Annotated in this window: 202 protein-coding genes, 1 tRNA gene and 1 pseudogene (2 of these 204 only partly in view); 79 read left to right on the forward strand and 125 right to left on the reverse strand. The window is 71.4% G+C overall.

What is annotated here, in order from left to right; translation table 11 throughout:
- The 4 genes from CLT68_RS00610 to CLT68_RS00625 form a co-directional block, all read right to left on the reverse strand.
- Positions 1-176: the 5' end (the start) of a sigma-70 family RNA polymerase sigma factor gene (locus CLT68_RS00610; RefSeq protein ID WP_088949840.1), read on the reverse strand. It extends 814 nt beyond the left edge of the window; the window shows 176 of its 990 coding nt (coding positions 1-176); the start codon lies at positions 174-176; its stop codon lies off the left edge, out of view.
- A 380-nt stretch (positions 177-556) separates the two neighbouring features.
- Entirely contained in the window at positions 557-1513 is a 957-nt protein-coding gene (murQ, locus tag CLT68_RS00615; protein ID WP_099848087.1) for an N-acetylmuramic acid 6-phosphate etherase, read from the reverse strand.
- Complete coding sequence (locus CLT68_RS00620; RefSeq protein WP_088949842.1) at positions 1510-2424, reverse strand: MurR/RpiR family transcriptional regulator; 915 nt, start codon at positions 2422-2424, stop codon at positions 1510-1512. Before CLT68_RS00620 ends, murQ begins: the two co-directional genes overlap by 4 nt.
- Positions 2425-2497: 73 nt before the next feature.
- Positions 2498-3514 carry an NAD-dependent epimerase/dehydratase family protein gene (locus CLT68_RS00625; RefSeq protein WP_099848088.1) on the reverse strand — a complete coding sequence of 339 codons (1017 nt, stop codon included), beginning with the start codon at positions 3512-3514 and terminating at the stop codon, positions 2498-2500.
- 113 nt (positions 3515-3627) lie between these two features.
- Between CLT68_RS00625 and CLT68_RS00630 the strand changes: the two genes are divergently transcribed.
- Complete coding sequence (locus CLT68_RS00630; protein WP_099848090.1) at positions 3628-4317, forward strand: SDR family NAD(P)-dependent oxidoreductase; 690 nt, start codon at positions 3628-3630, stop codon at positions 4315-4317.
- On the opposite strand, the gene CLT68_RS00635 is transcribed toward CLT68_RS00630, so the two are convergent.
- Positions 4302-4973: a dTMP kinase gene (locus CLT68_RS00635; RefSeq protein ID WP_099848091.1), complete on the reverse strand. Its 672-nt coding sequence runs from the start codon at positions 4971-4973 to the stop codon at positions 4302-4304. The genes CLT68_RS00630 and CLT68_RS00635 overlap by 16 nt on opposite strands.
- Before the next feature lie 181 nt (positions 4974-5154).
- Between CLT68_RS00635 and CLT68_RS00640 the strand changes: the two genes are divergently transcribed.
- The 5 genes from CLT68_RS00640 (at position 5155) to CLT68_RS00655 (ending at position 7620) form a co-directional block, all read left to right on the forward strand.
- Complete coding sequence (locus CLT68_RS00640) at positions 5155-5739, forward strand: nucleotidyltransferase (RefSeq protein ID WP_088949846.1); 585 nt, start codon at positions 5155-5157, stop codon at positions 5737-5739.
- Positions 5736-6011: a BON domain-containing protein gene (locus CLT68_RS00645; protein ID WP_088949847.1), complete on the forward strand. Its 276-nt coding sequence runs from the start codon at positions 5736-5738 to the stop codon at positions 6009-6011. Before CLT68_RS00640 ends, CLT68_RS00645 begins: the two co-directional genes overlap by 4 nt.
- A 10-nt stretch (positions 6012-6021) precedes the next feature.
- Positions 6022-6798 (forward strand): metallophosphoesterase family protein, encoded by a 777-nt coding sequence (locus tag CLT68_RS00650; protein WP_099848093.1) that lies wholly within the window; start codon positions 6022-6024, stop codon positions 6796-6798.
- On the forward strand, positions 6789-6932 hold the full coding sequence (locus CLT68_RS33025) for a GPGG-motif small membrane protein (RefSeq protein WP_007464364.1): 144 nt from the start codon (positions 6789-6791) through the stop codon (positions 6930-6932). The genes CLT68_RS00650 and CLT68_RS33025 overlap by 10 nt, the downstream gene beginning before the upstream one ends.
- Positions 6933-7125: 193 nt before the next feature.
- Complete coding sequence (locus CLT68_RS00655; RefSeq protein WP_099848095.1) at positions 7126-7620, forward strand: TspO/MBR family protein; 495 nt, start codon at positions 7126-7128, stop codon at positions 7618-7620.
- A 52-nt stretch (positions 7621-7672) separates the two neighbouring features.
- On the opposite strand, the gene CLT68_RS00660 is transcribed toward CLT68_RS00655, so the two are convergent.
- Positions 7673-8446 carry a M23 family metallopeptidase gene (locus CLT68_RS00660; RefSeq protein WP_088949850.1) on the reverse strand — a complete coding sequence of 258 codons (774 nt, stop codon included), beginning with the start codon at positions 8444-8446 and terminating at the stop codon, positions 7673-7675.
- A 250-nt stretch (positions 8447-8696) separates the two neighbouring features.
- Here CLT68_RS00660 and CLT68_RS00665 point away from each other — a divergent pair, with 250 nt between their 5' ends.
- From CLT68_RS00665 to CLT68_RS00685, 5 genes are all read left to right on the forward strand, one after another.
- Positions 8697-10043, forward strand: a complete 1347-nt coding sequence (locus tag CLT68_RS00665) for an ABC transporter substrate-binding protein (RefSeq protein WP_099848097.1) — start codon at positions 8697-8699, stop codon at positions 10041-10043.
- Positions 10044-10113: 70 nt separating this feature from the next.
- On the forward strand, positions 10114-11160 hold the full coding sequence (locus CLT68_RS00670; RefSeq protein WP_099848099.1) for a carbohydrate ABC transporter permease: 1047 nt from the start codon (positions 10114-10116) through the stop codon (positions 11158-11160).
- Position 11161: 1 nt separating this feature from the next.
- Positions 11162-12130: a carbohydrate ABC transporter permease gene (locus CLT68_RS00675; protein ID WP_099848100.1), complete on the forward strand. Its 969-nt coding sequence runs from the start codon at positions 11162-11164 to the stop codon at positions 12128-12130.
- A gap of 68 nt (positions 12131-12198) precedes the next feature.
- Positions 12199-13245 carry a LacI family DNA-binding transcriptional regulator gene (locus CLT68_RS00680; protein ID WP_099848102.1) on the forward strand — a complete coding sequence of 349 codons (1047 nt, stop codon included), beginning with the start codon at positions 12199-12201 and terminating at the stop codon, positions 13243-13245.
- A 97-nt stretch (positions 13246-13342) separates the two neighbouring features.
- Positions 13343-15013, forward strand: a complete 1671-nt coding sequence (locus CLT68_RS00685; protein ID WP_099848104.1) for a glycoside hydrolase family 13 protein — start codon at positions 13343-13345, stop codon at positions 15011-15013.
- A gap of 141 nt (positions 15014-15154) precedes the next feature.
- Here the strand turns inward: CLT68_RS00685 and CLT68_RS00690 are convergent, their stop codons facing one another.
- The 3 genes from CLT68_RS00690 to xylA all read right to left on the reverse strand — a co-directional run bounded on the left by CLT68_RS00690 (position 15155) and on the right by xylA (position 19327).
- A complete protein-coding gene (locus CLT68_RS00690; RefSeq protein WP_247671503.1) occupies positions 15155-16609 on the reverse strand; it encodes an MFS transporter in 1455 nt (484 codons plus the stop codon).
- A gap of 93 nt (positions 16610-16702) precedes the next feature.
- On the reverse strand, positions 16703-18130 hold the full coding sequence (xylB, locus tag CLT68_RS00695; RefSeq protein ID WP_099848106.1) for a xylulokinase: 1428 nt from the start codon (positions 18128-18130) through the stop codon (positions 16703-16705).
- 9 nt (positions 18131-18139) lie between these two features.
- The gene (gene xylA, locus CLT68_RS00700; protein WP_099848108.1) at positions 18140-19327 is read right to left on the reverse strand and encodes a xylose isomerase; all 1188 of its coding nucleotides are present in this window, start codon (positions 19325-19327) and stop codon (positions 18140-18142) included.
- An 80-nt stretch (positions 19328-19407) separates the two neighbouring features.
- Here xylA and CLT68_RS00705 point away from each other — a divergent pair, with 80 nt between their 5' ends.
- Both CLT68_RS00705 and CLT68_RS00710 read left to right on the forward strand, forming a co-directional pair.
- Positions 19408-20646: an ROK family transcriptional regulator gene (locus tag CLT68_RS00705; RefSeq protein WP_199176958.1), complete on the forward strand. Its 1239-nt coding sequence runs from the start codon at positions 19408-19410 to the stop codon at positions 20644-20646.
- Between the two features lie 124 nt (positions 20647-20770).
- Entirely contained in the window at positions 20771-22381 is a 1611-nt protein-coding gene (locus CLT68_RS00710) for a PP2C family protein-serine/threonine phosphatase (protein ID WP_199176959.1), read from the forward strand.
- Between the two features lie 60 nt (positions 22382-22441).
- Here CLT68_RS00710 and CLT68_RS00715 read toward each other — a convergent pair whose 3' ends face one another.
- Positions 22442-23089, reverse strand: a complete 648-nt coding sequence (locus CLT68_RS00715) for a MarR family winged helix-turn-helix transcriptional regulator (protein WP_486482043.1) — start codon at positions 23087-23089, stop codon at positions 22442-22444.
- 66 nt (positions 23090-23155) lie between these two features.
- Between CLT68_RS00715 and CLT68_RS00720 the strand changes: the two genes are divergently transcribed.
- Positions 23156-24286: a PP2C family protein-serine/threonine phosphatase gene (locus CLT68_RS00720; RefSeq protein WP_099848114.1), complete on the forward strand. Its 1131-nt coding sequence runs from the start codon at positions 23156-23158 to the stop codon at positions 24284-24286.
- A gap of 9 nt (positions 24287-24295) precedes the next feature.
- On the opposite strand, the gene CLT68_RS00725 is transcribed toward CLT68_RS00720, so the two are convergent.
- The 8 genes from CLT68_RS00725 to CLT68_RS00760 form a co-directional block, all read right to left on the reverse strand.
- Positions 24296-25777: a sugar transferase gene (locus CLT68_RS00725; protein ID WP_088951978.1), complete on the reverse strand. Its 1482-nt coding sequence runs from the start codon at positions 25775-25777 to the stop codon at positions 24296-24298.
- Positions 25778-25989: 212 nt separating this feature from the next.
- Positions 25990-27750 (reverse strand): substrate-binding and VWA domain-containing protein, encoded by a 1761-nt coding sequence (locus CLT68_RS00730; RefSeq protein ID WP_099856667.1) that lies wholly within the window; start codon positions 27748-27750, stop codon positions 25990-25992.
- A gap of 158 nt (positions 27751-27908) precedes the next feature.
- A complete protein-coding gene (locus tag CLT68_RS00735) occupies positions 27909-28946 on the reverse strand; it encodes a lactonase family protein (protein ID WP_099848116.1) in 1038 nt (345 codons plus the stop codon).
- Between the two features lie 87 nt (positions 28947-29033).
- Positions 29034-29636, reverse strand: coding sequence for a GTP-binding protein (locus CLT68_RS00740; RefSeq protein WP_099848118.1), 603 nt, complete (start codon positions 29634-29636; stop codon positions 29034-29036).
- The gene (locus CLT68_RS00745; protein WP_099848119.1) at positions 29617-30006 is read right to left on the reverse strand and encodes a DUF742 domain-containing protein; all 390 of its coding nucleotides are present in this window, start codon (positions 30004-30006) and stop codon (positions 29617-29619) included. The genes CLT68_RS00740 and CLT68_RS00745 overlap by 20 nt, the downstream gene beginning before the upstream one ends.
- Positions 29996-30418, reverse strand: coding sequence for a roadblock/LC7 domain-containing protein (locus tag CLT68_RS00750; protein WP_088949864.1), 423 nt, complete (start codon positions 30416-30418; stop codon positions 29996-29998). The genes CLT68_RS00745 and CLT68_RS00750 overlap by 11 nt, the downstream gene beginning before the upstream one ends.
- Positions 30419-30430: 12 nt before the next feature.
- Positions 30431-32851 (reverse strand): nitrate- and nitrite sensing domain-containing protein, encoded by a 2421-nt coding sequence (locus tag CLT68_RS00755; RefSeq protein WP_099848121.1) that lies wholly within the window; start codon positions 32849-32851, stop codon positions 30431-30433.
- A gap of 288 nt (positions 32852-33139) precedes the next feature.
- On the reverse strand, positions 33140-34627 hold the full coding sequence (locus CLT68_RS00760; protein WP_099848123.1) for a catalase: 1488 nt from the start codon (positions 34625-34627) through the stop codon (positions 33140-33142).
- A gap of 138 nt (positions 34628-34765) precedes the next feature.
- On the opposite strand from CLT68_RS00760, the gene CLT68_RS00765 reads away from it, so the two are divergent.
- From CLT68_RS00765 to CLT68_RS00785, 5 genes are all read left to right on the forward strand, one after another.
- The gene (locus tag CLT68_RS00765; protein ID WP_099848125.1) at positions 34766-35359 is read left to right on the forward strand and encodes a hypothetical protein; all 594 of its coding nucleotides are present in this window, start codon (positions 34766-34768) and stop codon (positions 35357-35359) included.
- An 11-nt stretch (positions 35360-35370) separates the two neighbouring features.
- Positions 35371-36381: a hypothetical protein gene (locus CLT68_RS00770; protein ID WP_099848127.1), complete on the forward strand. Its 1011-nt coding sequence runs from the start codon at positions 35371-35373 to the stop codon at positions 36379-36381.
- 185 nt (positions 36382-36566) lie between these two features.
- Positions 36567-38225, forward strand: a complete 1659-nt coding sequence (locus CLT68_RS00775) for a sodium:solute symporter family protein (protein ID WP_088949869.1) — start codon at positions 36567-36569, stop codon at positions 38223-38225.
- 15 nt (positions 38226-38240) lie between these two features.
- The gene (locus CLT68_RS00780) at positions 38241-38561 is read left to right on the forward strand and encodes a hypothetical protein (RefSeq protein WP_099848129.1); all 321 of its coding nucleotides are present in this window, start codon (positions 38241-38243) and stop codon (positions 38559-38561) included.
- Between the two features lie 112 nt (positions 38562-38673).
- A complete protein-coding gene (locus CLT68_RS00785; protein ID WP_099848131.1) occupies positions 38674-39060 on the forward strand; it encodes a hypothetical protein in 387 nt (128 codons plus the stop codon).
- 116 nt (positions 39061-39176) lie between these two features.
- Here the strand turns inward: CLT68_RS00785 and CLT68_RS00790 are convergent, their stop codons facing one another.
- Positions 39177-40952 (reverse strand): glycoside hydrolase family 6 protein, encoded by a 1776-nt coding sequence (locus CLT68_RS00790; RefSeq protein WP_099848133.1) that lies wholly within the window; start codon positions 40950-40952, stop codon positions 39177-39179.
- A gap of 617 nt (positions 40953-41569) precedes the next feature.
- Here CLT68_RS00790 and CLT68_RS00795 point away from each other — a divergent pair.
- Together CLT68_RS00795 and CLT68_RS00800 are read left to right on the forward strand one after the other, a co-directional pair.
- Positions 41570-42967, forward strand: a complete 1398-nt coding sequence (locus tag CLT68_RS00795) for a hypothetical protein (protein ID WP_099856668.1) — start codon at positions 41570-41572, stop codon at positions 42965-42967.
- 1 nt (position 42968) lies between these two features.
- The gene (locus tag CLT68_RS00800; protein ID WP_099848135.1) at positions 42969-43667 is read left to right on the forward strand and encodes a class F sortase; all 699 of its coding nucleotides are present in this window, start codon (positions 42969-42971) and stop codon (positions 43665-43667) included.
- 74 nt (positions 43668-43741) lie between these two features.
- On the opposite strand, the gene CLT68_RS00805 is transcribed toward CLT68_RS00800, so the two are convergent.
- Positions 43742-48823 carry an NAD-glutamate dehydrogenase gene (locus CLT68_RS00805; RefSeq protein ID WP_099848137.1) on the reverse strand — a complete coding sequence of 1694 codons (5082 nt, stop codon included), beginning with the start codon at positions 48821-48823 and terminating at the stop codon, positions 43742-43744.
- A 288-nt stretch (positions 48824-49111) separates the two neighbouring features.
- Here CLT68_RS00805 and CLT68_RS00810 point away from each other — a divergent pair, with 288 nt between their 5' ends.
- Complete coding sequence (locus CLT68_RS00810) at positions 49112-51076, forward strand: penicillin-binding transpeptidase domain-containing protein (RefSeq protein WP_099848139.1); 1965 nt, start codon at positions 49112-49114, stop codon at positions 51074-51076.
- 731 nt (positions 51077-51807) lie between these two features.
- Here CLT68_RS00810 and CLT68_RS33605 read toward each other — a convergent pair.
- From CLT68_RS33605 to CLT68_RS00845, 7 genes and pseudogenes are all read right to left on the reverse strand, one after another.
- Positions 51808-52812: pseudogene (locus CLT68_RS33605) on the reverse strand (arginase family protein); the annotation flags it as partial.
- 69 nt (positions 52813-52881) lie between these two features.
- Positions 52882-53805 carry a tetratricopeptide repeat protein gene (locus CLT68_RS00820; protein ID WP_099848143.1) on the reverse strand — a complete coding sequence of 308 codons (924 nt, stop codon included), beginning with the start codon at positions 53803-53805 and terminating at the stop codon, positions 52882-52884.
- A 154-nt stretch (positions 53806-53959) separates the two neighbouring features.
- The gene (gene icmA / locus CLT68_RS00825; RefSeq protein ID WP_088949878.1) at positions 53960-55648 is read right to left on the reverse strand and encodes a coenzyme B12-dependent isobutyryl-CoA mutase large subunit; all 1689 of its coding nucleotides are present in this window, start codon (positions 55646-55648) and stop codon (positions 53960-53962) included.
- Positions 55649-55938: 290 nt separating this feature from the next.
- Positions 55939-56196 carry a hypothetical protein gene (locus tag CLT68_RS00830; protein WP_099848145.1) on the reverse strand — a complete coding sequence of 86 codons (258 nt, stop codon included), beginning with the start codon at positions 56194-56196 and terminating at the stop codon, positions 55939-55941.
- Positions 56197-56274: 78 nt separating this feature from the next.
- Positions 56275-56685: an Asp23/Gls24 family envelope stress response protein gene (locus CLT68_RS00835; RefSeq protein WP_099848147.1), complete on the reverse strand. Its 411-nt coding sequence runs from the start codon at positions 56683-56685 to the stop codon at positions 56275-56277.
- Positions 56686-56801: 116 nt separating this feature from the next.
- Complete coding sequence (gene meaB, locus CLT68_RS00840; protein WP_088949883.1) at positions 56802-57806, reverse strand: methylmalonyl Co-A mutase-associated GTPase MeaB; 1005 nt, start codon at positions 57804-57806, stop codon at positions 56802-56804.
- A gap of 55 nt (positions 57807-57861) precedes the next feature.
- Complete coding sequence (locus CLT68_RS00845) at positions 57862-59061, reverse strand: acetyl-CoA C-acetyltransferase (RefSeq protein ID WP_099848148.1); 1200 nt, start codon at positions 59059-59061, stop codon at positions 57862-57864.
- A gap of 83 nt (positions 59062-59144) precedes the next feature.
- Between CLT68_RS00845 and mce the strand changes: the two genes are divergently transcribed.
- From mce to CLT68_RS00865, 4 genes are all read left to right on the forward strand, one after another.
- A complete protein-coding gene (gene mce, locus CLT68_RS00850) occupies positions 59145-59621 on the forward strand; it encodes a methylmalonyl-CoA epimerase (RefSeq protein ID WP_099848150.1) in 477 nt (158 codons plus the stop codon).
- A 385-nt stretch (positions 59622-60006) separates the two neighbouring features.
- Entirely contained in the window at positions 60007-61362 is a 1356-nt protein-coding gene (ccrA, locus tag CLT68_RS00855; protein WP_088951981.1) for a crotonyl-CoA carboxylase/reductase, read from the forward strand.
- Between the two features lie 373 nt (positions 61363-61735).
- Complete coding sequence (locus tag CLT68_RS00860) at positions 61736-62998, forward strand: DivIVA domain-containing protein (protein ID WP_088949886.1); 1263 nt, start codon at positions 61736-61738, stop codon at positions 62996-62998.
- A 179-nt stretch (positions 62999-63177) separates the two neighbouring features.
- A complete protein-coding gene (locus tag CLT68_RS00865; RefSeq protein WP_099848152.1) occupies positions 63178-65340 on the forward strand; it encodes a hypothetical protein in 2163 nt (720 codons plus the stop codon).
- Positions 65341-65426: 86 nt separating this feature from the next.
- Here CLT68_RS00865 and CLT68_RS00870 read toward each other — a convergent pair whose 3' ends face one another.
- Entirely contained in the window at positions 65427-66401 is a 975-nt protein-coding gene (locus tag CLT68_RS00870) for a hypothetical protein (RefSeq protein WP_099848154.1), read from the reverse strand.
- A gap of 287 nt (positions 66402-66688) precedes the next feature.
- Between CLT68_RS00870 and CLT68_RS00875 the strand changes: the two genes are divergently transcribed.
- Positions 66689-67879, forward strand: a complete 1191-nt coding sequence (locus CLT68_RS00875; RefSeq protein ID WP_486482044.1) for an AI-2E family transporter — start codon at positions 66689-66691, stop codon at positions 67877-67879.
- A 4-nt stretch (positions 67880-67883) separates the two neighbouring features.
- Here the strand turns inward: CLT68_RS00875 and CLT68_RS00880 are convergent, their stop codons facing one another.
- From CLT68_RS00880 to CLT68_RS00910, 7 genes are all read right to left on the reverse strand, one after another.
- Positions 67884-68681 carry an alpha/beta hydrolase gene (locus CLT68_RS00880; RefSeq protein WP_099848156.1) on the reverse strand — a complete coding sequence of 266 codons (798 nt, stop codon included), beginning with the start codon at positions 68679-68681 and terminating at the stop codon, positions 67884-67886.
- Between the two features lie 134 nt (positions 68682-68815).
- Positions 68816-69139, reverse strand: a complete 324-nt coding sequence (locus CLT68_RS00885) for a hypothetical protein (protein WP_307847214.1) — start codon at positions 69137-69139, stop codon at positions 68816-68818.
- 64 nt (positions 69140-69203) lie between these two features.
- The gene (locus CLT68_RS00890; protein ID WP_099848158.1) at positions 69204-70271 is read right to left on the reverse strand and encodes a hypothetical protein; all 1068 of its coding nucleotides are present in this window, start codon (positions 70269-70271) and stop codon (positions 69204-69206) included.
- A complete protein-coding gene (locus CLT68_RS00895; protein ID WP_099848160.1) occupies positions 70268-70762 on the reverse strand; it encodes a SigE family RNA polymerase sigma factor in 495 nt (164 codons plus the stop codon). The genes CLT68_RS00890 and CLT68_RS00895 overlap by 4 nt, the downstream gene beginning before the upstream one ends.
- A gap of 40 nt (positions 70763-70802) precedes the next feature.
- Entirely contained in the window at positions 70803-72593 is a 1791-nt protein-coding gene (locus CLT68_RS00900) for a 3-hydroxybutyryl-CoA dehydrogenase (RefSeq protein ID WP_099848162.1), read from the reverse strand.
- Positions 72594-72752: 159 nt separating this feature from the next.
- Positions 72753-73823: an alpha/beta fold hydrolase gene (locus CLT68_RS00905; RefSeq protein WP_486482045.1), complete on the reverse strand. Its 1071-nt coding sequence runs from the start codon at positions 73821-73823 to the stop codon at positions 72753-72755.
- A gap of 116 nt (positions 73824-73939) precedes the next feature.
- Complete coding sequence (locus CLT68_RS00910; protein ID WP_088949895.1) at positions 73940-74356, reverse strand: FHA domain-containing protein; 417 nt, start codon at positions 74354-74356, stop codon at positions 73940-73942.
- Between the two features lie 256 nt (positions 74357-74612).
- Between CLT68_RS00910 and CLT68_RS00915 the strand changes: the two genes are divergently transcribed.
- Together CLT68_RS00915 and CLT68_RS00920 are read left to right on the forward strand one after the other, a co-directional pair.
- Positions 74613-76109 (forward strand): aldehyde dehydrogenase family protein, encoded by a 1497-nt coding sequence (locus tag CLT68_RS00915; RefSeq protein WP_099848165.1) that lies wholly within the window; start codon positions 74613-74615, stop codon positions 76107-76109.
- Positions 76110-76188: 79 nt separating this feature from the next.
- Positions 76189-76848 carry a class I SAM-dependent methyltransferase gene (locus tag CLT68_RS00920; protein ID WP_099848167.1) on the forward strand — a complete coding sequence of 220 codons (660 nt, stop codon included), beginning with the start codon at positions 76189-76191 and terminating at the stop codon, positions 76846-76848.
- A gap of 30 nt (positions 76849-76878) precedes the next feature.
- Here CLT68_RS00920 and nucS read toward each other — a convergent pair whose 3' ends face one another.
- Positions 76879-77538, reverse strand: a complete 660-nt coding sequence (nucS, locus tag CLT68_RS00925) for an endonuclease NucS (protein WP_088951983.1) — start codon at positions 77536-77538, stop codon at positions 76879-76881.
- Positions 77539-77609: 71 nt separating this feature from the next.
- On the opposite strand from nucS, the gene CLT68_RS00930 reads away from it, so the two are divergent.
- Positions 77610-78227, forward strand: a complete 618-nt coding sequence (locus CLT68_RS00930) for a DUF4126 domain-containing protein (RefSeq protein ID WP_099848169.1) — start codon at positions 77610-77612, stop codon at positions 78225-78227.
- A 15-nt stretch (positions 78228-78242) separates the two neighbouring features.
- On the opposite strand, the gene CLT68_RS00935 is transcribed toward CLT68_RS00930, so the two are convergent.
- Positions 78243-80249, reverse strand: a complete 2007-nt coding sequence (locus CLT68_RS00935) for a protein meaA (protein ID WP_099848171.1) — start codon at positions 80247-80249, stop codon at positions 78243-78245.
- Between the two features lie 151 nt (positions 80250-80400).
- On the opposite strand from CLT68_RS00935, the gene CLT68_RS00940 reads away from it, so the two are divergent.
- Both CLT68_RS00940 and CLT68_RS00945 read left to right on the forward strand, forming a co-directional pair.
- A complete protein-coding gene (locus CLT68_RS00940) occupies positions 80401-81252 on the forward strand; it encodes an ABC transporter ATP-binding protein (protein ID WP_099848173.1) in 852 nt (283 codons plus the stop codon).
- On the forward strand, positions 81249-82094 hold the full coding sequence (locus tag CLT68_RS00945) for an ABC transporter permease (RefSeq protein ID WP_099848174.1): 846 nt from the start codon (positions 81249-81251) through the stop codon (positions 82092-82094). Before CLT68_RS00940 ends, CLT68_RS00945 begins: the two co-directional genes overlap by 4 nt.
- Before the next feature lie 51 nt (positions 82095-82145).
- Here the strand turns inward: CLT68_RS00945 and CLT68_RS00950 are convergent, their stop codons facing one another.
- Together CLT68_RS00950 and murA are read right to left on the reverse strand one after the other, a co-directional pair.
- Positions 82146-82994, reverse strand: a complete 849-nt coding sequence (locus tag CLT68_RS00950) for a 3-hydroxyacyl-CoA dehydrogenase family protein (RefSeq protein WP_099848176.1) — start codon at positions 82992-82994, stop codon at positions 82146-82148.
- Positions 82995-83139: 145 nt separating this feature from the next.
- Positions 83140-84582 carry a UDP-N-acetylglucosamine 1-carboxyvinyltransferase gene (murA, locus tag CLT68_RS00955; RefSeq protein WP_099848178.1) on the reverse strand — a complete coding sequence of 481 codons (1443 nt, stop codon included), beginning with the start codon at positions 84580-84582 and terminating at the stop codon, positions 83140-83142.
- On the opposite strand from murA, the gene CLT68_RS00960 reads away from it, so the two are divergent.
- Positions 84581-85153, forward strand: a complete 573-nt coding sequence (locus tag CLT68_RS00960) for a cob(I)yrinic acid a,c-diamide adenosyltransferase (protein WP_088949907.1) — start codon at positions 84581-84583, stop codon at positions 85151-85153. The two genes, murA and CLT68_RS00960, sit on opposite strands and share 2 nt — an antisense overlap.
- A gap of 355 nt (positions 85154-85508) precedes the next feature.
- On the opposite strand, the gene CLT68_RS00965 is transcribed toward CLT68_RS00960, so the two are convergent.
- From CLT68_RS00965 to CLT68_RS01025, 13 genes are all read right to left on the reverse strand, one after another.
- Complete coding sequence (locus tag CLT68_RS00965) at positions 85509-85964, reverse strand: DUF2550 domain-containing protein (protein WP_088949908.1); 456 nt, start codon at positions 85962-85964, stop codon at positions 85509-85511.
- A gap of 12 nt (positions 85965-85976) precedes the next feature.
- A complete protein-coding gene (locus CLT68_RS00970) occupies positions 85977-86258 on the reverse strand; it encodes a F0F1 ATP synthase subunit epsilon (RefSeq protein WP_099848180.1) in 282 nt (93 codons plus the stop codon).
- A gap of 88 nt (positions 86259-86346) precedes the next feature.
- Complete coding sequence (locus CLT68_RS00975; RefSeq protein ID WP_099848182.1) at positions 86347-87483, reverse strand: LCP family glycopolymer transferase; 1137 nt, start codon at positions 87481-87483, stop codon at positions 86347-86349.
- A 228-nt stretch (positions 87484-87711) separates the two neighbouring features.
- Positions 87712-89148 (reverse strand): F0F1 ATP synthase subunit beta, encoded by a 1437-nt coding sequence (gene atpD, locus CLT68_RS00980; protein WP_099848184.1) that lies wholly within the window; start codon positions 89146-89148, stop codon positions 87712-87714.
- On the reverse strand, positions 89148-90077 hold the full coding sequence (locus tag CLT68_RS00985; protein WP_099848186.1) for a F0F1 ATP synthase subunit gamma: 930 nt from the start codon (positions 90075-90077) through the stop codon (positions 89148-89150). Before CLT68_RS00985 ends, atpD begins: the two co-directional genes overlap by 1 nt.
- A 4-nt stretch (positions 90078-90081) precedes the next feature.
- Entirely contained in the window at positions 90082-91734 is a 1653-nt protein-coding gene (gene atpA / locus CLT68_RS00990) for a F0F1 ATP synthase subunit alpha (RefSeq protein ID WP_099848188.1), read from the reverse strand.
- Positions 91735-91824: 90 nt separating this feature from the next.
- A complete protein-coding gene (locus CLT68_RS00995) occupies positions 91825-92646 on the reverse strand; it encodes a F0F1 ATP synthase subunit delta (RefSeq protein ID WP_099848190.1) in 822 nt (273 codons plus the stop codon).
- Positions 92646-93176: a F0F1 ATP synthase subunit B gene (locus CLT68_RS01000; RefSeq protein ID WP_099848191.1), complete on the reverse strand. Its 531-nt coding sequence runs from the start codon at positions 93174-93176 to the stop codon at positions 92646-92648. Before CLT68_RS01000 ends, CLT68_RS00995 begins: the two co-directional genes overlap by 1 nt.
- A gap of 31 nt (positions 93177-93207) precedes the next feature.
- Positions 93208-93435, reverse strand: coding sequence for an ATP synthase F0 subunit C (atpE, locus tag CLT68_RS01005; RefSeq protein WP_099848193.1), 228 nt, complete (start codon positions 93433-93435; stop codon positions 93208-93210).
- A gap of 92 nt (positions 93436-93527) precedes the next feature.
- Positions 93528-94349 (reverse strand): F0F1 ATP synthase subunit A, encoded by an 822-nt coding sequence (gene atpB, locus CLT68_RS01010; protein WP_099848195.1) that lies wholly within the window; start codon positions 94347-94349, stop codon positions 93528-93530.
- The gene (locus CLT68_RS01015; RefSeq protein ID WP_099848197.1) at positions 94350-94571 is read right to left on the reverse strand and encodes a hypothetical protein; all 222 of its coding nucleotides are present in this window, start codon (positions 94569-94571) and stop codon (positions 94350-94352) included. It abuts the gene before it with no gap.
- A 192-nt stretch (positions 94572-94763) separates the two neighbouring features.
- Positions 94764-95210: a hypothetical protein gene (locus tag CLT68_RS01020; RefSeq protein WP_099848199.1), complete on the reverse strand. Its 447-nt coding sequence runs from the start codon at positions 95208-95210 to the stop codon at positions 94764-94766.
- Positions 95207-96493, reverse strand: coding sequence for a serine hydroxymethyltransferase (locus CLT68_RS01025; RefSeq protein ID WP_199176960.1), 1287 nt, complete (start codon positions 96491-96493; stop codon positions 95207-95209). Before CLT68_RS01025 ends, CLT68_RS01020 begins: the two co-directional genes overlap by 4 nt.
- A gap of 35 nt (positions 96494-96528) precedes the next feature.
- On the opposite strand from CLT68_RS01025, the gene CLT68_RS01030 reads away from it, so the two are divergent.
- The gene (locus CLT68_RS01030; protein WP_088949920.1) at positions 96529-97992 is read left to right on the forward strand and encodes an SDR family oxidoreductase; all 1464 of its coding nucleotides are present in this window, start codon (positions 96529-96531) and stop codon (positions 97990-97992) included.
- A 12-nt stretch (positions 97993-98004) separates the two neighbouring features.
- Here CLT68_RS01030 and CLT68_RS01035 read toward each other — a convergent pair whose 3' ends face one another.
- From CLT68_RS01035 to prmC, 4 genes are all read right to left on the reverse strand, one after another.
- On the reverse strand, positions 98005-100119 hold the full coding sequence (locus tag CLT68_RS01035) for a transglycosylase domain-containing protein (protein ID WP_099848203.1): 2115 nt from the start codon (positions 100117-100119) through the stop codon (positions 98005-98007).
- 107 nt (positions 100120-100226) lie between these two features.
- Positions 100227-100838, reverse strand: coding sequence for an arsenate reductase/protein-tyrosine-phosphatase family protein (locus CLT68_RS01040; protein WP_099848205.1), 612 nt, complete (start codon positions 100836-100838; stop codon positions 100227-100229).
- Positions 100839-101486 (reverse strand): L-threonylcarbamoyladenylate synthase, encoded by a 648-nt coding sequence (locus CLT68_RS01045; RefSeq protein WP_088949923.1) that lies wholly within the window; start codon positions 101484-101486, stop codon positions 100839-100841.
- Positions 101486-102433: a peptide chain release factor N(5)-glutamine methyltransferase gene (prmC, locus tag CLT68_RS01050; RefSeq protein ID WP_099848207.1), complete on the reverse strand. Its 948-nt coding sequence runs from the start codon at positions 102431-102433 to the stop codon at positions 101486-101488. Before prmC ends, CLT68_RS01045 begins: the two co-directional genes overlap by 1 nt.
- A gap of 71 nt (positions 102434-102504) precedes the next feature.
- Here prmC and CLT68_RS01055 point away from each other — a divergent pair, with 71 nt between their 5' ends.
- On the forward strand, positions 102505-104052 hold the full coding sequence (locus CLT68_RS01055; protein ID WP_099848209.1) for a GGDEF domain-containing protein: 1548 nt from the start codon (positions 102505-102507) through the stop codon (positions 104050-104052).
- A gap of 117 nt (positions 104053-104169) precedes the next feature.
- On the opposite strand, the gene prfA is transcribed toward CLT68_RS01055, so the two are convergent.
- Together prfA and rpmE are read right to left on the reverse strand one after the other, a co-directional pair.
- Entirely contained in the window at positions 104170-105258 is a 1089-nt protein-coding gene (prfA, locus tag CLT68_RS01060) for a peptide chain release factor 1 (RefSeq protein ID WP_099848211.1), read from the reverse strand.
- Positions 105259-105384: 126 nt separating this feature from the next.
- On the reverse strand, positions 105385-105609 hold the full coding sequence (gene rpmE / locus CLT68_RS01065; RefSeq protein WP_030333150.1) for a 50S ribosomal protein L31: 225 nt from the start codon (positions 105607-105609) through the stop codon (positions 105385-105387).
- Between the two features lie 276 nt (positions 105610-105885).
- Here rpmE and CLT68_RS01070 point away from each other — a divergent pair, with 276 nt between their 5' ends.
- Complete coding sequence (locus tag CLT68_RS01070) at positions 105886-106782, forward strand: phosphatase domain-containing protein (protein WP_099848213.1); 897 nt, start codon at positions 105886-105888, stop codon at positions 106780-106782.
- 43 nt (positions 106783-106825) lie between these two features.
- Here the strand turns inward: CLT68_RS01070 and CLT68_RS01075 are convergent, their stop codons facing one another.
- From CLT68_RS01075 to argS, 9 genes are all read right to left on the reverse strand, one after another.
- Positions 106826-110329 (reverse strand): phosphodiester glycosidase family protein, encoded by a 3504-nt coding sequence (locus tag CLT68_RS01075; protein ID WP_099848215.1) that lies wholly within the window; start codon positions 110327-110329, stop codon positions 106826-106828.
- 142 nt (positions 110330-110471) lie between these two features.
- Positions 110472-112649, reverse strand: a complete 2178-nt coding sequence (gene rho / locus CLT68_RS01080) for a transcription termination factor Rho (RefSeq protein WP_099848217.1) — start codon at positions 112647-112649, stop codon at positions 110472-110474.
- A 295-nt stretch (positions 112650-112944) separates the two neighbouring features.
- Positions 112945-113889: a homoserine kinase gene (thrB, locus tag CLT68_RS01085; protein ID WP_099848219.1), complete on the reverse strand. Its 945-nt coding sequence runs from the start codon at positions 113887-113889 to the stop codon at positions 112945-112947.
- Positions 113890-114118: 229 nt separating this feature from the next.
- The gene (locus tag CLT68_RS01090; protein ID WP_099848221.1) at positions 114119-115351 is read right to left on the reverse strand and encodes an MFS transporter; all 1233 of its coding nucleotides are present in this window, start codon (positions 115349-115351) and stop codon (positions 114119-114121) included.
- Positions 115352-115529: 178 nt separating this feature from the next.
- Positions 115530-118805: an efflux RND transporter permease subunit gene (locus CLT68_RS01095; protein ID WP_099848223.1), complete on the reverse strand. Its 3276-nt coding sequence runs from the start codon at positions 118803-118805 to the stop codon at positions 115530-115532.
- A gap of 143 nt (positions 118806-118948) precedes the next feature.
- On the reverse strand, positions 118949-119998 hold the full coding sequence (gene thrC / locus CLT68_RS01100) for a threonine synthase (RefSeq protein WP_099848224.1): 1050 nt from the start codon (positions 119996-119998) through the stop codon (positions 118949-118951).
- A gap of 138 nt (positions 119999-120136) precedes the next feature.
- Positions 120137-121447 (reverse strand): homoserine dehydrogenase, encoded by a 1311-nt coding sequence (locus CLT68_RS01105; RefSeq protein WP_172862230.1) that lies wholly within the window; start codon positions 121445-121447, stop codon positions 120137-120139.
- Between the two features lie 8 nt (positions 121448-121455).
- On the reverse strand, positions 121456-122841 hold the full coding sequence (gene lysA, locus CLT68_RS01110; RefSeq protein ID WP_099848226.1) for a diaminopimelate decarboxylase: 1386 nt from the start codon (positions 122839-122841) through the stop codon (positions 121456-121458).
- A 1-nt stretch (position 122842) separates the two neighbouring features.
- Entirely contained in the window at positions 122843-124510 is a 1668-nt protein-coding gene (gene argS, locus CLT68_RS01115; protein ID WP_099848228.1) for an arginine--tRNA ligase, read from the reverse strand.
- Positions 124511-124607: 97 nt separating this feature from the next.
- Here argS and CLT68_RS01120 point away from each other — a divergent pair, with 97 nt between their 5' ends.
- From CLT68_RS01120 to CLT68_RS01135, 4 genes are all read left to right on the forward strand, one after another.
- Positions 124608-125417: a thioredoxin-like domain-containing protein gene (locus CLT68_RS01120; RefSeq protein ID WP_099848230.1), complete on the forward strand. Its 810-nt coding sequence runs from the start codon at positions 124608-124610 to the stop codon at positions 125415-125417.
- Positions 125418-125425: 8 nt separating this feature from the next.
- Positions 125426-126094 (forward strand): DUF305 domain-containing protein, encoded by a 669-nt coding sequence (locus CLT68_RS01125; protein ID WP_099848232.1) that lies wholly within the window; start codon positions 125426-125428, stop codon positions 126092-126094.
- A 384-nt stretch (positions 126095-126478) separates the two neighbouring features.
- Positions 126479-127174, forward strand: coding sequence for a winged helix-turn-helix domain-containing protein (locus tag CLT68_RS01130; RefSeq protein WP_088949940.1), 696 nt, complete (start codon positions 126479-126481; stop codon positions 127172-127174).
- A 92-nt stretch (positions 127175-127266) separates the two neighbouring features.
- Positions 127267-127341: transfer RNA gene (locus CLT68_RS01135), tRNA-Arg, on the forward strand.
- Positions 127342-127438: 97 nt separating this feature from the next.
- Here CLT68_RS01135 and CLT68_RS01140 read toward each other — a convergent pair.
- Positions 127439-128410, reverse strand: coding sequence for a WYL domain-containing transcriptional regulator (locus CLT68_RS01140; protein ID WP_099848234.1), 972 nt, complete (start codon positions 128408-128410; stop codon positions 127439-127441).
- 107 nt (positions 128411-128517) lie between these two features.
- On the opposite strand from CLT68_RS01140, the gene CLT68_RS01145 reads away from it, so the two are divergent.
- A complete protein-coding gene (locus CLT68_RS01145; protein WP_099848236.1) occupies positions 128518-128943 on the forward strand; it encodes a VOC family protein in 426 nt (141 codons plus the stop codon).
- 57 nt (positions 128944-129000) lie between these two features.
- Here CLT68_RS01145 and CLT68_RS01150 read toward each other — a convergent pair whose 3' ends face one another.
- On the reverse strand, positions 129001-131136 hold the full coding sequence (locus CLT68_RS01150) for an ABC transporter permease (protein WP_099848238.1): 2136 nt from the start codon (positions 131134-131136) through the stop codon (positions 129001-129003).
- A gap of 124 nt (positions 131137-131260) precedes the next feature.
- On the opposite strand from CLT68_RS01150, the gene CLT68_RS01155 reads away from it, so the two are divergent.
- Complete coding sequence (locus CLT68_RS01155; RefSeq protein ID WP_099848240.1) at positions 131261-131887, forward strand: TetR/AcrR family transcriptional regulator; 627 nt, start codon at positions 131261-131263, stop codon at positions 131885-131887.
- 8 nt (positions 131888-131895) lie between these two features.
- Here CLT68_RS01155 and CLT68_RS01160 read toward each other — a convergent pair whose 3' ends face one another.
- The 5 genes from CLT68_RS01160 to CLT68_RS01180 all read right to left on the reverse strand — a co-directional run bounded on the left by CLT68_RS01160 (position 131896) and on the right by CLT68_RS01180 (position 137718).
- A complete protein-coding gene (locus tag CLT68_RS01160; RefSeq protein ID WP_099848242.1) occupies positions 131896-134277 on the reverse strand; it encodes an ATP-binding cassette domain-containing protein in 2382 nt (793 codons plus the stop codon).
- A gap of 28 nt (positions 134278-134305) precedes the next feature.
- Positions 134306-134716 (reverse strand): VOC family protein, encoded by a 411-nt coding sequence (locus CLT68_RS01165; RefSeq protein ID WP_088951985.1) that lies wholly within the window; start codon positions 134714-134716, stop codon positions 134306-134308.
- A 5-nt stretch (positions 134717-134721) separates the two neighbouring features.
- Positions 134722-135171 (reverse strand): helix-turn-helix transcriptional regulator, encoded by a 450-nt coding sequence (locus CLT68_RS01170; RefSeq protein ID WP_099848244.1) that lies wholly within the window; start codon positions 135169-135171, stop codon positions 134722-134724.
- Positions 135172-135242: 71 nt separating this feature from the next.
- Positions 135243-136202 (reverse strand): DNA polymerase domain-containing protein, encoded by a 960-nt coding sequence (locus CLT68_RS01175; protein WP_088949946.1) that lies wholly within the window; start codon positions 136200-136202, stop codon positions 135243-135245.
- A gap of 31 nt (positions 136203-136233) precedes the next feature.
- Positions 136234-137718 carry an MFS transporter gene (locus CLT68_RS01180; protein ID WP_199176962.1) on the reverse strand — a complete coding sequence of 495 codons (1485 nt, stop codon included), beginning with the start codon at positions 137716-137718 and terminating at the stop codon, positions 136234-136236.
- 123 nt (positions 137719-137841) lie between these two features.
- Between CLT68_RS01180 and CLT68_RS01185 the strand changes: the two genes are divergently transcribed.
- The 3 genes from CLT68_RS01185 to CLT68_RS01195 all read left to right on the forward strand — a co-directional run bounded on the left by CLT68_RS01185 (position 137842) and on the right by CLT68_RS01195 (position 141117).
- Positions 137842-138228, forward strand: a complete 387-nt coding sequence (locus CLT68_RS01185) for a winged helix-turn-helix transcriptional regulator (protein ID WP_099856671.1) — start codon at positions 137842-137844, stop codon at positions 138226-138228.
- A 100-nt stretch (positions 138229-138328) separates the two neighbouring features.
- On the forward strand, positions 138329-138916 hold the full coding sequence (locus CLT68_RS01190; protein WP_099848248.1) for a TetR/AcrR family transcriptional regulator: 588 nt from the start codon (positions 138329-138331) through the stop codon (positions 138914-138916).
- Complete coding sequence (locus CLT68_RS01195; RefSeq protein WP_099848250.1) at positions 138916-141117, forward strand: MMPL family transporter; 2202 nt, start codon at positions 138916-138918, stop codon at positions 141115-141117. Before CLT68_RS01190 ends, CLT68_RS01195 begins: the two co-directional genes overlap by 1 nt.
- 98 nt (positions 141118-141215) lie before the next feature.
- Here CLT68_RS01195 and CLT68_RS01200 read toward each other — a convergent pair whose 3' ends face one another.
- Positions 141216-142472: an erythromycin esterase family protein gene (locus CLT68_RS01200; protein WP_099848252.1), complete on the reverse strand. Its 1257-nt coding sequence runs from the start codon at positions 142470-142472 to the stop codon at positions 141216-141218.
- A gap of 128 nt (positions 142473-142600) precedes the next feature.
- On the opposite strand from CLT68_RS01200, the gene CLT68_RS01205 reads away from it, so the two are divergent.
- Positions 142601-142792: a DUF2795 domain-containing protein gene (locus tag CLT68_RS01205; protein WP_088949951.1), complete on the forward strand. Its 192-nt coding sequence runs from the start codon at positions 142601-142603 to the stop codon at positions 142790-142792.
- A gap of 28 nt (positions 142793-142820) precedes the next feature.
- Here CLT68_RS01205 and CLT68_RS01210 read toward each other — a convergent pair whose 3' ends face one another.
- Positions 142821-143723, reverse strand: coding sequence for a Gfo/Idh/MocA family protein (locus CLT68_RS01210; RefSeq protein WP_172862099.1), 903 nt, complete (start codon positions 143721-143723; stop codon positions 142821-142823).
- 721 nt (positions 143724-144444) lie between these two features.
- Here CLT68_RS01210 and CLT68_RS01215 point away from each other — a divergent pair.
- Positions 144445-144837 carry a hypothetical protein gene (locus CLT68_RS01215; RefSeq protein ID WP_099848254.1) on the forward strand — a complete coding sequence of 131 codons (393 nt, stop codon included), beginning with the start codon at positions 144445-144447 and terminating at the stop codon, positions 144835-144837.
- The gene (locus CLT68_RS01220) at positions 144830-145246 is read left to right on the forward strand and encodes a hypothetical protein (RefSeq protein ID WP_099848256.1); all 417 of its coding nucleotides are present in this window, start codon (positions 144830-144832) and stop codon (positions 145244-145246) included. Before CLT68_RS01215 ends, CLT68_RS01220 begins: the two co-directional genes overlap by 8 nt.
- Positions 145247-145300: 54 nt before the next feature.
- Here CLT68_RS01220 and fabG read toward each other — a convergent pair whose 3' ends face one another.
- A complete protein-coding gene (gene fabG / locus CLT68_RS01225) occupies positions 145301-146059 on the reverse strand; it encodes a 3-oxoacyl-ACP reductase FabG (RefSeq protein ID WP_099848258.1) in 759 nt (252 codons plus the stop codon).
- 43 nt (positions 146060-146102) lie between these two features.
- Positions 146103-147755 (reverse strand): alpha-amylase family protein, encoded by a 1653-nt coding sequence (locus tag CLT68_RS01230; RefSeq protein ID WP_099848261.1) that lies wholly within the window; start codon positions 147753-147755, stop codon positions 146103-146105.
- A gap of 80 nt (positions 147756-147835) precedes the next feature.
- Here CLT68_RS01230 and CLT68_RS01235 point away from each other — a divergent pair, with 80 nt between their 5' ends.
- Both CLT68_RS01235 and CLT68_RS01240 read left to right on the forward strand, forming a co-directional pair.
- Positions 147836-148450 (forward strand): DUF1349 domain-containing protein, encoded by a 615-nt coding sequence (locus CLT68_RS01235; RefSeq protein ID WP_099848263.1) that lies wholly within the window; start codon positions 147836-147838, stop codon positions 148448-148450.
- 69 nt (positions 148451-148519) lie between these two features.
- Positions 148520-149191: a DedA family protein gene (locus tag CLT68_RS01240; RefSeq protein WP_099848265.1), complete on the forward strand. Its 672-nt coding sequence runs from the start codon at positions 148520-148522 to the stop codon at positions 149189-149191.
- 51 nt (positions 149192-149242) lie between these two features.
- Here CLT68_RS01240 and CLT68_RS01245 read toward each other — a convergent pair whose 3' ends face one another.
- The 3 genes from CLT68_RS01245 to CLT68_RS01255 all read right to left on the reverse strand — a co-directional run bounded on the left by CLT68_RS01245 (position 149243) and on the right by CLT68_RS01255 (position 151848).
- The gene (locus CLT68_RS01245; RefSeq protein ID WP_099848267.1) at positions 149243-150628 is read right to left on the reverse strand and encodes a cellulose binding domain-containing protein; all 1386 of its coding nucleotides are present in this window, start codon (positions 150626-150628) and stop codon (positions 149243-149245) included.
- Positions 150629-150693: 65 nt separating this feature from the next.
- On the reverse strand, positions 150694-151452 hold the full coding sequence (locus CLT68_RS01250) for a YidC/Oxa1 family membrane protein insertase (protein ID WP_099848269.1): 759 nt from the start codon (positions 151450-151452) through the stop codon (positions 150694-150696).
- A 102-nt stretch (positions 151453-151554) separates the two neighbouring features.
- A complete protein-coding gene (locus CLT68_RS01255; RefSeq protein WP_231927131.1) occupies positions 151555-151848 on the reverse strand; it encodes a DUF6412 domain-containing protein in 294 nt (97 codons plus the stop codon).
- A gap of 172 nt (positions 151849-152020) precedes the next feature.
- Here CLT68_RS01255 and CLT68_RS01260 point away from each other — a divergent pair, with 172 nt between their 5' ends.
- The 3 genes from CLT68_RS01260 to CLT68_RS01270 are packed head-to-tail and all read left to right on the forward strand — an operon-like array spanning position 152021 to position 155608.
- The gene (locus tag CLT68_RS01260; protein WP_199176963.1) at positions 152021-153157 is read left to right on the forward strand and encodes a glutamate--cysteine ligase; all 1137 of its coding nucleotides are present in this window, start codon (positions 152021-152023) and stop codon (positions 153155-153157) included.
- Positions 153158-153181: 24 nt separating this feature from the next.
- The gene (locus CLT68_RS01265; RefSeq protein WP_099848273.1) at positions 153182-154561 is read left to right on the forward strand and encodes an FAD-dependent oxidoreductase; all 1380 of its coding nucleotides are present in this window, start codon (positions 153182-153184) and stop codon (positions 154559-154561) included.
- Between the two features lie 27 nt (positions 154562-154588).
- Positions 154589-155608, forward strand: coding sequence for a LacI family DNA-binding transcriptional regulator (locus CLT68_RS01270; RefSeq protein WP_486482046.1), 1020 nt, complete (start codon positions 154589-154591; stop codon positions 155606-155608).
- Between the two features lie 111 nt (positions 155609-155719).
- On the opposite strand, the gene CLT68_RS01275 is transcribed toward CLT68_RS01270, so the two are convergent.
- From CLT68_RS01275 to CLT68_RS01290, 4 genes are all read right to left on the reverse strand, one after another.
- Positions 155720-156673: a carbohydrate kinase family protein gene (locus CLT68_RS01275; protein ID WP_099848276.1), complete on the reverse strand. Its 954-nt coding sequence runs from the start codon at positions 156671-156673 to the stop codon at positions 155720-155722.
- On the reverse strand, positions 156670-157935 hold the full coding sequence (locus CLT68_RS01280; RefSeq protein ID WP_099848278.1) for an AGE family epimerase/isomerase: 1266 nt from the start codon (positions 157933-157935) through the stop codon (positions 156670-156672). Before CLT68_RS01280 ends, CLT68_RS01275 begins: the two co-directional genes overlap by 4 nt.
- A gap of 235 nt (positions 157936-158170) precedes the next feature.
- Entirely contained in the window at positions 158171-158596 is a 426-nt protein-coding gene (locus CLT68_RS01285; protein WP_099848280.1) for a nucleoside deaminase, read from the reverse strand.
- Positions 158593-159444 carry a TIGR03619 family F420-dependent LLM class oxidoreductase gene (locus tag CLT68_RS01290; protein ID WP_099848282.1) on the reverse strand — a complete coding sequence of 284 codons (852 nt, stop codon included), beginning with the start codon at positions 159442-159444 and terminating at the stop codon, positions 158593-158595. Before CLT68_RS01290 ends, CLT68_RS01285 begins: the two co-directional genes overlap by 4 nt.
- Before the next feature lie 76 nt (positions 159445-159520).
- Between CLT68_RS01290 and CLT68_RS01295 the strand changes: the two genes are divergently transcribed.
- Positions 159521-160387: an aminoglycoside phosphotransferase family protein gene (locus CLT68_RS01295; protein WP_099848284.1), complete on the forward strand. Its 867-nt coding sequence runs from the start codon at positions 159521-159523 to the stop codon at positions 160385-160387.
- 61 nt (positions 160388-160448) lie between these two features.
- Here CLT68_RS01295 and CLT68_RS01300 read toward each other — a convergent pair whose 3' ends face one another.
- On the reverse strand, positions 160449-161258 hold the full coding sequence (locus CLT68_RS01300; protein WP_099856673.1) for a DNA-formamidopyrimidine glycosylase family protein: 810 nt from the start codon (positions 161256-161258) through the stop codon (positions 160449-160451).
- Positions 161259-161492: 234 nt separating this feature from the next.
- Here CLT68_RS01300 and CLT68_RS01305 point away from each other — a divergent pair, with 234 nt between their 5' ends.
- The 3 genes from CLT68_RS01305 to rocD all read left to right on the forward strand — a co-directional run bounded on the left by CLT68_RS01305 (position 161493) and on the right by rocD (position 164712).
- Positions 161493-162365, forward strand: a complete 873-nt coding sequence (locus tag CLT68_RS01305) for a thrombospondin (RefSeq protein WP_486482047.1) — start codon at positions 161493-161495, stop codon at positions 162363-162365.
- Positions 162366-162682: 317 nt separating this feature from the next.
- Positions 162683-163498 carry a dimethylargininase gene (ddaH, locus tag CLT68_RS01310; RefSeq protein WP_199177195.1) on the forward strand — a complete coding sequence of 272 codons (816 nt, stop codon included), beginning with the start codon at positions 162683-162685 and terminating at the stop codon, positions 163496-163498.
- Entirely contained in the window at positions 163498-164712 is a 1215-nt protein-coding gene (gene rocD, locus CLT68_RS01315; protein ID WP_199177196.1) for an ornithine--oxo-acid transaminase, read from the forward strand. Before ddaH ends, rocD begins: the two co-directional genes overlap by 1 nt.
- A gap of 157 nt (positions 164713-164869) precedes the next feature.
- On the opposite strand, the gene CLT68_RS01320 is transcribed toward rocD, so the two are convergent.
- The 7 genes from CLT68_RS01320 to CLT68_RS01350 form a co-directional block, all read right to left on the reverse strand.
- Positions 164870-166024 (reverse strand): FHA domain-containing protein, encoded by a 1155-nt coding sequence (locus CLT68_RS01320; RefSeq protein ID WP_099848290.1) that lies wholly within the window; start codon positions 166022-166024, stop codon positions 164870-164872.
- Entirely contained in the window at positions 166021-166314 is a 294-nt protein-coding gene (locus tag CLT68_RS01325) for a 4a-hydroxytetrahydrobiopterin dehydratase (protein ID WP_099848292.1), read from the reverse strand. The genes CLT68_RS01320 and CLT68_RS01325 overlap by 4 nt, the downstream gene beginning before the upstream one ends.
- A 191-nt stretch (positions 166315-166505) precedes the next feature.
- Entirely contained in the window at positions 166506-167558 is a 1053-nt protein-coding gene (locus CLT68_RS01330) for an acyl-CoA desaturase (RefSeq protein WP_099848294.1), read from the reverse strand.
- Positions 167559-167695: 137 nt separating this feature from the next.
- Positions 167696-171106, reverse strand: coding sequence for an SCO7613 C-terminal domain-containing membrane protein (locus CLT68_RS01335; protein WP_099848296.1), 3411 nt, complete (start codon positions 171104-171106; stop codon positions 167696-167698).
- A gap of 48 nt (positions 171107-171154) precedes the next feature.
- Entirely contained in the window at positions 171155-171475 is a 321-nt protein-coding gene (gene cutA / locus CLT68_RS01340; RefSeq protein ID WP_088949975.1) for a divalent-cation tolerance protein CutA, read from the reverse strand.
- 83 nt (positions 171476-171558) lie between these two features.
- The gene (locus CLT68_RS01345) at positions 171559-172563 is read right to left on the reverse strand and encodes a 1-acyl-sn-glycerol-3-phosphate acyltransferase (RefSeq protein ID WP_099848298.1); all 1005 of its coding nucleotides are present in this window, start codon (positions 172561-172563) and stop codon (positions 171559-171561) included.
- On the reverse strand, positions 172563-173396 hold the full coding sequence (locus CLT68_RS01350) for a patatin-like phospholipase family protein (protein ID WP_088949977.1): 834 nt from the start codon (positions 173394-173396) through the stop codon (positions 172563-172565). Before CLT68_RS01350 ends, CLT68_RS01345 begins: the two co-directional genes overlap by 1 nt.
- A gap of 166 nt (positions 173397-173562) precedes the next feature.
- Here CLT68_RS01350 and CLT68_RS01355 point away from each other — a divergent pair, with 166 nt between their 5' ends.
- Complete coding sequence (locus CLT68_RS01355; protein WP_486482048.1) at positions 173563-174987, forward strand: serine/threonine-protein kinase; 1425 nt, start codon at positions 173563-173565, stop codon at positions 174985-174987.
- A gap of 27 nt (positions 174988-175014) precedes the next feature.
- Here the strand turns inward: CLT68_RS01355 and CLT68_RS01360 are convergent, their stop codons facing one another.
- The 9 genes from CLT68_RS01360 to CLT68_RS01400 form a co-directional block, all read right to left on the reverse strand.
- Entirely contained in the window at positions 175015-176124 is a 1110-nt protein-coding gene (locus CLT68_RS01360; RefSeq protein WP_486482049.1) for a glycosyltransferase family 4 protein, read from the reverse strand.
- A gap of 100 nt (positions 176125-176224) precedes the next feature.
- Positions 176225-176896, reverse strand: a complete 672-nt coding sequence (locus CLT68_RS01365) for a BON domain-containing protein (RefSeq protein ID WP_099856678.1) — start codon at positions 176894-176896, stop codon at positions 176225-176227.
- Between the two features lie 180 nt (positions 176897-177076).
- Positions 177077-178648: a trypsin-like peptidase domain-containing protein gene (locus tag CLT68_RS01370; RefSeq protein WP_099848302.1), complete on the reverse strand. Its 1572-nt coding sequence runs from the start codon at positions 178646-178648 to the stop codon at positions 177077-177079.
- Positions 178649-178710: 62 nt separating this feature from the next.
- Complete coding sequence (locus CLT68_RS01375) at positions 178711-180267, reverse strand: sensor histidine kinase (protein ID WP_099848304.1); 1557 nt, start codon at positions 180265-180267, stop codon at positions 178711-178713.
- Positions 180264-180965 (reverse strand): response regulator transcription factor, encoded by a 702-nt coding sequence (locus CLT68_RS01380; RefSeq protein ID WP_030336721.1) that lies wholly within the window; start codon positions 180963-180965, stop codon positions 180264-180266. Before CLT68_RS01380 ends, CLT68_RS01375 begins: the two co-directional genes overlap by 4 nt.
- Positions 180966-181051: 86 nt before the next feature.
- Positions 181052-181663: a PadR family transcriptional regulator gene (locus CLT68_RS01385; RefSeq protein WP_099848306.1), complete on the reverse strand. Its 612-nt coding sequence runs from the start codon at positions 181661-181663 to the stop codon at positions 181052-181054.
- Complete coding sequence (locus CLT68_RS01390; protein WP_099848308.1) at positions 181660-182484, reverse strand: DUF4097 family beta strand repeat-containing protein; 825 nt, start codon at positions 182482-182484, stop codon at positions 181660-181662. The genes CLT68_RS01385 and CLT68_RS01390 overlap by 4 nt, the downstream gene beginning before the upstream one ends.
- 138 nt (positions 182485-182622) lie before the next feature.
- Positions 182623-183564, reverse strand: coding sequence for a lysophospholipid acyltransferase family protein (locus tag CLT68_RS01395; RefSeq protein WP_099848310.1), 942 nt, complete (start codon positions 183562-183564; stop codon positions 182623-182625).
- Positions 183561-184355 carry a GNAT family N-acyltransferase gene (locus CLT68_RS01400; protein ID WP_099856679.1) on the reverse strand — a complete coding sequence of 265 codons (795 nt, stop codon included), beginning with the start codon at positions 184353-184355 and terminating at the stop codon, positions 183561-183563. The genes CLT68_RS01395 and CLT68_RS01400 overlap by 4 nt, the downstream gene beginning before the upstream one ends.
- Positions 184356-184513: 158 nt before the next feature.
- Here CLT68_RS01400 and CLT68_RS01405 point away from each other — a divergent pair, with 158 nt between their 5' ends.
- From CLT68_RS01405 to CLT68_RS01425, 5 genes are all read left to right on the forward strand, one after another.
- Positions 184514-185161, forward strand: coding sequence for a hypothetical protein (locus CLT68_RS01405; RefSeq protein WP_099848312.1), 648 nt, complete (start codon positions 184514-184516; stop codon positions 185159-185161).
- 141 nt (positions 185162-185302) lie between these two features.
- Positions 185303-186238 (forward strand): ATP-binding cassette domain-containing protein, encoded by a 936-nt coding sequence (locus CLT68_RS01410; protein ID WP_099848314.1) that lies wholly within the window; start codon positions 185303-185305, stop codon positions 186236-186238.
- On the forward strand, positions 186235-187047 hold the full coding sequence (locus CLT68_RS01415; RefSeq protein WP_099848316.1) for an ABC transporter permease: 813 nt from the start codon (positions 186235-186237) through the stop codon (positions 187045-187047). Before CLT68_RS01410 ends, CLT68_RS01415 begins: the two co-directional genes overlap by 4 nt.
- A 288-nt stretch (positions 187048-187335) precedes the next feature.
- Positions 187336-191094: a multifunctional oxoglutarate decarboxylase/oxoglutarate dehydrogenase thiamine pyrophosphate-binding subunit/dihydrolipoyllysine-residue succinyltransferase subunit gene (locus CLT68_RS01420; protein ID WP_099848318.1), complete on the forward strand. Its 3759-nt coding sequence runs from the start codon at positions 187336-187338 to the stop codon at positions 191092-191094.
- 114 nt (positions 191095-191208) lie between these two features.
- Entirely contained in the window at positions 191209-191388 is a 180-nt protein-coding gene (locus tag CLT68_RS01425) for a DUF6104 family protein (protein WP_099848320.1), read from the forward strand.
- A gap of 87 nt (positions 191389-191475) precedes the next feature.
- On the opposite strand, the gene CLT68_RS01430 is transcribed toward CLT68_RS01425, so the two are convergent.
- The 3 genes from CLT68_RS01430 to CLT68_RS01440 all read right to left on the reverse strand — a co-directional run bounded on the left by CLT68_RS01430 (position 191476) and on the right by CLT68_RS01440 (position 195542).
- Positions 191476-193638: a bifunctional polysaccharide deacetylase/glycosyltransferase family 2 protein gene (locus CLT68_RS01430; RefSeq protein WP_099848322.1), complete on the reverse strand. Its 2163-nt coding sequence runs from the start codon at positions 193636-193638 to the stop codon at positions 191476-191478.
- Complete coding sequence (locus tag CLT68_RS01435; RefSeq protein ID WP_143743119.1) at positions 193631-194296, reverse strand: hypothetical protein; 666 nt, start codon at positions 194294-194296, stop codon at positions 193631-193633. Before CLT68_RS01435 ends, CLT68_RS01430 begins: the two co-directional genes overlap by 8 nt.
- A gap of 127 nt (positions 194297-194423) precedes the next feature.
- Positions 194424-195542: an FAD-dependent oxidoreductase gene (locus CLT68_RS01440; protein ID WP_099848326.1), complete on the reverse strand. Its 1119-nt coding sequence runs from the start codon at positions 195540-195542 to the stop codon at positions 194424-194426.
- A 101-nt stretch (positions 195543-195643) separates the two neighbouring features.
- On the opposite strand from CLT68_RS01440, the gene CLT68_RS01445 reads away from it, so the two are divergent.
- The 3 genes from CLT68_RS01445 to CLT68_RS01455 all read left to right on the forward strand — a co-directional run bounded on the left by CLT68_RS01445 (position 195644) and on the right by CLT68_RS01455 (position 199594).
- Positions 195644-196336 carry a TetR/AcrR family transcriptional regulator gene (locus CLT68_RS01445; RefSeq protein ID WP_099848328.1) on the forward strand — a complete coding sequence of 231 codons (693 nt, stop codon included), beginning with the start codon at positions 195644-195646 and terminating at the stop codon, positions 196334-196336.
- Between the two features lie 76 nt (positions 196337-196412).
- Entirely contained in the window at positions 196413-198482 is a 2070-nt protein-coding gene (gene pta, locus CLT68_RS01450) for a phosphate acetyltransferase (protein ID WP_099848330.1), read from the forward strand.
- Positions 198479-199594, forward strand: coding sequence for an acetate/propionate family kinase (locus CLT68_RS01455; RefSeq protein ID WP_099848331.1), 1116 nt, complete (start codon positions 198479-198481; stop codon positions 199592-199594). Before pta ends, CLT68_RS01455 begins: the two co-directional genes overlap by 4 nt.
- 21 nt (positions 199595-199615) lie before the next feature.
- Here the strand turns inward: CLT68_RS01455 and CLT68_RS01460 are convergent, their stop codons facing one another.
- Positions 199616-200233, reverse strand: coding sequence for a hypothetical protein (locus tag CLT68_RS01460; protein ID WP_099848333.1), 618 nt, complete (start codon positions 200231-200233; stop codon positions 199616-199618).
- A gap of 2 nt (positions 200234-200235) precedes the next feature.
- Positions 200236-200409 (reverse strand): hypothetical protein, encoded by a 174-nt coding sequence (locus tag CLT68_RS33030; RefSeq protein WP_172862102.1) that lies wholly within the window; start codon positions 200407-200409, stop codon positions 200236-200238.
- 157 nt (positions 200410-200566) lie between these two features.
- Between CLT68_RS33030 and CLT68_RS01465 the strand changes: the two genes are divergently transcribed.
- Positions 200567-201460 (forward strand): alpha/beta hydrolase, encoded by an 894-nt coding sequence (locus tag CLT68_RS01465; protein ID WP_099848336.1) that lies wholly within the window; start codon positions 200567-200569, stop codon positions 201458-201460.
- A 12-nt stretch (positions 201461-201472) separates the two neighbouring features.
- Here the strand turns inward: CLT68_RS01465 and CLT68_RS01470 are convergent, their stop codons facing one another.
- Positions 201473-201865, reverse strand: coding sequence for a MerR family transcriptional regulator (locus tag CLT68_RS01470; RefSeq protein WP_099848338.1), 393 nt, complete (start codon positions 201863-201865; stop codon positions 201473-201475).
- 91 nt (positions 201866-201956) lie between these two features.
- Between CLT68_RS01470 and CLT68_RS01475 the strand changes: the two genes are divergently transcribed.
- Positions 201957-203006: an aldo/keto reductase gene (locus CLT68_RS01475; protein ID WP_099848340.1), complete on the forward strand. Its 1050-nt coding sequence runs from the start codon at positions 201957-201959 to the stop codon at positions 203004-203006.
- 97 nt (positions 203007-203103) lie between these two features.
- On the forward strand, positions 203104-204072 hold the full coding sequence (locus tag CLT68_RS01480) for an alpha/beta hydrolase (protein WP_099848342.1): 969 nt from the start codon (positions 203104-203106) through the stop codon (positions 204070-204072).
- A gap of 110 nt (positions 204073-204182) precedes the next feature.
- Here CLT68_RS01480 and CLT68_RS01485 read toward each other — a convergent pair whose 3' ends face one another.
- The 3 genes from CLT68_RS01485 to CLT68_RS01495 form a co-directional block, all read right to left on the reverse strand.
- Positions 204183-205145 carry a zinc-binding dehydrogenase gene (locus CLT68_RS01485; protein WP_099848344.1) on the reverse strand — a complete coding sequence of 321 codons (963 nt, stop codon included), beginning with the start codon at positions 205143-205145 and terminating at the stop codon, positions 204183-204185.
- A gap of 231 nt (positions 205146-205376) precedes the next feature.
- Positions 205377-206555: an NAD(P)-dependent malic enzyme gene (locus tag CLT68_RS01490; RefSeq protein WP_099848346.1), complete on the reverse strand. Its 1179-nt coding sequence runs from the start codon at positions 206553-206555 to the stop codon at positions 205377-205379.
- Positions 206556-206698: 143 nt separating this feature from the next.
- Positions 206699-207049 (reverse strand): S24/S26 family peptidase, encoded by a 351-nt coding sequence (locus CLT68_RS01495; protein WP_088950006.1) that lies wholly within the window; start codon positions 207047-207049, stop codon positions 206699-206701.
- A gap of 84 nt (positions 207050-207133) precedes the next feature.
- Between CLT68_RS01495 and sodN the strand changes: the two genes are divergently transcribed.
- Genes sodN through CLT68_RS01510 form a run of 3 tightly spaced genes read left to right on the forward strand, consistent with a single transcriptional unit; the run spans position 207134 to position 208550 of the window.
- On the forward strand, positions 207134-207538 hold the full coding sequence (sodN, locus tag CLT68_RS01500; RefSeq protein WP_099848348.1) for a superoxide dismutase, Ni: 405 nt from the start codon (positions 207134-207136) through the stop codon (positions 207536-207538).
- Positions 207535-208110, forward strand: a complete 576-nt coding sequence (locus CLT68_RS01505; protein ID WP_099848350.1) for a GNAT family N-acetyltransferase — start codon at positions 207535-207537, stop codon at positions 208108-208110. The genes sodN and CLT68_RS01505 overlap by 4 nt, the downstream gene beginning before the upstream one ends.
- Before the next feature lie 32 nt (positions 208111-208142).
- Positions 208143-208550, forward strand: coding sequence for an ATP-binding protein (locus CLT68_RS01510; RefSeq protein WP_099848352.1), 408 nt, complete (start codon positions 208143-208145; stop codon positions 208548-208550).
- A gap of 48 nt (positions 208551-208598) precedes the next feature.
- Here CLT68_RS01510 and CLT68_RS01515 read toward each other — a convergent pair whose 3' ends face one another.
- The gene (locus CLT68_RS01515) at positions 208599-208988 is read right to left on the reverse strand and encodes a hypothetical protein (RefSeq protein ID WP_088950010.1); all 390 of its coding nucleotides are present in this window, start codon (positions 208986-208988) and stop codon (positions 208599-208601) included.
- A 43-nt stretch (positions 208989-209031) separates the two neighbouring features.
- Between CLT68_RS01515 and CLT68_RS01520 the strand changes: the two genes are divergently transcribed.
- Together CLT68_RS01520 and CLT68_RS01525 are read left to right on the forward strand one after the other, a co-directional pair.
- Positions 209032-209982 carry a diacylglycerol/lipid kinase family protein gene (locus CLT68_RS01520; protein ID WP_088950011.1) on the forward strand — a complete coding sequence of 317 codons (951 nt, stop codon included), beginning with the start codon at positions 209032-209034 and terminating at the stop codon, positions 209980-209982.
- Positions 209983-210430: 448 nt separating this feature from the next.
- Positions 210431-210688: a WhiB family transcriptional regulator gene (locus CLT68_RS01525; protein WP_088950012.1), complete on the forward strand. Its 258-nt coding sequence runs from the start codon at positions 210431-210433 to the stop codon at positions 210686-210688.
- 85 nt (positions 210689-210773) lie between these two features.
- On the opposite strand, the gene CLT68_RS01530 is transcribed toward CLT68_RS01525, so the two are convergent.
- The 5 genes from CLT68_RS01530 to CLT68_RS01545 all read right to left on the reverse strand — a co-directional run bounded on the left by CLT68_RS01530 (position 210774) and on the right by CLT68_RS01545 (position 215400).
- On the reverse strand, positions 210774-211586 hold the full coding sequence (locus tag CLT68_RS01530; RefSeq protein WP_486482050.1) for a sirohydrochlorin chelatase: 813 nt from the start codon (positions 211584-211586) through the stop codon (positions 210774-210776).
- Positions 211568-212329, reverse strand: a complete 762-nt coding sequence (locus CLT68_RS01535) for a phosphoadenylyl-sulfate reductase (RefSeq protein WP_088950013.1) — start codon at positions 212327-212329, stop codon at positions 211568-211570. The genes CLT68_RS01530 and CLT68_RS01535 overlap by 19 nt, the downstream gene beginning before the upstream one ends.
- Positions 212326-212487 (reverse strand): hypothetical protein, encoded by a 162-nt coding sequence (locus tag CLT68_RS33035; protein WP_172862104.1) that lies wholly within the window; start codon positions 212485-212487, stop codon positions 212326-212328. The genes CLT68_RS01535 and CLT68_RS33035 overlap by 4 nt, the downstream gene beginning before the upstream one ends.
- Entirely contained in the window at positions 212484-214196 is a 1713-nt protein-coding gene (locus CLT68_RS01540) for a nitrite/sulfite reductase (protein ID WP_099848354.1), read from the reverse strand. Before CLT68_RS01540 ends, CLT68_RS33035 begins: the two co-directional genes overlap by 4 nt.
- A 292-nt stretch (positions 214197-214488) precedes the next feature.
- Positions 214489-215400 (reverse strand): helix-turn-helix domain-containing protein, encoded by a 912-nt coding sequence (locus tag CLT68_RS01545; RefSeq protein ID WP_099848356.1) that lies wholly within the window; start codon positions 215398-215400, stop codon positions 214489-214491.
- Positions 215401-215463: 63 nt separating this feature from the next.
- Here CLT68_RS01545 and CLT68_RS01550 point away from each other — a divergent pair, with 63 nt between their 5' ends.
- Together CLT68_RS01550 and CLT68_RS01555 are read left to right on the forward strand one after the other, a co-directional pair.
- A complete protein-coding gene (locus tag CLT68_RS01550) occupies positions 215464-216489 on the forward strand; it encodes an aldo/keto reductase family protein (protein WP_099848358.1) in 1026 nt (341 codons plus the stop codon).
- 37 nt (positions 216490-216526) lie between these two features.
- Complete coding sequence (locus CLT68_RS01555) at positions 216527-218035, forward strand: glycosyltransferase family 39 protein (RefSeq protein WP_486482051.1); 1509 nt, start codon at positions 216527-216529, stop codon at positions 218033-218035.
- A gap of 145 nt (positions 218036-218180) precedes the next feature.
- Here CLT68_RS01555 and CLT68_RS01560 read toward each other — a convergent pair whose 3' ends face one another.
- Positions 218181-219773, reverse strand: a complete 1593-nt coding sequence (locus tag CLT68_RS01560; RefSeq protein ID WP_099848360.1) for a PAS domain-containing sensor histidine kinase — start codon at positions 219771-219773, stop codon at positions 218181-218183.
- A gap of 25 nt (positions 219774-219798) precedes the next feature.
- The gene (locus CLT68_RS01565) at positions 219799-220830 is read right to left on the reverse strand and encodes an SIS domain-containing protein (RefSeq protein WP_088950016.1); all 1032 of its coding nucleotides are present in this window, start codon (positions 220828-220830) and stop codon (positions 219799-219801) included.
- 189 nt (positions 220831-221019) lie between these two features.
- On the opposite strand from CLT68_RS01565, the gene CLT68_RS01570 reads away from it, so the two are divergent.
- The gene (locus CLT68_RS01570) at positions 221020-222858 is read left to right on the forward strand and encodes a tetratricopeptide repeat protein (protein ID WP_099848362.1); all 1839 of its coding nucleotides are present in this window, start codon (positions 221020-221022) and stop codon (positions 222856-222858) included.
- Between the two features lie 76 nt (positions 222859-222934).
- Here CLT68_RS01570 and CLT68_RS01575 read toward each other — a convergent pair whose 3' ends face one another.
- Positions 222935-224524, reverse strand: coding sequence for an MDR family MFS transporter (locus CLT68_RS01575; protein WP_099848364.1), 1590 nt, complete (start codon positions 224522-224524; stop codon positions 222935-222937).
- Positions 224525-224635: 111 nt separating this feature from the next.
- On the opposite strand from CLT68_RS01575, the gene CLT68_RS01580 reads away from it, so the two are divergent.
- Complete coding sequence (locus CLT68_RS01580) at positions 224636-225259, forward strand: TetR/AcrR family transcriptional regulator (protein ID WP_088950019.1); 624 nt, start codon at positions 224636-224638, stop codon at positions 225257-225259.
- Between the two features lie 12 nt (positions 225260-225271).
- Here CLT68_RS01580 and CLT68_RS01585 read toward each other — a convergent pair whose 3' ends face one another.
- On the reverse strand, positions 225272-225781 hold the full coding sequence (locus CLT68_RS01585) for a GNAT family N-acetyltransferase (protein ID WP_088950020.1): 510 nt from the start codon (positions 225779-225781) through the stop codon (positions 225272-225274).
- On the reverse strand, positions 225778-225993 hold the full coding sequence (locus CLT68_RS01590; protein WP_088950021.1) for a biotin/lipoyl-binding carrier protein: 216 nt from the start codon (positions 225991-225993) through the stop codon (positions 225778-225780). The genes CLT68_RS01585 and CLT68_RS01590 overlap by 4 nt, the downstream gene beginning before the upstream one ends.
- 227 nt (positions 225994-226220) lie before the next feature.
- Between CLT68_RS01590 and CLT68_RS33610 the strand changes: the two genes are divergently transcribed.
- On the forward strand, positions 226221-226295 hold the full coding sequence (locus CLT68_RS33610) for a 50S ribosomal protein bL37 (RefSeq protein WP_369814844.1): 75 nt from the start codon (positions 226221-226223) through the stop codon (positions 226293-226295).
- A 121-nt stretch (positions 226296-226416) separates the two neighbouring features.
- Here CLT68_RS33610 and rsrA read toward each other — a convergent pair whose 3' ends face one another.
- From rsrA to CLT68_RS01605, 3 genes are all read right to left on the reverse strand, one after another.
- The gene (gene rsrA / locus CLT68_RS01595; RefSeq protein WP_088950022.1) at positions 226417-226704 is read right to left on the reverse strand and encodes a mycothiol system anti-sigma-R factor; all 288 of its coding nucleotides are present in this window, start codon (positions 226702-226704) and stop codon (positions 226417-226419) included.
- Position 226705: 1 nt separating this feature from the next.
- Positions 226706-227530 carry a sigma-70 family RNA polymerase sigma factor gene (locus tag CLT68_RS01600; RefSeq protein WP_099848366.1) on the reverse strand — a complete coding sequence of 275 codons (825 nt, stop codon included), beginning with the start codon at positions 227528-227530 and terminating at the stop codon, positions 226706-226708.
- A 226-nt stretch (positions 227531-227756) separates the two neighbouring features.
- Positions 227757-227995 carry the end of an alpha/beta hydrolase family protein gene (locus CLT68_RS01605; RefSeq protein ID WP_099848368.1) on the reverse strand. 379 nt of this gene lie beyond the right edge of the window, so 239 of the gene's 618 nt are visible here — the last part of the coding sequence; its start codon lies beyond the right edge, outside the window; it ends in the stop codon at positions 227757-227759.

Here is a 227995-nt window from a genome sequence, read left to right on the forward strand (position 1 = left end):
GCCTTGGAGAGATCGACCTCCTTGGCGGCGTCCAGCAGTGGCGTCCGGGAGATCTCGTGCAGGTAGACGCCGACCAGGTCGCGCTCCTCGGCAACCTCGTCGGTTCGCATGCCGATGTTCTTGTCCACGTTGCCCACGGTCCCCTCGCTCGCGCCGGTTGCCCGGTTCCTTGCCATTCCCCACGTCCGTCAGCCCCTGGTAACTTCTGCTGTGCCCATCGGTGCTGACACCTACACAACAGATGAGACGTGTCGGGGATTCCGTCTCGTGAGTCGAAAGTGTCACGAATGCCTGAGTAGTAGCTGAGAGCACGGTCCATGTTTGCTGTCAGGACCCCGTCTGGCGGCTCTACGCTGGGCGCCACGCGCGGGTCACCGACCATGGCAACACCGCCGGCCCGGGGGCACAGCGACCCGGGTCACCACTCTGCTGCGATCCTGGTCACTGGCTGATACGCACCGGCGGACCGGTCGGTTCATCCATCGGGAGTGTTATTACCCCCCGGCCTGATGAACAATCCGAAGCCCGGTTCGCTTCCCGGTGGGCCGGGCGGGGGTCAGGAGGCGAGCAGGGCGAGGGCGCCGCGGACCTGGTCGGCGGAGCGGGCCAGTGCGGCCCGGGCGGCGTCCACCTCGGCGCCGGACACCAAGGCGACGAGCGCCGTCTTCAGGTCACCGTCGGCGGCGGAGAGGGCCTGCTGGGAGACCTGCTCGGAGCAGCCGGTGGCCTCGACCAGAATCGAGATCATTCGTCCGCGGAGCTTCGCGTTGGTGGCGACCATATCGATCATGAGGTTCGAGTAGACCCGGCCCAGACGCACCATGACGGCGGTCGAGAACGTGTTGAGCACCAACTTCTGTGCGGTGCCCGCCTTCATCCGGGTCGACCCGGTCACCACCTCGGGTCCGGTGTCCACCCCGATGAACACGTCGACCGAGCGAGCGGCCTCCGCCTCCGGATTGGCGCAGAGCAGCACCGTCGAAGCACCCTTGGCCCGGGCCGAGGCGAGCGCCCCGAGGACGTACGGGGTGCGTCCGCTGGCCGCCAGACCGACCACCAGGTCACCGGCGCGCACACAACCGGCCGCCTCGACCGCGCCGCCCCGCTCGTCGTCCTCGGCGTCCTCCACGGCCCGCCACATGGCGTCCGGGCCACCGGCGAGGTGGGAGCAGAACCAGTGCCGGGGCGAGTTGAAGGTGGGCGCCAGCTCGGCCGCGTCGAGCACTCCCAGGCGGCCGGACGTGCCGGCGCCGAAGTAGTGCACCCGGTGACCGCCGCGCAGGGCCGCAACCGCCAGGTCGACGGTGGTGGCGATCTCGTCGAGCACCGCTGCGACCGCGGCCGGCACCCGCCGGTCCGCCTCGTTGATCACGGTGAGGACGTCCCGGGTCGACATCAGGTCGAGGTCGACGCTGAGCGGGTTGCGCCGCTCGGTGGGCGCACCCACCCGGACCGTCGGGCGGGCGGGCGGTGCTGGCACGTCCTCGTCCGGCTCCACCGCACCTGCCGTCATGCCCGCCTCCGGTTGGCACCCACCCGGTGCGACTGGACCGCCTCGGCGGTCGCCTCCAGTGCCTTGCGTGCCCGGGCCCGGTTGCGGGCGGCCACCCCCACGAAGAGGCAGTCGACGACGGTGAGCTGGGCCAGCCGGCTGGCCGTCGCGCCGGAGCGGTAGGTGGTTTCGCGTGCCGCCGTGGTCAACACGAAGTCCGCGACGTCGGTGATCGGCGAACGCGGGAAGTTGGTCAGTGCCACCGTGACGGCACCCCGGGTGCGGGCCTGCTCCAGCACCTCGATCACATCGGAGGTGGTGCCGGTGTGCGAGATGCCGATCGCCACGTCGCCCCGACCGAGGAGGGCGGCCGAGGTCAACGCGGTGTGCACGTCCGGGAAGTAGAAGGCGATCCGGCCGATGCGGTGCAGCTTCTGCTGGAAGTCGGAGGCGACGAAGCCGCTGGCGCCGGCGCCGTAGATGTCGATCCGACCGGCGCCACTGATCGCCTCGACCACCTGCTCACAGACGGCGGGGTCGAGCTGCTCGGCGGTCTCCTCGACCGCTCGGGCGTCGTTGAACGCGATGGTGGCGATGATCTGGGCGAGGTCGGCGCCGGGCGGGATGTCACCACCGACCACCCGGGCGTCCGGCGGCTCGATCCGGCGAGCGGCCTCGGCGGCGAGGCGGATGCGCAGTTGCGGGTAACCGTCCATGCCCACCGAACGGCAGAACCGGATGACGGTCGCCTCGGATGTCTCCGCTGCGGTGGCGAGGTCGGTGATGGTCCGCCGGGCCGCAGCGGCCGGATCGGACACGACCAGTCGGGCAACCCGCTGCTCGGCGGGCGACAGCGACGGCAACAGCCCGCTGATGTGGACGATCAGCCCACCGGGCTCCTGACTCGCAGAAATCTTCGGACTCTTCGCCACGGGTGAAACTTACTTTCACCAAGCGTGAGCGTCAACTATGACTGTCCGGTAGGGAAAGTGTCGGCAGCCGGGATCACCGGTCCCGCACAGCCTGCCACTCCCGCAGGACCGCCGCCTCATCCGCCGGGTCGAGACCACCCTGCCGTACGGCGGCCGGCTGCGCTGCCATCCAGGACGCGGTCGCCCGAACGGTGTCGGACAACGGACGGACCGCCAGCCCGGCGTCCAGAGCCGGTCGGGCGTCGCGGTCCATCAGGCCGCCGGACTCCGGCAGTCGCACCCACAGCGGCAGCGCCCGCTCCCCCGACCACTCGCGAACGTCGTGGGACGACAGGAACTCCTGATCCACCCAGGTCAGGACGGGCTCCGGTGCGTCCAGCCCGGCCGCCACCCCGGCCAGCAGGTCCGCCCGTGTCATCGCCGGCCCGATGCCGTCGTACGTGCCGCTGAGTCGGGTGCCGGCGGCATGCAGCAACCAACCCGCCAGATCGGCGACGTCCACGAACTGCACCCGGTCGGTCGGCCGTCCGGGCGCGAGAACCTCTCCGCCGGCCGACAGGCGCCGCACCCAGTACGGAAAGCGGTCGCTCGGGTCCTCGGCACCGACGATCAGGCCCGCTCGGCAGATGAACGAGCGGTCCACGCCCACCCGCTCCCGGACCGCCTGCTCGATGCTCACCTTGCACTCGCCGTACCAACGGTGGTCCGGGCCGACCGGACCGTCCACGTCCGCCGGGGCGGCCGGCAGCACCGGTGCGTCCGCGGCGGTCTGGCCCGGGGTGGTGTTGTCCGCGTACACCGAGATCGTCGACACGAAGGACCAGTGGCCCACGTGGCCGGCAAGTGCGGAGAGCGCGTGCCGCGCGTGACTGACCTGGCGGGTCACGTCGACCACGGCGTCGAAGCCGTCGTCGGCGAGCGGCACCAGGGCGTCCGGGTCGTCGCGGTCGACCGGCACGAACCGGGCCCCGGCCGGCACGACGCCGGAGACGCCCCGGGCCGCGCAGGTCACGTCGTGGCCCTGGTCGAGTGCGAGCTGCGCCACCGCCCGACCGAGGAACCGGGTGCCACCGAGAATGAGGATCCGCATCCGCCGATCCTGCGCTGCCGGTAGGCGGTTCGGCCAGCCACTCTGCTCTGGGCAGAGCGTCGGCTGTGGAGCACCGGCAGGCGCCGGCCGGACGGGACGCTAGCGTGAGGCGCATGGCGGAGCGCAGCGTGTTGGTGACCGGAGGGGCTGGCGGGCTCGGCGGGGCGGCCGTCGCCGCGTTCGTCGAGGCGGGCTGGCGGGTGATCGTACCGGAGCGGGAAGCCCGGCCCGGGTCGGAGCCGGCAGCGGGGGTGCTCCGGCTGGTCGCGGACCTCAGCGATCCGGCTGGCGCGACGCGGGCGGTCGAGGCCGCCGCCGGCGACCCGGCGGCGCCCCTGCGGGCCGTGGTCAACCTCGTCGGCGGGTACGCCAGCGAAGGCCTGGTGCACGAGACCCCGATCGAGGTCTTCGAGCGGATGCTCACCGTCAACCTGCGGCCCACCTATTTGGTCACCCAGGCCGCGTTGCCGCATCTGGTGGCGGCCGGTGGTGGCGCGGTGGTGTGCGTCTCGGCCCGCGCGGCGGTCGCCCCGTTCGCCGGCGCGGCCGGTTACGTGACGGCCAAGGCCGGGGTGCTTGCCTTCGCCAACGCGGTCGCGGTGGAATACCGGCCCCGCAACGTCCGCTGCAACACCGTGCTGCCCAGCGTCATCGACACCCCGGCCAACCGGGCCGCCCAGCCCGACGCCGACCACTCCCGTTGGGTCGCGCCGGACGAGATCGCATTGGTGATCCGTTTCCTCGCGTCGGAGGAGTCGGCGCCGACCAGCGGTGCCACCGTTCCGGTCTACGGGCGGGCCTGAGTCACCAGCGGGGGCACCTCACCGGGTGCCGCCCTGGAGGACGCTGGCAGCCAGGTCTCCAGGTGCGCCTGGATCTGCTCGGTGACCTCCTCGGCCGGGCGGCCCGCGTCCACCAGCACGAAACTCGGGTATTCGGGCAGGGCCCGGTAGGCGGTGTCCGCCGCGGTCAGCCAGCCCATCGTCTCGTGATCGGTGCCGCGTTCCTCGATGCGCCGGTACGCCTCGGCCGGGTCCACGGCCAGCAGGAAGGTCACCTGCGGCGTCGGAAAGAGCCGGTAGCCGGCCCGTGCGAGCCGTTCCCAGCGTTGCCCGCCGTGGGCCCGGATGCTCGCGTACTGGCAGGCCGAGTAACGGTCCATCACCGCCGTCCGGCCGGTGAGCAGACAGCTGATCAGGGCTACGGCGATGGCGAGCCAACGGAGCACGGACTCCACCGCCAGCACGCCGTCGCGCCCGACCAGCCGCTGGGCGTCGGGCCGCCCGAGCCGGTTGGCGAGCCGGCCGAGCCAACGACGGCCGCTGGCGTTGCGGCGGTATTTCGCGGGGCGGCCGGCCGCGTTCAGCGCGTCGGCCAGTCGGTGAGCCTGAGTGGTCTTGCCCGAGCCGTCGATGCCGATGAGGGCGACAGTGCGCAACCGGGCCCTGCGTCGTCGCATCCCCGATGATCTGGCCACCCTCGACAGGTTATCCGACCCACGCACCCGACCCGTGAGGTATGTGATGGTTTATCCCTGTTGACACCCGACCGGGACACCCGCAGGTGTGGCCGACCGGAATGCCGGGTACCGGAGTCCGTATCCAACCGCCGGTCCACCAACACGACGACGGGAGAGCCAGATGGCTGAGCGCGGAGACGAGAGTCTGGTGCACACCCTCAAGAAGGTCGCCGCCGTGCTCAAGCAGTCCGAGATCCCGTTCGCCCTGGGCGGCAGCTTCGCCGTCTACGCCCACGGGGGCCACTCCAGCGAGCACGACGTCGACTTCCTGATCCGGGAGGTCGACGTGGAGAAGGCACTGGAGGCCCTGGTCGCCGCCGGGTTCGTCGCCGAACGCCCCCCGGAGGACTGGCTGGTCAAGGTCTTCGACGACGGCCGGATGGTGGATCTGATCCACCGGCCGATCGAGACACCGGTGACGGAGGAGACGTTCGCCGACACGGTCATCCGGCCGGTGGACGCGATCCAGATGCCGGTCCTGTCCGCCTCCCAGCTGATGGTGCACAAACTGCTCAGCTTCTCCCAGCACTACTGCGACTTCGCCCGCGGCCTGCCGCTGGCCCGCTCCCTGCGGGAGCAGATCGACTGGGAGCGGGTACGCAAGGAGACGGAGCACTCGCCGTACGCCGAGGCGTTCCTGGTGCTGCTGGACCGGCTGGAGGTGGTGCCGGCCGCCGGCACCCCGACCGGAGAGGGGACATCGTGACCCACCAACGCGACATTGGCGCCGGGCCACCGGACGAGTACGTCGAGGCGGAGATCCAACGGCTCCTCGCCGAGGACCCCGCCGTCGCCGAACAGGGGATCACCGTGGTGCGGCGGGAACGCGCCATCGTGCTCTACGGCGAGGTGGAGAGCCCACACCGGCGCGAGGAGATCCTGCGCCGGGTGTCCGAGCGCTTCCCGGACGTCCCGATCACCAGCGACATCGGGGTGATCCGCGTCGAGGCGCCCACGGAGATCGAGCAACTGCCCTGAGGGAGGTTCCATGGTGATCCGGATCGCCGCCGTGGGCGACGTACATCTGGACGAGGACGTGGTCGGTCGGTTCCGTCCCGCGTTGGAGGAGTTGCCGGAGTGCGCCGACGTGCTGCTGCTGGCCGGGGACCTGACCCGGCACGGCACCGAGGCCGAGGCGCGCTGCGTGGCGGAGGAGTTCGGTGGGTTGGCCGTGCCGGTGGTGACCGTGCTGGGCAACCACGACCACCAGTGTGACCAGGTGCCGCAGGTGGTGAAGGTCCTTGAGGACGCAGGCATCACCGTGCTGGAAGGCAACGGCGTCGTGCTGGACTGCGCGGGCGGTCGGCTCGGCATCGCCGGCGTCAAGGGCTTCGGCGGCGGGTTCGCCGGGCGGTGCGCCAGCGACTTCGGCGAGCCGGAGATGAAGGCGTTCGTCCGGACCACCAATGAGAGCGCCGAGCGCCTCGGCACGGCGCTCCGTTCGCTGGACTGCGACATGCTGGTCGCGCTCACCCACTACTCCCCGGTGCCGGACACGCTGGCCGGTGAACCGCTGGAGATCTACCCGTTCCTCGGCTCGTACCAGTTGGGGCAGGCGATCGACTCGGCACCCACGGCGCTGGCCCTGCACGGGCACGCGCACGCCGGCACCGAGCGCGGCACGACCCCCGGCGGCGTACGCGTCCGCAACGTCGCGCACCCGGTGATCAAGCAGGCGTACAGCGTCTTCCACGTCGGCGATCAACTCGACACCGACCAGGTTTCCCCGATCGGCCAGTCGGGTAGTCAGAGGTCATGGAGCTGATTCTCTGGATTCTCGCAGTCGTACTCGTGGTCGCCGGCATCCTCGCGCTGTTCCGCCGGCAGATCCTGTGGGGCATCGTCCTCATCGTTGTCGGGCTGTTGGTCGGCCCGGGTGGTGTCAGCATCTTCAATTAGCGTGCGTACCTCCTAAAAAAACCGGGACCCGCCGGGGTCGCCGCGACCGGAGCTCCGTCCTCCCGACAGGAGCACCGGCCGGGGCGATCCCGACGCTTTCTTGTGGGCGCTCCCACCCCCTGATGACGGTGCCGGATGTCTTGCGCGCCCTACCGCCGGTTTGACCTGACGCTGGATGGAAATTATCTCGACCATGGAGACATCTCAGGACGCGCCGAGGACCTCCGGCCGGCGGCGGTGGTGGGCTCTCGTGGGCTTCGCGGCGGCCGTCTTCGTCGCGGCCGCGATCGGCGGTCTGGGGGTGCAGGGCACCACCGGCGAGTACGCGAGCCTCCAGCAGCCCAGCTGGGCACCGCCCTCATGGCTGTTCGGCCCGGTCTGGTCGCTGCTCTACGCACTGATCGCGGTGGCCGGCTGGCTGGTGTGGCAGCGGGTCGGCTTCGGCCCCGCCCTCTGGGCGTGGACCGCCCAACTGGTGCTCAACGCCATCTGGACCCCGCTGTTCTTCGGCGCGGGGCAGTATGGGCTGGCGTTCGCCGAGATCGTGGTGATGTGGCTGGCGATCGGGCTCACCGTGGTGCTGTTCGCCAGGGTGTCGCGGGTGGCGACGGCGCTGCTGCTGCCCTACTGGGCCTGGGTCACCTTCGCCGCCGCCCTGAACCTGTCGATCTGGCAGCTGAACTCCTGACCTGACCGGCCCCCGACGGCGGCGCCCGCCGGGGACCGTGGCCGTCCCGGGGTCAGCAGCGGGGCACGCCGGGGATGTATCCGTCGGACCCGGTGTACACGTACGCGTCGGCGATGAACCGACCGCTGCCGATCCGGTCCCAGATCGAGCTGGTGCCGTACGTGCCGGTGACCGTGGTGCCGCTGGTCTGGCAGGCGATGGTCACCCGCGTGCCGTCGGCGACAGTGCCCACCGAGGCGTACCCGGTGCCGGGGCCGGAGCGGACGGTCAGCGGGGTGCCGCTGGTGTCGACAGTGCCGTTGCCGCCGCCCGAGGAGCACCCGTTGTTGCTGGTGTAGGTCTTGGTGCCCCAGTACAGGGCGAGGGTGCCGTTGAAGCGCACCTTGATGTCGGCACCGTCGAGGCGCTGCTCGTAGTGCAGGTGCGGGCCGGTCGACCCGCCGGTGGTGCCGACCCAGCCGAGCACCTTGCCGTAGCCGACCGTCTGCCCGACGGAGACGTTGAAGCCGTTGAGGTGGGCGTAGTAGGTGCTGTAACCGCCCCCGTGGTTGATCCGGACGTATTTGCCGTAGCTGGTGCCACCGAGGTCGGTCACGCGGTCGACGGTGCCGGGCGCGCTCGCCACCACCGGGTCGCCCTGATCGTCGGTGCGGTTGAAGTCGACGGCGTTCGCCGGGCTGTGACCCGATCGGGTCTGCCCGGACCAGGACTGGCCGCACGGGAACGGCACCTTGAAGGTCGGCGCGGCCAGCGCCGGGCTGGCCGGTGCCAGGACTCCTCCGACGAGCACACCCGCCACCAGCAGGCTGATCCACCGCTTTCGCATACAGCTCCTCCTATGTCGAAAACCTTCGATGAGGTGGCCCTAGCCTGACAGATATCGTCAATCTTCGAAAGAGTCGGAGATTCGCCCCGGGAGCGCGCCCACGAGGCAGCCCGCAGGTTTCCGGATTGTTACTCGCTCGTGTCTGACAGGGGGTGGACCGGACCGGATGCAAGCGCTTACATGTGTGCACGCCCAATCGGACCGGCGACGGGTCACCAGCACGACCGCGCCGGCTAGGAAGGAGGACGGCATGGCGGTCTTTACCAGACCACGCCAGGCCTTCGTGATCGCCGGCGTACTCGGGCTGGCGCTCAGCGCCACCGCCTGCGGTACCGGCGACGACAAGAAGAGCAGCAACGCGGGCTCCGCGGAGTGCGCCGCATACGACAAGTACGAGGGCCACGACGGCAAGAAGGTCTCGATCTACGCGTCCATCCGTGACGCCGAGGCGGACCTGCTCGAGCGCTCCTGGTCGGACTTCACCAAGTGCACCGGCATCGAGATCGACTACGAGGGCAGCGGCGAGTTCGAGGCGCAGCTCCCGGTCCGGGTCGACGGCGGCAACGCCCCCGACATCGCCTTCGTGCCGCAGCCCGGCCTCGTGAAGCGTTTCGCGGACGCCGGCAAGCTGAAGTCCCTGAGCGCCGACACCAAGGCCCTCGCCGAGCAGAACATGCCGGCCGACTGGCTGAAGTACGGCACCGTCAACGGGACGCTCTACGGTGTGCCACTCGGCGCCAACGTGAAGTCCTTCGTCTGGTACTCGCCGAAGACGTTCAAGGAGAAGGGCTGGGAGGTTCCGACCACCTGGGACCAGCTCATCGCCCTGAGCGACAAGATCGCCGCCAGTGGCATGAAGCCGTGGTGCGCGGGCGTCGAGTCCGGTGACGCCACCGGCTGGCCGGCCACCGACTGGATCGAAGACGTGATCCTGCGGACCCAGGGCCCCGAGGTCTACGACCAGTGGACCACCCACGGGATCCCGTTCAACGACCCGAAGATCGTCGACGCGGTCGACCGCGCCGGCGCCATCCTCAAGAACGACAAGTACATGAACGGCGGCTTCGGCGGCGTCAAGAGCATCACCACCACCTCCTTCCAGGAGGCGGGCGTGCCGGTCACCAACGGCAAGTGCGCGATGCACCGGCAGGCGTCGTTCTACGCCAACCAGTTCCCCGAGGGCACCAAGGTGGCTCAGGACGGCGACGCGTTCGCCTTCTACTTCCCGGCCATCGACCCGGCCAAGGGCAAGCCGGTGCTGGGCGCGGGCGAGTTCGTCGTCGGCTACGCCGACCGTCCCGAGGTCCAGGCGGTGCAGACCTACCTGGCTTCGGCCGAGTACGTCAACAGCCGCGCGAAGCTCGGCAACTGGGTCACGCCGAACAACAAGCTGGACATCGCCAACGTGGCCAGCCCGATCGACAAGCTCTCCGTCCAGATCCTCCAGGACAAGAGCGGCACCTTCCGCTTCGACGGTTCCGACCTGATGCCGGCAGCCGTCGGCGCGGGAACGTTCTGGAAGGGCATGGTCGAGTGGCTGAACGGCAAGGCGACCGCCCCGGTGCTCCAGGGCATCGAGAGCAGCTGGCCTAAGTGATCCCGGCGGTGGCCCGGCCCGTGACCGCGGGCCGGGCCACCGACTGCGGTGGACCCGAGAGGGAGGGTTGATGGAGTTCGACTTCGCCGATCAGCAGCCGAAGCTCCTCATGCTGATGTACGGGCTGGTCGCCTTCGTCGTGGTGGTGGGCGGTCTGCTCCTGCTGCTCGACATGGTGCCGGCCTGGTTCGCCCGGCGACGGGAGACACAACTCGTCGCCGCCTCGGCGAGTGGAGCTCCACTCCCCCGCCGAACCAAGCCGCGGGAAGGGCTCTTCGCGCTCTTCTTCCTGCTGCCGACGCTGCTGCTGCTCACCATCGGCCTGGTCGTGCCGGCCATCCGCACCACGGTGCTCTCCCTGATGAACAGGGACAGCACCGAGTGGGTGGGGTTGGACAACTTCGGCTGGATGTTCTCCGACGACGCGATCGTCCGGGTCCTGATCAACACCCTGATCTGGGTGCTCCTGGTCCCGCTGGTGGCGACCGGGTTCGGCCTGATCTACGCCGTACTCGTGGACAAGGCCCGCTTCGAGGCGGTGGCCAAGTCGCTGATCTTCCTGCCGATGGCCATCTCCTTCGTCGGCGCCAGCATCATCTGGAAGTTCGTCTACGCCTACCGGGGTGAGGGTGACCAGATCGGTCTGCTCAACCAGATCGTGGTCAGTCTGGGCGGTGAGCCCAAGCAGTGGCTGCTCGAATCGCCACTGAACACGCTGCTGCTCATCGTCATCATGATCTGGATCCAGGCCGGTTTCGCCATGGTGGTGCTCTCCGCCGCGATCAAGGCGATCCCCGGCGACATCGTCGAAGCCGCCCGGCTCGACGGGGTCAGCCCGTGGCAGATGTTCTGGCAGATCACCATGCCGAGCATCCGACCGGCGCTGATCGTCGTGATGGTGACCCTCACCATCGCCACGCTCAAGGTCTTCGACATCGTCCGGACCTCGACGAACGGCAACTACGACACCAGCGTGATCGCCAACGAGATGTACAACCAGGCGTTCCGGTACAGCGAGAACGGGCGGGGTTCCGCGCTCGCGGTCTTCCTCTTCATCCTGGTCATCCCGGTCGTGATCTACCAGATCCGTAACCTCCGTCAACAGCGGGAGGGCTGAGATGACGACCGCAACGCCAACTGTCGCCGTTGGCACCCAGAAGACCGACGGCACCCCGACCACCACTGCCGGACGGGTCCGCAAGCGGCTGAACAGCCGCACCGCCACCCTCGTCTCGGTCATCATCGCGGTGGCCTGGACCATTCCGACCTTCGGCCTGCTCGTCTCCTCACTCCGACCGGAAGACGAGATCAAGACCACCGGCTGGTGGACGGCCTTCACCAACCCGCAGTTCACGTTCGAGAACTACCAGCAGGTCCTGTTCGGGCGGTCGTCGTCCTCCGGGCAGCTCGCCGGGTCCTTCATCAACTCCCTGGCGATCACCATCCCGTCGGTGCTCTTCCCGCTCGCCTTCGCCTGCCTGGCCGCGTACGCGCTGGCCTGGATCAACTTCCGCGGCCGGGACTGGGTCTACATCGCGATCTTCGCGTTGCAGATCGTGCCGCTGCAGATGGCCCTGGTGCCGCTGCTGAGGTTCTTCTCCACCGGGGTCAGCCTCGGCGGCGTCACCCTGATGCCGGCCTGGGACCTGGTCGACGAGCAGAAGTTCGCCCAGGTGTGGTTCGCGCACACCTGCTTCGCGCTTCCGTTCGCCGTCTTCCTGCTGCACAACTTCATCTCGCAACTGCCGGGTGACCTGATGGAGGCGGCCCGCGTCGACGGGGCCACCCACCCGAAGATCTTCCGCACCATCGTGCTGCCGCTGATCACCCCGGCACTCGCGGCGTTCGGCATCTTCCAGTTCCTCTGGGTCTGGAACGACCTGCTGGTCGCGCTGATCTTCGCCGGCGGCAGCAACGAGACAGCCCCGCTCACCGTCCGGCTCGCCGAGATGGCCGGCACCCGGGGCAACGAGTGGCAGCGCCTCACCGCCGGCGCGTTCGTCTCCATCGTCGTACCGCTCATTGTTTTCCTGTCCCTGCAGCGCTTCTTCGTGCGAGGTCTGCTCGCTGGCAGCGTCAAGGGCTGACCCGCTTGCCCGCCGCCGCCTGGCCCCTCGGGCGGCGGCGGGCGCTCCGGGCACCGAGCGGGGGAACCGTGACGAGGATTGATGATGTGGCCCGGCTGGCCGGAGTGTCCACGGCCACCGTCTCGCGGGCCCTGCGCGGGTTGCCGACGGTCTCGGCCGCCACCCGACGCCGGGTGCTCGCCGCCGCCGAGCAGCTCGACTACGAGGTCTCACCGAGCGCGTCCCGGCTGGCAGGGGGCCGGACCGGCACGGTCGCGGTGGTGGTCCCCCGAATCACCCGCTGGTTCTTCAGCACCATCGTCGAGGCGGTCGAGGAATACCTCCACCAGTCCGGCTACGACCTGCTGCTCTACAACCTGGGCGGCCGTGAGCAGGTCCGCCAGCGGGTCCTGCGTACGGCCAACCTGCACAAGCGGGTCGACGCCATCATGCTGGTCGCCACGCCACTGCGGCCGGCCGATATGACCGCGCTGGCCGCCCTGGAACTCCCCGGGGTGACCATCAGCTCGGGAAGCAGGGTGCCCAACTGGCCCTGCGTCCGCATCGACGACGTGGCCGCCGCCCGGGCCGCCACCCGGCACCTCCTCGACCTCGGGCACCACCGGATCGCGCACATCTCCGGTGACCCGGACGACGAGTTGGCCTTCACCACCCACCTCGACCGCCGCCGGGGCTACCAGGCGGCACTGCGCGCCGCCGGTCTGCGGCTCGACCCGACCCTGGACGTCGAATCCACGTTCACCATCGACGGCGGCACCCGGGCCACCGAGGAGCTGCTGGCCCGCGGCGAGCCGCCGACCGCGATCGTCGCCGCCTGCGACGAGATGGCGATGGGCGCGATGACCGCGCTGCGCGACGCCGGACTGCGGGTGCCGCAGGACGTCAGCGTCATCGGCATCGACGACCACGACCTGGCCGGCGTGCTCGGGCTCAGCACCATCGCCCAACCCGCCGCCGAGCAGGGCAGACTGGCCGCACGGATGTTGCTCGACCCGCTCGAAGCCCGACCTCCGGGCCCCCTCGTGGGTCACCAGGGCACCGACGGCGCCACGCCGGTGATCCTGCCCACTCGGCTGGTGGTCCGGGACTCGACCGCACCACCCCGGGCACACTGAAGAACTTCAACCGTCGCCGCCGGCCGGCGGCTGGCGGCGACGCGGCCGGCAGGAGCACCGCCGGCAGTCCACCCACAGTTCGACACGGGAGAAGACCCTGAACACCGATCCGACGCAGCAGACCCCCTCCGGTCACCCGGTCACCGGCTGGTGGACCGAGGCGACCATCTACCAGATCTATCCCCGCTCGTTCGCCGACTCGGACGGGGACGGCATCGGTGACCTACCCGGCATCACCGCCCGCCTCGACCACCTCGTCGAGCTGGGCGTGGACGCGGTGTGGCTCTCCCCGTTCTACCCGTCGCCGCAGGCCGACGCCGGCTACGACGTGGCCGACTACCGCGACATCGACCCGCTGTTCGGCACCCTCGCCGACGCGGACAAGCTGATCGCCGAGGCCCGGTCCCGCAGCCTGCGGGTGATCGTGGACCTGGTGCCGAACCACACCTCGTCCGCGCACCGCTGGTTCCAGGCCGCCCTGCCCGCCGCGCCCGGCAGCCCGGAGCGGGCCCGGTACATCTTCCGGGACGGCCTCGGCCCGACCGGTGACCAGCCGCCGAACGACTGGCAGAGCGTCTTCGGCGGCCCGGCCTGGACCCGGACGGTCGACCCGGACGGCAAACCCGGCCAGTGGTACCTGCACCTGTTCGACACCGGCCAGCCGGACCTCAACTGGGACAACCCGGAGGTCCACGCGGAGTTCCTGGACGTCCTGCGGTTCTGGCTGGACCGCGGGGTGGACGGCTTCCGGGTCGACGTGGCGCACGGCCTGATCAAGCAGGCCGACCTGGCCGACTGGCAGGAGCCGCAGGAGATTCTCTCCGGCAACGAGATCGACAAGCCGCGCCCGCCGATGTGGGACCAGGACGGCGTGCACGAGATCTACCGGCAGTGGCGGCAGGTCCTGGACAGCTACCCGGGCGAGCGGGTGCTCGTCGCCGAGGCGTGGGTGGAGCCGGCCGAGCGGCTGGCCCGCTACGTCCGCCCGGACGAGATGCACCAGGCGTTCAACTTCGAGTACCTGCTGGCCGCGTGGACCGCACCGGCCCAGTACGCGGTGATCACCCGCTCGTTGGAGGCGACCGACTCGGTCGGCGCGCCGACCACCTGGGTGCTGTCCAACCACGACGTGGTGCGGCATGCCTCCCGGCTCGGCCTGCCGGTGGGCGGCGGCCGGCCCAACGGCATCGGCATCGGCGACCCGCAGCCGGACGCGGCCCTCGGCCTGCGCCGGGCCCGCGCAGCCACCCTGCTGATGCTCGCCCTGCCTGGCTCGGCGTACCTCTACCAGGGCGAGGAGCTGGGGCTGCCCGAGCACACCACGCTGCCCGACGAGGCCCGGCAGGACCCGACCTGGGAGCGCAGCGGGCACACCCAGCGTGGCCGGGACGGCTGCCGGGTGCCGATTCCGTGGGAGGCCGACGCCCCGTCGTACGGTTTCGGGCCCACCGACGCGAGCTGGCTGCCGCAGCCCGCGCTCTGGGCGGAGTACGCGCTGGACCGCCAGCGCGACGTGCCCGGCTCCACGTACGAGCTGTACCGCGCGGCGCTGCGGCTGCGCCGCGAGCACGGGCTGGGTCGCGGCACCCTGGAGTGGGTGTCCTCGGGCGACGAGACGCTGACCTTCCGCAACGGTGAGCTGACCGTGCTGACCAACTTCGGTGCGGCCCCCGTGCCGCTGCCGACCGGTGCCGAGGTGCTCGCCACCAGCGCACCCCTGAACGACGACAACGCGGTCCCGACCGACGTGACGGTCTGGCTGCGCTGACCCTGACCCAGTCCGTGAGGGGCCAACATCAGGGATGTTGGCCCCTCACGCTCGCCCGAGGCAGCACTTTCGGAGATGTTGCGCGGATCAGGACGGGCGTGCGGGCGGGGCGGGCGGTGGGGTGGGGGCGGCGCACGCGGCTCAGAGGCGGTCGGCGCGGGTGTGCAGCAGGTCGTGCACGTTGTCGATGTCCTCGGGTGAGGTCCGCGAGGCGAGCCAGTACATGACACCGGTGGGGATGAAGAAGAGCTGGAACGCGGCCAGCCCGACGGCGAAGTTCAACGGCGGCGGGAAAGCCGCTCGCAGCCCCTGGAACGCCACCCCGACCAGCCCGTTGCCGGCCGCGCGACCAACCCCGTTGACCAGGTTGCCCAGGCTGTAGACCGTGCCCCGGTGCTCGGGTGGGTTGACGTCGGCGATCAGCGCGAACCAGTTCGGCGAGTTGGCCGAGGTCAGCGCGAGCGCGACGATCGCGGTGAGCAGGCTCAGCCCCACCGACGGCTCGGTGAAGACGCTGGCCAGCACCGCGCCGACGACCGCGCCGCCACTCGCGCCGTCCGGCACGTCGATGGTCACCGGGACGAAGAACAACACCAGGTAGAACGGCAGCGCCGCGAGGATGCCGACCGCGGCGACCAGGGCCCGCCCTCTCGGCGTACGCCGCTGCGCCGCGTCGCCGATCAGGCCGCCCACGATGGAGAGCACCCCGCCGAGCTGGAACAGTGTGGCGAAGACGCTGCCCACGACCACAGCTGTCGACGTCGAATATCCCTGGGCCTCGGCCCGTTCGGCGAAGAGCACCGGCAGCCAGACCAGCGAGCCGAAGGCGGCCTGCGCGGTCAGGCCCTGCAGGATCAGCCACCGGTTGGTCCGTCGGGCCAGGATGCGCGGTAGGTCGGCGCGGCTGATCCGATAGTCGTACTCGGCGCCGGCGTCCAGCCTGCCGGCCAGTTCCGGCTCGCTCTGGCCACGGCGGACGTCGTACGTGAACAGGTACGCGAGGGTGGCGGCCAGGCCGACGCCGGTCAGGAGCAGGAACGGTCGCCGCCAGTCAGCCGCCCCGAGCAGCCCGCCGAGGAGCGTGCCGGCCAGGGTGCCGATCCCCTGGGAGAGCCCCCAGAAGCTCATCACCAACCCGCGCCGGGTCGGTGAGATCAAGTCGGTGACCACCGAGAAGCCGACCGAGCCGACCGCGCCGAGGCCGACCGCAGCGACCAGTTGTGCGGCGAGGAACGTGAGGTAGCCGCCGGCGAGCGCGCTGCCGCCGGTGCCCGCCGCCCAGAGCAGCGTGCCCACCATGAGCAGCGGCTTGCGGTTGGTCCGGTCGCCGACGTACGCCCAGCCGACCGCCGCCACGGCGCTGACCAGGAAGCTGACCGCGGTGACCAGACCGAGCAGCCGCCCCGACACGCCGAACGCGTCGGAGATCGGGCCGTACAGCGGCGGCACCAGCCCGATCGCCACGTTGTCCAGGGAGGCGAGCAGCACGAACACCACGACGCTGTACAACCGGTGGGCCGGGCCCCCGCCCCGGCCAGGCGGGCGGGGGCCGGACTGCGCCCGCCCCTGGCCGGGCCCGCCACTGGTCACCGTCATGACCGGCAGCCAACCAGACTCCGTCGAGGAGGCCGTCACGCGGGTGGGCGCCGGTCACCGTCGACCGGCACCCACCCGCGTCGATCCCGACGGTCAGCGCCGGTCGAGAACCAGTCCGCGAGCCGCGGCGTACTGCTCACGCACGGCGGGGACGGGCTCGGCGGCGTACTCCTCGGTGCCCTCGACCGCCCAGACCGGCGGCGTGGGACCGCCCAGGGCGACCCAGGCGGCCTGCCGGGCGGCGCCGTCGGCGACGTACTCCCCGGCTGGCGGGACGACGACCGGGCAGCCGAAGACCTGCGGCGCGATCCGGCGGACCGCGGCCGACCTGGCTCCGCCGCCGACCAGGATGACCCGGCGGGCGGTGGCACCCTGCGCGGTCAGCGCGTCCAGGCCGTCGGCGAGGGCGCAGAGCATGCCCTCCACGGCGGCCCGGGCCAGGTGCGCGGGGGTCGACGTGCGCAGGGTCAGGCCGTGCACAGCGCCGGTGGCGAGCGGACGGTTCGGCGTCCGCTCACCCTCCAGGTAGGGCACCATGACCAGCCCGTCCGCGCCGGCTGGCGCGGAGAGCGCCAGCTCGGCCAGCTCGTCCAGGCTGACCCCGAGCATCGCGGCGGCGGCGTCCAGCACCCGGGCCGCGTTGAGCGTGGCGACCAGCGGCAGGAAGCGACCGGACGCGTCGGCGAAGCCCGCCACCGCACCGCTCTCGTCGGCGGCCGGCACGTCGGCGACGCTGAACACGGTGCCGGAGGTGCCGATCGAGACGATCACGTCACCGGGCCCGGCGCCGACGCCGAGCGCGGCGGCGGCGTTGTCCCCGGTGCCCGCGCCGAGCAGCGCGCCGCCCGGCCCACCCAGCACGTCGGACAGCTTTCCCGCCGACTCCGCCGGACCGAGCACCTCGGGCAGCACCAACCGCCGGCCGAAGCCCCGCTCCAGCAGGTCCAGTCGGTATTGCCCGGTGGCCGGCGACCAGTAGCTGGTGCCGCTGGCGTCACCCCGGTCGGTACGCAGCGCGTCCAGCCCCGGTGCGCCGGCCAGCCGCCAGGTCAGCCAGTCGTGCGGCAGGCAGACGGCCGCCACCTGGGCTGCCCGCTCCGGCTCGTGTGTGGCCAGCCAGCGCAGCTTGGTGAGGGTGAAGCTGGCCACCGGCACGCTTCCGGTGGCCTCGGCCCAGAACCGACGCCCGGCCGCGCCGCCGCCGGCCTCCTCGACGAGGTCGGCGGCGGCGTCGGCGGATCGGGTGTCGTTCCACAGCAGCGCCGGGCGGACCACCCGGCCGTCCTCGTCCAGGCACACCATGCCGTGCTGCTGGCCGGCGACCGAGATCGCGGCCACGTCGGCCAGCCCACCGGCCTGGTCGGCGGCACTACGCAGTGCCTGCCACCAGGCTTCCGGGTCGACCTCGGTGCCATCCGGGTGCGGCGCCCGGCCCTGCCGGAGCAGGGCACCGGTCTCCGCGTCCCGGATGACCACCTTGCAGGACTGGGTGGACGAGTCGACGCCTGCGACCAACGGCATGGCGGGGCCTCAGCGGGCGCCGAGCAGGTGCTCGACGGCGAGCTGGTTGAGCCGGACGAAGGCGAAGCCCCGGGCGGCCACCGCGTCGACGTCGACATCCTCGAACGCGGACCGGTCGGCCAGGAACTCGTCGTAGCTCTCGCCCGCGCCGAGCGTCGGCGTGTTCAGCTCGCCGACCTTGCTGGCGGCAAGTGCCTCGACGACCTCGGGGTCGGCGCGGAACGCCGCTGCCCGCTCCTTGAGCAGCAGGTAGGTGCTCATGTTGGCGGCGGCCGAGGCCCAGACACCGTCCATGTCCTCGGTGCGGGAGGGCTTGTAGTCGAAGTGCCGGGGGCCGTCGTAGGTAGGCCCGCCGTTCGGGCCGCCGTTCTCCAGGAGATCCACCAGGGCGAACGCGTTCATCAGGTCACCGTGGCCGAAGACCAGGTCCTGGTCGTACTTGATGCCACGCTGGCCGTTGAGGTCCAGGTGGAACAGCTTGCCCTGCCAGAGCGCCTGGGCGATGCCGTGGGCGTAGTTGAGCCCGGCCATCTGCTCGTGACCGACCTCCGGGTTGAGGCCGACCATCTCCGGGTGCGCCAGCTGGGAGATGAAACCGAGCGCGTGCCCGATGGTCGGCAGCAGGATGTCGCCGCGCGGCTCGTTGGGCTTGGGTTCCAGGGCGAACCGCAGGTTGTAGCCCTTGTCGATGACGTACTGGGTGAGCAGGTCCACCGCCTCGCGGTAGCGGTCCAGCGCGGCGCGGACGTCCTTGGCGACGTCGTATTCGGAGCCCTCGCGGCCACCCCACATGACGAAGGTGCTCGCGCCCAGCTCGGCGGCCAGGTCGACGTTGCGCAGCACCTTGCGCAGCGCGTACCGGCGGACGTCGCGGTCGTTGCTGGTGAAACCGCCGTCCTTGAAGATCGGGTGGGTGAAGAGGTTGGTGGTGACCATGGGCACCACGAGGCCGGTCTCGTCGAGAGCCTTGCGGAACCGGGCGATGTGCTGGTCACGGGTGGCGGCGTCGGAGCCGAACGGGATCAGGTCGTCGTCGTGGAAGGTGATGCCGTACGCGCCCAGCTCGGCGAGCCGGTGCACTGCCTCGACCGCGTCGAGCTCGGGGCGCGTCGCGTCACCGAACGGGTCGCGGGCCTGCCATCCGACGGTCCAGAGCCCGAAGGAGAACTTGTCGGCGGGAGTGGGACGGGGTGCCATGAGCGACCTCCGGGTGGTGGTGTTGTCCGCTATTTGTTCAGCCATTGAATTATTTGCTCACCCTATGGCACTGTCAAGGGGTGAGCCTCACCCACGCCCCGGCCGGCGCAGTCCGTCAGGGCAGTCTGCGCGAGCTCAACCTCGCCCTGGTGCTCGGCCGCATCGCCGCAGCCCACCGTCCTCCGTCCCGGGCCGACCTGGCAACCGCGACCGGCCTGACCAGGGCCACCGTCTCCGCGGTGGTCGAGGACCTGCTCGCCGGCCACCTGGTCAGCGAATCCGACCCGGCGCCCCGCTCCGGCGCCGGCCGTCCGGCACGCGGGCTGGTCCTGGCCGACCAGGGGCCGGCCGGGCTCGGCCTGGAGGTCAACGTCGACTACCTCGCGGTGTGCGTGGTGGACCTCGCCGGCCAGGTCCGCCATCGCATCGTGCACCGGGCCGACCTGCGCCCGGTGGCCCCCGCCGACGCGCTGGCCCAGCTGGTCGAGATGGCCGTGGCGGCCCGCGACGACGCCACCGAGCGGGGCCTCACCCTGGTCGGGGCCGCGCTCGCGGTGCCCGGCCTGGTGGACGACGCCGGGATGGTCCGGCTCGCGCCCAACCTCGGCTGGCGCGACGTGCCCGTCCCCGCACTGCTCGCCGAGCATCCGCCGCTGGTCGAGCAGGTGCCCGGCGTGCCCGCCCTGGTCGTGGACAACGAGGCCAACCTCGCCGCGCTCGGTGAGCTGCACTCCCGGCCACCCGGCCCGTCCAGCTTCCTGCACATCTCCGGAGAGGTGGGCATCGGCGCCGGCATCGTGCTGGACGGGGCGCTGTTCCGCGGCGTGCGCGGTTGGAGCGGTGAGATCGGGCACCTTCCGGTCCACCCCGAGGGCCGTCCGTGCCGCTGCGGCGGGCAGGGCTGCCTGGAGCAGTACGCCGGCCAGGAGGCGATCGTGACCGCTGCCGGGCTGGCCCGGGCGGAGCTTCCGGCGGACACCGCGACGGCGCGGCTGGCCGAGCTGGCCGAGGCCGGCAACGCCGACGCGCTCCGGGCGCTGCACGACGCCGGAACGGCGCTCGGCGTCGCGGTGGCCGGCGTCGTGAACCTGCTCGACCTGGACACCGTGGTGCTCGGCGGCGGGTACGCGGCGCTCGCGCCCTGGCTGTGCCCTCCCGTGCTCGCCGAGATCGCCAGCCGGGTGCTGACCGCCGCCTGGTCGCCGGTCACGGTCCGGCCCTCGACGCTCGGCGCGGAGGCCGCCGCGGTGGGTGCCGCCGGCTCGGTGGTCCGCCGGATCGTCGCCCAGCCCGCCGGGTGGCTGGCCCGCTCCGGCTGATCGACACTGCGCGCTGGGCGTCTGTCGGTGCGGATCGGTATCCTTGCCCCTCAGCAACGATGCCGTGTGAGGAGTCGAGAAGCAGCATGCGCACGAGTCGTCAGACGCGAGCCGGCGTGCGGCGGTGACCACGACCCGGCAACCCAGCGGCACTCCGCTGCCAGCCGACCCGCCGTTGGCCCGCGAGCTGCTCGACGGTCTCGCCGAGGCAGTCCTCACGACGGACGAGACCGGCCGGGTCACCCTGCTCAACGCCATGGCGGCGGAGCTGCTCCCGGAGATCACCGTCGGCACCGAGCTGTCCCGCTGCCCGGTGGCGGCCCTGGCCCGGGCGGTCGCCAGCAATGCCGACCGCTTCGACGCCGACCACCGCGGCCGACGACTGCGCGGTGCCCGGCGACAGCTCGCCGGCTCCCGCTTCGCGTGGTACGTGCGCGACGCCACCGAGGAGCACGCCCGCGCCGACGCTCTGCTCGCCGAACGCTCCCGCACCGCGTTCCTCGCCCAGGCCGGCAGCCGGCTCGGGCTGTCCCTGCACCGGGACCAGGTGCTCCTGGCAACCACCACCCTCGCGGTGCCCTACCTGGCCGACGTCGCCGTGGCCCTGCCCCGACCGGCCGCGCCGGCCGAGCCGCACGCCCGCTGGATCCGGTACGCCGACGGCGAGCCCGCCCCGGTCAGCGGGCTGGCCCCGGCGACGCTGACCGACACCGTGCCCGGGCTCGCCGAGGCGCTGACCGGCGACCTCACCGAGCCGAGCCGTTGGCGCGACACCGAGCTCGCCGACCTGGCCGCCATGCTGCCGCCCGGGTTCGGCCACCCCGGCATGGTGCTGGTCAGCCCGATGCTCGGCGCCGAAGGGTCGGTCGGCGCTCTGCTGCTCGTCCGACGGGCCGGGCGGGCCGACTTCGACCCGCGCGACATCGAGCTTGCCCGGGAGTTTGCCGCCCGGGCGGGTGCCGCGCTGGCCACGGCCGACCTCCATGGCGAGCAGGCCCATCTGGCCCGGGTCCTGCAGGCCAGCCTGCTTCCGCCCGAGCTGCCCTCAGTGCCCGGCGTGACCCTGGCCGGCGGCTACCGGGCCGCCGGAGACAGCCTGCGCATCGGAGGCGACTTCTACGAGGTGTTCCCGCACGCGCGCGGCGCCCTGTTCGCGCTCGGCGACGTGTGCGGCAGGGGCGTGGGCGCAGCCGTGCTGACCGGCCGGGTCCGCCAGTCGTTGCAGACGCTGCGGTTTGTCGAGCAGCGCCCACTGGAGCTGATCGACCTGCTCAACCGTGCGTTGTTCGATGCGCCGGACGCGGCGCGGCGCAGCCAGCTCACCACTCTGCTGCTCGGTTCCCTCCAGCGCGGGCCCGACGGGGTGGACATCCGGATCGCCGGCGGGGGCCACCCGGCACCGCTGCTGGTCACCACCGACGGCACTGTCACCCCGGTCCCGGTCGGTGGCATGCCGGTCGGGGCTCTGACGGCCCCACGGTTCGCCGAGACCCGGGTGCACCTCGACCCGGGCGACCTGCTGCTGGCGTACACCGATGGGGTGACCGAGGCGCGCGGGCCCCGCGACGGGGTGATGTTCGGTGAGGCCCGGCTGCGTGCGGCGGTCGCGGCGGCGGCCGGGCAGCCGCCGGCGGCGCTGATCGACCGGGTGCTCGGGGCGGTCGACGACTGGTTGGACGGGCAGGCCCACGACGACGTCGCGATGCTGGCCGTCTGTGCGTCGGTGCCGGCGTGAGTGGGTCCGGCCGGAATGTGCGCGACCCGCTCACGGCCGCACCAGCCCGGAGCGGCGCGATCAGGCGGTTCGCGCCACCGGTGGGCCGCCGGCCGGCCAGTCCCGAATGGAGTCGACCGAGCGTTCCTGGTCACCCGACGGGCCTGCCCAGGCCCCACGGGTCTGCAGGCCCGGATCAGTGGGCAGAGACCGGCCACCGGGCCGGTCCGGGCCTGGCCAACCCTCCTGCTCCGCCGGCTCGCCCAGTGCCGACGTGGCGTGCGCCTGCTGGCGGCGACCGACCTCGTCGAATTCCCGCATCCCGCGCAGCAGCGCGTCGCGACCCTCCGGGCTCATCCCCGCCAGCACGGCCCCGAGCTGCTCCTGACGATCCGCCCGCAGCTCGGCGAGGAGCCGGCGGGCCTCCGGGGTGAGGTGCAGCGAGATCTCCCGCCGGTCGAAGCGGCCCGGCTCGCGCTCCAGCATGCCGGCGGCGACCAGCCGGTCGCAGAGGCGACTGGCGGAGCTGAGCAACATGTCGAGCTGGGTGGCGAGCCGACGCAGGTTGATCCCGTCGGACTGTTCCACCACCATCACGGCCCGTAGCTGGGCGCCGGAGACACGACTGGCGGTCCCCTCCCGGGCAGATTCCCAGATGCCCAGCAGGCTTGCGGCCACCGCGTCCAGCGCGGCAGCCATACTCGTCTCGGGGTCCGTCGGACCGCTCACATCGGCCATGGTGGGCCGAGAATACTCCGAACCCGCTGGTGGTCGAGCTTTAGCAAGGGAGCGACGATGAGCGAACCGGTCAGTCAGGCACGGCGCGCCCTGAACCAGACACCGGCCGACCGGCTCGTCATCGGCGTCGGCGACGTGCTCGGCCGGTCGTACGGGATCACCGACCTCGAGCTGTACCAGGTCGACTACCGGCTCGCGGAGCTCCTGCCGCTCGGCGACGGTGAGCCGATCGACAGCCCCGGGCACCCCGCCTGGCGGGCCTTCGACCACCAGTCACCGATACTCACCGACGGCAACGGGTGGTTCCCGGTCACCATGCGTGGCGAGCGCCGGGGGGTGCTGTGCCTGTCGCCCGTCCCGGACGACCCGGACGTCCTCGCCGCGCTCGCCGAGATCGCCACGGCCCTCGCCCACGAGGTGGCGGCGGTATCCTCCGGCACCGACGTCTACCGGGCGGCGCGGCGTAGCCAGCGCCTCACCCTGGCCGCCGAGATGCAGTGGGACCTGCTTCCCGGCCGCAGCCGGATCCGACCCTCGTTCAGCCTGGCCGGGCAGTTGGAGCCGGCGTACACGGTGCGCGGCGACAGCTTCGACTGGTCCGACGACGGAGAGCGGCTCTGGCTGGCCACCATCAACGGCACCGGTGAGGGCGTCGCCGCCTCCCTACTCACCTCGTTGGCCACCCACGCGCTGCGCAACGCGCGCAGGGCCGGGCTGAGCCTGGGCGACCAGGCCGCCCTCGCCGACCAGGCCATCTACGACCTGCACCGGGGCGAGCAGCACCTCTCCGCGTTGCTGATGGAGCTGGACCTTCGCTCCGGGACGATGGCCGTCGTCGACGCAGGCTCACCGCGACTGGTCCTGCTGCGCGGCGGGGACGTCACCGAGCAGCCCCTGGAGGCGCAGTTCCCGCTCGGCATGTTCGAGGCAACCGACTACCACGAGCAGAAGTTCCCGCTGGAGCGCGACGACCGGCTCTTCGTCGTCAGCGACGGAGTGCTGGAGGCCACCGGGCAGCACATGCGCTACGGCGAGACGGCACTGGACCGGTTCCTGCGCCGGACGGGGCCGATGGCGCCACTGGACGCCGTCCGGTCGCTGATCGGTGACCTGCGCGCGTTCGTGGCCGGTGACCTGGTCGACGACGCGGTGGTCGTCTGCCTGGACTGGTACGGCCCGCAACCGTGACCGGCGCGGTCAGTACGCCCCGCGGCCGTTCAGCACCGCTCCGAAGGTCTTCCAGAGGATGGTGAGGTCGGCGGCGAGGGACCAGTTCTCCACGTAGTAGAGATCGAGCCGAATGCCGTCCTCCCAGCTCAGATCCGAGCGACCGCTGACCTGCCAGAGGCCGGTCATGCCCGGCTTGACCAGCAGCCGCCGGGCCACGTCGCCGTCGTAGCGGGCCACCTCCGAGGGCAGCGGCGGGCGGGGCCCGACCATGCTCATCTGACCCAACAGCACGTTGACGAGCTGCGGCAGCTCGTCCAGGGACCACTTGCGCAGCAACCGGCCCACCCGGGTGACCCGGGGATCGTGGCGCATCTTGAACATCAGACCGTCGGTCTCGTTGCGGGCGGTCAGCTCGGCGAGCATGGCGTCGGCGTTGACCACCATGGTGCGGAACTTGAACACGCCGAACTCCTGCCCGCCCCGGCCGACGCGGACCTGCCGGAACAGCACCGGACCCCGACTGTCCACCTTGATGGCCAGGGCGATGAACGCGATCAGCGGCAGCAGCAGCGCCAACGCCAGCGACGAGACGGACCGGTCGACGAGACCCTTCACCAGCTTGCGTGCCCCGCGGAACTCGGGGGCCTCGACGTGGATCAGCGGCAGGCCGGCGACCGGGCGGGTGTGGATCCGCGGGCCGGCGACGTCGGTCAGCGCGGGCGCCACGACCAGGTCGACGCCGGTCCCCTCCAGCTGCCAGCCGAGGCGACGCAGTCGGGTCGCGGTCAGCTCGCCCGACGCGGTCACCGCGACGGTGTCCGCGCCGATCGCGGTGGCCGCCTCCGGGATGCCCCGGAAGGACCCCACCACCGGCACGTCGCCCAACCTCTGCGCCACCGGTGCGAGCAACGCGTCCGGAATGCACGCCCCGACCACCTGGTAACCGGCGTACGGCTCGCGGCGCAACGTGTGCACCAACTCCAACACGTGGGCGGTGTCGCCGACCACCAGCACCTTGCGGGACCACCCGGCGCCCAGCGAGCGGGCCCGGTGCAGGCGCTTACGGGCGGCGAACCGCGCCACCTCCAGCCCGACGGTGCCCACGGCGAAGGAGATTCCGAGGAAACCCCGGGACACGCCGAAATCGGCGATGTAGCCGACGATGGCGATCGCACCGGCCAGGCGCAGGCTGGCGGAGCTGACCCGCCGGTACTCGTCCGCCCCGTAGCCGATCACCCGGTCGTCGTAGCAGCCGAGAAACTTGAGCGAGATCAGCCAGGCCAGCACCAGCCCGGGGGCGACCAACACGTACGGGACATCCGAGCCGGTCGGCTCGTCGTCACCGAAACGGGTGACGTAGCCGACGAGCAGCGCGATGATGAGGATGGTGGTGTCCAGCACCACCAGAACCCGGACGTAGGACCGTTCGTCGGCGCGCGCCACCAGTCCAGCAGGACGGCCTTTCGGCCCCGCCGACGTGGCGGGGGTCAACAGTGTCGCCGCGGTCACCGGCCCTCCCACTCTGTTCAGGATGGCCCCGGCCGACGGGTCGGTCCGGAGGCGGACCGACTATGCCGGAACAGTCGACATCCTGCCTTGACAACTATGACGGCCGATTGCTTCGGACGTATTGCCGTCACTTTTCTTCAACACGGTGGCCAAAAAGGGCCTGCCACACCGGATCGACGGTACGGCAGGCCCTCTGGCGTCTGAGCGCCGGCTCAGCGCGGCGCCGGCGGACGCCGGGCGATCGCGCTGAGGAAGATGCTGCCGATCTCGCTCGGGTCCTTGGTGACGAAGACGTCGCCGCCGGTCACCTTCGTGATCGACTCCAGCTCGGCCTTGCTGACGCCCTCGCCGATGCCGATCATGATGACCTGGACCGGCCGCTCCGGGTCGGCGATTTCCTTGAGCTTGGCGAGCAGCTGCTGCTGGTTGAGGCCGTTGTCGTCCTCGTTCTTGCCATCGGTGAACAGCACGATCGAGTTGACCCGGCCGGGCTGCCAGTCCTCCTGCACGGCCTGGTACGCGGCCAGCATCGTGTCGTAGAGGCCGGTGTCGCCGCTGGAGGGCTTGATGGTGGCGAGCGCCCCCTCCAGCTGGGCCCGCTGACCGGAGAGCGGTCCGATCGGGATCAGCTGTCGGTAGTCCCGGTTGCCGACCAGCTTCGTGGAGAAGGTCCACAGGCCGATCGACCAGGAGTCGTCGAAGAGGCCGAGGCCGCGGCGTGCCGCGTCCACGGTGACCTCCTCCCGGCTCCGGTTGCTGGCGGAGGGCACCGGCTCCTTCATCGAGCCGGAGACGTCGATGACGGCCAGCATCCGACCGGACTGGGTGGCGATCGACCAGCTGGAGACGACCCGCTGGATCGCAGCCGGGTCGAGGCCACCCGCGGCGGTGCCACCGTTGGCCGGTGCGGTCGGCGCGCCGCCGGACGGGCTGGGGGCACCCTGCGGCGCCTTGAAGCCCTCACCCCAGTTGCCGTCCGGCGCGCGCAGCGACTGCGCGGCGAGCCGGTTGCGGAAGGTGGGGCTGGTGAGCAGCTCGAACAGCACCCGGGCCGCCGACGCCTTGCTCGGCTCGATGCCGGGCAGCACCGCGTACGGGTAGTCCAGCGGCATCGGCGCCGGCTCCATGTAGAGCGCGGCGAGCGGCACCGGTGGCTTCTTGCTGTTGTAGGCGATCACGTCTTCTTCGGACAGGGCCGCCGCGCCGAGACCGCTGGCGATGGAGGTCGCGTCGTTGGCAGTCGGGAAGCGGGCCAGCAGGTCGTTGCGGAGCGAGGAGCGCCCGGTGGCCAGTGCGCGGAGCGCGCCGACGGTGTTGCGCTGGGCGTCGGCTCCGCCAGCGCCGTTGGCTGCCGCCGTGAGCGACATCAGGCCGGACAGGCCCGCCGCGTCGCGGGTCGGCTCGACGATCCCGGTCCGCAGCGGCGCGCTCGTGTTGTTGACCTGCTTGAGCAGGTCGGTCCAGTTGAACTTCTTGTCCGGCCAGCCCAGCCGGGTCGCGATCGGCTCGGGCATCGCCACGACGATGGGGCTGCGCGCGATGGACGCGCCGTTGGTCGGAGCGAACGCCGTCGCGTCCTTCTTCAAGCGCAGCAACCAGGTCGAGGAGTCGGGCACCCAGACATCAGGGCTGACGGCGGTGCCGCTGGCCTGCCCCACACCGGCCAGGACCGCACCGTGCTTCGCCGCCACCACCGCGGCCACGTCCACCGGGTCGGAGGCGGAGACGTCCACCCGGATGCAGGTGGGGCCCACCGCGGCGCCGTCCTTGACCCACTGCGACGCGGCGGCGTCCACAGCGGGGGCCAGCTCGGAGGCGACCGCCACAGCGAGCCGGATCTCGCCCGAGCAGTTGGGCTGGATCAACTCCCGATAGCCGAACCACACACCGGTCGTGACGACGAGCACCGTCGCCGTCGCGGCGGCGGCTGCTAGGTGGAGTTTCGAACGCATGCGATGGCGGCCTGCTGACACGGTGACCATCTTGCGTACAAGGTGCCCTCTCTGCCACATCCGTTCGGACTAAAGTTACGCAGGAGAAACAGTTGACCTCCATTTAGCGACACAGAGTGACGCACCGGCCCCAGGGCGTTGCCTAATCAGCGCCGCCTTCGCGTTTCGACGGCGCAGATTCAGGGGAGCACGCACGTCGGGCTCGGCACCAGCACCGGTTCCCCGACCGCCTCCGGCACACCGGTTTCGATGTCTCGCCGCAAAACGCGCACCATGTCTGCCCGCTCGTCGGCGACGTAGACGTGCTCGCCGATCAGCGCGAAGTGCCGGGGCCACTCGCCACCGGTGTCCACTTCAGCCACCAGCTCGGGCAGATCCCCGGCCAGGGTGAAGACCGCCAGGGTCCCCGCCCCCCGGTTGGCGACATAGAGGAAGCGACCGTCCGGGGCCACCGCGACCTCCGACGGCTGGACATGACCGGACCGCTCGCTGGCCTCGACCCGACCGCGCTGGTGCATCGCGCCGTCGTCGGTGAGCTCGTATGCGGTGACCGAGGCGTCCAGCTCACCGACGAGGTAGCAACGTCGTCCGTCCGGGTGTCGGGCCAGGTGCCGGGGCCCGGTGCCGGGTGCCGTTCGGATGCGCGGTCCACGGGGCACCAGGCGCCCGCTCGCGTCGTCCAGGTCGTAGCGGTAGACCGAGTCGGTGCCGAGGTCCACAGCGAGGAGAGGCGCCCGGCCGGCGCCCGGCGAGACCATGTGGGCGTGCGCGCCGTCCTGGCGCTCCGGGTCGGGGCCGTGCCCCTCGTGCACCACCAGGTCGGTGCGCTCGCCGGGCACGCCCTGCGCGTCGAGGGGGAAGACCGCGACGCTGCCGCTGCCGTAGTTGGCCGCCACCAGGTGACCGCTGTCGGGCAGCACCGCCAGGTGACAGGGCTCCGCACCGCCGGTCGACCGGCTGCCGAGCGGGTCCAGTCTGCCCTCCGACCCGACCCGCCAGGCGCTGACCTCGCCGTCCGTCAGCTCGTTGACCGCGTAGAGCACCGGGCGGGTGGGATGCCGCGCCAGGAAGGAGGGGGACGCAGTCACCGCAACCGTGCCGAGCGGGGTCAGCGCCCCCGTCGTCGGGTCGCGGTGTGCCGCGACGATGCCGCTGCCCCGCCCACCGCTCTGCGCGGTGTAACCCCCGATGTGGACGATCTCACCCTGACCACTCACGTCCGACTCCTCCGCTGGCGTCCCCCGCTGATCCAATCAGAGGCTGCCCGCGTTGCCCGGCCCTTAACCGGCTTTCCGGCCCGGATCTCAGGCCGTGGGCACCGGCTCCCCACGCTGCCGGGCCACATGCTCGACCAGAGAGATCAACACCATCTTTCCGGACTGCCGGTCCCGGGCGTCGCAGAGCACCATCGGCACGTCCGGGTCCAGGTCGAGCGCCCGGCGTACGGTCTCCAGGTTGAACCGGCGCGAGTCGTCGAAGCAGTTCACGCCCACCACGAACGGGATGCCCCGCTGCTCGAAGTAGTCGATGGACGGGAAGCAGTCCGCCAGTCGACGGGTGTCGGCGAGCACCACCGCGCCGAGCGCACCGAAGGCCAGCTCGTCCCAGAGGAACCAGAACCGATCCTGACCGGGGGTGCCGAACAGGTAGACCTGAAGGTCCTCGTTGATGGTGATCCGGCCGAAGTCCATCGCCACAGTGGTCGTCGACTTGCCCTCCACCCCGGAGATGTCGTCGGTGCCGATCCCGGCGCCGGTCAGCACCTCCTCGGTCTGCAACGGGCGGACCTCGCTCAGGGCGCTCACCAATGTCGTCTTGCCAGCGCCGAAGCCTCCCGCGATGAGGATCTTCAGTGCCAGCGGGATCGTGGTGCTGGTGCCCACATGGTCATAGCGCACGGAGTCCACTGACCACCGCCTTGAGGATGTCGTCGTCGGGAAGGATGCCGGCGGCCGGCGGCTCGTGCACCGCGACCAGGCCTTCAGTCAGGAGATCACCGAGCAGGACCCGGACCACACCGACCGCGAGGTCCAGCTCGGCTGCCAACTCGGCCACCGACACCGGTTGGCGGGACAACGCGATCAGCCGTCGGTGCTCCGGGAGCAGGTGCGGACAGCTCGCCGCGTCGACGTCCGAGCCGGCCAGCACGAACGCGACCAGGTTGAAACCGTCGACGGCGGAGCGTACCCGCCCTCGGGTGAGGGTGTACGGCCGCACCACCGGGCCGGCGTCGCTGTCCAGCCACTCGTGCTGCGGTCCGGGCGGCTCAGTCCGCATCACCGGGTCCCACCGACGATCGGGCCGGCGCGGCGAGGCTCTCCCCCACCCGGATGACCAGCATCGCCATCTCGTACGCGACCAGCCCGATATCCGCGTCGGCGTCACTCACCACCGCCAGGCAGGCTCCCTGCCCGGCGGCGGTGACGAAGAGGTACGCCGCCTCCATCTCCACCACGGTCTGGCGGACCGGGCCGCCGTCCACGTGTCGGCTGGCGCCTCGGGCCAGGCTGGAGAAGCCGGCGGCGAGGGCACAGAGGTGCTCTGCGTCGGAGCGCTCCAACTCGGCCGAGCAGCCGAGCAGCAGACCGTCGGCGGACAGCACCACCGCCTCCCGGGCGGCCGGGACCCGTTGCACCAGCTCGTCGAGCAACCAGTCGAGGCCGGCGCTCTGCTTCGTCGAATGCCGCACTAGGCGTCCCTCTCAGTCGCGGTTGGGGAGTTCGGCGGTCGTCGCCGGGTCGGTGGGGTCAGCCGTGGCCGCCGGGCCGTTCGGCGCCGCCGGGGTGATCACGGTGGCGCGTCCGCGTGCCGTGCCGGCCTGGAGGGCGGCCATCACTCGGCGGACCTCCTCCGGGGATCGGGGCGAGGGGGTGTCGCTGACGGTCGACCGGGGCTGGGCGACGGGAGTCTGGCGTCGCACCCGGCGGGGCAGGCCATCCAGCCCGTCGTCGGTCGTCGCGGGGGTGGATTCCGGCCCCGCGTCGCCGGTCCCGTTCGGCGCGGACGGGTCCGAGGCCGACGCGCCGATGGCAGGCGCCAGGCCGCCTGCGGCAGCACCCCCGCCGGAGGCGGCCGGCGTCGCGACGGCGGCCGGAGCGGGCGGGGACTTGGCTGCGGGCGTGGACGTGGACGGGCGGGTGCGTGCGCGGGGCACGCTGCCCCGGCGTACCGGGCGCGCCAGCCGTCGGCCCGCGTCGGCCGAGGCGGCACCCAGGGTGGCCGGGTCGGGGCCGGCCGGAGGCTCGGCGGTGACGAGGTCGGTGGGGATCAGCACCACAGCGGTCATTCCACCCTTGCCGGAGGGCCGCAACCGCACCCGTACGTGGTGGCGGGCCGCCAGCCGGGCCACCACGAACAGGCCGAGTCGCGCGCTCTGCGCCGGATCGAACTCGGGCGAGCTGGCCAGTCGGGTGTTGGCGGTTTCCAGCGCCGCTTCGGACATGCCCAGCCCCTGGTCGGTGATCTCCAGGGCGTACCCGTTGGCCACCTGCTCCCCGACGACGGTGACCCGGGTGTCCGGCGGGGAGAAGGCGGTGGCGTTCTCGACCAGCTCGGCGAGCAGGTGGATGACGTCGCCGACGGCCCGGCCCAGCACTCCGGCCGGCTGCACGGCGGTGATGTCCACCCGGTCGTACGCCTCGACCTCGGAGATCGCGCCGCGGATCAGGTCGACCATCGCGACGGGGTTTCGCCACCCGCGGCCGGGCGCGGAGCCCGCGAGGATGACCAGGTCCTCGGCGTGCCGGCGGAGTCGGGTCGCCAGGTGGTCGACCTGGAACAGCTCGGCCAACTCGTCCGGGTCCTCCGCGCGCCGCTCCATCCGGTCGAGCAGGTGCAGCTGACGGTGCACCAGGCTCTGGCTCCGTCGGGCGATGTTGAGGAAGACCTCGTTGAGCCCGCGACGCAGGGTGACCTCGTCCACCGCGGCCTGGACGGCGGTGCGCTGCACCTCGGTGAAGGCGCGCCCGACCTCGCCGATCTCGTCGTTGCCGTATTCCAGGGGTGGCGCCTCCCGGGCGACGTCGACCTGCTCACCTCGGCGCAGTCGGGCCACCACGTCCGGCAGCCGGTGCTCGGCCAGCTCCAGCGCGGCGGTGCGGACGCCGCTGAGCCGTCGGACCAGGGTGCGGCCGACCCGCACCGCCACCAGCACCGAGATCACCACGGCGGCGAGTCCGAGCACCCCGGCGGCGGCCAGCCGGACCAGGATCCGGACCGCCATCGGCACCGAACGGTCGGTGAGACCGTCGGCCTCGGCCAGTTCGAAGTCACGCAGCTGCTGCTGCACGGCGTCGTGGCTGGCCTGCCAGGACGCCGCGTCCACCGGCGGCCGGCCGGGCCGGTTGGCCGCGACCAACGCGTCCTGCATGGCGCGCAGACTGGTGAACGCCGGGCTCTCGGTCAGTCGCTGGTACGCGACGCGCCCGGCCTCGGGCAGGTCGGCCACGGCGCTCTCGGTGAGCCACCGCTGGTTGCCGATGGACTGCACGAGCTGGGCGTGTTCCCCGTCGGCGAAGCGGCCGACGGTCAGTACGCCGGCCAGCATGGCGTCGGTCTGGCCGAGCAGCTCCCGGGATCGGCCCAGCGCGGTGAGCGCCAGCGCCTGCCGGTTGATGTCGGGATCGGTCAGTGTGGCCATCGCGGAGAACGCCTGGAAGGCCGCGGTGACCATGCCGCTGTAGAGGCCGATCGCGCCGGGACGGTCCATCATCCGGTCGTCGATGAAGTCCCGGCCGGTCGGCAGCGCCGCCAGAGCGGTGACCAGCCGGTCGACGCGGTCCTCCAGCAGGTCGTCGGCGGCGTCGCGCAGCGCCTCTCCGTCGACCCGGCGGCGCAGCTCGGCGACCGCGCGATCGGTGCGCTGACGCTGCTCGGCCAGGGCCGGCAGATCGGCGCTGCCGGCGAGCTGCACCACCGAGAGGCGGCGTTCCCGCTGCAATTCGGTGACCACCGCCTCGCCGGGGCGGCCCAGGTCGTACAGCAGGGTGCGGGCGGAGAGCAGATTGAGGGCGGGCCCGAAGGTCAACGTGGTCGCGAAGATCCACAACGCCAGGAGCGCGCTCACCGGCGCGACGACCAGGGCGGTCAGCTTCGAGCGGATCGGCCAGTCGCGGGTTCTCATCAGACCTCGCCCGTACAGGGGTGGCAGGAGGGGTGCCGGCACCGCCGGGCAACGCGTCGGCCGGTTGCGTGCCCGGCGTCGACGTCGGGCACCAGCGCGGGCGCCTTGGGCAGGATACGTAATCAGGGGCGGTTGCACTACCGCCCGTCGCCTCGGGATCGACGCTCCGAGACGCGCGGCGTCGAGATCGACGATCCGAGACGCGCCGGGCCGGAGGCTGTGCCCTGCGGGCAGACGGCGAACGCCCCGCTGGCGGACCGGCGAGGCGTTCGTCGTGCTGGGGGCGGGTCAGGCGTTGTCGGCGATGCCGAGGCCCTCGGCGACCCGCCGGCCGTAGGCGTCGTCGCACTGGCTGAAGTGCCAGACCATCTTCTCCTGGATCTGCTTGTCGCACTGACCCAGCAGGTTGATCATGTTTTTCACCAGGTCGTCGCGCTCCCACTGCGGCATGGTGCGGAAGCGCTCACCGGCCTGGGCGTAGTTGTTCTGCCGCTCGATCGGCGCCCGCATGACCCGGCCCGAGACGAACGGCTGGTATTCCCGGTACGACTCGTCAGCCTGCTGCAGACCGGCCACCGAGGACGGCTCGAAGTTGATGTGGGGGTTGCCGCCCCGGCTGTCCACCCCGTACGCCATCTGACCACCGTCCTGATTGGTGTTCACCTGGACGTCCTCGCGGGGGGCGTTGATCGGCAACTGGAGGTAGTTCGGGCCGACCCGGTAACGCTGGGTGTCCGAGTAGGAGAAGGTGCGCCCGACCAGCATCTTGTCGTCGGAGAAGTCGAGGCCGTCGACCAGCACGCCGGTGCCGAACGCGATCTGCTCGTTCTCGTTGTGGAAGTTGCCGACGTTGCGGTTGAGGGTCAGCAGGCCGACCGGAAGCAGCGGGAACACGTCCTCGGGCCAGGTCTTGGTGTCGTCCAGCGGGTCGAAGTCCAGCTCCGGGTGCTCGTCGTCGCTCATGAGCTGGACGTTCAGCTCCCACTGCGGGTATTCGCCGCGCTCGATCGCCTCGTAGAGGTCCTTGGAGGCGTGGCCCAGCTCGCGCGCCTGGATGGCGGCGGCCTGCTCCTCGGTCAGCGACTCGATGCCCTGCCGCGACTTCCAGTGGTACTTGACCAGCACGCCCTCGCCCGCGGCGTTGACCATGCGGTACGTGTTCACGCCGAAGCCGTCCTGCGTCCGGTAGTTGGCCGGGATGCCGCGCGGGCTGAACAGCCAGGTCAGCATGTGCATCGACTCGGGAGTGTTGGACATGAAGTCGAAGATCCGGTTCGGCTCCTGCCGGAAGGTCACCGGGTCCGGCTTCAGCGAGTGGATGACGTCGGGGAACTTGATCGCGTCCCGGATGAAGAAGACCGGCAGGTTGTTGCCGACGAGGTCCCAGTTGCCGTCCTCGGTGCGGAACTTGACGGCGAAGCCACGCGGGTCGCGGGTGGCCTCGGAGGAGTCCCGCCCGCCGATGACGGTGGAGAAGCGGAGGCTGACCGGGGTCTTCGTGCCCCGGGTCTGGAACAGCTTGGCCCGGGTGTAGGTCGCGGCCGGCTCGTCGCCGATCGTCCCGTACGCCTCGAACTCGCCGTGCGCGACGAAACCGCGCGCGTGCACCACCCGCTCGGGGATCCGCTCCCGGTCGAAGTGGCTGATCTTCTCCAGGAAGTGGTAGTTCTCCAGCGTCGCGGGCCCCCGGGAGCCAACCGTCCGCTGCTGCTGGTTGTTGTGCACGGGGTGACCCTGCCGGGTGGTGAGGATCGGCTTGCTGGTCTGTGGGTGCATCACCCCACCCAACCGCCTTTTCTGGAATGAGTCAAGTTTCAGCGGAACGGTGAGCTGCGTCTCTCGTCAGGAAAGTGTCCCGAATCGGGATTGGCGATCAGTGTGCGGAGGGAATACCAGGAGACGAAGGAGGAGCCCATGTCGCCCACTCAGGTAATCGTCATCGTGCTCGTCGTGCTGGTGCTCGTCGCGGCGGCCGCCGTGGCCGTGCGGCAGCTCGGCCGCCGTCGCGCGCTGCGCAGCAAGTTCGGGCCGGAGTACGACCGGGTGGTGGCGGAGCAGGACAGCCGGTCCGCCGCGGAGCGCGAACTGCGCGATCGGGAACGCCGGCACGCCGAGCTCTCGCTCACCCCGCTCAGCCCGGAGTCCCGGGCCCGCTACAGCGCCGCCTGGGAGGAACTCCAGGTCCGCTTCATCGACTCACCCGGCGAGACCGTCGGCGACGCGGACGAACTGGTCACCCGGCTCATCGAGGAGCAGGGCTACCCGACCGGCGACTTCTCCGACCAGATCGCCCACCTGTCCGTCGAGCACGCCCGCACGCTGAGCAACTACCGGGACGCGCACGACATCCACCTGCGCAACACCCGAGGCGAGGCCAGCACTGAGGAGCTCCGGCAGGCGGTCGTCCACTACCGGGCACTCTTCGCCGACCTGCTCGGCGAGGAACCGCTCGGGCAGCACACGCCCGACCAGCCCCACCACCCGGACCACGACGCCACGAGCCGCTGAGGAGGCCACCGATGCGCCAGGATGAGCAACAGGTGAGCAACGACCATCCGGAGGCCGTCCGGTCCGCACCCGTGCCGGTCCCCCCGGCCGGCGACCGGACCAACCGCTCCGACGCCCCGGAGGACGCCCTCGACGAGCGGGACACCTTCGACGAGCAGACCACCGACCCGGACCGGACGAACGGCACCGAACGGGATGCCGCATACGACCCGGTCGACGACGAGCGGGCCGACGACGTCGACCTGCGCCAGCGGCGGGACGACCGGTCCACCGACGAGGGCGGTTTCCACGAGCCGGGGCCGCTGCCGACGACGTTCGGCGCCACCACGGTGGCCGACGCGGTGGCCGCCTCCGCGCTGGCCAGCCCGCGCCCGCAGGACCAGCCCGACCCCCGCGCCGAGCGGACTGCCCAGCCGGGCGACGGCGCCGAGGACGGTGAGCGTGAGGGCCTGCGCGCCGACCCCACCGCCGAGCTGCACCGCCGCGACAATGATGTCGACGACGCGGACCTCGACGACCGCGCCGACACTGACACCTCCGCGCGGACCTTCGTAGCGCCGGGGAGCACGGACGGCGCCCCCGAGCGGCGCGACGACCTGACCGGCGACCCGGACGTCACGGCCGGCTACGGCAGCGCCACACCGGAGATGGTCGACCCGGACGCGGACGGCGAACCGGTCACCACCGACGGCACCAGCACCCCGCTGGAGTCCGCCGGGACGTCGCAGCCCGCCGGGTCGACGGTCGCGGCGGGGGCGGCCACGCTCCTGGACACGGACACCGCGCAGGGCTTCCGGGACCGCTGGCGGGACGTGCAGTTGCGCTTCGTCGACGATCCGCAGGCCGCAGCCGGCGAGGCGCAGTCGCTGGTGGAGGAGGCCATCCAGGCCCTCTCCTCGGCACTGGCCGCGCAGAAGACCACGCTGGGCGGGTGGCAGGACGCCGGCTCCGCCGACACCGAGCAACTGCGGATGGCGGTACGCAACTACCGGGACTTCCTGGACCGCGTACTGGGTCGCTGAGTCTCACGACCGACAAGGGGCGCTCCGGCCGGATGGCCGGGGCGCCCCTTGCCGTCGGCAGCCTGTCGGACCGCCCGAACGGAGCCGAACACACCGGATCCCTCCAGGGGGATTGAAACCGCCCGTCCGGGGTAATACGGCGCGCGCGTACAGCCAGCGCGGACGTCGGCACGAGGGGTGACGGGATGGACGGCGACGGTCTTCGGCTCAACATGAACGGCCTGGACTACCTGATTCTGGCGCTGTACTTCGTCACCGTCCTCGGGGTCGGCTTCGCCGCTCGCCGCGCGATCCGGACCAGCGTCGACTTCTTCCTCTCCGGCCGCTCCCTGCCGGCCTGGGTGACCGGTCTCGCCTTCGTCTCGGCGAACCTGGGCGCGTTGGAGATCATCGGAATGGCCGCGAACGGGGCCCAGTACGGTGTGATGACGGTCCACTACTACTGGATCGGCGCCGTCCCGGCCATGGTCTTCCTGGGCATCGTGATGATGCCCTTCTACTACGGTTCCAAGGTCCGCAGCGTGCCGGAATACCTGCGGTTGCGGTTCAACCGCCCCACCCACCTGCTCAACGCCCTCAGCTTCGCCGTCGCCCAGGTGCTGATCGCCGGCGTCAACCTCTACGCGCTGGCCCTCGTCATGCAGGCGCTGCTCGGCTGGCCGCTGTGGACGGCGATCGTGGTCGGCGCGGCGATCGTGCTGGCGTACATCACCATCGGTGGCCTGTCCGGGGCGATCTACAACGAGGTGCTCCAGTTCTTCGTCATCCTGGCCGGTCTCATCCCGGTCACCGTGATCGGCCTGGTCAAGGTCGGCGGGTGGAACGGTCTGATGGACGCGGTCGGCGACACCAAACTCGGCGAGGCGGGCCTGCACGCGTGGCAGGACACCGGCAGCACCGCCAACCCGCTGGGCGCGCACTGGATCGGCATCGTCTTCGGCCTGGGCTTCGTCCTGTCGTTCGGCTACTGGACGACGAACTTCGCCGAGGTGCAGCGGGCGCTCTCGGCCAAGAACATGAGCGCCGCCCGGCGTACGCCGATCATCGCCGCGTACCCGAAGCTGTTCATCCCCCTGGTCACGATCATCCCCGGTCTGGTGGCCCTGGTGACGGTGAAGGGGCTCGGCGCGGAGAGCGGCGACCTCCAGTACAACAACGCCATCCCGCTGCTGATGCGCGACCTGCTCCCCAACGGCGTGCTCGGGGTCGCGGTCACCGGCCTCCTCGCCTCGTTCATGGCTGGCATGGCGGCCAACGTAAGCGGCTTCAACACCGTCTTCACCTACGACATCTGGCAGGCGTACATCCGCCGTGACCGGTCGGACGAGTACTACCTGCGAATCGGCCGGTGGGCGACGGTCGGCGCCGTGGTGATCGGGATCGGCACCGCGTTCATCGCGGCCGGGTTCAGCAACATCATGAACTACATCCAGGCGCTCTTCTCCGTCTTCAACGCGCCGCTGTTCGCCACCTTCATCATCGGCATGTTCTGGAAGCGGATGACCGCGCTGGCCGGCTTCTGGTCGCTGTTGCTGGGCACCCTGGTGTCACTGAGCCTCTACCTGCTCTACAAGGGCGGAGTGATCGATTTCAACTCCGACCTGGAGGAGAGCTTCTGGGGTGCCGGCCTCGCCTTCGTCACGGCGGTGGTGGTCGCCGCGATCATCACCCCGCTCACCGCGCCCAAGCGGGACGAGGAACTGCGCGGGCTGGTCTACGGGATGGGCGGCATCGACCTGAAGGGCGACGTGCTCGCCGGCGACGCCGTCTGGTACCGCTCCCCCGTGCTCCTCGGCGTGATCGCGGTCGCGCTGGCCGCCCTCTTCTACATCCCGGTCTTCTAGGAAAGGGGTCGGCAGATGGACAACCACAGCCAGCCGGCACAGGACCCGCTGATCGACGAGTCGGAGGCGGAGCAACGGCGGTCCGCCGCGGCCCGGCTGTTCGACATCCGCCGGGTGATCGGTGGCCTCTTCGTGGCGTACGGGATCATCGTGACGCTGATCGGCATCTTCGACAGCCGGGCCGAGATCGACAAGGCCGAGGGTGTGCGGATCAACCTGTGGGCCGGGCTGTCGATGCTCGTCTTCGGCCTGCTCATGCTGCTCTGGCAGTGGCTGCGTCCCGCGGACCCGCCGGCCCCGAACGAGCAGCCCCCGGGAGCTGATCGCACGGCCTGACCGCACGGCATGAGCGCGGCCCGGCCTGACCGCCGGGCCGCGCGGCATGAGCGCGGCACGAAGGGGTACGCGAGGGAATCCAGGCACCGTGTCGGACCCAGGAGGCAGCACCATGACCGATCGCGATCGCCAACCGCCGCTGGAGGACAGCCCGCAGGTGGCCTCGGCGGTGGATGATGACATCACCGTCTCGCAGTTTCGGACCGGAGGTGGGCCCGACCGGGACACTCCGGGCTTCGCCGAGCCCCGCAGCCGACCCGACGACCTCGCTCCGGACACCGACGAGCTGATCGGCGACCCGTACGCCGCCGGCACCGGGGCGACCGGGACGGGCACCGGTGCTGGCGGGGACAACATCCGCACCGGGAGCGAACAGCCCTGGGAGCCGGAGGACCTGGTGATGGCCCGCGGGCAGGACCTCACGCCGGAAAACCTGGAGAAGGCCCGCCGTGACCTGGCCGAGCAGGGCCGGGCGGCGATCGAGCGCACCGTGCCCTGATCGGGCAAGGGGGGTCCCCGGCCCGACCAGAACGGTCGGACCGGGGACCCGGGGGGAACCTGCCGCCGGCAGTGCCTCACCAACTGCCGGCGGCCGGTGGGTGTGAAGCGTTCCGGTCAGAGAGCCGGGTACGCGTTGCGCATGAGCTCCTGGAACTGGGCGGAGAACCACGCACCGGAGATCGGCGCGTCCGGCAGAGCCCCGGACGGGTTGTTGCCGTTGCGGGCGTTACCGCCGTACGTCGGGTCGCACATCCGGTCGAAGCCCTTGCCCTCGTTGTTCGGGATCTCCTTGCTGGAGCCGTCCGACTCACCCGGCGGCTTCACCCAGACGTAGGCGTCGATGCCCGGCTCCGGGTTGGCCCGGGGCCGCTCGCCGAGGCCGGCGCCGGCCTGGTTGCACCAGTTGCCGAGGTGGAGCCGGCGGTCGATGCGGCCACCGTTGACGTACGTGTCGACGCTGGTCGTGGCGCCCGGCCCGGTGGGCCGCGCGGAGCCGCCCCAGCCGTTGCGGGATGTGTCGATCAGCATGCCGATGCCGGAGTTGAAGCCGACCGAGACGAGCTTGTCGCGGAACGCCTGGGCGAAGGACAGCTCGTCGACGTAGTAGTTCCAGTCGACCCACTTGGACTGCCGCACCGTCTGGCCGTTCACGTTGTCGGTGACCTTGAAGTACGGCTCGCGCAGCGCCGAGTAGTTCGCCGTGTTGACGATGAACCCGTGCACGTTGTTGACCGTGCTGCCGGAGGCGACCGCGGCGGTCTTCAGGATGTCGGCGGTCGGGCCGAAGTTGGTGTCCCAACCCAGCCAGCCGTGGTGGCCGGCGTCGATGTAGTTGTAGACGTTGCCGATCGAGCCCAGCTTGGCGAGGGCGTAGCCGACACCGTTGACGTACGCGCCGTTGGCCTTGACCGTGTCGCACATGACAGTGCCGCCGGCCTGCCCGGACGTGTTGGTGATCAGGTTCGGCAGCGAGTCGATCTCGATGACGTTGATGATCCGCAGGCTGCTGTACTTCGCCTCGCCCTGGATCGCGGCGATCGGGTCGATGTACTGGGCCTTGTACTTGGGCAGCTCGTCCGGGCCCAGCTCACCATTGGAGGCGAGCGCGGAGCAGTCCCGGCCGGGCAGGTTGTAGATCACGAACTGGATGTAGCCGGCGCCCTGACGTAGCGCCTCGTCCAGGTGCTCACGCACGCCGAAGGCACCGTTGGAGCTGCTGTCCGGCGTGCCGTTGATCGCGGCGATCCGGTCCAGCCAGACGGCGGTGGGGTTGTTGGAGACCCGGCTTCCGCCGGCCTCGGCGTCCGCCTTGGCCTTCCACTCCGGGTTCACGTAACCGCGCGCCCCGGCGTAGGGGTTGTCGACCTTGGTGCCGGGCGGAGGCGTGGTGGGCGGCGGGTCGGTGGGCGGAGGCGTGGTCGGCGGAGGCGTGGTCGGCGGGGGCGTGGTCGGCGGGGTGGTGCCACCGTTGCAGACCACGCCGTTCAGGGTGAACGAGGTCGGCTTCGGGTTGCTGCCGCTCCACGCGCCGTTGAAGCCGATGCTCGTCGACGCGCCGGTGGCGAGGGTGCCGTTGTAGGACAGGCTCCTGGCGGTGACCTGGCTGCCGGACTGGGTGAACTCGGCCGACCAACCCTGCTGCACGCGCTGGCCGGAGTTGGGGAAGGTCCAGCCCAGCGTCCAGCCGTTGAGCGGGTCACCGACGTTCTTGATGGTGACGCTGGCGGTGAAGCCGCCGGGCCACTCGTTGCTCGTGTAGGCGATGTCGCACTGAGTCGCGGCCTGCGCCGCGGTGACCGGAATCGTCACCAACCCGCCGGCGACCAGGACACCCGCGCCGGCGAGCGCCATGGTCCGGCGTGGGCCGGACAGCCTTCTCCACACATTCATGCCACTGATCTCCTTGGGCGAGACCGGGCCCGCGTACGGCCCGGCGAGACGGCCCGGCGGGCGTCCTGCACGGACGGCCTCCGGCGCCAACGGGAATCTTTGGGGGGCGCCCGACCCGGACGGGCGATGGTGGTGGTGGTGCGCGGCCGATGCGTCGGCCGGTCGATCGGCGGCGGGACGTCGCCCGGCGAACCGGTGCCCTCGACTCCCAGCCTGCGCGGTGTGGCTCACCTCACCGCGTTGGACGATTCTCGCATGGGAGCGCTTCCATGGCAATGGCTCGATGCGTTTGCGCGCGCCGACCGTCCCTCGATCCGTTTCGGACGATACCCCTGAGTGCGCTCGGGCAGCACGTTGCGGGGCGGACCCGCCGCGACCGGGATGACCGGCGCGGGCGAGGCACGGGCAGGCCGGAACGCCGTGCGCCGCACGGAAGGGCGTCTCGCGCCTGAGACGACACTCGGCGCGGCGAAAGCCGCGTAGCACCCCTTAACCTCTTACTTGGATCAAAGGTCAAAACGCGAATCTTTCACTTCATAAGTCATGAAACCGTCTAACGTCGGTCTTAGCTCGGTTGTCGCCGGGCACAGGACAACAGGGATGGAGTGACGCAGGTCATGGCTAAGAAGATGCTCGGGAAGGTCGTTGCGGGCGCCGCGCTCGGCGGTGCATCGCTCCTGGTGTTCGCGCCGGGGATCGCGTTCGCGGACGGCCACGACGACGCCAAGGACCGCGACGGCAAGGTCTACGCCAAGCCGCACGTCGTCAAGGCTGGCGAAGAGGTCAAGCTCCTCGAGATCTGCCCGGATCGGCAGGAGCACGCGTACGTGTGGTCCAAGGTCACCGGCAAGGTCAAGCTCAAGCCGGCCCACGAAGACCGGGGCGAGGACCGCGAGTGGCGCGAGGAGGAGAACTCCTCGGACCACGACAAGGGCAAGGACGAGCACGGCAAGGACGACAAGGGCAAGGACCACGAGGGCAAGGACGAAAACGGCAAGGACGAGCACGGCAAGGACGACAAGGGCAAGGACGACAAGGGCAAGGACCACGAGGGCAAGGACGAGCACGGCAAGGGCGAAGAGGGCAAGGGCGAAGACGGCAAGGACAAGCCGCAGCCGCCCGCCGACGGCGCCCAGCCCGGTGGCCAGGGTGGCGGCGCTGCCGCCGACGCCTACGGCGACGAGGGCAGCAAGGACTGGAAGGGCGAGGAGCACGGCCAGGACGCGGACGACAGCCGCGACAAGAAGGACTGGGACTCCAAGGACGAAGGCAAGAAGGACTGGGAGTCCAAGGACGAGCACGGCTCGGACGAGTACGGCTCGGACAAGGGCTGGGAGTCCAAGGACGAGCACGGCTCCGGCGAATACGGCTCGGACAAGGGCTGGGAGTCCAAGGACGAGCACGGCTCCGGCGAATACGGCTCGGACAAGGGCTGGGAGTCCAAGGACGAGCACGGCTCCGACGAGTACGGCTCGGACAAGGGCTGGGAGTCCAAGGACGAGCACGGCTCCGACGAGTACGGCTCGGACAAGGGCTGGGAGTCCAAGGACGAGCACGGCTCCGACGAGTACGGCTCGGACAAGGGCTGGGAGTCCAAGGACGAGCACGGCTCCGACGAGTACGGCTCGGACAAGGGCTGGGAGTCCAAGGACGAGCACGGCTCCGACGAGTACGGCTCGGACAAGGGCTGGGAGTCCAAGGACGAGCACGGCGGTTACGGCTCGGAAGAGGGCCGTTCCGACGAGCGCGACTGGGACAAGGAGCGCGAGTTCGTCTACTACGGCGAGGCCAAGGTCGACAAGGACGCGAAGCCAGGTCGCTACGAGCTCAAGGGCTCGTGCGGCGAGGGTGAGCTCGTCGTGCTGCCGCACGGCGGTGTCGACGGTGGTGACGGTGGCGCCAGCACCGGCACCGACCGTGGCCTGGCCACCGGCGGGGCGGGCCTGCTCGGCGCTGCCGCGCTGGGCGGGATCGTGCTGATGCGTCGCCGGCGGACCGATGGTTCGCTCGTCTGACGTGACGACGACACGGGCCGGCGGCCGTCACGGGAGACCGTGGCGTGCCGCCGGCGCGGCCGTCGTCGTCACCATGGCCATGATCGGCGCCGGGATGATCGGCGCCAGTCTGAAGGACACACCCGCTCCCCGACCGCCGCAGCCGTTGGCTCAGGCCGGTCCCGAGGTCACCGGGTCGGCGAGCACCGCCGACGACGCCCCGCCGGTCGACGGGCAGCCGGTCGGAGACGCGCCGGCGGGACTGGCCCGTTCGGCGCCGACCAGCATCGAGATCCCCCGGATCGGTGTCGACGCGACGATCATGTCGTTGGGCACCAACCCGGACGGCACCGTCCAGGTCCCTCCGCTCGACCAGGCCGACAAGGCCGGTTGGTACGAGCCGGGTGCGAGTCCCGGCGAGACGGGCAACGCGGTCATCGTCGGGCATGTGGACTCGGCGGTGCTCGGTCCGGCCGTCTTCTTCGACCTCGGCGCGCTCACCCCCGGTGACACCGTCACCGTGCGCCGGGCCGACGGGGTGCCGGCCACCTTCACCGTCGACTCGGTGAAGTCATACCCGAAGACAGCCTTCCCCACCGAGTTGGTGTACGGGCCCAGCGACCGGCCTGGCCTGCGGGTGGTCACCTGCGGCGGTCAGTTCGACGCGGTCGCCAAGAGCTACCCGGACAACATCGTCGTCTTCGCCAGCCTGGTGGCCTGAGCGGGGACGAAACGAAACGCGGTCCGGCCGGTCGGGGTCACCCGATCGGCCGGACCGCGTCCGGTGTGCCTGACTCAGGCGGCTGCGGAGGTCCGCACCAGGGTGCGGATCTGGCGCAGCAGCACCGAGAGGGCGGCGAGGTCCGCCCGCGACTCGTCGAACTCCCCCATCGCCCGTCGAGCGCGGTGGATCGAGGTGGCGTTCGACTGCTCCCACTGCTGCACCCGCTCGTGCGGCGGCAGGTCGCCCGGGGTGGACTCCAGCACCTCAGCGGTGAGCGCGGCCAGCGCGGCGTACAGGTCGTAACGCAGCGCCATCCGCGCCAGCGTCTGCCAGCGGTCCTCCCGCGGCAGCAGGGAGATCTTCGACAGCAGCGAGTCCACCCGGAACAGGTCGGACAGCACGAAGTAGACCGAGGCCACCTCGCCGACGTCCCGTCCGCTGACGTTCGCGGTCTCCACCACGTCCATCAGACCGAAGCTGTACATCAGTCGGGTCGCCCGCTCGGCCAGCTCGCGGGGCAGCCCACGCTCGGTCATCGAGTCCATGTGCGAGGCGATGCCCTGCCGCTCGTCGCCGTAGAACAGGTCCTCCAGACCCGGGAGCAGTCGGGTCACCCCGTCCCGCAGCCGGGCGATCTCGGCCGGCACGTCGATCGGCGAGCGGCGGTTGGAGACCAGCCACCGCACCGCCCGGTCGAGCAGCCGGCGGGTGTCCAGGTAGACGCTGGTCTGCAACTCGGGTGCGACCTTGTTGTCCAGCGCCTCCACCGCGTCCCACAGGTCCCGCAGGCCGAACACCTCGCTGACCACCACGTACGCACGGATCACGTCCGCCGCGCTGGCCGCGGTCTCCTCGACCACCCGGAAGATGAACGAGATGCCACCCCGGTTGATCGCCTCGTTGACGAGCACTGTGGTGACGATGTCCCGGCGCAGCCGGTGCCGGCCCATCCGGTCGGCGAACCGTTCGCGCATCGGCGTCGGGAAGTAGTTGACCAGGACCTCGGTCGTCCACTCCTCGTCGGCCAGCCCTTCGGTGAGGATCTCCCGCTCCAGGACGATCTTCACGTACGCGAGCAGCACCGCGAACTCCGGCGCGGTCAGACCCGATTCGCTGCGGACCGCCAGTTCCTCGTCCGGAGGAAGCGCCTCCAGCGCCCGGTCCAACCCGCCCGACCGCTCCAACTCGTTGATCATCCGGCGGTGCACCGGCAGCAGCGAGGCGGCCTGGGCCTGGGCGTTGTTGATCGCCCGCGCCTGGTCGTAGTTGTCCCTCAGCACCAGCTCGGCGACCTCGTCGGTCATCCCGGCCAGCAGCTCGTCCCGCTCGGCCGTGGTCAACTCGCCGTCGGCCACCGCGGTGTTCAGCAGGATCTTGATGTTCACCTCGTGGTCGGAGGTGTCCACCCCGGCCGCGTTGTCGATGAAGTCCGTGTAGATCCGGCCACCGGTCAACGCGTACTCGATCCGGCCGAGCTGGGTCCAGCCCAGGTTGCCGCCCTCGCCCGCCACCCGGCAGCGCAGGCTGCGCCCGTCCACCCGGATCGCGTCGTTGGACTTGTCGCCCACCTCGGCGTTGGTCTGGGTGGACGCCTTGACGTAGGTGCCGATGCCGCCGTTCCAGAAGAGATCCACCGGGGCGGTCACGATCGCCTTCATCAACTCCTGCGGCGACAGCTGCGTGACGTCGTCGTCCAGGCCGATCGCCGCCCGGACCTGCGGCGTGATCGGGATGGACTTGGCGGTACGCGGGAAGATGCCGCCGCCTGCCGAGATCAGCTCCGGGTTGTAGTCCTCCCACGACGAGCGGGGCAGATCGAACAGCCGCCGCCGCTCCGCGTACGAGGTGGCCGCGTCCGGGTCCGGGTCGAGGAAGATGTGCCGGTGGTCGAAGGCGGCCACCAGGCGGATGTGCTCGGAGAGCAGCATCCCGTTGCCGAACACGTCGCCGGACATGTCGCCGACGCCGACCACCGTGAAGTCCTGGGTCTGGGTGTCCAGGCCCAGCTCCCGGAAGTGCCGCTTGACCGACTCCCAGGCGCCCCGGGCGGTGATGCCCATCTTCTTGTGGTCGTAGCCCGCCGAACCACCGGAGGCGAACGCGTCGCCCATCCAGAAGTTGTGGGTCCTGGAGATCTCGTTGGCGACGTCGGAGAACGTCGCCGTGCCCTTGTCGGCGGCCACCACCAGGTACGGGTCGTCCCCGTCGTGCCGGACCACGTCCACGGGAGGCACGATCTGCCCACTGACGATGTTGTCGGTGACGTCCAGCATCGCGCCGACGAACTCCTGGTAGCAGGCGACCGCCTCGTCCCGGTCACCCGGCTTCTGCTTCAGCACGAAGCCGCCCTTGGCACCCACCGGCACGATCACGGTGTTCTTCACCATCTGCGCCTTGACCAGGCCGAGCACCTCGGTCCGGAAGTCCTCCCGACGGTCGGACCAGCGCAACCCGCCCCGGGCCACCGGCCCGAACCGCAGGTGCACACCCTCGAAGCGGGGCGAGTAGACGAAGATCTCGAACTTCGGTCGCGGCGCCGGCAGGTCCGGAATGGCCTGCGGGTCGAGCTTGAACGCCACGTACGCCTTCGGCCGCCCGTCGGCGCGCTTCTGGTAGAAGCTGGTCCGCAGGGTCGCCTCGATCAACGTCAGGTACGAGCGCAGGATCCGATCCTGGTCGAGGCTGGCCACGTCGTCCAGCGCCTCCCGGATCATCTCCACCAGCTCACCGCTGCGCTGCTGCCGCTGCTCGGTCGTCTGCTCGCCCGGCGCGAACCGGGTCTCGAACAGATCCACCAGCAACGCGGCGATCTTCGGGTACGCGATGAAGGTCTGCTCCATGTAGTCCTGCGAGAAGACCGTGCCGGCCTGCCGCAGGTACTTCGCGTACGCCCGCAGCACCACCACCTGCCGCCAGGTCAGCCCGCCGCGCAGCACCAGCTCGTTGAACCGGTCCACCTCGGCCTCGCCGCGCCACGCCGCCGCGAAGGCGTTCTCCACGTGTGGGCGCACCTCGGACAGCTCGTGGTGCCCCTCGGGCAGCAGGAGGCCGAAGTCGTACAGGTAGACCCGACCGTCGATCCGGTCCACCTCGTACGGGTGCTCGTCGACCACCCGTACGCCGAGTGAGTGCAGCACCGGCAGCACGGCGGAGAGCATCATCGGTTCGCCGTACCGGTAGACCTTGAACCGGACGTCCATGGCCTCGGCGAGGTCCGCACCGGGCACCCGGGTGCCCGGCCGGGGCGCGAGCTGCTTGCGGAACAGGTGCATCTCCAGCTGGCCGGGCTCCTCCAGCAGCTCCAGCTTCGCCAGGTCCTTCATCGCCTCGTACGGCGTGTGCCCGTCCTTGTAGCCCTCCGGGAACGCGTCGGCGTACCGGGTGAACAGGTGCTTGGCCTGCTCGTCGCCGAGCTTGCGCTCCAGCACCAGCCGGTAGTCGTCGTCCCAGAGCCGGGTCGCGTCGGCCAGCTCCTCGGCCAGCAGGTCGGCGTCGATGTCGCCGGGCGGCCGGGTCGGGTCGGTGCGGACGATGAAGTGCACCCGGGCCAGCATCGACTCGGTGACCCGGGTGGTGTAGTCCACCCCGACACCGTTCAGCTCGCGCAGCAGGATGTCCTGCATGCGAAGGCGGTTCTGCGTGGTGAACCGGTCCCGGGGCAGGTAGATCAGGCAGGAGATGAACCGCCCGTACGCGTCCCGGCGCAGGAAGACCCGCAGCTGCCGGCGGCCCGCCATCCGCAGCACACCGACCACCGCGTGGTACAGGTCGTCGGTCTTGATCTGGAACAGCTCGTCGCGCGGGTACGTCTCCAGGATCTGGATCAGATCCTTGCCGGAGTGGCTGCGCTGGCTCAGGCCGGAGCGGTCCAGCACCTCGGCGACCTTGCGGCGTACGACCGGCAGCTCGCGGACGCTGGTCCGGTACGCGGCCGTGGAGAACAGGCCCAGGAACCGCCGCTCGCCGATCACCTCGCCGTCCGAGTTGAAGATCTTGAAGCCGATGTAGTCGAGGTAGGCCGAGCGGTGCACGGTGGCCCGCGAGTTGGCCTTGGTGATGATGAGCAGGCGCTTCTCCAGCACCTTCTCGTGCGCCTCGGGCGTCATCGACGACAACGACCGCGGGTCCGGCGAGTCCGAGCGCAGGATGCCCAGCCCGGTGCCGAGCACCGCCTCCAACGCCTTGCCGTCCACCGCGTCGGTGGCGTCACCCCCGGGGGCGTCCACCAGGCGGTACTCCCGGTAACCGAGGAACGTGAAGTGGTCGTGGGCGAGCCACCGCAGCAGCTCCACCGAGTCCGTGATGTCCTTCTCCGGCACGGGTGGGCGATTGTCCGAGGTACGCGCCGAGGCCAGTTCGTCGGCGAGCGCGAGGGCCCGCTGACGCATCTTCGGCCAGTCCTCGACCGCCTCCCGCACATCGGTGAGCACCCGCTGCAACTCGCGACGCAGCCGGTCCCGCTCCGCCGCGTCCCGGACCGGGTCGATCTCGATCCGCATCCAGCTCTCGATGATGTCGCCGGAGATCGCGTCATCCGGCTCCACGTCCGCGGAGACCTCGGTGAGCCGCCCCAGCGGCTCACGCCGGACCACCACGAGCGGGTGCACCAGCAGGTGCACGTCGAGGTGGTACGAATTGAGCAGCGCGGTGACCGAGTCGACCAGGAACGGCATGTCGTCAGTGACGATCTCGACGACGGTGTGGTGCTGGTCCGCGTACGGTTCGTGGATCCGCAGCTTCAACTCGCCGGGGACCCGCTGCTGGGCGAGGTCCCGGTGTGCCCGGGCCGCGTCGAGCATCTCCTCTGCCGTGAAGCCGACCAGTTCCTCGTCCGGGGCGAACCGCCAGAAACGGCCGACAAGTGTCGCCGCGTCGTGGTCGTCCCCGGCGAGCGCGACAGCCTGGGCCACCAGGCGCTCCGCGTTGGGAACTGGTTCGTCGAGCTCGGCGTCCTCCACGTCGTCGGCCAACGCCTCGGTCGGCAGGCCCAGATCGTAGATGGTGTCGATGCTCGACCCGGTCAGCCCGGTGACTCCCGTGTCGAGCCGGCCGTAGCCGTCCCCGTCGGTCGCCGAATCGAAGCTGTCATCGTCCCGGCCGGAGTCATCCTGCCGGAGGTCGGGTTCCGGTTTGATCGCCGGACGCCGGTCCATCGGTGCCACTCCCCTCGACCCACCGCGTTGTGGGTCACTCTGCCGCCCAGCCTAGGCCCTGCCGTTCTTCGCCTTCGTCGGCGGACCACTGGCCAGACGTCCGGATCGGGACTTTGTCCTTTCACCCGTTGCGGGTCCGAGGTTGGCCGGCTGCGGGATACCCCGCCACGCGATGTTCATCACACGGGCGCGGCCCTCTTTACCCGCGCTCGCGCGCCCACGGGACGTTGGGGACGGCGTCGGCGTACTACCGTGCGAGGGCAGTCTGAGATCGGAAGGACCAGCTCCATGCCCTTGTCGTACCCCCGGCCCCACCGGCCGAACCACGCCCGCCGCCTGACCGCCGCCCTCACCACGGCGCTGCTCACGGCCGGTGTTCTCGCCGGCTGCTCGGGTGACGACGGGCCGCAGAGCACCGTCGACGCCTTCCTCGGCGGTTGGCGCAGCGGTGATCTCCAGGCGGTCGGCCTGATCGACCCGACCGGCAACAAGCTGCCGTCGACCGAGGTGACTCGCGAGATCAAGGAGCTCTCCGGTGAGCTGGCGGCCACCCCGCCCACCCTGAAGCGGCGAGGCGAGCCGAAGGTCACGAAGGACATCGCGACCGCGACGGTCCAGGTGGAGTGGAACCTGCCCGGTCAGACCCGTTGGACGTACGACCGGGAGCTACGCCTCGCCCACGGCGATGACGACCAGTGGCAGGTGATCTGGGAGCCCAGGGTGGTGCACGAGCAGCTCACCAAGGGTGACCGGTTGGCGCTGCGCCGCGACGCCGGTGCCCGGGCCGCGGTGTTGGACGCCGCCGGGCAACCGCTCGTGACCCCGCGTCCGGTGGTCCGGGTGGGCGTGCAGCCCGACGGGGTTACCGACATCAAGAAGCTGGTCAAGGACCTCGACGGGGCGTTCAAGGCGATCCGCCCGGCGCTGGTGCCCGCCGTCGACCTGGCCGACCTGCCCGAGCGGGTCGCCAAGGCCGAGCCGGGCGCCTTCGTCGAGGTGGTGTCGCTGCGCGAGGAGGCGTACCTCCAGATCAAGCCCCGGATCTACGACCTGGACGGCACCAAGTTCATCTCCGCCAAGGTCGACCTGGCGCCGACCAGGGAGTTCGCCCGGGCGGTGCTCGGCACTGTCGACCCGGCGCAGGCGGACGACCTCACCGCACACCCGGACCGGTACGTCGCCGGTGACCTGGTCGGGCACGGCGGGTTGCAGGGCCGCTACGACGAACGGCTGCGCGGCGCGCCCGGGCTGACCGTGGTGGTCGAGCGGCCGGCCGAGGGCGGCAAACTGGAGTCCACCGGCACTGAGTTGTTCCGTCGGGAGCCGCAGCCCGGCCAGACGCTGAAGACCACGCTGGATGTCGCCGCCCAGAACGCGGCCGACGGGGCGCTGCGCGCCGAGTCCCGCCGCTCCGCCCTGGTGGCTCTCCGGATCAGCGATGGCGCGGTGCTCGCCGCGGCGAACGGCCCCGGGCCGGCCGGGGAAAACCTGGCCTTCACCGCCCAGGTGCCGCCGGGCTCGACGTTCAAGGTGGTCAGCACGCTGGGCCTGCTGGACCGGGGCGCGGTCACTCTGGACGGGCCGGTGGCCTGCCCGAAGACCTTCACCGTCGATGGTCGGTCCTTCAAGAACTCCGACAACTTCGAGCTGGGCTCGGTGCCGTTCCGCACCGACTTCGCCAAGTCCTGCAACACGGCGTTCGCCTCGCTGGCCCCGAAGCTCGGCGGTGACGGGCTGGCCGCTGCCGGCCGCGCGTTGGGCCTGGAGGGTCAATGGGACCTCGGCACCGACGCCTTCACCGGCAAGGTGTCGACGGGCGGCAGCCTGGCCGAGCAGGCCGCGGCATCGTTCGGGCAGGGCACCACGCTGGTCAGCCCGCTGGCCATGGCCGGCGCCACCGCCGCCGTCGCCCGAGGCCGGTTCGAGCAGCCGAAGCTCCTGCTCGACCCGGCCCCGGCCAAGCCAGCCGCTGCGGGTGAGCAGCTCAAGCCGGAATCGGTCGCGGCCCTGCGTTCGATGATGCGCGAGGTGGTCACCAGCGGCACCGGCAGCGCGCTCAAGGATGTGCCGGGCGAGGTGTACGGCAAGACCGGCACCGCCGAGTACGACGACAACCCGGCCCACACCCACGCCTGGTTCGTCGGTTGGCGGGGTGACGTGGCGTTCGCCGTGTTCGTGGAGAAGGGCGGGGCCAGCACGGCCTCGGCCGTCCCGATCGCCGAGCGCTTCCTCCGCGCCCTCCCACAGTCCTGACACCCGCGCGACGAGCGCACCCGCAGCGAGCGGCCCCCGCACCACGAAGGCGTTGATCGACTCGGTTTCACGGAAACTGCGGTGTCCGAGCCACCTGGATACCGCGACTTCCGTGAAACCGAGTCGATCACGGCCCGGAGGGGCCGCCAGACGGGTCAGGCCGTGTCAGCTTTGTGGTGGTCCGAGGGGCCCTGGGCCGGTGCGGAAGGTCGCCGCAGCAGGCCTGGGCCGGCCGACGCGGGCGGACCGACCGGCTCCGGTTCGACCAACTCCGGTTCGACCAACTCCCGCTCGACCAACTCCCGCTCGACCGGCTCCCGCTCGAACGTGGCGGCGATGTCCGCTGCGACGCTCGACTGCTCGGAGCGGGCCTGACCGTTGGTGACTGCTGGTTCCGCCTCGGCCACGATGTCGTGCGGCGTTGCGCCCCCGAAGAAGCGGCCGTCGGAAGAACCAACGCCGGCAGACCCGAAGGCCGAGGATGCGTCGCCGGCAGACCCGACATCGGAGGGTCCGGCCTCCGCGAGCGACCTGGCGTCGACGGACGGGTCCCACGGGGGAACGTCGGCGAACGACTCCTCGCCATGAATCGCGCTCGGCAGCGCATCGAGCCGCTCGGCAGCAACGAGCTCGTCGAACCGCTCGCCCCGCTCCAGCCCATCAGGCCGCGCACCACGAACGAGCCCACCGAGCTGGTCGGCACGATCCATCCCGTCGAGCCGCTGGGAGCGGTCGGGTCGTTCGGTGGTGCCCGCGGTCCGGCCGTTGCCGCGCCGGGGGCCGGGGGTCGGCCGGGCCGAGAGCAGTCGGGGCGGCACCGCTTCCGGTGCGCTGACCGGAGCCAGGCCGGCGACCACGGTGTTGACGATCTCGGCAGCGTACGAGCCGTCCGGGTCGTAGTCGGGGTCGAAGACGGTCAGCTCCACGCCGAGGCAGTGCGGGGTGTCGACCAGGCCGGCGAGCAGGATCTCCAGCTCGGCGAAGGCGATGCCACCCGGGTCGGGAGCGTCCACGGCGGGCATCACCGCGGGGTCGAGCACGTCCACGTCGATGTGCACCCAGTAGCCCGCGCAGTCGGCGAGCTGCTCGTGCGCCCACTGGGCCGTGCGGGCGGCGCCTTCGGCGCGCAGCGCGGGGACCGGCCGGGTGGTGATGCCGGCGGCCTGGAGGTCGAGCCGGTACTCGTCCTGCGCACGGATGCCGAGCACCACCACGTCGATGTCGCGGAAGTATGGCCGGCGGCCCTCCAGGGCGGCCAGGTCGGCCTGCCCACGCCCGGTGACGAGGGCAAGGTCCTCACCGGCGGCCGCGCCGACGTAGGAGGCGTTGCCGGGGTGCCGGAAGTCGGAGTGCCCGTCGACGAAGACCAGCCCGATCCGCCCGCCGACGGCCTCACCGAGGCGGTGCATGGCCAGCGCCGAGCCGAGCAGCACCGAGCAGTCGCCGCCCAGCACCACCGGGAACTCCCCCCGGTCGATGATCGAGCCGATCCGTTCGGCGAGCGCCAGCGAGTAGTCGGCGATCTCCCGGGCGTGGCACACGCCGTCGCCGGGCCGCCAGTCGCCCGGGTCGTACCGGGGTGGGGTGATGCAGCCGGCGTCGCGGGCGCGCAGCCGGGCCAGCAGGTCGTGGTCGCGCAGCGCGCCGGGCGCCTTGCCGCAACCGGGGACCGACGTGGACGTCGGTGGCCGCAGGCCAAGGTTTGTCGGCGCGTCGAGGACGGCGATCCGGCGCATCGTGAGCTCCCGTCCTCGGTGGTCGGGCGGGCCGGCCGGAACGCCGGCCCGCGCTGGCGTGCTACGAACTCAGAACAGGGCGCTGGCCAGAGCCCGGCGTGCCGAGGCGACCGCCGGGTCGTCCGGGCCGGCGATGGAGAAGAGCGAGACCAGGTGCTGGCGGACGGTCTCGCGGTCCTCCCCGGCGGTGCGCCGGACCAGACCAACGAGCCGGGCGTACGCCTGCTCGGCCAGGCCGCTGAGCACCTCGATGTCGGCGGCCAGCAGCTGGGCGGCCACGTCGTCGGGGGCGCTCTCGGCGGCGGCCATGGCGGTGGTGGGGTCTGCGCCGGCCACCCGGCGGGCCACCCCGACCTGGGCCAGCCCTGCGGTGGCCGCAGCGTCCGCGGGCGCGTCGGCCAGGATCTTCTTGTACGCCTGCTCGGCGGCGTCCAGATCCCCGCTCATCAGCGCGTCGTCCGCCTCGTCGAGGCGGGGGTCCTCCGGCTCGGTCACGGCCACGCCGCCGGCCTTGAGGACGGCCTGGAGCCACTGCCGAAGCTGCGCCTCGGGCACGACCCCGGAGAAGGCGTCGACGGGCTGCCCGCCGACGACCGCGTAGACCATGGGAATGCCCTGGACCCGGAACATCTGGGCGATTCGCGGGTTTTCCTGCACGTCGACCCGTGCCAGCACCCAGGTGCCGTCGCCCTCGGCGTTCAGCCGTTCCAGCACCGGGGCGAACTCGTCGCTCTCCGGGAAGCCGGCGGCGCCGAAGAACACGACGACGGGCATGGCCATCGACCGTTCGAGCACGTCGGACTGGATTGTCGCCTCGGTGACGTCCACGATGGCGGTGTTACCGCCTGCGGTGGGCGCGCCCGGGGCGCCGTTGGACGGGCCGCCCTGCGGGGGCGTGCCGGGGCGGGGACTTGCTGGTGCGGGGCCACGCAGCGTGCTGAGGTCGACCGCGCCGCGGGTGAAGATCGACGAGGTGATCCGTGGGTCGCTCATGGTTACCTAGTCTCGCACGTGAGCCCCCGATCTCAGCTCACCCGCAACCCCGACGTTGCAACTCTCACGCCCCACCCCCACCCCCGGCGATCGGCCATTTCTGCCGCCCGGAAGCGGGCAGCGGATGCGTGATCGACGGGGGTGGTGGTATGGGTCAGAAGCGGGCGGGTTCGCGGTAGGTGCCCCATTCGGCGCGGAGCGCGTCGCAGATCTCCCCCAGGGTCGCTTCGGCGCGGACCGCGTCGAGCATGGCGGGGATCATGTTCTCGTCGGTGCGGCTGGCGTCGACCATCCGGGCCACCGCCGCACGGACCGCCGACTCGTCCCGGGCGCCCTTGCGCTCGGCGAGCACCCGGCGCTGCTCCAGCTCCACCTCGTGCGAGATGCGCAGGATCTCCAGCTCCTTGGCGACCGTGCCGGTGTGGCAGTTGACCCCGACGATCTTCTTGTCGCCCTTTTCGAGGGCCTGCTGGTAGACGAAGGCCGACTCGGCGATGTGACCGGTGAACCAGCCGTCCTCGATGCCGCGCAGGATGCCCGAGGTCATCGGGCCGATCTGGTGCGGCCCGTCCCCGCCGAGCTGCCGGATCCGGGCGAAGATCTCCTCCGCCTCGGCCTCGATCTTGTCGGTCAGTGCCTCGACGTACCAGGAGCCGCCGAGCGGGTCGGCCACGTTGACCACACCGGTCTCCTCCATCAGCACCTGCTGCGTACGCAGGGCGATCTCGGCGGACTCGTCGGTGGGCAGCGCCAGGGTCTCGTCCAGCGCGTTGGTGTGCAACGAGTTGGTGCCGCCGAGCACCGCCGCGAGGGCCTCGACGGCGGTGCGTACGACGTTGTTGACCGGCTGCTGCGCGGTCAGCGACACACCGGCGGTCTGCGTGTGGAATCGCAGCCAGAGGGCCTTCTCGCTGGTCGCGCCGTAGACGTCGCGCAGCCAGCGGGCCCAGATCCGGCGGGCGGCCCGGAACTTGGCGATCTCCTCGAAGAAGTCGAGGTGCGAGTCGAAGAAGAAGCTCAGCCCGGGCGCGAAGACGTTCACGTCCAGCCCGCGCGAGAGACCCAGCTCCACGTAGCCGAAACCGTCGGCCAGGGTGTACGCCAGCTCCTGCGCGGCGGTCGAGCCGGCCTCACGGATGTGGTAACCGGAGACCGACAGCGGCTTGTAGCGCGGGATCTCGGCGGCGCAGTATTCCATCAGGTCGCCGATCAGGCGCAGGTGCGGCTCCGGGTCGAAGAGCCACTCCTTCTGCGCGATGTACTCCTTGAAGATGTCGGTCTGCAGTGTGCCGTCCAGCTTGGACAGGTCGGCGCCCTGCCGCTCGGCGGCGACCAGGTACATGCAGAACACCGGCACGGCCGGGCCGGAGATGGTCATCGAGGTGGTGACGTCGGCCAGGTCGATGCCGTCGAAGAGCGCCTGCATGTCGGTGGCGGTGTCGATGGCGACGCCGCAGTGGCCGACCTCGCCGAGCGCCTGTGGGTCGTCCGAGTCGCGGCCCATCAGCGTCGGCATGTCGAACGCGACCGAGAGGCCTCCCCCGCCGGCGCCGAGGATCATCTTGTAACGCTCGTTGGTCTGCTGGGCGTTGCCGAAGCCGGCGAACTGCCGGATCGTCCAGGTCCGTCCGCGGTATCCGGTCGGATACAGACCCCGGGTGTACGGATATTCGCCCGGCCAGCCGATCCGTTCGAAGCCGGGATAGGTGGCGCCCTCCGGCGGCCCGTAGACCGGTTCCACCGGCATGCCGGAAAGCGTGGTGAAGTCGGCGTCCCGCTTGCGCGCGGCGTCGTAGCGGGCCTGCCAGCGCGCGCGTCCGGCGTCGATCTCGTCGGCGTCCATGAGCAGGGCTCCTCCTCGGTTCCTCGACAGCACGTCGAGTGTAAGGCCCTCACCTGAACGATCGCTAAGTCACGTCGTACCGACGGGTAACGTGCGCTGGGCCGACTCCGGAGCGGCGGCAGGCCGAGTGCGTGGATCGCCGGCGTCCAACTCTCGCCCGGTTTCGGTGCGGCGGTGGCCGTTGCCACCGCCGCACCGGCACGAGGGACCCCGGTGGCACGACGGACGTCCGTCATTCCCCGACGACGGGCACCTGCTGCCCACCGCCACCCGAGGTCACGAGACTGATCTCAGTAACGGGTCTTCACGAGGAACTGGTAACCAACCACCTTGGTGCCGCTGTTGTTGTACATCGGCCAGCACTGCTGGGGCGACGTCCACGACGAGACGTACGTCGGGCGGGCCGCCTTGCACGCCGACATCGTCGGGTACATCGGGCTGTTGTAGTCCGCGAGAGCGGGCGACGCGGTGCCCAGCACGATGCCGCCGGCCAGGGCGGCAGCAGCAATGAGGGTACGGCGGCGCGGACGACGCAGAATCTTCGGCATCTTTACTCCAATTCCGGTGGACCCTCTACTGAGGATCTTGACGTCAGGAGCTTAGGGCACCACCGGAGCGCGCTCAGGTCAGACCGTCGGAGCCGAGGGTGCGCCCATCGCCACGTCGTCGACCCGGATGTTGACCTCGTCGACCCGCAGCCCGTACGCCTCGACCGCCTCGGTGACCCGGGCCCGCACCTGGCTGGTGATCTCCGGAACTGGCTGCCCGGCCTGGATCACGAGCACCAGGTTGACCACGGCGGCATCTCCGGTCACGTGGGCCGAGCAGCCCCGCCGGGCGTCACCCACCTGGTCCAGCCCGACCCGGTCGAGGACGGAGTTGAAGAACCGGGCGACGTCCCCACCCAGCTCGGCCACACCGGGCACCGCTCGGGCCGCCGCGACGGCGATCTTCTCGACCACCTCGTCGGAGACCTGCGTCGTCCCGCCGGCCACCGAGGGCATCGCGCCCATCTCCTGCGTCGCCTCGTGGTCCATGTGCCACTCCCCCTGCATCTCATGCCGCCGCGCCGGCTCACCGACCGGGCCCCACCGCCGTAGGGCGGTGCGAGCCTACAAGGGCGTGGTGGCGCGGAGGCGTCCCGCGTGGACGGTCAGCGGGCGAGTTGGGCGAGCAGAGTGTCCGCAGCCGCGTACGGATCGAGGCCGCCCTCGGCCACCTTCGCGGCGAGCGTGGCCAGCTCCGTACCGTCGCGTAGGGAGCCGATCCGGGCCCGGAGGATGCCGAGCGCGATGGCCTCGACCTCGGCGGCGGCCCGCGCCTCCTGGCGGCGGCGCAGCTCGCCGTGCTCGACCAGCCAGCCCCGGTGCTTGTCGATGGCGGCGGCGATGTCGTCGATGCCCTCGCCCCGCGAGGCGACCGCGCGGACCACCTGCGGCCGCCACTGCCCGGGGCCGCGCTCACCGAGGGCGATCATGCCCTGGATGTCGCGGACGGTGGCGTCGACGCCGTCGCGGTCGGCCTTGTTGACCACGAAGACGTCGGCGATCTCCAGGATGCCGGCCTTGACCGCCTGGATCGCGTCGCCCATCCCGGGTGCGAGCAGCACCAGCGTGGTGTCGGCCAGCGACGCCACCTCGACCTCGGCCTGCCCGACGCCGACGGTCTCCACCAGCACCACGTCGCAGCCGGCGCCCTCCAGCACCCGGACCGCCTGCGGCGTCGCCGCGGACAACCCGCCGAGATGCCCCCGGCTGGACATGGACCGGATGTAGACGCCCGGGTCGGTGGCGTGGTCCTGCATCCGCACGCGGTCGCCGAGGATCGCGCCGCCGGTGAACGGGCTGGACGGGTCCACCGCCAGCACGCCGACCCGGTGCCCGCGTGCGCGCAGTGAGCGGACCAGCTCGTTCGTGGTGGTCGACTTGCCCACCCCGGGTGAGCCGGTCAACCCGACCACCTGGGCCTGCCCGGCGTACGGCGCCAGCGCCGCGGCGACCGCCGGCAGCAGCGGGTCGCCGTTCTCCACCAATGTGATCAACCGGGCCACCGCGCGGGGGTCGCCCGCGCGGGCCCGCTCGACCAGCTGCGGTACGTCCCGACTGCGGCGCACCGACGTGCTGCCCGCTGCCGGGACCTGCTCGGCCGCCTCGCTCACAGTGCCGTCTTCGTTCGCGACTGCGGGGTTCGCAGAACCGGCTCGCTCCTCGCGCTCACCGGTCCGCCGCTGCGCTTCCCGGCACGTGGATGATCAGCGCATCGCCCTGGCCACCGCCGCCGCAGAGGGCCGCCGCGCCGGTGCCGCCACCGCGTCGCTTCAGCTCCAGGGCGAGGGTGAGGACGAGACGCGCGCCGGACATGCCGATCGGGTGCCCCAGCGCGATCGCGCCGCCGTTGACGTTGACCTTGTCCGGGCTGATGCCGAGGTCCCGAGTGGACTGCACGCCGACCTGGGCGAACGCCTCGTTGATCTCGATGAGGTCCAGGTCCGCGACGCTCAGGCCACCCTTCTTCAGGGCGTGGTTGATCGCGTTGGACGGCTGCGAGTGCAGGGAGTTGTCCGGGCCCGCCACGTTGCCGTGCGCACCAATCTCGGCCAGCCAGGTCAGCCCCAGCTCGATGGCCTTGGCCTTGCTCATCACGAGCGCGGCGGCGGCGCCGTCGGAGATCGGCGACGAGCTGCCGGCGGTGATGGTGCCGTCCTTGGCGAAGGCGGGGCGCAGCTTGGCCAACGACTCGACGGTGGTGTTCGGGCGGATGCCCTCGTCCTCGCTGATGACCAGCGGGTCACCCTTGCGCTGCGGGATCACCACCGGGGCGATCTCGTCGGCGAAGTGGCCGTTCTTCTGCGCGGCGGCGGCCCGCTGGTGGCTGGCGGCGGCGAAGGCGTCCTGCTCTTCGCGGGTGATGCCGTGCCTGGTGCCGAGGCGCTCGGTCGACTCACCCATCGAGCAGCAGTCCCAGGCGTCGCTGAGCCCGTCGTGTGCCATGTGGTCCTTGACCACCACGTCGCCGTACTTGTAGCCGGTGCGCTGGCCCATCAGCAGGTGCGGGGCGTTGGTCATCGACTCCATGCCGCCGGCCACCACGATGTCGAACTCGCCGGCACGGATCAGCTGGTCGGCCAGGGCGATCGCGTCCAGGCCGGAGAGGCAGACCTTGTTGATGGTCAGCGCTGGCACCGACATCGGCACGCCAGCCTCGACCGCCGCTTGCCGCGCGGGGATCTGACCGGCGCCGGCCTGGAGCACCTGCCCCATGATCACGTACTGGACCTGGTCCGGGCTGACGCCGGCCCGCTCCAGCGCCGCCTTGATGGCGATACCGCCGAGCTTCGTGGCCGGAAGGTCCTTGAGGTTGCCCAGCAGCCGCCCCATCGGGGTCCGCGCGCCGCTGATGATCACCGAAGCCATGCCTGCCTCCGAAGGGGGTGCCGAGCTGTTCGAGGGGGGTGCCGAGCTGTACGCCTTAACGCTTGTTCGGCCAGACTAACGCCATGACTGAGAACTCCCCCGCCGAGCCCGGTGAGGACTACGTCACGGACATCGGGCTTCGCAAGATTGACCACGTCGGGATCGCGGTCGCCGATCTGGACGCCGCGATCGACTTCTACCAGCGGACGTTCGGGATGCGCTGCGTACACGTCGAGACCAACGCCGAGCAGGGCGTGCGGGAAGCGATGCTGTCCGTCGGTCCGACCACCGAGGGCGGCTGCGTGCAGTTGCTCGCCCCGCTGACGCCGGAGTCGACGATCGCCAAGTTCCTGGACCGCAACGGGCCGGGCGTGCAGCAGGTCGCGTACACCGTGGCTGACATCGACAAGGCCTGCGCGGCACTGCGCGAGCGGGGAATGCGGCTGCTCTTCGAGACCCCGAGACGCGGCACCGCGAACAGCCGCATCAACTTCGTACACCCGAAGGACGCCGGCGGCGTCCTGGTGGAACTGGTAGAACCCGCCCCCGCCCCCCACTGACCCCCTACCCCTGCCCCCACCTCCCCCTGCCCCCCACGCCCCGTTGATCAAGAGGTTTGCGTCATCCTGCGGCTCGCAGGTGACCGAAGGCTCTTGATCAACGGGGCGTGCGCTTGTGGGCGGGTGGGCCGGGGCGGTTGGGGGCTCGGTTGCGGCCGGGCGCACGTCAGTGCTCGGTTGGCGGGGTGGCCGGGCAGCTTCACGCATCGGCGGATGCAGTTTTTCACACAGGACTTCCGGCTTTAGCTACCGTTCAGTAACGTCCGCCACACAGGAGCGCGACCGGGGTCGGATGTGTCGAATGCCGACATGGTGGTCGTGCCCCACCGGCGCCGACGATGGCAGCACCCCGGCCCATTCGGGTGCGGACGAACCGGAGGTCACCGTGCAGGACATCCTCGAAGCGATCATGGCGGCGGAGGAATCGAACGACCCGGACCGCGAGCTCGCCGGCGTCGCCGGGCTGCCCGTACCGGAGAGCTACCGGGGTGTGGTGGTCCGCGCCGAGGAGTCCCGGATGTTCGACGGCATGGCCACCCGGGACAAGGACCCGCGCAAGGCGCTGCACGTGCAGGAGGTGCCGACGCCGGAGCTGGCGCCGGGCGAGGCACTGATCGCGGTGATGGCCAGCGCGATCAACTACAACACCGTGTGGACCAGCATCTTCGAGCCGGTGTCCACCTTCAAGTTCCTCCAGCGCTACGGCCGGCTCTCCGAGCTGACCCGCCGGCACGACCTGCCGTACCACGTGGTCGGCTCGGACGCGGCCGGCGTGGTGCTGCGCACCGGCCCCGGGGTGACCCGGTGGGCACCCGGCGACGAGGTGGTCGCGCACTGCCTCTCCGTCGAGTTGGAGGACGCGGCCGGGCACGACGACACCATGCTCGACCCGCAGCAGCGGATCTGGGGCTTCGAGACCAACTTCGGCGGGCTGGCCGAGATGGCGGTGGTCAAGGCCAACCAGCTGATGCCGAAGCCGCGACACCTGAGCTGGGAGGAGGCGGCCAGCCCGGGGCTGGTCAACTCCACCGCGTACCGGCAGCTCGTCTCGCACCACGGCGCCAACATGAAGCAGGGCGACGTGGTGCTGATCTGGGGCGCCTCCGGTGGCCTCGGCGGGTACGCCACCCAGATGGCCCTCAACGGCGGTGCGATCCCGGTCTGCGTCGTCTCCTCGCCGGAGAAGGCCGAGCTGTGCCGCCGGATGGGCGCGGACCTGGTCATCGACCGGGCCGCGGAGGGCTTCCGGTTCTGGAAGGACGAGGAGACCCAGGACCCGGACGAGTGGAAGCGCCTGGGCGAGCGGATCCGCGAGCTGACCGGCGGCGAGGACCCGGACATCGTCTTCGAGCACCCAGGTCGGGAGACCTTCGGCGCCAGCGTCTACGTGGCCCGGCGCGGTGGCACCATCGTCACCTGCGCGTCCACCAGCGGTTTCCAGCACCAGTACGACAACCGCTACCTGTGGATGCACCTCAAGCGGATCGTCGGCAGCCACTTCGCCAACTACCACGAGGCGTGGCAGGCCAACCGCCTGGTCGCGCTGGGCAGGGTGCACCCGACGGTGTCCCGCACCTACCCGCTGGAACAGACCGGTCAGGCCGCGTACGAGGTGCACCGCAACGCCCACCAGGGCAAGGTCGGGGTGCGCTGCCTGGCACCGACCGACGGCCTCGGCGTACGCGACGGGGAGTTGCGGGCCCAGCACGAGGACGCGATCAACCGGTTCCGGGGGCACTGACCGGCGCACGGCCGGATCCGGGGGCACTGACCGGCGCACGGCCGGTTCTGGCGGGCACTGACCGGCGCACGCCGGTTCGGGGCACTGACCTGGACACCAGCCGGACGGATGAGCGGTGGATGGCCAATGCGGTGATCGGCCATTGTTCTTCCAACCCGATTAGCGTGCGGTTGTCCGGATCGAACAAAGGGCCTCGGGGTAACCCCGGGGCCCTTTTCCGGATCACGCGGCATGGCGCCCGTCCCGCCCGGGACCTGCCAAGATCGCCGATTGGTCCGGCTCCGCCGATCGCGGAAGTTGACCATGTAAAGAGGGCATGAAAGCTCCGCACCGCTCTTGCGAAGCACCCTGGGGCGTCTGCCAGTATGTCCCAATGCCCCAGCAGCAGTCCTCCCCTCTCGCGTTCTTCGATAACGCGAACTCGCAGCCAGATTTCACCGTAGGCCTACGCGGATACAACACTCACCAGGTCGACGACTTCCTCGGCCGGATGACCGCCGCGCTGACCCAGTCCGAGCAGGCCCGTGCCGAGGCCGAGCAGCGGATGAACGACGCCCAGCGTCGGCTCCGCCAGGCCGAGCAGCGCATGAGCGCGCTGGAGCAGAAGCTCACCGACACGAACAAGCAGCTCGAAGAGAACAGTCGGCCCACCCTCTCCGGGCTCGGCACCCGGGTCGAGCAGATCCTCCGGCTCGCCGAGGAGCAGGCCAACGACCACCGCAACGAGGCCAAGCGCGAGTCGGAGGGCATCCTCTCCGCCGCCCGCCTCGAGGCTCGCGAGATCACCGACAAGGCACGTGCCGAGGCCGCGGCCATGAAGGCCAGCGCCGAGCGCGAGGCCGGCAACCTGCGTACGGCCGCCGAGCGCGAGGCCGCCGAGGTCCGGGTGCAGGCCCGTCGCGAGGCCGACACGCTGCGCGCCGACGCCGACCGCGAGACCAAGCAGCTTCGCACCGTCACCGCGCACGAGGTGGCCGAGCTGAAGTCGACAGTCGAGCGGGAGGTGGCCACCCTCCGCGCCACCGCCGAGCGCGAAATCACCCAGCAGCGGGCCAAGGCCGCCCGCGAGGCTGAGGAGAAGCGCGCCGAGGCGACCAAGCTGCTGACCGACGCGCGGGACAAGCGCGACAAGGACCTTCAGGCCCTGGAGCTCCAGCTCGCCGAGCGGCGGGAGAAGGCCGAGCGCGAGGAGTCCGAGCGCCACGCCGCCCAGGTCGCGCAGACCCAGAAGCTGGTCAGCGAGGCCGAGCAGCGTGCCCGGGCCGCGCAGGAGCGTGCCAAGGAGATCGAGCAGCGCGCCGAGGCCCGGCGGGTCGAGTCGGAGCGCAACGCCGCCGAGACGGTCGACAAGGCCAAGGCGCACTCCGAGAAGACGCTCAACGAGGCCAAGGCCGAGTCGCAGCGCCTGCTCACCGAGGCCCGCACCGAGGCGGAGCTGACCACGCAGGCCGCCCGCCGCGAGGTCGATGACCTCACCCGGCAGAAGGACGCGGTCACGTCGCAGCTGGGCCAGATGCTTTCCGGGCTCGCCGGCATCGTTCCGGGCATGCCGGCCGCTGCCGCTCCCGCGGCCAAGCCGGAGGCCAAGAAGACCGAGGGCGGTCAGGACCGGGTCCCCGCGGAGTCCGCTGGCTGACGCGAGGCCGTCAGGTCGGGGCATCGAACGGCGCGAGGTGACACCGGGTGACCGGTTCCACCTCGCGCCGTATGCGTTTCCCAGTTCGTGGAATCTCCCGCTCGCAACGGAGTGAAGTAGCTCGCACAAGGCCCGTCCGTATCGCCCCAGCAGGGCCCGTTGCGTGTGAGGATGGGGGCATGTCGCACGGCGAGGAACTGTTCGCTCTCGGCGGGGACGTGACGACGGAGCCCAGCTTCGAGTCCGCTCTGCGGGGGTACGAGAAGAAACAGGTCGACCGGTATGTCGCGCGTGCCGAGCACGAGATCGCGACCCTCGCCTCCGAACGGGAACAGGCGTACACACAGATCCACAAGCTCGCCGGCCAGGTCGAGGTGCTGCAACGCGACCTGACTCAGGTGCGCAAGCAGATGAACGTGGTGGACCGCGCCTCGTTCCGGCACCTCGGTCCGCGGGTCGAGTCGATCCTCACTCTCGCGGAGGAGCAGGCCGAGCAGATCCTTGCCGATGCGAACGGGGAGATCGAGGCCCGCCGCAACGCCGCCGAGCACATCGTCGAGGAGGCCCGCGAGCAGGCCTCGCGGGCTCTGAAGGACTTCGAGATCGCCCTCGCCGCGCGCCGCGCGGAGGAGGAGCGGCACAGCACCGCCAAGCGGGCCGAGGCGGACGCGACCCTGCGGGCTGCCAAGGACGAGTCGGCGCAGCTGCGTAAGGCGGCGCAGGACGCGCTGGCGAAGGCCCAGCAGGAGGCCACCCAGCTGCGCGACTCCGCCAAGGAGATCCACGCCCGGGCCCAGCAGGAGTCGACCAAGCTGCGCGAGTCGGCTCGTGAGGCACTGGTCAATGCCCGGCAGGAGGCCAGCGACCTGCGCGAGGCGGCCAAGGAGGTGCACGCCAAGGCCCTCCAGGAGGCCAAGCGGCTCACCGACGCCGCGACCGAGGCCGGCCGTGCCACCCACGCCAAGGCGCAGCAGGAGGCCAAGCAGATCATCGACGATGCGTCGATGGCTGGCCGTGCCACCCGCGCCAAGGCCCAGCAGGAGGCGGAACGGCTGACCACGCAGGCCTCCGAGTCGGCGAAGCGCAACCGCGCCGAGACCGAGGCGTACGTGCAGCGGATGCGCGCCGAGACCGAGGAGTACGTCAAGCACGCCCGGGCGCAGACCCAGCAGGAGCTGGGCGCGTGGCGGGCCGGGGTGGAGCAGGAGGTCAACTCCCGGCGGGAGGCGGCCGACCGGGAGCTGGCGCAGCGGCGGGCCACGGCCGAGCAGGAGTACGCCAAGCGCCGCGACGAGCTGGAAAAGCAGCACAAGTCCCGCCAGCAGGAGCTGGAGACCGGGTTCACGAGCCGCCAGCAGGAGATGGAGACGGCTTTCACCGCTCGCCGCGACGAGCTGGATGCCGAATACTCCGGCCGCAAGAACGAGCTGGAGACCGAATACACGGCCCGCAAGAACGAGATCGAGCAGGGCGCGGCCGGGATCCGGCAGGCTGCCGAGCAGGACGCGGCGGCGCTGCGCCAGCGGTCCGAGGCGGAGGCCGCCGAGCTGCTGCGCCAGGCCGAGACCGAGGCCGGCAACAAGCGCCGCCAGGCCGACGAGCATGTCGCGGCCTCCCGCCGACAGTTCGAGGAGTACGCGGCCACCACCCAGCAGCACCTGGCCACCACGCAGCAGCACCTGGCGGCCACCCAGCAGGAGTCGGCGGCGGGCCGGCAGCAGCTCGCCCAGGTGATGCTGGAGATCGCCCAGGCCCAGCAGCAGCTCGCTGACCTTCGGCAGGAGACGTGGAAGTCCCGGCAGGAGTCCGACGAGCTCCAGCGGCAGATGGCCGAGCTGCGGCTGCAGAGCGTCGCGGGGCCGATCGACGGCCCGACCGCGCCGGCCGCCGGTGACGGTGCGAGCCGGAGCGCGGCTGACGACGGGGACGACGGCGCGACCGTGTCCGGCGCGGCGACCGTCCCTGACGCGGCGACCGTCTCAGATGCGGCGACCGTCTCAGATGCGGCGGGCGTCGATGCGGGCACGCCGGCCGGGTCGGGTGCGGCTACCGGCCTCAAGACCGAGCCCGCCGACACCAGGCAGCCGGTGAACGCCGGGGCCGAGGGTGCCGGGCAGTCCACAACCCGACCGGTGGCCGAGCCGGTGACCACCGTCGATGGAGGCGCGGCCAGCGCCGGGGTGGACGGGGAGCCCACCGTGGCCGCCGTTCCGGGTGTGGGTGGCCGGGACGCCAAGACCACCAAGATCACCAGCACCGGTGAGAACGGCAAGCGACCCAGCAAGCCGACCACCGACGAGCGCAGCGCCAAGCCCAGCAAGGTCACCATCGAGAAGGACTGACGGCCGGCGTTGCCAGCCGCATGACCCACGCGAGCATCCAAATCTTGGACAGTTTCCGTTACCCGTTGACGGAAACTGTCCGAGATCTATTTGTGCGTCGGACGGCGCTGGGATTGGGTGGGGCTCCAGCCGGCTGCGACGAGGGCCCGCCGGACGGTGTCGGCGACCTCGTCGGGGCGGGCGCGGACGAGCCAGGCCGGAAAGCGCAGGATCCGGTCGCCGCTGGTCCAGACGTCGTTCTGCCGACGCATGTCGTCCGCCCACTGCCGGGCGTCCATGTGGTGCGCGCCGTCGATCTCGACCTGCACCCGCCACTGTCGCCAGTACGCGTCCAGCCAGCGGTTGCGGCCCGCCGCGTCGACCCGATGTTCCTGAAGATCAGGGACGGGCAGCCGATGCCGGCGACAGAGGCGCAGGAAGTCGATCTCGGAGAGCGCCTGCGCGCCGCCGGCGATGTCATCGACGGTCTGTTGGATCAGGTGCCGGCGCGGTGCTCGGGGAAGGACGTCGAGCACCGCCTGCAACTCCTCGGGCAGCACCCGCCGCTGCTGACAACCGGCCGCCAGCACTCCCTGCGCCTCGTCCACACCGACCGCCCATCCCGCCGCGTCGATGAGTGCTCTGGCCGTCGTGGTTCGTGGTGGACGGGCGAGTTGCCGATGCGAGTCCGGCAGCACCGACGTGCGATGCACCAGCACTGCGGGCATGTCGATCGGGAGGCGACGCAGCGAGGTCCGTGCGGCACGGCGGACGGCCGGCACCAGCACGTGCAGTGGCTCGCGGCGCAGCCCTCGTACCCCCGCTTCGGTGGCGGCGGTCACCCCCGCCAGCATCGCACCCGGTCCAGCTGCCAGCACCGCGACCCAGAGCTGTTGGTCGCGGTTCATGCGACCGTTACCGGTCAGCAGGACGCCGCGGCAGATCGACCGCCACCGGCCCGAGCGGATTCGCCCGCGCACCGTCCCCTCGCTGAGCAGGCCGGACACCTGCGCGGTAGTCAGCACGCCCGCCTGCTCGAAGGCGAGCCAGTCGACTGCGTCAGCGTCGTCGGCGGGCAGCATCCGAACAGCTTTCACCGCCGGGAAGCCACCACACCACCAGATCATGGACAGTTTCCGTTACGTGCTAACGGAAAGTGTCCAAGATCTACGCGCCGGCGGGAGCTAGACGATGTCGGGTGGTGGGTCGAGGCACGGACGGCGGCTGGTCGGGCATACGGAACACCAGGTTGACGGCCTTGTGGTCGATAGCGACCATGAAGTCGCTACGCTGCTGACGCGCTGAGAGATGATCAGAAACAGCCGTCGCTGCCGCCGGTCGTCTGACGGCCTGAGCCGGGAGGTCCCTGGTGCCACAGCACGACCCGTCGGCTGGCGATCCGGACGCGACGCCCGATCCCCCGTCGACCGAAACCGCACCGGTCGACACACCACCGCCGGTGCCGGTCCCCGCTCCGGGAATCGACCCGGACGAACCGCCGGCCGTCCCGTCCGGGAAGTTCGGCACTCCGGGGCGCCCGCTGCGCCGCAGCAGCTTCCTGATCGGCTTCACCGGCGCGTTGGGCGTGCTGTTGGCGTACACCCTTTATCTGGGGATTCGCAATGCCGGCGGCATCCTGGTGCTGGTGGTGATCGCGCTCTTCCTGGCGGTCGGTCTCAACCCGGCGGTGGTCCGACTACGCCGCTGGGGCGTGCCGCACGGCCTGGCGGTGGCGGGGGTCGCGTTGACCGTGGTGCTGCTGCTCTCCGGTGGCGTGGTCGCACTGGTCCCGCCGATCGTCACCCAGTCGGGGCAGTTCATCGACCAGATCCCGAGCCTGCTCGACGAGTTGCGCCGCAATCCGACGGTCAACGACCTGGTGGAGCGGTATGACGTGGTGGAGCGGGTGCAGGGCGCCGCCAACGCGCAGACCATCGGGCGGGCCCTCGGCGGGGTGCTCGGCGGTGCTCAACTGATCTTCGGCACGGTGTTCCGGACGCTGACCGTGCTGGTGTTGACGATCTACTTCCTGGCCTACTTCAACAAGCTGCGCTCGCTGGGCTACTCGCTGGTGCCCCGCACTCGGCGGGAGCGGGTGCAGCTGATCGGCGACGAAATCCTGGCCAAGGTCGGCGCCTACATGGTCGGGGCGCTGAGCATCGCGGTGCTGGCCGGCGCGACCACCTTCGTGTTCGCGTTGATCGTCGGCCTGCCGTACCCGTTCGCGCTGGCCGTGGTGGTCGCGGTGACCGACCTCATCCCGCAGATCGGCGCGACCCTGGGCGCGGTGATCGTGAGCCTGGTCGGCTTCGCGTCCGACCTGCCCACCGGCATCGCCTGTGCGGTCTTCTTCCTCATCTACCAGCAGGTGGAGAACTACCTGATCTACCCGAAGGTGATGCGGCGCTCGGTGGAGGTCAACGAGGTGGCCGCCCTGCTCGCCGCACTGCTCGGGGTGGCGCTGCTGGGCGTGGTGGGCGCGTTGATCGCCATCCCCACGGTGGCCGCGCTGCAACTGATCCTGCGCGAGGTGGTGCTGCCCCGCCAGGAGCGGCGCTGAGCCGTCAGTCGCCCGGCTGCGGCACGGGCGTGTCCGCGAACGAGGCCACCGTCCGGTCGGCGTACGCGCTGACGTCGCCGGCCTCCATCGGGCCGTCCCAGGTCGTCGGGAGCGGCACCTCGACGGCCGGGTTGACCCGCCGGACGATCTCGTCGAGCACCGTCTCCGCGTCGCCCACCCAGAGGTGCTTGGCGCCCGGGACGCCGACCACCTCGGCCTGCGGCACCGCAGCGAACCGCTCCCGAGCCTCGGCCGGGCGCAGGTAGTCGTCGAACTCCGGCACCAGCGCCGTCAAGGGTCGCCCCGAGGCGGCCCAGGTGGCCAGGTCCTCCGGGGCCGAGAAGCGCAGCGGCGGGGAGAGCAGGATCGCACCGGCGATCGCCGGGTCGCAGCCGTACTTCAACGCCAGGTCGGTGCCGAACGACCAGCCGACGAGCCAGATGTTGGGCAACTCGGCGAACTCCGCGTACTCGATGGCGGCGGCAACGTCGTACCGCTCCCCCACCGCGCCGTCGAACGCACCCTCGCTGGTGCCGCGCATGCTGCTGGTGCCCCGGGTGTTGAACCGCAGCACGGCCAGGTCGGCCAGCGCGGGCAGCCGCCAGGCCGCCTTGCGGAACACGTGGCTGTCCATCATCCCGCCGTGCGTGGGCAGCGGGTGCAGGCAGACCAGGGTGGCCACCGGCGGCCGGTCGGCCGGCAGTGCCAACTCGCCGACCAGCCGCAGACCATCGGCGGTGTGCAGCTCGATGTCCTCCCGGCGGCCGGGCAGGATCGACGACGCGCGGATCGCTGTGCTCACCGCCCAAGTCTGGCGCGAAGTCGCCGCCACCGCCCGCCCAGGCGGTAACAGGGTGATCCAGGTCGCTCAGCCGTGGCGCGAGGCGCCCCGGACAGGTCGCTCAGCCGTGGCGCGAGGCGGCCCCGGGCAGCCGCTCAGTAGCGCGGGGCGCCCCGGCCGCGCTGCACCGCCGGGCCGCGTCGCTCCCGGGCACGCCAGCAACCGCTGTGCCAGTGCCGCCGGTCGGTCAGATCACCCAGACCGTCTGCCGGCCAGGCCACCAGGTGCGCCACCCCGGGTGGGATCTCCTGGTTACAGCCGGGGCAACGGTACGTCTTGACCGACGCGCCCGCCCCGATGCCGCGCACCTGCCAGGCGCCGTCGGTCCACTGCTGCACCGAGGCGACACCCTGCCGGACGCGGTCGGCGTCCAGGTTGGCGTTCTCGTCCCGGCGAGGGCGATTGCGACGGGGGCTCACAGTCACCAAGCGTACGGTCCGTCGGACGGGACGACCTCGCGGCCAGCCCGCCCGACGGTTGACGTCACTCCCAGCTCTGCGGCTGGGTCGGGTCCTCGGAGAACTTCACGTCCGCCAGCAGGGCCGTCGCCTCCGCCTCGGTGAAGATGCTCGCGGGTCTTTCGCCATCCCAGGGCCAGCCGAAGTCGGCGATCACCCTCGTTCGGGGGATGCCTACCAGCTCCAACCTCGTCCCCTTCGCGGAGAGCAACGCGGGTCGGCCCCCGATGGTCCGATCCGCCTCGGTGTAGGTGCCCACCGTGCTCGCGTACCGGTACTCCACCGACATGTTCTCCATCGCGGTCCGCTGGAGGCCGAACCGGGCGGTGACCATTCTCGGGTACGAGTCGATGTCGACCTCGCAGTTGGTGACCTTCGCGCCTTCGGGCAGGGCACCGAGCCGCAGCGGCCCGGCGCATCGTCGGGCCTCTTTCCAGCGCAGGGCCTCGACCGCCTGATTCAGAACGGCACGGTCCCCGTGCAGCATGACGGCACGGGCGTACAGGCCCGGCGCGGGCTGCCACAACTTGACCAGCCCACGGGCCATGCCGCTGACCGGGCGGATCGCGCCGTCGAAGATCGGGCGTCCCAACTCCGTCACCTCGAACGACGTGCCGTCGATGTTGACGCTGCTGTTCAGCTCGGACGACCTGCCCACGTCGATGCGTACCTCTTCGCTGCCCGCCACGCTGAGCCGTACCGTCTCGACCTGATCTCGGATCACCTCCCAGCCGAGGTAGCGGGCCCGGGCCGGGTCGAGGCCGAAGTGCAGGACCTGCGGATCGGCGCCGACCAGCGCCGGGTCACCGGCGGCCCCGGGCACCCCGGTGGCGCGGGGGGGCACCGGGGTGGCACCGGTCGACGTGGTGGCGGTCCAGGGCAGGCGGCCGGTCAACCCGTCGAGGCCCGTCCCGGTCACTCCCACGATGCCGAGTGCGCCGACCAGGGACAACGCGGTCCCTGCGGCGACCCGGCGGTGGAGTTGGCGGCGGCGACCCCGAGCGTGGGAAGCCCGCAACAGCCGGTCGGCGTCCACGGCGCCCTCGGCACGGTCCCGCAGGGTTTGGACGATCCGCTCGTCGAGGTCTGTCACGGTCGGCTCCCGTTCGTGGCCGGGGCACCGCAGCGCTCCCGGAGGTTGGCGAGCGCCCGCATCGCGTGGGTGCGGACGGTGACCGGCGAGCAGTCCAGGATCTGGGCGATCGTCGCGTCGTCGAGGTCCTCGTAGAAGCGCAGCACCAGCACCGCCCGCTGACGGTCGGGCAGGCCGAGGATCAGGCGCCACATCTCGTCCCGGTCGGCCGCCTCACGGCCGAGGTCGCCACGCTGCGCCCGGTCGGCGAAGGTGTCGACGACCAGCTCACGGTTGGACCGGCGACGCCACCAGGAGTTGTTGGCGTTGACCAGCATCCGACGTACGTACACGTCGGGCCGGTCGGCCCGCGAGATCTTGCGCCAGTGCACGTACGCCCGGGACAGCACCTCCTGGGTGAGGTCCTCGGCCCGGTGCTCGTCACCGGTCAGCAGCCGCGCCAGCCGGATCAGGGCCGGGCCGCGGCTGCCGACGTACTCCTCGAAGGTCACATCCCTCAGACGCGGCCGGGCCCCTCCGGCGTTGACCCCGTCAGCGGTGCGAGTGGTCGCGGAAGCCGCGGCGGGTCTTGCGGCCCAGGTAGCCGGCGGTGACCAGGTGCTCCAGCAGCGGCGCGGGTGCGAAGCCCGGCTCGCGCAGCTCCAGGTACAGCTCGCGCTGGATCGCCAGCGACACGTCCAGCCCGACCACGTCGAGCAGTTCGAACGGGCCCATCGGGTAGCCGCAGCCCAGCTTCATGGCGTGGTCGATGTCGTCGGCCGTCGAGTAGCTGGCCTCCAGCATCTTCACCGCGTCGTTCAGGTAGGGGAAGAGCAGCGCGTTGACGATGAACCCGGACCGGTCGCCGCAGACCACGCCGGTCTTGCCGAGGACGGCGCAGACCGCGCGGGCGGTGGCGGTGGCCTCCGGGGAGGTGCGGATGGTGCGGACCACCTCGACCAGCGGCATGACCGGCGCCGGGTTGAAGAAGTGCAGCCCCACGACGTCGGCCGGCCGATGGGTGGCCATCGCCACGTCGATGACCGGCAGCGAGGAGGTGGTGGTGGCCAGCACGACGCCCGGCTTGCAGATCTCGTCGAGGCTCGCGAAGAGGGCCTTCTTGACGCTCAGCTCCTCGACCACCGCCTCGACCACCAGGTCGACGTCGGCGAGGTGGTCGAGCGTGGCGGACCAGCTGATCCGGCCGAGCGCGGCGTCCCGGTCGGCCTCGGCGAGCTTGCCCCGCACCACGCCCTTGTTCAGCGAGGTCTTCACGGCCTCGCAGACCTTCGCGGACTTCTCCATGCCGCGGGTCACCGAGACGACCTCGTAGCCGGCCTTGGCGAAGACCTCGATGATCCCGGTGGCCATCGTCCCGGAGCCCACCACGCCGACCTTCGTGATGGCCCGCGCGCCGTCGGCGACCGCGGCCTCCGTGGCCAGCGGCGTCGCCTCGTCCGGTACGACCACCGGCGAACCGGGCCGCTCGTAGGTGTAGAAGCCCCGACCCGACTTCCGGCCGAGCAGCCCCGCCGTGACCATCTGCTTGAGCAGCGGCACCGGGGCGTGCCGGCGGTCCCGCCCGCCGCGCCGGTACATGGTGTCCAGGATCTCGTACGCGGTGTCCAGGCCGATCAGGTCCATCAGCGCCAGCGGGCCCATCGGCAGGCCGCAGCCGAGCTTCATCGCGGCGTCGATGTCCTCCCGGGTCGCGTAGTGCGCCTCGAACATGCCGACCGCGTGGTTGAGGTAGCCGAACAGCAGCGCGTTGGCGATGAAACCGGCCCGGTCGTTGATGGTGACGTCGACCTTGCCGAGCCGGGCGCACAGCGCCTCGACGTCGGCGACCACCTCGGGCGAGGTGACGACAGTGCGGACCACCTCGACCAGCTTCATCACCGGCGCGGGGTTGAAGAAGTGGATGCCGATCACCTGGTTGGGCCGGCTGGTGGCCACCGAGATCTCGGTGACGCTCAACGAGGAGGTGTTGGTGGCGAGGATGGTCTCCGGCCGGCAGACCCGGTCCAGCTCCGCGAAGATCCGCTGCTTGAGGTCCAGGTGCTCGGGCACCGCCTCGATGACCAGGTCGACGGAGTGCAGCGCGTCCAGCCCGACCGCGAAGTGCACCCGCTCGTGCAGGGCGTCGCGGTCGGCGGCGGCGAGCTTGCCCTTGGCGACGGCACGGTCGGTGGAACCGGCGAGGGTGGCCCGGCCGCGCTCCAGCGCCGGCTCGGAGATCTCGACGGCCACCACGTCGATGCCGTTACGGGCGAAGACCTCGACGATGCCGGCACCCATGGTGCCCAGCCCCACCACGCCAACGGTGCTGAAATCGCGCGCCACGACCGGCCTCCCCAGAGACTCCGCACGGCCACTGAACGGCCGCTAAGGTTATGCGCGCGAGTCTGCCACGTGACGCTGGGTTGTCGAGACGCCGTGGGATATTTCACCCACGCCGCCGCAGGGCGCAGGGACGCGGCGGGCCTGGTGCTCAGACCGCCGTCAGGCGGTGGGCACGGCGGTCAGGGCGAGCAGCTCCGCGACGAACTCCGCCGGGCGCTCCAGGTGCGGGCTGTGACCACAGCCGGGCAGGACCACCTCGTGGTACGCGCCGCCGGCCGCCGCGTACCGCTCCAGCACCGCCCGGGTCTGGCCGACCATCGGCTGCGGTGGGCAGGCGTCCTCGCCCGGCCAGCCGGGCACGAGACCCAGCGAGCCCAGGTACGCCAGGTCGAACAGCGAGGTGTCCGAGACGATGACGTCGGCGTCGCCGCGTACCCAGGTGACCGGGGGCTTCTCGGCGACGGCCACCAGCTCGTCGGCGAGCCGGAAGAAGGTCGGCGCGAGGGCGTTGAGCACGCCGCGCTCCCCCGGTGCGGTGCCCGGCCAGTTCTCCGAGGGCACCGCCGTGCCCGGGTAGTTGTCGTCCCCGGTGGCGGTGGAGAGCACGGTGTCCAGCAGCAGATCCTCGTCCTCGACCAGCGAGGCGGGATCGGCCACGTAGGTGGCTCGCAGCACGGCACGCGGGCTGGCCGGCGCGTCCGCGCTGCGGTCACCGGCGGCGAGCCGGGCGACGAAGTCCGGGTTGGCCGTGCCGGCGCCGGTGCCGGCGAAGTCGGGGGTGGTCGGCGTGCCGGTCAGGTCACGGGTGCCGCCGAAGCCGTACGGGGAGACCGGCGCCGCGAGCAGCAACGCGCCCACCCGGTGCGGATGGTCGACCAGCAGTCGCATCGCCACCCCGCCACCGAGGGAGTGCCCGACCACCACCGGGCGGGCGTCGGCACCGAAGAGCGTCGGGTCGTCCAGCAGGGCCGCCACGTCGTCGGCGAAGTCGCGCAGGCCCCGGGTGGCGTCCACCGGTGCCGTCTCGGAGTCGCCGTACCCCCGCAGGTCGGGGGCGACCACCCGCAGCGTCGGCGGCAGCCGCCGCACCAGCGGCTCCCAGAACAGCGCTGACGAGCAGTTGCCGTGGATCAGCAGCACCGTCGTGCCGTCCGGCGGGCCAGCCACCCGGACCGCCTGGGTGATGCCGTTAGCCGTCACGGTCCGCTGCTCGGTCTCCATCCGCGGCATGCTGCCACGCGGGCCCCCGCCGGTCCAGGTGTCCGGCAGACGCCTGGGGCGCGCACCGGGTGTGGGCCGCACTCAGCACTCGACGTGTGCCGAGTGAGGGAAGGGGCCCTCCCGTCTCAGCGACGGCCGCTCGGCGGCGCGGCCAACGGCAGCGGCAGCGTCGGTCGGACGTCCCGCCGCGACGGCCCGAAGCTGAGCCCCACCGGGTCGGTGAGCGCCACACCGGGATCGAACAGGCGCAGCTCGGTCCGGCCGAGCCGGATCACGTCGCCGTCGGAGAGCAGCTCGACCTCGCTGATCCGTCGGTCGTTGAGCCAGGTGCCGTTGGTGGAGCCCAGGTCCCGCAGGGACGGCCCCTCCGGGGTCAGCCACACCTCGGCGTGCCGACGACTCAGATGCGGGTCGGCGATGACCACGTGGCCGGTCGGTGCCCGACCGATCACCTGCGGCTCGCCCCGCAGTCGAAAGCTCGCACCGCGCATCGGCCCACCCGCGACCGTCAACAGCGGCATCAGTTCCGGATGTTCCTCCATGGAAAGTCAGCCCTCCACCCCACACCGTCACTCCGCGCGTCAGCCTGCCATCAGACGGTAATCGTCAATACCGACCGGCCGGTCAGCCTCTCGTCACCTCCCGGCCACCTGCCGTTCGACGATTCGGGCGGACCGCACCGGCCATCGCTGCCCTGACCTGCACTGATCAACGATCGGTCGGGGTGGAGCGACTCCCGTCCCGCCGCCTCGGATCGGGGACCTACCAGCGAGTAGTTTTCGGGTCTAGACTTCCGTCATGACGGCTGTGCATGTCCCGGGGACCCCGGTCATCGAGGCGGGCCGGTTGATTTCGACCAGCCCGGCCACCGGCATCGAGGCCGGTCGCCTCCCGATCGCCACCGACGACGAGGTGCGACAGGCCGTCGACCGCGCCCGGGCCGCCGGCGAGTGGTGGGCAGGGCTCGGCTTCACCGGCCGCCGCGACCGGCTGCTGCGGTGGCGCGCGCTGCTCGCCAAGCGGATCGAGCAGTTGGCCGAGCTGGTGCACATCGAGGGCGGCAAGCCGGTCGCCGACGCGATCGTCGAGATCGTCACCGCGATCGAGCACATCGACTGGGCCGCCCGCAACGCCGGCCGCGTGCTCGGCCCACGCCGGGTGCGGTCCCGGCTCATCCTCGCCGAGTTCTCCGGTCACCTCGAATACCAGCCGCACGGCGTGGTCGGCGTGATCGGGCCGTGGAACTATCCCGTCTTCACGCCGATCGGCTCCGCCGCGTACGCGCTGGCCGCCGGCAACGCCGTGGTGCTCAAGCCCAGCGAATACACGCCCGCCGTCGGCCAGTGGCTGGTGGACAGCTTCGCCGAGGTGGTGCCCGAGCACCCGGTGTTCACCGCCGTGCACGGGATGGGCGACGTCGGTGCCGCCCTGTGCCGCTCCGGGGTCGACAAGGTGGCCTTCACCGGCTCCACCGTGACCGCCCGCAAGGTGATGGCCGAGTGCGCCGAGACGCTGACCCCGGTGCTGATCGAGGCCGGCGGCAAGGACGCCATGATCGTCGACAGCGACGCCGACCTGGACGCCGCCGCGGAGGCCTGTGTCTGGGGCGGCATGACCAACGCGGGCCAGACCTGCATCGGCATCGAGCGGGTCTACGCCGTCGACTCGGTCTTCGACGCCTTCGTCGACAAGGTGGTGGCCCGCGCCGGTCAGCTGACCGTCGGGCCGGAGGGCACCGACATCGGCCCGATCACCATGCCCCGGCAGATCGACGTGATCCGCCGGCACATCGACGCCGCGATCGACTCCGGCGGGCGCGCCGTGCTCGGTGGCCCGAGCGCTGTGCAACCGCCGTACGTCCACCCGACCGTGCTCGTGGACGTGCCGGAGGAGTCGGCCGCCATCCAGGAGGAGACCTTCGGGCCCACGTTGACCATCAGCCGGGTCCGCGACGCCGACGAGGCCGTCACCCGTGCCAACGCCCTGCCGTACGGCCTGGGCGGCTCGGTCTTCGGCCGACGGCGCGCGGTGGCCATCGCCCGGCGGCTGCGCTCCGGAATGGCCTCGGTCAACTCCACCCTGACCTTCGCCGGCATGTCCACCCTGCCGTTCGGCGGGGTGGGCGACTCCGGCTTCGGGCGGATCCACGGGGAGGACGGGCTGCGCGAGTTCGGTCGGGCCAAGGCGATCACCCGGCGTCGTGCCCGGTCACTGCTGCCGTCGATGACCTTCGAACGGACGCCGACCGACGTGGCCCGGCTCGTCAAGGCGATCAAGGTGATGTACGGAAGGTGAGTGTCAGATAGCCGATCTTCAAAGAAGATCGGCGAATCGACATGTGTGTACGGGTGGTTACGGCGGTACATTGCGTTAAATGGGCCCCAATCGATTGCGCTACCGCCTTGTCGACAGTGACCAGTCGTGGAGCGCCCGGCGACGTCGGCACCGTTCGGACTGGCTGGCGCGCACCTTCCCCGACATCGGCGACATGCACGTGGTCGATCTCGGCGGCCGGCTCGGCACCTGGCACCGCGCCACCGTCCGGCCGGCCCGGGTGACAGTCGTCAACCTGGAAAAACCCCCGGCCGTCGTGCCGGAGTGGGCCCACGTCGAGCAGGCCGACGCCTGCGATCTCCCTGCGCGCCTCACCGGGGGCAGCTTCGACATGGTTTTCTCGAACTCGGTGCTGGAGCACGTGGGCGGGCACGAACGTCGGTTGCGCTTCGCTGCCGCCGTCCGCTCACTGGCCGACCGGCACTGGGTGCAGACGCCCTACCGCTACTTCCCCATCGAGCCACACTGGATCGCGCCGGGCATGCAGTTCCTACCGGTGCGGCTGCGCACCGCGTTCGCCCAGCGGTGGCCGTTGGGGCACAAGCCGACCCGCAGCCATGACGCCGCCATCCACCAGGTGCTCTGGACCGAGCTGCTGGACCGCTCGCAGATGCGCCACTACTTCCCGGACTCGGCCATGCTGGTCGAGCGGGTGTTCGGCCTGCCCAAGTCGCTGATCTCGGTGCGCACCGGGAGCTGAGCCGCTCAGACCTACCTGGAGCTGAGCCGCTCAGAACAGCGTCAGCTCGTCCTTCTCAATGCCCCGCAGCTTGTCGTAGTTCACGACCACACACCGGATGCCCCGGTCGGTGGCGAGGACCCGGGCCTGCGGCTTGATCTCCTGCGCCGCGAAGACCCCGACAACCGGGCTGAGCAGCGGGTCACGGTTCATCAACTCGAGGTACCGGGTCAACTGCTCCACCCCGTCGATGTCGCCACGACGCTTGACCTCGACGGCGACCGAACCGGAGTTGGCGTCCCGGCACAGCAGGTCGACCGGGCCGATCGCGGTCATGTACTCGCGGCGGACCAGCGTGAACCCCTCACCCAACGCGCTGGGGTTGGCGGCCAGCAACTCCTGGAGGTGCGCCTCCACCCCGTCCTTGCGCAGGCCGGGGTCGACACCCAGCTCGTACGAGGTGTCCTGGAAGATCTCCTCCAGGGTGATCCGCAACTCCTCGCCAGCCTTGTTGACCACCCGCCACACACCGGGGGCCTCCTCCAGCCGACATGGCGGGCTCATCCAGTTCAACGGCTTGTACGCCCGGTCGTCGGCATGAATCGACACCGACCCGTCCGCCTTCACCATCAGCAACCGGGTGGCCAGCGGCAGGTGAGCCGAGAGCCGTCCGACATAGTCCACCGAGCACTTCGCAATGACCAACCGCACCCGACGAGGGTAGCCGAGCACCCCCCGGTCGCCAGCGAGCGGCACTGGCGCGTCGATGCCATGCTGAGACCGTGTTCGAAGTCCTCACCGGCACCGGCCTCGCCGCCTCAGCGGGCCTGAACGCCTACATACCCCTGCTCATCCTCGGTCTCCTCGGCCGTTACACCGACCTGATCGACCTGCCCAGCGGCTGGACCTGGCTCGGCAACGGCTGGGTCATCCTCATCATGGCGGTGCTGCTCGCCGTCGAGATGGTGGCGGACAAGGTGCCCGTGGTCGACCACATCAACGACATGGTGCAGACCGTGGTCCGGCCCACCGCCGGTGGCCTGGCCTTCGGTGCCGGTTCCTCGTCGGAGACCGTGACGGTCAGCGACCCGGAGACCTTCTTCTCGACCCACCAGTGGGTGCCGGTCGTCACCGGCGTGCTGCTGGCACTGGGCGTGCACCTGCTCAAGTCCGCGGCACGACCCGTCATCAACGCGACCACCGCCGGGTTCGGCGCCCCGGTCGCCAGCACCGCCGAGGACGCCACCAGCGTGGTGGTCTCCCTGGTGGCGATCATCCTGCCGGTGCTGGTGCTGGCTTTCCTGCTGGGCCTGGTGGCCTTCATCTTCTGGTTCTTCCGCCGACGCTCCGAACGCCGCCGGGAACGCGACGCGGCCCGCGCCGCCGGCTTCCGCGTCTGACGCCTGATCGACGGGTCAGGGCAGGTCGTTGGCGCGGCGGATGACGGTGACCAGGTCGTCGATGATGCCGGTGAGGGCGAAGTCCTTCGGGGTGAAGACCCGGGCCACCCCGGCGGCCCGGAGCGTGTCCGCGTCGCCGGCGGGGATGATGCCGCCCACCACCACCGGCAGGTCCGCCCGGCCGGCGGCGCGCAGCCCGTCGAGCACCGCCGGCACGGCGGCCAGGTGCGACCCGGAGAGCACGGACAGCCCGACCAGGTCGACGTCCTCCTCGACGGCGGCGGCGACGATCTGCCCCGCCGTCAGCCGGATGCCCTGGTAGACGACCTCGAACCCGGCGTCGCGGGCGCGTACAGCGATCTGCTCGGCGCCGTTGGAGTGCCCGTCCAGGCCGGGTTTGCCCACCAGCAGCCGCAGCCGGCCGCTGCCCAGCTCGCGGGCGGTGGCGGCGACCCGCTCGCGGACGGCGGCCAGGCCGGGGTCGCCGCCGCTGCCGGTGGCGCCGGCCAGGCCGGTCGGTGCGCGGTACTCGCCGAAGACCTGGCGCAGCGCGCCGGACCACTCGCCGGTGGTCACCCCGGCCCGCACGCACTCCAGGGTGGCCGGCATCAGGTTGGTGGTGGTCGCGGCGTCCGCGCGGAGCCGGGCGAGGGCCGCGTCGACGGCGGCCGTGTCCCGGTCAGCCCGCCACCGGCGTACGCCCTCGGTGGCGGCCGCCTCGACCGCGGGGTCGACCTGCTCGACGGCTTCCGCGCCGGCGGCGGTCAGCGGGGAGGATTCGGTTTCGGTGTACCGGTTGACCCCGACCACCACGTCGGCACCGGACTCCATCCGCCTGCGGCGTTCGGCCAGCGACCCGACCAGCGCGCTCTTGAGGTAGCCGGTCTCCACGGCGGCGACCACGCCGCCCAGCTCCAGCACCTTGTCCAGCTCGACCCGCGCGCCGGTGACGATCTCGTCGACCAGCGCGGTCATCACGTGCGAGCCGGCGAAGAGGTCGGGATATTCGAGCAGATCCGACTCGTACGCCAGGACCTGCTGCATCCGCAACGACCACTGCTGGTCCCACGGGCGGGGCAGGCCGAGCGCCTCGTTCCAGGCGGGCAGCTGCACCGCGCGGGCCCGGGCGTCGCGAGACATCGTCACGCCGAGCATCTCCAGCACGATGCGCTGGATGTTGTTCTCCGGCTGCGCCTCGGTGAGGCCCAGCGAGTTGACCTGCACCCCGTAGCGGAACCGGCGTTGTCTGGCCTCGGTGACCCCGTACCGGTCCCGGGTGATCTCGTCCCAGAGCACGCCGAACGCGCGCATCTTGGCGATCTCCTCGACGAAACGCACCCCGGCGTTGACGAAGAACGAGATCCGCTGGACCACGTCGCCCATCCGCTCGGCAGGCACCTGGCCGGAGTCACGGACCGCGTCGAGGACGGCGACCGCGGTGGCCAGCGCGAAGCCGACCTCCTGCACGGGCGTGGCTCCGGCCTCCTGGAGGTGGTACGAGCAGATGTTGACCGGGTTCCACCGGGGCATCTCCCGCAGCGTGTACGCCACCACGTCGGCGGTGAGCCGCAGGGACGCCGCTGGCGGGAAGATGTACGTGCCCCGGGACAGGTACTCCTTGATGATGTCGTTCTGGGTGGTGCCCGAGCAGCGGGCCAGCTCGGCGCCCTGCTCCGTCGCCACCGTGCCGTAGAGAGCGAGCAGCCACATCGCCGGGGCGTTGATGGTCATCGAGGTGTTCGTGTCGGCGAGCGGGATGCCGTCGAAGAGCGCCCGCATGTCGCCGAGGTGCGCCACCGGCACGCCGACCCGGCCGACCTCGCCGGTGGCCAGTTCGTGGTCCGGGTCGTACCCGGTCTGGGTGGGCAGGTCGAAGGCCACCGACAGGCCGGTCTGCCCCTTCGCCAGGTTGCGGCGGAAGAGGGCGTTGCTCGCGGTCGCCGACGAGTGGCCGGCGTAGGTCCGCATCACCCACGGGCGGTCCCGTTCGGGCAGCCGTCCCGGAAATGCCGTCTCGTCCATGGCCGGAGTTTAAGTTACCGCCCAGTAAAAGGGGCTGTGGAAAACCACACAGGTCCATGTCGGGGACATCCGGGTGCGAAGCACCCGCAGTGGCGCGCACCGCCACACCCCGGGCACCGGGCCAGCAGGGTCAGGACGCACACTGGACGGCATGGATGACGAGCTGGCCATCTCCGTCCGAGGGCTGCGCAAGGCGTACGGCGACAACGTGGCGGTGGCGGGCGTGGATCTCGACGTGCGCCGGGGTGAGGTGTTCGCGTTGCTCGGCCCGAACGGCGCCGGCAAGACCACCACGGTGGAGATCCTGGAGGGCTACCGGCACCGGGATGCCGGCGAGGTCTTCGTGCTCGGCGCGGACCCGGCCCACCCGGACGCCGACTGGCGCTCCCGTGTCGGCATCGTGCTCCAGGGCACCGGCGAGTTCGACGAGCTGACCGTGGCCGAGGTGATCCGGCACTTCTCCGGCTTCTACCCCGACGCCGACGACCCGGACAAGGTGATCGAGCGGGTCGGGTTGGGCGCCAAGGCGAAGGCCCGCACGCACACCCTCTCCGGCGGGCAGAAGCGCCGCCTGGACGTGGCGCTGGGCATCATCGGTCGCCCCGAGTTGCTCTTCCTCGACGAGCCGACCACCGGCTTCGACCCGGAGGCCCGCCGCGAGTTCTGGGAGCTGATCCGCGACCTCGCTGCGGCCGGCACCACCATCGTGCTGACCACGCACTACCTGGACGAGGCGGAGGCGCTCGCCGACCGGGTCGGTGTGATCGCCGGTGGCCGGCTGGTCGAGGTGGCCGCCCCGAACCGGCTGGGCAATCGGCAGGAGGCCCTGGCCACGGTCTCCTGGCGTACCCCGGACGGGACACTGGAGAGCGCGCAGAGCGCGACGCCGACGGCCCTCGTGGCCGACCTGGCCGCGCGCCACGGCGGCGAGGTCCCCGGCCTCACGGTGACCCGGCCGACCCTGGAGGACGTCTACCTCACGATGATCGGACACGCGCGATGACCACCACGACAAGGCCGGCGACGCCGGTCACCGCGACCCGCAGCCGTCGTGCCGGCGCCGGCGCGCTCGCGCTGCGCCAGGGCCGACTGGAGATCACCCAGTTCCTGCGCAGTCGGGAGTCAGTGGTGTTCACCATGGGCTTCCCGATCATCATGATCCTGATCTTCGCGTCGATCTTCAGCGGGGAGATCGGTGGCGGGGTCAAGTACACCCAGTACTTCATCACCGGCATGATCGCGACCGGCCTGATGACGGTGAGCTTCCAGAACCTGGGCATCTGGATCCCGATCGAGCGGGACCGGGGGGTGCTCAAGCGCTACCGGGGCACGCCGATGCCGAAGTGGGTCTGGTTCGCCGGCAAGGTGATCATGGTGGTGGCGATCGGCATCGCCGAGACCGCGCTGCTGCTGGCCGTCGCGGTGGCGCTGTTCGATCTCGACCTGCCGGGCACCGCCGGGAAGTGGTTGACCTTCGGCTGGGTCTCCGGGCTCGGGGTGACCGCCTGCACCCTGTGCGGCATCGCCATCTCGTCGCTGGCCCGCACCGCCCGCAGCGGCTCGGCGGTGGTCACCCCGGTCGCCCTGGTGCTCCAGTTCATCTCCGGGGTGTTCTTCGTCTTCACCGACCTGCCCACCTGGATGCAGCAGGTGGCGGCGCTGTTCCCGCTCAAGTGGATGTGCCAGGGGCTGCGGTCGGTCTTCCTGCCCGACGGCTTCGGCGCCCAGGAACCGGGCGGCTCGTTCGAGCTGGGCCGGGTCGCGCTGGTGCTGGCCCTGTGGTGCGTGATCGGCGTGGTGCTCTGCATGACCACCTTCCGCTGGACCACCAAGCGCGACGGCTGACGCGGAGAAAGGGGGCGGACGCTGTGCGTCCGCCCCCTTTCCATGTCCCGCTCAGTACGTGTAGAAGCCCTTGCCGGTCTTGCGGCCCAGGTCGCCCGCGGTGACCATGCGCTGGAGCAGCTCCGGCGGGAAGAACTTCTCGTCGGCCGTGTCGGTGTAGATGTTCTTCGAGGCGTGCAGCAGCACGTCCACACCGGTCAGGTCGGTGGTGGCCAGCGGACCCATCGCGTGCCCGAAGCCGAGGCGGCAGGCCGTGTCCAGGTCCTCGGCGGACACCACGCCGGACTCCACCAGCTTGACCGCCTCCATCACCAGGGCGGAGATCAGCCGGGTCGTGACGAAGCCGGCAATGTCCCGGTTGACCACCACCACCGTCTTGCCGATCTCCTCGGCGAAGGCCCGTGCGGTGTCCAGCGCGGCGTCGCTGGTCTTGTAACCGCGTACCAGCTCGCAGAGCTGCATCATCGGCACCGGGGAGAAGAAGTGGGTGCCGACGACCGACTCGGGTCGCTCGGTCACCGCGGCGATCTGGGTGACCGGGATGGCCGAGGTGTTGGTGGCGAGCACAGCGTCTGCCTTGCAGATCTTGTCCAGGGCACGGAACACCTCGTGCTTGATCTCCAGCCGCTCGAAGACCGCCTCGACCACGATGTCCGCGTCCGCCGCCGCCTCCAGGTCGGTGGTCGGGGTGATCCGGGCCAACGTCGCCTCGACCTCGGACGCCTCGATCCTGCCCTTCTCGGCGAACTTCTCCAGCGACTTCCGGATGCCGCCCAGCCCCCGGGTGGTGGCCGCGTCGTCCAGGTCGCGCAACGTCACCTGCCAGCCGGCCTGCGCCGCCACCTGAGCGATGCCGGAGCCCATCAGCCCGGCCCCGACGACCGCGAGTCGACCCGCCATCTACTTCTCCCTCGCTGCGATTGAGTGCCTGCAAACACCCTAGTCGGCGAGCCTGAACGATGGCTAAGGGGCGTCCGGGAGGTGCCTCCCGGCAAAGCGGCGGTCCGGCGCCGTTGCCCGGCCCGCCGTGCGACCTCCCGGCGGGTCAGATCTCCAGCGACGGTTCCTCCGGTGCGGTGCCCCGCTCGATTGCCACCCCGAGCGCGCGCAGGTCGGCCACGAAGTCCGGGTACCCCCGGTCGACGTGGTGCACGTGGGAGACCTCGGTGACACCCTGCGCGCAGAGCCCGGCGATGATCAGCCCCGCGCCGGCGCGGATGTCGGTGGCCCGCACCGGCGCACCGGACAGCCGACCCCGCCCACGGACGACTGCGTGATGCCCATCGGTCTTGATGTCCGCACCGAGCCGCATCATCTCGTTGGCGAACATGAACCGGCCGTCGAAGATGTTCTCGGTGATCAGAGAGGCGCCGTCGCTGACCGCAGCCAGCCCGATCGCCATCGGCAGCAGGTCGGTGGCGAAGCCGGGGTACGGCAGCGTCACCACGTCCACCGCCCGGGGCCGCTCGTCCATCCGTACGCGGAAGCCGTCCCCCCTGGTCTCCACCAGGCCACCGGCCGCCATCACCTTGTCCAGCGCGACCTCCAGGTACGCGGGGTCCAGCCCCGTCACCGTCACGTCTCCCCGGGTCATCGCCGCGCCGAACGCCCAGGTGCCGGCGACGATCCGGTCCCCCACCGTGGCGTGGCGCACCGGGCGCAGACCGGGGACCCCGGTGATCCGCAACGTGGACGTGCCAGCGCCGACGATCCGCGCGCCCATCTCGTTGAGCATCGTGCAGATGTCGACGATCTCCGGCTCGCGGGCCGCGTTGTCGATCATCGTGGTGCCCTGGGCGAGCACCGCCGCCATCACCAGGTTCTCGGTCGCGCCGACGCTGGGGAAGTCCAACACGATGTCCGCGCCGCGCAGCCCGTGCGGGGCGGAGGCGATCACGAACCCGTGTTCACCGGAGATCTCCGCGCCCATCCGGGTCAGCCCGGAGATGTGCATGTCCAGCCCCCGTGACCCGATGGCGTCGCCGCCGGGATGGGCCACCCGCACGTACCCCCGGCGGGCCAGCAGCGGACCGAGCACACAGATCGAAGCGCGCAATCGCCGGACCAGGTCGTAGTCGGCCTCGGCACCAGGCTGCTCGGGCACATCGATGGTCACCGAGCGGGACCGGGCCACCCCACCGCGGGCGACCATCGGGTCGACCGGGTCGTCCGCGTCGAACCGGACCTCGCAACCCAGCCGGCGCAGCACCTCCCCCATGATCGCGATGTCGGTGATCCGCGGGACGTTCGTGATCACGCTGCGGCCCGGCGCGAGCAGCGCGGCGGCCATCAGCTTCAGCGCCGAGTTCTTGGCGCCGACCACGTGCACGGTGCCGGCCAGGCGGGCGTCACCGTGGACCCGGATGACGTCGACGTCGTTGACCGCCGTGTCGCCCGCGTCGCCGGGGCCTACCACCACAGGCCAACTGGCGGAGCTGTCCGGCCGCGCCGGGATCGTCAGGTCGGGAATCCGTAGGCTGTGCGTCATGGCCGTCCACCTCACGCGCATCTACACCAAGGCCGGCGATGCCGGCATGACCAGGCTGAGCAACAACGAGCAGGTGCCGAAGACCGATCCACGCATCGCCGCGTACGCGGATGTCGACGAGTGCAACGCGGCGATCGGCGTCGCGATCGCCATGGGCGAGCTCGACGAGGTGCTGCGGGGAGTGCTGGGGTCGGTGCAGAACGACCTGTTCGACGTCGGCGCCGACCTGTCCACCCCGGTCGAGCCGGAGCCGAAGTACCCGCCGCTGCGGGTGACCGAGGAGTACGTCGAGCGCCTGGAAGGCTGGTGCGACGAGTACAACGCACGCCTGAGCAAGCTCGACTCCTTCATCCTCCCCGGCGGCACCGCGGGCGCGGCGCTGCTGCATGTGGCGCGAACCATCGCCCGGCGTGCCGAACGGGCGGCGTGGGCGCTGGTCGCCCACGATCCGGACCGAACCAGCACGCTCCCGGCAAAGTATCTCAACCGGCTCTCCGATCTGCTCTTTATCCTGTCAAGAACGGCAAATCCGGCGGGAGACGTGCTATGGGTGCCAGGCGGCAAGCGCTGACCAGAGGGCTCTGCACCACGTCGAGCAGTGACTTCCCGATCTGACCGCCCCCACGCCTACCTGAACCGAGCAGGCGTCGTGGTCGACTCGGGTTCAAGAAAAACGGGGCATCCAGACCAGCAGGACACCCCGAAATCAACAAAGTCGAGTCGATCACCAGCGACGCAGAAGGCGGAACCCAGCCTCACCGGTAACGGCAGGTGACAAGAACCGCGCCAGAACGACGCAGGGTGCCCAAGAAGGGTTTCCGGGGAGCCCGCCCGGCGCAGGGATCAAGCCTGACCGCCCGGAGCCGGGCGGGCTCCCCGGAAACCCCAAGGACGACCAAAGGCGGCCTCAGCAGCCACAGCAGTCCTCAGGCAGCCGGCCAGTCCTGGGAGGCCAGACGTGGCGAGACCGCCCCCGGAGGGGCGGCCTCGAGCCAGGAGAGGAAACCGGTCACGGTCGACCGCGCCATGGCGATCTCCACCGGTGCGTGGTGACTGGTACAGCGGAGGATCACCCAGTCGGCCGGCATGGAGAGCCGTTCCTGACCTTCGGGCAATCGGCGGCGCTCCACCGCCAGCCCCTTGCGCGACAGCACGCGCTTGGGGCGGATCGCGAAGCTGAACATCCGGTACCAGCGAAGCTCGTCATCGGCGAACCGACCGAAGCCGGGCGACCAGCCGCGGCCGTCGAGCATGGTGGAGACCCGGACGCTGAGCCGGATGATGCCACCGCTGCGGGTGACCAGAGCTCGCCGGACGAAGAGAATGAAAAGCGCGCCGAGGATGACGACTACGCCGATCCCGAACCCTTCGACGATCTCCATCCCCGGTGTGACTCAGCGGCTCGGCGCGGAAACCGGGGTTGCGCTCTCGGCCAGCACGGTGACACCGTCGGCGCTCACCGAGAGGAAGCCGCCGGCCACCTCGTAGGTGACCTGCTCACCACCGGCCAGCTTGATGCGCACCTGGCCGGGCTCGGCGAGCTGGCCGAGCAGCGGCGCGTGCCCCGGCAGAACACCCAGCTCGCCCTCGGTCGTACGAGCGACGACCATCTCGGCGTCACCCGACCAGACCTTTTCCTCGACGGCGACGAGCTCGACGTGAAGCTGCTGTGCCACGCTGTCTCCTTGCTGCGGCTACGGATTGCCGAAAGTCTAGCCTGACGCCCATGCGCGCCCCACGCGGGTGGGAAGAACCGCGCCCCGACTACTTGGTCTTGTTCAGGAAATCCGGGTGCTCCAGCAGGAACGGGTCGAGCTGCTCGTTCTTCAGCGCGGCGAAGAAGTCCGGAACCCCCTCCTGGAACTCCTCACCCAGGTATTTCTTGCCGTCGTACTTGCCACCACCGGGCAGTTTGATCATCTGGATAGTGTTGGGGCGGATGTCCTTCAGGGCGAGCCCGAAGTCAACAACACTGTTGCCCCGTCCGTTGAAGATCAGCGACTGCCCGGCGGCGCGGAGCACCTTGTCCAGCTTGATCGGATTGGACACCACGTCGGCGCTGAACGCCTGGCCGACCATGGCCTTGACGAACTGCTGCTGGTGGCGCTGCCGGCCGTAGTCGGAGTCCGGAACGCCGTTCTTCGGGTAACGCTGCCGAACGTAGTCCAGCGCCTGCCACCCACTCAGGTGCTGGTTGCCCTTCTTGTAGACCGCCTGCGGCCCGACGTAGCCCTCGCCGCGAGTGTTGCCCGGCCGGGCCTTGCCGTCCGGCTGCTTGTGCTCGGACTTCACTTCCCGCTCGATGTACATGTTGACGCCACCCATGGCATCGACGATCTTCTGGAAGCCGGTGAAGTTGATGATCGCGCCAGCGTCGAACCGCTTGATGCCCGTCACGTTCTGCACGGTGGTGGCCAGCAGCTCGAAGCCCCGGGCGGCGTCGGGGTTCGCCCCCGGCACCTGGCTGCCGAACGACATGGCGGCGTTGATCTTCGTGGACTCGCCCGCGAAGTTGGCCTTCTTGAACGCCGGGATGTGCACGTAGAGGTCGCGCGGCAGTGAGAAGAGGTAGGCCCGGTCCATCGTCGCCGGCACGTGCAGCACCATGATCGAGTCGGCCAGCGGCGCCGCCGTCGCCGTACGCGGGTCGATGCCGACCAGCAGGATGTTGAGCGGGCCCTTGATCTCGCTCTTCTTCGCCTGGGCACCGGCCGCCTGGTCGCCGAACAGGTCCGCCTTGCCCACCGCCCCCTCGTAGCGGGCCATGAGCACCTCGGTGCCGACCAGCACGGCACCGCTGAGCACGGTCAACACGGTGCCGAACACCGTGCAGATCCTGGCCCAGCGCGGCACACCCCGCCAGACAGACGACTTGCGGCCACTCTTGCCGGCCTTACCCACGAGTTCTCCGTTCGTTACGCCCCACGGGAGGAAGACGGGCGCACGTCGCCGAAAGGTTGCAAAGATCAAAGCTCTTTCACATAAGAGCGCGGAACGAACGTATCTCGGGTGGCTCGTCTGTGCCGACCACGAGTAACGGACCGCGACGATGATAGGACGCGAACGTGAACAAAAGACTGCCCCGGCATTGCCGGGGCAGTCTCTTTGTTGCAGATCCGATCGAGCTGGTCAGTCCTTCATCAGCTCCGCAGCCTTGGCCTCAAGGTCCTCGAGACCGCCGCACATGAAGAACGCCTGCTCGGGGAAGTGATCGTACTCACCCTCGCTGATCTTGCGGAACGCCTCGATGGTCTCCTTGATCGGGACCGTCGAGCCCGCCACGCCGGTGAACTGCTCCGCGGCGTACGTGTTCTGCGAGAGGAAGCGCTCGATCCGCCGGGCCCGAGCCACGGTGATCTTGTCTTCCTCGGAGAGCTCCTCGATACCGAGGATGGCGATGATGTCCTGCAGGTCGCGGTAGCGCTGCAGGATCCGCTTCACCTCGGTGGCGACCTGGAAGTGCTCCTGGCCGACGAACTCCGGGGCGAGGATCCGGGACGAGGACGCCAGCGGGTCCACGGCCGGGTAGATGCCCTTGTCGGAGATCGACCGCTCCAGGTTGGTGGTCGCGTCCAGGTGGGCGAACGTGGTGGCCGGAGCGGGGTCGGTGTAGTCGTCCGCCGGCACGTAGATCGCCTGCATCGACGTGATGGCCTGGCCCCGGACGGAGGTGATCCGCTCCTGGAGCTCGCCCATCTCGTCGGCCAGGGTCGGCTGGTAACCCACGGCGCTCGGCATACGGCCGAGCAGGGTGGACACCTCCGAACCGGCCTGGGTGAAGCGGAAGATGTTGTCGATGAAGAGCAGCACCTCCTGCTTCTTCACGTCCCGGAAGTACTCCGCCATGGTCAGCGCGGAGAGGGCCACCCGCAGCCGGGTGCCCGGCGGCTCGTCCATCTGGCCGTAGACCAGCGCGGTCTTGTCGATGACGCCGGACTCGGTCATCTCGGCGATGAGGTCGTTGCCCTCACGGGTGCGCTCACCCACGCCGGCGAACACCGAGGTACCACCGAAGTTACGGGCAACACGGGTGATCATCTCCTGGATGAGCACCGTCTTGCCCACGCCCGCGCCGCCGAACAGACCGATCTTGCCGCCCTTGACGTACGGGGCGAGCAGGTCGATCACCTTGATGCCGGTCTCCAGCATCTCGGTCTTCGGCTCCAGGTCCGCGAAGGCCGGGGCCTTGCGGTGGATGCCCCACCGGTCGTCGGCCTCGAACGTCTCGCCCTCTTTGAGGTTGAGCACCTCGCCGATCGCGTTGAACACCTTGCCCTTGACCGCGTCGCCCACCGGCACGGTGATCGGCTCGCCGCGGTCACGCACCTCAGCGCCGCGAACCAGGCCGTCCGTCGGCTGCATCGAGATGGCACGGATCAGGTTGTCACCCAGGTGCTGGGCGACCTCCAGGGTCAGCGTCTTCTCACCGCCGGACAGCTTCACGTCAACGTTGAGCGCGTTGAACAGGGCCGGCATGGCGTCGCGCGGGAACTCGGCGTCGACGACCGGGCCGATGACCCGGACCACGCGACCCGTGGCCGTCTTGGTCTCTACTGGTGCAGTCATCACACTTCACTTCCCGACGCGGCCAGCGCGTTGGCGCCGCCGACGATCTCGCTGATCTCCTGGGTGATCCCGGCCTGGCGAGCCGAGTTCATCTCGCGCGTGTACTTCTCAATCATCTCTTCGGCGTTGTCGGTGGCGCTCTTCATCGCCCGCCGCCGTGCCGCCGACTCACTCGCCGCCGACTCGATCAACGCCGCGTAGATCCGCGTGTTGATGTACCTCGGCAGGAGCGCGTCGAGCAGCGCCTCCGCCTCCGGCTCGAACTCGTACGCCGGCAGCAGCCCTTCGGAGCGCGGCCGGTCCTCCACCTGCATCGGACCGATCACCTTGGTGACCGGGTTCTGCGTCATCAGCGAGTGGAACTGGGTGTAGACGATGTGCAACTCGTCGACGCCGAGCACCCCGTCCGCTCCGGCACCGCCGTCGACGTCGTCGGCACCGGCCGTGAACGCCTTGATCAGCGTCTCACCGACGGCGCGGGCGTCCTCGAACGACGGCTGCTCGCTGAACCCGGTCCAGTTGGCCTCGATCGGGCGTTCGCGGAACCGGTAGAACCCGACGCCCTTACGTCCGATGACGTAGAGCACCGGCTCCTTGCCGTCCGCCTTGAGCCGCGCGATCAGCGACTCCGCCATCCTGATCGCGTTGGAGCTGTAACCGCCGGCCAGGCCACGGTCGCTGGTGACCAACAGGACGCCGGCCCGCCGCACCCGCTCGCGCGGGGTGAGCAGCGGGTGGTCGATCCGCGCGTTGGACGCGAGCGCCGTGAGCACACCGGTGATGGCCTGGGCGTACGGCAGGGACGCCTGCACCCGGGCCTGAGCCTTGGCGATCCGGCTCGTCGCCACGAGCTCCATCGCCTTGGTGATCTTCTTCATCGACTTCGCCGAGCGGATCCGTTGACGAAGAACGCGTACCTGGGCCGCCATCAGATCAGCTCTCGGCCGGGCGGTCGGTCGCGCCGTCGCGGAAGCGGGTCACCGTCTCGCGGCTCTCGTCGCCCTCAAGCGGTGCGGCCGGCGCGTCGTTGACCCGACGCTCGTCCTCCTTGTTGAGGAAGACCTGCTTGAACTCGGCGATCGCCCTGTCCAGGGAGCCGATGATGTCATCGTTCCACTGGTTGTCGGCGATGCCGGCCAGCACACCCTCGTGCTTGTGCCGCAGGTACTGGAGGAACTCCGACTCGAAGCGCCGGACCTCACCCACCGGGATGTCGTCCAGCTTGCCCTCGGTGCCGGCCCAGACCGAGACGACCTGCTCCTGCACCGGGAACGGCGAGTAGTTCGGCTGCTTGAGCAGCTCGACCAGGCGCGAACCGCGGTCCAGCTGGGCGCGGGAGGCCCGATCCAGGTCGGAGGCGAAGGCGGCGAACGCCTCCAGCTCGCGGTACTGCGCGAGGTTGAGCCGCAGCGAACCGGCGACCTTCTTCATCGGCTTCACCTGCGCGGCGCCACCGACCCGGGAGACCGACGTGCCGACGTTGATCGCCGGACGGACGCCCTGGTTGAACAGGTCGGTCTCCAGGAAGATCTGGCCGTCGGTGATCGAGATGACGTTGGTCGGGATGAAGGCAGAGATGTCGTTGGCCTTCGTCTCGATGATCGGCAGACCGGTCATCGAGCCGCCACCCAGCTCGTCGGAGAGCTTCGCGCAGCGCTCCAGCAGGCGGGAGTGCAGGTAGAAGACGTCACCCGGGTACGCCTCACGGCCCGGCGGGCGACGCAGCAGCAGCGACACAGCCCGGTACGCCTCGGCCTGCTTGCTCAGGTCGTCGAAGACGATCAGGACGTGCTTGCCGCCGTACATCCAGTGCTGCCCGATGGACGAGCCGGTGTACGGGGCGAGGTACTTGAAGCCGGCCGGGTCGGACGCCGGGGAGGCGACGATGGTGGTGTATTCCATCGCGCCCGCCTCCTCGAGCTGCCCCTTGATGGAGGCGATCGTGGAGGCCTTCTGGCCGATGGCGACGTAGATGCAGCGAACCTGCTTCTTCGGGTCGCCGGTGCGCCAGTTGTCCCGCTGGTTGAGGATGGCGTCCAGGGCGACCGTGGTCTTACCGGTCTTCCGGTCACCGATGATCAGCTGCCGCTGACCCCGACCGATCGGGGTCATCGCGTCGATGGCCTTGATGCCGGTCTGCAGCGGCTCGTCGACGGACTGACGGGACATCACGTTCGGAGCCTGCAGCTCCAGCTCGCGGAAGCCCTCGTTGGCGATGTCGCCGAGCGCGTCGATCGGATCGCCGAGCGCGTTGACCACGCGGCCGAGGAAGGCGTCGCCGACCGGAACGGAGAGAACCCGCTCGGTGCGCTTGACGCGCTGCCCCTCCTCCAGCTTGGCGGAGTCACCGAGAACGACGACACCGATCTCCCGGACGTCGAGGTTCAACGCCACGCCGAGCGTGCCGTCCTCGAACTCCAGGAGCTCGTTGGTCATGGTCGAGGGCAGGCCCTCGACGTGGGCGATACCGTCACCGGTGTCGGCGACGGTGCCGACCTCCTCGCGGGAGACGTCGGGCGAATAGGAGGAGACGTAGCGCTCCAGGGCGCCGCGGATCTCCTCCGTCGAGATGGTCAGCTCGGCCATCCTCTGCTTCCTTAAAATTCAGGGGCCCGGGATACCTAGTACCGACCGGTCCGAATGGCGTCTGTCATTCAGGTGCTTCGCGGGGAGCCGTCAGCGCTTGGCGAACGCGTTACGAGTCTCCTTGAGCCGGCGCAGGATCGTCCCGTCGTAAAGATCGGAACCGACCCGGACGCTCATACCGCCCAGGATCTCGGGGTCGACCGTCTGCTTGACGTCGACCTGTCGACCGTATAGCTCTGCAAGCCGAGCGCCCAGCCGTTGCTCCTCCGCGTCATCCAACGGGGCGGCCACGGTCACGTACGCGACCTGCCGGTCCCGCCGGTCGGCGGTGAGCTCGACCAGTCGGGTGAGCGCCCCACTGAAGGAGCGCCCGCCGAACCCGGAGAGTGCCACCTCGGTCAGGCGGACCGTCACCGGGTGGGCCTTGCCCTCCAGCAGTTCGCGAACCAGCCCGGCGCGCTGGGCGACCGGCGCGATCGGGTCGGTCAGCAGGGTGGCGAGTTGCGGCTGCCCGGCGACCAACTGACCGAACCGGAACAGCTCGTCCTCTACCTCACCGAGATCACCGGTGGCGTCGGCGCTGGCCAGCAGCGCTTCGACGCCGAGCCGCTCGGTGCCGTCGAGCAACTCCGACGGTGCCGACCAGCGGCTGGCGACCAACGCGCTGGTCAGGTCGAGTGCCTGCCCGTCGAGCTTGCCGCGCAGCATGGTGCCGAGCAGGCTGGCGCGATCCTCGCCGGACCGTGCCGGGTCGGCGAGCGCCCGGCGCAGCCGCACCTCTCGCCGCAGCAGATCAGCGACGGAGAGGACGCCGTCGGCGGTGGCGGCGACCGCCTGCGGCTGTGCGCCGCGGGTGTACGCCTCCAGCCGCTCGACGGCCGCCTTGTACGACTCCCGGCCGGCGGCGTGCATCAGCGGGCCCCCGCGCTCTCAAGATCGGTGAGGAAGCGCTCGACGGTGCCCTTGCGACGGGTCTCGTCGGCGAGCGACTCCCCGACGATCCGGCTGGCCAGATCGACCGCGAGGCCGCCGACCTCCGCGCGCAGGTCACGCACGATGGTGGCCCGCTCGGCGTTGAGCTGCTCCTTGCCGGCGGCGACGACCCGCTCGGACTCCTCCCGCGCCTTGGCGAGGATGTCCTGACGGATCCCCTCGGCGTCGGAGCGGGCGTCGTCGCGAATCTTGGCGGCTTCGGTACGCACCTCGGCCAGCTGCGCGCGGTACTGCTCGAGCAGTTGGTTCGCCTCAGCCTGCGCTGCCTCGGCACGCTTGAGGCCACCCTCGATCGCGTCGACCCGCGCCTGATACATCGCCTCCATGCGCGGCATGACGTACTTCAGCAGCACAAAGACAAGCAGGGCGAAGGAAATGGTCCCGATGACCATTTCTTGCCAGATCGGCAGGATCGGGTTGTGCTCGACACCTTCAGCGGCGTTGAACATGTCAGACCTCCGGGTCGCGTGGTGCGAAGTGTCAGCCGCCGACAGCGAAGGCAAGCACCAGGCCGAAGAGCGCGAGCGCCTCGACCAGGGCGAAGCCCAGGACGAGCCAGGTGCGGTTGAACGCGGCGGACTCCGGCTGGCGGGCGCTCGACTGGATGTAGGCCGCGAAGACCAGGGCGACACCGATACCGGGGCCGATGGCGGCGAGGCCGTAGCCGATGGTGTTGACGCTGCCTTCGATAGCGGCAATAACCTGCATTGCGGGTATTCCTCCTAGTTCACACGTGAGTTTTCACGCGTACGCGGTCGTTACCAGAAGCTTGGTCGGGCCGGACGACCCGCCGAGCCCGATCAGTGCTCGTCGGCCAGCGATGACCCGATGTAGTTGGCGGTCAGCGTGACGAAGACATACGCCTGCAGCGCCGCGACCAGCAGCTCGAAGAAGGCCATCACGATCGCCATCACGAAGGAGAAGACCGAGGCGGCCTGGATGAAGATGCTGTCCGAGGCCAGCAACACGAACCCACCGACGGTGAAGACCAGCAGGAGCAGGTGGCCCGCGAACATGTTGGCGAAGAGCCGGAGCGCCAGGGTGACCGGCCGAACGATGAAGTTCTGTAGCAACTCGATCGGGATCAGCAGGAAGTGCATCGGCCACGGGACGCCGGGCAGGATCAGGCTCTGCTTCAGGTATCTACCAAGGCCGTGCTTGCGGATGCCGATGTAGATGTACATCACGTACGAGATGAGCGAGAGCACGATCGGGAAGGCGATGTGCGAGTTGGGCGAGATCTGCAACCCGGGCACGATGCTGAAGACGTTGGTCAGCAGGATGAAACTGAACAGCACCGTGAAGTAGGGCGCGAAGCGGATGCCCGCGTTGCCCATCTGCTCGCGGGCGATGTTGTCCCGGACCAAGCCGTAGACCGACTCCGCATACCACTGGGCCTTACCGGGGACCAGCTTGGGCTTCCGGTAGGCCAGCATGAAGAAGATGATCAGCAACGCGACCGCGAGCCAGACCATGATCCCGAACTTGGTGACCCAGGGGCCGGCCACGTTCGGCGGGTAGAAATCTCCGACGCTGGGGGGCCAGGGAAGCCCCTCGGCGGCGACGAGCTGTCCACTCACCGTGTCATCCTCCGCACTCGACAGACCCGCGCGTGCTGGCACTCAAGCACTGAGCCTCTTCATGATCAGGTAGATCGCTCCGGCTGCGCCGAAGATCATGCCCGTGGCGATCCCGATGCCCGTCGGAAATCCAAAGAGGCGTCCGGCGAGCCATCCGAGGAAGCCCCACACCAGGATGCCGGCGAGGAGATAGCCCAGAACGGTGCCGGCAACGCCCTCCGATGAGTGCTCATCGGACTTCTTGGGGGAAAGGTCGTCGGCCATGACGCCGCGAACAATATCAGCCGGGGCGCGTCGGGGTGTGCGGCACCCCCCACACTGCGGGCAGCGTGCGGGCCGTACTACGGGCGCGTCAACCGTCGCCAAGGCTACTCCCGTCGAGTCTCTCTGAGCAGCCCGACAGAGCCGGAAAATAGCCGACTAATCGTCCGTCGGGGAGCCCACCGTCGGACCCGCTCAGTCGCGTTGCGCCTCGAAGGTCGGCATCGGAGACCGCAACGCCCAGGTCAGGTGAGCTCCGGTCCATACCACCACGGCCGCGATGACGGCCATGCCCATGACCCGCAAACCACCCCAACCGGTGGCCGCGATGGCCGCCATGGTCAGACCGAGGATCACGATCTTCACACCGTAGGTGACCAACCCGACAGACATGATCATGCGGGGGTTGATGGCGTCCGCCCAGGCAACGGAGAGCCCGGAGATGAGATAGCTCACCACCACCAGCGCAATCCCGGCCGCCGCTCCGGCGGCGCCCTCGGCACCCTCCAGGACCGCCGCGAGCGGGACCGCCAGTATCGCCAGCACCGCACAACTCAGCAGCGTAAGGCGGAGGTACGGCAGCCGAACCCGGATCGCGCCCGGCTCACCCGCCCGTGGCTCCTCCGTCCGTGGCTCGCTCATCGGGGGTACGCCGGGAACGTCGCGACCAGCTCGGCCACCTCGGCACCGATCCGGGTCAGCTCGTCGGCACCGCCCGGTGCTCCGGGATCGGTGCGCACCACCCGTGCGATCAGGGCGGCCACCTGCCGCAGCTCCCCCTCCCGCATGCCCTGGGTGGTGACGCTCGGCGTGCCCACCCGGATGCCGGAGGCCACCATCGGCGGCTGCGGGTCGTACGGGATGGCGTTCTTGTTGAGAGTGATCGACGCGGCGTCGCAGCGTCGCTCGGCCTCGGCGCCGGTCACCCCCAGCTCCCGCAGGTCGATCAGGGCCAGGTGGGTGTCGGTGCCACCGGACACCGGGCGCATACCCTCGTCGGCCAGCCCGGCGGCGAGCGCCTGGGCGTTGGTGACCACCTGCCTGGCGTACGTCTGGAACTCCGGCTGGGCGGCCTCGCGCAACGCGACCGCCTTGGCCGCGACCGCATGCATCAGCGGGCCACCCTGGGTGAACGGGAAGACCGCCTTGTCGATGCGCTGGGCCAGCGACTCGCGGCACAGGATCATGCCGCCGCGTGGGCCCCGCAGCACCTTGTGGGTGGTGGCGCAGACGACGTCGGCGTACGGCACCGGTGACGGGATGGCCCGGCCGGCGACAAGGCCGATGAAGTGCGCGGCGTCCACCATCAGGTAGGCGCCCACCTCGTCGGCGATCTCCCGGAACCGGGCGAAGTCGATCAGCCGGGGGTACGCGGTGGCACCACAGATGATCAGCTTGGGTCGGTGCGTCCGCGCCAGGTCCCGTACCTCGTCGTAGTCGATCTGCTCGGTGTCCGGCCGGACCGGATAGCCGACCGGGTGGAACCACTTGCCGGAGAAGTTCACCCTGCTGCCGTGGGTGAGGTGCCCGCCGTGCGGCAGGTCCATCGCCAGCACCGTGTCACCCGGCTGCACCAGCGCGGCGTACGCGGCCAGGTTGGCGCTCGCCCCGGAGTGCGGCTGGAGGTTGGCGTGCTCGGCCCCGAAGAGCTCCTTGGCCCGGGCGATGCCGATCTCCTCGGCCCGGTCCACCTCGGCGCAGCCGCCGTAGTAGCGCCGGCCCGGGTAGCCCTCGGCGTACTTGTTGGTCAGGGTCGAGCCGAGCGCGGCCAGCACCGCCGGCGAGGTCAGGTTTTCGCTGGCGATGAGCTGCAGGCCGCCCCGCAACCGGTCCAGCTCGCCGAGGACCACCGCGGCGATCTCCGGGTCGGTGGTCCTGAGCTGCGCGAAATCCGGCCCCCAGAAGGTACTCGTCTCGGTCTCCACAGCCGATGAGTCTAGGGGGCCGCACACTGGGACCTGTGAGATGCCTCGTCACGGGAGCTACGGGATACATCGGCGGGCGGCTGACGCCGCTGCTACTGGCCGACGGGCATACCGTCCGCTGCCTCGCCCGCAAGGCGGTCCGGCTGCGGGACGTGCCCTGGGCCTCGGCGGCCGAGATCGTCGAGGGGGACCTGAGCCGGCCGGAGACGCTGCCCGCCGCGTTCGCCGACGTGGACGTCGCGTACTTCCTGGTGCACTCGTTGGGCCGGCCCGACTTCGAGGAGGCCGACCGCACGGCGGCGACCAACTTCGCGGCGGCGGCCCGCGCTGCCGGCGTACGCCGGATCGTCTACCTGGGTGGGCCGGAACCGGCGTCCGACGCGGAGGTCCCGTCCCCCCACCTGCGGTCCCGGGCCGAGGTGGGCCGGATCCTGCTGGCCAGCGGGGTGCCGACGGCGGTGTTGCGGGCCGCGGTGATCATCGGATCCGGCTCGGCGTCGTTCGAGATGCTGCGGTACCTGACCGAGCGGCTACCCGCCATGATCACCCCGCGCTGGGTCCACAACCGGATCCAACCGATCGCGGTCCGCGACGTGCTGCGCTACCTGGCCGGCTCCATCGCGCTTCCGCCGGACGTCAACCGGGGCTTCGACATCGGCGGGCCGGACGTGCTGACCTTCCTCGACATGATGCAGCGCTACGCCCGGGTGGCCGGGCTGCGCCGACGGATCATCGTGCCGGTCCGCGCGCTCACCCCGTCGCTCTCGTCGCACTGGGTCGGCCTGGTCACCCCCGTGCCGAATGCCATCGCCCGTCCCCTGGTGGAGAGCCTGATCCACGAGGCGGTCGCGCACGAGCACGACATCGCCCGGTACGTGCCGGACCCACCCGGTGGGCTGACCGGCTTCGACGACGCGGTGGCGCTGGCGCTCGCCAAGGTGCGTGATGCCCAGGTGGAGACCCGTTGGTCGAACGCGAGCGGCCCGGACGCGCCCGCCGAGCCGTTGCCCACCGACCCGAAGTGGTCCGGCGGCACCGCCTACACCGACGTCCGCGAGAGGGTGGTGGACGCCCCACCGGCGGCGCTCTGGCGGGTTGTCGAGGGCGTCGGCGGGGAGCACGGCTGGTACTCGTTCCCGCTCGCCTGGTCGATCCGCGGCTGGCTGGACCGGCTGGTCGGCGGGGTCGGGCTGCGTCGGGGCCGACGCGACCCGCACCGCCTCCAGGTCGGTGAGGCGCTGGACTTCTGGCGGGTCGAGGAGATCGTCCCGGGCGAGTTGCTCCGGCTGCGCGCCGAGATGCGGCTGCCCGGCCGGGCCTGGCTGGAGATGCGGGTGCTGCCAACTGACGACGGCCGCAGCCGCTACCAGCAACGCGCGGTCTTCCTGCCACGCGGGCTCAGCGGCCACGCCTACTGGGGGTCGGTGGCGCCCTTCCACGCGGTGGTCTTCGGCGGGATGGCCCGCAACATTGCGCGCAACGCCGAACAGGCCCCCTGATCCCCGCAGGTCTCAGTTGCCGGTGCGGGCTCCGGTGACCTGGAGGGCGGTTCGTTCGCTCGGCGGGACGAAGTCGCGTACCGGTTGGTCGCGCAGGGCGACGGCGAGCACCTCGCCGACCGCGTCCACCATCCGAGCCTGCACCGCCTGGCCGACCGCGTCCCGGGGATCGTCCGGGTTCGCCGCCATCGAGGCGACCGCCAACTGCGGCGTGAACGCCACCACGGTCTCCGTCTCGTACCGCTCCGAGCTGCCGGTCTTGCCGGCCACCGGACGGCCGAGCCGCGCGCGCAGCCCCGGTGCGGTGGCGCCGTCGCAGCGCCCGTACATCGACTGGTCGCCGACCGGGCAGCGCGCCGCGTCGGTGGCCGCCCGGGCCACGTCGGGGTCGAGCACCTGCCGGCAGTCCGGCTTGGCGGCGTCGACCGGCCGGCCGCCCGAGTCGGTGATCGAGACCACCGGCAGCGGTGCGCACCAGGTCCCCTCGGCCGCCACCGTGGCGTACGCGGTGGCCAGGTCCAGCGGCGTCGTCGCGGCCACGCCCAGGGTGAACGGGCCCCAGTTCTTCGCGCCGTAGCGGGCCAGCTTGGCGTCGGAGTCGGCCCGCAGCACGATGCCGAGCCGCTCGGCCATCTCCACCACCCGGTCGGCGCCCACCTTCTCGGTGAGCCAGGCGAAGTACGTGTTCACCGAACGGCCGAACGCGCTCCACATGGTGCGGGGGCCGTCCATCGACGAGGGGCTGGCGTTCGTCGGGCACCAGTGACCGTCACAGCTCGCCGCCCCGGTGACCGGGAAGCGGGTGAGCAACTGGGTCGGCGCCACGAAGTCGGTCGACAGCGGCAGGCCGGACTCCAGCGCGGCCAGCATGGTGAAGAGCTTGAACGTCGAGCCACCCTGGTACCCCTCGATCGCCCCACCGCCGGCGACCAACTGGTTGACGGTGTTGGGGCGGTTCTTCTGCCCGACCGGGTTGTCCTGCACGCTGTAGGCACGGTTCACCGACATCGCCAGCACCCGCCCGGTGCCCGGCTGCACCACGGCGGTCGGCACCGCCTCGGCGTCCGTCGGCCGATAGATCTTCAGCACCTGCTCGGTGGTGGCCCGCTGCACCCCCGGGTCCAGCGACGACACTATCGAGAACCCGCCCCGGCGCAGCGCGCGCTGCCGCTCGTCGGCCGTCGCGCCGAACGCGGACTGGCTGCTCCACCAGCGGGTGAACCAGTCGCAGAAGAAGCCCCAGTCGTTGTGCGCCTCGGGCACCCCGGTGCAGTCGTTCGGGGTCTCACTGGGCTGAAGCTGCAACGGTTCGGCCCGGGCCGCCGCCGCCGCGTCCGCCGGCACCTGCCCCGACTCCACAAGCCGCTCCAACACGTACGACCGTCGGGCCAGCGCGGCGTCGGCGTCGCCGTTGATCGGGTCGTCGCTGTCCGGTGACCGGACCAGACCGGCCAGCAGCGCCGCCTGGGACAGGGTCAGGTCGGCCGGAGACCGGGAGAAGTAGCGCTTGCTGGCCGCCGCGATGCCGTACGCCCCGGCGCCGAAGTAGGCGATGTTGAGGTAGCGGGTGAGGATCTGCTCCTTGTCGAGCTCCCGTTCCAGCGCGAGCGCGTAGCGCATCTCCTGGAGCTTGCGCACCGTGGTGACCTCGGTGGCGGCCACCCGCTGCGTCTCGGTCAGCCGGGGGTCGCTGCTGAGCACGTTGCGGACGTACTGCATGGTCAACGTGGAGGCGCCCTGCCGCGTCCGCCCGTCCCGCTTGTTGACGGTGAACGCGCGCACCACGCCGCGCAGGTCCACGCCGCTGTGCTGGTAGAACCGGACGTCCTCGGCGGCGACGATCGCCTGGCGCATCACCGGGGCCACCTCGTGCAGCGGCACGTCCACCCGGTCCTCCTGGTAGAAGGAGGTGATCAGGGTGGTGCCGTCGTTGGCGTAGAGGTTGGAGCGCTGGGCGGTCGGCGGCGTACGGAGCGTGTTCGGCAGCTCCGAGTACGGCGTGGACAGGTTGCTGAACCCGATCCCGAACGCCAGCGCCGCCGGCAGGGCAGCTGCGGCCAGCACCAACCCGGCCAGCACTCCGGCGATCACCACGGTCAGCAGTTTGTCGAGATGGGCCCGGATCATCAGCTCTCCCCGCAGGAGCCGGTCACGCTAGGACCCGTTCAGGATGACCCGAAAAGCCCCTTTCGCCCCTGGTTTTCCCCAAACCCGGAGGAAACTCGCACCAAGGCTCAGGGCAGCAGTGCGCCGGCCAGCGGGTGCACCGTCTCCTCGATCTCGTCGGCGACCCGGCTGAAACACTGGTCACCGCGACCCCACGGGTCGTCCAGATCATCGGTCGGCAACGCCGAGGCGCCCAACCGGACGTCATGGGCCGCAGCCACCAGAGCCACACCCCGGGCGTAAACGGCCTCCGGGGTGGCGTCACCCGGCGGCAACGCGGTGGCGTCCACCGCGGCCAGCAGCCGGCCGAACTCCCCCAGCACGAACGTGCGGGCCGCCGCGTCCGGCCGCAGCGCCACCACGTACTCCTGCTGGTCCGCCGTGGCGGTCAGGACCAGGTCGGCGGCGTCGATGTGGTCCGAGCGCAACTTACGGGCGGCGAACCCCTCGACGTCCCCACCCCGGCCGTTCACCTGCCGCGCCGCCGGCGGGTTCATCTCCTCGCCCGCGTGCCAACCACCCGTCCCGGCGCTGTGGCTGTGCACCAGCTCCTCGGCCCGGGCCGGGTCCTCCGCACGCCGCGTCAACCGCTCCCGCACCGCCAAGGCGAGCAGCCGCTCCGCCATCGGCGAGCGGCAGATGTTGCCCATGCACACGTGCAGCACCGTGAACGGGGGCACTCAGACCGCCCGACCGTCGATGAGGTCCGGTACGACATCGCGCAGCTTCTCCAACGGGATCGCCCCCGCCCGCAGCAGTTGCGGCACCTCACCGGTCAGATCCACGATCGTGCTGGGCACCGGGTCCGGGCAGGGCCCGGCCTCCAGGTAGGCCCGCACCGAGTAGCTGAGCTGGTCACGCGCCTCCTCGGCGGTCACCGCGGCGGGCTGGCCGGTCTTGTTGGCCGACGAGACCGCCATCGGGCCGGTCTCGCGCAGCACCTCCAGCGCCACCGGGTGCAGCGGCATCCGCACCGCCACCGTGCCCGTCTTGTCGCCCAGATCCCACTGGAGGCTCGGCGAGTGCTCGACGACGATCGTCAGGGCACCCGGCCAGAACGCCTCCACGAGGTCCCGTGCGGCGGTGGGCAGCGAGAAGACCAACCCGTCCAGGGTGTGCCGCGAGCCGATCAGCACCGGCGGCGGCATCTGCCGACCCCGGCCCTTGGCATCGAGCAGCGCCTTGACCGCGTACGGGGTGAACGCGTCCGCGCCGATCCCGTACACGGTGTCCGTCGGAAGGACGACCAGCTCGCCGTTCTTGACCGCCTCGATCGCCGCAGCGATGCCGCGGTCCCGATCGGCGGGCGACCGGCAGTCGTAGAGCATCACGGGGAGTCAGTCTGCCACGCCGCCCCGATCGGGGCGTGCTGGCCGTCCGCCCGTCGGGACGCGGTGGCGAAGCGGGGCCGTCCGGTGAGGTCCCGATGCTCCGTGACAGCGCTGAACCCGCCGTGCCCGGCGAGCAGCCCGGGCACCGCCGCGCCGTGTGTGTCGTCGTGCTCCACCCCGAACGCGCCACCGGGGCGCAGCAACGCCGCCGCCCGGGTGACGACCGGCCGGATCACCGCCAGACCGTCCGCGCCGCCGAAGACCGCCTCCGCCGGGTCGTGCCCGGCCACCTCCGGCGGGACCACCACGTCGTCCGGCACGTACGGCGGGTTGCAGAGCAGCACGTCCACTCTGCCCACCAGGTCCGCCAGCAGATCCGGCGCTGTCACGTCGGCCTCGACCACCTCGATCGGCCGGTCCCCCGCCGCGGCCCGCTCCGCCGCGTTGCGCCGCAGCCAGGCCAACGCCGCCGGGGACCGCTCCACCGCGATCACCCGCGCCCCCGGCAGCTCCTGGGCGACCGCCAGCGCGATGGCGCCCGAGCCGCTGCACAGGTCGACCACCACCGGGTCGGGCCGGCCCTGGGCCTGCTCGACGCCCCACCCGGCCAGCAACTCGGTCTCCGGCCGGGGCACGAAGACACCCGGACCGACCAGCAACTCAAGGTGACGGAACCCGGCCCGACCGGTCAGATGCTGCAACGGTTCCCGCCCGGCGCGACGACGCGTCAGGTCGTCGAGCCGCGCCAGCTGGTCGTCGCTGAGGTCGTCGGCGAGCGCCAGCCGACCCCGGGGCACCCCGAGCACGTACGCGGCCAGCAACTCGGCCTCCACCCGGGCCGAGCCGACCCCGGCGGCGGCGAGCACCCGGGCCGATCGGGCCACTGCGGCGGACGGACGGATGGGGCCTGTCCCTCCGGGGGGGTGTTGCGGCAGAGTACTCACGACATAATCATGAAGCGTCGCGGGCGACGCGACGAACAGGTGCGCCCAGGCGCACGGCAGGAGGTTGGCGGGTGGGCTGGCTCGACCGGGTCGATGACCAGGTTGATGTCCTCACGCACGCCCGTGCACTGCAGGAGGCCAGCCGTTCCGCGGAGTCGTACGTCCTGCTGGAGCGTGTGATCCGCACCACGGCCGACCCGGCCGCGCGAGCGGACGCGCTGGTGCAGCGCCTCTCCGCACTGATCAATCTCGGTCGGACCGCGGAGTTCACCCGGGCCATCGAGGAGGCGTCGGCGGCGGTTCGCGACCTCGCCGAGCCATACCTGCACGGGCACCTCAACGCGCTGGCCGCGCTCGCCGCCCACCACCAGGGCGCACTGGACCGCTGCGTCATGCACCTCGTCCGAGCCGCCCGCGCCCTGGGCGCGGTGGAGGACCCGGACCGGGACACCGCCTGGGGTTGGCACGACCTGGCGATGGCCTACAGCTACCTCAGCTTCCACGGTTACGCCCTCGGCGCCATCGAGCGGGCCCGTCAGCTCGGGCTGACCGCCGGCATCCCCGAGGAGACGTTCGCCGCCCCGGGCATCCGGCTGCGCAACGCGGTGGCACTGGACCACAACGGCGACAGCGACGGATGCCTGCGGGTGCTCCGGGACGTGGCCGCCGACCTGGCCCGCTTCGTCCGCACCGGGCGGGCCGGCCAGCTCCGCCCGAGCAGCCTCGCCGCTTACGGCTACGCGGCGGCTCGGCAGGCCGCGCTCGGCGACCAGGTGGCGACCACCGGGGAGGCCGAGCCGTCCCGGTTGATTAGCCACGGCGGGGACAGCGCCCGCGCCCGCGACATGCGGCAGCTCGGGCAGGTGTGCCTCGCCGTGGCCGCCGGGCGGCCGATCGAGGCGGTCACCCGGTTGGACACCGTGCACGTTTCCACCGAGACGCTCGGAGCGGCCGAGCCGGCCCGGCTGCGCAGCATCGCGCTGACCCGCGCCGGAGACCACCCGGCGGCGCACCGGGCCGACCGCCTGGCGTTCCGGCTCGCCGCCCAACGCAACGACCGGCTGCGGGACGTCTACATCGACGGCATCGCCGCCCGCATCGACCACGAGGAGATGCGCCGCGAGGCGGCGCGGTTCGAGGGCGAGGCGTTGACCGACCCGCTCACCGGGCTGCCCAACCGACGCCGGCTGGAGCGGTACATCACGGCAGTGGTCACCCGGGGCGAGCGGGTCGTGATCGGCGTCTGCGACCTGGACGGCTTCAAGGCGGTCAACACCCGGCACGGCCACCACTCCGGCGACCTGGTGCTCCAACGCATCGCCGGGGTGATCAACCGGGTGATGCGCCGGGGCGACTTCGTCGCCCGCTACGGCGGTGACGAGTTCGTCGTGGTGCTGCCGGACACCGGCATGACCGAGGCCGCCGAGGTGGCCCGCCGGATCGAGGCCGCCGTCCGACTCGAGGACTGGGAGTCGCTGGTGCCGGGCACGCCGGTCGGGGTGAGCATCGGCTTCGCGGAGGTCTCCGGCGGCAGCGGGCTGCGCGACGCGCTCAGCGTCGCCTTCGAGCTGGCCGACCGGGAGATGCTGCGCGCCAAGTCCCGTCCCCGCGCGAGCTGACCGCCAGGGCTCGCGTCGATCAAGAACTTGTGGTGCCTCACCAAAGGCCCACGATGTGACAAACCACCCACCACAATCCCATGATCGACGGCGACGGGTCGCCGTCGGCCGGGCTGCTCAGCGGCGGGTCAGCTCGGTGTCGCCGGCCAGCCGGGCGGCGCGGTCCGCCTCCGTCAGGGCGTCCAGCACCCCGTCCAGCTCGCCGGCGAGCGCCAGGTCGAGGTTGTACGCCGTGTAGCCGATCCGGTGGTCGGTGATCCGGTTCTGCGGGTAGTTGTAGGTGCGGATCCGCTCCGAGCGGTCCACCGTGCGCACCTGGGCCTTCCGGGCGTCCGAGGCGGCGGCGTCGGCCTGCTCCTGGGCGGCGGCCAGCAGCCGGGCCCGCATGATCCGCATCGCCTGCTCCCGGTTCTGCAACTGGGACTTCTCGTTCTGGCAGGAGACGACGATGCCGGTCGGCAGGTGGGTGATCCGCACCGCCGAGTCGGTCGTGTTGACCGACTGGCCGCCCGGGCCGGACGAGCGGAACACGTCGATGCGCAGGTCGTTCGCGTCGATGGTGACGTCGACGTCCTCGGCCTCCGGCAGCACCAGCACCCCGGCGGCGGAGGTGTGGATCCGGCCCTGCGACTCGGTGACCGGGACACGCTGCACGCGGTGCACGCCGCCCTCCCACTTGAGTCGGGACCAGACGCCGCTGCCGCCCTCCGGCACACCCTTGGTCTTGATGGCGAGCGAGACGTCCTTGACCCCGCCGAGGTCGGAATCCTGCGCGTCGATCACCTCGGTGACCCAGCCGTGGCGCTCGGCATAGCGGGTGTACATCCGCAGCAGGTCGCCGGCGAACAGCGCCGACTCCTCGCCACCCTCGCCCGCCTTGATCTCGACGATCACGTCCTTGGCGTCGTGCGGGTCGCGCGGGATGAGCAGCTCGGCGAGGCGTTCCTCCAGCACGGGCAGGGTCGCGGCGATCGACTCCGCCTCGCTCGCGAAGGACGGGTCCTCCGCGGCAAGCTCGCGGGCCGCCACCAGGTCGGCGCGGGCCTGTTCCAGCTCGTCGGCGGCCTTGTGCAGCGGCACCAGCTCGGCGTAGCGGCGGCCCACCCTGCGCGCGGTCGCCTGGTCGGCGTGGATGGCCGGATCGGCCAGCCGCTTCTCCAGCTCCGCGTACTCGTCGAGGAGGCCGGCCAGACGCTCGCTGCTCATGCTGCGGATGCTCCTTCGACGGTGCGAGCCGGGAGAGCCGGAAGGCCGGCGGCCGGGCGGAAACTGGGAGAAATGCGGACGGCGCCCGCATCCGGCAAAAACCGGACGCGGGCGCCGAACGTGGAACTACTTGGCCTTCTTGGCCTGAACCTTGGCGTACTTCTGCTGGAACTTCGCGACCCGGCCGGCGGTGTCGAGAACGCGCTGCTTACCGGTGTAGAACGGGTGGCAGGCGCTGCAGGTCTCGGCGTGGATCGCCCCGCCCTTGGCGGTGCTGCGGGTCGTGAACGTGTTGCCACAGGAGCAGCTGACCTCGGTGGTCACGTACTCCGGGTGGATGTTTGCCTTCATCGCCTCGGTCCTCTCGTTGGTGGTCGCCGGGTCGCCGTCATCGCTCGTCGCGCCGTACGCGACGGGCTCGGGCGTGAACCGGAACCGGTGGCCGATTGACCAGTGTGCCATGGGCCTGAGCCGACCCGGTAATCGGGCCGCACACCTCGTCCGGCATCGTCAACACGTGCCTACCCGTCCGCATTCCCACCGCCCGACGGGGCATTCGTCGACCCGGCGGACCGCCGCCAGGTACCCCGCAGGGGGTACGCACGCCGAGCCGGAGGTGCGACGTCGATGACCCGCCTGATCGCCACCCGGGGACTGCCCGCCTCGGGTAAGACGACGTTCGCCCGCACGCTCCAACCCTCCGTGGTCCGGGTCAACCGGGACGACCTGCGCCGGATGCTGCACGGCGAGCGGCTGTTCACCCAGTGGGCCGAGGCCCAGGTGACAGTCGTCCAGCGGGCCCAGGTCGAGGCGTTGCTGCGGGCCCGCGCGGACGTCTGCGTGGACGACACCAACCTGCGCTCACGGACGCTGCGTGACTGGGCCGAGCTGGCCGCCCGCCACGGCGCGGACTTCGAGGTGCACGACTTCACCGACGTGCCGCTGGCCGAGTGTCTGCGCCGCGACGCCGCGCGCCCGGCCGCCGAACAGGTCGGCGCCGAGGCGATCCGTCGACTGCACGAGCGGTACCTGGAGGGGCGGACCCTGCCGTTGCCGGTGCCGCAGGCCCGCACCGGACGCCCCGCCGTCGTGCACCCGCCGTCGACCGAGCCACCCGAGATCGTGCTGGTGGACATCGACGGCACCGTCGCGCTGGCCGTTTCCCGCAGCCCGTACGACATGACCCGGGTGGGCGAGGACGAGCCGAACACGGCGGTGATCGCGGCGGTCCGGGCGATGCACGCGGCCGGGTACGGGGTGGTCTTCTGCTCCGGGAGGGACGCCTCCGCCCGAGCGGCCACCGAGGCGTGGCTGGCCCGGCACGTCCGGATCCCCTACCTCGGCCTGCACCTGCGTGCCGTCGGCGACTCCCGGAAGGACTCGATCGTGAAGCGGGAGATCTACGACCGGGAGATCAAGGACCGATACCGGGTGGCCGGCGTCTTCGACGACCGTGTCCAGGTGGTCCAGATGTGGCGGGCCCTCGGGCTGACCGTCTTCCAGGTGGCCGACGGCGACTTCTGAGGGGTCCGGACGGGCCCCGCGCGTGGGGGCCCGTCCGGACAGTTCACCTGGTGACGGTGATGGTGGCCTCGGCACGGGCGCCGTTGACCTCCACCGTCAGGCGTAGCGGCGCGGCGGGCCGCAGTGCCGTCAGGGTGCCGGTGGCCGGGTCGAATCGGGCGGTGTGCCATGGGCGCACCCCGGCCGCCGAGCCGATGTGCACTCCCGGCGAGGCCGACCAGTCGGCGCTGACCGGTGCGGCCACCGGGACCGTACGCCCGCTGGGCTGGGCCAGTGTGGCGGTGACCGTCGCGGGGGTGCCGACCGCGACGCTGGCCGGGGCGGCCACCGTGAGCCGGTCGACGTGCGCGTGGAACTCCGCGTCCACCCAGCGTGGGCCCTCGGCGAGCGGGTCACGGCGGGCCCGGTCCGCCTCGGTCGGGGTCACCGGGTCCACGCCGAACTCCGTCCAGCCGGTGAAGCCACCCTGGTCGGCAGGGGTGGACGGCGTCTTGCCCGCATTGCCGTTGATCACGTACGGCACACCGTCGACCCGGTCGGCGTGGAAGGTGCCGACGTGCCCGCCCACGAACAGCGCTCCCTTGCCGGTGCGATGCTGGAAATCGGCCAGCCACTGCTCCAGCAGCGCCGCCTCCTTGCGGTCGCCGAGCTGGCTGGCCTGCGCCGGGCTGGGGTCGCGCGGCGGGTGGTGGTGCAGGACGACGACCGAACCCACACGTCGGTCGGTGGCCGCCGCGTCCAGCGTCTCGCGGAGCATCCGTACCTGGTCGAAGCCGCCGCCGCGCAGCGTCCCGGTGGACGAGTTCAGCGTGACGAACCGGGTGCCGTTGTGGTCGAACACCCGGGAGGTGGCACCGAACGCGGCAGCGAAGTTGCTGATCGGGGCGCCCATGATCTCGTGGTTGCCGGGCACGTAGTACCAGGGCAGCGCGTCGCCCAACTCCTCGTCGAGGATCCGCCGGGCCAGCGCGAAGTCGGCCGGGTAGGCGGTGTCCACGAAGTCGCCGTTGATCAGGAGGAAGTCCGGCCGGGCCGCCCGCACCTCGCGCAACGTCCGCCGGGCCTGGGCGACCAGGTCGCTGTCCGGGTCGGCGGCGACGAACTGGGCGTCGGAGAGCACCGCGAACCGCCACGGCGCGCCGTCCACAGTGCCGTCGCGGACCACCACCCGATCGGTACGCGGGGCCACCTCCGGCACGTCGACCGTCGGGGGCACCTTCGCCACCAGGTCGTCGATGATCACCTCGCTGGTGTACTGCGCGGCGGCGTTCGTCTCGGCCACGTAGAAGCGGCGTACCCGCACCGGGTACTGCACCCCGGCCGGCACCGCGAACTCCACGTACCGCCAGCCGGTCCAGGTGATCAGTGGGCCCCGCAGCACGTGCTGGGTGTCCTGGGCGTCGTGCAGGTGCAGGCTGGGCCACTCCCCGGTGCCGTTGCCGTGGATCCACATCCCGAAGGCCTGCGGCTGACCGGGCACCTCGATCCAGGCGGGCGGGTCGGCGTACGCGGCCCGCGTGCCGGTGGACTGGCCGAAGTCGTACGACATGCGCAGGCCGGTGCCGGTGTGCCCCGGCGCGGGCGCGACCGACCCGCTGGCGCGGGCCTGGCTGAACCGCCAGGAAGCGGCGTCGTCGAACCCGGCGACCGGCACGTCGGTCAGGCCGACGGTGACCGGCAGGACCACGCTCGTGCGGCCGACGCGAACGGTCACCAGGCCGGAGCCGGTGTCCCCCAACGCGGCGACGGACAGGTTGCCGTCCCCGGTGGGGGTGATCCGCAGCAGGTCCCGGTCGTAGTCGAGGGTGAGGTCGGCCGGCTCGATCGGCGCGGTGTTGCCTTCGGCGTCGTACCCGACCACGCCGACCAGGGCGTTGCCGTCCCGCCCGGTCAGCCCGACCCGTGGCGTGGTGGTGCCGATCCGGGCCAGCGGGCCGAGCACTGTGAGGTTCAGGGAGCCGGTGACCCGGCCCCGTGCGGCGGTGACCGTGCTGGCCCCCGGCGCGCCGGCGTGGAACACGCCGTCACGGTCGATCCGGCCGCGTACCGCCGGGTTCGCCCGCCAGGTGGGAGCGCCGGCCGCCGGGCCGTACGTCTCGTCGTAGCCGGATGCGGTGAGGGTGCGGGTCAGCCCCGGGAAGACCCGGTCGGGCCGTCCACCTCGCACCGGTGAGACACCCGGGGCGGCGGTGGGGTCGCTGGCCGTCTCGACCCAGTAGCCGGTGAGTCGCCCGCTGCCCTTCGGCGCGTAGATGGCCAGGCCGTTGGGCACTGCCCGCTCGCTGCCGTCGGAGGGGCCGTTCTCCACCTGCACGGCGGGCGCGCCCGGCTCCCGGGCCAGCAGCGTGGACGATCCGCCGCCATCCAGGTTGAGCGCGTGGTGGGCGCCCAGCTCGGCCATCATCCGGCCCATCTCGGTCTGCGTCACGCCGCGGCTGTCGACCTGACGACCGTCCACCGTGAGCATGATCATCTTCCGACCGTCGGCGCTGAACCCGACAGCGGTGCGGGGGGCGAGGGTCGGATCGGCGATGCTCTGCACTACGCCGTCGCGGACCAGGACGTTGCCGCCCCCGACCGCCGCGTGCAGGGTGCTGCCGTCGGAGGGCTTCGGCCGCCAGGCAACCGTCACCGGGTCACCGGCGCGCAGGCCGGCCAGCGCGTCCGCGCCGAGGTCGCGGCCGAGCAGCACGGTGCTGCCTGCGGCGATCGGGCCGCTGCCGGCCACGCTTCCCACCGCGGCCACCCGACCGTTGGTCACGGTGACCTCGACCACCCGGGCCGCGCCCTCCACGGCACGCTGCCGGGTGTACGTCCCCCACAGCTCGGTGAACGCTCCGATGCCGTCGGCCTGGACCATGTTGTTGAACTGGGTCAGCGGGACCGGCCCGGTGGGCAGGGTGGCGCTGCCGTCGAAGTTCACCTCGATCACCCGGCCGAGGCCGTTCGTGGTGACCGCCACCGCGTTGCGGTGACCGCTGACCCCGGACTGGATCAGCTCGCCGTCCCGGACGCCGACGCCCTGGGCGGCACCCGAGTTGTTGATGTCGAAGAAGTCGCCGTTGACCGCGGCGACCGCGCGCGACTGGTCCACCGCCTGTCGCAGCGGCTCGGCCCGGCTGACCGCGCCGGAGTTGACGTAGTCGACGGTGGAGCCACCGGCCAGATCGGTGGTGAGCGCGTCGGCGCGCAGCCAGCCCTCGGCGTCGTACCTGTCGAAGGACGTCAGCTGCACGCCCGGGGCGACCGGCCGGGTGGCCTTCGTGGTCTCCAGCCCGCCGGCCGGCTCCAGGCCACCAGCGACGGCGGTCGGGGCGGTCGGGGCGGTCGCGGCTGTCGGGGCGGCGGCCAGGCTGACCGAGCCGGCCGGGCGGGAGGACGCGGGCGGCGCGTCCTCCGCGATCGTGGGTGAGGCCAGGTACGGCGAGGCGACTGGGGACGGGGTGACGGTGGGCGCGGCGGTGGCCGGCGGTGACAGGGCCAGGGCGAGCAGCGGCGTCAGCAGCAGGACGCCGGTGCGGCGGGCGGTTCGTCTGCGGGTACGCATGGACGACAGTCAACCCGGCAATGAATAGAAGTTTCAATACTTATCGACTGAACCGAAGGAAAATTCCATCAGGTGCCGCCCGGAGACATGACGAAGGGGCACGACCGGTGTGGCCGTGCCCCTTCGTCTCACCCGGGGATGGTTACTCCCCCGGCGTCGACTTCGCGATCTGCATCAGGAACTCGATGTTGGTACGTGTCTTCTTGAGCTTGTCGAGCAGCAGGTCCATCGCCGCCTGCGAGTCCAGCGAGTGCAGGACCTTGCGCAGCTTGTGGAGGATGGCCAGCTCCTCCGGCGCGAGCAGAACCTCTTCCTTACGGGTACCGGACGGGTTGACGTCGATGGCCGGGAAGGTGCGCTTGTCGGCGATCTTCCGGTCCAGCTTCAGCTCCGCGTTGCCGGTGCCCTTGAACTCCTCGAAGATGACCGTGTCCGCCATGGATCCGGTCTCCACCAGCGCCGTGGCGATGATGGTCAGCGAGCCACCGTTCTCGATGTTGCGAGCCGCGCCGAGGAAGCGCTTCGGCGGGTACAGCGCGGTGGAGTCGATACCACCCGACATGATCCGGCCGCTGGCCGGCGCCGCCAGGTTGTACGACCGACCGAGCCGGGTCACCGAGTCGAGCAGCACGACCACGTCGTGCCCCAGCTCAACCAGGCGCTTGGCCCGCTCGATGGCCAGCTCGGCCACCGTCGTGTGGTCCTGCGGCGGACGGTCGAACGTGGCCGCGACGACCTCGCCCTTGATCGACCGCTGCATGTCGGTGACCTCTTCGGGCCGCTCGTCCACCAGCACCACCATCAGGTGGCACTCCGGGTTGTTGTGCGTGATCGCGTTCGCGATCGCCTGCAGCACCATCGTCTTACCCGCCTTCGGCGGTGACTGGATGAGTGCCCGCTGGCCCTTGCCGATCGGCATGACCAGGTCGATGACCCGGGTGGTCAGGATGTGCGGCTCGGTCTCCAGGCGCAGGCGCTCCTGCGGGTAGAGCGGAGTGAGCTTGTAGAACTCCGGTCGACGCCGGGCCTCCTCCGGCTCCATCCCGTTGATCGTGTCCAGCCGCATCAGCGGGTTGTACTTGTCGCGCCGCTGGTCACCGCTGTTGCCGCCCTCGCGGGCCGCCCGCACCGCACCGGTGATCGCGTCACCGCGGCGCAGGCCGTACTTCTTGATCTGGGACATCGAGACGTAGACGTCGTTCGGACCGGCCAGGTAGCCGGTGGTCCGCACGAACGCGTAGTTGTCGAGCACGTCGATGATGCCGGCCACGGGGACGAGAACGTCGTCCTCGCTGACCTGCGGCTCACGCCCACCGGTGTCGGCACCGGTCTCGGTGCGCTCGCCCCGCCCGCGACGACGGTCCCGGAAACGGCTGCGCCGGCCTCGCCGGCCGCCACCCTCACCGTCGTCGTCGTCGCTGTCCCGCTCGACACGCTGACCACGGTCGTTGCGGTCACCGCGGTCGTTGCGGTCGGCCCGCTCCGGACGGTCGTTACGGTCGGCACGCTCGCCCCGGTCGGAACGCTCGCCCCGCTCGTTGCGCTCGCCCCGGTCGGCACGCTCGCCCCGCTCGGCACGCTCGCCCCGCTCGGCACGGTCGCCCCTGTCGGAACGCTCCGCGCGGTCGCCCCGCTCGGCACGCTCGCCCCGGTCGGAACGCTCCGCGCGGTCGCCCCGCTCGGCACGCTCGCCCCGGTCGGAACGCTCCGCGCGGTCGCCCCGCTCGGCACGCTCGCCCCGGTCGGAGCGCTCGGCACGCTCGGCACGCTCCGGACGCTCGGCCCGGTCCCGGCGATTCTCGCCGCGGTCGGTCCGCTCGCCAGCGCCAGCCTCTTCGGTACGCGCCTCCTCGGCGCGGACCTCGGTCGGACGCGCCTCGGTCGGACGGGTCTCGGTCGGACGGGTCTCCGCTGCTGCGGTCCGGCTCCGCCGGGTGCGAGTGCGACCTTCGGTCTCGGCGGCCGGCTCGGCGGGCGCCTGATCGGCACTGCGCCCCTCGGCTGCCGGCCGGTCGGCGGTTTCCCGCACCTCGGCGCGCACCCCCTCACGGGTCGGAGCGGCCGCGGCCGCGACCTCGGCCCGTGGTCGAGGGGTCCCGGCGGCGTTGCCGCCCTGCCGCTCGGAAATCGCGGCGATCAACTCGCCCTTGCGCATGCGAGCCGTGCCGGAGATGCCGAGCGACGCGGCCAGGCTCTGCAGCTCTGGCAGCAGCATCGCCGACAGACCGGTGCCGCTACGCCGACGACGGGCGGGAGCGGCTGCGGTGGCATCGCCAGCGACGTTGGAAACATCCGACGTCACGTCGGTGGTGTCGCTCAATGGATTCCTTCCCTCGTAAGGCCGTGGCTGCCCGGAGTCGGAACTCAGGTGGCCGGGCGGCCTCGGTGCACCCGCCTCGCAAGGACGCGTCGCGGGAGTCTGTGACACAGCAGCCGGTCGGTATCCCGACTCACCAACGTCGGTGAGCAGGTCTCGCCGTCTGCGGCGACCTGTGGAAACTGCGGTGCGGCGTGGGCCTTGGCAGGGGTAGACGGGCTGACCGCCGAGAGCTTCGGGGGTGCGCCGCCCCGCAGGAGATCGCGTGCTTCGCGGCTGTGCTAGGTCTAGAGCGTAATCAACTCTTCCGACCTGCGGCAACAGGGTCCCGCTCGGCGTGTCCAAGTCTACCCCGGGCAACCCGTGCGCCGCTGACGTCTATCGGTAACTGCCAGATCTGCCAGTCTGTTCCCGCTGGGAAGCTCGCCGGAGGCTCGCTGAGCGCCAGCACAGTGGGCCCCGCCCCACTGACCACAGCCGCCACACCGGCCGCTCGTAACGCGCTGACCAGGGCAGATGTCGCTGGCATCCCGGCCGAGCGGTAATCCTGGTGGAGCCGGTCGACCGTGGCCGGCAGCAGCAGGCTCGGGTCGGCGGTGAGCGCGTGCACCAGCAGAGCGGCCCGCCCGGCGGTCAACGCAGCGTCGCCGTGCGGCACGGTGGCCGGCAACGCGGCCCGGGCGGCGGCGGTCAATCCGCGTTCGGCCGGCACGAAAATGATGGGCCGCACCCCGTCGGCGACCGGCAGGGACACCGCCCGGGCACCGGTCGGCTCGGACCAGGCCACCGTGAAGCCGCCGAGCAGGCAGGGCGCGACGTTGTCCGGATGGCCCTCGATCTCGGCCGCCAACCGGAGCATGCCCGCCTCGTCCAGCCGGTGCTCCCCGTCGGTGACCAGGGCGCGGGCCAGCAACACCCCGGCGACGATCGCGGCGGACGAGGAGCCGAGCCCCCGCGCCTGGGGGATCCGGTTGACACACTCCACGCTCAAGCCCCCGGGGTGGGCACCGAGCACGTCGAAGGCGGCGCGCATGGCCCGCACCACGAGGTGCCGGTCATCGTCGGGCAGCTCGCCGGCACCCTGCCCGGTCACCGTCACGCGGACCCCGGCCGACGTGACCTCGGCGGCCAGGTCGTCGTGGAGCCCCAGGGCGAGACCCAACGCGTCGAAGCCAGGGCCCAGGTTGGCGCTGGTGGCGGGGACCCGGACGCGAACCGGCCCGGCGGTGAAGTTCGTCGGCACGCGCTCATGGTAGGGCCTGTTTAATAAGGGCGGTCGAGCCGAGGCGGAGTCCGGGCGGCGAGCCGGCAAGGCGCGGTTTCGTCCGGATACCGGTGTTGTATCTGGACGAGACCGCAACGCCGCCGGTCGTCGTCCGGGCCCGCCGCAGGCCGGCCAGTCCTTGTGAAACAGGCCCTAGGGTCAGGGACCGACGATCCGGTCCCCCGTCCGCAGCCTGGGACCGCCCGGTTCAGCCGACCGGCTCGGGGGTCGCGTCGGTGAGCGAGAGCCGACGGGTGGCGATCCGCCAGCCCACCGCGTACACGAGGGTGATCAGACCGCAGCCGGCGAGCACGACCCGTTCGTCCACCACGTCCACCACCATGGCCACCGCCAGTTGGCTCACCGAGATGGCCAGCGTGGCGAGCATCATGTCGGTGGCGAAGACGCGCCCCCGCAGGTGGTCCGGGACCTCACCCTGGAGGGCGAAGTTCGATATCACCCAGTTGCTACCGCCCGCGAAGTGCGCCAGGAAGACCAGCAGCAGCACCAACGGAAACCAACGGACCACCGATGCGCCCAGGTAGGACAGGCCGTAGAGCGACATGGACAGCGCGAGCGCGGGCAGCAGCCAGGCTCGGTTGGTCAGCACCCGACGCATCAGGATCGGCCCCACCAACGCCCCGGCGCCCCGCACCGCGAAGAGCAGGCCGGCACCGAGCGGACCGACGCCGTACACGCCGGCCAGCAAGGGGAACACGGTCAGCACGCCGTTGCCCAGGCCGACCGCCGACTTGACAGTGACCAGCGCGAGCACCCGAGGCCGGTGCCCGATGTAGCCGAGCGCCTCACGGACCGCCGCCCAGGTCCGCTGGGCCGGTCGGGTGGTGTCCCGGGGCGCCTGCAGGGGCCGGCGGATCCGGGTCGCCAGGGCCGCGGCCAGCGCCAGGCCCACCGCCGCCACCCAGAAGCAGACGTACGGGCCGGCGACGGTGCTGAGGACGCCGCCGAGCGAGGCGCCGACCACGGTCATGGTGCCCCAGGCGGAGCCGGCCACGGCGTTGCCGGCGGCCAGCTCGTGGGGCTCCAGCACGTTGGGCAGCGCAGCCTGGGCGGCCGGTGAGTAGAACGCCTTGGCGACCGCCACCACGCCGATCGCGACCAGCGCCAACCACGCAGTACCCGCGCCCCGAACCCCGAGCAGCAGCAACACGCCCGCGAGCGCGGCCACGTTCGCGGCGATCATGATCTTGCGCCGGTCGAAACGGTCGGCGATCGTGCCCGTGTACGGCAGCAGCAGCGCCACGATGCCGGTGTCCACGGCCAACACCAGTGCGCCCCAGACTCCGCTGCCGGTCAGGTGGGGCAGCAGCACCAGCAGGGGCACCATGACGAACCAGTCAGCGCCGAAGACCACCAACTCGGCGAGGAAGAGGTTGCGGAAGCTCCGATTGCCGGTCAGAACCGAGAGGGTGGACGCCACGGAGCGCGACCCTACCTGTTCGGTACGGGGGCTACACCTGCCGCCAGCAGCGCGGAGACGGTGACGAATGTGTAGCCGCGCGACCCTCGGCGCGGTTCGGATCGAGATATCTCGACCGATCAATGTGGAAACGCCCCCGGCAGAACCCTGCCGGGGGCGTTCCGCGACGCGGTCCGACCTACTCGGTCGGCTCGGACGGAGGCAGCGGCGAGGTGCGGCTACGGGGCAGCCGCAGCACCTCGAACTGGTCCGTGCCCTCCACCAACGCACCCGACGGGGCGGGACGCCCGGCCGGCTGCGCACCCCCGGCCGCCGCCGGGACAGGCGCGGCGCTCGGCACCGCTACCTGATTCGGGGCAGCCGCCTCGTCGGTGTCCGCCGTGGGCACCGCCGGGTCACCTGAGCGCCGCCGACTACGCCGAGCCCGCAGCGACTCCTTGGTGTTCTCCACCATCGTGTAGAGCGTCGGCACCAGGATCAGCGTGAGCAGCGTCGAGCTGAGCAGGCCACCGATCACCACGACCGCCAGCGGCTGAGAGATGAAGCCGCCCTCACCGGTCAACCCGAGCGCCATCGGCAGCAGCGCGAAGATGGTCGCCACCGCGGTCATCAGGATCGGACGCAACCGGCGCCGGCCACCCTCGACCACCGCCTCCTGGACCCCCATGCCCTGCGCACGGTACTGGTTGATGAGATCGAGCAGCACGATGGCGTTGGTCACCACGATGCCGACCAGCATCAGCACGCCGATCAGCGCCGGCACGCCGAGCGGCGTCCCGGTGACCAGCAGCAGTCCGATAGCGCCGGTCGCCGCGAACGGAATGGAGATCAGCAGAATCAGCGCCTGGGTGAGGCTGCGGAACGTGGCCACCATGATCAGGAACACGATCGCGATCGCGGCCAGCACCGCCAGACCCAGATCACCGAACGCGTCCGCCTGGTCCGCGCTGACCCCACCGATGGTGAAGGTCGCTCCGGGTACGTTGATGCCGTCCAGCCGCTTCTGCAGCTCCTGGCTCGTCGCACCCAGGTTCGAGCCGGTCGCGGCGCCGGTCACCGACACACTGCGCTCACCGTCGATTCGGCTGACCTGTTGCGGCCCCTCGCCCTGCGTGACCTGCGCGATGTCACCCAGCTTGACCGGCCCGACCGGCAGTGCCCGCAACTGCTCCACCGACATCGGCGGCTGCGTACCCAACCGCAGCACCACGTTCTGCTGCTGGCCGTCGAGCGTGACCTGACCCAGCGGCGCTCCCCGGAACGCCTGCGACACGAGCTGCCCCACGGCGGCCTCGGTGAGCCCGGCCCGACCGGCCGCGACCCGGTCGACGGTCACGTCGACACGCGGCACCTCGGCGGCAAGGCTGGTGGTGACATCCTCGACGTCCGGGACGCCGGCCATCGCCGTACGGGCCTCCTCGGCGGCCCGGGTCAGCACCTCCGGGTCGCTGGCCTGGACGATGACCTCCAGCTGGCTGGTGGACGCCTCCTGCCCGCCGCCAAAGCTGATCTCGCCCAGTCCGCTGCCGAGCTTGTCGAACTCCTCGCGCAGCACCTCACGCATCTGCTTCGCGTCGGTGTCGCCGTCGAGCGCCAGCGACCAGGTCGCGATGTTGTTGCCGCCGCCCCCGAACGGGTTGTCCCCGCCGCCGGCGGTCACCTGGTACGTCGTTACGCCCTTGGTCCGGGACAGCACCGACTCGACCTGCTTGGCCGCCGCGTCGGTGGCCGCCAGGCCACTGCCGGCCGGCAGTTCCTGGCTCATGTTGAGGGTGTCCTGGCCGGAGTCGTCCAGGAAGTTGGTCTCCAGCTTCTGCGCGAGGCCGAGGGTGCCGAAGAGCACCAGCAGACCGAGCCCGACGGTGATCCAGCGGGTCGACCGCTTGCGGGTCGCGAACCCGATCACCGGCAGGTAGGCCCGCTGCAACGGGCTACGCAGCTCCTTCTCCTCCGCACCGCGCCGCACCGCCTCGTCGTCGGCGGTGCCGCCGCGCGGCTTGAGGAACCAGTACGCGAGGACCGGGATCACGGTCAGCGACACCAGCAGCGAGGCGAGCAGGGCCACCGTCACGGTGATCGCGAACGGCGCGAAGAGCTGGCCCACGAACCCGCCGACCAACGCGATCGGCGCGAACACCGCCACGGTGGTGAGGGTGGACGCGGTCACCGCGCCGGCCACCTCGCGGACGCCGGTGATGATGGCGTGCCGCTTCTCCTCGCCGTACTCCAGATGTCGTTTGATGTTCTCCAACACGACAATCGAGTCGTCCACCACCCGGCCAACCGCGATTGTCAGCGCGCCGAGGGTGAGCAGGTTGAGCGAGTAGTCGCCGATCCACAGGGCAATCAACGCCACCAGCACGGAGAGCGGGATGGAGACGGCGGTGACCACCGTCGAGCGCACCGACAGCAGGAAGACCAGGATGACGATGACCGCCATCACCAGGCCCAGCAGGCCCTCGGTGGTCAGCGACTCGATCGACTTCTCGACGAACGGCGCCTGGTCGAAGACCACTGTCAGCTCCGCGCCGGAGGCGTCCTTCAGGTCGTCGAGCCGGTCGCGGATATCGTGCGAGATCTGCACCGCGTTGCCGTCCGGCGCGGCGGTGACCGCGATGCCGAGGCTGTCCTTGCCGTTGGTCCGGGTGATCGCGGTGGCCGGAGCCAGTTGCTGCTCGACGGTCGCCACATCAGCGAGACGCACGGGCGCCGCGCCCGGGGCGACCACGATGCCGCGCAGGTCCTCCAGGGTGGCGATCGGCGTGCCGACCTGCACCGGAAGGGACAGCGCCCCGTCGGTCACCGCGCCGGCGGGAACCGCCACGCCGTTGGTCTTCAGCGCCGCGCCGATCGCCGTCGGCTGGACCTGCGCCGCGGCCAGCTTCGCCGGGTCCGGGGTGACCAGCACGACGTCGTCGCGGGTGCCGGTCACCTCGACCGTGCGAACCCCCTCGACGCCCTCCAGCTCCGGCACCACCGCCGTACGCAGCTTCTCGGCCAGGGCCCGCTCATCCCCCGTGCCGGTCGCGGCCAGCACGACCGCCGGAAGATCGTCGGTGCTACCGGCGATGACCTGCGGGTCGACGCCCTCCGGCAGTTGGGAGTCGATCCGGCTCAGCGCGGTCTGCATCTTGTTGACCACGTCGTCCAGGTCGGTGCCGAACTCGTACATCACCTGGACGGTGGCCGAGCCCTCGCGGGACGTGGAGGTGACCTGGTCCAGCCCCGCGATGCCCTGGAGGGCGTTCTCGATCGGCTCGGTGACCTGCGACTCGACGATCTCGGGGCCGGCACCGGGGTAGGGGGCCACGATGAACGCGGCCGGGAACTCGAGCGACGGCAGCAGTTGCTGCTTCAGCGACGGCACGGCGAACGCTCCGAACGCCGTAATCACCACCGCGATGAGGGCGACAAGCCCTCGGTTGGCGAGGCTGAATCTGGCGAGCAGCGACATCGGCCTGGTTCACTCCTGAACGAGAATGCGGGCGGGGATACGTGAAAGTGTGCCCGACACGATCACCAGAACCCACGCCGCCCCCACGCCCGTCCCGCAGAACCGGCCGGCCTCCGCCGGTCACCGACCGGGCGGTGGAGCGTTCAGGCCAGGTCGAGGGCGCGGGCCGCGGCCATCGGGTCGTTCGCGATGGTCAGCGGCGCCGGCGCGGTGGAGATCGCCCACTCCGGGTCCTTCAGACCGTGGCCGGTCACCGTGCAGACCACCGTCGACCCGGGCGGCACCGCGCCCGCCGCGGCCTGCTGGAGCAGGCCGGCCACGCTGGCCGCGCTGCCCAACTCGACGAAGACCCCCACCTCGCGGGCGAGCAGCCGGTACGCGGAAAGGATCTCCCGGTCGGTCACCGCGGCGATCAGGCCACCGGAGGTGTCCCGCGCGTCCAACGCCTTGGTCCAGCTCGCCGGGTTGCCGATCCGGATCGCCGTGGCGATGGTCGACGGCTCCGGCACGACCTGGCCGGTCACGATCGGGGCCGCCCCGGCGGCCTGGAAGCCGTACATCTTCGGCGTCCGGGTGGTGGTGCCGGCGTCCCGCTCCTCCGCGTAACCCATCCAGTAGGCGGAGATGTTGCCGGCGTTACCGACCGGCAGGCAGTGGATGTCGGGGGCGTCACCGAGCGCCTCGACGATCTCGAAGGCGGCCGTCTTCTGACCGTGCAGCCGATCGATGTTGACCGAGTTGACCAACGCGACCGGGTGGTCCTGGGCCAGCTTCGCGGCGAGCGACAGGCAGTCGTCGAAGTTGCCACTCACCTGCAGGAGCTTCGCGCCGTGCACCAACGCCTGGGCCAGCTTGCCCAGCGCGATCTTGCCCTGCGGCACCAGCACCGCGCAGGTCAACCCGGCCCGGGCCGCGTACGCCGCGGCGGAGGCGCTGGTGTTGCCGGTGGAGGCGCAGATGATGGCCTTGTTGCCGGCCTCGACCGCCTTGGACACCGCGAGGGTCATCCCCCGGTCCTTGAACGAGCCGGTCGGGTTGGCACCCTCCACCTTGAGGTGCACGTCACATCCGATCCGGGCGGACAGCACCGGCGCCGGCAACAGCGGGGTGTTCCCCTCGTGCAGCGTGACGACCGGCGTGGCCGCGGTGACCGGCAGCCGATCCCGGTACGCCTCGATCAGACCCCGCCACATGTCGTTCTCCTCGCCTCTACCGCCGCGCCGACCCGGCATCACGGTCACCTTGGACCAGCCTGCCCGAGCCGTCGATCGCACACCCCGGCTTACCCACCTGGCGGGACACGCGAATCGTCCCGTCGATGGTCCAACGACTCAGGCGCCGCCCTCGACCCGCAGCACGCTGGTCACCGACCGGACGATGTCCAGACCGCGCAGCTCACCGACGGTCGCGGCGAGCGCGGCGTCCGGCGCGACGTGCGTGACGATGACCAGCTCGGCGTCGCCGTCCCGGCCCGGGGACCCGCCCGCCGAGCCCTGCCGTACGGTCGCGATCGACACGTCGTGCCGGGCGAACACGCTCGCCACCGAGGCCAGCACACCCGGGCGGTCGGCCACGTCGAGGCTGACGTGGTAGCGGGTCAACGCCTCGCCCATCGGCCGGACCGACAGGTCCGCGTATGCGCTCTCGCTGGCCGCGCGCACCCCGGCGAGCCGGTTGCGGGACACCGCGACCACGTCACCGAGCACGGCGCTCGCGGTCGGCGCGCCCCCGGCGCCCCGGCCGTAGAACATCAGCTGCCCGGCCGCGTCGGCCTCCACGAAGACCGCGTTGAACGCGTCGCCCACGCTGGCCAGCGGGTGGCTGCGCGGGATCATCGCCGGGTGCACCCGGACGCTGACGGTCTCCCGACCGCTGGCGTCGACGCCTCGGGCCGCGATGCAGAGCAACTTGATCGTGCAGCCCATCGCCTGGGCGCTGGCCATGTCCGCGGCGGTCACCTCGGTGATGCCCTCGCGGTGCACGTCGGCCGCGCCGACCCGGGTGTGGAACGCCAGCGAGGCGAGGATCGCCGCCTTCGCCGCCGCGTCGAAGCCCTCGACGTCGGCGGTCGGGTCGGCCTCCGCGTACCCCAGTGCGGTGGCCTCTTCCAGGGCCTCGGCGAAGCCGGCGCCGGTCGCGTCCATGGCGGAGAGGATGAAGTTGGTGGTGCCGTTGACGATGCCGGTGACCCGGTTGATCCGGTCACCGTGCAGCGACTCCCGCAACGGGCGCAGCAGCGGGATGGCCCCCGCCACGGACGCCTCGTAGTAGAGGTCGCCGCCACCCTCGGCCGCCGCCTCGTGCAGAGCGACGCCGTCCTCGGCGAGCAGCGCCTTGTTGGCGGTGACCACGCTCTTGCCGGCGCGCAGCGCCTCGACCAGCCAGCCTCGGGCCGGCTCGATGCCGCCGACCACCTCGATCACCACGTCCACGTCGTCACGCTTGATCAGGCCGAGCGCGTCGGTGGTGAACAGGTCCTCGTCGACCGGCAGGTCACCCCGGTCACGGCCGAGCCGACGGACGGCGATGCCGGCGATCTCCAGCGGAGCGCCGATCCGCGCGGCCAGGTCAGCCGACTGCTCGTGCAGCAGACGGACCACCTCCTGGCCGACAGTGCCGCAGCCGAGCAGCGCCAAGCGCACAGGTGACGTCATCCCACATCCAAAGCGAGCAGGTCCTCTTCGGTTTCCCGCCGGACGATCAGGCGCGCCTGGCCGTCGCGTACCGCGACCACCGGTGGCCGGGGTACGTGGTTGTAGTTGCTGGCCATGCTCCGGCAGTAGGCACCGGTGCCGGGCACCGCGACAAGATCTCCGGCCTGCACGTCGGCGGGCAGGAATTCATCCTTCACCACGATGTCCCCGGACTCACAGTGCTTTCCCACCACGCGGGCGAGCAACGGCTGCGCGGTCGAGGCCCGCGAGGCCAGCGTGGCCGAGTAGGACGCGTCGTACAGGGCGGTACGGATGTTGTCGCTCATCCCGCCGTCGACGCTGACGAACGTCCGGATGCCGTCGAGCTCCTTGACCGTGCCGACCTCGTAGAGGGTGAACACGGCCGGCCCGACGATGGCCCGCCCCGGCTCGATCGACAGGTGGGGCACCGCCAGGTTCTCCGCCGCGCACTCCGAGTCGACGATCTTGCGGAGGCGCTTGGCCAGGTCCTGTGGTGTCGCCGGGTCGTCCTGGGAGGTGTACGCGATGCCGAAGCCGCCGCCGAGGTCCAGCTCGGGCAGCTCCACCCCGCGCGCGTCGCGGATCTGCGCCTGGAGGGCGAGCACCCGGCGGGCCGAGACCTCGAAGCCGCTGGCGTCGAAGATCTGCGAGCCGATGTGCGAGTGCAGACCACGCAGCTCCAGCACACCCTCGTCGAGGATCTTGAACGCGGCGTTCGCGGCGGCGCCGCCGGCCAGCGAGAAGCCGAACTTCTGGTCCTCGTGGGCGGTGGCGATGAACTCGTGGGTGTGCGCCTCCACGCCGACAGTGACCCGCACCAGCACCCGAGGCCGAACCCCCCGCTCGCGGGCCAGCGCGGTCAGGCGGTCGATCTCGGTGAACGAGTCGACGATGATCCGCCCCACCCCGGCGTCCAGCGCCCGGGACAGCTCGGAGACCGACTTGTTGTTGCCGTGGAAGCCGATCCGCTCCGGCGGCATCCCGGCCGACAACGCGGTGGCCAGCTCACCGCCGGTGCAGACGTCCAGGTGCAGGCCCTCCTCGGCGATCATCCGGACCACCGCCCGGCAGAGGAACGCCTTGCCCGCGTAGAAGATGTCCTCGGTCGGGAAGGCCGCCCGGAAGTCGCGGCAGCGCGAACGCAGGTCGGCCTCGTCCAGGACGTACACCGGGGTGCCGAACTGGGCCGCGATGTCGCGGACGCTCAGGCCCGCGACGGCGACCGCGCCGTCGGCCCCCCGCGTCACGCTGCGCGGCCACAGCGCCGGCATCAGGGCGTTGACGTCCTCGGGGGTACGCAGCCAGGCCGGCCCCTGCTTGCTGATGTCCGCGTGCAGCGCACCAGCCTCATGAGCCCGCATGTCACATCCTCTCGGGAGCGGAGACGCCGAGCAGGTGCAGGCCGTTGGCGATCACCGTGCGGGTGGCGTTGTTGAGCCACAGCCGGGCGCGGTGCAGGTCGGTGACCTCCTCGTCGCCCAACGGCAGCACCCGGCAGTTGTCGTAGAACCGGTGGTAGGAGGCGGCGACACTCTCCTCCAGGTAACGGGCCACCCGGTGCGGTTCCCGCAGCTCGGCGGCCGTGGCCACCACGGCGGGGAACTCGGCGAGCGCCTTGAGCAGCTCGTTCTCCTTCTCGTGGTCGAGCAGCTCGGGACGGAACGCGTCCCCGTCGCCCGGGACCAGCCCCACCTCGGCGGCGTTGCGGGCCACGCCCGCGGTCCGGGCCGCCACGTACTGCACGTAGTAGACCGGGTTGTCGCGGGTCGCCCGGGTCCACAGCTCGATGTCGATGTCGATCGGGGAGTCGCTGGAGTAGCGGGCCAACGCGTACCGGGAGGCGTCCACGCCGATCGCCTCGACCAGGTCCTCCAGGGTGATCACGGTGCCGGCCCGCTTGCTCATCCGCATCGGGGCACCGTCGCGCAGCAGGTTGACCAGCTGCCCGATGAGGATCTCCAGGTTGCGCTCCGGGTCGTCGCCGAAGCAGGCGGCCATCGCTTTCATCCGGCCGATGTAGCCGTGGTGGTCGGCGCCCAGCATGATCACGACCCGCTCGAAGCCGCGCTCGCGCTTGTCCAGGTAGTAGGCGCAGTCCGCGGCGAAGTACGTCCACTCGCCGTTGGACTTGCGCAGCACCCGGTCCTTGTCGTCGCCGAAGTCGGTGGTGCGCAGCCAGGTCGCGCCCTCGGACTCGTAGAGGTGCCCCTGCTGACGCAGCCGGTTCAGCGCGAGGTCCAGCTCACCGCGGTCGTGCAGGTCCTTCTCGTTGAAGTAGGTGTCGAACTCCACCCCGAAGTCACGCAGCGAGGAGCGGATCTCGTCGAACATCAGCGCGACGCCCTCGACCCGGAAGACCTCCTGGGCGGCGTCGTCGTCGAGGGTCCGCACCTCCGGCCGGCGGGCCTGCACCTCGGTGGCGATCTCGGCGATGTACGCCCCGCCGTAGCCGTCCTCCGGCGCCGACTCACCCTTGGCGGCGGCGAGCAGCGACCTGGCGAACCGGTCGATCTGCGAACCCGCGTCGTTGAAGTAGTACTCCGTGCCGACGTCGGCGCCGGTGGCCCGCAGCAGCCGGCTCAGCGCGTCACCGACGGCCGCCCAGCGGACCCCGCCGATGTGCACCGGCCCGGTCGGGTTGGCCGAGACGAACTCCAGGTTGATCTTCTCGCCGGCCAGCCGGTCGCTGCGCCCGTACTCCGCGCCGGCCTCGACGATCACCCGGGCGAGCTGACCGGCCGCAGCCGCGTCGAGCCGGATGTTCAGGAAGCCCGGCCCGGCGATTTCGACCGATTTGACGCCCGATGCCCGGCCCAGCTCGTCGGCCAGGGCCGCTGCCAGCTCCCGAGGCGGGACGCCCACCTTCTTGCTCAACTGCAGCGCGAGCGTCGAGGCGTAGTCGCCGTGCTCGGGGTTGCGCGGTCGCTCCACCACCGTGCTCGCCGGCAGCGCGGCGCGGTCGAGCCCACGCTGCTCGAAGACGGCGTGGGCGGCGGCGAGGACGACCGAGGCTAGTTCTGCAGGAGTCACCCAACCATGTTATCGGGGGTAGACTCGGGCACTCGGCGGCTCCCCTGCGCGTCATCCGGCCCGCCACTCCCCTGACCGACCGACTTGACGAGGCACGATGAGCATCAGCACCCCGGGTGGCCCTGAGCGCCGCCCGACCGTGGTCAGCACCGGCAAGAAGCCGGCCGCCGGCCGGCCCGCCGCCGGCGCCAAGGCCGGTTCCGGCAAGCCGACGGGCAAGCCGGCGGGCTCCCCCCGGGCAGGTGGCAAGGGCCCTCGTAAGCCGGTCACCCCGGTCAAGGTGAGCCAGGGCCGCGCCTGGGGCCCCATCGCACTCTTCGTCGCGGTGGGCGTCCTCGCGGCCGGCATCATCGGCTACGGCGCCTGGGCGTCGTTCCAGGGCTCCAAGCCGTGGGACAAGCGGGCCAACGCCATCGACGGCATCGCCAACATCCGCAAGTCCGACCCGGACAGCCTGAAGTACGAGTCGCACAAGTCGGGCCCGCTGACCTGGAACTACTCGCCGCCGGTGGGTGGCGTGCACAACGCCGCCTGGCAGAACTGCATGGGTGACGTCTACGACGCCCCGATCGCCAGCGAGCACGCGGTGCACAGCCTGGAGCACGGCGCCGTGTGGATCACCTACCGGCCCGACCTCCCCAAGGACCAGGTCGACAAGCTCGCCGGCAAGGTGCGCGGCGTCGAGAAGACGCTGATGAGCCCGTACGAGGGCCTGGACAAGCCGATCTCGCTGCAGGCCTGGGGCTACCAGCTCAAGCTCGACAACGCCGACGACTCGCGGATCGACCAGTTCATCAAGGACCTGCGGGTGAACGCCTCCGTCGAGGGCCCGACGGCGCTCTGCAACACGGGTATCACCGCCACCGGCACCACGCCGCGTGAGCTCCAGCAGCAGCCCACCCAGTAAGGACGGCGATGACTGCCCCCGCCACCACCGACAACGAGTACGACGACACCCCGGCCGTCCCGAACGAGGACGGCCGGGCCCCGGCGTCGCGCTACGGCGTGCTGGCGCTCGCCGTCATGGTGGTGGTGGGGTTGCTCCTCGGGTACGCGGGCGGTCTGCTCACCCCGCGCGTCACCCGACCCGGTGACGCGTCGGTCGAGGCGGGCTTCGCCCGGGACATGACGTCCCACCACGCACAGGCGGTGGAGATGAGCCTGATCGCGTACCGGTCGGCCACCCTCCCCGAGGTGCGGCAGATCGCCGTCGACATCGCTACCGGGCAGCAGGGCGAGATCGGCGCCATGCAGACCTGGCTGCGCGAATGGGATCTGAGCCCCACCGGGTCGCAGCCGCCCATGTCGTGGATGTCCGACGGAGCCACTGTCAAGAACGGGCTGATGCCGGGGATGGCCACCCCGGAGCAGATGGCCGCCCTGCGCGATGCCAAGGGCATCGAGGTCGACCGGCAGTTCCTCGCCCTGATGTACGCCCACCACCTCGGCGGCATCCACATGATCGACGCGGCCCTCGGCGAGACCGACAACGACGAGGTGCTGCGGGTGGCTCGGACGATGAAGGCCACCCAGCAGACCGAGCTGAACAACCTCCGGCAGCTCCAGGCGCAGGCCAAGGGCTGACCGACCCACGGGCACACCGGGCCCGCGTCACCGCCACACGATGGTGGGACGCGGGCCCGCTCCCTACGGCCCCACCCGCGCCCGGCCCCGCCCGTGCCCCCGTCCAGCCCATGCCCGGCCCGGCCCCGCCCGGCCTCGCCCACGCCCAGCGCCGCCCACGCCCTTGATCGACTCGGGTTTCAGGAAACCGGGGTGTCAAGGCGACCGGGACACCCCGACTTCCAGGAACCCGATTCGATCAAGACGAAGCATGTTGGCTTGCGCCCTGAAAGATGGGCTTTTGTCTGTTGTGGGGCAATGGCGAGGCACGGGCGATTACGTTGCTTAGAGAGTTTTCTCCGCACATATCGTGACCAGTTGCGATTCGGGCTCGTTGCCCAAGACGTGGGGGTTGCACTCAGAGACGCACGGCGTTCGGTCACCAGTTGGTGCCGACGCCACACCATTGGCGGTGACGGGGCGGTGGCAGCCGTCCGTCGCGGACAGCGGCAGGGCGAGCCGGGAATGCTCAGCCGCGAACAGGAACTCGAACTGATCGACACACTGCGGGGCGTCCACCCCGACGAGTTCGGCTTGGACGAGGAGCTGTGGACGCGGCAGAGCCTCACCACGCTCATCCAACGGCGCTTCGACCTGCCGTTGGACCCTGGAGCGGTCGGGGCGTACCTGCGGGCCTGGGGGTTGGGTCCGCGCGAGCCGCGCGAGCGCGCCTGCGGGCTCTGCGTCAGCGCGGTCGAGCGCTGGGTCCGCAGTGAGTACCCGGCGATCACCCGGGCCGCCCAGGAGCACCTCGCGGAGGTCTACTGGATCGGCCGGGTCCGACTGCGCGGCACCATGCCGGCGGCGGACGTGATCTCCGCGGTCTCGTCCCGTGGTCGGGTGCGCTTCATGATCACCACGCCGACGGTGGACCCGCCGCTCCCCCGCGACTTCGTGCTGCGGCTCAGCGGCGAGGAGCAGCGCACCGTGCACCTGATCGTGGACGGCTCCTGGCCGCGCAACGAGTGGCCACGTCGGCTTCCCCGGCGAATCGTCCTGCACCCGCTGCCCAGTTGCGGGCGGGCGATCGCGGCGGCCTGAGCACCGGGTGGGCCGGTTACCGACACGATCGGCTCACCCGATACCGATTCGGCGTACGGGGGGAGGGTTTGCTAGTCTTCTCCAGTCGCTGAGCCCCCGTAGCTCAGGGGATAGAGCACCGCCCTCCGGAGGCGGGGGCGCAGGTTCGAATCCTGCCGGGGGCACCAAGAAAGATTTCACCCGACAGTGCCGGGCGCAGGAGCGAGTTTGGCTCCCGCGCCCGTTTTGCGTTTCCGGCGGCCCTTCCGCCGCCGCGACCTGCCGTCATCCTGCTGCGTCGGCGTAGCGACGGGCGAGCCCTGCGAAGGCGGCCTTGAGCTCGGCGGGCCCGATCACCTCGATGTCGGCGTCGAACCTGCCGAGCGCGGCTGCGAGGCCGACCCAGGACCAGGAGCCCTGTACGAGCTTGCAGCGGTCGGGGCCGAGTTCCTCGACAAGCCCGTCGCGGGTGTACGTGGCGACGACGGCGGCGGGAAGGTCGAGGACGACCTCGCCCACGCAGGGCCACGCCGAGGTGTCGGTGGAACCTCGGAAGCGGCCCGCGACGTACGTGGTCACGTCTCCCATGGGCAGTTGTCGTGGGGTGAAGCGTGGTCCGGTCGGGGTACGCGGGCTGACCCGGTCGCAGCGGAAGGTCCGCCAGTCGTCCCGGTCGAGGTCCCAGGCGACGAGATACCAGCGACCCTTCCAGGTGACGAGGTGGTGGGGCTCCACGCGGCGGGGCGGCGCGTCGGTGGCGGGGCTCGTCGAGGCGTAGTCGAAGCGCAGAACCTCGTGGGCGTGGACGGCCGCGCCGATGGCTGTCAGCACGGTGCTGCCGACCGGGGTGTCCGGCCCGGTGGTGGCGGGTTGTCCGACGGCGGTGACCTGGAGGGCGTCGATGCGGTGCCGCAGTTGGCTGGGCATGACCTGCCGCATGGTGTTCAGCGCTCGCGCCGCGCCCTCCTGGATGTCCGCCCCGGAGAGGGCTGCCACCTGGAGTGCGACGGCGATGGCGACGGCTTGCTCGTCGTCGAACAGCAGGGGTGGCAGTTGGGCGCCGGCGTCGAGCCGGTACCCGCCGTCCGGCCCCTTGAAGGCTCTGATCGGGTAGCCGAGCTCGCGCAGCCGGTCGACGTCGCGTCGCACCGTTCGTGGGCTCACGTCCAGCCTCTCGGCCAGGAGGCCGCCCGGCCAGTCACGCCGGGCCTGGAGGAGCGAGAGCAGCGACAGCAGTCTCGCGGAGGTCGTGGCCATGCATCCGAGTCTGCCCCAGATAGCGGCCACAACCTGACCGCTACCCCTGCCATCGTCGGCGTTGCACCCGGGCACCAGCCACGGGTCATGTCACACGAGGAGCAGCAATGAGCATCAAGACCGTCGCGCACATCAACCTTCGGGGCAACGCGCGGGCCGCCCTCGATTTCTACCGGGCCGTCTTCGGCGGGGACCTCGTCGCGGTGACCTACGCCGACGCCCACAACGTGCAGAGCCCGGACGAGGCCGACCAGGTCATGTGGGGTCAGGTCACGTCCGCCGAGGGCTTCCAGATCATGGCGTACGACGTGCCGTCGGCACGGCCGTGGAGCCAGGGCGAGAGCCCGTTCTTCGTCTCGGTCCGGGGCAGCGACGCCGACGAGATCACCGGCTACTGGAAGAAGCTGAGCGAGGGCTCGACCGTCCTGGTCGACCTCGCGCCCGCCGGCTGGGCTCCCCTCTACGGCATGCTCACCGACCCGTTCGGCGTCACCTGGGTGCTCGACGTCGCCGTCGAGTACGACGCCGCCTGACCAGAGGGAGCAGCCCACCGCCGATCCCGAGGGATCGGCGGTGGGCTTCGGTGCCGCTCAGTGCGCCTCGGCCGGCACCAACCTCAGGTGCGCCTCGGGTGTCGTACCCGCGTCCGGGCCGCCGGAGTCCGAGCGGCGCTCGCGGCGTTTGAGCCACCGGTCGATCACGAGGTTTCCGACGAGCCCGACAGCGCCCCAGATGGCGATGACCAGCAGGTTCTGTCCGACGCCGACGCCGTCGAAGTACCGCAGCGATCGGGCGATGTCGACCGCCGCGGGCAGCGGCAGCACGTCCTGGAGAGGGCGGAACACCTCGGGGACCAGGTACACCGACATGCCACCGCCGGAGGCGGGTACGCCGGCCATCATGAGCACCACCATCATCGGGATGATTCCCGCCAGGCCGACGGTGCGGGTGAGCACTCCGGTGGCCAGGGAGACCGAGAAGATGGTCAGGGTGCCGTAGGCGATCGTCTCCAGGGCGTTGCCGCTGATCGCGCCGATGAGGACGTCGAAGAGGAACCACAGCCAGACGGACATGCCGATCGCCCAGCCGCCCAGCAGCGGCAGGAACTGGCGCAGGCGGCGCACGTGCGGGGCACCGCCACGCAGGACGGCCAGGAACAGGAAGCCGGCCATGATCCAGGACATGCCGACGTACATGCTGTTGCTGCCGCCGGTGTCGGTCTCGCTCAGGGGTTGCACGTCGGTGAGCGTGAGCGGGAGGCCCTGGGCCGCGGTGATCGGCTGGAAGATCGCGCGGATCGCGGACTGCTGGCTGGCGTTCGCGGCGGACGCCGAGTAGAGCGTCGCCGGGGTGTCCGGTGCCGACGGCAGGACGAAGGCGGCGACCACGTCGCGGGAGCGGATCTGCTCGGTGGCCTCATCCACGGTGCCTGCGACGGTGACGTCGAGGATGCCGTCGAGCTGTGCGTTGAGACCGGCAGCGGTCTGCTGAGCCTGCCCCGGGGCGCCGGCGACCACGACGACCGGGATGTCGTGCGGTTGCGGTTTGTGCATGGAGAACCCCATGGCGCCCACGACGACCACGAGGATGGCCAGCGGGAAGCCGGCCGCGGCCACGTACCGGAAGCGCTTGGAGCGCGGCGGCCCGCCGGCCAGAGCGGGGGCCTTCGAGTCGGGGTCGCTGATCGGGGGGACGCCGGGGATCATCTTCCCGCTCGCGCTGCGCTCCTTGAGCAGGCAGAGCGCGAGGGCGGCCACGATCCACACGGCCAGGACGATCAGGTGGGTGCCCAGACCGTTGCCGTCGAAGTACAGGACCGAGCGCAGTGCCTCACCGGCCGCCGGGAGCGGCAGCACGCCATGCAGGAACTGGAAGAACCCGGGCATGTTGTGCACGGACAGGGCCAGGTTCGACGCGGGCATGCCGAACACGACCCAGAGCAGCATGCCGGGCAGCACCGCGAGGGGCCCGACCACCTTGGAGAGCAGCAGCTGGGCCAGGCCGACGGCCGCGGTGGCGAGCATGCCGACGCCGAGGAAGGTGAGGTAGTGGCCCTCGACGGCACCCACGACGGGCCCGAGGATGAGCCAGATGATCGAGCTGGTGAACGCGGACCAACCGGCCAGCACGGGCAGGAACCGTCGCAGCCGCAGCAGGTGGGGGACGCCCATCACCATGATGCTCAGTGGCACGTACCCGGCCAGCATCATGCCCATCGCGGCGAACAGGACCGCGATGCCGGCCGAGTCACCGGCGGGTAGCGGTGCGACGTCCTCGGTAGTCGTCTGCCAGCTGTTCTGGAAGGCCACCGGCGCGAGCAACTGCTGGACGGTGGCGTTCTGTGAGGCTCCGGCCGCCGAGGCGGTGAGGATGGTGGCGTTGGCGCCGCCCGCGGTGGGCAGGATGAGCGCGCCGGTGGCTTCCTGGTCGTGCAGCAGGTCGACCGCGTCGTCGCGGGTGGCCACCAGGGTGGCCTCGGTGCTGTCAGCGGCGTTGAGCCCGTCGACGACGGCCTGCGCCGTGGCGCCGCTGCCGACGACCGCGACCGGCATGTCCCGGGGGTGCGGTGAGTGCATGGTCGACATGTAGGTCGCGAACATCATGGTGACCATGAGGAACGGCATCACGAACAGGGCGACCATTCGGATGATCTGTTCCTTGCGGTCCGCGCCGGGCGGGCGGCCGTCCACCACGTCGGCAGCCTCGATCACGGCTTCGGTATCCATGCACGCTCCAGCTCATGTTTGTACGCCAGTTGACTTATAAACTGTAGGCGGCGGATGCCGGGACCGGGAATCCGGCTAGGTTGACCTGAGTCACATCCGGGCGAGAAACACGAGGGGGCCGGTCATGAGGCGCTCCGAGGCGGCCCGCACCGCGCTGCTGGACGCGGCGGAGCGGCTGTTCGCCGAGTCGGGAGTCGCCGAGGTCTCCGACCGCAGGGTGGCCGAGGCGGCTGGCAACACCAACCACTCGGCGGTGCGCTACTACTTCGGTGGGCGCGAGGGCCTGCTCAAGGCGCTCATGGCCCGCCACGTGCACGAGGTGGCGCAGGCACGCGTCGGCATGCCCCCGACCGACGACTCCGTCCTCGGCGACATCCGCGGTCTCGTGGAGCCGAGCATGCGCGTCCTCGACCAGCTACCGCGCCCGAGCTGGCGGGCCCGGTTCCTGGAACACATGCTGCACAACCCCGCCACCTTGCCGATCATGCGGGAAGCCCAGGACACCACGCCCCAGGCACTGGAGTTGCGTGAGTCGCTGGCCGCGCGGCTACGGCACCTCGACCCGGAGGTGGTCGCCGGCCGGGCGCTCCTGATCACCCGCATCGTCAGCACCACGACGGCCGAGGTCGAAGCACGCGCCGAACGCAACGGCGAAGACCCGCGATGGCCCGAGGTCGGCGACTTCCTCGTCGACGCCATCACCGGAATGCTCAGCGCCCCCATCAGCCGGCCACGCCGAGCGGAGAGCTGATCGCCGGCTCACCTGCTGACGTACGCCGCCAGGTGCTCGCCGGTGAGGGTGGAGCGACCAGCCACGAGGTCGGCCGGGGTGCCCTCGAAGACGATCCGGCCTCCGTCGTGACCGGCGCCGGGACCGAGATCGATGATCCAGTCGGCGTGCGCCATGACCGCCTGATGGTGCTCGATGACGATCACCGACTTGCCGGAGTCGACGAGGCGGTCTAGCAGGCCGAGCAACTGCTCGACGTCGGCCAGGTGCAGGCCGGTGGTCGGCTCGTCGAGGACGTAGACGCCGCCCTTCTCAGCCATGTGGGTGGCCAGCTTGAGCCGCTGCCGCTCGCCGCCGGACAGGGTCGTGAGCGGCTGCCCCAGGCTGAGGTAGCCGAGCCCGACCTCGGCGAGCCGGTCGAGGATGGCGTGCGCGGCGGGCGTACGCGCCTCGCCGGCGCCGAAGAACTTCTCGGCCTCGGTCACCGACATCGCCAGCACCTCGCTGATGTCACGACCACCGAAGCGGTATTCCAGCACCGACGCCTGGAACCGCTTGCCCTCGCAGTCCTCGCAGGGAGCGGCGACGCCGGCCATCATCCCCAGGTCGGTGTAGATGACACCGGCACCGTTGCAACTCGGGCAGGCACCCTCGGAGTTGGCGCTGAACAGCGCCGGTTTCACACCGTTGGCCTTCGCGAACGCCTTACGGATCGGGTCCAACAGCCCGGTGTACGTGGCCGGGTTGCTCCGCCGTGAGCCCCGGATCGCGCCCTGGTCGATCGACACCACGCCCGCTCCGGCGGGAATCGACGCGTGCACCAGGGAGCTCTTGCCGGAGCCGGCGACGCCGGTCACGACGACGAGCACGCCGAGCGGCACGTCGACGTCGACGTCGCGCAGGTTGTTGGCCGACGCGCCACGGATCTCCAGCTTGCCGGTGGGCGTGCGGACCGTCTCCTTGAGCGTCGCCCGGTCGTCGAGGTGGCGACCGGTGATGGTGCCGCTGGCGCGCAGACCCTCCAGGGTGCCCTCGTAGCAGACGGTCCCGCCGTCCGTGCCGGCGCCGGGACCGAGATCGACGACGTGGTCGGCGATGGCGATGGCCTCCGGCTTGTGCTCCACGACCAGCACGGTGTTGCCCTTGTCGCGCAGTTGGAGCAGCAGCTCGTTCATCCGCTGGATGTCGTGCGGGTGCAGCCCGATCGTCGGCTCGTCGAAGACGTAGGTGACGTCGGTGAGCGAGGAGCCCAGGTGGCGGATCATCTTGGTCCGCTGCGCCTCGCCACCGGAGAGGGTGCCCGACGGCCGGTCGAGGGACAGGTAACCCAGGCCGATCTCCTCGAACGAGTCGAGGAGGTGTTGCAGCCCCGCCAGCAACGGGGTCACCGACGGCTCCTTGATCCCGCGCACCCAGGCAGCCAGGTCACTGATCTGCATCGCGCAGGCGTCGGCGATGTTCTTTCCCTTGATCTTCGACGACAGGGCCTCCTTGCTGAGCCGGGTGCCGGCGCAGTCGGGACAGGTCGTGAAGGTCACCGCCCGCTCCACGAAGGCGCGGATGTGCGGCTGCAACGCGTCGATGTCCTTGGAGAGGAAGGACTTCTGGATCGACGGGATCAGACCTGCGTACGTCAGGTTGATGCCGTCGATCTTGATCTTGGTTGGCTCCCGGTGGAGCAGGTCGTGCTGCTCCCGCTTGGTGAACTTGCCGATCGGCTTGTCCGGGTCGAAGTAGCCGCAGCCACGGAAGATCCGCCCGTACCAGCCCTCCATGCTGTAACCCGGGATCGTGATCGCGCCCTCGTTGAGCGAGAGGCTGTCGTCGTACAGCGCCGACAGGTCGATGTCGGTGACCGCGCCCATGCCCTCGCACCGCGGACACATGCCGCCGAGACGGGTGAAGGTCGCCTTCTCGGTCTTCGTCCTGCCAGCGCCACGGTCGACGGTGATCGCACCGGTCGCCTTCACCGACGGGACATTGAAGGAGTATGCGTTGGGCGAGCCGATCTGCGGCTGACCGAGCCGACTGAACAGGATGCGCAGCATCGCGTTGGCGTCGGTGGCGGTGCCGACGGTGGACCGGGAGTTGGCGCCCATCCGCTCCTGGTCCACGATGATCGCCGTGGTCAGGCCGTCCAGCAGGTCGACCTCGGGCCGCGCCAACGTCGGCATGAAACCCTGCACGAACGCGCTGTACGTCTCGTTGATCATCCGCTGCGACTCGGCGGCGATGGTGCCGAACACCAACGAGCTCTTGCCGGAGCCGGAGACACCCGTGAACACCGTCAGCCGCCGCTTCGGGATCTCGACGCTGACGTCCCTGAGGTTGTTGACGCGCGCGCCCTGCACCCGGATCAGGTCGTGACTGTCGGCAACGTGCGGCGCGGAGGGCTGGGTGGCCGTGCTCATCGTGTCTCCATCTGTCGGGCGGGACGACTCAGCGCACTTCCTGGATGCGGATCATATTGCCGGCGGGGTCCCGGAAGGCGCAGTCGCGTACGCCGTACGGCTGCTCGGTCGGCTCCTGGACGACCTCGGCGTCGCTGGCCTCCAGCTTCGCGAACGTGGCGTCCAGATCGGTGGTGGCGAGGTTGACACCGAAGTAACTGCCCTTGGCCATCAGCTCAAGGATGGTCTGCCGCTCGGCGTCGGTGATGCCCGGGTTGGCGGTCGGAGGGTGCAGGACGATGGCTGTGCTGGGCTGGCCGACCGGCCCGACCGTGATCCAGCGCATCCCCTCGTAACCGACATCGAGGCGGACCTCGAAGCCGAGGATGTCGCGGTAGAAGGCCAGGGAGGCGTCCGGATCGGTGTGCGGAAGGAAGCTGGAGTGAATCGTGATGTCCATGGCCGTCACGCTAGTTGCGGCTCCGTGACCCGCGCTTCTCGATTCCTGATCGGTCTGGTCACCTGCTTCGCCACGCACGACGGCATCCCCGCCGTCGCCTGCGCCGCCTCACGGCGGTAGACGCTGGGCGGCACGCCGACCAGCTCGGCGAAACGGGTGCTGAAGGTGCCCAGCGACGAACAGCCCACCGCGAAACAGACATCGGTGACGCTCAGGTCGCCACGACGCAGCAGCGCCATGGCCCGCTCGATCCGTCGTGTCATGAGGTAGCTGTATGGGGACTCGCCATAGGCGAGCCGGAACTCGCGGCTGAGGTGCCCCGCCGACATGTGCGCGCCACGGGCGAGCGCCTCGACGTCCAGCGGTTGCGAGTACTCCCGGTCGATCCGGTCGCGGACCCGGCGCAGCCGCGCCAGGTCGCCCAGTCGCTGGGTCGCGTCGGGTTTGCTGCTCACCTGGGAAATCGTGCCACAACCCACCGACATTCAGCCGGTCGCCGGGCGCGAGCGAGGGCCGACGAACCTGGTCAGCCGGCCTCGCGGCGGGCACGGGCCCGGCGCTTCCCCTCGTGCATGGCCTGCACCCGGGCCACCGGGATGGTCCGGCCCTCGGCGACCAGGTCGGCGGGGAGCGGCTGCGGGGCCGGCATCAGCGCGGCCCAGGGATCGCCGTCGGCGACCAGCGACGGCACCGTCCGGATGGTGAAGTCGGCGGGGGTCACCTCGGTCAGGTCGGCCCAGTCGACAGGGAAGGAGACCGGCATCCCGGGGCGCAGTCGAGGGCTGTACGCGGCGGCCACGGTGGCCCCGCCTGCGCGGGTGGCGTCCACGAAGACCCGGCCACCCCGGTCCTCCTTGATGTACGCCGTGGTCGCCAGCGCCGGGTCGAGCCGCTCGGCGCGGACGGCGAGCGCCCGGGTTGCGGCGGCCAACTCCTCCGCCGTGGGTTCGTCGGCCACCGGGACGAACACGTGCACGCCCTTGGCCCCGCTGGTCTTGACGGCGCCGGCGAGGCCGGAGTCGGCGAGCGCCTGGCGGACCAACAGGGCGGCGGCGACCGCCGCGCGGAACCCGTCGCCCTCCGGCGGGTCCAGGTCGAGCACCAGGTGGGTCGGGCGGTGCGGGTCCGCCGCGGTGGCCAGCGTCGGGTGGTACTCCACCGCCCGCTGGTTGGCGAACCAGAGCAGGGTACGGCGGTCGTCGCAGAGGGCGTACGAGATCTCCCGGTGCGACGCCTCCGCCCAGACCGGCACCCGGCGGACCCAGTCCGGCGTGTAGCGGGGAAGGTTCTTCTGCATGAACGGTGGCTGGCCGGGGCGGACCCTGATCACCGACAGCGGGCGGCCCCGCAGTTGCGCGAGGATCGGGTCGTGGACCGCGTCGAGGTAGTCGACCAGGTCGCGCTTTGTCGCGTCGTCGCGGTCGGACAACGGCTGGTCCAGGTTGGTCAGGGCCACGCCGTCCCGGGTCTCGTCAGCCTCGCTCACCCGACCACCCTCCCGGCCTGAGTGCCGTCGGTCAACCGGACGCGGCGCTTCGGTGCGGATCGTTTCCGGCCCCTGCGCCGACCGGGTCCGCAGGACCGGCGTCGGACGCGGCGCCGGCCGGGTGTCGGGGCAGCGTCGTCACCGCGACCAGCAGCGCGGCGACCACCAGGCCGGCGGCCACGGCGAACGCGGTCCGGTAGCCGCCCGCGAGCGCTGCCGTCTCGGCCCAGCCGGAAGCCCGCAGAGCGTCGCTGCGAGCGGCGGCCAGGGTGGCCAGCACGGCCAGGCCGACCGCGCCGCCGACCTGCTGGGTGGTGTTGGCGAGGCCGGAGGCGAGCCCGGCGTCCGTGTCGGTCGCGCCGGCCATCGCGAGGGTGGTGACCGCCGGCAGCGTCAGGCCGCCGGCCACCCCGAAGACGAGCATGGCGGGGAGTACGTCCACGGCGTAGCCACCGTCTGCGGGCAGCCGGGCGAGCAGCAGGAACCCGACGGTCGCCAGGCCGAGCCCGGCCAGGAGCACGCTCCGGGCACCCCAGCGGGCGATCAGCCGACCGGCGAAGCCGAGCGACACCACCGCGATCACCACCGGGGTGGGCAGGAAAGCCCAGCCGGTGGCCGACGCGTCCAGCGCGAGCACCAGTTGCAGCTCCACGGCAAGCAGGAACTGGAAGCCGAAGTACGCGGCGACCATGAGGAACTGCACGGTGTTCGCAGCGACCAGGCCCGGTACGCGCAGCACCCGGGCCGGCAGCAGCGGGACGGCCGCCACCCGCTGACGTACGGCGAACCCGCCGAGCAGCAGCACCGCGAGCACCGCCGTACCGAGGGTGCGTGGGCTGGTCCAGCGGTGCTCGGCGGTGCCCACGATGCCCAGCACAGCGACCATGAGGCCGGCGGTGGCGAGCAGCGCGCCGGGCACGTCCAGGCCGGACCGCAGGCCGATCCCCCGTTCGGCGGGGAGCAGGCGGACGGCGGCGAGCAGGATGACCGCCCCGATCGGCAGGTTGACCAGGAAGATCGACCGCCAGCCGGCAGCCTCGGTGAGCAGTCCACCGGCGACCGTGCCGATCGACGCGCCGGCCGCTCCGGTGAAGCTGAACACGGCGATCGCACGGGCCCGCTCGGCCGCCTCGGGGTAGAGCCGGACGATCATGCCGAGACTGACCGCCATGGCGAGCGCGCCGCCGACGCCCTGCCCGAAGCGCGCGGCGACCAGCAGCGCCGGCCCGGTGGCGACCGCGCAGGCCACCGAGGCCACTGTGAACAGTGTGATGCCGGCCAGGAAGACCCGCCGTCGGCCGAGCAGGTCGCCGAGGCGGCCGGCGAGCAGCAGCAGCCCGCCGAACGCGACCAGGTAGGCGTTGACCACCCACGCCAGGCCGGCGGCGGTGAAGCCCAGGTCGCGTTGTACGGCGGGCAGTGCCACGGCGACCACGCTGCCGTCCAGGATGATCATCAGGCTGCCGGCGCAGAGCACCAGCAGCGCTGGCCAGCGGGACGCGACGACACGGTCCATGGAACCCCTCCTTGGTGCACGGTTTGTTACCGAGGTCATCGTCTGTGACCATGAGCCGGAGCGGAAGGAGGCACTGTTGTGTCCCAGAGGAACAGCGATGTGTCCGCGCAGGTGAAGGCCGAGTTGAGCTGCGCGGCCGAGAACGTGCCGTTCACCCCGGGTCAGGCCCGGGCCTGCACCGTCCGCGAGGTGCTCGACCGGGTCGGCGGCAAATGGAGCATCAGCATCCTGGTGTCCGCCTCACACGGCCCGGTGCGCTTCACCGAGCTGGAGCGGAACGTCGAGGGGATCAGTCGGCGGATGCTCACGCTGACGCTGCGCAACCTGGAACGGGACGGCCTGCTGCACCGCACGGTCTATCCGACCGTCCCGCCCAAGGTCGAGTACACGGCGACCCCGATGGCCTTGGAGCTCTACGAGTCGCTGGTGGCACTCACGAGCTGGGCCGAGCGGCACCGCCGGGCCATCGCCGAGGCGCGGACCAGGTACGACGCCGCGCACGCCGGTTAAACCGCGCGCCGGTGTGGGGAACGCCACCACGCCAATCTGACCGATCGGTCAGGGTCTGACCGATCGGTCAGGCATGCTGGTCTGCGGAGGTGGACCAGTGATGGCCAGAGCAGTGTCCGAGACGCACGGCGAGATCCTCGCCGCGGCGGCGCGGCAGTTCGCGGTGACCGGTTACCGGGGCACCTCGCTCCAGGACATCGCCCGCGAGGTCGGCTGTTCCAAGGCGACCGTGCTCTACCACTTCGCCAGCAAGGAAGCCCTGCTCGCCGAGCTGATGGCCCCGGCGATCGCGGTGCTGCGAGACCTCGACGACCAGCTCACCGGGCTGACCGGAGCGGCCGCCCAGCAGGCCGCCGCCGTCGGCTTCGTCGACCTCGCGGTCCGGTTCCGGGGTGAGATCGCGCTGCTCCGCGGCGAGTTCGCAGAACTGCTCTGCCAGCCGGCCTTCGCACACATCCAGCAGATCTCGGAACGCCTTCGGGACGCGTTGGCCGGCCACTCGGACCGGCCGGTAGCCCGGGTCACGGCACTGGTGCTGCTGGCCGGCATCCCCGAGGCGTGCGCCGAATTCGTCGACATTCCTGACGACGACCTGCGCTCCGCCCTGCTCACCCTCGTCCGGCGGGCCGTCGAACCCGTCGACGCAGCCCTGCCCCAACAACCCACGACCGAGGACAAGGACTTCTGATGGCCACCCTGCTCTACCGGCTCGGCCGGGGCGCGTTGCGCCGGCGACGGCTCGTCGTCGCGCTCTGGCTCGTCGTACTCGTCGTCGCCGGCCTGGCCGCGGCGACCCTGCGCGGCCCGACGGCGAGCAACTTCACCATGCCCGGCACCGAGAGCCAGCGCGCGCTCGACCTGCTCAGCGAGCAGTTCCCCGCAGCCAGCGGCGCCACCGGCACCATCGCGGTCAAGGCGCCGGCCGACGGTCAACTGGCCACCCCCGAGGGTCAGGCCGTGGTGCAGGAGCTGGTCCAGGAGGCCTCGACACTGCCCGGCGTGGTCGGCGCGGTCAACCCGTTCCAGGTCGGCGCGGTCTCGCCCAACGGCCGGTACGCGCTGGTCCAGGTCCAGTTCGCCACCGGCGGCGACGAGGTGACCGACGAGCAGCGCACCGCGTACGAGGAGGTCGGCGCCGCCGTCGAGGCGAAGGGTTGGCAGGTCGCCCCGGGCGGCGAGGTGCTGGGTGGTGAGCCGGAGATCGGCTCCACCGAGGCGCTCGGCGTACTGGTCGCCGCGATCGTCCTGATCATCACGTTCGGTTCACTGGTCGCCGCTGGAATGACCATGCTCAACGCGCTGATCGGCGTCGGCGTCGGCATGGCCGGTCTGTTCGCGCTGAGCGGCGTCATCGAGTTGACGAGCACCGCGCCGATCCTGGCGCTGATGCTCGGCCTCGCCGTCGGCATCGACTACTCGTTGTTCATCACCTCCCGGCACCGACAGAACCTGCTCGAAGGCCTGTCCCCGGAGGAGGCGGTCGGCCGCGCGGTGGGCACCGCCGGTTCCGCCGTGGTCTTCGCGGGTGCCACAGTGGTCATCGCCCTTGCCGGCCTGGCCGTGGTGAACATTCCGTTCCTCACCGTGATGGGTCTCGCCGCCGCCGGCACTGTCACCATCGCCGTGCTCGTGGCGATCACCCTCCAGCCCGCACTCCTCGGCTTCGCCGGCAACCGGGTGCTGCCGCGCCGCCTGCGTTCCACGGTCGATGCCGCGGCGCCTGGTGAGCCGGTGGGCGAAGAGACGGTGCCGGCCGAGGACCGCTCCGGGTTCGGCTTCCGCTGGGCGCGGTTCGTCATCCGCTTCCGGGTGCCGGTCATCCTGGTCTCGCTGCTCGGCCTGGGCCTGCTCGCGCTGCCCACGCCGGACATGCGGCTGGCCCTGCCGGACGCCAGCACGGCGACGGTGGGCTCACCGGCCCGGGTGGCGAGCGACCTGACCACCGAGGGCTTCGGTCCGGGCTTCACCGGCCGACTCGCGGTGGTCGTGGCGGGCGACGACGCGCAGGCGACCGCGGCCGCAGTGCCGCAGGTGACCGCGATGATCCAGCGCACCGAGAACGTCCTCGCGGTGGCACCGCCGCAGCTGAGCCCGGACGGGCGGACCGCGCTGCTCGGCGTGGTGCCGAAGACCGGCCCGACCGACGAGGCCACCGAGACCCTGGTGCACGACGTCCGCGACGCGGTCGGCGGGGTCCAGGGCGTCGAGGTGCTGCTCACCGGCGCCACCGCGGTCGGGATCGATGTCTCGGAGAAGCTCTCCGATGCGCTGCCGATCTACCTGCTGCTGGTCGTCGGGCTCTCGGTGCTGCTGCTGATGCTGGTGTTCCGCTCGCTGCTGGTGCCGCTCAAGGCGGCGCTGGGCTTCCTGCTCACCGTGGCCGCCACGTTCGGCATCACGGTGGCGATCTTCCAGCAGGGCCACCTCGCCAACCTGGTCGGACTGGACACCCCGGCCCCGCTGGTCAGCTTCCTGCCCATCCTGCTGATCGGCATCCTGTTCGGGCTGGCCATGGACTACGAGGTGTTCCTGGTCTCCCGGATGCGGGAGGACTTCGTGCACGGCGACACCGCGCGTGAGGCCACGATCAGCGGCATGGGCCACGGTGCCCGGGTGGTCACCGCCGCCGCGCTGATCATGATGTCCGTCTTCGGCGGCTTCGTTTTCCTCGAAGACCCGATCATCAAGTCGATGGGCTTCGCGCTCGCCATCGGCGTGGCCATCGACGCGTTCGTGGTCCGGATGACCATCGTGCCGGCGGTGATGTCCCTGCTCGGCGACCGTGCCTGGTGGCTCCCCCGCTGGCTCAACCGCGCCCTGCCCAATGTGGACATCGAGGGCGAGGGTCTGCGCGAGCACCTGGAGGACCGGACCCCCACGCGGGTCTGAACCCCACTGGTCGATCATGGAGTTGTGGTGTCCGCCGTGCCCCGGTCCGGGGCGTTGGTCGGGCACCACAACTCCATGATCGGCGCGACCGGGTCGGGTCAGACCCCGGCCGGGTACGTTTCCATCTCGCCGGGGGCGGCCGGGACCGGCAGCGGGTGCAGGGCCGTCGTCTCGTCACACCAGATGAAGGCGTCGTACCGGTCGCCGAGTCGCGTCGGCACGTAGTTGCCCCAGGACTCGAAGGACGGGTCGTAGACGACCCCGATCGCCCGGTGGTCCACAGTCTCGGTGACCCAGCCCGGCTGGTCGTCGCCGCCGAAGATCAGGACCGCCCGCTCCGGCATCAGCTCGTGCAACCGCCGCTCGACCGACCCTTCCCGCGCCGGAGGCACCACCATCGCCTCGGCGGGCGAGCCCCAACGGGGAGCGGCGATCACCGTGCCCCGGTAGCTACCGAAGCCGATCAGGGCCACCGCGTCGTCGCCGTGCCGTTCCCGGGCCAACTGACCGATGTTGACCATCCCGTCGGCGGCCATGTCGGTGGCCCGGGCATCCCCGACGTGCGTGTTGTGGGCCCAGACGACCCCCCGGGCGTCCGGCCCGTACCGGTCCAGCAGCCGGTCCAGAGTGTCCTGCATGTGGGTGTCGCGGATGTTCCACGAGTCCGGCCCGCCGGCCACCATCGCGCGGTAGTACCGCTCCGCGCCGGCCACCACCTCCGCGTTCTGCCAGGCCGAGAAGCGATCCGGGCCGTCGGAGAGGGCGTGTTCGCGGGTGCGGGCGAGCAGCCGGACCACCTCCTCCTCGCAACGGGCGGAGACGAACCTGCTGGCCGCGCCGTACTCCTCGACCCTCTTGCCGTACGGCTCGAAGCAGCGGTAGGCGTCCTGCGCCGCCTCCAGCGACGTCGGGTCCTCCTCCCCCAGGTAGTCGAAGATCGCCTGCATCGACTCCCAGAGGCTGTACACGTCGAGCCCGTGGAACCCGGCCCGTTGATCCTCCGGCCGCTCCACGTTCCAGGCCCGCAGCCAACTGGCGAACCGGGCCACCTCGGCGTTGGCCCACATCCAGGTCGGCCACCGCTCGAACTGCTCCAGGGCGAACTGCGGTTCGAGTGCGCCACCCGGCGCGGCCGTCACCGAGCGGTGCACCCGGTCACAGTCCGGCCAGTCACCCTCCACGGCCACGAAGGAGAACCCGCACTCCGCGATCAACCGGCGGGTGAGCTGCTCACGCAACCGGTAGTAGTCGTAACTGCCGTGGGTGGACTCTCCGATCATCACCACCCGGGCGTCGCGAACGCGCTCCAGCAACGGGTCGAAGTCGCTCGGCGCGCCGAGCCGCTGAACCAGCATGCCAGCGGCTACCCGGCCGCCGCTGCGGCAAACCGTGGGCGCGCCGCGGCCCGACACGCCGGCCGCCGGGCCGCCGGGGGTGCCGACCGAGCCGGTGTACGGCCACCGCGAGCGGGTAGCCGGCTGACATGACCGTCACCGGCGTTCAGTTGCAGGAGTACCTGGCCGGGCTCGACTACCCGGTCTCCCGGGAGGATCTGGTCCGCTGGGGCCAGGAGAACGGGGCCAGCACGGCGATGTTGCAGATGTTGCAGGCGTTGCCGGCGGATCAGTTCGACTCACCGGACGAGCTGAGCGCCGCGCTGACCACCCTCTCCTGAGCTGTCCTCCAGCGCCGCGACCCTCGGGTTACGCGAGGGCGACGGTGCGGGATTCGGCGCGGGCGGTTTCGGCGGCGGCGATGATGCCGACGACCTCCCGGCCGAAGCGGACGTCGCAGCGGTGGTCGCGGGTGCCGGCCCGCACCTGCTCGACCAGTTGGTCGATCGCGACGCCGAACGCGGTGGCGGCGTCGTTCTCGCCGAACGGGACGTTCTCGATGCCGTTCTCGCCGTAGAACACGAACTCCCGGGCCATCGACTCGGTCGGGGCATCCAGGGAGAGCGAGGCGCTGCTGGTGGCACCGCCCTCGTGGGTGAGCAGCAGGTGCACCATGCCGCTCGGCCCGTCCATCGCCGCCACCTGGGTCACGCGACCCAGCACGGGCAGGAGGATGGAGAGCGCGTGCGGGGCGATGTCCCAGAGCGCGCCGTGCTCCCGGCGCCACAACGAGCCGCCGTACGGGCTGCCGTCCTGGAAGATCGAGGCGAAGGCGGTGGTCCGGCCGTGCTGCCACCCCCCGGCGGCAGCGGTGGCGGCGAGGAACGCCGTCACGTTCGGCTGGAACCGCTGGGTGAAGAAGACGACCGAGGCGACCCCGGACTCCTCGGCGGCGGCGACCACCCGGTCGGCGTCGGCCACGCTGAGCGCCAGCGGCTTGTCCAGAAGCAGGTGCCGTCCGGCGGAGGCGGCCCGGACCGCGATATCGGCCTGGACGTCCGGCGGCAGCGCGACGGCGACCGCCTCGCACTGCTCGATCAGGGCGTCGACGTCGGCGTAGGCCGGCACCCCGTACCGCTCGGCCAGCGCGGAGGCCCGCTCCGGGTTACGCCCCCACACTCCGACCAACTCCGCGTCCGGGTGTGCGTGCAACGCCTTCCCGTGCGTCTCGATCGCCCAGTGACCGGTGCCGAACAAACCGAACCGCAGCACGTGTACCTCCGCTGTTTCCCCACCCCGCGGCAACGCCACGGACGCGATCCACGCTAGTCGCCCCACCATGGGCATTGGCGGCGGGTCGACCAACCGGAGCAGCTCACATGCTGTGCCACCGGGCGTGGCCGGGGTCCGGGCGTGGCCAGAGTCCGGTCGGCGCGGGGATCCGGTCGGCGCGGGGATCCGGTCGGCGCCGGGATCCGGTCGGCGCCGGGATCCGGTCGGCGCCGGGATCCGGTCGGCGCCGGGATCCGGTCGGCGCCGGGATCCGGTCGGCGCCGGGATCCGGTCGGCGCGGGGATCCGGTCGGCGCCTGTCGAGCTGCCCCACCCGTGGGGCGGAGCCTGGGCCTGGGCCTGGGCCAGGGCCAGGGCCAGGGCCAGGGCGGGACGTCGGGACGGGCCGCCGGAGGCGTGATCGACTCGCATTCCTTGATTCCGGGGCATCCGGAGGCTCGCGACACCCCGCCTTACAGAAAGCCGAGTCGATCATTGAGTCTCCCGCCGCACCCCACGCGCGGGGGTGACCCCCGACCACGACAGCCGACCCGCCGCGCCCCACTCACGGGGCAGCTCTACAGCGAGCGGCGGACACCCTGCCGTCCGCCCGTGGTCGGCGGCGGCGGCGAGGGCGAGGGCGAGGGCGAGGCAGGGTCATCCCGTTACTACGACGGTTAGTAGGCTGTGCCGGTGACCGAGGCAACGACCGGGCGGGTCCGGTGACCAGCGTGAGCGCCGACTCACCGGTGGACGGGATCGTGTCGACCGTGTCGATCGTGCTGTCGCTGCTCGTCGCGTCGTGGGCGCTGGTAGGGGCGGTTCGCCAACGGCCGCCGGACCGGGCGCAGTTCGTCGGTCTGGCCGTACTCGAAGTGGCGTTGCTCGTCTTGGGCGTGCTGGCGCTCGTCGCGGTCGGCGGCGGGGATCGGCCCGGCGAGCCCGGCGCCTTCTTCGGTTACCTGGTCACGCTGGTCTGTCTGCCGCCGCTGGCGTGGGTGCTGGCCCGGATGGAGCCGACCCGATGGGGCTCGGCGATCGTGTGCGCGGTCTGCCTGGTGACCCCGGTGGTGGTGGTCCGGTTGCAGCAGACCTGGGAGGTGCTCGGTGGTTGAGACACAACCGGTCCGGCGTCGCACGAACACCGGGCCTGGTCGGCTGCTGATCGCGGTCTACCTGCTCTTCGCGATCGCGGCGACCAGTCGGGCCGGCCTGCAGATCGCCACCAAGTTCGACGAGGCGCCGGTGGCGTATCTGCTGTCCGCGCTGGCCGCGCTCATCTACATCGTGGCTGCGGTGGGGCTCGCTCGTGCCGGCCACACCGGGCGACGGGTCGCGCTGGCGTGCTGCTCCGTGGAACTGGTCGGGGTGGTCGCGGTCGGCATCCTCAGCCTGGTCGACAAGGATCTCTTCCCGGACGAGACGGTCTGGTCGCAGTTCGGCAGCGGGTACGGCTACATCCCGCTGGTGCTGCCGGTGCTCGGCCTGATCTGGCTCTGGCGCACCCGCCGCGACCCCGCCTGACCCAGCGACGAGGGCGTCCCCTGCGCGAAGGAACGCCCTCGTCGGAAGAGCCTGTCAGTCCCGTGGGCCGCCGGCGACGTAGATGACCTGGCCGGAGACGAAACCGGCACCCTCGCTCGCCAGGAACGAGATGGTGTGCGCGACGTCCTCCGGCCGCCCCGGCCGACGGACCGGGATCTCGGCCGCGGCGTGCTTCTGGAAGTCGTCGAAGTCGACCTTCATGCGGGCGGCGGTGGCAGCGGTCATGTCGGTGACGATGAAGCCGGGCGCGACCGCGTTGACGGTCACCCCGAACGGCCCCAACTCGATGGCGAGCGTCTTGGTGAAGCCCTGGAGGCCGGCCTTGGCGGCGGCGTAGTTCGCCTGGCCCCGGTTGCCCAGCGCGGAGGTGCTGGAGAGGTTGACGATCCGCCCCCACTTGCGGTCCACCATGTGCTTCTGCGCGGCCTGGCTGAACAGGAACGCACCCCGCAGGTGCACGCCCATCACCGTGTCCCAGTCGGCGTTGGTCATCTTGAACAGCAGGTTGTCGCGCAGCACGCCAGCGTTGTTGACCAGGACGGTGGGCACGCCCAGCTCGGCGGCGACACGGGCCACCGCCGCCTCGACCTGATCGCGGTCGGAGACGTCGGCGCCCACACCGAGCGCCCGGCCACCGTCGGCGGCGATGGCGTCCACCGTCTCCTTGGTGGCCGACTCCTCGATGTCGACCACGGCGACGGCCATCCCGTCGGCGGCCAGCCGCCGGGCGGTGGCCGCACCGATACCGCGTGCGGCTCCGGTGACGATGGCGACGCGGGGCTCCTCCGACATGATTACCTCCCAGTAACGTGCGGTCGATCGGAGGAGCTTAACGTCAACAGGCCGACCCTCGGCATAGGCGAATCCACCGGTATCCGTACCCGGAGACCTTCACCGCGCCGAGCTTGCCCAGCTCGCCGTAACCGCGGTCGGTGAGCACGTCGATCGGGAGGTCGGCCTCCGGTTCCAGGCTGCTCAGGTCCACCTCGACGTCGTCGGTGCCGAGGTTGTGCACGAAGACCATGGTCCCGGTCGGCCCGTCCGCCCGGTGCGCGAGCACTCCGGCCGGCATGGCCACGTCGATGTGGGTGGTGGAGCCGGAGCCGATCTCCGGAGCCTCCCGCAGCGTACGGATCATGCGCTCGAACCAGGCGAGCAGCGACTTGGCGTCGCTCCGCTGGGCGGTGACATTGACGTTCTGGTAGCCGAACTCACCCTTGTCGATCACCGGGCGGACCAGCTTCTCCGGGTCCGCCGTGGAGAAGCCGGCGTTCGGCTGGAACGACCACTGCATGGGGGTACGGATCGCCTCCCGGCCGGGCAGCGACAGGTCCTCGCCCATCCCGATCTCCTCGCCGTAGCGCAGCACCGGGGTGCCGCGCATGGAGAACTGGAGGGCGTACGCCAGTTCGAGGCGACGACGGTCGTTGCCGAGCATCGGGGCGAGCCGGCGACGGATGCCCCGGTCGTAGATGCGCATGTTCTCGTCCGGGCCGAACTGCTCGTACACCTGGTTGCGTTGTTCGGTGGTCAGCCGGGACAGGTCGATCTCGTCGTGGTTGCGCAGGAAGGTGGCCCACTGCCCGCCGACCGGCAGCTTCGGGGTGTCGTGCAACGCGTCGATCAGCGGCTCCGGGTCCTGCCGGGCCAGGGCGAGCATGAGCCGACCGTTGAGCATGAAGTCGAAGAGCATGTGGATCCGGTTGCCGGAGCCGCTGCCGTCGCCGAAGAAGGTCGGCAGCTCGTTGGGCTCGACGTTCGCCTCGGCCAGCAGGACGGCGTCGCCGCGCCGCCACTGCACGTGCTGGCGCATCTCGGTGAGGAACTCGAAGTCCTTCGGCGAGTTCGGGTTGCCCGGCTCGGTCAGCTCGATGATGAACGGCACCGCGTCCATCCGGAAGCCGGAGACGCCGAGCTGGAGCCAGAACGACATGATCTTCTTGACCTCGGCCCGGACTTCCGGGTTGGCGAAGTTGAGGTCCGGCTGGAACTTGTAGAACCGGTGGTAGAACCAGGCCTTGGCGGTGCGGTCGTAGCTCCAGGTCTCCTTCTGCTCGCCGGGGAAGACCATGCCCTGGTGCCGGTCGTCCGGCTCGGTGTCGGACCAGACGAACCAGTCCCGGTACGGCGAGTCCGGCGAGGAGCGGGCGGACTGGAACCACGGGTGCTCGTCGGAGGTGTGGTTGACCACCAGGTCGATGATCACGCGGATGCCGCGGTTCTGTGCCTGGTGCAGCAGCTCGGCGAAGTCGCCCAGCGTGCCGAAGCGCGGGTCGACGTTGTAGAAGTCGGTGACGTCGTAACCGTCGTCACGGTTGGGCGACGGGTGGATCGGGTGCAGCCACAGGCAGGTCACCCCGAGCCGGGCCAGGTAGTCCAGCCTCCCGATCAGCCCACGAATGTCACCGACGCCGTCGCCGTTGGAGTCGGCGTACGTGTCGATGTCGAGGCAGTAGACGACGGCTTCGGAATACCAACGGTCACCCATGCCGGAGGAACATCTCCGTTCGATCACCGCGGCAAACCAGCCCGGCGGGCCGCACCTCGTGGTGGGCTACCGTGCCGGTCATGGAGATCGACCTCGTACCGCCGAGCGAACTGATGGACTGGTCGCGGGGCAGCTGGCTGCACCCGCCGGTGCGCGTCGAGGAGGGCCCGGCCGGTGAGCTGGTCGTCGAACCGGCCGCGGAGAGCGACTTCTGGCGGCGGACCAGCTACGGCTTTGTCCACGACGACGGCCCTGCGCTGCTGGCACCGCTGCCCGTCGGCGCGGCCATGGAGGTGAGCTTCCGGCTCGACTTCTCGGCACAGTTCGACCAGGCCGGTGTGCTCGTCCGCGTCGACGAACGGACGTGGACCAAGGCCGGTGTCGAGATGAGTGACGGCGAGTCGCAGCTCGGCGCGGTGGTGACCCGGGAGTTCTCCGACTGGTCGGTGGCGCCGGTGCCGCAGTGGACGGGCCGGGAGGTGACAGTGCGGGCCAGTCGGGCCGGCGACGCGCTGACCGTCCGCGCCCGGGTCGACGAGGAGCCGTGGCGACTGGTCCGGCTCACCCCGCTGGACCCGGCGGCCGAGGCGCTGGCCGGGCCGTTCTGCTGCGCGCCGTCCCGCGCCGGCCTGACCGTGGTGTTCACCGGGTGGCGGCAGGGGCCGGCGGACACCGCGCTGCACCCGGAGCACTGAGCGCAGGTGTAGCGCGGGCCCTGCTGGGTATGACCCTCCGATCCCCCGAAGCCGACCGGAAGGACGACCATGGCGTACGCCCAGAGTGGCGACCCGTCCGAGTTCACCGGGCTGACCGGTTGGGTGGCCTCGGTGATCGAGGCGATGGGGCCGGTGGGCGTGGCGCTGCTGGTGGCGTTGGAGAGCATCGTCCCGCCGATTCCCAGCGAGATCGTGTTGGCGCTCGCCGGCTTCCTGGCCCACGAGGGCCAGTTCAACGTCTTCCTCGTGGTGCTGGCCGCGACGGTCGGCTCCCTGGTCGGCGCGTTGGTGCTCTACTGGCTCGGCGCGGCGCTCGGCGAGGAACGGCTGAAGCGCTGGCTGGACCGCATCCCGTTGGTGGACCGCGACGACCTGGAGAAGGCCGACCGCTGGTTCGAGCGGCACGGCCGGTGGGCGGTGCTGATCGGCCGGGTGGTGCCGGTGGTCCGCAGCCTGGTCTCCGTGCCGGCCGGGGCCAACCGGATGCCGCTGGGCGAGTTCATCCTGCTCACCACCATCGGCAGCGGGGTGTGGAACGGTCTCATCGTCGGGGCCGGCTACGCGCTGGGGAGCCGTTGGCAGGACGTCGAGCGCTACAGCGACTGGTTCAACTACGCGATCGTCGCGGTCTTCGTCGTCATGGTGGTGATGTGGGCGATCCGTAAGGTCCGCCGCCGCCGGGAGCGCGACGACCGGCGGTCGGTGACCGCCGGTCGTTGATCCGCGTTATCGCTCACCGCCGGCGTCCTGGCCGGACGCCGGCGAGCATGGTCAGGGCAGGGTGTCCAGGTGCGGCCCCACCGCGTTGGCGAAGCCGTTGCCGTTGCTGACGTCCCAGTTCACTGACCAGGTCATCGCGCCCCGGATGCCGGGGTAGGTGCGCGGCGGCCGGAAGCTGCCGCAGTTGGTGCCCCGGGTCAGGCAGTCCAGGGCGGCGTTGACCACGCTGGGCGCGACGATGCCGCCGCCGGCCGCCCCCGGCCCCGCCGGCAGACCGAGACCGACCTGGTCGGGGCGCAGCCCCGCTTCCAACTGGATGCAGGCCAGCGCGACGATGAAGTTCACTGTGCCCTGCCCGTAGGCGGCGTTCTGGTCGCAGCCGAGCATCGCCCCCGAGTTGTAGAACTGGGTGTTGACGACGGTGAGGATGTCCTTGATGTCGAGCGCCAGTTTGAAGTAGCCGCCGGCCGGGTTCTGCATGTCGATGGTCTGCGGTGCCATCGCGATGATCAGGCTCGACCCGACCTTGGCCCGCAGCGCGCGCAGCGCCTGCGCCATGTACGTCGGGTTGAGCCCGTTCTCCAGGTCGATGTCGATCCCGTCGAAGCCGTAGCGGGCGATCAGCGCGGCGGCCGTGTCGGCGAACGCGGCGGCCGAGGCCGCGTTGTTGACGGTGACCCGGCCGGTCTCGCCGCCGACCGAGAGGATCACCCGCTTGCCCCGGCTGTGCAGGGTACGCACGTCGGCGGTGAAGTCCGCTTCGGTGTAGCCGCCGAGCGCGGCGGCCAGGCCGGGGTCGATGCCGAAGGTGAGCGCGCCGGGCGTCGCGGTTGCCTCGGCGAAGGCGACCGCGACCAGGTCGTACTCGTTGGGCACGTCGCGCAGCCGCAGCTCGACGGCGGGGTTGTCGAAGTTGTGCCAGTAACCGGTGAGCAGGTGCTTCGGCAGGTCACCGGTGGGCGGGTCGGTCGGCGGCGGGGTCGTCGGGGGTGGAGTGGTGGGCGGTGGGGTGGTGGGCGGCGGCGTGGTGGGCGGGGTGCCGCCACCGCAGGCCGCGCCGTTGAGCTGGCATCCGCTCGGCGAGCCGGAGCCGCTGGCCAGGAAGCCGAAGGAGACCGAGGCGCCCGGGGCGATGGTGCCGTTCCAGGACCGGTTGATGAAGGTGTGCCGTTGGCCGGCGGAGGTGAGCAACGCGTCCCAGTAGCTGCCGAGGGTGGTGCCGGACGGCAGGTCGAAGGTGAGGCTCCAGCCGTTGATGGCCGAGCTGCCGCCGTTGGTGATGGTGTACTTCCCCTCCCACCCGGAGCCCCAGTCGGCGGTCTTGACGAAGCTGGCGGTCGGTCCGGCGGCGAACGCCGGCAGCGCCACCCCGGCCGCGCCGAGCGTCGCGGCGAGCGCGGTGACCAGGGACAGGACTAGGGATCTGGCAGGCTTCATGCGACCCTCCGCGCCCGGGAACGGGCATCCATGGACGTCAACGTCAACGCTAATTATTAAGACGGTTAACTGTTTCTGTCCAGGGCCTGCGACGGTGGGATCGCCTGGGGTCGGCGCAGCACCGCCTGCTCGACCGCCGACCACACACTCGTGGTGACCAGGTAGATCACCGCGGCGAGCGGCAGCACCAGCGCCACCAGCACCGTCGTGAACGGCAGCAGAGGCAGCAGCCGCCCGAGCACAGCCGCCCCCGGCCCCTCGGTGGGCGTACCGGCCACCGTCCCGACCGCCGCCGACGCCCGCCGCGCCCGCCGCGACGACCACCACGCGACCGCCAGCAGCACCGCCAGCAGGATGGCGAAGAGCGGGCCGGCCGCCCCGCCCAACCCGTCGCTGAGATGGTGACCCAGCGGCACCCCGGCGAGCCGCTCGTCGAGCAGCCCGGTGCCACCCTCGCTCGTGGTGAACAGCCGGTACAGGACCAGCAGGAAGGGAGCCTGGAGCAGCAACGGCAGGCAGCCTGCGATCGGGTTCGCCCCAGCCTCCCGGTACAACGCGAACACCTCGCGCTGAAGCGCCGCCGGGTCGTCCGCGTACCGCTGCTGTAGATCACGCACCTGTGGGGCGAGCGCCGCGCGGCGCCGCTCGCCGCGGACCTGCGCGACGGTGAGCGGCGAGATCAGCAGTCGGACGGCGACGGTGAAGAGCACGATGGCGGCGGCGGTCGCCATCCCGCCGGCCAGTGGTTCGAGCAGGTCGGTGAGCCAGGACAGTGCCGTGCCGGCAGCGCCGACAACGTCGTGCAGTGGTGCGAAGGCAAGCATGGAAAACCCCTCGGTCCGATTCCGGTGGGGCCCTCCCCCGGGCGGTGTCCGCTCGACAGGGGGGACCGGTGACGGCGGGATCGGCCGCGCGGCGGAGTGGCGCTACGCGGCCGAGGGGTGTCCGGGAGCACGGGGACGAGGTCGGCCGGCGGCGTCCGGGTCGATCTGCCGGGGCACCCGTCGACCACGGGAACGGGCCCGCAACCCGGCCCACCGGGGGCCGGCGCCAGGCGTACCCGCGCGGTCGTGCACCCGAGCCGCCAGCACCACGGCGAGCAGCACCAGGGCGGTCAGCGCGGCGCCCGCGAGCAGGTCGGCCGGCCGGCCCGCGAGCAGGGTGAGCTGGGCGAACGCGTACAGCCACGCGAACCCGACGAAACCCAGCGGCACCGGCACGGGCTCAGCATAGGACGCGGTGTCACGCCGTCCGGGCGAATCGCGACCCCGGGTGCCGGCACGCCGAGGACGACGCGCCACCGCCACGTTTCCCGGCATCACCACGTTGGGTAACCAGACGACGGACCGACGCGGATGGGCCGCGATTCGGCAGAAACGGGCGGTGGTGTCGATGACCGGTCAGGTGGCGGAGGCGCTCAGCGAAGAGGCTGCGGCGACCGGATTGCTCACCGTGGGTGTCGAGGAGGAGTTCCTGCTCGTCGACCCGCACACCGGAGCTGCGGTCCCGGCCGTCGATCTGGTCATGGAACAGGTGCCGGCCGAGCTGCGCGGGCAGGTGGAACGGGAGTTCCAGACCAGTCAGATCGAGATCGGCAGCCCGCCCGGCCTGGAGCTCTCGTCGATCCGGCACTCCCTCGGCGTACTGCGTCGGGCGCTCGCCGAAGCCGCCGAGCGGGCCGGCGTGACAGTGCTCGCCATCGGCACCGGCCCGGTGGACGGCCCGGTGCCGCCGGTGGTGGACAAGCCCCGCTTCGACCGGATGATCGAGCGGTTCCGACTGCTCGTCCCAGGCCCCGGCAACAACGGCATGCACGTGCACGTGGGCGTGCCCGACCCGGACACCGGCGTGCAGGTGCTCAACCACGTACGACCGTGGCTGCCGATGCTGCACGCGATCACCACCAACTCCCCGTTCGCCCGTGGCGAGGACACCGGCTACGCCAGCTGGCGATCCGTGGAGTGGGAGCGCTGGCCGTCGGTCGCGCCGACGCCGCTGCTGGAGTCGCACGAGCACTACCAGCGGCTGATCCGCCAGTTGATCTCCAGTGGGGTGATGCTCGACGAGGGGATGCTCTACTGGTACGCCCGGCTGTCGGCGAAGTATCCGACGGTGGAGCTGCGGATCGGCGACGTCTGCCCGTCGGTGGACGACGCGGTGCTGGTCGCCGCGCTGGTCCGGGCCCTGGTGGCCACCGCCATGGCGGATGTCGAGGCCGACCGCCCGGCGTTGCAGACCGACCACCACCTGCTGGTCGGCGCCCACTGGCGAGCGGCCCACGACGGCCTGGAAGGCGAGGCCGTCGACGTCACCACCGGTGAGCTGCGCCCGGCCTGGGAGCTGTTGGACCGGTTCGTCGAGCGGATGCGACCGGCGCTGGAGCAGCATGGCGACTGGGCCGAGGTGACCGATCTGCTGGGTGGGCTGCGCCGGCACGGCACCGGGGCCGCACGGCAACGCGCGGTGTACGAGCGCACCGGACGACTCACCGACGTGGTGCAGGACGTCGCACGGCAGACCCGTGGCTGAACACCGTCGTGACAGGATGAGCCTGTGGCGCAACGCCTGATCGTCATCGGCGGGGACGCCGCCGGAATGTCGGCGGCGTCCCAGGCCCGACGCCGCCGCGACCGCGACGACCTGGAGATCGTGGTCTTCGAGCGGGGCCATTTCACCTCCTACTCGGCGTGCGGCATCCCGTACTGGATCAGTGGCCTGGTGCCGGGCCCGGACGCGTTGATCGCCAGGGATCCGCAGACGTTTCGCACCGAGTACGCGATGGACGTCCGGATGCGCCACGAGGTCACGAGCATCGACCTGGAACGCCGCGAGGTGGTGGCCCGGGATCTGGAGGGCGGCGGAGAGGTCCGCGAGCGCTTCGACGACCTGATGTACGCCACCGGCGCGGTGCCGGTCAAGCCGCCGTGGGCGGTCACCGACGCGGGTGGCGTGTTCGGCATGCAGACCCTCGACGACGGGGCGGCGCTGCGCGAGTGGTTGGACTCCGAGCCGAAGCCGCGCCGGGCCGTGGTGGTCGGCGGCGGCTACATCGGCGTCGAGATCGCCGAGGCGCTGATCCAGCGCGGCCTCTCGGTGACCCTTGTCGAGGCGGGCGACCAGCCGATGGCGACGGTGGACGGCGACATGGGCGAGTTGGTGGCCGAGGCCATGCGCGGCCTCGGCATCACGATCCGGACCGGCCTGCCGGTGACCGGCCTGGAGCAGCGGGACGGCCGGGTGTCCGCGGTGGTCACGGCCGAGGGGCCGATGCCGACCGACGTCGTGGTCCTGGGCCTCGGCGTACGCCCCAACGCCGCGCTCGCCGAGGCTGCCGGGCTGCCGATCGGGCCGACCGGTGGGGTCCGGGTGGACCGCCGGATGCGCGTGCCGGGGCTGCCCGGGATCTGGGCTGCCGGTGACTGCGTGGAGACCCTGCACCGGGTCAGCGGAATGCCGGTACACGTGCCGCTGGGCACGCATGCCAACAAGCAGGGCCGGGTTGCGGGGATCAACATCGGCGGCGGGTACGCCACGTTCGCCGGCGTGATCGGCACGGCGGTGACCAAGGTCTGTGACCTGGAGGTGGGTCGGACGGGCCTGCGCGAGGGCGAGGCCAGGACGGCCGGCTTCGACTTCGTCTCGGTGATCGCCGAGTCGACAAACCGGGCCGGCTACTACCCCGGTTCCCGGCCGATGACGGTGAAGCTGCTCGCCGAGCGTCCCAGCGGCCGGTTGCTCGGCGCGCAGATCGTCGGCTGGTCCGAGGCGGCCAAACGGATCGACACGCTGGCCGTGGCACTCTGGAACGGCATGACGGTGGACGATATGACGTCACTGGACCTGGGCTACGCTCCGCCGTACGCGCCGGTGTGGGACCCGGTGCTCATCGCCGCCCGAAAAGCGGTCGATGCGCTCGCCGCGCTCGCCCGCTGACCCGCGTCCGCCGTGGAGGACCACCCCGTGACCCAGACCCCGACCCGGCCGACAGCGCGTCGACGCCCCACGATGGTCGACGTGGCCCGACGCGCAGACGTCAGCCTGAAGACGGTCTCCCGGGTGGTCAACGACGAGCCGGTGGGGCAGGAACTGGTCAACCGGGTGCTGGCCGCCATCGCCGAGCTGGGCTTCCGGCGCAACGACATCGCCCGCAACCTGCGCTCCCGGCAGCTCAACGCCACCGTCGGGTTGCTCATCGAGGAGATCGCCAACCCGTTCTACGCGACCATCGCCAGCGTCGCCGCCGAGATTGCCGCTGCCCACGGCACCATGCTGATCACCGCCTCGTCGGAGGAGGACCCGGAGCGGGAACGCGCCCTGCTCCAGGACTTCACCCAGCGCCGGGTCGACGGGCTGCTGGTGGTGCCGGCGGGCCTCGACCACTCGTTCCTGCGTCGTGAGGTCGAGCTGGGGATGCCGGTGGTGTTCCTGGACCGGCCGCCGCAGGGGCTGCACGCCGACGCCGTGCTGTTGGACAACCGGGGCGGCAGCCATGCCGGGGTGGGCGCGCTGCTCGACGCGGGGCATCGCCGGGTGGGCCTCCTGCTGGGCGCGCCGAGCGTACCCACGATGCGCGAGCGGCTGGTCGGGGCGCGCGCGGCGCTGGAGGCGGCCGGGGTCGAGCCGGACGAGTCGCTGGTCCGCGAGAGGCTCATCGCTCCCGAGGAGGCCGGTCGGGCGGTCGGCGCGCTTCTCGACCTGGCGGACCCGCCCACCGCGTTCTTCTGCGCCAACAACCGGCTCACCGTCGGCGCGCTCCAGGAGCTGCACCGCCGCGGCAGTGACGCCGCGCTGGTCGGTTTCGACGACTTCGAACTGGCGCACCTGATGCCCCGGCCGCTGACCGTCGTCGGGTACGACACCCGGGAGCTGGCGAGGGTAGCCACCGAGCGGCTGTTCCAACGCATAGCCGGCGACGACTCCGCACCGACGACCACAGTGCTCCCCACGAGGCTCCTACCCCGCGGCCTGACCCGCCCCTGATCCCTCCCTCCCCCTCCTCGGGGGCCGATCATGGAGTTGTGGTGCCGGACGTATGCCGCGAAGTGCGGTCAAACGCCCACCACAAGCCCATGATCGACCGGCAGAGAGGGTTTAGCTCGCGGCCGTCAGGAGGGTTTCGACCTCGGCGCGGCTGGGCGGGTCTGCGCCTCGGCGTCCGCAGGTCAACGCGGCGACCGTGGCGGCCTGCCGGAGCACCGCAGCCCACTGCGGCGCGGTCACCGCGGTGAGCCGGTCGGCCGGCCGGTCGCCGAGTGCGTCGAGGTCGGCCAACGCGGCGAGCAGACCGCCGGTGAACGAGTCGCCGGCGCCTACCGTGTCGACCACCGTGGTGCGTACCGCCGGTTGTTCGTGCAGCGTGCCGTCCGGGGCGAGCAGCCAGGCGCCCTCACCGCCCCGGGTCACGACCGCACAGCACACCCTGGCCGCATGCCACTCCGCCATCACGTCGGCCACCGACCGGTCCGGGTAGAGCCAGGCCAGGTCCTCGTCGCTGGCCTTGACCAGGTGCGCGAGGGGCACCTGCCGGCGTACCCGCTCCTGCTCGGCGGCCCGGTCCGTGACGATGCTCGGACGCAGGTTGAGGTCGATCGAGAGGGTGAGCGCGTCCCGGTGACGTTCGAAGGCGAGCAGGTCCTCCAGCACCTGCGCCCCGGGGGTCAGCGCGAGCGCGAGCGACCCGGTGTGCAGGGCGGTCGCCGGGGAACCGGCCAGCTCGGGCAGCTCCTGCGGCGTCCACTGCCAGTCCGCCGCGCCGGCCAGCCGGAACTCGTAACTGGCCTGCCCGCTGGCGTCCAACGTGGCCACTGCCACCGACGTGGGCTCCTCGGCGCGGACCGCCCACCCCAGGTCCACCCGGTTGGCCCGCAGGTGCTCGGCGACCTGCCGGCCGTACTCGTCGGTGCCGAGCCGGGCCAGCAGTCGTACCGGCTGGTCGAGGCGCGCCAGGGTGACCGCCACGTTCGCCGGGGAGCCCCCCGGCACGGCCCGCTGGCCGTCGGCGGTGACCACCAGGTCGATCAGTGCCTCACCCGCGACCACGATCACGCGGGCACCTCGCCCGGTGCGAGCGGGCCGGCGCCGCCGAGCCCGTCGGGCGCGCGGGACAGCAGCACCGCCTGGTACGCGTGGTAGACGTCCGGCCGGCCGTGCCAGACCGTGTCGGAGGGCAGGTTCTGTGCATCCAGCTCGTGCCGCCACCCGATGCCGTCGATCAGGGTGCGCCGGGCGTACGCCCAGAAGACCCGGTACCAGTCGGCGTAGACCGCGTCCCCGGTGCGCCGGTGCAGGGTGATGGCCGCGCCGACCGCCTCGGCGAGGACCCAGTGCATCCGGGAGCGGACCACCGGTTGGTCATCCCAGTCGATCGTGTAGACGAAGCCGTCGGCGCCGTCGACCGCCCAGCCCCGTCGAACGGAGGCGGCAAACAGGGCACGGGCGTCGGCGAGCAGCCACCGAGGAGGCTGCGGAAGGACAGCCTCCAGCTCAAGCAGCAGCCGGGCCCATTCCAGCCAGTGGCCGATTGTGGAGCCGTACGGGCGGAACGGGTCCGCGGGCTGGTCCCGGTTGTAGTCCGGCAGCGGCGTCCAGTCGGCGGTGAAGTGCTCGGGCAGCCGCCAGTCGTGCCGGGCGGCCTCGCCGTGCACCAGGTGGGAGGCGATCCGCAGGGCCCGGCCGGCCCAGCTCGCGTCGCCGGTGGCGGCGGTGGCGGCGAGGAACGCCTCGACCATGTGCATGCTGCTGTTGGCGCCGCGGTAGTCCTCGGTGACCGTCCAGTCCCGGTTCCACGATTCGCGGACCGCGCCGGCGTCGTCGTCCCAGAACCGGTCCCGCACCACACTCAGCACGTCGGCGAGCAACCGCTCCGCGCCCGGCCGGCCGGCCCGCGCGGCGCTGGACGCGGCGAGCAGCACGAACGCGTGGTCGTAGCCGGCCTTCCGATCGTCGACAGGTGCCCCCTGCTGGTCCACCGCGCTGAACCAACCGCCGTACCGATCGTCGCGCAGCAGGGTGCTGAGCGCGGCGATCCCGTGGTCGACGAGAGCGGCGGCGTCCGGGTCGCCGTGACGGTGGGCGAGGGCGGCCACGTGGGTCATCCGGCAGGTGATCCAGGTGAACACCGGCTCACCGCGGTCCGGGGTGCGGTCGTCGGTGAGCCACCAGAAGCCGCCCTCGGGCCGAACCGACCGGCCGGCCGTGTCGAGCAGTGTGCGGGCCTGATCGGCGAGGAACTCCTCCAGATCGGGCAGGTCGGGTGACCCGGCGGGAGCGGGGGTCTTTGCGGCGTCGGATCGGGGCAGGTCGGTCATCTCAGCTGGTCACCGTCGGGTAGGAAAGGGACATACGGCCAGGATCGGCGGGCGGACCGGGTCCGCGCCGGAAAACCGCCAACGGGACACCCCGAGCTGCGGGTGCGATCGGGAGTCATCATGCGTACGATTCCCCCCTTTTGCCCGTTGACATCGTTGTCACCTGCCAACCCTGCTCCGGTGATCGGTCGACTGTCAATTCCGGTTGCGTCACACCGCTCCGGGCCGGATCTGGTCAGTAATAGTCGTCGATCGGCTGGCGCGCCTCGTCGAAGAGCGCCGGCCCCTCGTACCGAATCGGAGGCAGCGGCGGCGTGGCGGGCTTGACCTCCTCGAACTGCTCGCTGGACAGCGCGTACACCACGCGTCCGAGGCCGGAGCGGTCGATGGCGGTCGCGCACATCGGGCAGGGCTGGCAACTGGTGAACATGGTGGTGCCGGCAGCCTTCTCGGCGGGAAGCTCCCGAGCCGCCCAGCGGGCCAGCTTCAACTCCGGATGGGCGGTGATGTCCGCCTCGGAGACCACTGTGTTGTGGTCCTCGATCAGGACGACGCCCTCGGCATCGACCAGCAACGAGCCGAACGGCCGTTCGCCGGAAGCCCCCGCCTGACTGGCGAGTTCCACGGCGCGGCGGAGAAACTTTTCGTCGTCGGGTGTCATCGGCCCTCCTGGGATCTGTGATGTGCGGCCACGGCCGCCAGTGTCCGCCAGGCACGCTCGGGCTGGCGGATCTCGGTCAGGTCGCCGTTGAACGGGTCGAGCACCACCGCCTCGGCGCCGAGCAGTCGGATCTGGTCGATGTCGGCGGTGATCTGGTCGATGGTGCCGACACCGGCGAGCCGGTCCGGGGCGGTGACCGGCTCCCGGGTCTCCTGGAGTGCGATGCGCGGCACCAACGCGGGCACCGGGCGGCCCAGGTCAGCGGCGATGGTCTTCAGTCGTGCGGCGGCCTCGGCCAGCCGTCCGGGTGCCACCCGCAGCGGGTGCCACGCATCACCGAGCAGGACCGCGCGGCGCATGCCGGCTTCGCTGTTGCCACCGACCCAGATCGGGATCGCTCCCGAGTCGTAGTCGTCGGTGTTCTGCCAGGCGTCGCGCATGGCCCGCAGGTGGTCGTCGGTCAGCGCGCCGCGCCGCTGGAACGGCACGCCCAGCGCCTCGAACTCCTGCCGGGCCCAGCCGACGCCGACCCCGAGGACGAGCCGGCCGCCACTGAGCCGGTTGAGGTTCGCCGCCATCCGGGCCATGAGCAGCGGGTGCCGGTACGGGACGATGAGCACAGTGGTGCCCAACCGGACCCGGGAGGTCACCCCGGCCAGCCAGGACAGCGTGGTGAACGGCTCGTAGAACGGCGCCGGGTACTGCTCGGCCACGTCCGGGGTCACCACGATGTGATCGGAGACCATCAGCAGATCGAAGCCGAGACCCTCGACCGTCTGTGCCCACCGACGCAGCACGTCGGGGTCGGTGCCCGGGGCGAAGTTCGGTACGTTCACGCCGATCTGCACGGCCCTACGCTAGCCACTGTGGACCCGGCATGGGAACAGGCCACCAACGCAGGGGTGGACGGCCCAGGATGGTCGGATGGATCTCCCCGAGGGCCTCGACTGGGTCCGTACGACACCGGTGGGCCGGACCTGGCTCGGCACCCTCCCGACGTGGCTGGCGGAGTGCACCGAGCGGTGGTCGCTGCGACTCGGCCCGCCCTTCCGCTACGCCTACGCATCCCTGGCACTGCCCGCGGACCTGCCCGACGGCACGGCGGCGGTGCTCAAGCTCCAGTACCCGGACGAGGACAGCCGGCACGAGGCCGACGCCCTGGCCCAGTGGAACGGCGACGGGGCGATCCGGCTGCTCGCCCATGATCCGGAACGACGCGCCCTGCTGGTGGAACGCTGCCAGCCCGGCAGTCCGCTGCACGAGCTTCCGATGGACCGCGCGCTGGACGCGGTGACCGCCCTGCTGCCCCGGCTGTGGCGACCGGCCGGCGCGCCGTTCACCCCGTTGGCCGAGGAGGCCGCCGGCTGGATCGACCGGATGCCTGACAACTGGGAACGGGCCGGCCGGCCGTACGGGCGACGGCTGCTCGACACGGCACTCGACCTGCTCGCCGGGTTGGCGTCGAGTCAGGGCGAGCAGGTGCTGGTCAACCAGGACCTGCACGCCGGCAATGTGCTCGCCGCCGACCGGGAACCATGGCTGGCGATCGACCCGAAGCCGCTGACCGGCGAGCGGGAGTTCTCGGTCGTGCCGATGGTGCGCGGTCGGGAGTTGGGTCACTCGCCGACGGCCGTCCGGCACCGGTTGGACCGGCTCACCGCCGAGCTGGGGCTGGACCGCGAGCGGGCCCGGGGTTGGACGATCGGGCACACGTTGGCCTGGAGCATCGACGGTGCGGTCGTCTTTCCGCACCAGGTCGAGGTGGTCCGCTGGCTGCTCGACGCCGACTGAGGTTCGGCAGCGCCGCGAGTCGCCCGAAGGGCGGGGCGGTGCATGCGTCGGGGCGGGCGGCTCAGGCGGCCTGGCAGGTCCGGCACCAGTACAGGTTGCGGCCGGCCAGCTCGCCGCGGCTGACTTCGGTGCCGCAGACGTGGCAGGGCGCGCCGGGGCGGCGGTAGACGTACACCTCGCCACCGTGCCGGTCCACCCGCGCCGGCCGGCCCATCGCCTCCGGCAGGTGCGCGCCGCGCACGGTGTCGATGCGGCCGTGCTCGACCGCGAGTCGCATCAGCCCGGCCAGGTCGGCCCAGAGCGCGTCCCAGTTGGCCCGCGTGAGCCCTCGGCCGGGCATCGTCGGCGGCAGGCCGGCCCGGAACAACGCCTCGGTCACGAAGATCAGCCCGGTGCCGGCCACCACCGACTGGTCCAGCAGCAGCGCGGCGAGGGGCGTGGGGCTGCGCGAGATCCGGGCGTACGCCCGCTCCGGGTCGGCGTCGGCGCGCAGCGGGTCCGGTCCGAGGCGGTCCCGCAGTGCGGCCACCTCGGGTGGGGTGATCAGCTCGCAGGCAGTGGGTCCGCGCAGGTCGAGCCAGTGCCGATCGCTGGCGAGTCGCAGCCGCACCTGACCGACCGGCTCCGGCGGCTCCCCCGGGCCGTCGGTGAACTTGCCGTACAGCCCGAGGTGTACGTGCAGGGTCAGCTCACCGGCGTAGTGGTGCAGCAGGTGCTTGCCGTACGCCTCGGTGCTCTCCAGCACCGTCCCGGTGAGCCGGGCGGCGCCGTCGGCGAAGCGGCCCTGCGGGCTCGCGGCGTGCAGCTTGTCCCCGGCGAACAGCTCGGCGTGCCGGGCCGCCAGGCGATGGATCGTGTGTCCCTCTGGCACGGGTGCCAAGGATAGCCAGCCGCGCTGGCACGGCGGTCGACTCGGGTTTCTGAAAACCGGGGTGTCCAGGCGTGCAGGACACTGCGGCCTCCAGGAAACCGAGCCGATCAAGGCCGAGTGTCGAGCCCGTACCCAGGATTGGTGTCAGGAAACGCCCAGGTGGGTACTTCAGGGCGGTACCGCGTGGATGCCACCTACTCCGTCGGCCACCACGCATTCATCAGGAGGTGTGTAGTGGTCAGGATTCCTTCGCTGTCCCGCCGGTCCGAGCCGGCACCGACGCGGGACGAGAACCTCGACGGTCGCATCGACGACCGCGACACCCCGGTCGACAGCGGCCGGGACAGCGCAACCCAGACCGACGTGGACCAGCCCGGGGACGGCGAGCGCAGTCGCCCGGTGGTCACCGATCGGGACGCAGACCAGACGACGTACCGCAGCGCCGCCGCAACCGACGACCAGCCCGGCGATCAGGCCGGCGAGGCCGAGCGGCGGGCCGCCGCGCGGGCCGCGGTCGCCCGCGCCGCCACCGCCCGACCCGCGGAGAGCACAGCTTCCACCGCCCGTCCGGTGGAGACGGAGCCGCGCAGCGGCGCCGCCAGCCCGGTCGTGACCGAGCCCCGGCCCGGCACCGACCCGACCACGGGGCGCACGGCCGACCGGGACACCGACCTCGACGGCACGACCCGGCGACCCGACACGACGGACCGGGTCACCACCGACCGCCCGGTCGACCCGACCCCGGACACGACAGCGCCCGAGCCGCCGGTGACGCGCGGCCCGAAGCCGCGGGCCAGCCTGCTCGCCACCCTCGGCCTGATCGTCGCCGTGGCCGGTGCGATGTTCGTGCTGACCGGCACCCTGGCCGGGTACGGCATCGGGCTCGGCGCGTTCGGCGCGGTGCTCTCGGTGCTCGGCCTGATGGCCACCCGCCGCCGGCACGTCGCCGGCAAGACCGACGCGCTCTTCGGCGTGCTGATCGGGCTGGCCGCCGTGGTGATCGGGGTGCTGGCGATGACCGGCCAGTTCGACTGGCCGACCACCGACGGCGACTGGGTGCAGCGCTTCCGTGAGTGGCTTGACTCACAGTTTGTCGATCGTTTCTAGCGGGCACTGTTCCGCTCGCCGGTGATGCACCGGCGAAAAGCCGGCGGTTCGCCGGCAGCCCGAACACTCCGGTGGTTCACCGGCCGGGCGACACCCTTTCAGGGGCGGCGGTTCGCCGCCCCTGAAGTGTTTCCGGGGTCAGGCACGCCTGACACAACGAATCGCTCCCGGCAGTCGCTCAGACGCAACGAATGTTCGGTCCGCGCAACTCTCAGTGGTGGATCCTGCCGCTGACGCCGCATACCGTTGAGCAACGGCGCCAGCCCGTGGGCCACGGTGGCCGGGCGCGCCCGACCCCTGGGAGCAGGACAATGACGATGGACGCCACCAGCCAGCGCCTGTTGATGTGCCGGCCGACGTACTTCGCCGTCGATTACGCGATCAACCCCTGGATGGACCCGACCGCGCCGGTCGACGCCGCGCTGGCCGTCCGGCAGTGGGAGCAGCTGCGCCAGACGTACCGCGACCTGGGCCACACCGTCGAGGAGATCACTCCGGTGCCCGGCCTGCCCGACATGGTCTTCGCCGCCAACGGTGGCACCGTGATCGACGGCAAGGCGATGGCCGTGCAGTTCCGCGACCCGCAGCGGGCCGACGAGGCACCGGCGTACCGCGCCTGGTTCGAGGACGCGGGCTTCGAGATGTACGACCCGAAGCACGTCAACGAGGGCGAGGGCGACGTCCTGCTGGCCGGCGACCACCTGCTGGCCGGCACCGGCTTCCGCACGGCGCACGCCTCGCACGCCCAGTTGCAGGAGGTCTTCGGCTACCCGGTGATCACCATGCAGCTGGTCGACCCGCGCTTCTACCACCTGGACACCGCGCTGACCGTGCTCGACGAGCGGACCGTGGCGTACCTGCCCGAGGCGTTCTCCCCCGGCAGCCAGGCCGTGCTGCGCCGGCTCTTCCCCGACGCGGTGCACGCCACCATGGCCGACGCCGCGGTGCTGGGCCTGAACGCGGTGAGCGACGGCCGGCACGTGGTGCTGCCCGCGCAGGCCACCGACCTGGCCGCCAAGCTGCGCGACCGGGGCTACGAAACCATCGGGGTCGACCTGTCCGAGCTACGTAAGGCCGGCGGCGGACCGAAGTGCTGCACGCTGCGACTCCGTCAGGGAAAGGCAAGCAAGTGATCGTGGATGACAAGCTGCGTACGCCGGGCGCGGTCCGGGACGCCGAGCGCTGGACGGCGCACAACTACCACCCGCTGCCGGTGGTGATCTCGTCCGCGGAGGGTGCCTGGCTCACCGACGTGGACGGCCGGCGTTACCTGGACTGCCTGGCCGGCTACTCGGCGCTGAACTTCGGGCACCGGCACCCACAGCTGATCGCCGCCGCGCACGCACAACTGGACCGGCTCACGCTGACCAGCCGCGCGTTCATCCACGACCAGTTCGCCGACTTCTGCCGGGAGCTGGCCGAGCTGTGCGGCAAGGACCTGGTGCTGCCGATGAACACCGGCGCCGAGGCGGTCGAGACCGGGATCAAGGTGGCCCGCAAGTGGGGCTACCAGGTCAAGGGCGTGCCCGCCGGGCAGGCCAACATCGTGGTCGCCGAGGGCAACTTCCACGGCCGGACCACCACCATCGTGAGCTTCTCCACCGACGAGGACGCCCGCGCCGACTTCGGGCCGTACACCCCGGGGTTCACTGTCGTGCCCTACGGCGACCTGGACGCGCTGACCGCCGCGATCGACGAGAACACCGTTGCCGTGCTGCTGGAGCCGATCCAGGGCGAGCAGGGCGTGGTCGTGCCGCCGGAGGGCTACCTGCCGGGCGTACGCCAGGTCTGCACCGAGCGCAACGTGCTCTTCATCGCCGACGAGATCCAGTCGGGTCTGGGGCGTACCGGCAAGACCTTCGCCTGTGACCACGAGGGCGTCGTGCCGGACATGTATCTGCTCGGCAAGGCGCTCGGCGGCGGCATCGTGCCGGTCTCCGCGGTGGCCGCGAACGCCGACGTGCTGGGCGTGCTCAAGCCCGGCCAGCACGGCTCCACCTTCGGCGGCAACCCGCTCGCCTGCGCGGTCGCCATCGAGGTGGTGCGGCTACTCGCCACCGGCGAGTTCCAGCGCCGCTCCGCGGAGCTGGGTGAACGGCTGCGGGCCGGCCTGGAGGGTCTGGTCGGCAAGGGCCTGGTCGGGGTACGCGTCCGCGGCCTGTGGGCCGGTCTGGACATCGACCCGGCGCTGATGACCGGCCGGGAGGCCTGTGAGCGGCTCGCCGCGCGCGGTGTGCTCGCCAAGGACACCCACGGCTCCACCATCCGGCTCGCCCCGCCGCTGGTGATCACCGAGGACGAGATCGACCTGGCGGTGGCCAAGCTGGCCGAGGTGCTGGCCAGCTGAACGACCCCCGCTGGTCAAGATCTGCGCAACTACAGGGAAAGTGCTGCCTCGACACCGTCCGAGGCAGCACTTTCCCTGTTCTTGTGCGGATCTTGGCCCGCCGCCGGGCCCCGCCGCCGGGCCGGCCGCCGCCCCCGGCGGCCGGGGGCGGCGCGTGTCAGGGACGGGGTAGGCGCATGGCCATCGTCGGAGCCTCGGCCATCACCGACGTGGGGGTGAAAGGGGCACCGGTGGGCAGTTCCTCGGCCCGACCGATCTGCACCCCTGGGTACAACTCCACCATGTCGTTCTCGCCCAACACTCGGGACTGCTGCGGTGCCAGGGGGATCCGGTCCGACTCGGCCATCGAACCGGCCGGCCGGATGCCCGAGCCGTTGGTGCTGACGTCGGTCACGATGACCTCACCGACCCGCAGCTCGAAGTGGACGTGACCACGGCTGATCCATCGCCGTGCCTCGTCGTTGAGCCACTGCCCGAGCATGATCCCGCCTTCCTGCTCGGGTGCCCGGCCGGCCACCACCGGCTGGTCCTCGCTGAGCACGAACCGCCGCCGGACCAGGCCGCCGACCCGCACCGCGAGCACCTCCGAACGTGGGCGAGGCCCGCCGTCACCGAGCCGTACGCCGTGTCGGGGGCAGGTTGGTACGCCGTTACGCAGCGCGGGCGGCGGCTGTGCGGCGGGGCTGCGGTCGACGCCCCCGGCCAGGTCGGCGAACGCGCCACCCCCACCACCGCCACCGAACAGCGCGCAGCCCGACTCCGGGCAACGCCACTGGCGGGCCAGCAGCTTCACCCCGGTCGGCGAACGCTTGCCGGCTACCGGCGAGTGCCCACCACCGACGTGCGCGATGAACACCGGCCCGCCGGCGCCCGGCACCGGCGCGACCACCCGACCGGGCTGCTCGACCAGCCACGGGAACCGACCGCGCAGCCCGTCGAAGCGCACCCGGCTGAGCACCGGCAACCCGAGCAGGTCGGCGACCTCCAACATCCGGTCACCCGGGTTGTCGAGCACCTCGACGAGCCCGTCGTCGGCCCAGCGGCGGACGACCATCCGCTCGTTGGAGGTGAGGTCGGCGTCGGAGAGCAACGCCCGGTGCACCACCGCGTAGACCTGGACGCTGTCCTCCTCCAACTCGCGGGAGAGCGCGTCGATGACCATGCCTAGGCGCAGCAGGCTGGCCGGCCGTCCGCCGTCGATGTCCTGATAGCGGATCACCTCGGCCAGGTCGATGACTGCCCTCGCCAGCGACGGGTCGGTGCAGACCCGCCCCTCGATGGCGTCCAGAACCTTGCTGATCTCGAATCTCATGCCGCGCTCCGGACGATGTCGTCGATCCGCCGGGCCAGCTCGATGTCCCGGTGGGTGACCCCACCGGCCGAGTGCGTGACACAGCGGAAGGTCAGGGTCCGCCATCGGATGTCGATGTCGGGATGGTGGTCGAGCTCCTCGGCCACCGTCGCCACCCGGTCCACCACCGCGATGGCCGCCGGGAAACTGCCGAGCTGGGCGGTACGACCGATGCCGGTCGGGTCACCCGACCAGTCGGGCAACCGGCCCAGCTCTTCTCGCACCGCGTCCGCGGTGAGCAGGTCTGCCATGACCAGACCCTACCGGTGGCGCGTACGACGGGCCGTACGCGCCACCGGTGGCCAGCTCAGCTGGCGATCAATCTCTTACAGCCGCAGACGCTCTGCCAGAGCCCCGACATTGGGTGCCGCGATGGGGCGGGCATCATCAGATGCCCGCCCCATCGCTCAGTCCTCGTAGCCGCGCAACGGCCGTTTCCTTCTCAGCCGCGCAGCGGCTGTCCCACCTCGTGCAGGTGGCCGAGCGCCTGCCGGTACGACTCGACCAGCCCGGTCTCCGCGTACGGGATGCCCTGCTCCGCGCAGTAGGCGCGGACGATCGGTTGCGCCCGCCGCAGGTTGGCGCGGGGCATGTTCGGAAACAGGTGGTGCTCGATCTGGTAGTTGAGCCCGCCCAACGTGGCGTCCACCAGCCAGCTACCCCGCACGTTGCGGGAGGTCAGCACCTGCTTACGCAGGAAGTCCAGCTCGTCCTCGGCGGTCGGCATCGGCATGCCCTTGTGGTTGGGCGCGAACGAGCAACCCATGTAGAAACCCCACAGCGCCTGGTGCACGACGGCGAAGAGCAGCGCCTTGACCGGCGACATGACCGCCAACAGCAGTGCCACGTAGGCGGCGGTGTGTGCGACGAGCAGCACGGCCTCGACCGCCCGGCGCCGCATCGGGGTGGTGTACCGGCCGTCAGAGTCACGCCCGACGATCGCCCGGATGCTCGCCACGTGCAGGCTCAGACCCTCCAGCAGGAGCATCGGGAAGAAGAGGTACGCCTGCCGCTTGGCCATCCAGCGGTTGATCCCACGGGTCTCCAGGGCCTGCTCGGGCGTCCACACCAGCGCGCCCGCGCCGACGTCCGGGTCCTCGTCCTCGTGGTTCGGGTTGGCATGGTGCCGGTTGTGCTTGTCGACCCACCAGCCGTAGCTGATTCCCACCGCCGCGTTGCCGGCGAACAACCCCACCAGCTCGCTGGGACCACGCCGACGGAACATCTGGCGGTGCCCGGCGTCGTGACCGAGGAACGCGACCTGGGTGGTGGCCACCGCCATCAGGGCCGCGAGGGGCAGCTGCCACCAGGAGTCGCCGAGCAGGAACACGGCCACCCAGCCGGCCACGAAGGCCCCGAGGGTGAGCACGATGCGGGCGACGTACCAGCCGGGGCGCCGCTCCAGCAGGCCCGCCTGGCTGATCCGACGGGACAACTGTGCGTAGTCACTGCCTCGCCGTTGTACCGGCGGTTCCGCCACCGCTCCGAGCGCCATTGCTGCTCCCGTTCCGCTTACGCCCGTACCGGGGTGGTTCGGGCTTAATGTCAAGTCTCCCGATCGCGGTAGCGGTGAGTAACCCCGACAACCCCCGAATAGGGGGTAGGGCAGGCCCTACCCCCCACTGGTTCGACTCAGCCCAGCCGGCCCACCGCGGCGCGCAGTCGAGCCACGTCACGCCGCCGCCGCTCATAGGTGGCGGCGAGCCCGACCAGCGCCAACCCGCCGACCCCCAGGTAGATCCACCGGGGCAGCAGATCCCATCCCCGGGCCAACTCGTGCAGCGCCAGCAGCGTCAGCACGCCGCCGCCGAGCAGCACCGGTGCCTGCCATCGGCGGGTCGCCCCGGCCAGCACCGCGCCCAGCGCCGCCGCGCCGAGGAGCAGTCGCCGCACCGGCTGCGGGTCCGGCCCGGTCAGCACCGACACGAGGCTCGGCAGCAGCGCCGCGACCAGCCCCGGGCCGAGGGCCGGCCAGCTGGTCAGCCCCGGCCGGGTCCGCAACGCCAGCAGGCCCGCGCCGAGGGCGAGCGCCGCAGCCGGCAGGGTGTACGCCTCCAGCACCGTCACCCCACCGGCGGCCAGCAACACCCATGCACCGAGCAGCTCGCTTGAGCCGGCGATGCCGGCGAACGCCCACCGCCGGCCGGCCGGCTCCCCCCGGCGCAGCAGCCGCAGCGCCACGGCGGCACCCCAGAGCACGCAGACCGTGGCGAGGTGTCGCGCCGCCTCGACGGTGAGCACTGCCGCCACCAGCGCCACTGCCTGCGCGGCAGCGTCCAGCACCCGCCCGACCAGACCCCGCGCCGGGGTGGTCGCGGCGGCGACAGCCAGCACCAGCGCGGCCACCGCCAACAGGGGGTACGCGGCGGCCCGCAGCGGCAGCCCTCCCACCCACGAGGCGGTCACCGCCAACGCGGACGCGGCACCCACCGCCGCGAGACAACCGGCGACCCGCACCTCGACCGTGCGCCCCCCGACGGCGACGACCACCGCCACCACCAACAGCATCCCCTCGGCGGCGAGCGAACCGGCTCGGGTGACGAGCAGCCCCGCCACACCGGAGGCGACCAGCACCACACCCAGCGGTACGGCGATCGGTGCGAGCCCTGGGCGGGGCGCGGCCAGAGCGGCGAGCAGCAGCGCGGCCGATCCGGCGAGCAGCACGGCGGCAGGCAGCACCGGCCACGGCGCGCCGACCGCGACGAGCAGCACTGGCAGCGCCGCCGCGGCGAACGGCAGCGCGGGCAGCACCGGTGGGCGGACCCGCCGGCCGGCGAGCACGGCGGCCACCGCCAGCACCACCAGCGCCAACCCGACGGGCAGCGCTGCCGGCTCGGCGACGACCCGGGGCACCCCCGACCAGACCCGTCCCGGGTCGCCGTACGGCGACACGAGCGCGGTCAGCACCCTCGGCAGAGCCGCCAGCACGGCGACCACCGCCAGGGCGCCGCCCGCCACCACCACCGGGACCGACAGGTGGGCCTCGTCCTCCTGCCGATCCCAGCGGACGACGATGGCGACCCCCAGCGCCGCCAGCGCGGCGTACAGCGCGATCGGCTCGTTCCCCGCCACGACCAGCGGGGCGAGGCCGGGCACGGTCATGGCGACCAGCGCGCCGGTCACCGCGTACCCGATCAGCTCCACCCGCTGGCGACGCGCCGCGAGCACCGCGACCAGCGGCAGCCCGGCGGCGATCAGCGCGAACCGCGCCTGCCACCAGGGCGGCGCGCCCGCGGCGAACGACGCCACCACCGCGATCCCGGGCAGCGCGAGCTGCGCGACCAGCAGACCGCCGCCGGCCACCTGCCGGTACGGCCCGGCGCCCCGCCGGATGGCCAGTGCCAGCCCCACCACGGCGATGACGCCGAGAGTCACCAGCACACCGGCCGGGGCGGCCAGGGCGACCAACAGCCCGTGCCCGAGCAGGACGGCACCGCCGAGCGCGCGGGTGAGCAGGGAGGCCAGGTGGGTCGCCGGGCGGATCAGGACGGCGAGCAGCAGCGCGACCCCGCCGACCAGGTCGACGGCGAGGACCTGCGGCCAGGTGGCCGACCACCCGGCCGGCAGGGCCAGCAGCACCGCCACCGCACCGGCCGTGGCGAGCGCCGCTCGGGCCCGCCGGGGCAGCAGCAGCACCGTCGCGCCGACCCCCAACGCCACGGCGGGTGCGAGCTGCCAGCCCCAGTCCAGGTCCGGTCCCCTGCCGGCCCCCCGCCACGGCGGCAGCGACCGGCCTGCGGCGGCGACCGCCAGCGCGACGGTGACCAGCGCGGCCACCTGAGCCGTGCCCGCCGCGACCAGCAGCGCCCCGGCGCCCGGGCCGGTCCGCCAACCACCGGCGCCCGCCACCTCCGCTCCGGACCTGACCGGCAGGATCCGCACCGCGGCGGCCAGCCCGAGCGCCACCGTCGCCGACGCGAGCAGCAGCAGGGACGGCCGCAGCTCGGCCACCGGGCGCAGCAGGGCGGCGGCGAGCACCGGCACCAGCAGCCCGGCGGCCACCGCCCGCAGCGCCCGCCCGCCGACCAGCCAGGCCGCACCGAACCCGGTCAACGCAACCAGCAGCAGCGGCAGCCCGGCCAACAGTGGCGAACCTGCCGCCCGTCCGAGGATCAGCGGCGTCAGGGCGCAGCCAGCGGCACCGATGAGAGCGGCGACGTGACCGATCCCGGCCGACACCCTGCCAACGAGCAGCGCCACCCCGTCCCGGCCGCGCAACGCGGCCAGCACGGCCAGGTTCACCAGTGCCACCCCGAGCAGGACCAGTGACCAACCGGCGGCACCCGGTTCGGCCCCGACGGCGAGCAGCGGCAGCACCGGCTGGGCGGCCAGCAGCGCGGCGAACCAGGGCCCGGTCAACCCGCTCCACCGGCCGTACGCGACGGCGACCGCCGCGCTGGCCCCCCCGACCAGCGCGGCGTACCGGCTGCCCGGCCACCCGGCCACCCCGGCCAGGTCCACCGACCAGGCCGCGTAACCGTCCAGCACCACCAGCAGCAGACCCACCGCGGCGAAGGTCTCCGCGGTGCCCCGCAACCCTCGACGGACCGCCAGCAGCGGCACGGCGAGCGCGAGCGCGGTGAGCGCGGCCAGGATCGACGCCCGTCCGCCGACTCCCACCGCCGCCCAGGCCACCGCTGTGAACACGACCGCCGCGGTGCCCAGCAGGAGTCCACCGAGGACGAAGAGCAGACCCTGGACGGTCCGGGTCGAGGTTTCGGCCGCGCCCGGCGCCGCGACCGGGACGAGAGCTGGCACCGGCCCGACGAGGGGCGCCGGGCGTGCCCCGGCGGAGGCGGCCAACCCGGCACGGACGACCGCCGCCAGCTCGGACCGCCGCCGCGACAGGGCCGACAGGCGACCGGCCAGCTCGGTGTACGCGTGACGAGCCCGTTGCACCTGCGGCTCAAGCTGGGCGATCTCGCGGCTCAGCCGGACCACCTCGGCGGCGGTCGGGTCGGGCACACGGGAACAGCCGGTGCAACCGACGGTCAGGTCGGCCGGAGCACCGCAGGCGGGGCAGGGATAGCGGGTGTCGTCCACCCGGTCATCATCGGAAGCCGACCGGGGTGTGGCACAGAGTGCGCGTACTCAGGGCCGGGTGTGCTCGTGCACCCAGGTGGCGTACGCCGGGTCGCCGCTCTCCACAGTGGACACCAGGATCTCCGGCACCTCGTACGGATGACTGACCCGGATCTGGTCCACCAACGCGGAGAGCCGGTCGGGTGCGGTCTTGAACTGCACCGACCACTCGGTGCTGGTCTCCACACCGGACCTCCACCAGTAGGTGCTGTCCACCTGACCACCCACCTGGGCGCAGGCGGCGAGCCTGCCGGCGACGGCCGCAGCCGCCAGCACGTCGGCGACCGAACGCGCATCCACCACCGTCGTCACCACGCAGATCTGATCCACGACCGCACCCTACGCGGCATTGTGGTGCTGAGCCCGCCTTTCGATCGCGACTGCGGGGCTCCGCTGCGCTGCACTCCTCGCGCTCACCGATTAGACGCGATCCAGGCATCGATCCGCGCCCACCAGTCGAAGAGCCAGTCGATGCGTTCCTGCCGCCCGGCCGGCACCTCCTCCGGTGGCACCGACCAGAACCGCATCACGATCCGCTTGTCCATGGGCAGTTCCCGCCAGACGTCGGCGACGGTGAGCATCCGGTCCAACCCGGTGTGGGCGACGAAGATGACCCCGGCGTCCGGGGCGGCGTCCAGCGCGGCGAGCATTCCGCCGGGCTGCGGGGCGAGCACGTGACGCATCCGCTCGGCGCGCAGCGCCATCCGTTCCAGCCCGAGGGAACGCAGCCGGGCGATGGCACGCAGTCGTCGCTTGGGGGTGAAGTTGCCGCCCTCAGGGAAGATCACGAACGCGTCGTTGTCGTCCAGGCCGGCGGCCAGGTGCCCGACCTGGCGTACGGTCTCCTCGCCGCGCTCCGGCGTCGGCGCGATGAACCGGTTGGGCAGTCGGTTGAGCAGCACGTCGATCGCCGGGTCCCACTGGAGGGTGTCCTTGAGGACGATCCGTGGCTCCCGGTTGAACCAGTTGACCAGCCCGTGGATCAGGATGAACGAGTCGCCCGGCCCGGCGTGCCGGCAGAGCACCAACTCGGGCCGGCCGGGCAGCGCCGTGTCCGGGTCGGTGCCCACCACGTCGATGCGCAGCCGCAGGGCCCAGCGGGCCTGCCAGAACAGCACCCGCAGGAACCAGCCGGCCAGCACGTAGTGTGCGCGCTGGAAGGCCGGGGACCGGGTCCGCCAGCCGAAGCCGGAGACGACCCAGAGCAGGAACAGCGCGAGCAGCGCGGCGGCATCCCAGACCAGGTAGACGCAGCCGATCCAGAGCAGCCGCAGCGGACGCAACCGACCCGGGAACAGCGGGGACACGGCGGCGGCGAGCAGCGCCCAGATCGGCAACGTGGTGACCACGACGAACGCGAGCGCCACCACGGCGGGGGCGAACAGCAACCGACGCAGCCACCTGGGGGGCAGCGGCATCATCGCTCCAGATGGGTGGCGAGGTAGCGCCGCGAGGCGGTGTACGCCCGGCTGATCCGCCGCCCCACCGCCGCCATGTCCCGGTACGCCCACGGTGTGTCGTCGCGGGGGTTCAGCCCTCCGGTCGGCAGGACGTGCACCTCCACCCCCTCGGGCAGTGCCGCCATCTCCCGGAAGAAGCGGTGCCGGCGGGAGATCTCGAACGCGACCTGCGCGATCTCCCACGGCCGGCGGGGCGGTGTCAGCTCCCGTTCGATCCGACCCACCTGGAGGACGTAGATCCGGCGGGCGCCGACGGCCACCGCCTCGCCGATGGGGATGGAGTTGACGATGCCCCCGTCCACGTAGTGCGCGCCGTCGATCTCCATGGGTGGGAGCAGACCCGGCACCGACGCCGATGCCAGCACCGCCGGCACCACCGGACCGCTGTCGAACCAGTGCTCGGCCGCCCGCTCGATGTGGGCGGCGCAGCAGCGGAACGGCACCCGCAGGTCGGCGAAGGTGGTGTCCACGCCCAGCTCGGTCTCCAGCAGCCGACGCAACGGCCGGCGAGAGTGCAGGTGGGTACGGGCGGCGAAGCGGCGCAACTGCCGGGCGACCGAGTCGCCGTACACCTCGCTGGCCTCCGGCGAGGCCCAGAGCCGGACCAGCCGGTCGGTCACCGCCTCCGTCGGGTCGGCGGCGACCAGCGCGCCGTTCACCGCGCCGATCGAGGTGCCGAGCACCATGTCGGGTGTGATGCCGGCGCGGAACAGCGCCCGCAACATGCCCACCTCGACCGCGCCGAGCACGCCCCCGCCGCCGAGCACGAATGCCACCGGTCCCGCCGCCATGCCTCTCATCCTGGCACGGGCGCGCAGCCGACCTCCCGGCCACCGGCACCGGGCGGTCGGCGCACGGCAGGCACCGCCCGTCGACAGCTGACCGATGACGGCGTTGACAGGCCGGAGACATTCGCGCAACCTGATACCGCTCCCACCCCTGAGGCAGGTGCGATCGGTGAAGGCAGCACTGCATCCGGGCCGGTTACTGGCTCGCAGATACCGACTTCTCGACCAGATCGGCGCCGGCGGCATGTCGGTCATCTGGCGTGCCCGGGACGAGGTGCTGGACCGGCTCGTCGCGCTCAAGGTGCTCGCCCCCTCGCTGGCCGCCGACGCGCGGTTCCGGGGCATGGTGCGCGAGGAGGCCCGGGCCGCCGCCCAGTTGGTGCACCCGCATCTGACCTCTGTGCACGACTACGGCGAGACGGTCGACCCGGACGGCTCGATCACCTCGTTCGTGGTGATGGAGCTGCTCAGCGGCGAGGAGTTGGAGCTGCGGCTCACCGAGGGGCCGCTGCCGTGGGCGGAGGCGATCGAGGTGGGTGCCCAGGTCGCGGAGGCGCTGGCCGCGGCGCACCGGCTCGGCATCGTGCACCGGGACGTCACCCCGGCCAACGTGATGATGACCGCGACGGGCGTCAAGGTGCTCGACTTCGGCATCGCCACCCGGATCGGCGCGCCCGACGAGGACGAGGACGGCGAGACGTTCGGCACGCCGGCGTACGTCGCCCCGGAACGCCTCGACGGCGCGCCGGCCCAGCCGTCCACCGACGTGTACTCGCTCGGCGTGCTGCTGCACGAGGCCCTCACCGGCCGGGTCCCGTACCCGGCGGACACCTGGGAGCAACTCAGCGCCGCGCTGGCCGACGGCCCGCCGCCCACGCTCGCCGACCTGCCGGACCTGCCCCCACCGGTGGCCCGGATCTGCCTGCGCAGCCTCGCCCGCAACCCGGCCGACCGGCCGACCGCACGGCAGGTCGCCGCCGTGCTGCGCGACCAGTTGCTGCCTCCCGATCCCCCGGCCGCGACCATCCGGGTGCCCACCCAGCCCCTGCCGCCGCAGCCGGCCGCCGTGCCAGCAGCGGCGGGAGGGACAGCCGCCGGTTCGGTCTGGTCCCGTCGACGGCTGGTGCTGCTGCTCGTCCTGGCCGTCGGTGTGACGCTGGCCGGAGTGACCCTTCTGCCCGAGGATGAGCCGACACCCCGGACGCAGCCCTCGGTCGCCCCGGCGACCACCCCGCCGAGCGACCCGCCGGTCCCCGCGTCGTCCCAGCCGAGCGCGTCCCCGCCGCCGACGAAGCCGAGCACCGGCTCGCCCACCTCGAATCCGGGCACCCTCGTCGAGGCCGCCAACCGGGTCGACGGGCTGATCAGCGCCGGGCTGGGCGCCGGGGAGATCCGCGACGACGTGGGTCTCGACCTGCGCAACGAGCTGCGCAACCTGACCGCCGCGGTCAGCTCCGGCCGCGGCGAGCTGGCGCCACCGGTGGCCCGGCTGCGCGAGAAGGTAGCGGTCCGCCTCGGCGAGGGCGGCATCAGTCCGGCGTACGCGTCTCGGCTCGACGCCGCCATCGTGGAGCTGGGCGGTGCCGAGGTCTGACCGCGCGGAAACGCCGAGGTGGGCGGGTCAGCGGGCCGGGACCCGGGCCGATTCGCGAATGTCGTACCGGCCGGTGGCGAAGCGTCGGAAGATCGCCGCGTAGCCGTCCGCCATCCGCTCGACCGAGAAGTTCTCCGCGACGTGCGCCACGCAGTCCTCCGGGTCGAGCCGCTCCGCCGCGAGCACCGCCGCGGCCAGTTCCTCCGGCCGTTCACAGACCAGCCCGGTCAGCCCCGGCCGGACCAGCTCCGGCACGGCCCCCCGGTTGAGGGCGACCACCGGTGTGCCGGTCGCCATCGCCTCCAGCATCACCATGCCGAACGGCTCGTCCCACTGGATCGGCATGATCAGGCAACGGGCGTCGACGAGCATCCGCAGCGTCTCCGCGCGGCCGGCGTTGAGCACCACTGTCACGTTCTCGTCGACCAGCGGCGCGACGACCTGCTCGTAGTAGCGGCGCTCGGCCGGCTCGTTGCACTTGCCGGCCAGCAGCAGGGGCACCCCTGCCTCCCGGCACGCCCGGATGGCGACCTCGGGGCCCTTGTCCGGGCTGAAGCGGGCCAGCCACAGCACCGGTCCCGTCCCGGGTCTGGTCTTACGCGGAAAGCCGCGGATGTCCAGCGCGTTGTGCACAGTGCCGGCCCAGGGCAGGTCGGTGTTCAGCCGACGTTGGGTGTGCGAGATCGCCACCAGGGCGACGCCCGAGTCGATGTCGCTGAGCACGTCCCCGTACTCCCCCACGGGGTTGCCGTGCACAGTCGCGACCGTCGGCACCGCCCGGCGGCCGGCGACCAGCGGGCCGATCGTGGTGTGGTCGTGGATGACGTCGAAGTCGGCCGCCGTGATCAGCCGATTCACCCGGGCCAGGTGAGCAAGCTCAGGCAGTGACTCGCCGAGCCGCTCGTACTGGACCTCGGAGACAGTGGAGACGAAGCCGTGGGCCGCCGTGCCGTGGTCGTCACCGGCACCGAACAACGTGACCTCGTGCCCCTGCCTGCAGAGCGCGTCCACAAGGGCGGCGACGACCTGTTCGAGGCCGCCGTAGCCGGGTGGCGGCACGGACAACCAGGGTGGAACCACCATCGCGATGCGCAACGACCGCTCTTCCGGGCGGCCCGCAGGGTGGTTCACGGCCACGAGTCCTCCCCGTTGATCCCCGGTGCGGCGTCACCGCCGGTCCGGACGGTCGGCGGCGATTTCCCAGTGACGTCCCCGGTAAACCGGACAAGGCGGACGCTCACCCGCCCACCAGGATCTGGTCGTGGACTGCCCGCACGCCGGGGGCGGACCAGGCCACCCGCTCGACCTGCTCGCGTTCCCACCAGGATCGGACCACCCCGGCAAGGACGAGCGTGTCGCCGTCCACCTCGACGGTCACCCGCTCCGCACCAAGCGTGCGCATCAGTGCCCGCTGCACGTCCCGTCGCAACCTCTCAGCGACCGCTGCTGCCGGAGGTCGCACCTCGATCAGGTTGGTGAGACCCCGTACGCCGTCGAGCCGGCGCAACTCCCCCTCGGCGGCGCGCCGCTGCCAGCCGAACTCGACCTCACCGCGCAGCATCAGCCAGCCGTTGGCCACTGTCACGTCCAGCCGCTCAGCGGGCACGAAGCTGTCCCACTCCAACGCCCGGGACGCGGCGAGGGCAACCTCGGCGTCGGTACGCCCCGGCGTACCGGGCAACCGCACCTCGATCTCGTCGGCCACCGCCCGGACGCCCCGGACCCGCTGAGCGGACCGGGTCGCGGCCCAACTGCGAGCGGCACCGTCCACGAAGCCGGTCAGGGTGACCACTCCCTGGTCGACGCGTACGCCGATCTCGTTCGGTTGCAGCTGGGCGTCCCAGGCCAGCTGCGCCAGGACGTCGCGTTGGATCCGCTGGTCCTCGCGGACATCCACCACCCCGGTCATGGCACCCACCCCCGGTTCCCCTCGCCGAGACTCGCCCGCCGAACGTGCCGGAAACCGGGGTGACGGCGGTTCACCCGATCCGGGTGAACCGCCGCCGGGGGAAAAAGCGGCGGGTGACGGAGCCGACCCCCTCGGCCCCGCCACCCGCCGCTGGAGGGAGGAAGCAGGTTCAGTTGTCCGTCAGGACGTCTCGGCGAGCGTCACGGTTACCGACTTCTCGGCGCCGTTCCGCTTGAACTGCACCTCGACCCGGTCGCCGACCTTGCCGGCCTGCACCGCGCCGACCAGGTCGTCGGAGTCGTTGACCGGCTTGTCGCCGAAGCGGGTGACGACGTCGCCACGCTGGAGGCCGGCCTTTTCGGCTGGGCTGCCCGGGGTGACCGACGCGACGAGCGCGCCGCCGCCCTCGGCCTGGTTGACGCCCACCCCGAGCGACGGGTGGCTGACCTTCTCGCCACGCTGGAGCTTGCCCGCGACGTCCTTGGCCTTGTTGCTGGGGATGGCGAAACCGACGCCGATGTTGCCGGTGCTCTGCCCGGAGGTGGCGATGGCGGTGTTGACGCCGATCACCTCGCCCCGGGTGTTGACCAGCGCGCCGCCGGAGTTGCCCGGGTTGATCGGCGCGTCGGTCTGGAGCAGACCGGAGATCGAGCTGACGGCCTGGCTCTGCTGCTGGCTCGGGTCCTGCGGCTGACCCTCGCCGGCCCGGATGGTGCGGTCCCGGGCGCTGAGGATGCCGGAGGTCACCGAACCCTGGAGGCCGAGCGGGCTGCCCAGGGCGAGCACCTGGTCGCCGACCTGCATGGCGTCGCTGTCGCCGAACTTGGCCGGCTTGAGGTCGCTGACCCCGTTGGCCTTCACCACGGCCAGGTCGGTCTTCGGGTCGGTACCGATGACCTTCGCGTCGGCCTTCTTGCCGTCGGCGAAGATCACCTGTACGGCGCCACCGGCGGCGTTGGCGACCACGTGGTTGTTGGTCAGCACGTACCCGTCGGCACTGAGCACCACCCCGGAGCCCTCGCCGCTGTCGGTGGTGATCGAGACGACGCTGTCCTGCACGGAAGCGGCGATCTTCGGGAGGTCGGCGCTGTTGATGACCGGCGCCGCCGAGTAGGTGCGGGTGATGCCGCCGCCGTCCCCGTCGAGGGCGAGGGCGAGGGCACCGCCGGCGACGCCCGAACCGAGCATCAGGGCGAACACCGCGACGCCCGCTCCGGCGAACTTGGCGATCCGACTCGGCCGGGGGCCACTGCCGGGCGGCGCGACCTGCGGGCCCCACGGCGGGACCGGCTGGCCCGGCTGCTGCCCGAGGTGCTGGCCGTGCTGGCCGAGGTGCTGGGTGTGCTGCTGGTGCTGCGGGTAGGCGCCCGGCTGGCCCCCGCCCGCCCAGCCGGACTGCTGGCCCGCGTACCAGGGCGCGCCGGGGTGGTGGCCGGCGTTCGGCTGCGGGTAGCCGTGCTGGCCGGGCGCCGGGTAGCCGGAGACCGGGTACGGCGGCGCGGACGGGGTGGGGGCCTGCGGCTCGTACCCGGTCAGCTGGGGGGTGGCCGGCTGACCGGCGGGCGCGGCGGAAGTGACGGCCGTGGCGTCCGTGTCGTCCGTGTCGTCACCGGCGGTCGGGACGACCTGGACGGGGGTGGTCGGGGAGTCGGACTGCGCGCGCTCGTCACGCGGCAGCTCGGCGGTGGGGTGCGACGGCTCGGCGTCGGTGGGGGCCGGCCGGCGCTGCGGGTCGGACTCGAACTCGGTCATGGAACTACCTTCTCCCTCCGCACTGCGATCAACCTGGAACCGTCCTGGAAGTTGGCTGAAAGTCACTCGTCCGCCGCGTCGATCTGTGCCAGCAGCGGGATCCGGACCCGGAAGGTGGCGCCACCACCGGGCGTCTCGGCCACCGAGACCGAGCCGTGGTGGGCGGCGACGAGCGCCGCCACGATGGCCAGGCCGAGCCCGGTGCCGGTGTTGCCGTCAGCGCGCCGCGTCCGTGCCGCGTCGGCCCGGTAGAACCGTTCGAAGACCCGTTCGGCCTGCTCCGGGGAGAGGCCCGGCCCGGTGTCGGCGACCTCCACCACGGCGAAACCGCCCGGTTCGCTGTGCAACCGCACGCGGATCTCGGCGTCCGGCGGGGTGTGGGTCAGCGCGTTGGTGACCAGGTTGCCGATCACCTGGCGCAGCCGCGCGTCGTCGGCGGACACGACGAGCGGACCCGCGTCCGGCTCGATCTCCAGATCGATCCGCCGATCCGGGGCCATGGCCCGGGCGGCGTGCACGGCGTCGGAGGCGAGCACCGGCAGCTCCACCGGGGTCAGCGACAGCGGCCGCTCCCGATCCAAGCGGGCCAGCAGCAGCAGATCCTCCACCAGCAGCCCCATCCGGGCCGCCTCGTCCTCGATCCGGCGCAGCAGGCCGGCGGTCTGCTCCGGTGCCCGCGCCGCACCCTGCCGGTACAGCTCGGCGAAGCCGCGAATGGTGGTCAACGGGGTCCGCAGCTCGTGCGAGGCGTCCGCGACGAACTGCCGCATCCGCTCCTCGGAGCGCCGGGCCCGCGCCTCCGACGCCTGGGCCGAGGCGGCGGCGTCCCGGGCGGCGCTCTCGGCCCAGCGGGCCGACGTCTCCGAGGCGGCTCTGGCGGTGAACGCCGCCTCGATCTGGGTGAGCATCGCGTTCAGCGCGCGGGAGAGCCGGCCCAGTTCGGAGGTGGGATGCTCCTGGCCGTGCTCCGGGTCGGGCACCCGGCGGGTCAGATCACCCCCGGCGATCGCGGCGGCGGTGCGCTCGATCTCCACCAGCGGCTTGAGGCTGGTCCGGACGATCGCCGCGCCGACCGACGCCAACATGATCAGCACCGCACCGCCGACCAGGAGGTCTATCCAGACGAGCCGCTTCACCGCCCGATCCACCTCGGTCAGCGGCTGACCTACCGCGAGCACCGAGCCGTCCGGTTGAGCCGCGTAGTAGACCCGCCATCTGGTGAAGCCGTCATGAGACACGACGGTCCGCGGCTCCCCCTCCAAGTCCTCGAAGCCATCACGGCTAGTGGGGAAGGTAGGCAGCTGAACAGGATCAAGACTGATGTCGTCGTAGATCGCCGGGTAGACCTGTTGCTCGTCAGCCACCGACACGACGTAGTCGCTGGGCAGCATGGCGTTGACCTGCCCGCTGCGCAGCTTCGGGAGCAGCTGACCGAGGCCCTGGGCGGTCGACCTGATCTGCCCGTCCACCTGGCCCTGTAGGTAGTTGCGGAGGAAGTACGCGGTCAGCGAGCTGATCACCAGCAACGCGACGGCGACCAACGCCAGCACCGAAGTGACCAGCTTGACCCGCAGCGGGACGCTGCGGACCCGCCCTTTCGCCTGCTGGACCCGGTTCACGCCGCCGGCTTGCGCAGCACGTAGCCGACGCCGCGGAGGGTGTGGATCAGCCGGGGCTGGGTGGTGTCGACCTTGCGTCGCAGGTAGGAGATGTAGGACTCGACGATGTTGTCGTCACCACGGAAGTCGTAGTTCCAGACGTGGTCGAGGATCTGCGCCTTGGACAGCACCCGGTTGGCGTTGAGCATCAGGTAGCGCAGCAGCTTGAACTCCGTCGGCGAGAGCTGGACGCGCTGGCCGGCCCGGTGCACCTCGTGGGTCTCCTCGTCCAACTCCAGGTCGGCGAAGGTGAGCCGGGACGGGGCCTGCTCGCCGGTAGTGGTGCGGCGCAGCACGGCGCGGATCCGGGCGGTCAGCTCCTCCAGGCTGAACGGCTTCGTGACGTAGTCGTCGCCGCCCAGGGTCAACCCACGGATCTTGTCGTCGGTGGCGTCCCGGGCGGTCAGGAAGACCACAGGCGTACGCGTGCCGCCCTCGCGGAGCATCCGGATGACCTCAAAGCCGTCGAGATCCGGAAGCATCACGTCGAGCACCACCAGGTCGGGCCGGTGGTCCTTGGCGGCGTTGAGCGCCGCGCTCCCACTGGTCGCGGTGGCCACGTCGAAGCCCGCGAACCGCAGGCTCGCGGAGAGCAGTTCGAGGATGTTGGGGTCGTCCTCGACGACGAGGAGTCGCGCCTCGGTCTGGGTAGCGGGCATGGGCCCATCATCGGTGACGTCACTGCGCCGGCGCTGGATGGTTCCTGGAAAATGCCTGTGAGTCGTGGCCGGACCCTTGACCCTGCTCAGCGCAGCAGGCGGCGCAGCCCGTCCAGGGCGCCGTCGAGCAGCCGGATGGCGGTGCTCAGCTGGGTTTCGCTGAACTGTCGGGCGCGCACGAGCCGGCCCACCTCGGCGGTGAACGCGGCCAGCCGCTGGTCGAGTTCGTCGAGCAGCGCGGCCTGCGGCCCGCCGTTCGGCGTCGGCCGGGGCGGCGCCGCGGGGGCCTCCCACCGGTTACGCCGGGTCTGCCGGGTGGCCTCGCTCAGCTCCCGTTTGAGGTCGCGTACCGACCCGCGCACCTCGCTGCGGATCTCGCCGGCCAGGCTGGAGAGGTCGGCCACCGAGGCCGCGATGTCCGATTCCAGCTCCGTCAGCTCACCGGCGCGCTGGTGCAGCTCGGCACGGCCGGCGTCGGTGATGTCGTACGTCTTGCGGCCGCCGGCAGCGGTGTGGCTGACCAGCCCTTCGGCCTCCAGCCGTTGCAGGCGGGGATAGATGGTGCCGGCGCTGGGCGCGTAGAGCCCGAGGAACCGGTCCTCCAGAAGGCGGATCAGCTCGTACCCGTGCTTCGGGCCGTCGTCGAGGAGCTTGAGGAGATAGAGCCGGAGCCGTCCGTGGCTGAACACGGCGGTCACGGCAGCTCCTCGGAATCGTTGTCGACCGCTCGGGCGAGCAGAGCGATGCTGCCCGAGGTCGCGGAAGCCCAGAGCTTACCTTCGCCGGCACCGAGCACTCCCTCGCTGCTGCGCAGTGGGAACGTCGAGGTGCGGACCTGCGGAAAGCCGCTGGTGATCCGGCCGGAGGCGGTGTGCATCTGGACGGCGAGGTCGCTGTCCTCGCGGACCCGGACGGTGATGCTGCCCGAGATGGTGGTCAACCGGATCTCGCTGCGCCGGGGGTTGTCCAGGTCGCAGGTGATCGCCCCGGAGACGGTCTGCGCACGCACCCGCTCGGCGGCGCTGTCGGCGAGGATCACCTCCCCGGAGACCGTCTCCAGAGTGAGGTCGCCCCGGACGCCGAGCGCCTCCACCGGCCCGGAGGTGATCGTCGCGGAGGTGTTGCCGCGCAGGCCCATCAGGGTGATCTGACCGGCGGTGACATGCACAGTGGTCTGCCGGCGCAGACCGGAGGCGACCACCGAGCCCGCGACCAGCCCCAGGTCGGCCAGGACGTCGGCGGGCACGGCGAGCGAGACGTCCACCCGGGGGTAGCGGTGGATCATCCGGAACCAGCGCAGGACGTCCGTCCAGCCGTGGCCGCGCTCCTGACGGACGGTGAGCCGGCCGTCGGAGTGGTCGATCAGGACCGGCCGGCGGCCGACCTGGGTGACGTCGATCCGGGTCGGGCCGTCGGTGGCGACCACGTTGAGCCGGCCGCTCAGCAGGCGGACGTCCAGTCGGGTGACCGGGCCGTCCACGGTGAGCCGCTGCGGGCTCTCGACCGTCCATCCGGCCATGGGTTTCCTCCCCTCGACGACGCGCGGACACGCGCCTGACAGGGAGGACAGTAACGCGATACATCGCGATAGCACAAGACAGGTCGCGTGTTGGTCGCCCCTGCGCCGGGCGGGGTCGCCGACTGCGACCCCGCCCCCTCAGGCCGCCAGGTCCAGCTCCCGGCCGGACGTCTGCACCGGCACGGACACGGCGACCGCCGGGGTCACCGTGGGCACCGGACGCAGCCGGGTCCGCGCCACGCCGCCTGCCGGCAGCAGGTGTACGGCCGACTCGGCCGCCCGGGCCAGCAACCGCCGGTCGGCAGCACGGGCCGGGTGCAGCGCGGCGGCGATCGTCACCGACACCACGATGTCCCGCGCCGCGACCACCCGGGCCACCGAGCGCAGCAGGGTGTCCGCACCGAGAAAGGCCGTTGCCGTGGTGGTGGAGCCGATGGCCTCGCAGCGGTAGGCGAGCCGCAGCGGCACCACCGGGCTACCCGCGTCGATGGCCGCCTGGAACATCGCCGGCCGAAAGCCGCCGCCCGGGCGGCAGTCGGCACCGCCGTCACCAGCGCACCAGGTCGTACCCTCCGGAAAGACCGCCACCGACCGGCCGGCGCGCAGCATCTCGGCGACCCGGCCGACGCTCGTCGGCAGTGCCCGCGGCCGGGACCGGTCCACGAAGACCGTGCCCGCCGCCGCGGCCAGCAGCCCGACCACCGGCCAGGAGCGGATCTCCCGCTTCGCGACCATCCGGGTGGGCGCGACCGCCAGCACCGCGAGGATGTCCAACCAGGAGACGTGGTTGGCGACCAGCAGCGCCCGCCGTCGGGGCAACCGGCCCCGGATCACCAGCCGGACGCCGAACGCCCGCGTGGTCGCCCGGGCCCAGCCGCGTACCGCCGCCTGCCGCTCCCGGGTCGGAAGCACGGGCAGCAGCAGCACCAGGCCGACCCCGGCGACCAGCATTCCGGTCACGGCGACCAACCGCAGCACCCGGCGGGCCACCGGCACCGTGGGCACCTCGCCGGCCGCCGGCAGGCAGTCGTCGTCACAGCCCGAGGAGGGCCGCCACAGATCGTGCGCCCCGGTGGTCACCGCTGCTCCCCGCCCAGGAAGTGGCGCAGGTAGCGCGGGTTCATCCGGTCCAGGGAGAAGAGCACGTAGAAGTCCGCGCACCCGAAGTCGGGGTCGTACGCCGGCTCGCCGCAGATCCACGCGCCGAGCCGGAGGTAGCCCCGCAGCAGCGGTGGCACCACGACGCGCCCCGCCGGTCCGACAGCGGCCACCGGCGCGGCGGCGGCCGGGCCGGGAGCCGTGGCCGACTCGGCGAACCAGGGTCGCCGTGGGCGGACCCGCAACGGCGGCGGTGACAGGTGCCGGGCCTGGGCCTGGCTCCACACCTCGGCGACCGTCCGCCCACCGTCGACCACCGGCACCGAGGCGCAGCCACCGAGCCAGCGGGAGCCACGCAGGTGCAGGTACCGGGTGATGCCGGCCCACATCAGATTGATCACCGCGCCCGAGCGGTGGTCCGGGTGCACGCACGACCGACCCGCCTCGACGAGGTCGTCGCGGAGCGGGTCGAGCGCGGAGAGGTCGAACTCCTCCTCGGCGTACCGCTGGTCGGTGCGTCCGGGCGGTAGCAGCCGGTAGGTGCCGACCACCTCGCCGGTGCTGTCCTCGCGGACGATCAGGTGGTCGCAGTACGCGTCGAAGGGGTCCACGTCCAACCCGGCCTCGCCGGGAAGGAGGGTGGCGCCGAGTTCGGTGGCGAACACCTCGTGGCGCAGGCGTTGCGCGGCCGCGACCTGGGTGGGGTCGTCGGCGATCAGCAGGGTGTATCCGCTGGTCTTCAGGGATGTGCCAGCGGCATGCAGAACGGCCATGGGATCTGTGTAGGTGCCCGGGTTGCCCTCCACGGGGACCACCGGTGTCGATCGGGTGAACGCCGGCAGGCGAGACCGCTGGCGGCACCCCGCGAAGACCGTGCGAGGCTGCCCGTGCAGGCCGGCGAAGACGCCGGTACGCCCACCGGAGGTCGACGATGCGCATCGAGTCCCGCTACAACGGGCCCCCCGGTTCCGGCAACGGCGGCTGGAGCGCGGGAGTGTTCGCCACCGAGTCCGGCGGCAGCGAACCGGTCGAGGTGACGCTGCGCCGGCCACCACCGCTGGAGACCGAGTTGACGCTGGTCGACGGTGCGGTCCGTGACCCGTCCGGCGAGTTGGTGGCCGAGGTGCGCCCGGCCGGGGTCGTCGATGCCGTCGTACCCCCGGTGGACCTGGCCACGGCGGTGGCTGCGGCGGCCCACTTCCCCGGCCTGGTCGAGCATCCGTTCCCCGGCTGTTACGTCTGTGGGCCGCAGCGGGCGGACGGGTTACGGATCTTTCCTGGCCGGCTGCCCGATGGGCGGACCGCGGCGCCGTTCCGGGCACCCGAGCAGGTCAGCGAGGCCACGGTCTGGGCGGCGCTGGACTGCCCCGGCGGTTGGGCGGTGCTCGCACCCGGTCGCCCGTACCTGTTGGGCCGGATCGCCGCCGGGGTCACGGCGCTACCCGGACCGGGCGACGAGTGCGTGGTGACCGGCGAGCTGCTCGGCGTCGACGGACGCAAGGCGCTCGTGCGGACCAGCCTGTACGGCCCGGACGGCGTGCTGCTGGGCGCGGCCCGGGCGACCTGGATCGCGTGCTGACCTCCGCCGTAGTCCCCAGGGATGAGTCGCCTCCACCTCGCGACGGAGGCAAACGTACCGACCGCGCCTGATTGACCTTGTTGCCACGGGCCGTCACGCTGTGCCACGGCGTACCTCGACGCCACACACGGGAGGAGAACGATGTCTGACGGGCAGAGAAGCCCCACCAGCGACGGTCAGATCGTGGTGTCCGGTCTGACGAAGCAGTACAAGAACGTCCGGGCGGTGAACAACCTGTCCTTCACCGTGGCGCCGGGGCGGGTGACCGGCTTCCTCGGCCCGAACGGCGCAGGCAAGACCACCACGCTGCGCATGCTGCTGAACCTGGTCACCCCCACCGCCGGCACGGCCACCATCAGCGGCCAGCGGTACGCCGACCTCGCCACCCCGCTGCGGCAGGTCGGCGCGGTGCTGGAGGCGTCCAGCGCGCACAAGGGCCGCACCGGCATCAACCACCTGCGGGTCATCTGCGCGGCGGCCGGGCTGCCCAAGCAGCGGGCCGACGAGGCGTTGGCCCTGGTCGGGCTGACCCCGGCGGCGAAGCGCAAGTTCAAGGGTTACTCGCTGGGCATGAAGCAGCGGCTCGGCATCGCCGCCGCGATGCTCGGTGACCCCCGCGTGCTGATCCTCGACGAGCCGGCCAACGGGCTGGACCCGGAGGGCATCCGGTGGATGCGTGGATTCCTCAAGAACCTCGCCCAAGAGGGCCGCACCGTGCTGGTCTCCAGCCACCTGCTGTCGGAGATGCAGCTCCTCGCCGACGACGTGGTGATCATCGCGGCCGGGCAGCTCGTCCGGCAGGGTCCGGTCGACCAGGTGCTCGGGTCGATGGCGCAGGGTGCCCGAGTCCGGGTCCGCACCCCTCAGGCCGAGACGTTGACAGCCGCCCTCAAGGCGCAGTCGGCGACCATCGAGACCGATGAGCAGGGTGTGCTGCTGGTCGGCGGGGTGGACGCCCCGACGATCGGCCGGTCCGCCCTCGCGGCCGGGGTCGAGCTGCACGAACTGACCACCGAACGGCCCGATCTGGAACGGGTCTTCCTGGAGCTGACGGCCGGAAAGGCGGGCATCCGATGAACCTGGTCCGATCCGAGCTGCTCAAGATCCGTACCACCAGCACCTGGTGGTGGCTGGCCCTCGGCGCGTTCCTCTCGATCGCCCTGGCGTTCGCTGTCAACGCGTGGTTGGCGGTCACGGCGCTCGGCGGCGACGCCGAGGAGATCGGCGTCAGCGCCGAGCAGGCGACAGCGCCAGCGCAGGCGGCGAACCTCTACACCTCGGGCCAGTACCTCGGGCTGATGTTCGTGATGCTCATCGGCATCCTGATGGTCACCAACGAGTTCTTCCACCAGACCGCGACCACGACGTTCCTGACGACTCCCCGGCGAACGTCGGTCATCGTCAGCAAGCTCGTCGCCGCCAGCCTGCTCGGCTTCATGTTCTGGCTGGCCACGACGCTGATCGACCTGGCCGCTGGCGCGATCTTCCTGTCCGCCAACGACTACGGCACTCAGCTCGGTGAGTGGCCGGTGCAGCGGGCACTGCTGTTCAACCTGCTGGCCTACGCCATCTGGACGATCCTCGGTGTGGGCATCGGCACGCTGATCACCAACCAGCTCGGTGCGGTGATCACGGCGGCGGTGCTCTATCTGATCGGCACCCAGGTGGTGGGACTGCTGTTCCTGCTCCTGTCGAACCTCCTCGACAGCGAGGCGGTTCTCAAGTGGCAGGTCGTCTGGCCCGCTGTGGCATCCCAGGTCATGATCACTGAGGGCACCTCGGAGTTCACACCGTCCTGGTGGGTCGGTGCCCTCGTGCTGATCGGCTACGCGCTGGTCAGCGGCATTGCCGGAGTTCTGCTCACCCGGCGGCGCGACATCGCCTGATGGCGTCTGCGACCCCGGGGCGGCAACGACAAGCTGGCCGCTCCGGGGTCGGGCGTCACCCTCGGCGACCGGCCGCGCGAGGGGCCGAGCGTTACCAGTTCGACATGGTGCGCGCAGGCGTTGCTGAACTTCTGGCATCTTCTGTGAAACCGGCCACGGGACCGAGGCGGAAATGCCTGCGGGATCGGTACGGCGTAGCCTGGGAGCCGTACCCTCCGTGCCCCTGACCGGGCGGGAGGAACACACCGCGTGCCACACAAACCCGCGTGAAAGAGGCGATTACCGGCCGTGTCGACCCAGCAGACTTCGCAGGAGAACCCACTAGCGGGTTTCGGCCCGAATGAGTGGATCGTCGAGGAGATGTACCAGCGTTACCTCGCCGACCCAACGAGCGTCGATTCGGCCTGGCACGACTTCTTCGCCGACTACCGCCCGGCGCCCGGAGCGGCCACCCCGCGCGGCGCCGAGTCGTCGAACAAGCCAGCCGCCGCTCCCGAGCCCGACGGCCAGCCGGAGGCAGCCGCCGAGGTCAGCCAGCCGAGCACCAAGGCGAAGCCGGCGACCGCCACGAAGCCGGCCGCCGCGCAGTCGGCACCGGCCAAGCCCGCCGCCGCTCCGGCCACGGCCAAGGCCGCACCGGAAAAGGCCGCACCGGCCAAGCCGGCCGCCAAGGCCGCCGCGCCGGCCGCTGACGGTCCGCAGACCACGCCGCTGCGTGGCGTCGCCGCGAAGATCGTCCAGAACATGGACGCCTCGCTGAGCGTGCCCACCGCGACCAGCGTCCGCGCGGTCCCGGCAAAGCTGCTGGTCGACAACCGCATCGTGATCAACAACCACCTCGCCCGGGGGCGCGGTGGCAAGGTCAGCTTCACCCACCTGGTCGGTTACGCGCTGGTCCGGGCGCTGGTCCAGCACCCGGAGATGAACAACTCCTTCGCCGAGGCCAACGGCAAGCCCGCCGTGCTCCGGCCGGCGCACGTCAACCTCGGCATCGCGATCGACCTGGCCAAGCCGGACGGCAGCCGCAACCTGGTGGTCCCCTCCATCAAGGGCTGCGAGACGATGGACTTCCGGCAGTTCTGGCAGGCGTACGAGGACGTGGTCCGGCGGGCGCGGCGCAACGAGCTGACCATGGAGGACTACTCCGGCACCACGATCTCGCTGACCAACCCGGGCGGCATCGGCACCGTGCACTCGATGCCGCGGCTGATGCAGGGCCAGAGCGCGATCATCGGCGTCGGCGCGATGGAATACCCGGCCCCCTACCAGGGCATGTCCGAGACCACCCTGGCCGAGCTGGCCGTCAGCAAGATCATCACGCTGACCAGCACGTACGACCACCGGATCATCCAGGGCGCGCAGTCCGGCGAGTTCCTCAAGGTGATGCACGAGCTGATCCTGGGCGAGCACGGCTTCTACGACCAGATCTTCACCGCGCTGCGCATCCCGTACGAGCCGGTGCGCTGGATGCGCGACGTCGCCGTCAACTCCGAGGGTCAGATCAACAAGACCGCCCGGGTGCACGAGCTGATCCACGCGTACCGGGTGCGCGGTCACCTGATGGCCGACACCGACCCGCTGGAATTCAAGATCCGCAAGCACCCCGACCTGGACGTCCTCCAGCACGGGCTCACCCTGTGGGACCTCGACCGCGAGTTCCCGGTCAACGGCTTCGCCGGCCGGCAGCGGATGAAGCTGCGCGAGATCCTCGGCGTGCTGCGCGACTCATACTGCCGCCGGGTCGGCATCGAGTACATGCACATCCAGGACCCGGAGGAGCGTCGCTGGGTCCAGGAGCGGATCGAGCGCAAGTACGAGAAGCCGGCCGCTGACGAGCAGAAGCACGTGCTCAACCGGCTGAACGCCGCCGAGGCGTTCGAGACCTTCCTGCAGACCAAGTACGTCGGCCAGAAGCGCTTCTCGCTGGAGGGCGGCGAGTCGCTCATCCCGCTGCTCGGTGAGGTGCTGGAGTCCTCGGCCGAGAACGGCCTGGACGAGGTCGTCATCGGCATGGCCCACCGGGGTCGGCTCAACGTGCTGGCGAACATCGTCGGCAAGCCGTACGAGAAGATCTTCTCGGAGTTCGAGGGCCACCTGGACCCGCGCTCGACGCAGGGCTCCGGCGACGTGAAATACCACCTGGGTCAGAACGGCAAGTTCACCACCCCCGACGGCGAGCACTCGGTCAAGGTGTCGGTGGTGGCCAACCCGTCGCACCTGGAGGCCGTGGACCCGGTGCTGGAGGGCATCGTCCGGGCCAAGCAGGACCGGATCGACCTCAAGCTCGAGGGTTACACAGTGCTGCCGCTGGCGGTGCACGGTGACGCCGCGTTCGCCGGGCAGGGCGTGGTCGCCGAGACGCTCAACCTGTCGCAGCTGCGCGGCTACCGCACCGGCGGCACCGTGCACGTGGTGGTCAACAACCAGGTCGGCTTCACCACCGCCCCGGAATACAGCCGGTCCAGCCTCTACAGCACCGACGTGGCCCGGATGATCCAGGCGCCGATCTTCCACGTCAACGGCGACGACCCGGAGGCCGTGGTCCGGGTGGCCCGGCTGGCCTTCGAATACCGGCAGACGTTCAACAAGGACGTCGTGATCGACATGGTCTGCTACCGGCGGCGCGGGCACAACGAGGGCGACGACCCGTCGATGTCCAACCCCCAGATGTACAAGATCATTGACTCGAAGCGCTCGGTCCGCAAGCTCTACACTGAGGAGCTGATCGGCCGCGGTGACATCACCGTGGAGGACGCGGAAGAGCTGCTGCGCGACTACCAGGCGCAGCTGGAGAAGGTCTTCAAGGCCACCCGGGACGCCGCGGCGGCACCGCGCCAGCTCAACCGGCCGCGCCGCGAGGAGGAGCCGGAGCCGCAGGTCGACACCGCCACCGACGCGTCAGTGGTCAAGGCGGTCGGCGAGGCGCACATCAACCTGCCGGAGGGCTTCACCCCGCACAAGCGGATCCAGCAACTGCTGGACCGGCGGGCGAAGATGTCCGTCGAGGGCAACATCGACTGGGGCTTCGGCGAGATCATCGCGCTCGGTGCGCTGCTGCACGACGGGGTCACGGTCCGGCTGGCCGGCCAGGACTCGCGTCGCGGCACGTTCGTCCAGCGGCACGCTTCGGTGGTCGACTCCCGCACCGGCGAGGACTATCTGCCGCTCAAGTCGCTCACCGGCGACGGCGAGCGCTCCCGGTTCTTCGTGCACGACTCGCTGCTCAGCGAGTACGCGGCGATGGGCTTCGAGTACGGCTACTCGGTGGAGAACATCAACGCGCTGGTCGCCTGGGAGGCCCAGTTCGGTGACTTCGTCAACGGTGCCCAGTCGGTGATCGACGAGTTCATCTCGTCCGGCGAGGTGAAGTGGGGCCAGCGCTCCGCCGTCACCCTGCTGCTGCCGCACGGCCACGAGGGCCAGGGCCCGGACCACACCTCCGGCCGGCCGGAGCGGTTCCTGCAGATGTGCGCCGAGGACAACATGCGGGTGTCCATCCCGACGACCCCGGCGAACTACTTCCACCTGCTGCGCCGCCAGGCACTGTCGCCCAAGCGCAAGCCGCTGGTGGTGTTCACGCCGAAGTCGCTGCTGCGGCACAAGCTCTGCGTCTCGTCGGTGGAGGACTTCACCACCGGCACCTTCCAGCCGGTGCTGCGCGACACGGCCGCCCCGGCACCGGAGGCGGTGAAGCGGGTGCTGCTCTGCTCGGGCAAGGTCTACTACGACCTGTTCCAGGCCCGGCAGGAGCGCGGCGTCACCGACACCGCGATCCTCCGGATCGAGCAGCTCTACCCGCTGCCGGTGGAGGAGATCCGGGCCGCCCTCGCGCAGTTCCCGAACGCGGAGGACTTCGCCTGGGTGCAGGAGGAGCCGGCCAACCAGGGTGCCTGGTCGTTCGTCGCGCTCAACCTGCTGGAGCACCTCACGGACGTCCGGCTGCGGCGGATCTCCCGCCCGGCCGCAGCCGCCCCGGCGGTCGGCTCGGCCAAGACCCACGAGGTCGAGCAGAACGCGCTGATCGAGGCGGCTCTCCCCCGCCCGTGACCTGACCGCACCGCGAAAGCCGGGGCAGGGCCGTTCACCACGGTCCTGCCCCGGCTCCGTCGGTGCACTTGACCACCCGCCCGGCCCTGCCGGGCCGAGTTAGAGGACGTACCCATGTACTTCACCGACCGTGGCATCGAGGAGCTGGTCGAGCGCCGGGGCGACGAGCAGGTGACCCTGGAGTGGCTGGGTGAACGCCTGCGCGACTTCGTCGACCTCAACCCCGACTTCGAGACGCCGATCGAGCGGTTCGCCACCTGGCTGGCCCGGCTCGACGACATCGACGAGGAATGAGCCACCCGGTGCCGGGAAGCGCCGCCCGGCTGGGCATCTGACGGGCGGCTGGCCGCTGGCGACTGGCCGCTGGCCGGCGCCTGCCGGTCAGCCGGTACGGGAGGCGACGGGTTCCAGGCCGGTGCGTCGCAGTTTCTGCCAGCCCAGCCGGCCGCCGGTCAACGCGGTGACCACGGCCTGGATCATCACCAGATACATCAACTGCCGATAGACGAACTGCTGGAGCGGCAACACCCACAGCACGCCCAGCTTCTCCCGGTCCAGCCGGAACGCCACCACCGCGGTGACCAGCTGCACGCCGAGCATGACCAGCCAGGCCACCGCCGTGGCGGTCCGGTCGAGGAAGAAGAGGCCGTACAGGGCCAGCAGGTCGATCACCGGCGCGAGCAGCGGCAACAGCACGCCGAAGAGGCTGAGGAAGAACAGGCAACGCCGGGTGAACCGGCCCGACGCACCCCTGTCGAACACGGAGCGGCGATGCTTCCACATCGCCTGCATGGTGCCGTAGCTCCACCGGTAGCGCTGTTTCCAGAGCTGGCCGATGCTCGTCGGCGCCTCGGTCCAGGCGCGGGCCGTCTCCTCGTAGACGACCTTCCAGCCGGCCCGGCCGAGCGCCATGGTGACGTCGGTGTCCTCGGCCAGGGTGTCATCGGTCATTCCCCCGGCGTACCGCAGCGCCTGCCGCCGGAAGCCACCGATCGCCCCGGGCACCGTCGGCATGCAGCGCAGCGTCTCGTAGAGGCGCCGGTCCAGGTTGAATCCGATGACGTACTCGATGTGCTGCCACTTGGCGATCAGACTGCGCCGGTTGCCGACCTTCACGTTGCCTGCCACCGCGCCCACCTGCGGGTCGGCGAAGGGCTGCACGAGCCGGCGGACGGCGTCGGGCTCGAAGACGGTGTCCCCGTCGACCATGACGATCAGGTCGTGCCGGGCCAGCGCCACGCCGGTGTTCAACGCGCTGGGTTTGCCACCGTTGGGCTTGCGCACCACCCGGACGTTGGGCAGACGGAGGGCGTCGACGATGTCCGCGGTCCCGTCGGTGGAGCCGTCGTCGACGACGACCACCTCGATTCCGCCGGGATGGTCGCCGCCGGCGAGTGAACGGACCGCCGCGGCGATCCCCTCCTTCTCGTTGTACGCCGGGACGATCACCGACACCGGCGCGGTGACCGGCGGCCCCCACGTCCAGTCCCCGGCCCGACGGCGCCGGGCGTGTCGCCCGGCGAGCAGGAACAGCACGGCGGTACGCCCCAGCGTGAGCACCCCCACAAGCACGAAGAGGATCCCGAACACGCTCAGCACGTGGTCGGCGCCCCGAACCGCCCAGACCAGCATCCGGCCGCGCCAGCGGTCCCCGGCGGTGGCTGCGGCACCGGATTCCGCCCGGTGGTCGACACCGGCGGCGGCGAAGGCGAGGTTCAGTCCCTCGGTCGCGGTGACGAAGCGGTATCCCCTTTCCTTCATCATGGGGATGAAGCGGTCGAGGGCGGCGACGGTCTGTGCGCGGTCACCGCCGGCGTCGTGCCAGAGGGTGATCGCGCCCGAGGCACCGTCCGGGGTGGCGTTCTCGACGATCCTGTCGACGCCGGGCAGCGCCCAGTCCTGGCTGTCGGTGTCGTTGAGCACGGTCAGGTACCCGAGATCACCGGCGGCGATCAGCACCGGCCAGTCCTGGTTGTCGATCGCGTCGGCATGCGAGGAGTACGGAAACCGGACCAGTGAGGTGCGCACGCCGGTGACGGCGGCGAGGGCGAGCTGGGTCTGGGCGTACTCCAGGTCTCGCCGCCATCCGGACAGCTCGCTGAGGTCGGGGTGGGTGAACGTGTGCACGCCGAGCTCGTGGCTGCCCTCGACCAGGTTGCGGGCCATGTCGGGGTGCCGGGCGACCTGCGAACCCAGCACGAAGAACGTGCCCTTGACCTGGTGGGCGTCCAGGACGCGCAGAACCTCGGGGGTCCAGACCGGGTCGGGGCCGTCGTCGAAGGTGAGCGCGATGGTCCGTTCCGGCAGACGGTAGGAGCGGACCTGCTCGCTGTTGGCGCTGATGATCGGCCCCCCGTTCACCACCGAGGTGGGGACCTCGCGTTGCCCCTGGTTGCTGTGCTGGTGGTCCGGGGTGAAGGAGGCGTTGGTGTACGCGTTGACCAGGAGCACGCCGGTCAGGACCGCCAGAAGCATGCCGAGCAGGACCCAGCGCGGTGGCGGTACGGCCCGGCGGCGGCGGGCCGTGATCGCCGGCTCAGCCATCCGCGGGGAGTCCGTCGGTGGGGGAACCGCCGGGCTCGATGTCGATGGTTTCCTCGGGCGGGGGCGGCGGGTCCTCGGTCGAGGGTGAGTCTGCGGGTGTCGGAGCCGCCGAGGTGGTCCGCCCCGGGCTGGGCGAGGTCGGCACGCCGGCGGGGTCACCGCTCGCCGGGCGGGTGGCGCTCGGTGACCGGGTGGGGGCAGGCGAACGGGGAGCCGGGGCGACGGTGGGTGCCACCGTGGCCGCCGGCGTACGGGGGACGGCTGTCGAGGGCTCGGGGATGGCGGTGATCGCCTCGGCCTGCGGCGACTGGGGCCGTTCAGACTGCTCGACCTCGTCCAGGAAGGGGAGCACCGTGTGCGGCTCCACCATGCCGCCGGCGAAGCTGACGGCCACCAGCCCGGTGTAGGTCAGGCCCAGCAGACCGACGACGTACGCGAGCCAGCGCAGGCGGGAGCGGCGTCGGCCGCTGGGGTCGACGAAGACCGGAGGCGGTTGGGGCACGGCGGCGATCAGCGCGGTGGGGCCGTCGGAGCGGTTGACCACCATGGTGGGCTCGTCGACCGGTGCCGCCGGTCGGGCCCTCCGGCCGCTGGCCATGTCTGCCGGCGTCAGTCTCCCGGTCGACGTATCGTCGCTGCTCAAGCCCCGGGTGGTCATGGGGTGCGAGTCTAAGCGTGAATTTTTCTCAGCTCTGACGATGGCTCACTGAATGAGACGCCGACCGCACCGTCGGGCCGCGCCGGGTCGCCGCCACCACCCTGCCCGGCAGCCGGACGAGTCAGCCTCAGCCGCCGATGAAGGCGTTGATCAGCTTGTGGGGTGTGCCGTCGCCCAGCATGTCCTCAAGGTCGGGGCCCTCGGCGTTCGCCCCGACGCTACGCACGAACATGGCCTGCTCGTATTCGGCGAGCGCCGTCTCCACGTCGTCGGGGTGCGCGGCGATGGCCTCGCCCAGTTCTGCGCCGTCCAACAGGGCCAGGTTGGCACCTTCGCCGTTGGGGGCCGCCAGGTGCGCGGCGTCGCCGAGCAGGGTCACCCCGGGCGTACGGTCCCACCGGTGCTCGGCGGGCAGGGTGAAGATGTGGCGCAGGACCGGTGGGGTCTCGCCGTCGGTGACCAGAGCGGTGAGCTCAGGCGCCCAGCCGTCGAACTCCTGCACGATCCGAGCGGTGGCGACGTCGGGGTCGGTGAAGTCGATGGTGGCGAACCAGTCCTGCGGCCTGGCGAGCATCACCCAGGTGTGCAGGTTCCCGTCGCGCTCCCGGTGGGCCAGGATTCCCTTGCCCGGCTCCAGCACCATCATCGCTCCGCCGCCGACGGTTTCCGCGCTGGTCGGGTGCCGGGCATCCCCATCGAACAGGTGGGTCTCGATGAACGAGAAGCCGGTGTATCCGGGTGTCGCGTCGGAGAGCAACGGCCGGACCCGGGACCAGGCGCCGTCCGCGCCGACCAGCACGTTCGTGACGACGGCAGTGCCGTCGGCGAAGGACACCTCGTGGCGGCCCTCACCGAGGGTCCGGACGCCGCTGACCTTGTGGCCCCAGCGGACGGTGCCGGCGGGAAGCGAGTCGAGCAACATCTGCCGCAGTTCACCGCGCTGCACCTCGGGGCTGCCACCCGTGCCGTCGTCGGGCACGTCGAGCAGGAGGGTCCTGCGCCGGTCCAGGATCCGCATCGCCTGACGCCCCTCCAGGATGAGTTTGCGGAACTCCCCGGTCAGGCCCGCCATCTCCAGCGCGGGCTGGCCGTTGTAGTCGCGGATGTCCAGCAGGCCGCCCTGGGCGCGCGTCGCCGGGGACGTCTCCGCCTCGTAGACCGTGCACGGAACGCCGCGCACGTGCAGCACGCGTGCCAGCACCAGGCCGCCCAGACCCGCTCCGATGATCGTGACCGGTGTCGTCATGGTGGTCCTCCAGATCTGATGGGCGCACCTGTTGGATCGCCGCTCCAAACGACGTTAACACGTAATTGGAGCGGCGATCCAACAGGTGCGACACTAGAGGCATGGCAAAGAGAACGGCGAACGGATCCGCGCAGTCCCGACGGCGCACGGACAGCCTGTCCAGGGAGCTGATCATCCAGACCGCGATCGAGATCCTGGACAGCGACGGCGAGAGCGCGCTGACGCTGCGTGCGCTCACCGTTCGCCTGAAGACCGGCTACGGCGCGATCTACCACCACGTCGCGGACAAGGGCGACCTGCTCGCGGCGGCCACCGACGACGTCATCACCCGCGTCCTGTCCGGCACGGCCACCGCCGCAGGCCCGCGCGACACCCTGCGCCTCCTCGCCCAGGGCCTGTTCGACGCGATCCACACCCACCCCTGGGTCGGTGCGGAACTCTCCCGGCAACCGTGGCGGCCCGCGCTACTGGACTTCTACGAGAGCATCGGCAGACTGCTGGACGCGCTCGCCGTCCCCGAGGAGGCGCGCTTCGACGCGGCCGGGACCCTCGTGAACTACGTCCTCGGCGTCGCCGTGCAGAACGCCGCGAACGCCCGACACCTCACTGGCAGCGACGCGGACCGGCAGGCGTTCCTCAACACCACAGCCGCGCAGTGGGCGCAACTGGACCCCGCCAGGTACCCGTTCGTGCACGCGACGGTGACGCAGCTACGCGAACATGACGACCGTGAGCAGTTCCTGGCCGGCATCGACATCTTCCTGGCCGGCATCGCAGCCCTGCGCCAGAAATGACCACCTGTCGGATCAGGCGGTGGACGGGGGCCATTGGGCCTGGGTGGCGGATCTCGCGATCTTCTAGGGTGGGTACGTGGCTCGCAGCGTGTATCTGACCAGCGTCGGTTCGGGCGGGGGCAAGTCGACCATCGCCCTCGGGCTGGCGGAGCTGTTGTCCCGACAGGTCGGGCGGATCGGCGTGTTCCGGCCGCTGGTCTCCGGCACCGGCCCCGACCCGATCCTCGCCCTGTTGCACGACCGCTACCGGGTCGACCTGCCCGAGGCGGACCTGACCGGCATGACATACGCCGAAGCGGCGGCGCTCGTCGCCGACGGGCGCCGGGAGGAGCTGATCTCCCGGGTCGTCGAGCGGTACCGGGCGGTCGAGCGGCAGTGCCCGGCGGTGGTCGTGGTGGGCAGCGACTTCGACGACCCGGGTGACCCGGCCCACCCCCGGGAGCTGGCCTTCAACGCCCGGCTGGCCACCGAGTTCGGCAGTGTGGTGGTGCCGGTGGTGGACGGTTTCGAGCAGGAGCCGGCGGCCGTCGCGGCGGCCATGCGGGGCGCGTACCACGATCTGGCCGACCTGGGAGCGACAGTGCTCGCGGTGATGGCCAACCGGGTGGCCGGGCCGATGACGCTGCCCGACCTGCCGGTCCCCGCGTACGCCATCCCAGAGGTGCCGACGGTGTCGGCGCCGACGGTGGCCGAGGTGGCGGCGGCGCTCGACGCCACCCTGCTGGCCGGGGACGACGCCGCGCTCAGCCGGGACGTGCTGGACTTCGTGGTCGGCGCGGCACACGTGCCGACCCTGCTGGACCACCTCACCGAGGGCGCCCTGGTGATCACCCCCGGGGACCGGGCCGACCTGCTCGTCGCCGCGAGCGCCGCGCACGTGGCCGGGCAGGTGTCGGTGGCCGGGCTGGTGCTCACACTCGGCGAGCAGCCCGACCCCCGGGCCATGCGGCTGGTGGAGGGGCTGAACACCGGGCTCGCGGTGCTGTCCGTGCGCAGCGACAGCTACGACACGGTGGCCGCGTCCAGCCGGATCGAGGGCCGGCCCAGCGCGGCCAACCCGCGCAAGGTGGAGGCCGCGCTGGGCGCTTTCGAGCGCTGCGTGGACACCGACGACCTGGCCAGCCGGTTGCGGGTCAGCCGGTCGACCCGGGTCACCCCGCTGATGTTCGAGAACGAGCTGATCGACCGGGCCCGCTCGCAACGCCGGCACCTGGTGCTGCCGGAGGGCGCCGACGACCGGATCCTGCGCGCGGCGGAGATCCTGCTCCGCCGTGGGGTGGCCGAGCTGACGCTGCTGGGCCGACCGGACGACATCACCCGGCGCACCCGCGAGCTGGGCATCGACCTCGGCGACGCGAACGTGGTCGACCCGGTCACCAGCGACTGGCGGGACGACTTCGCGGCCGAGTACGCGAGGCTGCGCGCCCATCGGGGCATGACCGCCGAGCTGGCGCACGACATCGTGGCCCAGCCCAACTACTTCGGAACCCTGATGGTGGCGACCGGACGAGCCGACGGCATGGTCTCCGGCGCCACGCACACCACCGCCGCGACCATCCGACCGGCGTTCGAGATCATCCGTACCGTGCCGGAGGTCTCGGTCGCATCCAGCGTCTTCTTCATGCTGCTGGCGGACCGGGTGCTGGTCTATGGAGACTGCGCGGTCAACCGCGACCCGGACGCCGCCCAGCTCGCCGACATCGCGATCTCGTCGGCCGACACCGCCGCCCGGTTCGGCATCGAACCCCGGGTGGCCATGCTGTCGTACTCCACCGGCAGCTCCGGTGCCGGCGCGGACGTGGAGAAGGTCGCCGCGGCCACCGCGCTGGTCCGCGAACGCCGGCCCGACCTGCTGGTCGAGGGGCCCATCCAGTACGACGCGGCGATCGACCCGGCGGTGGCGGCCACGAAGCTGCCGGGAAGCCCGGTCGCCGGGCACGCCACAGTCTTCATCTTCCCGGACCTGAACACGGGCAACAACACCTACAAGGCGGTGCAGCGCTCGGCCGGGGCGGTCGCCGTCGGCCCGGTCATGCAGGGCCTGCGGCGGCCGGTCAACGACCTGTCCCGCGGCGCCATGGTGCCGGACATCGTCAACACCGTGGCGATCACCGCCATCCAGGCGGCCACCGAGGAGGCGTCGTGAGTCGGGTGCTGGTGCTCAACTGTGGGTCGTCGTCGGTGAAGTGGCGCCGCTACGACGGTGAGCAGGTGCTCGACCACGGCACCGTCGAGCGGGTCGGTGAGCCCGGTGGCGGCCCGGCGGACCACGCCAGCGCCGTCCGGCAGATCCTGGACGGGCTGGACCTGACCGGCCTGACGGCAGTCGGGCACCGGGTGGTGCACGGCGGCCGGAAGTTCAGCGCACCGGTGCTGGTCGACGACGCGGTCCTGGCCGCCATCAAGGACCTGGTGCCGCTCGCCCCGCTGCACAACCCGGCCAACCTGGCCGGCATCGAGGTGGCCCGCGCGGCGCTGCCGGACATCCCGCAGGTCGCCGTCTTCGACACCGCGTTCCACCACACCCTGCCGGAGGCCGCCGCGACGTACGCGATCGACCGCGAGGTCGCCGAGCGGTACGGCATCCGGCGGTACGGCTTCCACGGCACCTCGCACGCGTACGTGTCCCGCCGCACCGCGCAGCTGCTGGGCCGCCCGTACGAGCAGCTCAACACGATCACCCTGCACCTGGGCAACGGGGCGAGCGCCTGCGCGGTGGCGAACGGTCGCAGCGTCGCCACCTCGATGGGCATGTCCCCGTTGCAGGGGCTGGTGATGGGCACCCGCAGCGGTGACCTCGACCCCACGGTGATCTTCCACCTGCGCCGGGAGGGCGGGCTGTCGGTCGACGAGATCGACGACCTGCTCAACCACCGCAGCGGTCTGCTCGGGTTGACCGGCGTGAACGACATGCGCGAGGTGCTCCAGCGCCGGGCGGCCGGTGACCGGGCGGCGGAGCTGGCCTTCGACGTGTACTGCCGGCGCATCACCGGCTATGTCGGGGCGTACTACGCGCTGCTCGGCCACGTCGACGCGATCACCTTCACCGCCGGGGTCGGCGAACACGCGGCGCCGGTCCGGGCTGCCGCGCTGGCCGGCCTGGACCGGCTCGGCATCGCCGTCGACGATGTCCGCAACGGCGGCGAGGGCGACCGGGTGATCTCACCCGACGGCGCCGAGGTGAGTGTCTGTGTCATCCGCACCGACGAGGAACGGGAGATCGCCCGGCAGACCCGGGACGTGGTCGCGCGGGGCTGACGACCGGGCAGCGGCGGCGGATCAGCGGCGGGCGTTGCGCCGACGCCGGGCACTGACGGTACGGCGGACCCGGTCCCGGCCGGGCCCACGTCTGGCCCGCGTCGGGCCGGAAGCCCGGCCCGGCAGGGTGGCCGACCAGACCATGCTCCCACCGATCACGGCGAAGGCCAGACCGAAGGGGATGCCGCCCCAGGCGTTGAGGACGAACACCGAATCATCGGTGTTGCCGTTCTCGGCGAGGAACTCCTCGGGGTGCACCGGGTCGACCCACACCCGCAGCACCGCTGGCGGTTCCTCGGTGCAGCCGCCGGCCGAGCCACAGAGGATCCGCTCGGAGTACCGGACACCCTCGTAGTTGTATCCGACCTGGATGGTGTCGGTGCCGCCGCCACGTCCGGTGGTGTCCCGGCGGTCGCTCACGTCAGCCAGAACCGGCACGCCCTCGGCCCGTAACCGCTCAGCCTTGGTGTGCAGGTGCCACTTGTAACCGGCGACGCTTGTCGCGTACCCGAGGCTGGTGAGCAGGAGCAGGGCACCCATGACGGCCGGGCCGCGGCGGATGCTCCGGAGCCTGGTCAGCAGGGACGCCGACGGGTCGTCCGCCGGCCGCCGGCTGGGCGCGTCGGCCCGGTCGGGCACGCTCAGCTCGTCGCGAGCCAGGCGACGAGGGCGACCAGCACGACCACGACGACCGCCGCGCCGATGATCAGCGGCAGGCGGGACGGCGGCTCCGCCGGCGCGGCGGCCTCCGGCGTCTGGCTGAACGCGCGGAACGCCTCGGTGTTGCCACTGGGGTCGGTGTAGTTCTCAGGCATGCCGGTGACCCTAGCGAAGCCGGTCCAGGCGCACCGCCCCCGCCCGCACCGCCCGCTCGGGTCGACCCGCCCGGCGGAGCGGACCCGACCGGGTGGCGGGCACAGCCGGGCCGGACGGCGGGGTCGTTGCGCACACTCGGGCACCTACCGTGGAACCATGGGGGCGCGACGGCTGGTCGCCGTACTGGTGACGGCACTGCTGGCTGGTTGCGCGCCGGCCACCGCCACGATCGACGAGGCCACCGGGCCGGTTTCGGCGCGTCGGGCGCCCGAGGGGTCGTACGCCGTCGGCGTGCGTACGCTCACCCTCGATCCGCGCTCGGCGCGCCCACTGCCGGTGACGATCTGGTTTCCGGCATCGGCGGACAGGGTGGCGGCCGGGCGGTTCCCGGTGGTGGTCTACAGCCACGGGCTGGGCAGCCGTCCCGATCTGCACGCCGGCCTGACCACCCGCTGGGCGGCGGCGGGGTTCGTGGTGGCCGCTCCCGCGTACCCGCACACCCGGCAGGGCGCCGCCCACTTCACCCGGGCCGACGTCCGCAACCAGCCGGCCGACGCGTGGCGGCTGATCCGGCACCTCGGGCGGCTCGACCGCAACCGCGAGGATCCGCTCGCCGGTCACCTGGACCTGACGTCGGTCGCCGCCGCAGGCCACTCGGCGGGCGGTTTCACCACCTCCGGCATGTTCAGCGAGGGGCACCCCGCCCGGTTGCGCGCCGGGATCGTGATCGCCGGGGGCGGGTTGCCCGGCAGCTTCGCGGGGCCGGTCGCGCCGGTGCTCTTCGTGCACGGCACAGCCGACGCCGTGGTGCCGCTGACGGTCGGACGGGCGGCCTACGGGCGTACCCCCGGCCCGGCCGCGTTCCTCAGCCTGCTCGGCCAGGACCACGGCGCGTACCTCACGCCGGGCCATCCGGGTTTCGCCCCGGTCCTCGCCACCACCACCGACTTCCTGCGCTGGACGCTGTACGGGGACAAGGCGGCGGGAGCCCGTCTCCCGGCCGACGCCCGCACTCCCCTGACCCGCTACGAGTTCCGTCCCGCCCACTGATGCCCGGGCGCGTCACTCCTGCCGGTTCTGGTCGAGCAGATCCTCGTACACCCCGACCTTGAAGGTGATCAGGTCCAGGCACTGGGCGAGCCGGCCGAGCTGGTCGGTGACGCGCCCGTGGTGCTCGCGCAGGAGCACGAGTCGTTCCTCCTCGTTGCCCTCGCCCTCGCGAACGAGGTCGGCGTAGCGGCGGAGCGCGGGCAGCGGCATGCCGGAGGCGCGGAGAATGATGCAGACGCTCAGCCAGTCGACGTCGTCCTGGCTGTAGACGCGACGCCCGGCGGGCCCACGGCGTACGGGGCTGACGAAGACACCCTGCTGCTCGTAGAAGCGGAGCGCGTGCACGCTCAAGCCAGTGCGTTCGGCGACCTGTCCGATGCTCAGACTCGCGGTGACCTCAGCCATGCCGAGCAGGGTAGCGAGGGTTGACCTAGAGCCGACTCTAGCTCCTACGGTGCCAGGTGATCACCACTGAGAAACACCTAGGAGCATCGGCATGCGCTATCGCACCCTCGGCGGCACCGGCATCGAGGTGAGCACCCACTGCCTCGGGACCATGATGTTCGGTGCCGTCGGAAACCCCGACCACGACGACTGCGTCCGCATCGTCCACTCCGCCCTCGACCAGGGCATCAACGTCGTCGACACCGCCGACATGTACGGCCGCGGCGAGTCCGAACAGATCGTGGGCAAGGCGCTGCGCGGGCGCCGCGACGACGTCGTGCTCGCCACCAAGGTGCACTTCCCGATGGGCGAGGGCCCCAACCAGGGTGGCAACTCGCGGCGCTGGATCCTCAAGGCGGTCGAGGGGAGCCTCCGGCGCTTGGACACCGACTGGATCGACCTCTACCAGGTGCACCGTCCCGACCCCTCGACCGACATCGAGGAGACACTCTCGGTGCTCACCGACCTCGTCCGCGAGGGCAAGATCCGCGCCTTCGGCTGCTCGACGTTCCCCGCCGAGGAGATCGTCGAGGCCCACCAGGTCTCCGAGTGCCGCGGCCTCGGACGCCTGCGCACCGAGCAGCCGCCGTACTCGATCCTGGCTCGCGGCGTCGAGGCCTCGACCCTGCCGGTCTGCCGGCGCTACGGCATGGGGGTGCTGGTCTGGAGCCCGCTCGCATTCGGGTTTCTCAGCGGGAAGTACCGCAGGGACCAGCCCGTCGACCTGTCGGCCGGGCGTGCCGCCCTGCGGCCGGCGCAGTTCGATCCCACGATCGCCGGGAACGCCGCCAAGCTCGACGCCGTCGAGCAGCTCGTCGACCTCGCGGCCAGCATCGGCTGCACGCTTCCACAGCTCGCCATCGCCTTCACCGTGGCCCATCCGGCCGTCACCTCGGCGATCATCGGACCGCGGACCATGCCGCAACTGGAGGACCTGCTCAAGGGCGCCGCGCTCACCCTGGACGACGCGACCCTCGACCGGATCGACGAGATAGTGCCGCCCGGCACCAACCTGTACAACCCGAACGCCGCCTTCCGGCCACGTTCGCTGACCGACACGGCGCTGCGGCGACGCCCCCTCGCCGACCGTGCCGCGGCCTGAGTGAGCCTGACGCCGGGACGCAGCGGTCGGTGATCGGGTGGGCACAGCGCGCCGAAGCCCGCCGAGCGGGTCCGCCGGGCAGGGCACAATTGGATTCATGTCGCGTCGCGTCACTCCCGCACTGATGGCCAGCACCGTGCTGATGGCCGGTCTGGTCGGCTGCTCAGCGGACACCCGCCCGAGTCGGAGCGGGCAGGCACCGCCGGTCGAGCCGAACGCCGCCGCCACGCCGACACCGCAGGTCCCCGCCGGAAAGGCCCCGCAGCGCGCCTTCGCGGTCGGCGTACGCCAACTGAAGCTGGACCGGGACGGCCGCGCGCTGCCGACGACGCTCTGGTACCCGGCGGCCGGGCAGTCCGGCGGCGCGGCCAAGCGATCGGCGACGGCGGCGGAGGGCCGGTTCCCGGTGGTGATGTTCAGTCACGGTCTGGGTGGGCGGCCGGACGACTACGCCACGCTGCTGACCCGCTGGGCGGCGGCGGGTTTCGTGGTGGCCGCGCCGACGTTCCCGCACACCTCCCGGGGCGCGGACAACAACGTCCTCGACGTGCTCAACCAACCGGCTGACGTGTCGTATGCGTTGGATCAGGTGCTGGCGTTGGACGGCAAGGCCGGCGACGCGTTGCGCGGCCGGTTGGACGGCGAGCGGGTGGCCGCGGCCGGGCACTCGGCGGGCGGGGTGACCACCATCGGTCTGTTCACCGCGAGCAGGGACGAGCGGCTGGACGCGGGTGTGGTGTTCGCCGGCACGGCGCTCGGTGTGGGCACCGCGTTCGCCGGCGCGGCCGCGCCGCAACTGTTCGTGCACGGCGAGTTGGACGAGGTTGTCGAGTACGCGGCGGGCAAGGCCGCGTACGACAAGGTGCCCTGGCCGAAGGCGATGCTGAGCCTGCCCAAGGGCGACCACGGGCGGGCGCTGCTCAGCGACGGCGCCACGCTGCGGGTGGTCTCGGACACGTCGGTCGAGTTCCTGCGCTGGTCGCTCTACGGCGACCCGGCGGCCAGGAAGCGCATCCCCACCGACGCAACACGCGGCGACATAGCCACCTTCGACGACCACCTCTGACCCGACCGGGCCGAAAACGGCGAAGATCCGCGCAACATCAGTGATGTTGCTGCCTCAGCGCGCCCCGAGGCAGCAGTTTCCCCGATGTTGCGCGGATCATGACGGCAGCGTCAGGCGGTGTGGTCGATGACGATCTTGCCGAAGGCGTCCCCGGAGTGCAGCCGGGCGAAGGCGTCCTCGACGCGGCTGAACGGCACCACGCTGTCCACCACCGGGCGCACCTCGTTCTCGGAACAGAACGCCAGCAGCTCGTACAGCTCCTCGGGCGTGCCCATCGACGTGCCCAGGATCTCCAACTGCATCGCGAAGAGCCGACGCAGGTTGACCGCCGGCTGATGCCCGGCGGTCGCCCCGGAGACCACGATCCGGGCCATCGGCGCGGCCGACTTCAGCGAGTGGTCGAAGGTCGCCGCACCGACCGTCTCGATCACCACGTCGACCCGTTCCGGCAGCCGGGCACCGGGTTCCACGGCGGTGGCGCCGAGGGCGGAGATCCGTTCCCGCTTGCCGGCGTCGCGGCTGGTCGCGTACACCCGCTTGCCCATCGCGACGGCGAGCGCGACGGCCGCGGTGGCGACGCCACCGCCCGCGCCCTGCACCAGCACGCTGTCGGCGTCCGCGACGCGGCCCTTGGTGGTCAGCATCCGCCACGCGGTCAGCCAGGCCGTGGGCAGGCACGCCGCGTCGGTCGCCGACATGCCGTCGGGCAGCGGGATCAGGTTCGACCGGGGTACGGCGACCCGCTCGGCGAGCGTCCCGGCGAAGTGCTCGGAGAGGATGGAGACCCCGCGCGGGTCGCCGGGGGTGACGACCACCGGGTACACGACCACCGGGCGTCCCTCCGGGTCCAGCCCGACCGCGTCGCAGCCGAGGATCATCGGCAGCTGGGCCTCGGTGAGACCGACCCCGCGCAATGACCAGAGGTCGTGGTGGTTGAGCGAGGTGGCGCGCAACTGCACGGTCACCCAGTCGTCGGCCGGGTAGGTCGGCTCGGGCTGCTCACCGACAGTGAGCGCGGTGAGCGGGTCGGCGTCGTTGAAGCGGGAGGCGAAGGCAGCACGCATGATCGGCACGGTAACAAGCTGAGCGCCCGTTAAGAAGCCGTGCGCACAGGCCGGCGGCGCATGCTGCGCCGGAGCGCCCCCGGCCCATGCGTGCGCACACACCGGCGGCGCATGCTGCGCCGGAGCGCCCCCGGCCCATGCGTGCGCACACACCGGCGGCGCGTGCTGCGCCGGAGCGCCCCCGGCCCATGCGTGCGTACACACCGGCGGCGCGTGCTGCGCCGCCCGGCCCGTGCGTCCTCAGCGGCGGGCGACGCCGTCGCGGCGGGCTGCCTCGGCGACCGCCTCGGCCACGGCCGGCGCGACGCGCGGGTCGAGCGGAGACGGGACGATCGCGTCGACGGTCAGCGACTCGGCCACCACGCCGGCGATGGCGTCCGCGGCGGCGACCTTCATCGCCTCGGTGATCCGGGTGGCGCCGGCGTCGAGCGCGCCCCGGAACACCCCGGGGAAGGCCAGCACGTTGTTGATCTGGTTGGGGTAGTCGCTGCGCCCGGTGGCGACCACCGCGACGTGCCGGGCCGCCACCTCGGGGTGCACCTCCGGGGTCGGGTTGGCCAGTGCGAACACGATCCCGTCGGGTGCCATGCCGGCCACCGCGCTCTCGGGGATCTGCCCACCGGAGACCCCGATCAACACGTCCGCGCCGCGCAGCGCCTCGGTGATGTCGCCGTGGCGACCGTCGGCGTTGGTGCTCGCCGCCAGCTCGGCCTTGGTGCCGGTCAGCTCGGTGCGGTGCCGGCCGATGATCCCCTTGGAGTCGCAGACCACCACCTGGTCGGGGTTGACGCCCCCGGCGATCAGCATCTTCGTCACGGCCACCCCGGCCGCGCCCGCACCGCTCACCGCGACCCGCAGGTCACCCAGCTTGCGGTTGAGCAGAGTGGCCGCGTTGCGCAGCGCGGCGAGCACCACGATCGCCGTGCCGTGCTGGTCGTCGTGGAAGACCGGGATGTCCAGCGCCTCGTCGAGCCGGCGCTCCACCTCGAAGCAGCGGGGCGCGCTGATGTCCTCCAGGTTGATCCCGCCGAACGACGGGGCCAGCGCCCGCACCACGGCGACGATCTCATCCACGTCCTGGGTGTCCAGACAGATCGGCACCGCGTCCACCCCGCCGAACTGCTTGAACAGCACCGCCTTGCCCTCCATCACCGGCAGCGCCGCGCGCGGGCCGATGTTGCCGAGCCCGAGCACCGCCGAGCCGTCGGTGACCACCGCGACGGCGTGCGCCGCCCAGGTGTAGTCGTCGGCCAGGCCGGGGTCGGCGGCGATCGCCTCACACACCCGGGCCACCCCCGGGGTGTACGCCAGGGAGAGGTCTTCCCGGCTGGTGAGCGGCACGGTGGAGGCGACGGCCATCTTGCCGCCCCGGTGCAGCAGGAAGACGGGATCAGCGGGGTCCACGGTGGACGAAGACATGGTGGTGACTCCAGTATCTGTCGAGCAGACGGGGCGGCCGGCCCTGCCGCGAGGTGGGCGGCGAGCGGTGGCACGCTGTGCGGGGGGTCACCCGGGCACTTTCCGAGCATAGTGTCGGCACTGCCCGTCGGATGTGAGCAGGGTCATATCCGCCGGCGAGGAACCCGCCCCGGACGCGGCCAGTAACGGGCCACCACCCGCCCCCGCACGTCGGCCACCCCGTACGCCCGGGAGTCGTCGGTGATCAGGTCGTTGTCCCCGTGCAGCCACCAGCCGCCGTCCTGCGGCCGGACCGCGCGCTTCACCACCAGCAGCTCGGGACGGGTCCGGAAGACCGCGACCACCACGTCCCCGGGTCGGATCGGGCGGCCACCGGGGCGTACCAGCACCGCGTCGCCGTGGCGCAGCGTCGGTGCCATGGACGGTCCGGTCACCAGAACGGCGGTGAGCGGTCTCCGCAACCGGGCCGCCTCACCCGGGTGATCGGTGCCCACTGGTTTCACCTCCACCCGGTTCGGGGAGCATTCCCAGGAGTAATGTCGCCTTTGATCATCGCAAACTTCCCATGGAGGATCCCGATGCGACTTCCGCGCATCCTTGCGCCCCGCGTCACCGCGAGCGCTCACTGCGACCTGCCGTGCGGTGTCTACGATCCGGCTCAGGCTCGGATCGAGGCCGAATCGGTCAAAATGATCTGCGAGAAGTACCAGGCGAACACCGACCCGGAGTTCCGCACCCGCGCCATCATCATCAAGGAGCAGCGCGCCGAGCTGGTCAAGCACCACCTGTGGGTGCTCTGGACCGACTACTTCAAGGCGCCGCACTTCGAGAAGTACCCGAACCTGCACACCCTGTTCAACGAGGCCACCAAGCTCGCCGGCGCCGGTGGCGTCAAGGGCAGCCTCGACCCGGCCACCGCCGACAAGCTGCTCGGCAAGATCGACGAGATCTCGAAGATCTTCTGGGAGACCAAGAAGGCGTGACCACCCCGGTCATCCCGACGATCCGGCCGGTACGTCCCGAGGACGTACCGGCCGTCGTCGCCATGGTGCACGAGCTGGCGGAGTACGAACGTGCCCCGGAGCAGTGCCACCTGAGCGTCGACCAACTGACCTCGGCCCTGTTCGCGACTGTTCCAGGTCGTGGCGCGGCGTCAGACGCGCCGAGTTGGAATGGTCGTCCGACGGCTCCGGCGCTCTTCGGTCACGTCGCGGTGGACGAGCGCGACGAGCCGATCGGCTTCGCGCTGTGGTTCCTCAACTTCTCCACCTGGGCCGGGGTGCACGGCATCTACCTGGAAGATCTCTACGTCCGGCCGGCCGCTCGCGGGTCCGGCGCCGGTCGGCTGCTGCTCGCCACCCTGGCCGACATCTGCGTACGACGCGGATACCGGCGACTGGAGTGGTGGATGATCAACTGGAACCCGGCCGCCGGGTTCTACGCCTCGATCGGGGCGGAGCAGATGAGCGAGTGGGTCCCCTACCGGCTCAGCGGGGACGCCCTGAGCCGGTTGGCCGGCCAGGCCACCAACGTCGGCACGCGTACGGGCGACTGACCGGGTAGAGTCCCCGACCGGGGGGATGAGGCGTGACTCAACTGACTGGCCAGGCAGCAACCGACGACGACGTGGTGCACCTCACGGTGCCCGCCGACGGCGGTTACCTCGGCGTCCTTCGCACCGCCACCGCCGGTCTGGCGGCCCGGTTGCAGTTCGCGCTCGACGAGATCGAGGATCTCCGGATCGCGGTCGATGAGGCGTGCGCCATGCTGCTCGCCATTGCCACCCGCGACGCCGAGCTGGAGTGCCGCTTCGCGGTCACCGAGGACGCGCTGACCGTCGAGGTGACAGTGCCGACCGTGCGGGGCGCCACGCTGCCCGGCGAGTCGTCCTTCGCCTGGAAGGTGCTCACCGCGCTGACCACCTCGGCATCGGCCACGGCCGCCGACGGTCGGGCCACGATCGCGCTGCTCACCCGCCGCTCCGGCAGTTACTGACCGACCCGGCACGAGCCGGCCGGGTCACTTACCGGCACACGCCGGCAGTCACTCGAAGCCGAGCGCCCGAGTCGTCGGAGGGCTGACCAGCAGCCAGCCCACGCCCAGGCCGAGCGCCATCAACGGCACACCCAGCCAGGCCAGCCCGGCCTGAATCATGAACCACCCGATCGGCAGCAGCATGAGCTGGAGCACGATCGCGGGGGCCCGTGCGCCCGCCTGGAGGCGCAGCAGGGCCCGGCCCAGCGCCCAGAGCACCACCGCAGCCCCGATGGCGAACACCGTCACCAGCAGCGCCGACAGCAGATCGGTGGTGGTGGCCGTGAGGTCGGCCCAGATCAGCCACACGGCGATCAACCCGACGACGGCCGCCTCTGCCCACAGCAGCCGGACCGCCCAGCGGAGCGTGACGGGAAACGGGGCCGAGTCGATGGTCACGCGCGCCACGATACCCGGGCTTTCGGGAGGTACAGTGCCGCCCATGCGGGCCGTCCTGGTGGTCAATCCAAAGGCCACCACCACCAGCGAACGCAGCCGGGACGTGCTTGTCCGGGCGCTGCGCAGCGAAGTCGATCTCAGTGTGCGATACACCCGCCGACGCGGGCACGCCATGGCGTTGGCCCGGGAGGCCGCCGCGGAGGGGGTCGACCTGGTCGTCACCCTGGGTGGCGACGGCACGGTGAACGAGGTGGTGAACGGCCTGATGACGGCCGACCCGCCGACCGGTGCCGACGACGCCCCGATGGCCGAGCGACTGCCGGCGCTGGCGACCGTTCCGGGCGGCTCCACAAACGTTTTCGCCCGCGCCGTGGGTCTGCCCCGGGAGTGGCCGGAGGCGACCAGCATGATCCTGGAAGGGCTGCGGCTGGGTCGGAGCCGGACGGTCGGGCTGGGCCTTGCCGACGACCGCTACTTCACCTTCTGCGCCGGGTTCGGCCTGGACGCCGCGGTGATCCACCGGGTGGAGCAGGCCCGGCGCAAGGGGCGGGTGTCCACGCCGTCGCTCTACCTGCGCTCGATCATGAACCAGTATTTCTTCGCCTCGGACCGCCGGCATCCCGCGATCACGTTGGAGCGCCCGGGCGAGCAGGCGGAGGCGGAGCTGGCCACCGTCATCATTCAGAACACGGCGCCGTGGACGTACCTGGGCGACCGGGAGGTCAACCCGAACCCGTCCGCGTCGTTCGACCTCGGGCTCGATGTGCTGGCACTGCGTCAGCTCCGGGTGGCTAGCACAACACGGACAGTGACACAGTTCCTGGGTCGGCAGCCTGATCCACGAGGTCGTCAGGTGTTACGACTCCATGACACGGCGGAGTTCACCCTGCTCTCCAGTCGTCCGCAGGCGTTCCAGCTGGACGGCGACTATCTCGGCGAACGGGAAAAAGTCAGATTCACCTCCGTTCCCGCCGCACTGAGAGTAATCTGCTAGGTCTCGGGTACTGCCGTAGGTCGACACGGTGACCGCAGCCACACCGGCCGATCACCGCCACACCGAGGGGCAGGTGCCGGAAATGTCAGCAATGTCACGCGGACTGTACTATATTGATCCTCGACTGTGGCACGGCGGGTAACCAGGAAAGCACTGGAACCCGGACAAACGGGTTGTGGGCTTGCTCACCGCCCGGAGTTTTTCCGAGCGTCACCCTTGACATCACGAGCGTTCGTGAAAGTATTCACAAGCGAACTTGAGTTGCCGGGACATTGCCTGGATATGCTCGTCAGGTTGAGCTGTTCCAGCAGGTCCCCGGCGCTAACTGCCTGCTCACGCACTGCCGAATGGTCGGACGCTAACTGTCACCATCGGCACGCGGATGCATATAGGAAAAGCACGACCAAGCAATTGTTGCCACCCATCCAGAATGAGGAGTGTTGCCGCCATGGACTGGCGTCACCATAGTGTCTGCCGCGACGAGGACCCGGAGCTGTTCTTCCCGATCGGGACGTCCGGACCGGCTCTCCTGCAGGTCGAGCAGGCAAAGGCCGTCTGCAGGCGCTGCTCCGTGACCGACCAGTGCCTGCAGTGGGCACTCGAGTCTGGTCAGGACGCTGGCGTCTGGGGCGGAATGAGCGAGGAGGAGCGGCGCGCTGTCAAGCGGCGCGGCGGTCTCCGGGTGCTGCGCGCTCACTCCGCCTGATCCCCAACACACAGCTGTACGCCCCGGTGGGTCCACCCACCGGGGCGTTCCGCTGTCCGACACAGGATCACCGCGCCGGCACAGGTCACCCGATCGGCGTGACCATCGGCCGCCAGGGCCGGTCGTCGACCCGGCGCAGCACCAACTCGACCAGCTCCGGCGCGTCGGTCAACGGCGCGGCGACCGACACGGCGCCGGCCGCCCGGGCCGCCTCGGCCACCGCGTCGTGGAACAAGCCCGGCGCCAGGAAGTACGCGCACACCGCGACCCGACGCGCGCCGGCCGCCCGCAGCCGGAACACCGCCACGCCGGCCGCCGGTGGAGCCGCCGAGGCGTACGCCACCCGGCAGGGCACCCCGAACTCCGCGGCGAGCGCGTCCGCGACCTGGCCCACCGAGCGACGCGCCCGCGCGTCCCGGGTGCCCGCGGCGGCCAGCACCAACGCGTCGAAGCGGCCCGGGTCCGCCTCACCGAGCCTGCGGCGCAGCCCGCCCAGCAGCCCGGCATCGACAGTGCCGTCCGCCGGGCCGAGCACGTCGGTCACCCGTACCGTCAGGGGTGGCCCGGCCTGCGCCGCCGCGGCGACCGCCGCCGGAATGTCCACCCGATGGTGGTAGGCGGCGGTCAGCAGCAGCGGCACCAGCACCGCCTGACGGTGACCGGCCAGGGCCAGGTCGCGCAGGACCGCTGTCGGCCCCGGCTCGGTGTGGTCCAGCCAGCTCGCCCGGACCGGTGTGCCCGGTCGGGCCGCCGACACGGCTCGCGCGAGCGCCCGGGTGGCATCGGCCGCTCGTGGATCACGACTGCCGTGCGCGACCAGCACCACCGGAGTCACCCCGCCGGCCGCATCAGGGCCGGTCGGGGTCGTCGTTGGCGAGGTCAGACGTGCAGCCCGCACTCGGTCTTCTCGAACATGGCCCACCGGCCGGCCCGCGCGTCCTCGCCGGCCTTCGTTCGGCGGGTGCACGGCCAGCAGCCGATCGACCCGTACCCCTGCTTGAACAGCTCGTTGACCGGCACGTTGAAGCGGGCGATGTAGGCGTCCACGTCCCGCTGCGACCACGCCGCGATCGGGTTGACCTTGACCTTGCCGCGCCGCGCGTCGAAGGTCACCACCGGCGTGTTCGCCCGGGTCGGCGACTCGTCCCGGCGCAGACCCGCCGCCCAGGCGTCGTACCCGGTCAGGGCCCGCTCCAGCGGCTCCACCTTGCGGAGCTGGCAGCAGTCGTCCGGCGACTTGTTGAACAGCCGGGGGCCGTACTGGCCGTCCTGCTGGCCGACGGTGAGCCGGGGCCGGATCGACCGGACGTTCACCGGCAGCGTCCGGGCGACCTCGTCGCGCACTCTGAGGGTCTCGGGAAAGTGCAGGCCGGTGTCGAGGAAGACCACGTCCACGCCCGGGGCCACCCGGGACACCAGGTGAGCCAGCACGGCGTCGGCCATCGAGCTGGTGACGCAGAACCGGTCGCCGAAGGTCTGCGCGGCCCAGCGGGCGATCTCCAGCGCCGGGGCGCCTTCCAGGTCCCGGGCAGCCTGCTCGGCCAGGACGCGAAGCTCGTCCGGGTCGCGCCGGGCCGGATCGGTCGGCGTCGGGCCGCCCGGCCCGACCAGGCGCAGGTTCGCTGCGGAGACGAGGCTCATCGGGTCACCGACCGGGAGAGCAGCCCGGTGAACTTCACCGAGAAGACCCGGGTGCAGGCGCGGCACTCCCAGGCGCCGTGCCCCGCCTCGTTCGGCCGCAGGTCCTCCTCGCCGCAGTACGGGCAGTACAGGGGTGCCGCTCGGTTCTCGCTGCTCACCGCAGTTCCTCCTCGTCGACTCTGATCACCCAGTTGGCGAACGTCTCGCCCTCGCTCCGACCGGCCAGGTAGCGACGGGCCAGCCGTTCCACGTACTCCGGAAGCTCGTCCGCGGTGGTCTTCAGGCCGCGCAGCTTGCGGCCGAACCCGGCGGTCTGACCCTGGGCCATGCCCAGCCCGCCGCCCAGGTGCACCTGGAAGCCCTCCACCTGCTGCCCGTCCGGGCCGACCACCAGTTGACCCTTGAGCCCGATGTCGGCCACCTGGGTCCGTGCGCAGGCGTTCGGGCAGCCGTTGATGTGGATCGAGATGTCCGCGTCGAAGTCGCGCAGCCGCTGCTCCAGCCGGGCCACCAGCTCCTCACCGCGGGCCTTCGTCTCGACGATGGCCAACTTGCAGTACTCGATGCCGGTGCACGCCATGGTGCCGCGCCGCCAGGCCGACGGCCGGGCCTCCAGACCGATCCCGCGCAGCGCGTCGACCAGCGACTCCGTCCGCTCGGACGGCACGTCGAGCACCAGCAGCTTCTGGTACGGGGTGAGCCGCACCCGGTCGCTGCCGTGCGCCTCCACCACGTCGGCCAGCTGGGCGAGCTGCGTGCCGGAGACCCGCCCGACCACCGGTGCGGCGCCCACGTAGTGCCGCCCGTCGGCCTGCTCGTGCACGCCCACGTGGTCGATCGGCTTCGACGGCAGGGTCGGCGCCGGACCGTCGAGCAACGTGCGACCGAGGTAGTCCTTCTCCAGGACCTCGCGGAACCGCTCCACACCCCAGTCGGCCACCAGGAACTTCAGCCGGGCCCGGTTGCGCAGCCGGCGGTAGCCGTAGTCGCGGAAGATCCCCACCACACCGGCCCACACGTCCGGAATCTCGGCCATCGGCACCCAGACGCCGAGCCGCTGGGCGAGCATCGGGTTGGTGGAGAGACCACCGCCGACCCAGACGTCGAAGCCGGGGCCGTGCTCGGGGTGGTCGACACCGAGGAAGGCGATGTCGTTCGACTCGTACGGGGTGTCGACCAGCCAGGAGATCGACGTCTTGAACTTGCGGGGCAGGTTGGAGAACTGCTTGTCGCCGACGTACCGGGCGACGATCTCGTCGACCGCCGGGGTCGGGTCGAGCAGCTCGTCGCGGGCGACCCCGGCGACCGGGCTGCCCAGCACGATCCGCGGGCAGTCGCCGCACGCCTCGGTGGTCTGCAGGCCGACCGACTCCAGCCGGCGCCAGATCTCCGGCATGTCCTCGACGCGGATCCAGTGGTACTGGATGTTCTGCCGGTCGGTGATGTCGGCGGTGTCCCGCGCGAACTCCCGGGAGATGTCCGCGATCACCCGCAGCTGGGCCAGGCTGAGCTGGCCGCCGTCGATGCGGACCCGGAGCATGAAGAACTCGTCCTCCAGCTCGTGCGGCTCCAGCACGGCGGTGCGCCCGCCGTCGATGCCGGCCTTGCGCTGGGTGTAGAGGCCCCACCAGCGGAACCGGCCGCGCAGATCCTGCGGGTCGATGGAGGCGAAGCCGCGGTGCGCGTAGATGGTTTCGATCCGGGCCCGGACGTTGAGCGGGTCGTCGTCCTTCTTGATCCGCTCGTTGGGGTTGAGCGGCTCGCGGTGGCCGAGCGCCCATTGACCCTCACCCCGGGGCCGGCGCGGCGCCCGGGCCGGGCGGGTCGTCGGGTCCTCGGATCGGGCCGGCGTGCTGCTGACCGCCATCGCGGCGTCCTCCGTTGTCTGCTGTGCCTCGGGGCACGCGGGGCGCGGCGGCCGACCCGGGGAAGCGGGCGGGACAACGGTGTCTGAGACAGCCGGCGCGGAGCGCGCCCGAGACGGATTGGTCGGGCGTCGTCAGTAGGCCGGACAGATCGCGCTGCGCACGCGGCCGTAATCGACGTGGCGACGAGCCACGAAGCGGCGGACGACTGCGGCGGTCATGGGGCTCATGCTGCCACACCCCATGGGGGCCGGCCAATGTCCGCGTGCTGGATCCCACATCACGGGCCGAGGGTCAGCCGACCAGCTGGTCACCGAGGATAGTTCGGGCATAACGCACCACCCGCCCCTCTCGTACGCCCGCGATCAGGCCGTTGTCCCGCAGGGTGGTGAGGTGGTGCGACGCCGTCGCCGGCGCGAGACCCAGCATCGCGGCCAACTCGCCGGTGCTCAACGGTGAGTCGAGCAGGGATAGCGCCGCCGCCCGGGTGCCGCCGAGCAGGGCGCCGAGCGCCGCGCTGGGCGGCGGCGAATCCCACAGCCCGCCCAGCCCGGTGGGCGGATAGCAGAGGGCTGGCCCGCCGTCGCCCTCCATGATCGCGTGCACCGTCGGCCCGGAGAACGCGGTAGGCAGCAGCGTCCACGGGCGCCCGCCCAGGTCGGCCGGCAGGGTCGTGCCGACGGCAACCCGCAGCGCAGCGCCGTCCCACCGGATCAACGGGTGCACCTCGCGCAGCAGGGTGCGTCCGCCCTGCTCGGCGGCGAGCAGCGTCCGCCGCCGAATGTCGGCCAGCGCGAGCGCCCGCAGCCGGGGCCAGTCCGGTGCGATCAGCAGAGTGAAGTACCGGTGGAGCTGCGCGACCAGCTCGTCCGGGGCCAGCCAGGGTGCGCCGGCCCGCTCCAGTTGCCGGCGCACCCTGGACGGGTGGGTGCCGGCGACCGCCCGCAACTCGGCGGCAAGGTTCGGCGCCACCCCGATCGGGGTGAGGAAATCCGGCACGTAACCGTTGGACGACCTGAGCACCGCCAACAGCGGTTCCAGGCCGGCATCCGGCAGCAGCCGCTCCGCGCGTTCCCGCCACGGACGGTGCATCCAGTACTTCGCCGGCTTGCGTAACGCCCAGGAGCTGGCCACCAACTCGGCCAGGGGCGAGTGCACGAACCGGACCCGGCTCAGGTCGTCGGGCGAGAACCGAACCTCGATCACCCACGGATTCGACCACGTTCGAACGGTTCGGCGACAGCGCCGGGCGGCCCGACGATTCTCGTCATGGAGTACAGGCAACTGGGCCGGTCGGGCCTGCGCGTCAGCGCGGTCGCGTACGGCAACTGGGTCACCCACGGCAACCAGCTCGACGACGACGCGGCGGCCGCGTGCGTGACCGCCGCCCTGGACGCGGGCATCACCACGTTCGACACCGCCGACCGGTACGCGCAGGGGCGGGCCGAGGAGGCGTTGGGCAAGGCGCTGAGCGGCGTCCGGCGCAGCTCGATCGAGCTGTGCACGAAGGTGTGCCTGCCGGTCGGGCCGGGGGCCAACGACGCCGGGCTGTCCCGCAAGCACATCATCGAGGGCTGTCACGCCTCGCTGAACCGGCTGGGCACCGACTACCTCGACCTCTATCAGGCGCACCGGTACGACGACAGCGTGCCTCTGGAGGAGACGATGCTCGCCTTCGCCGACCTGGTCCGCCAGGGCAAGGTGCTCTACGTCGGCGCCTCCGAGTGGACCGCCCCGCAGCTGCGGGCGGGCCTGCGGCTCGCCGCCGAGCTGCACATCCCGTTCATCGCCAACCAGCCGCAGTACTCAATGCTGTGGCGGGTGGTGGAGGCCGAGGTGTCGCCCGCCTGCGCCGATCTCGGTCTGGGGCAGCTCGCCTGGTCGCCGCTCGCGATGGGCGTGCTGACCGGTCGGTACGAACCTGGCCGACGTCCGCCCGCCGGCTCCCGAGCCACCGACGGCTTCGGTGGCTCGTTCATCGCCCGCTACTCCTCGGATCTGCTGCTCTCCCGGGTACGCCGGCTCCGACCGATCGCCGAGGCCGCCGGCTGCACGATGGCCCAGTTGGCGGTGGCGTGGGTGCTGCACCGGCCGACCGTGGCGGGTGCGATCGTCGGCGCGTCCCGGCCCGAGCAGCTCGCCGAGACGGCCAAGGCCGCCACGGTACGGCTCGACGACGAGCTGATGGCCCGGATCGACGCCGTGCTCGACGAACTGGTGGAGCGCGATCCGGCGAAGACCGCCCGGCCGAACGATGTGATGCCCGCCTGGCGCCCACCACCTGCGGCCGGCTGACGCCCACGCGGGGGGGTGGCCGTGGCAGGCTCGGACTGTGGGGCAATTGTCCAAGAGGTCGGCCGGGACGGCGCGGGAGCACCTGCGCCGTCTGCCGGTCTGGCTCCCCCCGGCGCTGTTGACCCTGGCGGTGACCCTGACCGGGCTCGGCTCGGCCCAGCTCTGGCGCGACGAGCTGGCGACCTGGAGCGCGGCCACCCGGTCGCCCGGCGACCTGGCCCGACTGGCCGGCACCATCGACGCCGCCACCGGGCCGTACTACCTGCTGATGCACGGCTGGACCACTGTCTTCGGCGACTCCACGATCGCCCTGCGCGCGCCGGCCGTGCTGGCGATGACAGTGGCCGCCGGGCTGCTCGCCGTGCTCGGCGCACGGCTCGTCGACCGGCGCGGCGGCCTGTTCGCCGGGCTGCTGTTCGCGGTCCTGCCCGGCACGTCCCGCTACGGGCAGGAGGCCCGCCCGTACGCGCTGGCCACAATGCTCGCCGTGCTCGCCACAGTGCTGCTGGTGACCGCGCTGCGTCGACCCGGCTGGGCCCGTTGGGCCGGTTACGCCGCCGCCGTCGCCGCTCTCGGGCTCATCCACCTGATCGCGCTAACAGTGCTCGCCGCCCACGCGCTGGTCGTCCTCATCGCCTGGTGGCGCGGCCCGGCCGCGGCCGGGGTCGCCACCCCGGCGCACCTCGACGCCGAACGCGACCGACGGGTGTGGCGGTGGCTGGTCGCCGTGGTGCCGGTCGCGCTGCTGGCCGGCCCGCTGCTGGTCAAGGCCCGGGCCCAGCAGTCCCGGCAGTTGAACTGGGTCCACCTGGCCCGACTGGACGACCTCACCGCGCTGCCCGGCGGCGTCACCCAGAGCAGTGTGGTCGGTGGACTGCTGGTCGGGGTCGCGGCGCTGGGCGCGGCCCGACTCGGGCGACGCGCACTGCTGCCGGTCAGCGCGGTGCTGCTGCCCGTACTGCTGCTCTTCGCCGCCGGCACTGTCGTACCGCTGTGGGTGCCCCGGTACCTGGTCTTCGTGGTGCCCTTCGCGTGCCTGCTGGCGGGCGCGGCGCTGGCCGCCGTGGCCGCTCCGGCCGCGCTCGTCGTGGTGGTGCTGGCCGGGCTGCTCGGCCTACCCGACCAGGCCGCGCTGCGACGGACCCACGAGTGGCCACGCAGCGCGCCGGTGGACTACGCGGCGGCGGCCCGGGTGATCGCCGACGGTCAACGCCCGGGGGACGCTGTGGTCTACTCGCCCCGGCACAGTTGGCTCTTCCTCGACCTCGGCATCGAGTACCACCTCGGCGACCCGCCACGCGACGTGCTGGTCACCGAAAACGAGGTCCGCCGCGGCGATCTGTGGGCCGCCGAGTGCCCGCGACCGGCGCAGTGCCTGGCCGGCACCTCCAGGGTGTGGTTGGTCGTCGCCGGCCGGCACGCCGAGCCGCTGGCAGCCGTGCCGGGCGCCAAGGGCGACGCGCTCCGCGCGCAGTTCACCGTCACCCAGGTCTGGCAGCGCCCCGGCCTCACCGTCGCCCTGCTGACCAGCCGCCCCGACCGCTGACCGGACCACCCCTGGGCAGGCCGGCGGCCGGGCCCGCCCACCTCGATGAGCGTGATGCCGGTGAGTCATCTTGATGACTCAGAGGCATCACGCTCACCCTGATATCCGGTCCCCGGCGCGGGACCGCCCGACGGGAGGCCGGCGGTCAGGCCTGTGAGCGGCCGTCGTGGGTGTTGCGGGCCAGCGGGACGACCAGCACGGCCTCGGTCCCGCCGTTGGCGCCGGCCCGCAGCTCGATGGTGCCGCGCAGCTCGCCGGTGACCAGGGCCCGGACGATCTGGAGACCGAGCCGGCTGGCGCGCTCCGCGTCGAAGCCCGGCGGCAGCCCGCGCCCGTTGTCGGCCACCGAGACGTGCAGCATCTTGCGGAACCGGTGCGCCGAGACGACCACCTCCGGTCGCAGCGACGGGTCGACCTCGGGAGCGGCGACCGGCACCATGCCCGAGGCGGCAGGTACGGGAGGATCCTCCGCCTCGTCGGCCGGCGGAAAGCCGTGCTCGACGGCGTTGAGCAGCAACTCGTTGAGGACCATCACCAGCGAGGTGGCGATCTCCGCCGGCAGCACGCCGAAGCTGCCCCGCCGTCGCATGCCGACGCTCACCTCGGTCGCCGCGACCTCCGTCGCCGCGCTGGCCACCCGGTCGACGATGCCGTCGAACTCGACCGCCTCGTCGCTGGACATGGAGAGCGTCTCGTGCACCAGGGCGATGGACGCGACCCGCCGGACCGACTCCTCCAGCGCGACCCGGGCCTCCGGCATGGACACCCGGCGGGCCTGCAGCCGCAGCAGCGCGGCGACGGTCTGGAGGTTGTTCTTCACCCGGTGGTGGATCTCCCGGATGGTGGCGTCCTTGGTGATCAGGGCTCGGTCCCGGCGACGGACCTCGGTGATGTCCCGGACCAGCACCAGCGCGCCGATCGGCACGCCGGCGGGCATCAGCGGCAGTGCTCGGGTGAGCATCGTGGCACCGCGGGCGTCGATCTCCCGTCGGGGCGGCGCCTCACCGCGCAGCGCGGCCAGGATGCCGTTCGAGGCCTCGGTGCCGTCCAGCGGGTCACCGGCCAGCCGGCGGTGCAGCGCGGCCAGGTCTTCGCCCACCAGGTGGGAGGCGTAGCCCAGTCGGCGGTACGCGGACTGCGCGTTCGGGCTGGCGTAGGTGACCTTGCCGCCGGCGTCGAGCCGGACCAGGCCGTCGCCGACGCGGGGCGCAGAGGTGGTCTCGCCCGGATGCCGGGGCGGCGGGAAGGTGCCGTCCGCGATCATCTGCGCCAGGTCGTCGGCGGTGGTCAGGTAGTTGAGTTCCAGCTGGCTGGGGGTGCGCGCGGTGGAGAGGTTGGTGTCCCGCCCCACCACGGCGATCACCTCACCGGCCTCCCCCTCGGCGGTCCGCAGCCGGACCGGGATCGCCTCGTGCCGGGCCGGCACGTCGCCGTACCAGACCGGGTCGCCCTCCCGCCAGATCCGGCCCTGGGAGTACGCGACGCCCAGGTGGGCCACCTCCGGCCCGCCGACGATGCGCCCCACCTGGTCGTCCTGGTAGGCGGTGGGGGCGGTGGTCGGCCGGACCTGGGCGACGCAGAGGAACGTGCCGTCGGCGTCGACCGGCACCCAGAGCAGCAGGTCAGCGAAGGACAGATCGGAGAGCAGCTGCCAGTCGCCGGCGATCCGGTGGAGGTGGTCGATGTCGGCCGGACGGAGGTGGGTGTGCTCCTCGGCGAGGTCGCGCAGCGTGGACACGGTGACCAGGGTGCCACGCCGCGCCTCACATCGTCGCGGTGACCTTCTTCAACCCGCGCGGCGCGTCCGGGTCCTCACCTCGGGTCAGCGCCAGGGCCAGCGCCAACCGCTGCAACGGCAGGATGTCCAGCAGTGGGGCGTACCGCTCGTCGACCTCGGGAACGGCCAGCCGGGTGGCGCCCGGCACCTCGGCGGAGCCGACCACCACGACGTCGGCGCGGCGTTCGCCGAGACGGGGCAGCACCTCGCCCATCGACCGTCCACCCGGACCGGAGCCGACGACCGCGAGCACCGGGACCTCCGGGTCGGTCATCGCGAGTGGGCCGTGCAGCAGGTCGGCGCCGGAGAAGGCGAGCGCCGGCAGGTAGGACGTCTCCATCAGCTTCAGCGCGGCCTCCCGGGCGGTCGGGTAGGCGTACCCCCGCCCGGTGGTGACCAGTTGCCGGGCGAAGCGGTAGCGGGGCGCGAGCCGGGCCGGGGTGTCGTCGGCCAGGGTGCGGGCGGCCAGCTCGGGCAGCGCGTCGAGCGCCTCCCGCTCGGCCGTCGGGAGCACGCCGTCGCCGGCCCGGATCCCCTCCACGAGCATCAGCAGAGCGAGCAGCTCGGCGGTGTACGTCTTGGTGGCGGCGACCGCCCGCTCGTGCCCGGCGGCGATGTCGACGCTCAGCTCGGCGACCTCGACCAGCGGCGAGTCGGGGGCGTTGGTCACCGCGAGGGTCAGTGCCCCGGAGGCGCGGGCGGCGCGCAGCACCTCGGCGAGGTCGGGCGAACCGCCGCTCTGGCTGACCCCGACGACCAGCGCGTCGGACAGGTCGGGGCGGGCCCCGAACAGGGTGACCGCGCTGGGCGAGGCGAGCCCGGCGGGCAGGCCGAGACGGATCTCGGTGAGGTACGCCCCGTAGAGGGCCGCGTGGTCCGAGGTGCCCCGGGCGGTGAAGACGACGTGCCGCGGGCGGCGTTCGGCGATGATCGCCGCCACCCGGGCGATCTCGGCGGCGTTGGCTGTCGAGAGCAGGCGGGCGTAGCCAGCTGGCTGCTCATCGATATCGGCGGCCATGCCGGCCCCTGCACGAGTCACGAAAACCCCTCCCCTGCGCGGTTGCCGCGCGATTCTTGCTCAGTCTTGCACTTTTAACCGTATCTCAGCAATCGAACGAGCAGGACTGCGCAGGTGATCACCAGTTGATCTCAATATCAACTACGCTGGGAGCGCTGCATCCGCCTGGCCCAGCGACGAGAGGACGACGTGCCCGAGGGAACGGACGATCCCGCACTCTCCGCGACGGAGGAGCTGGCGCTCGCCCGGCTGGCACTCGACGAGGGCGACCTGCACCACGCCGCGGGGCACCTCGCCGGCGCGCTGGCGCGAGCACCCACCCTGCCGGAGGTGCACGAGACGCTGGCCCGACTCGCCGCGGCGAGCGGTGGCGGCCTCGACCTCTTCCCGATCAGCCACCACACCTTCGTGGGGGCGGTCGTCGCCCGCGCCCACCTGCTCGCCACCGCCGGCCGCCCCGCCGAGGGGCTGGAGCTGCTGGCCGCGGCGACCGCGTACTCACCCGGCACCCAGTGGGCCGGCGTCCCCTGGGTCACCGCGCCCGAGCTGGTCGAACGGCTGGACCCGGACCACATCGCCCGCGTCCTCATGCAGGTCTGCGCGGCGCTGTCCGACCCGGTGCCCCGGGTCGGCCGGGGCGCCCTGACGCCGTACCTCACGCTGGCCCGCAACGCGGTCACCGTGCACCCCGAGCACGGTCTGCTGCTGGGCGCGGCGTCCGCGCTGGCCCGGCGTCTCGGCGAAGTCGCCCTCGCCGTCCGCTGGGCAACCCGAGGCGTACGCGCACAACCCTCGAAGATGGGCGAGGTCTGGCTCGGGTACGCGTACCGCAGCGCGGGCCGGACCCGCGAAGGCCTCGCGGCCCTCGGTCGGGCCGTCGAGCTGGACCCCGACGACCTGGCGATCTACGCGGACATCGCCGGCACCCTGGCCGACATCGGCCGCCTCGACGAGGCACTGGAGTGGACCGAGCGGGCGCTCGCGCGCGACCCGTCTTTCGACTGCGCCGTGCACACCGCACACCGCCTGCGGCACCTGCGCGACGGCGACCTGGCCCACCTGGTGGCGCTCGCCGACTTCGTCCGCGACCACCCCGACGACAGCCACGAGCACGGCGACCTGGCCCAGTGCTGCCGTGCCCGGCCCTGGCTCGGCCAACTGACCCCGGCCGGCGGTCCACTGGTCGACGCGATGCGCCAGGCGGTGGCCGACGACGACAACGGTCTCGGCAGCGCCGTACGCCTGCCCGCCGCCGCTCCGCCGAGCGCCGTCCGGACGGCGACGTCCACCGCGCCCGGGCTGCGGATCGAGGTCGTCGGGGGCGCGCCGGAGCCGGACCCGCGCGAGCCCCGGCGGGCGTCCGCCCAACGGTTGTGGCGCTACGCGGACGACGTGCCCACGCCCGCGCTGCCGGCGCCCTCGGCGACGGCGGTCGAGCGGATCGGGCAGGTCGCGCACCCGGCGTGGCCGCACCCGCCGGCGGCGTACGACGCCGCGGTGGGCCTGGCCGGCCTCGACGTGACCGACCTGCTCGGCCTGCTGGTGCACCCGCCGGCCGCACCGGCCAACGCGGTGGGTCGGCTGCTGGCCGCCCACGACCCGTCGGTCTGGGTCCGTGGTGTGCAGGTGTGGGCCTGCCTGGGGCTGCTGCACCACCGCACCGACGAGCCGTGGGAGGGCTCGACGCGCCGCCGCGTGCTGCTCGACCTGATCTGGGGTGTCGAGGACTGGGTCACCGAGGCGGCGCTGTTCGCCCTGGTCACCGCGGCCTGGGTGGATCCCTCGGTGCGGTCGGACGTGGCGCGGGTGGTGGCGGAGCGGCTCGCCGACGCGGCCGCCGTGGCACGGACCCGACCGGTCCCGATCGCCGCCTCGCTGGCCCACCTGGCACTTGCCGCCCCGGATCTGGACCCTGCCACCGCGGCACTGGCCGGCGAACTGCTCGGCCCGCTCTCCCCCCAGGTCCCCCGCCCCCGCAACCCGCTACGCCGCCTCTGGCAACTACTGCGCGGCGCACGCACCCGCTAGGCGCCCTGTCGCGGGAAAAGGCGCGCGCCGCGCCGGCCCGGACGGGACGACGCGGCGCGCGGTGAGGATGTCGGGATCAGGCGACCGGGGCCGCCTTGCCGAGAGCGACCTCGGCCTCCTCCTCCGGAGTGGCCTGCGGCGGCGCCTCGTTGGCGGTCCGCAGCGGGATCTCCTTGATGAACCAGGCGAGCACCGGGATCACGATGGTGAACAGCACCGCCCAGAGAAAGACGTTCGAGATCGCGTCGGATAGGCCGCCGAGCACCATGTCGCGGGCCTGGGCGGGCAGGTCCTTGAGCTTCTCCAGATCCATTCCCGAGCCGCCGGACTCGCCGCCGAAGGCCCGGCCGCCCTCGGAGCTGGCCAGCCGGTTGGCGAAGATCGCGCCGAACAGCGAGATGCCGAACGAGCCGCCGATCGACCGGAAGAAGGTCGCCGCGCCACTGGCCGCACCGAGGTCCTTCTGCTCCACGCTGTTCTGCGCGATCAGCATGGACGTCTGCATGAGGAAGCCCATGCCGACGCCGAGCACGACCATGTACAGCGAGGACATCAGCTTGCTGGTGTCGGCGTCGAGCATGGACAGCAGCGCCATGCCCGCTGTCATCACGACACCACCGATGATCGGGTACGCCCGGTATCTGCCGTTGCGGGTGATCGCCCGCCCGATGACCAGCGAGACCACCAGCATGCCGAACATCAGGGGCAGCAGCAGCAGACCGCTGTTGGTCGCCGACGCCCCCTGCACGGTCTGCTGGTAGAGCGGCAGGAAGTTCATCGCGCCGAACATCGCGAAGCCGAGCAGGAAGCCGATCACCGAGATCAACGCGAAGTTGCGGTTGGCGAAGAGCGCCAACGGCAGGATCGGCTCCTGGACGCGGCGTTCCACCAGGCCGAACGCCACCAGCGCGAGCACGGCCAGGACGGCCAGGCCGAAGATCTGCGGCGACGTCCAGTCGTACTCGTTGCCGCCCCAGGTGGTGATGAGCACGATCGCGGTGATGCCGACCGAGAGCAGACCAGCGCCGAGCCAGTCGATCCGGTGCTCGGTGCGGTACTTCGGCAGGTGCATGGTGGTCATCAGCACGAGCAGCGCGATCCCGCCCAGCGGCAGGTTCACGTAGAACGCCCAGCGCCAGGACAGGTGGTCGGTGATGAAGCCACCGGCAAGCGGACCGGCGACCATGGCGATGGCCATGATGCCGGCGATCATGCCCTGGTAGCGCCCACGCTCGCGGGGCGGGACCAGGTCACCGATGATCGCCATGACGCCGACCATGAGGCCACCGGCGCCGAGGCCCTGCACGGCCCGGAAGGCGATCAGCTGGACCATGCCGTCCTGCGGGCCGCCGAGCATGCCGGAGCCGGCCATGCCGCAGAGTGCGGAGCCGACGAGGAAGACGACCACCGAGGTCAGGAAGACCGACTTGCGGCCGTAGAGGTCACCGAGCTTGCCCCAGATCGGGGTGGAGACGGTGGTGCCCAGGACGTACGCGGTAACCACCCAGGTGAAGTGGTTGAGCCCGCCGAACTCGCCGACGATCCGCGGTAACGCGGTGCTGACGATCATGTTGTCGAGCATCGCGAGCATCATCGCGATCATCAGCCCGAACAGCACGACCCTGATGTTGTTGGGTCGCACGCCGGCCTGGGTTGCCTGAGTCATGGGTAAGCTCCCCCCGAAGATTGCCACACTTACTTGCCGCCCGGCTAGTCACCTTACTAGCCGCACGGTAAGTTCGGTACAAGCAACGGTCAAGCCAATTGGAGGGCACGCGTGAGGGAGAGCACAGGCGGGACGCGGGACCGGATCAAGGCCGTCGCGCTCGAGCTCTTCACCGAGCAGGGGTACGAGAAGACCTCGCTCCGGGAGATCGCCGAGCGTCTCAACGTCACCAAGGCGGCGCTCTATTACCACTTCAAGAGCAAGGACGACATCGTCGCCAGCTTCGTCGAGGACCGGCTGGAGCAGATGGACGCCCTCAACGCCTGGGCGGCGACGCAGCCGGCCACCCTGGCCACCCGGCGCGAGCTGATCACCCGCTACGCCGACACGATGTTCGGCGGCGACCAGCCGTCCGTGATGCGCTTCTTCGAGCAGAACCAGACAGTGCTCAAGAGCCTCGCCTCCGGCCAGCAGATGCGCGGCCGGATGATGCAGCTCGCCAGCGCCCTCTGCCGGGGCGACGACTCCCCCGCCGCCCAGCTGCGCGCCGCACTGTCACTGTTCGCCGTGCACACGAGTTGGTTCGCCGTACGGGCACCGGGCATCACCAACGAGGAGCGGCGCCGGCTCGCGTTGGAGGTGGCCGACGAGCTGCTCGGCGCGATCGGCGCGGGTGCCTCAGCGGAGCCCGACGAGAGTGCGGCGGAGGCCACCTCCGGCAGCCCGCGCGGCTGATCGGTCGGCGGTTCAGCCGCGGGTGAGGGCCAGTCGCAGGCCGAGCAGGTCCACGCCCGCCGCCGGCGCCCAGTCCTTCTCCGGCGCACGGACGAAGCCGAGCCGTGAGTAGAGCCGGTGCGCCGAATCGGCCATCCCGGCCCGGACGCAGATCACCAGCGCCGTGCAACCCAGCTCCACAGCACGCGCCACGCATGCTTGCGCCAACGCCGCGCCGACACCCCGACCCTGGGCGCCCGGGTCGACCGCGAGCATCCGGAACTCCGCCTCGCCCGGCCCGGACAGCTCGGCGAACGGCGTGCCCGGCAGCACGAAGGTCACCGAGCCCAGCACCGCATCGGTCACCTCGTCGACCGCGACCAGCACCTCACCGCTGGCAGCCCGGCTCGACACGTCGGCCAGCACCTCGCCGTACCCGTGTTCGCCCTTGAGCTGCCCGTCCGCCTCGTACGCGGCCACGGTCAGCCGGGCCACCGCCGGGAAATCGGCCGGCTCGGCAGGACGAACCCGCAAGCCGGTCAAGCGATCACCGCGATGAGGTCACCGTCCTGCACGACGTCGCCCTCGTTCACGGCGAGCTGCTGGATCACACCATCGGACTCGGCGATGACAGGGATCTCCATCTTCATCGACTCGAGGATCACCAGGGTGTCGCCCTCGGCCACCGTGTCACCTGCCGTGGCGACGACCTTCCAGACGTTCGCCACCATCTCGGCGCGGATCTCCTCGGCCATGTCCGGGCCCTCCCTCATCGCGATGTGTCTGCCGTCGTATCCAATCATGCGTCGCCCGGTGGCGGGCGCGCAGCGGCACGGCCGGGATGGCACGCCCGCCCTGGGGAAGGCGGCGGGTGTCGACCGCACTACCATCAGCGGGTCGGACCCGACGCCGGACCGCCGGTGGGTGCACTGGCGCCGAGGTCGTGCGCAGGACGGATCCGACCCATCACGAGGAGGTCAGCATGGCGAAGAAGTCCCGGAAGAAGAAGGCTCGTAAGAAGAGCGCCGCCAACCACGGCAAGCGTCCCAACTCCTGAACGCGTCGACGGGCCCACGGCCCGTCACCGCTCAGCCCGACCCGGCCGACGCCGGGTACACCGGTGGCCCGGGTCGACATCGACCCGGGCCACCGGTCTTGAAGCTGTGCCGCGCCGACGCTCAGTCGGCCAACTCCCGGGATTCAGTGGTCTCGAAGACCACCAGCTCGGTGAGCTTGACCCGCAGCCGCTCGCGCAGCTCGTCGGGCGCTGTCTCGTTGCCGCAGCAACGAGCCACCAACGCCCGCACCTCCTGCTCCAGTCCGTACTCGCGCAGGCAGGGCCCGCACTCGTCCAGGTGATGCCGGATCAACGAGCGCCGCTCGTCGGCGCACTCCAGATCCAGGTAGAGGTAGACCTCCGCGAGCACTTCGCGGCAATCCGTCTCGTGCGGCTCCCCACAGCTCACGTCACACCTCCCGGCCGGCAGCGGCGTTCGAGCCCTTCGCCGAGCGGGCCGCACTGAAGCCCCGCTCCCCGGCGTAGCGCTCGAGCAGCTTGCGCAGATTACGACGGCCCCGGTGCAGACGCGACATCACGGTGCCGATCGGCGTGCCCATGATGTCCGCGACCTCCTTGTAGGAGAAGCCCTCGACATCGGTCAGGTAGACGGCCAGGCGGAACTCCTCCGGCAACTGCTGGAGGGCCTCCTTCACGTCGCTGTCCGGCAGCCGGTCCAGTGCCTCCGTCTCGGCGGAGCGCAGCCCACTGGAGGTGTGCGACTCGGCCTCGGCGAGCTGCCAGTCGGTGATCTCCTCGGTGGGCGCCTGGATCGGCTGGCGCTGCCGCTTGCGGTAGGAGTTGATGTAGGTGTTGGTCAGGATCCGGTAGAGCCAGGCCTTCAGGTTCGTGCCCTGCTCGAACTGGTGGAAGGCGGCGTACGCCTTCAGGTAGGTCTCCTGAACCAGGTCCTCGGCATCCGCCGGGTTGCGCGTCATCCGCAGCCCAGCAGCGTAGAGCTGATCGACGAATGGCATCGCGTCCCGTTCGAACCGGGCCCTGCGCTCGTCCGTCTTCTCGGTGGTCAACCGCACATCCCCTCGCGTCGGATGCTTTCTCGCCGAGGATACGCGCACGGACCTGCCCGCAGATTCACTTCCGGCCGGTGTGCCCGTGCTCACCACACCCGCCCCGCCCGGTCCCGCCGTCGCCGGCCACTCCGGCCCATCCAGCAGCTGCTTCAGCTGCCGGGCGTCCCGTTCGTCCCGTTCCAGGCTCCGTGTCTCGGTCGGCACCGGTCACCCCCCTCGCAGAAAAGTCGTCCAGGGTTGGTAACGCGAGATGACCACTGGGGCATTCCACCCGGCCCTCCCGTTCCTGGTCCCGGCCCCGACGGCGGCCGGCGCTGGGACCAGGAAGGGCCTGGGAGGACTGGTGCCGTCGGTCCGGATCGGGCCGGTGCCACCATCGGATGCAACGACCCTCGCCCGGCACCGGAAACGGTCGGCCGGGTGAGCCGGGTCAGTCGGCCGTCCAGCCCCGGGCCCGCAGCCAGTCCCGGACGACGCCCGCGGTGCCGGCCGGGTCCCGCCGGAGGTCGTGCGTCTCCCCGGGACGGCTCACCACCTGCACGGCCGGCGACGGTTCCGGCGTCCCGAACGGGTCCCGGTCGCCGTTGACGACCAGCGTCGGCAGGCCGGTGGCCAGTTCGGCGGCACGCGAACGCTCCGGCCGCCCGGGCGGGTGCAGCGGAAAGGCCA

The organism is Micromonospora sp. CNZ299, assembly GCF_002754415.1.

What these genes read in the sequence shown, in the direction of transcription:
- murQ (WP_099848087.1), bottom strand. Translation starts at nt 1,513, where the DNA reads ATGACGGCAGGTGCGGTGGAGCCGGACGAGGACGTGCCAGCACCGCCC.
- CLT68_RS00625 (WP_099848088.1), bottom strand. Translation starts at nt 3,514, where the DNA reads ATGCGGATCCTCATTCTCGGTGGCACCCGGTTCCTCGGTCGGGCGGTG.
- CLT68_RS00630 (WP_099848090.1), top strand. Translation starts at nt 3,628, where the DNA reads ATGGCGGAGCGCAGCGTGTTGGTGACCGGAGGGGCTGGCGGGCTCGGC.
- CLT68_RS00635 (WP_099848091.1), bottom strand. Translation starts at nt 4,973, where the DNA reads ATGCGACGACGCAGGGCCCGGTTGCGCACTGTCGCCCTCATCGGCATC.
- CLT68_RS00640 (WP_088949846.1), top strand. Translation starts at nt 5,155, where the DNA reads ATGGCTGAGCGCGGAGACGAGAGTCTGGTGCACACCCTCAAGAAGGTC.
- CLT68_RS00650 (WP_099848093.1), top strand. Translation starts at nt 6,022, where the DNA reads ATGGTGATCCGGATCGCCGCCGTGGGCGACGTACATCTGGACGAGGAC.
- CLT68_RS33025 (WP_007464364.1), top strand. Translation starts at nt 6,789, where the DNA reads ATGGAGCTGATTCTCTGGATTCTCGCAGTCGTACTCGTGGTCGCCGGC.
- CLT68_RS00655 (WP_099848095.1), top strand. Translation starts at nt 7,126, where the DNA reads ATGGAGACATCTCAGGACGCGCCGAGGACCTCCGGCCGGCGGCGGTGG.
- CLT68_RS00660 (WP_088949850.1), bottom strand. Translation starts at nt 8,446, where the DNA reads ATGCGAAAGCGGTGGATCAGCCTGCTGGTGGCGGGTGTGCTCGTCGGA.
- CLT68_RS00665 (WP_099848097.1), top strand. Translation starts at nt 8,697, where the DNA reads ATGGCGGTCTTTACCAGACCACGCCAGGCCTTCGTGATCGCCGGCGTA.
- CLT68_RS00670 (WP_099848099.1), top strand. Translation starts at nt 10,114, where the DNA reads ATGGAGTTCGACTTCGCCGATCAGCAGCCGAAGCTCCTCATGCTGATG.
- CLT68_RS00675 (WP_099848100.1), top strand. Translation starts at nt 11,162, where the DNA reads ATGACGACCGCAACGCCAACTGTCGCCGTTGGCACCCAGAAGACCGAC.
- CLT68_RS00690 (WP_247671503.1), bottom strand. Translation starts at nt 16,609, where the DNA reads ATGACGGTGACCAGTGGCGGGCCCGGCCAGGGGCGGGCGCAGTCCGGC.
- xylB (WP_099848106.1), bottom strand. Translation starts at nt 18,130, where the DNA reads ATGCCGTTGGTCGCAGGCGTCGACTCGTCCACCCAGTCCTGCAAGGTG.
- xylA (WP_099848108.1), bottom strand. Translation starts at nt 19,327, where the DNA reads ATGGCACCCCGTCCCACTCCCGCCGACAAGTTCTCCTTCGGGCTCTGG.
- CLT68_RS00720 (WP_099848114.1), top strand. Translation starts at nt 23,156, where the DNA reads ATGAGCGAACCGGTCAGTCAGGCACGGCGCGCCCTGAACCAGACACCG.
- CLT68_RS00745 (WP_099848119.1), bottom strand. Translation starts at nt 30,006, where the DNA reads ATGCGGACTGAGCCGCCCGGACCGCAGCACGAGTGGCTGGACAGCGAC.
- CLT68_RS00755 (WP_099848121.1), bottom strand. Translation starts at nt 32,851, where the DNA reads ATGAGAACCCGCGACTGGCCGATCCGCTCGAAGCTGACCGCCCTGGTC.
- CLT68_RS00760 (WP_099848123.1), bottom strand. Translation starts at nt 34,627, where the DNA reads ATGCACCCACAGACCAGCAAGCCGATCCTCACCACCCGGCAGGGTCAC.
- CLT68_RS00765 (WP_099848125.1), top strand. Translation starts at nt 34,766, where the DNA reads ATGTCGCCCACTCAGGTAATCGTCATCGTGCTCGTCGTGCTGGTGCTC.
- CLT68_RS00770 (WP_099848127.1), top strand. Translation starts at nt 35,371, where the DNA reads ATGCGCCAGGATGAGCAACAGGTGAGCAACGACCATCCGGAGGCCGTC.
- CLT68_RS00775 (WP_088949869.1), top strand. Translation starts at nt 36,567, where the DNA reads ATGGACGGCGACGGTCTTCGGCTCAACATGAACGGCCTGGACTACCTG.
- CLT68_RS00780 (WP_099848129.1), top strand. Translation starts at nt 38,241, where the DNA reads ATGGACAACCACAGCCAGCCGGCACAGGACCCGCTGATCGACGAGTCG.
- CLT68_RS00785 (WP_099848131.1), top strand. Translation starts at nt 38,674, where the DNA reads ATGACCGATCGCGATCGCCAACCGCCGCTGGAGGACAGCCCGCAGGTG.
- CLT68_RS00790 (WP_099848133.1), bottom strand. Translation starts at nt 40,952, where the DNA reads ATGAATGTGTGGAGAAGGCTGTCCGGCCCACGCCGGACCATGGCGCTC.
- CLT68_RS00795 (WP_099856668.1), top strand. Translation starts at nt 41,570, where the DNA reads ATGGCTAAGAAGATGCTCGGGAAGGTCGTTGCGGGCGCCGCGCTCGGC.
- CLT68_RS00805 (WP_099848137.1), bottom strand. Translation starts at nt 48,823, where the DNA reads ATGGACCGGCGTCCGGCGATCAAACCGGAACCCGACCTCCGGCAGGAT.
- CLT68_RS00810 (WP_099848139.1), top strand. Translation starts at nt 49,112, where the DNA reads ATGCCCTTGTCGTACCCCCGGCCCCACCGGCCGAACCACGCCCGCCGC.
- CLT68_RS00820 (WP_099848143.1), bottom strand. Translation starts at nt 53,805, where the DNA reads ATGAGCGACCCACGGATCACCTCGTCGATCTTCACCCGCGGCGCGGTC.
- icmA (WP_088949878.1), bottom strand. Translation starts at nt 55,648, where the DNA reads ATGGACGCCGACGAGATCGACGCCGGACGCGCGCGCTGGCAGGCCCGC.
- CLT68_RS00830 (WP_099848145.1), bottom strand. Translation starts at nt 56,196, where the DNA reads ATGCCGAAGATTCTGCGTCGTCCGCGCCGCCGTACCCTCATTGCTGCT.
- CLT68_RS00835 (WP_099848147.1), bottom strand. Translation starts at nt 56,685, where the DNA reads ATGGACCACGAGGCGACGCAGGAGATGGGCGCGATGCCCTCGGTGGCC.
- CLT68_RS00845 (WP_099848148.1), bottom strand. Translation starts at nt 59,061, where the DNA reads ATGGCTTCGGTGATCATCAGCGGCGCGCGGACCCCGATGGGGCGGCTG.
- mce (WP_099848150.1), top strand. Translation starts at nt 59,145, where the DNA reads ATGACTGAGAACTCCCCCGCCGAGCCCGGTGAGGACTACGTCACGGAC.
- CLT68_RS00860 (WP_088949886.1), top strand. Translation starts at nt 61,736, where the DNA reads ATGCCCCAGCAGCAGTCCTCCCCTCTCGCGTTCTTCGATAACGCGAAC.
- CLT68_RS00865 (WP_099848152.1), top strand. Translation starts at nt 63,178, where the DNA reads ATGTCGCACGGCGAGGAACTGTTCGCTCTCGGCGGGGACGTGACGACG.
- CLT68_RS00870 (WP_099848154.1), bottom strand. Translation starts at nt 66,401, where the DNA reads ATGCTGCCCGCCGACGACGCTGACGCAGTCGACTGGCTCGCCTTCGAG.
- CLT68_RS00905 (WP_486482045.1), bottom strand. Translation starts at nt 73,823, where the DNA reads ATGCCGCGGATGGAGACCGAGCAGCGGACCGTGACGGCTAACGGCATC.
- CLT68_RS00910 (WP_088949895.1), bottom strand. Translation starts at nt 74,356, where the DNA reads ATGGAGGAACATCCGGAACTGATGCCGCTGTTGACGGTCGCGGGTGGG.
- CLT68_RS00915 (WP_099848165.1), top strand. Translation starts at nt 74,613, where the DNA reads ATGACGGCTGTGCATGTCCCGGGGACCCCGGTCATCGAGGCGGGCCGG.
- CLT68_RS00920 (WP_099848167.1), top strand. Translation starts at nt 76,189, where the DNA reads ATGGGCCCCAATCGATTGCGCTACCGCCTTGTCGACAGTGACCAGTCG.
- CLT68_RS00935 (WP_099848171.1), bottom strand. Translation starts at nt 80,249, where the DNA reads ATGGACGAGACGGCATTTCCGGGACGGCTGCCCGAACGGGACCGCCCG.
- CLT68_RS00940 (WP_099848173.1), top strand. Translation starts at nt 80,401, where the DNA reads ATGGATGACGAGCTGGCCATCTCCGTCCGAGGGCTGCGCAAGGCGTAC.
- CLT68_RS00945 (WP_099848174.1), top strand. Translation starts at nt 81,249, where the DNA reads ATGACCACCACGACAAGGCCGGCGACGCCGGTCACCGCGACCCGCAGC.
- CLT68_RS00950 (WP_099848176.1), bottom strand. Translation starts at nt 82,994, where the DNA reads ATGGCGGGTCGACTCGCGGTCGTCGGGGCCGGGCTGATGGGCTCCGGC.
- CLT68_RS00960 (WP_088949907.1), top strand. Translation starts at nt 84,581, where the DNA reads ATGGCCGTCCACCTCACGCGCATCTACACCAAGGCCGGCGATGCCGGC.
- murA (WP_099848178.1), bottom strand. Translation starts at nt 84,582, where the DNA reads ATGACGCACAGCCTACGGATTCCCGACCTGACGATCCCGGCGCGGCCG.
- CLT68_RS00965 (WP_088949908.1), bottom strand. Translation starts at nt 85,964, where the DNA reads ATGGAGATCGTCGAAGGGTTCGGGATCGGCGTAGTCGTCATCCTCGGC.
- atpD (WP_099848184.1), bottom strand. Translation starts at nt 89,148, where the DNA reads ATGACTGCACCAGTAGAGACCAAGACGGCCACGGGTCGCGTGGTCCGG.
- CLT68_RS00985 (WP_099848186.1), bottom strand. Translation starts at nt 90,077, where the DNA reads ATGGCGGCCCAGGTACGCGTTCTTCGTCAACGGATCCGCTCGGCGAAG.
- atpA (WP_099848188.1), bottom strand. Translation starts at nt 91,734, where the DNA reads ATGGCCGAGCTGACCATCTCGACGGAGGAGATCCGCGGCGCCCTGGAG.
- CLT68_RS00995 (WP_099848190.1), bottom strand. Translation starts at nt 92,646, where the DNA reads ATGCACGCCGCCGGCCGGGAGTCGTACAAGGCGGCCGTCGAGCGGCTG.
- CLT68_RS01000 (WP_099848191.1), bottom strand. Translation starts at nt 93,176, where the DNA reads ATGTTCAACGCCGCTGAAGGTGTCGAGCACAACCCGATCCTGCCGATC.
- atpE (WP_099848193.1), bottom strand. Translation starts at nt 93,435, where the DNA reads ATGCAGGTTATTGCCGCTATCGAAGGCAGCGTCAACACCATCGGCTAC.
- CLT68_RS01015 (WP_099848197.1), bottom strand. Translation starts at nt 94,571, where the DNA reads ATGGCCGACGACCTTTCCCCCAAGAAGTCCGATGAGCACTCATCGGAG.
- CLT68_RS01020 (WP_099848199.1), bottom strand. Translation starts at nt 95,210, where the DNA reads ATGAGCGAGCCACGGACGGAGGAGCCACGGGCGGGTGAGCCGGGCGCG.
- CLT68_RS01035 (WP_099848203.1), bottom strand. Translation starts at nt 100,119, where the DNA reads ATGATCCGGGCCCATCTCGACAAACTGCTGACCGTGGTGATCGCCGGA.
- CLT68_RS01045 (WP_088949923.1), bottom strand. Translation starts at nt 101,486, where the DNA reads ATGCTCTACGACTGCCGGTCGCCCGCCGATCGGGACCGCGGCATCGCT.
- prfA (WP_099848211.1), bottom strand. Translation starts at nt 105,258, where the DNA reads ATGAGCAGCGAGCGTCTGGCCGGCCTCCTCGACGAGTACGCGGAGCTG.
- rpmE (WP_030333150.1), bottom strand. Translation starts at nt 105,609, where the DNA reads ATGAAGGCAAACATCCACCCGGAGTACGTGACCACCGAGGTCAGCTGC.
- CLT68_RS01070 (WP_099848213.1), top strand. Translation starts at nt 105,886, where the DNA reads ATGACCCGCCTGATCGCCACCCGGGGACTGCCCGCCTCGGGTAAGACG.
- CLT68_RS01075 (WP_099848215.1), bottom strand. Translation starts at nt 110,329, where the DNA reads ATGCGTACCCGCAGACGAACCGCCCGCCGCACCGGCGTCCTGCTGCTG.
- CLT68_RS01095 (WP_099848223.1), bottom strand. Translation starts at nt 118,805, where the DNA reads ATGTCGCTGCTCGCCAGATTCAGCCTCGCCAACCGAGGGCTTGTCGCC.
- thrC (WP_099848224.1), bottom strand. Translation starts at nt 119,998, where the DNA reads ATGTGGCGGGGTCTGATCGAGGCGTACCGGGATCGGCTGCCGGTCACC.
- lysA (WP_099848226.1), bottom strand. Translation starts at nt 122,841, where the DNA reads ATGCGGGCTCATGAGGCTGGTGCGCTGCACGCGGACATCAGCAAGCAG.
- CLT68_RS01120 (WP_099848230.1), top strand. Translation starts at nt 124,608, where the DNA reads ATGAGCATCAGCACCCCGGGTGGCCCTGAGCGCCGCCCGACCGTGGTC.
- CLT68_RS01125 (WP_099848232.1), top strand. Translation starts at nt 125,426, where the DNA reads ATGACTGCCCCCGCCACCACCGACAACGAGTACGACGACACCCCGGCC.
- CLT68_RS01140 (WP_099848234.1), bottom strand. Translation starts at nt 128,410, where the DNA reads ATGGCCACGACCTCCGCGAGACTGCTGTCGCTGCTCTCGCTCCTCCAG.
- CLT68_RS01145 (WP_099848236.1), top strand. Translation starts at nt 128,518, where the DNA reads ATGAGCATCAAGACCGTCGCGCACATCAACCTTCGGGGCAACGCGCGG.
- CLT68_RS01150 (WP_099848238.1), bottom strand. Translation starts at nt 131,136, where the DNA reads ATGGATACCGAAGCCGTGATCGAGGCTGCCGACGTGGTGGACGGCCGC.
- CLT68_RS01155 (WP_099848240.1), top strand. Translation starts at nt 131,261, where the DNA reads ATGAGGCGCTCCGAGGCGGCCCGCACCGCGCTGCTGGACGCGGCGGAG.
- CLT68_RS01160 (WP_099848242.1), bottom strand. Translation starts at nt 134,277, where the DNA reads ATGAGCACGGCCACCCAGCCCTCCGCGCCGCACGTTGCCGACAGTCAC.
- CLT68_RS01165 (WP_088951985.1), bottom strand. Translation starts at nt 134,716, where the DNA reads ATGGACATCACGATTCACTCCAGCTTCCTTCCGCACACCGATCCGGAC.
- CLT68_RS01180 (WP_199176962.1), bottom strand. Translation starts at nt 137,718, where the DNA reads ATGGACCGTGTCGTCGCGTCCCGCTGGCCAGCGCTGCTGGTGCTCTGC.
- CLT68_RS01190 (WP_099848248.1), top strand. Translation starts at nt 138,329, where the DNA reads ATGGCCAGAGCAGTGTCCGAGACGCACGGCGAGATCCTCGCCGCGGCG.
- CLT68_RS01195 (WP_099848250.1), top strand. Translation starts at nt 138,916, where the DNA reads ATGGCCACCCTGCTCTACCGGCTCGGCCGGGGCGCGTTGCGCCGGCGA.
- CLT68_RS01200 (WP_099848252.1), bottom strand. Translation starts at nt 142,472, where the DNA reads ATGCTGGTTCAGCGGCTCGGCGCGCCGAGCGACTTCGACCCGTTGCTG.
- CLT68_RS01205 (WP_088949951.1), top strand. Translation starts at nt 142,601, where the DNA reads ATGACCGTCACCGGCGTTCAGTTGCAGGAGTACCTGGCCGGGCTCGAC.
- fabG (WP_099848258.1), bottom strand. Translation starts at nt 146,059, where the DNA reads ATGTCGGAGGAGCCCCGCGTCGCCATCGTCACCGGAGCCGCACGCGGT.
- CLT68_RS01230 (WP_099848261.1), bottom strand. Translation starts at nt 147,755, where the DNA reads ATGGGTGACCGTTGGTATTCCGAAGCCGTCGTCTACTGCCTCGACATC.
- CLT68_RS01235 (WP_099848263.1), top strand. Translation starts at nt 147,836, where the DNA reads ATGGAGATCGACCTCGTACCGCCGAGCGAACTGATGGACTGGTCGCGG.
- CLT68_RS01240 (WP_099848265.1), top strand. Translation starts at nt 148,520, where the DNA reads ATGGCGTACGCCCAGAGTGGCGACCCGTCCGAGTTCACCGGGCTGACC.
- CLT68_RS01245 (WP_099848267.1), bottom strand. Translation starts at nt 150,628, where the DNA reads ATGAAGCCTGCCAGATCCCTAGTCCTGTCCCTGGTCACCGCGCTCGCC.
- CLT68_RS01250 (WP_099848269.1), bottom strand. Translation starts at nt 151,452, where the DNA reads ATGCTTGCCTTCGCACCACTGCACGACGTTGTCGGCGCTGCCGGCACG.
- CLT68_RS01260 (WP_199176963.1), top strand. Translation starts at nt 152,021, where the DNA reads ATGACCGGTCAGGTGGCGGAGGCGCTCAGCGAAGAGGCTGCGGCGACC.
- CLT68_RS01280 (WP_099848278.1), bottom strand. Translation starts at nt 157,935, where the DNA reads ATGACCGACCTGCCCCGATCCGACGCCGCAAAGACCCCCGCTCCCGCC.
- CLT68_RS01285 (WP_099848280.1), bottom strand. Translation starts at nt 158,596, where the DNA reads ATGACACCCGACGACGAAAAGTTTCTCCGCCGCGCCGTGGAACTCGCC.
- CLT68_RS01295 (WP_099848284.1), top strand. Translation starts at nt 159,521, where the DNA reads ATGGATCTCCCCGAGGGCCTCGACTGGGTCCGTACGACACCGGTGGGC.
- ddaH (WP_199177195.1), top strand. Translation starts at nt 162,683, where the DNA reads ATGGACGCCACCAGCCAGCGCCTGTTGATGTGCCGGCCGACGTACTTC.
- CLT68_RS01320 (WP_099848290.1), bottom strand. Translation starts at nt 166,024, where the DNA reads ATGAGATTCGAGATCAGCAAGGTTCTGGACGCCATCGAGGGGCGGGTC.
- CLT68_RS01325 (WP_099848292.1), bottom strand. Translation starts at nt 166,314, where the DNA reads ATGGCAGACCTGCTCACCGCGGACGCGGTGCGAGAAGAGCTGGGCCGG.
- CLT68_RS01330 (WP_099848294.1), bottom strand. Translation starts at nt 167,558, where the DNA reads ATGGCGCTCGGAGCGGTGGCGGAACCGCCGGTACAACGGCGAGGCAGT.
- CLT68_RS01345 (WP_099848298.1), bottom strand. Translation starts at nt 172,563, where the DNA reads ATGCCGCTGCCCCCCAGGTGGCTGCGTCGGTTGCTGTTCGCCCCCGCC.
- CLT68_RS01350 (WP_088949977.1), bottom strand. Translation starts at nt 173,396, where the DNA reads ATGGCGGCGGGACCGGTGGCATTCGTGCTCGGCGGCGGGGGCGTGCTC.
- CLT68_RS01365 (WP_099856678.1), bottom strand. Translation starts at nt 176,896, where the DNA reads ATGACCGGGGTGGTGGATGTCCGCGAGGACCAGCGGATCCAACGCGAC.
- CLT68_RS01370 (WP_099848302.1), bottom strand. Translation starts at nt 178,648, where the DNA reads ATGACCGAGTTCGAGTCCGACCCGCAGCGCCGGCCGGCCCCCACCGAC.
- CLT68_RS01380 (WP_030336721.1), bottom strand. Translation starts at nt 180,965, where the DNA reads ATGCCCGCTACCCAGACCGAGGCGCGACTCCTCGTCGTCGAGGACGAC.
- CLT68_RS01390 (WP_099848308.1), bottom strand. Translation starts at nt 182,484, where the DNA reads ATGGCCGGATGGACGGTCGAGAGCCCGCAGCGGCTCACCGTGGACGGC.
- CLT68_RS01400 (WP_099856679.1), bottom strand. Translation starts at nt 184,355, where the DNA reads ATGGCCGTTCTGCATGCCGCTGGCACATCCCTGAAGACCAGCGGATAC.
- CLT68_RS01405 (WP_099848312.1), top strand. Translation starts at nt 184,514, where the DNA reads ATGCGCATCGAGTCCCGCTACAACGGGCCCCCCGGTTCCGGCAACGGC.
- CLT68_RS01410 (WP_099848314.1), top strand. Translation starts at nt 185,303, where the DNA reads ATGTCTGACGGGCAGAGAAGCCCCACCAGCGACGGTCAGATCGTGGTG.
- CLT68_RS01415 (WP_099848316.1), top strand. Translation starts at nt 186,235, where the DNA reads ATGAACCTGGTCCGATCCGAGCTGCTCAAGATCCGTACCACCAGCACC.
- CLT68_RS01425 (WP_099848320.1), top strand. Translation starts at nt 191,209, where the DNA reads ATGTACTTCACCGACCGTGGCATCGAGGAGCTGGTCGAGCGCCGGGGC.
- CLT68_RS01430 (WP_099848322.1), bottom strand. Translation starts at nt 193,638, where the DNA reads ATGGCTGAGCCGGCGATCACGGCCCGCCGCCGCCGGGCCGTACCGCCA.
- CLT68_RS01435 (WP_143743119.1), bottom strand. Translation starts at nt 194,296, where the DNA reads ATGACCACCCGGGGCTTGAGCAGCGACGATACGTCGACCGGGAGACTG.
- CLT68_RS01440 (WP_099848326.1), bottom strand. Translation starts at nt 195,542, where the DNA reads ATGACGACACCGGTCACGATCATCGGAGCGGGTCTGGGCGGCCTGGTG.
- CLT68_RS01445 (WP_099848328.1), top strand. Translation starts at nt 195,644, where the DNA reads ATGGCAAAGAGAACGGCGAACGGATCCGCGCAGTCCCGACGGCGCACG.
- CLT68_RS33030 (WP_172862102.1), bottom strand. Translation starts at nt 200,409, where the DNA reads ATGCCTGAGAACTACACCGACCCCAGTGGCAACACCGAGGCGTTCCGC.
- CLT68_RS01465 (WP_099848336.1), top strand. Translation starts at nt 200,567, where the DNA reads ATGGGGGCGCGACGGCTGGTCGCCGTACTGGTGACGGCACTGCTGGCT.
- CLT68_RS01470 (WP_099848338.1), bottom strand. Translation starts at nt 201,865, where the DNA reads ATGGCTGAGGTCACCGCGAGTCTGAGCATCGGACAGGTCGCCGAACGC.
- CLT68_RS01475 (WP_099848340.1), top strand. Translation starts at nt 201,957, where the DNA reads ATGCGCTATCGCACCCTCGGCGGCACCGGCATCGAGGTGAGCACCCAC.
- CLT68_RS01480 (WP_099848342.1), top strand. Translation starts at nt 203,104, where the DNA reads ATGTCGCGTCGCGTCACTCCCGCACTGATGGCCAGCACCGTGCTGATG.
- CLT68_RS01490 (WP_099848346.1), bottom strand. Translation starts at nt 206,555, where the DNA reads ATGTCTTCGTCCACCGTGGACCCCGCTGATCCCGTCTTCCTGCTGCAC.
- sodN (WP_099848348.1), top strand. Translation starts at nt 207,134, where the DNA reads ATGCGACTTCCGCGCATCCTTGCGCCCCGCGTCACCGCGAGCGCTCAC.
- CLT68_RS01520 (WP_088950011.1), top strand. Translation starts at nt 209,032, where the DNA reads ATGCGGGCCGTCCTGGTGGTCAATCCAAAGGCCACCACCACCAGCGAA.
- CLT68_RS01525 (WP_088950012.1), top strand. Translation starts at nt 210,431, where the DNA reads ATGGACTGGCGTCACCATAGTGTCTGCCGCGACGAGGACCCGGAGCTG.
- CLT68_RS01535 (WP_088950013.1), bottom strand. Translation starts at nt 212,329, where the DNA reads ATGAGCCTCGTCTCCGCAGCGAACCTGCGCCTGGTCGGGCCGGGCGGC.
- CLT68_RS01540 (WP_099848354.1), bottom strand. Translation starts at nt 214,196, where the DNA reads ATGGCGGTCAGCAGCACGCCGGCCCGATCCGAGGACCCGACGACCCGC.
- CLT68_RS01550 (WP_099848358.1), top strand. Translation starts at nt 215,464, where the DNA reads ATGGAGTACAGGCAACTGGGCCGGTCGGGCCTGCGCGTCAGCGCGGTC.
- CLT68_RS01565 (WP_088950016.1), bottom strand. Translation starts at nt 220,830, where the DNA reads ATGGCCGCCGATATCGATGAGCAGCCAGCTGGCTACGCCCGCCTGCTC.
- CLT68_RS01575 (WP_099848364.1), bottom strand. Translation starts at nt 224,524, where the DNA reads ATGACTCAGGCAACCCAGGCCGGCGTGCGACCCAACAACATCAGGGTC.
- CLT68_RS01590 (WP_088950021.1), bottom strand. Translation starts at nt 225,993, where the DNA reads ATGGCCGAGGAGATCCGCGCCGAGATGGTGGCGAACGTCTGGAAGGTC.